Origin of the sequence: Pseudonocardia oceani (assembly GCF_019263585.2) — a bacterium.
Taxonomy (GTDB): Bacteria; Actinomycetota; Actinomycetes; order Mycobacteriales; family Pseudonocardiaceae; genus Pseudonocardia; species Pseudonocardia oceani.
Map to the genome: position 1 here is coordinate 1 of NZ_JADQDF010000001.1, position 226,637 is coordinate 226,637.

At 74.5% G+C, this 226,637-nt stretch carries 215 protein-coding genes and 4 pseudogenes (1 of these 219 running past the window's edge); 106 read left to right on the forward strand and 113 right to left on the reverse strand.

Annotated elements, in window-relative coordinates:
• Positions 1–32 precede the first annotated feature (32 nt).
• Genes I4I82_RS00005 through I4I82_RS00015 form a run of 3 tightly spaced genes read right to left on the reverse strand, consistent with a single transcriptional unit; the run spans position 33 to position 4,410 of the window.
• Positions 33–2,060, reverse strand: coding sequence for an ABC transporter ATP-binding protein (locus I4I82_RS00005; protein WP_372451527.1), 2,028 nt, complete (start codon positions 2,058–2,060; stop codon positions 33–35).
• Positions 2,057–3,790, reverse strand: a complete 1,734-nt coding sequence (locus I4I82_RS00010) for an ABC transporter ATP-binding protein (RefSeq protein WP_218592849.1) — start codon at positions 3,788–3,790, stop codon at positions 2,057–2,059. Before I4I82_RS00010 ends, I4I82_RS00005 begins: the two co-directional genes overlap by 4 nt.
• Entirely contained in the window at positions 3,784–4,410 is a 627-nt protein-coding gene (locus I4I82_RS00015) for a TetR/AcrR family transcriptional regulator (RefSeq protein ID WP_218592850.1), read from the reverse strand. Before I4I82_RS00015 ends, I4I82_RS00010 begins: the two co-directional genes overlap by 7 nt.
• A 145-nt stretch (positions 4,411–4,555) precedes the next feature.
• Here I4I82_RS00015 and I4I82_RS00020 point away from each other — a divergent pair, with 145 nt between their 5' ends.
• The 6 genes from I4I82_RS00020 (at position 4,556) to I4I82_RS00045 (ending at position 10,598) form a co-directional block, all read left to right on the forward strand.
• Positions 4,556–5,881, forward strand: a complete 1,326-nt coding sequence (locus I4I82_RS00020) for an MFS transporter (RefSeq protein ID WP_218592851.1) — start codon at positions 4,556–4,558, stop codon at positions 5,879–5,881.
• Positions 5,878–6,936, forward strand: a complete 1,059-nt coding sequence (locus I4I82_RS00025; protein ID WP_218592852.1) for a Rieske 2Fe-2S domain-containing protein — start codon at positions 5,878–5,880, stop codon at positions 6,934–6,936. The genes I4I82_RS00020 and I4I82_RS00025 overlap by 4 nt, the downstream gene beginning before the upstream one ends.
• On the forward strand, positions 6,936–7,118 hold the full coding sequence (locus tag I4I82_RS00030; RefSeq protein WP_218592853.1) for a hypothetical protein: 183 nt from the start codon (positions 6,936–6,938) through the stop codon (positions 7,116–7,118). The genes I4I82_RS00025 and I4I82_RS00030 overlap by 1 nt, the downstream gene beginning before the upstream one ends.
• Positions 7,115–8,023 (forward strand): PDR/VanB family oxidoreductase, encoded by a 909-nt coding sequence (locus tag I4I82_RS00035; RefSeq protein WP_218592854.1) that lies wholly within the window; start codon positions 7,115–7,117, stop codon positions 8,021–8,023. Before I4I82_RS00030 ends, I4I82_RS00035 begins: the two co-directional genes overlap by 4 nt.
• A 21-nt stretch (positions 8,024–8,044) precedes the next feature.
• Positions 8,045–8,782 carry an IclR family transcriptional regulator gene (locus tag I4I82_RS00040; RefSeq protein ID WP_226369799.1) on the forward strand — a complete coding sequence of 246 codons (738 nt, stop codon included), beginning with the start codon at positions 8,045–8,047 and terminating at the stop codon, positions 8,780–8,782.
• A 283-nt stretch (positions 8,783–9,065) separates the two neighbouring features.
• Complete coding sequence (locus I4I82_RS00045) at positions 9,066–10,598, forward strand: hypothetical protein (RefSeq protein ID WP_218594968.1); 1,533 nt, start codon at positions 9,066–9,068, stop codon at positions 10,596–10,598.
• 48 nt (positions 10,599–10,646) lie between these two features.
• Here the strand turns inward: I4I82_RS00045 and I4I82_RS00050 are convergent, their stop codons facing one another.
• Entirely contained in the window at positions 10,647–12,401 is a 1,755-nt protein-coding gene (locus tag I4I82_RS00050) for an acyclic terpene utilization AtuA family protein (protein ID WP_218594373.1), read from the reverse strand.
• Here I4I82_RS00050 and dinB point away from each other — a divergent pair, their 5' ends adjacent.
• Positions 12,402–13,616 carry a DNA polymerase IV gene (gene dinB / locus I4I82_RS00055; RefSeq protein ID WP_372451491.1) on the forward strand — a complete coding sequence of 405 codons (1,215 nt, stop codon included), beginning with the start codon at positions 12,402–12,404 and terminating at the stop codon, positions 13,614–13,616.
• A 123-nt stretch (positions 13,617–13,739) separates the two neighbouring features.
• Here dinB and I4I82_RS00060 read toward each other — a convergent pair whose 3' ends face one another.
• A complete protein-coding gene (locus tag I4I82_RS00060; RefSeq protein ID WP_218594969.1) occupies positions 13,740–14,150 on the reverse strand; it encodes a PaaI family thioesterase in 411 nt (136 codons plus the stop codon).
• A gap of 393 nt (positions 14,151–14,543) precedes the next feature.
• On the opposite strand from I4I82_RS00060, the gene treS reads away from it, so the two are divergent.
• The 4 genes from treS to I4I82_RS00080 are packed head-to-tail and all read left to right on the forward strand — an operon-like array spanning position 14,544 to position 23,975.
• The gene (gene treS / locus I4I82_RS00065; protein ID WP_218594970.1) at positions 14,544–16,766 is read left to right on the forward strand and encodes a maltose alpha-D-glucosyltransferase; all 2,223 of its coding nucleotides are present in this window, start codon (positions 14,544–14,546) and stop codon (positions 16,764–16,766) included.
• Between the two features lie 27 nt (positions 16,767–16,793).
• Positions 16,794–18,053 (forward strand): MFS transporter, encoded by a 1,260-nt coding sequence (locus I4I82_RS00070; RefSeq protein WP_218594971.1) that lies wholly within the window; start codon positions 16,794–16,796, stop codon positions 18,051–18,053.
• Between the two features lie 44 nt (positions 18,054–18,097).
• Entirely contained in the window at positions 18,098–23,041 is a 4,944-nt protein-coding gene (locus I4I82_RS00075; protein WP_218593469.1) for a SpoIIE family protein phosphatase, read from the forward strand.
• A gap of 43 nt (positions 23,042–23,084) precedes the next feature.
• The gene (locus I4I82_RS00080) at positions 23,085–23,975 is read left to right on the forward strand and encodes an alpha/beta fold hydrolase (protein WP_218593470.1); all 891 of its coding nucleotides are present in this window, start codon (positions 23,085–23,087) and stop codon (positions 23,973–23,975) included.
• Between the two features lie 3 nt (positions 23,976–23,978).
• Here I4I82_RS00080 and I4I82_RS00085 read toward each other — a convergent pair whose 3' ends face one another.
• The 6 genes from I4I82_RS00085 to I4I82_RS00110 all read right to left on the reverse strand — a co-directional run bounded on the left by I4I82_RS00085 (position 23,979) and on the right by I4I82_RS00110 (position 32,027).
• Positions 23,979–24,743, reverse strand: a complete 765-nt coding sequence (locus tag I4I82_RS00085) for a crotonase/enoyl-CoA hydratase family protein (protein ID WP_218593471.1) — start codon at positions 24,741–24,743, stop codon at positions 23,979–23,981.
• 86 nt (positions 24,744–24,829) lie between these two features.
• Positions 24,830–25,591: a 3-hydroxyacyl-CoA dehydrogenase gene (locus I4I82_RS00090; RefSeq protein WP_218594972.1), complete on the reverse strand. Its 762-nt coding sequence runs from the start codon at positions 25,589–25,591 to the stop codon at positions 24,830–24,832.
• A gap of 67 nt (positions 25,592–25,658) precedes the next feature.
• Positions 25,659–27,644, reverse strand: a complete 1,986-nt coding sequence (locus I4I82_RS00095) for an ATP-binding protein (protein WP_218590933.1) — start codon at positions 27,642–27,644, stop codon at positions 25,659–25,661.
• Positions 27,645–27,652: 8 nt separating this feature from the next.
• On the reverse strand, positions 27,653–29,251 hold the full coding sequence (locus I4I82_RS00100) for an acyl-CoA carboxylase subunit beta (RefSeq protein WP_218590916.1): 1,599 nt from the start codon (positions 29,249–29,251) through the stop codon (positions 27,653–27,655).
• Positions 29,252–29,253: 2 nt separating this feature from the next.
• Complete coding sequence (locus I4I82_RS00105; RefSeq protein ID WP_218590917.1) at positions 29,254–30,861, reverse strand: AMP-binding protein; 1,608 nt, start codon at positions 30,859–30,861, stop codon at positions 29,254–29,256.
• An 11-nt stretch (positions 30,862–30,872) separates the two neighbouring features.
• Entirely contained in the window at positions 30,873–32,027 is a 1,155-nt protein-coding gene (locus I4I82_RS00110) for an acyl-CoA dehydrogenase family protein (protein ID WP_218590918.1), read from the reverse strand.
• A 72-nt stretch (positions 32,028–32,099) separates the two neighbouring features.
• Between I4I82_RS00110 and I4I82_RS00115 the strand changes: the two genes are divergently transcribed.
• The 4 genes from I4I82_RS00115 to I4I82_RS00130 all read left to right on the forward strand — a co-directional run bounded on the left by I4I82_RS00115 (position 32,100) and on the right by I4I82_RS00130 (position 37,223).
• Positions 32,100–32,726, forward strand: a complete 627-nt coding sequence (locus I4I82_RS00115; protein ID WP_218590919.1) for a TetR/AcrR family transcriptional regulator — start codon at positions 32,100–32,102, stop codon at positions 32,724–32,726.
• A gap of 52 nt (positions 32,727–32,778) precedes the next feature.
• Positions 32,779–34,317, forward strand: coding sequence for an acyl-CoA synthetase (locus I4I82_RS00120; protein WP_218590920.1), 1,539 nt, complete (start codon positions 32,779–32,781; stop codon positions 34,315–34,317).
• Positions 34,318–34,542: 225 nt separating this feature from the next.
• Positions 34,543–34,998, forward strand: coding sequence for an LLM class flavin-dependent oxidoreductase (locus I4I82_RS00125; protein WP_218590921.1), 456 nt, complete (start codon positions 34,543–34,545; stop codon positions 34,996–34,998).
• Positions 34,999–35,015: 17 nt separating this feature from the next.
• Complete coding sequence (locus I4I82_RS00130) at positions 35,016–37,223, forward strand: glycoside hydrolase family 3 C-terminal domain-containing protein (protein WP_218590922.1); 2,208 nt, start codon at positions 35,016–35,018, stop codon at positions 37,221–37,223.
• On the opposite strand, the gene I4I82_RS00135 is transcribed toward I4I82_RS00130, so the two are convergent.
• Positions 37,189–37,692: an SRPBCC family protein gene (locus tag I4I82_RS00135; RefSeq protein ID WP_218590923.1), complete on the reverse strand. Its 504-nt coding sequence runs from the start codon at positions 37,690–37,692 to the stop codon at positions 37,189–37,191. The genes I4I82_RS00130 and I4I82_RS00135 overlap by 35 nt on opposite strands.
• 70 nt (positions 37,693–37,762) lie before the next feature.
• On the opposite strand from I4I82_RS00135, the gene I4I82_RS00140 reads away from it, so the two are divergent.
• From I4I82_RS00140 to I4I82_RS00160, 5 genes are read left to right on the forward strand one after another with little or no spacing between them, the layout of a single operon-like run.
• Complete coding sequence (locus I4I82_RS00140; protein WP_225920756.1) at positions 37,763–38,494, forward strand: IclR family transcriptional regulator; 732 nt, start codon at positions 37,763–37,765, stop codon at positions 38,492–38,494.
• A 9-nt stretch (positions 38,495–38,503) separates the two neighbouring features.
• Positions 38,504–39,094, forward strand: a complete 591-nt coding sequence (locus tag I4I82_RS00145; RefSeq protein WP_218590925.1) for a TroA family protein — start codon at positions 38,504–38,506, stop codon at positions 39,092–39,094.
• A complete protein-coding gene (locus tag I4I82_RS00150; protein ID WP_218590926.1) occupies positions 39,091–39,288 on the forward strand; it encodes a hypothetical protein in 198 nt (65 codons plus the stop codon). Before I4I82_RS00145 ends, I4I82_RS00150 begins: the two co-directional genes overlap by 4 nt.
• Positions 39,285–39,863, forward strand: coding sequence for an MSMEG_1061 family FMN-dependent PPOX-type flavoprotein (locus I4I82_RS00155; RefSeq protein ID WP_218590927.1), 579 nt, complete (start codon positions 39,285–39,287; stop codon positions 39,861–39,863). Before I4I82_RS00150 ends, I4I82_RS00155 begins: the two co-directional genes overlap by 4 nt.
• A 47-nt stretch (positions 39,864–39,910) precedes the next feature.
• Positions 39,911–40,471 (forward strand): hypothetical protein, encoded by a 561-nt coding sequence (locus tag I4I82_RS00160; protein WP_218590928.1) that lies wholly within the window; start codon positions 39,911–39,913, stop codon positions 40,469–40,471.
• A 20-nt stretch (positions 40,472–40,491) separates the two neighbouring features.
• Here I4I82_RS00160 and I4I82_RS00165 read toward each other — a convergent pair whose 3' ends face one another.
• Positions 40,492–40,914 (reverse strand): pyridoxamine 5'-phosphate oxidase family protein, encoded by a 423-nt coding sequence (locus tag I4I82_RS00165; RefSeq protein ID WP_218590929.1) that lies wholly within the window; start codon positions 40,912–40,914, stop codon positions 40,492–40,494.
• Between the two features lie 81 nt (positions 40,915–40,995).
• On the opposite strand from I4I82_RS00165, the gene I4I82_RS00170 reads away from it, so the two are divergent.
• Positions 40,996–41,952, forward strand: a complete 957-nt coding sequence (locus I4I82_RS00170) for an AraC family transcriptional regulator (protein ID WP_218594973.1) — start codon at positions 40,996–40,998, stop codon at positions 41,950–41,952.
• Here the strand turns inward: I4I82_RS00170 and I4I82_RS00175 are convergent.
• Genes I4I82_RS00175 through I4I82_RS00185 form a run of 3 tightly spaced genes read right to left on the reverse strand, consistent with a single transcriptional unit; the run spans position 41,927 to position 45,085 of the window.
• Complete coding sequence (locus I4I82_RS00175) at positions 41,927–42,679, reverse strand: SDR family NAD(P)-dependent oxidoreductase (RefSeq protein WP_218590931.1); 753 nt, start codon at positions 42,677–42,679, stop codon at positions 41,927–41,929. The genes I4I82_RS00170 and I4I82_RS00175 overlap by 26 nt on opposite strands.
• Complete coding sequence (locus I4I82_RS00180; protein WP_218590932.1) at positions 42,676–43,893, reverse strand: acetyl-CoA hydrolase/transferase family protein; 1,218 nt, start codon at positions 43,891–43,893, stop codon at positions 42,676–42,678. Before I4I82_RS00180 ends, I4I82_RS00175 begins: the two co-directional genes overlap by 4 nt.
• A gap of 25 nt (positions 43,894–43,918) precedes the next feature.
• Positions 43,919–45,085: an acyl-CoA dehydrogenase family protein gene (locus I4I82_RS00185; protein WP_218590934.1), complete on the reverse strand. Its 1,167-nt coding sequence runs from the start codon at positions 45,083–45,085 to the stop codon at positions 43,919–43,921.
• Positions 45,086–45,370: 285 nt separating this feature from the next.
• On the opposite strand from I4I82_RS00185, the gene I4I82_RS00190 reads away from it, so the two are divergent.
• Together I4I82_RS00190 and I4I82_RS00195 are read left to right on the forward strand one after the other, a co-directional pair.
• Positions 45,371–45,571, forward strand: a complete 201-nt coding sequence (locus I4I82_RS00190; RefSeq protein WP_218594974.1) for a DUF7455 domain-containing protein — start codon at positions 45,371–45,373, stop codon at positions 45,569–45,571.
• Positions 45,572–45,660: 89 nt separating this feature from the next.
• A complete protein-coding gene (locus tag I4I82_RS00195) occupies positions 45,661–45,885 on the forward strand; it encodes a hypothetical protein (RefSeq protein ID WP_218594329.1) in 225 nt (74 codons plus the stop codon).
• Positions 45,886–45,957: 72 nt separating this feature from the next.
• Here I4I82_RS00195 and I4I82_RS00200 read toward each other — a convergent pair whose 3' ends face one another.
• The 5 genes from I4I82_RS00200 to I4I82_RS00220 form a co-directional block, all read right to left on the reverse strand.
• Positions 45,958–47,157: an AI-2E family transporter gene (locus I4I82_RS00200; RefSeq protein WP_218594328.1), complete on the reverse strand. Its 1,200-nt coding sequence runs from the start codon at positions 47,155–47,157 to the stop codon at positions 45,958–45,960.
• A gap of 429 nt (positions 47,158–47,586) precedes the next feature.
• Entirely contained in the window at positions 47,587–48,534 is a 948-nt protein-coding gene (locus I4I82_RS00205) for a TIGR03557 family F420-dependent LLM class oxidoreductase (protein WP_218594327.1), read from the reverse strand.
• A gap of 58 nt (positions 48,535–48,592) precedes the next feature.
• Entirely contained in the window at positions 48,593–49,132 is a 540-nt protein-coding gene (locus I4I82_RS00210; protein WP_218594326.1) for an STAS domain-containing protein, read from the reverse strand.
• Positions 49,133–49,245: 113 nt separating this feature from the next.
• Positions 49,246–49,527 (reverse strand): DUF3618 domain-containing protein, encoded by a 282-nt coding sequence (locus I4I82_RS00215; protein WP_218594325.1) that lies wholly within the window; start codon positions 49,525–49,527, stop codon positions 49,246–49,248.
• Entirely contained in the window at positions 49,524–49,940 is a 417-nt protein-coding gene (locus I4I82_RS00220) for a phage holin family protein (RefSeq protein WP_218594975.1), read from the reverse strand. Before I4I82_RS00220 ends, I4I82_RS00215 begins: the two co-directional genes overlap by 4 nt.
• Before the next feature lie 176 nt (positions 49,941–50,116).
• Between I4I82_RS00220 and I4I82_RS00225 the strand changes: the two genes are divergently transcribed.
• The 19 genes from I4I82_RS00225 (at position 50,117) to I4I82_RS00310 (ending at position 73,247) form a co-directional block, all read left to right on the forward strand.
• Positions 50,117–51,652: a GMC family oxidoreductase gene (locus tag I4I82_RS00225; RefSeq protein ID WP_218594241.1), complete on the forward strand. Its 1,536-nt coding sequence runs from the start codon at positions 50,117–50,119 to the stop codon at positions 51,650–51,652.
• Positions 51,653–51,767: 115 nt separating this feature from the next.
• Entirely contained in the window at positions 51,768–52,709 is a 942-nt protein-coding gene (locus I4I82_RS00230; protein WP_218594242.1) for a PDR/VanB family oxidoreductase, read from the forward strand.
• Positions 52,710–52,726: 17 nt separating this feature from the next.
• A complete protein-coding gene (locus I4I82_RS00235) occupies positions 52,727–53,938 on the forward strand; it encodes a Rieske 2Fe-2S domain-containing protein (RefSeq protein WP_218594243.1) in 1,212 nt (403 codons plus the stop codon).
• Complete coding sequence (locus I4I82_RS00240; protein WP_218594976.1) at positions 53,938–54,726, forward strand: alpha/beta fold hydrolase; 789 nt, start codon at positions 53,938–53,940, stop codon at positions 54,724–54,726. The genes I4I82_RS00235 and I4I82_RS00240 overlap by 1 nt, the downstream gene beginning before the upstream one ends.
• Positions 54,727–54,730: 4 nt before the next feature.
• A complete protein-coding gene (locus I4I82_RS34335) occupies positions 54,731–54,853 on the forward strand; it encodes a hypothetical protein (RefSeq protein ID WP_267461565.1) in 123 nt (40 codons plus the stop codon).
• On the forward strand, positions 54,850–56,175 hold the full coding sequence (locus I4I82_RS00245) for a M20 family metallopeptidase (protein ID WP_218594781.1): 1,326 nt from the start codon (positions 54,850–54,852) through the stop codon (positions 56,173–56,175). The genes I4I82_RS34335 and I4I82_RS00245 overlap by 4 nt, the downstream gene beginning before the upstream one ends.
• Positions 56,175–57,164: a DODA-type extradiol aromatic ring-opening family dioxygenase gene (locus tag I4I82_RS00250; protein ID WP_218594977.1), complete on the forward strand. Its 990-nt coding sequence runs from the start codon at positions 56,175–56,177 to the stop codon at positions 57,162–57,164. The genes I4I82_RS00245 and I4I82_RS00250 overlap by 1 nt, the downstream gene beginning before the upstream one ends.
• Positions 57,161–58,003 (forward strand): alpha/beta fold hydrolase, encoded by an 843-nt coding sequence (locus I4I82_RS00255; protein ID WP_218594978.1) that lies wholly within the window; start codon positions 57,161–57,163, stop codon positions 58,001–58,003. Before I4I82_RS00250 ends, I4I82_RS00255 begins: the two co-directional genes overlap by 4 nt.
• Positions 58,000–59,016 carry an LLM class flavin-dependent oxidoreductase gene (locus I4I82_RS00260; protein ID WP_218594743.1) on the forward strand — a complete coding sequence of 339 codons (1,017 nt, stop codon included), beginning with the start codon at positions 58,000–58,002 and terminating at the stop codon, positions 59,014–59,016. Before I4I82_RS00255 ends, I4I82_RS00260 begins: the two co-directional genes overlap by 4 nt.
• A 30-nt stretch (positions 59,017–59,046) precedes the next feature.
• Positions 59,047–60,420, forward strand: a complete 1,374-nt coding sequence (locus tag I4I82_RS00265) for an MmgE/PrpD family protein (RefSeq protein WP_218594979.1) — start codon at positions 59,047–59,049, stop codon at positions 60,418–60,420.
• Positions 60,384–61,076, forward strand: a complete 693-nt coding sequence (locus I4I82_RS00270; RefSeq protein ID WP_218593895.1) for a TetR/AcrR family transcriptional regulator — start codon at positions 60,384–60,386, stop codon at positions 61,074–61,076. The genes I4I82_RS00265 and I4I82_RS00270 overlap by 37 nt, the downstream gene beginning before the upstream one ends.
• Positions 61,077–61,134: 58 nt before the next feature.
• Complete coding sequence (locus I4I82_RS00275) at positions 61,135–61,608, forward strand: (2Fe-2S)-binding protein (RefSeq protein ID WP_218593896.1); 474 nt, start codon at positions 61,135–61,137, stop codon at positions 61,606–61,608.
• Positions 61,605–65,045 carry a molybdopterin cofactor-binding domain-containing protein gene (locus tag I4I82_RS00280; RefSeq protein WP_218593897.1) on the forward strand — a complete coding sequence of 1,147 codons (3,441 nt, stop codon included), beginning with the start codon at positions 61,605–61,607 and terminating at the stop codon, positions 65,043–65,045. The genes I4I82_RS00275 and I4I82_RS00280 overlap by 4 nt, the downstream gene beginning before the upstream one ends.
• 116 nt (positions 65,046–65,161) lie before the next feature.
• Complete coding sequence (locus I4I82_RS00285; protein WP_218594980.1) at positions 65,162–65,995, forward strand: ABC transporter ATP-binding protein; 834 nt, start codon at positions 65,162–65,164, stop codon at positions 65,993–65,995.
• 43 nt (positions 65,996–66,038) lie between these two features.
• Positions 66,039–67,028, forward strand: coding sequence for an ABC transporter substrate-binding protein (locus I4I82_RS00290; RefSeq protein WP_218594981.1), 990 nt, complete (start codon positions 66,039–66,041; stop codon positions 67,026–67,028).
• Positions 67,025–67,834: an ABC transporter permease gene (locus tag I4I82_RS00295; protein WP_218594702.1), complete on the forward strand. Its 810-nt coding sequence runs from the start codon at positions 67,025–67,027 to the stop codon at positions 67,832–67,834. The genes I4I82_RS00290 and I4I82_RS00295 overlap by 4 nt, the downstream gene beginning before the upstream one ends.
• Positions 67,834–68,619, forward strand: a complete 786-nt coding sequence (locus I4I82_RS00300) for an ABC transporter permease (protein WP_218594701.1) — start codon at positions 67,834–67,836, stop codon at positions 68,617–68,619. The genes I4I82_RS00295 and I4I82_RS00300 overlap by 1 nt, the downstream gene beginning before the upstream one ends.
• 1,245 nt (positions 68,620–69,864) lie before the next feature.
• Complete coding sequence (locus tag I4I82_RS00305; RefSeq protein WP_218594982.1) at positions 69,865–72,006, forward strand: molybdopterin-containing oxidoreductase family protein; 2,142 nt, start codon at positions 69,865–69,867, stop codon at positions 72,004–72,006.
• 5 nt (positions 72,007–72,011) lie between these two features.
• Entirely contained in the window at positions 72,012–73,247 is a 1,236-nt protein-coding gene (locus tag I4I82_RS00310; protein ID WP_226369802.1) for a molybdopterin molybdotransferase MoeA, read from the forward strand.
• Positions 73,248–73,333: 86 nt separating this feature from the next.
• Here I4I82_RS00310 and I4I82_RS00315 read toward each other — a convergent pair whose 3' ends face one another.
• Positions 73,334–74,275 (reverse strand): AraC-like ligand-binding domain-containing protein, encoded by a 942-nt coding sequence (locus tag I4I82_RS00315; protein WP_218594625.1) that lies wholly within the window; start codon positions 74,273–74,275, stop codon positions 73,334–73,336.
• Between the two features lie 78 nt (positions 74,276–74,353).
• Here I4I82_RS00315 and I4I82_RS00320 point away from each other — a divergent pair, with 78 nt between their 5' ends.
• A complete protein-coding gene (locus I4I82_RS00320; RefSeq protein ID WP_218594624.1) occupies positions 74,354–75,127 on the forward strand; it encodes an enoyl-CoA hydratase-related protein in 774 nt (257 codons plus the stop codon).
• A gap of 12 nt (positions 75,128–75,139) precedes the next feature.
• Here I4I82_RS00320 and I4I82_RS00325 read toward each other — a convergent pair whose 3' ends face one another.
• The 3 genes from I4I82_RS00325 to I4I82_RS00335 form a co-directional block, all read right to left on the reverse strand.
• The gene (locus tag I4I82_RS00325; protein ID WP_225920764.1) at positions 75,140–76,102 is read right to left on the reverse strand and encodes a zinc-binding dehydrogenase; all 963 of its coding nucleotides are present in this window, start codon (positions 76,100–76,102) and stop codon (positions 75,140–75,142) included.
• A gap of 61 nt (positions 76,103–76,163) precedes the next feature.
• Positions 76,164–77,849: a GTPase gene (locus I4I82_RS00330; RefSeq protein ID WP_218593342.1), complete on the reverse strand. Its 1,686-nt coding sequence runs from the start codon at positions 77,847–77,849 to the stop codon at positions 76,164–76,166.
• Positions 77,846–79,549: a dynamin family protein gene (locus I4I82_RS00335; RefSeq protein ID WP_218593343.1), complete on the reverse strand. Its 1,704-nt coding sequence runs from the start codon at positions 79,547–79,549 to the stop codon at positions 77,846–77,848. The genes I4I82_RS00330 and I4I82_RS00335 overlap by 4 nt, the downstream gene beginning before the upstream one ends.
• 173 nt (positions 79,550–79,722) lie before the next feature.
• On the opposite strand from I4I82_RS00335, the gene I4I82_RS00340 reads away from it, so the two are divergent.
• On the forward strand, positions 79,723–80,724 hold the full coding sequence (locus tag I4I82_RS00340; protein ID WP_218593344.1) for an aldose epimerase family protein: 1,002 nt from the start codon (positions 79,723–79,725) through the stop codon (positions 80,722–80,724).
• An 87-nt stretch (positions 80,725–80,811) separates the two neighbouring features.
• Positions 80,812–81,894 (forward strand): NAD-dependent epimerase/dehydratase family protein, encoded by a 1,083-nt coding sequence (locus I4I82_RS00345; RefSeq protein WP_218593345.1) that lies wholly within the window; start codon positions 80,812–80,814, stop codon positions 81,892–81,894.
• A gap of 18 nt (positions 81,895–81,912) precedes the next feature.
• Here the strand turns inward: I4I82_RS00345 and I4I82_RS00350 are convergent, their stop codons facing one another.
• Positions 81,913–82,956: a type III polyketide synthase gene (locus I4I82_RS00350; RefSeq protein ID WP_218593346.1), complete on the reverse strand. Its 1,044-nt coding sequence runs from the start codon at positions 82,954–82,956 to the stop codon at positions 81,913–81,915.
• A complete protein-coding gene (locus tag I4I82_RS00355; protein WP_226369803.1) occupies positions 82,953–83,687 on the reverse strand; it encodes a methyltransferase domain-containing protein in 735 nt (244 codons plus the stop codon). Before I4I82_RS00355 ends, I4I82_RS00350 begins: the two co-directional genes overlap by 4 nt.
• 26 nt (positions 83,688–83,713) lie before the next feature.
• On the opposite strand from I4I82_RS00355, the gene I4I82_RS00360 reads away from it, so the two are divergent.
• Positions 83,714–84,568 (forward strand): UbiA family prenyltransferase, encoded by an 855-nt coding sequence (locus I4I82_RS00360; RefSeq protein ID WP_218594984.1) that lies wholly within the window; start codon positions 83,714–83,716, stop codon positions 84,566–84,568.
• Position 84,569: 1 nt separating this feature from the next.
• Here I4I82_RS00360 and I4I82_RS00365 read toward each other — a convergent pair whose 3' ends face one another.
• Positions 84,570–85,709 (reverse strand): geranylgeranyl reductase family protein, encoded by a 1,140-nt coding sequence (locus tag I4I82_RS00365; protein ID WP_218594333.1) that lies wholly within the window; start codon positions 85,707–85,709, stop codon positions 84,570–84,572.
• Positions 85,710–85,795: 86 nt separating this feature from the next.
• Between I4I82_RS00365 and I4I82_RS00370 the strand changes: the two genes are divergently transcribed.
• Both I4I82_RS00370 and I4I82_RS00375 read left to right on the forward strand, forming a co-directional pair.
• A complete protein-coding gene (locus I4I82_RS00370) occupies positions 85,796–87,235 on the forward strand; it encodes a bifunctional 3-(3-hydroxy-phenyl)propionate/3-hydroxycinnamic acid hydroxylase (protein WP_218594334.1) in 1,440 nt (479 codons plus the stop codon).
• A gap of 47 nt (positions 87,236–87,282) precedes the next feature.
• Complete coding sequence (locus I4I82_RS00375; RefSeq protein WP_218594335.1) at positions 87,283–87,954, forward strand: HAD family hydrolase; 672 nt, start codon at positions 87,283–87,285, stop codon at positions 87,952–87,954.
• A 1-nt stretch (position 87,955) separates the two neighbouring features.
• Here I4I82_RS00375 and I4I82_RS00380 read toward each other — a convergent pair whose 3' ends face one another.
• Positions 87,956–88,165 carry a hypothetical protein gene (locus tag I4I82_RS00380; RefSeq protein WP_218594336.1) on the reverse strand — a complete coding sequence of 70 codons (210 nt, stop codon included), beginning with the start codon at positions 88,163–88,165 and terminating at the stop codon, positions 87,956–87,958.
• A 60-nt stretch (positions 88,166–88,225) separates the two neighbouring features.
• Here I4I82_RS00380 and I4I82_RS00385 point away from each other — a divergent pair, with 60 nt between their 5' ends.
• From I4I82_RS00385 to I4I82_RS00395, 3 genes are all read left to right on the forward strand, one after another.
• Complete coding sequence (locus I4I82_RS00385; protein WP_226369804.1) at positions 88,226–89,122, forward strand: PfkB family carbohydrate kinase; 897 nt, start codon at positions 88,226–88,228, stop codon at positions 89,120–89,122.
• A 175-nt stretch (positions 89,123–89,297) separates the two neighbouring features.
• Entirely contained in the window at positions 89,298–90,125 is an 828-nt protein-coding gene (locus tag I4I82_RS00390; protein WP_226369805.1) for a thermonuclease family protein, read from the forward strand.
• A gap of 91 nt (positions 90,126–90,216) precedes the next feature.
• The gene (locus I4I82_RS00395; protein WP_218590378.1) at positions 90,217–90,756 is read left to right on the forward strand and encodes a hypothetical protein; all 540 of its coding nucleotides are present in this window, start codon (positions 90,217–90,219) and stop codon (positions 90,754–90,756) included.
• Between the two features lie 407 nt (positions 90,757–91,163).
• Here the strand turns inward: I4I82_RS00395 and I4I82_RS00400 are convergent, their stop codons facing one another.
• Positions 91,164–91,436 (reverse strand): hypothetical protein, encoded by a 273-nt coding sequence (locus I4I82_RS00400; RefSeq protein WP_218594986.1) that lies wholly within the window; start codon positions 91,434–91,436, stop codon positions 91,164–91,166.
• A gap of 90 nt (positions 91,437–91,526) precedes the next feature.
• Complete coding sequence (locus tag I4I82_RS00405) at positions 91,527–93,866, reverse strand: molybdopterin-dependent oxidoreductase (RefSeq protein WP_225920459.1); 2,340 nt, start codon at positions 93,864–93,866, stop codon at positions 91,527–91,529.
• Positions 93,867–93,924: 58 nt separating this feature from the next.
• Between I4I82_RS00405 and I4I82_RS00410 the strand changes: the two genes are divergently transcribed.
• On the forward strand, positions 93,925–94,530 hold the full coding sequence (locus tag I4I82_RS00410) for a class I SAM-dependent methyltransferase (RefSeq protein WP_218590381.1): 606 nt from the start codon (positions 93,925–93,927) through the stop codon (positions 94,528–94,530).
• Positions 94,531–94,535: 5 nt separating this feature from the next.
• Here the strand turns inward: I4I82_RS00410 and I4I82_RS00415 are convergent, their stop codons facing one another.
• The 6 genes from I4I82_RS00415 to I4I82_RS00440 form a co-directional block, all read right to left on the reverse strand.
• Positions 94,536–95,126, reverse strand: a complete 591-nt coding sequence (locus I4I82_RS00415) for a TetR/AcrR family transcriptional regulator (protein ID WP_218590382.1) — start codon at positions 95,124–95,126, stop codon at positions 94,536–94,538.
• A complete protein-coding gene (locus I4I82_RS00420) occupies positions 95,123–96,712 on the reverse strand; it encodes an AMP-binding protein (protein ID WP_218590383.1) in 1,590 nt (529 codons plus the stop codon). The genes I4I82_RS00415 and I4I82_RS00420 overlap by 4 nt, the downstream gene beginning before the upstream one ends.
• 68 nt (positions 96,713–96,780) lie before the next feature.
• Positions 96,781–97,857 carry a C45 family autoproteolytic acyltransferase/hydrolase gene (locus I4I82_RS00425; protein ID WP_218590384.1) on the reverse strand — a complete coding sequence of 359 codons (1,077 nt, stop codon included), beginning with the start codon at positions 97,855–97,857 and terminating at the stop codon, positions 96,781–96,783.
• Between the two features lies 1 nt (position 97,858).
• Positions 97,859–99,058 (reverse strand): cupin domain-containing protein, encoded by a 1,200-nt coding sequence (locus tag I4I82_RS00430; RefSeq protein ID WP_225920460.1) that lies wholly within the window; start codon positions 99,056–99,058, stop codon positions 97,859–97,861.
• 60 nt (positions 99,059–99,118) lie between these two features.
• Positions 99,119–100,117, reverse strand: a complete 999-nt coding sequence (locus I4I82_RS00435; RefSeq protein WP_218590385.1) for a nuclear transport factor 2 family protein — start codon at positions 100,115–100,117, stop codon at positions 99,119–99,121.
• Between the two features lie 72 nt (positions 100,118–100,189).
• Positions 100,190–101,185 (reverse strand): LacI family DNA-binding transcriptional regulator, encoded by a 996-nt coding sequence (locus I4I82_RS00440; RefSeq protein WP_225920461.1) that lies wholly within the window; start codon positions 101,183–101,185, stop codon positions 100,190–100,192.
• Between the two features lie 122 nt (positions 101,186–101,307).
• Here I4I82_RS00440 and I4I82_RS00445 point away from each other — a divergent pair, with 122 nt between their 5' ends.
• Positions 101,308–102,063: an SDR family NAD(P)-dependent oxidoreductase gene (locus I4I82_RS00445; protein WP_218590386.1), complete on the forward strand. Its 756-nt coding sequence runs from the start codon at positions 101,308–101,310 to the stop codon at positions 102,061–102,063.
• Positions 102,060–102,797, forward strand: coding sequence for an HpcH/HpaI aldolase family protein (locus I4I82_RS00450; RefSeq protein WP_218590387.1), 738 nt, complete (start codon positions 102,060–102,062; stop codon positions 102,795–102,797). The genes I4I82_RS00445 and I4I82_RS00450 overlap by 4 nt, the downstream gene beginning before the upstream one ends.
• Here I4I82_RS00450 and I4I82_RS00455 read toward each other — a convergent pair.
• The 18 genes from I4I82_RS00455 to I4I82_RS00540 form a co-directional block, all read right to left on the reverse strand.
• A complete protein-coding gene (locus tag I4I82_RS00455) occupies positions 102,754–103,485 on the reverse strand; it encodes an alpha/beta fold hydrolase (protein WP_218590388.1) in 732 nt (243 codons plus the stop codon). The genes I4I82_RS00450 and I4I82_RS00455 overlap by 44 nt on opposite strands.
• On the reverse strand, positions 103,482–104,372 hold the full coding sequence (locus tag I4I82_RS00460; RefSeq protein ID WP_218590389.1) for a carbohydrate ABC transporter permease: 891 nt from the start codon (positions 104,370–104,372) through the stop codon (positions 103,482–103,484). The genes I4I82_RS00455 and I4I82_RS00460 overlap by 4 nt, the downstream gene beginning before the upstream one ends.
• The gene (locus tag I4I82_RS00465; RefSeq protein ID WP_218590390.1) at positions 104,369–105,238 is read right to left on the reverse strand and encodes a carbohydrate ABC transporter permease; all 870 of its coding nucleotides are present in this window, start codon (positions 105,236–105,238) and stop codon (positions 104,369–104,371) included. Before I4I82_RS00465 ends, I4I82_RS00460 begins: the two co-directional genes overlap by 4 nt.
• Before the next feature lie 62 nt (positions 105,239–105,300).
• Positions 105,301–106,614 carry an ABC transporter substrate-binding protein gene (locus I4I82_RS00470; RefSeq protein WP_218590391.1) on the reverse strand — a complete coding sequence of 438 codons (1,314 nt, stop codon included), beginning with the start codon at positions 106,612–106,614 and terminating at the stop codon, positions 105,301–105,303.
• 40 nt (positions 106,615–106,654) lie between these two features.
• The gene (hisD, locus tag I4I82_RS00475; RefSeq protein ID WP_218590392.1) at positions 106,655–107,983 is read right to left on the reverse strand and encodes a histidinol dehydrogenase; all 1,329 of its coding nucleotides are present in this window, start codon (positions 107,981–107,983) and stop codon (positions 106,655–106,657) included.
• Positions 107,984–108,214: 231 nt separating this feature from the next.
• Positions 108,215–108,394 carry a cytochrome P450 gene (locus I4I82_RS00480; protein ID WP_218590393.1) on the reverse strand — a complete coding sequence of 60 codons (180 nt, stop codon included), beginning with the start codon at positions 108,392–108,394 and terminating at the stop codon, positions 108,215–108,217.
• Positions 108,391–109,521 carry an LLM class flavin-dependent oxidoreductase gene (locus I4I82_RS00485; protein ID WP_218590394.1) on the reverse strand — a complete coding sequence of 377 codons (1,131 nt, stop codon included), beginning with the start codon at positions 109,519–109,521 and terminating at the stop codon, positions 108,391–108,393. The genes I4I82_RS00480 and I4I82_RS00485 overlap by 4 nt, the downstream gene beginning before the upstream one ends.
• A gap of 85 nt (positions 109,522–109,606) precedes the next feature.
• Complete coding sequence (locus I4I82_RS00490; RefSeq protein WP_218590395.1) at positions 109,607–110,728, reverse strand: glycerate kinase; 1,122 nt, start codon at positions 110,726–110,728, stop codon at positions 109,607–109,609.
• A complete protein-coding gene (gcl, locus tag I4I82_RS00495; protein WP_218590396.1) occupies positions 110,725–112,497 on the reverse strand; it encodes a glyoxylate carboligase in 1,773 nt (590 codons plus the stop codon). The genes I4I82_RS00490 and gcl overlap by 4 nt, the downstream gene beginning before the upstream one ends.
• The gene (locus I4I82_RS00500; RefSeq protein ID WP_218590397.1) at positions 112,494–113,369 is read right to left on the reverse strand and encodes a 2-hydroxy-3-oxopropionate reductase; all 876 of its coding nucleotides are present in this window, start codon (positions 113,367–113,369) and stop codon (positions 112,494–112,496) included. Before I4I82_RS00500 ends, gcl begins: the two co-directional genes overlap by 4 nt.
• Positions 113,366–114,166 carry a hydroxypyruvate isomerase family protein gene (locus tag I4I82_RS00505; RefSeq protein ID WP_218590400.1) on the reverse strand — a complete coding sequence of 267 codons (801 nt, stop codon included), beginning with the start codon at positions 114,164–114,166 and terminating at the stop codon, positions 113,366–113,368. The genes I4I82_RS00500 and I4I82_RS00505 overlap by 4 nt, the downstream gene beginning before the upstream one ends.
• A 124-nt stretch (positions 114,167–114,290) precedes the next feature.
• On the reverse strand, positions 114,291–115,295 hold the full coding sequence (gene alc / locus I4I82_RS00510) for an allantoicase (RefSeq protein ID WP_218594987.1): 1,005 nt from the start codon (positions 115,293–115,295) through the stop codon (positions 114,291–114,293).
• Positions 115,295–116,602 carry an allantoinase AllB gene (gene allB, locus I4I82_RS00515; RefSeq protein ID WP_218591660.1) on the reverse strand — a complete coding sequence of 436 codons (1,308 nt, stop codon included), beginning with the start codon at positions 116,600–116,602 and terminating at the stop codon, positions 115,295–115,297. The genes alc and allB overlap by 1 nt, the downstream gene beginning before the upstream one ends.
• 34 nt (positions 116,603–116,636) lie before the next feature.
• A complete protein-coding gene (locus tag I4I82_RS00520) occupies positions 116,637–117,005 on the reverse strand; it encodes an allophanate hydrolase-related protein (protein ID WP_225920775.1) in 369 nt (122 codons plus the stop codon).
• 10 nt (positions 117,006–117,015) lie between these two features.
• Positions 117,016–119,343 (reverse strand): xanthine dehydrogenase family protein molybdopterin-binding subunit, encoded by a 2,328-nt coding sequence (locus I4I82_RS00525; protein ID WP_218591662.1) that lies wholly within the window; start codon positions 119,341–119,343, stop codon positions 117,016–117,018.
• A gap of 11 nt (positions 119,344–119,354) precedes the next feature.
• The gene (locus tag I4I82_RS00530; RefSeq protein ID WP_226369806.1) at positions 119,355–120,734 is read right to left on the reverse strand and encodes an 8-oxoguanine deaminase; all 1,380 of its coding nucleotides are present in this window, start codon (positions 120,732–120,734) and stop codon (positions 119,355–119,357) included.
• Complete coding sequence (locus I4I82_RS00535; RefSeq protein ID WP_218591663.1) at positions 120,731–121,195, reverse strand: (2Fe-2S)-binding protein; 465 nt, start codon at positions 121,193–121,195, stop codon at positions 120,731–120,733. Before I4I82_RS00535 ends, I4I82_RS00530 begins: the two co-directional genes overlap by 4 nt.
• Positions 121,192–122,076, reverse strand: a complete 885-nt coding sequence (locus tag I4I82_RS00540; RefSeq protein ID WP_218591664.1) for an FAD binding domain-containing protein — start codon at positions 122,074–122,076, stop codon at positions 121,192–121,194. Before I4I82_RS00540 ends, I4I82_RS00535 begins: the two co-directional genes overlap by 4 nt.
• Before the next feature lie 93 nt (positions 122,077–122,169).
• On the opposite strand from I4I82_RS00540, the gene I4I82_RS00545 reads away from it, so the two are divergent.
• On the forward strand, positions 122,170–123,699 hold the full coding sequence (locus I4I82_RS00545) for a PucR family transcriptional regulator (protein WP_218591665.1): 1,530 nt from the start codon (positions 122,170–122,172) through the stop codon (positions 123,697–123,699).
• Between the two features lie 70 nt (positions 123,700–123,769).
• Here I4I82_RS00545 and pucL read toward each other — a convergent pair whose 3' ends face one another.
• From pucL to uraD (I4I82_RS00565), 4 genes are read right to left on the reverse strand one after another with little or no spacing between them, the layout of a single operon-like run.
• Positions 123,770–124,615 carry a factor-independent urate hydroxylase gene (gene pucL, locus I4I82_RS00550; RefSeq protein WP_218591666.1) on the reverse strand — a complete coding sequence of 282 codons (846 nt, stop codon included), beginning with the start codon at positions 124,613–124,615 and terminating at the stop codon, positions 123,770–123,772.
• 4 nt (positions 124,616–124,619) lie between these two features.
• On the reverse strand, positions 124,620–124,937 hold the full coding sequence (uraH, locus tag I4I82_RS00555) for a hydroxyisourate hydrolase (RefSeq protein ID WP_218591667.1): 318 nt from the start codon (positions 124,935–124,937) through the stop codon (positions 124,620–124,622).
• Complete coding sequence (gene uraD, locus I4I82_RS00560) at positions 124,934–125,410, reverse strand: 2-oxo-4-hydroxy-4-carboxy-5-ureidoimidazoline decarboxylase (RefSeq protein WP_218591668.1); 477 nt, start codon at positions 125,408–125,410, stop codon at positions 124,934–124,936. The genes uraH and uraD (I4I82_RS00560) overlap by 4 nt, the downstream gene beginning before the upstream one ends.
• Positions 125,407–127,281 (reverse strand): 2-oxo-4-hydroxy-4-carboxy-5-ureidoimidazoline decarboxylase, encoded by a 1,875-nt coding sequence (uraD, locus tag I4I82_RS00565; RefSeq protein WP_218591669.1) that lies wholly within the window; start codon positions 127,279–127,281, stop codon positions 125,407–125,409. Before uraD (I4I82_RS00565) ends, uraD (I4I82_RS00560) begins: the two co-directional genes overlap by 4 nt.
• 344 nt (positions 127,282–127,625) lie before the next feature.
• Between uraD (I4I82_RS00565) and I4I82_RS00570 the strand changes: the two genes are divergently transcribed.
• The 5 genes from I4I82_RS00570 to I4I82_RS00590 all read left to right on the forward strand — a co-directional run bounded on the left by I4I82_RS00570 (position 127,626) and on the right by I4I82_RS00590 (position 131,125).
• Complete coding sequence (locus I4I82_RS00570) at positions 127,626–128,501, forward strand: MEDS domain-containing protein (protein WP_218591670.1); 876 nt, start codon at positions 127,626–127,628, stop codon at positions 128,499–128,501.
• Positions 128,498–129,286 carry an MEDS domain-containing protein gene (locus I4I82_RS00575; protein WP_218591671.1) on the forward strand — a complete coding sequence of 263 codons (789 nt, stop codon included), beginning with the start codon at positions 128,498–128,500 and terminating at the stop codon, positions 129,284–129,286. Before I4I82_RS00570 ends, I4I82_RS00575 begins: the two co-directional genes overlap by 4 nt.
• Positions 129,287–129,330: 44 nt before the next feature.
• A complete protein-coding gene (locus tag I4I82_RS00580; protein ID WP_218591672.1) occupies positions 129,331–129,717 on the forward strand; it encodes a VOC family protein in 387 nt (128 codons plus the stop codon).
• A gap of 66 nt (positions 129,718–129,783) precedes the next feature.
• Positions 129,784–130,482, forward strand: coding sequence for a CHRD domain-containing protein (locus I4I82_RS00585; protein WP_218591673.1), 699 nt, complete (start codon positions 129,784–129,786; stop codon positions 130,480–130,482).
• On the forward strand, positions 130,466–131,125 hold the full coding sequence (locus tag I4I82_RS00590) for a class F sortase (RefSeq protein ID WP_218594988.1): 660 nt from the start codon (positions 130,466–130,468) through the stop codon (positions 131,123–131,125). Before I4I82_RS00585 ends, I4I82_RS00590 begins: the two co-directional genes overlap by 17 nt.
• Here I4I82_RS00590 and I4I82_RS00595 read toward each other — a convergent pair.
• Together I4I82_RS00595 and I4I82_RS00600 are read right to left on the reverse strand one after the other, a co-directional pair.
• On the reverse strand, positions 131,122–131,787 hold the full coding sequence (locus I4I82_RS00595) for an anti-sigma factor family protein (protein ID WP_226369807.1): 666 nt from the start codon (positions 131,785–131,787) through the stop codon (positions 131,122–131,124). The genes I4I82_RS00590 and I4I82_RS00595 overlap by 4 nt on opposite strands.
• Positions 131,784–132,320: a sigma-70 family RNA polymerase sigma factor gene (locus I4I82_RS00600; RefSeq protein ID WP_218594989.1), complete on the reverse strand. Its 537-nt coding sequence runs from the start codon at positions 132,318–132,320 to the stop codon at positions 131,784–131,786. The genes I4I82_RS00595 and I4I82_RS00600 overlap by 4 nt, the downstream gene beginning before the upstream one ends.
• Before the next feature lie 161 nt (positions 132,321–132,481).
• Between I4I82_RS00600 and I4I82_RS00605 the strand changes: the two genes are divergently transcribed.
• Entirely contained in the window at positions 132,482–132,895 is a 414-nt protein-coding gene (locus I4I82_RS00605; RefSeq protein WP_218594990.1) for a VOC family protein, read from the forward strand.
• Positions 132,896–133,273: 378 nt separating this feature from the next.
• Here the strand turns inward: I4I82_RS00605 and I4I82_RS00610 are convergent, their stop codons facing one another.
• Positions 133,274–133,549: a hypothetical protein gene (locus I4I82_RS00610; RefSeq protein WP_218594991.1), complete on the reverse strand. Its 276-nt coding sequence runs from the start codon at positions 133,547–133,549 to the stop codon at positions 133,274–133,276.
• On the opposite strand from I4I82_RS00610, the gene I4I82_RS00615 reads away from it, so the two are divergent.
• Entirely contained in the window at positions 133,532–134,500 is a 969-nt protein-coding gene (locus tag I4I82_RS00615; RefSeq protein WP_218594992.1) for an HNH endonuclease, read from the forward strand. The two genes, I4I82_RS00610 and I4I82_RS00615, sit on opposite strands and share 18 nt — an antisense overlap.
• A 477-nt stretch (positions 134,501–134,977) precedes the next feature.
• On the opposite strand, the gene I4I82_RS00620 is transcribed toward I4I82_RS00615, so the two are convergent.
• Positions 134,978–135,328: a PRC-barrel domain-containing protein gene (locus I4I82_RS00620; RefSeq protein ID WP_218593686.1), complete on the reverse strand. Its 351-nt coding sequence runs from the start codon at positions 135,326–135,328 to the stop codon at positions 134,978–134,980.
• Positions 135,329–135,420: 92 nt separating this feature from the next.
• Here I4I82_RS00620 and I4I82_RS34670 point away from each other — a divergent pair.
• The 3 genes and pseudogenes from I4I82_RS34670 to I4I82_RS00630 form a co-directional block, all read left to right on the forward strand.
• A pseudogene (locus tag I4I82_RS34670) lies at positions 135,421–135,480 on the forward strand (hypothetical protein); the annotation flags it as partial.
• Positions 135,481–135,578: 98 nt separating this feature from the next.
• A complete protein-coding gene (locus tag I4I82_RS00625) occupies positions 135,579–136,556 on the forward strand; it encodes an FAD-dependent oxidoreductase (RefSeq protein WP_308112756.1) in 978 nt (325 codons plus the stop codon).
• Between the two features lie 108 nt (positions 136,557–136,664).
• Positions 136,665–137,036: an STAS domain-containing protein gene (locus I4I82_RS00630; RefSeq protein WP_218593685.1), complete on the forward strand. Its 372-nt coding sequence runs from the start codon at positions 136,665–136,667 to the stop codon at positions 137,034–137,036.
• Positions 137,037–137,089: 53 nt separating this feature from the next.
• On the opposite strand, the gene I4I82_RS00635 is transcribed toward I4I82_RS00630, so the two are convergent.
• The gene (locus I4I82_RS00635; RefSeq protein WP_372451526.1) at positions 137,090–137,521 is read right to left on the reverse strand and encodes a hypothetical protein; all 432 of its coding nucleotides are present in this window, start codon (positions 137,519–137,521) and stop codon (positions 137,090–137,092) included.
• 66 nt (positions 137,522–137,587) lie between these two features.
• On the opposite strand from I4I82_RS00635, the gene I4I82_RS00640 reads away from it, so the two are divergent.
• On the forward strand, positions 137,588–139,186 hold the full coding sequence (locus I4I82_RS00640) for a DUF2207 family protein (RefSeq protein ID WP_218593684.1): 1,599 nt from the start codon (positions 137,588–137,590) through the stop codon (positions 139,184–139,186).
• 66 nt (positions 139,187–139,252) lie between these two features.
• The gene (locus tag I4I82_RS00645) at positions 139,253–140,272 is read left to right on the forward strand and encodes an LLM class flavin-dependent oxidoreductase (RefSeq protein WP_218593683.1); all 1,020 of its coding nucleotides are present in this window, start codon (positions 139,253–139,255) and stop codon (positions 140,270–140,272) included.
• A gap of 7 nt (positions 140,273–140,279) precedes the next feature.
• Here I4I82_RS00645 and I4I82_RS00650 read toward each other — a convergent pair whose 3' ends face one another.
• Positions 140,280–141,200: a ketopantoate reductase family protein gene (locus I4I82_RS00650; protein WP_218594993.1), complete on the reverse strand. Its 921-nt coding sequence runs from the start codon at positions 141,198–141,200 to the stop codon at positions 140,280–140,282.
• 150 nt (positions 141,201–141,350) lie between these two features.
• On the opposite strand from I4I82_RS00650, the gene I4I82_RS00655 reads away from it, so the two are divergent.
• The 3 genes from I4I82_RS00655 to I4I82_RS00665 are packed head-to-tail and all read left to right on the forward strand — an operon-like array spanning position 141,351 to position 143,575.
• Positions 141,351–142,046 carry a ThuA domain-containing protein gene (locus tag I4I82_RS00655; protein WP_218590625.1) on the forward strand — a complete coding sequence of 232 codons (696 nt, stop codon included), beginning with the start codon at positions 141,351–141,353 and terminating at the stop codon, positions 142,044–142,046.
• 3 nt (positions 142,047–142,049) lie between these two features.
• A complete protein-coding gene (locus I4I82_RS00660) occupies positions 142,050–142,814 on the forward strand; it encodes a TIM barrel protein (protein WP_218590624.1) in 765 nt (254 codons plus the stop codon).
• Positions 142,815–142,816: 2 nt separating this feature from the next.
• Positions 142,817–143,575: an SDR family NAD(P)-dependent oxidoreductase gene (locus I4I82_RS00665; protein ID WP_226369808.1), complete on the forward strand. Its 759-nt coding sequence runs from the start codon at positions 142,817–142,819 to the stop codon at positions 143,573–143,575.
• A gap of 30 nt (positions 143,576–143,605) precedes the next feature.
• Here the strand turns inward: I4I82_RS00665 and I4I82_RS00670 are convergent, their stop codons facing one another.
• Both I4I82_RS00670 and I4I82_RS00675 read right to left on the reverse strand, forming a co-directional pair.
• A complete protein-coding gene (locus I4I82_RS00670) occupies positions 143,606–144,496 on the reverse strand; it encodes a TrmB family transcriptional regulator (RefSeq protein WP_218590623.1) in 891 nt (296 codons plus the stop codon).
• 20 nt (positions 144,497–144,516) lie between these two features.
• Complete coding sequence (locus I4I82_RS00675) at positions 144,517–145,347, reverse strand: SDR family NAD(P)-dependent oxidoreductase (protein ID WP_226369809.1); 831 nt, start codon at positions 145,345–145,347, stop codon at positions 144,517–144,519.
• Between the two features lie 143 nt (positions 145,348–145,490).
• On the opposite strand from I4I82_RS00675, the gene I4I82_RS00680 reads away from it, so the two are divergent.
• Positions 145,491–146,846: a metal-dependent hydrolase family protein gene (locus I4I82_RS00680; protein ID WP_218590622.1), complete on the forward strand. Its 1,356-nt coding sequence runs from the start codon at positions 145,491–145,493 to the stop codon at positions 146,844–146,846.
• Positions 146,839–147,849, forward strand: a complete 1,011-nt coding sequence (locus I4I82_RS00685; protein WP_218590621.1) for an amidohydrolase family protein — start codon at positions 146,839–146,841, stop codon at positions 147,847–147,849. Before I4I82_RS00680 ends, I4I82_RS00685 begins: the two co-directional genes overlap by 8 nt.
• Before the next feature lie 18 nt (positions 147,850–147,867).
• Here I4I82_RS00685 and I4I82_RS00690 read toward each other — a convergent pair whose 3' ends face one another.
• The 5 genes from I4I82_RS00690 to I4I82_RS00710 all read right to left on the reverse strand — a co-directional run bounded on the left by I4I82_RS00690 (position 147,868) and on the right by I4I82_RS00710 (position 152,870).
• Entirely contained in the window at positions 147,868–148,092 is a 225-nt protein-coding gene (locus I4I82_RS00690; protein ID WP_218590620.1) for a ferredoxin, read from the reverse strand.
• Positions 148,089–149,285, reverse strand: coding sequence for a cytochrome P450 (locus I4I82_RS00695; RefSeq protein WP_218590619.1), 1,197 nt, complete (start codon positions 149,283–149,285; stop codon positions 148,089–148,091). The genes I4I82_RS00690 and I4I82_RS00695 overlap by 4 nt, the downstream gene beginning before the upstream one ends.
• A 75-nt stretch (positions 149,286–149,360) precedes the next feature.
• Positions 149,361–150,392: a Gfo/Idh/MocA family protein gene (locus tag I4I82_RS00700; RefSeq protein ID WP_226369810.1), complete on the reverse strand. Its 1,032-nt coding sequence runs from the start codon at positions 150,390–150,392 to the stop codon at positions 149,361–149,363.
• Positions 150,389–151,405, reverse strand: a complete 1,017-nt coding sequence (locus I4I82_RS00705; protein WP_218590618.1) for an LLM class flavin-dependent oxidoreductase — start codon at positions 151,403–151,405, stop codon at positions 150,389–150,391. Before I4I82_RS00705 ends, I4I82_RS00700 begins: the two co-directional genes overlap by 4 nt.
• Positions 151,406–151,415: 10 nt before the next feature.
• Positions 151,416–152,870, reverse strand: a complete 1,455-nt coding sequence (locus I4I82_RS00710; protein ID WP_226369811.1) for an FAD-dependent oxidoreductase — start codon at positions 152,868–152,870, stop codon at positions 151,416–151,418.
• Positions 152,871–153,050: 180 nt separating this feature from the next.
• Here I4I82_RS00710 and I4I82_RS00715 point away from each other — a divergent pair, with 180 nt between their 5' ends.
• The 4 genes from I4I82_RS00715 to I4I82_RS00730 all read left to right on the forward strand — a co-directional run bounded on the left by I4I82_RS00715 (position 153,051) and on the right by I4I82_RS00730 (position 158,087).
• Positions 153,051–154,262: a cytochrome P450 gene (locus tag I4I82_RS00715; protein ID WP_218590617.1), complete on the forward strand. Its 1,212-nt coding sequence runs from the start codon at positions 153,051–153,053 to the stop codon at positions 154,260–154,262.
• 109 nt (positions 154,263–154,371) lie between these two features.
• A complete protein-coding gene (locus tag I4I82_RS00720) occupies positions 154,372–156,717 on the forward strand; it encodes a xanthine dehydrogenase family protein molybdopterin-binding subunit (protein WP_218590616.1) in 2,346 nt (781 codons plus the stop codon).
• 7 nt (positions 156,718–156,724) lie between these two features.
• Positions 156,725–157,243 (forward strand): (2Fe-2S)-binding protein, encoded by a 519-nt coding sequence (locus I4I82_RS00725; protein ID WP_218590615.1) that lies wholly within the window; start codon positions 156,725–156,727, stop codon positions 157,241–157,243.
• Between the two features lies 1 nt (position 157,244).
• A complete protein-coding gene (locus tag I4I82_RS00730) occupies positions 157,245–158,087 on the forward strand; it encodes an SDR family NAD(P)-dependent oxidoreductase (RefSeq protein WP_218590614.1) in 843 nt (280 codons plus the stop codon).
• A gap of 19 nt (positions 158,088–158,106) precedes the next feature.
• Here I4I82_RS00730 and I4I82_RS00735 read toward each other — a convergent pair whose 3' ends face one another.
• Positions 158,107–158,826, reverse strand: coding sequence for an SDR family oxidoreductase (locus tag I4I82_RS00735; RefSeq protein ID WP_218590613.1), 720 nt, complete (start codon positions 158,824–158,826; stop codon positions 158,107–158,109).
• A gap of 185 nt (positions 158,827–159,011) precedes the next feature.
• On the opposite strand from I4I82_RS00735, the gene I4I82_RS00740 reads away from it, so the two are divergent.
• Together I4I82_RS00740 and I4I82_RS00745 are read left to right on the forward strand one after the other, a co-directional pair.
• Positions 159,012–159,995: an AraC-like ligand-binding domain-containing protein gene (locus I4I82_RS00740; RefSeq protein WP_218590612.1), complete on the forward strand. Its 984-nt coding sequence runs from the start codon at positions 159,012–159,014 to the stop codon at positions 159,993–159,995.
• Positions 159,996–160,055: 60 nt separating this feature from the next.
• On the forward strand, positions 160,056–160,775 hold the full coding sequence (locus I4I82_RS00745) for an SDR family NAD(P)-dependent oxidoreductase (protein ID WP_218590611.1): 720 nt from the start codon (positions 160,056–160,058) through the stop codon (positions 160,773–160,775).
• Positions 160,776–161,359: 584 nt separating this feature from the next.
• On the opposite strand, the gene I4I82_RS00750 is transcribed toward I4I82_RS00745, so the two are convergent.
• On the reverse strand, positions 161,360–162,481 hold the full coding sequence (locus I4I82_RS00750) for a sensor histidine kinase (protein WP_218590610.1): 1,122 nt from the start codon (positions 162,479–162,481) through the stop codon (positions 161,360–161,362).
• Entirely contained in the window at positions 162,460–163,170 is a 711-nt protein-coding gene (locus I4I82_RS00755) for a response regulator transcription factor (RefSeq protein WP_218590609.1), read from the reverse strand. Before I4I82_RS00755 ends, I4I82_RS00750 begins: the two co-directional genes overlap by 22 nt.
• A gap of 90 nt (positions 163,171–163,260) precedes the next feature.
• Between I4I82_RS00755 and I4I82_RS34675 the strand changes: the two genes are divergently transcribed.
• Both I4I82_RS34675 and I4I82_RS00765 read left to right on the forward strand, forming a co-directional pair.
• A complete protein-coding gene (locus tag I4I82_RS34675; RefSeq protein ID WP_308112757.1) occupies positions 163,261–163,551 on the forward strand; it encodes a M15 family metallopeptidase domain-containing protein in 291 nt (96 codons plus the stop codon).
• A 52-nt stretch (positions 163,552–163,603) separates the two neighbouring features.
• A complete protein-coding gene (locus tag I4I82_RS00765; RefSeq protein ID WP_218594994.1) occupies positions 163,604–164,314 on the forward strand; it encodes a VanZ family protein in 711 nt (236 codons plus the stop codon).
• A gap of 524 nt (positions 164,315–164,838) precedes the next feature.
• Here the strand turns inward: I4I82_RS00765 and I4I82_RS00770 are convergent.
• The 5 genes from I4I82_RS00770 to sigJ form a co-directional block, all read right to left on the reverse strand.
• Entirely contained in the window at positions 164,839–165,264 is a 426-nt protein-coding gene (locus I4I82_RS00770; protein ID WP_218594190.1) for a hypothetical protein, read from the reverse strand.
• A gap of 301 nt (positions 165,265–165,565) precedes the next feature.
• On the reverse strand, positions 165,566–166,174 hold the full coding sequence (locus I4I82_RS00775; protein ID WP_218594189.1) for a TetR/AcrR family transcriptional regulator: 609 nt from the start codon (positions 166,172–166,174) through the stop codon (positions 165,566–165,568).
• 89 nt (positions 166,175–166,263) lie between these two features.
• On the reverse strand, positions 166,264–166,719 hold the full coding sequence (locus tag I4I82_RS00780) for a universal stress protein (RefSeq protein ID WP_218594188.1): 456 nt from the start codon (positions 166,717–166,719) through the stop codon (positions 166,264–166,266).
• A gap of 3 nt (positions 166,720–166,722) precedes the next feature.
• Positions 166,723–168,165: an APC family permease gene (locus I4I82_RS00785; protein ID WP_218594187.1), complete on the reverse strand. Its 1,443-nt coding sequence runs from the start codon at positions 168,163–168,165 to the stop codon at positions 166,723–166,725.
• A gap of 763 nt (positions 168,166–168,928) precedes the next feature.
• Positions 168,929–169,837, reverse strand: a complete 909-nt coding sequence (sigJ, locus tag I4I82_RS00790; protein WP_218594108.1) for an RNA polymerase sigma factor SigJ — start codon at positions 169,835–169,837, stop codon at positions 168,929–168,931.
• Between the two features lie 117 nt (positions 169,838–169,954).
• On the opposite strand from sigJ, the gene I4I82_RS00795 reads away from it, so the two are divergent.
• A complete protein-coding gene (locus I4I82_RS00795) occupies positions 169,955–171,037 on the forward strand; it encodes an NAD(P)/FAD-dependent oxidoreductase (protein ID WP_218594107.1) in 1,083 nt (360 codons plus the stop codon).
• Between the two features lie 7 nt (positions 171,038–171,044).
• Here I4I82_RS00795 and I4I82_RS00800 read toward each other — a convergent pair whose 3' ends face one another.
• A complete protein-coding gene (locus I4I82_RS00800) occupies positions 171,045–171,335 on the reverse strand; it encodes a carboxyl transferase domain-containing protein (RefSeq protein ID WP_226369812.1) in 291 nt (96 codons plus the stop codon).
• 199 nt (positions 171,336–171,534) lie between these two features.
• Between I4I82_RS00800 and I4I82_RS34340 the strand changes: the two genes are divergently transcribed.
• The gene (locus tag I4I82_RS34340; RefSeq protein ID WP_267460639.1) at positions 171,535–171,663 is read left to right on the forward strand and encodes a hypothetical protein; all 129 of its coding nucleotides are present in this window, start codon (positions 171,535–171,537) and stop codon (positions 171,661–171,663) included.
• A gap of 19 nt (positions 171,664–171,682) precedes the next feature.
• Here the strand turns inward: I4I82_RS34340 and I4I82_RS00805 are convergent, their stop codons facing one another.
• From I4I82_RS00805 to I4I82_RS00820, 4 genes are all read right to left on the reverse strand, one after another.
• Positions 171,683–172,480: an oxidoreductase gene (locus tag I4I82_RS00805; protein ID WP_218594105.1), complete on the reverse strand. Its 798-nt coding sequence runs from the start codon at positions 172,478–172,480 to the stop codon at positions 171,683–171,685.
• Positions 172,481–172,584: 104 nt separating this feature from the next.
• The gene (locus I4I82_RS00810) at positions 172,585–173,019 is read right to left on the reverse strand and encodes a cupin domain-containing protein (protein WP_218594104.1); all 435 of its coding nucleotides are present in this window, start codon (positions 173,017–173,019) and stop codon (positions 172,585–172,587) included.
• A gap of 46 nt (positions 173,020–173,065) precedes the next feature.
• Positions 173,066–173,908 (reverse strand): mycofactocin-coupled SDR family oxidoreductase, encoded by an 843-nt coding sequence (locus I4I82_RS00815; protein ID WP_218594109.1) that lies wholly within the window; start codon positions 173,906–173,908, stop codon positions 173,066–173,068.
• 242 nt (positions 173,909–174,150) lie between these two features.
• The gene (locus tag I4I82_RS00820; RefSeq protein WP_218594995.1) at positions 174,151–176,349 is read right to left on the reverse strand and encodes a molybdopterin-containing oxidoreductase family protein; all 2,199 of its coding nucleotides are present in this window, start codon (positions 176,347–176,349) and stop codon (positions 174,151–174,153) included.
• 311 nt (positions 176,350–176,660) lie between these two features.
• Between I4I82_RS00820 and I4I82_RS00825 the strand changes: the two genes are divergently transcribed.
• The 4 genes from I4I82_RS00825 to I4I82_RS00840 are packed head-to-tail and all read left to right on the forward strand — an operon-like array spanning position 176,661 to position 180,613.
• Positions 176,661–177,011 carry a cupin domain-containing protein gene (locus I4I82_RS00825; protein WP_218591566.1) on the forward strand — a complete coding sequence of 117 codons (351 nt, stop codon included), beginning with the start codon at positions 176,661–176,663 and terminating at the stop codon, positions 177,009–177,011.
• Positions 177,012–177,015: 4 nt separating this feature from the next.
• On the forward strand, positions 177,016–178,818 hold the full coding sequence (locus tag I4I82_RS00830; protein ID WP_218591565.1) for a molybdopterin-binding protein: 1,803 nt from the start codon (positions 177,016–177,018) through the stop codon (positions 178,816–178,818).
• On the forward strand, positions 178,803–179,951 hold the full coding sequence (locus tag I4I82_RS00835) for a GAF domain-containing sensor histidine kinase (protein WP_218591564.1): 1,149 nt from the start codon (positions 178,803–178,805) through the stop codon (positions 179,949–179,951). The genes I4I82_RS00830 and I4I82_RS00835 overlap by 16 nt, the downstream gene beginning before the upstream one ends.
• A complete protein-coding gene (locus tag I4I82_RS00840) occupies positions 179,948–180,613 on the forward strand; it encodes a response regulator (protein ID WP_218591563.1) in 666 nt (221 codons plus the stop codon). Before I4I82_RS00835 ends, I4I82_RS00840 begins: the two co-directional genes overlap by 4 nt.
• A 216-nt stretch (positions 180,614–180,829) precedes the next feature.
• Here the strand turns inward: I4I82_RS00840 and I4I82_RS00845 are convergent, their stop codons facing one another.
• The 13 genes from I4I82_RS00845 to I4I82_RS00905 all read right to left on the reverse strand — a co-directional run bounded on the left by I4I82_RS00845 (position 180,830) and on the right by I4I82_RS00905 (position 191,802).
• A complete protein-coding gene (locus I4I82_RS00845; protein ID WP_218591562.1) occupies positions 180,830–181,009 on the reverse strand; it encodes a hypothetical protein in 180 nt (59 codons plus the stop codon).
• A gap of 46 nt (positions 181,010–181,055) precedes the next feature.
• Positions 181,056–182,201: a thiolase family protein gene (locus I4I82_RS00850; protein WP_218591561.1), complete on the reverse strand. Its 1,146-nt coding sequence runs from the start codon at positions 182,199–182,201 to the stop codon at positions 181,056–181,058.
• The gene (locus I4I82_RS00855; RefSeq protein ID WP_225920794.1) at positions 182,198–182,638 is read right to left on the reverse strand and encodes a Zn-ribbon domain-containing OB-fold protein; all 441 of its coding nucleotides are present in this window, start codon (positions 182,636–182,638) and stop codon (positions 182,198–182,200) included. The genes I4I82_RS00850 and I4I82_RS00855 overlap by 4 nt, the downstream gene beginning before the upstream one ends.
• Entirely contained in the window at positions 182,638–183,513 is an 876-nt protein-coding gene (locus I4I82_RS00860) for an alpha/beta fold hydrolase (protein ID WP_218591559.1), read from the reverse strand. Before I4I82_RS00860 ends, I4I82_RS00855 begins: the two co-directional genes overlap by 1 nt.
• Positions 183,510–183,896 carry a hypothetical protein gene (locus I4I82_RS00865; RefSeq protein ID WP_218591558.1) on the reverse strand — a complete coding sequence of 129 codons (387 nt, stop codon included), beginning with the start codon at positions 183,894–183,896 and terminating at the stop codon, positions 183,510–183,512. The genes I4I82_RS00860 and I4I82_RS00865 overlap by 4 nt, the downstream gene beginning before the upstream one ends.
• 66 nt (positions 183,897–183,962) lie before the next feature.
• Entirely contained in the window at positions 183,963–184,709 is a 747-nt protein-coding gene (locus I4I82_RS00870) for an enoyl-CoA hydratase/isomerase family protein (RefSeq protein ID WP_218591557.1), read from the reverse strand.
• Positions 184,706–185,911, reverse strand: a complete 1,206-nt coding sequence (locus I4I82_RS00875) for a CaiB/BaiF CoA transferase family protein (protein WP_218591556.1) — start codon at positions 185,909–185,911, stop codon at positions 184,706–184,708. Before I4I82_RS00875 ends, I4I82_RS00870 begins: the two co-directional genes overlap by 4 nt.
• Positions 185,908–186,765, reverse strand: coding sequence for an alpha/beta fold hydrolase (locus I4I82_RS00880; protein WP_218591555.1), 858 nt, complete (start codon positions 186,763–186,765; stop codon positions 185,908–185,910). Before I4I82_RS00880 ends, I4I82_RS00875 begins: the two co-directional genes overlap by 4 nt.
• Entirely contained in the window at positions 186,762–187,175 is a 414-nt protein-coding gene (locus I4I82_RS00885) for a hypothetical protein (protein WP_218591554.1), read from the reverse strand. Before I4I82_RS00885 ends, I4I82_RS00880 begins: the two co-directional genes overlap by 4 nt.
• A complete protein-coding gene (locus I4I82_RS00890; RefSeq protein ID WP_218591553.1) occupies positions 187,172–188,356 on the reverse strand; it encodes an acyl-CoA dehydrogenase family protein in 1,185 nt (394 codons plus the stop codon). The genes I4I82_RS00885 and I4I82_RS00890 overlap by 4 nt, the downstream gene beginning before the upstream one ends.
• A 10-nt stretch (positions 188,357–188,366) precedes the next feature.
• Positions 188,367–189,839 carry an aldehyde dehydrogenase family protein gene (locus I4I82_RS00895; RefSeq protein ID WP_218591552.1) on the reverse strand — a complete coding sequence of 491 codons (1,473 nt, stop codon included), beginning with the start codon at positions 189,837–189,839 and terminating at the stop codon, positions 188,367–188,369.
• Positions 189,836–190,795, reverse strand: coding sequence for an HpcH/HpaI aldolase/citrate lyase family protein (locus I4I82_RS00900; RefSeq protein WP_226369813.1), 960 nt, complete (start codon positions 190,793–190,795; stop codon positions 189,836–189,838). Before I4I82_RS00900 ends, I4I82_RS00895 begins: the two co-directional genes overlap by 4 nt.
• A gap of 8 nt (positions 190,796–190,803) precedes the next feature.
• The gene (locus I4I82_RS00905; protein ID WP_218594996.1) at positions 190,804–191,802 is read right to left on the reverse strand and encodes a MaoC family dehydratase; all 999 of its coding nucleotides are present in this window, start codon (positions 191,800–191,802) and stop codon (positions 190,804–190,806) included.
• Positions 191,803–192,038: 236 nt separating this feature from the next.
• Here I4I82_RS00905 and I4I82_RS00910 point away from each other — a divergent pair, with 236 nt between their 5' ends.
• From I4I82_RS00910 to I4I82_RS00920, 3 genes are all read left to right on the forward strand, one after another.
• Positions 192,039–192,839, forward strand: coding sequence for an IclR family transcriptional regulator (locus I4I82_RS00910; RefSeq protein WP_218593273.1), 801 nt, complete (start codon positions 192,039–192,041; stop codon positions 192,837–192,839).
• Between the two features lie 61 nt (positions 192,840–192,900).
• Positions 192,901–193,254, forward strand: coding sequence for a nucleoside triphosphate pyrophosphohydrolase family protein (locus I4I82_RS00915; RefSeq protein WP_218593274.1), 354 nt, complete (start codon positions 192,901–192,903; stop codon positions 193,252–193,254).
• Positions 193,251–194,042: an enoyl-CoA hydratase/isomerase family protein gene (locus I4I82_RS00920; protein WP_218593275.1), complete on the forward strand. Its 792-nt coding sequence runs from the start codon at positions 193,251–193,253 to the stop codon at positions 194,040–194,042. Before I4I82_RS00915 ends, I4I82_RS00920 begins: the two co-directional genes overlap by 4 nt.
• 44 nt (positions 194,043–194,086) lie before the next feature.
• Here I4I82_RS00920 and I4I82_RS00925 read toward each other — a convergent pair whose 3' ends face one another.
• Entirely contained in the window at positions 194,087–194,746 is a 660-nt protein-coding gene (locus I4I82_RS00925; protein WP_218593276.1) for a response regulator, read from the reverse strand.
• Complete coding sequence (locus I4I82_RS00930) at positions 194,743–195,876, reverse strand: sensor histidine kinase (protein WP_218593277.1); 1,134 nt, start codon at positions 195,874–195,876, stop codon at positions 194,743–194,745. Before I4I82_RS00930 ends, I4I82_RS00925 begins: the two co-directional genes overlap by 4 nt.
• Before the next feature lie 189 nt (positions 195,877–196,065).
• Between I4I82_RS00930 and I4I82_RS00935 the strand changes: the two genes are divergently transcribed.
• Together I4I82_RS00935 and I4I82_RS00940 are read left to right on the forward strand one after the other, a co-directional pair.
• A complete protein-coding gene (locus I4I82_RS00935) occupies positions 196,066–196,560 on the forward strand; it encodes a DUF6326 family protein (RefSeq protein ID WP_218593278.1) in 495 nt (164 codons plus the stop codon).
• Between the two features lie 460 nt (positions 196,561–197,020).
• Positions 197,021–197,611, forward strand: a complete 591-nt coding sequence (locus tag I4I82_RS00940) for an MFS transporter (protein WP_218593279.1) — start codon at positions 197,021–197,023, stop codon at positions 197,609–197,611.
• A 163-nt stretch (positions 197,612–197,774) separates the two neighbouring features.
• Here I4I82_RS00940 and I4I82_RS34810 read toward each other — a convergent pair whose 3' ends face one another.
• The 5 genes and pseudogenes from I4I82_RS34810 to I4I82_RS00980 all read right to left on the reverse strand — a co-directional run bounded on the left by I4I82_RS34810 (position 197,775) and on the right by I4I82_RS00980 (position 204,081).
• Positions 197,775–198,725, reverse strand: coding sequence for a cold-shock protein (locus tag I4I82_RS34810; protein WP_218593280.1), 951 nt, complete (start codon positions 198,723–198,725; stop codon positions 197,775–197,777).
• 465 nt (positions 198,726–199,190) lie between these two features.
• On the reverse strand, positions 199,191–202,436 hold the full coding sequence (locus tag I4I82_RS00965) for an acetyl-CoA carboxylase family protein (protein WP_225920463.1): 3,246 nt from the start codon (positions 202,434–202,436) through the stop codon (positions 199,191–199,193).
• Positions 202,433–202,687 carry a hypothetical protein gene (locus I4I82_RS00970; RefSeq protein WP_218593256.1) on the reverse strand — a complete coding sequence of 85 codons (255 nt, stop codon included), beginning with the start codon at positions 202,685–202,687 and terminating at the stop codon, positions 202,433–202,435. Before I4I82_RS00970 ends, I4I82_RS00965 begins: the two co-directional genes overlap by 4 nt.
• Positions 202,688–202,815: 128 nt before the next feature.
• A pseudogene (locus I4I82_RS34815) lies at positions 202,816–203,085 on the reverse strand (helix-turn-helix domain-containing protein); the annotation flags it as partial.
• Positions 203,086–203,748: 663 nt separating this feature from the next.
• Positions 203,749–204,081 carry a hypothetical protein gene (locus I4I82_RS00980; protein WP_218593257.1) on the reverse strand — a complete coding sequence of 111 codons (333 nt, stop codon included), beginning with the start codon at positions 204,079–204,081 and terminating at the stop codon, positions 203,749–203,751.
• Between the two features lie 283 nt (positions 204,082–204,364).
• Here I4I82_RS00980 and I4I82_RS00985 point away from each other — a divergent pair, with 283 nt between their 5' ends.
• The 11 genes and pseudogenes from I4I82_RS00985 to I4I82_RS01030 all read left to right on the forward strand — a co-directional run bounded on the left by I4I82_RS00985 (position 204,365) and on the right by I4I82_RS01030 (position 212,024).
• On the forward strand, positions 204,365–204,526 hold the full coding sequence (locus I4I82_RS00985; RefSeq protein ID WP_226369814.1) for a hypothetical protein: 162 nt from the start codon (positions 204,365–204,367) through the stop codon (positions 204,524–204,526).
• A 760-nt stretch (positions 204,527–205,286) separates the two neighbouring features.
• Positions 205,287–205,706: a hypothetical protein gene (locus I4I82_RS00990; RefSeq protein ID WP_218593258.1), complete on the forward strand. Its 420-nt coding sequence runs from the start codon at positions 205,287–205,289 to the stop codon at positions 205,704–205,706.
• Between the two features lie 11 nt (positions 205,707–205,717).
• Entirely contained in the window at positions 205,718–206,602 is an 885-nt protein-coding gene (locus tag I4I82_RS00995) for a metallophosphoesterase (protein ID WP_218593259.1), read from the forward strand.
• Between the two features lie 214 nt (positions 206,603–206,816).
• Positions 206,817–207,080 carry a hypothetical protein gene (locus tag I4I82_RS01000; protein ID WP_218593260.1) on the forward strand — a complete coding sequence of 88 codons (264 nt, stop codon included), beginning with the start codon at positions 206,817–206,819 and terminating at the stop codon, positions 207,078–207,080.
• Positions 207,077–207,289 (forward strand): annotated as a pseudogene (locus I4I82_RS34820) (AI-2E family transporter); the annotation flags it as partial. The gene I4I82_RS01000 and the pseudogene I4I82_RS34820, both read left to right, overlap by 4 nt.
• Before the next feature lie 184 nt (positions 207,290–207,473).
• Entirely contained in the window at positions 207,474–208,655 is a 1,182-nt protein-coding gene (locus I4I82_RS01005; RefSeq protein WP_218596958.1) for a phospholipase D-like domain-containing protein, read from the forward strand.
• Between the two features lie 170 nt (positions 208,656–208,825).
• Positions 208,826–209,134 (forward strand): transposase, encoded by a 309-nt coding sequence (locus I4I82_RS01010; protein WP_218589697.1) that lies wholly within the window; start codon positions 208,826–208,828, stop codon positions 209,132–209,134.
• Complete coding sequence (locus I4I82_RS01015; RefSeq protein ID WP_218589696.1) at positions 209,134–209,793, forward strand: IS3 family transposase; 660 nt, start codon at positions 209,134–209,136, stop codon at positions 209,791–209,793. The genes I4I82_RS01010 and I4I82_RS01015 overlap by 1 nt, the downstream gene beginning before the upstream one ends.
• Positions 209,745–211,139, forward strand: a complete 1,395-nt coding sequence (locus I4I82_RS01020; protein ID WP_218589695.1) for an IS30 family transposase — start codon at positions 209,745–209,747, stop codon at positions 211,137–211,139. Before I4I82_RS01015 ends, I4I82_RS01020 begins: the two co-directional genes overlap by 49 nt.
• Positions 211,140–211,146: 7 nt before the next feature.
• Positions 211,147–211,434, forward strand: a pseudogene (locus I4I82_RS01025) (integrase core domain-containing protein); the annotation flags it as partial.
• Positions 211,435–211,559: 125 nt separating this feature from the next.
• On the forward strand, positions 211,560–212,024 hold the full coding sequence (locus I4I82_RS01030; protein ID WP_218589694.1) for a hypothetical protein: 465 nt from the start codon (positions 211,560–211,562) through the stop codon (positions 212,022–212,024).
• 1,139 nt (positions 212,025–213,163) lie between these two features.
• On the opposite strand, the gene I4I82_RS01035 is transcribed toward I4I82_RS01030, so the two are convergent.
• Together I4I82_RS01035 and I4I82_RS01040 are read right to left on the reverse strand one after the other, a co-directional pair.
• The gene (locus tag I4I82_RS01035; protein WP_218589693.1) at positions 213,164–213,745 is read right to left on the reverse strand and encodes an amidohydrolase family protein; all 582 of its coding nucleotides are present in this window, start codon (positions 213,743–213,745) and stop codon (positions 213,164–213,166) included.
• Between the two features lie 13 nt (positions 213,746–213,758).
• Positions 213,759–214,967, reverse strand: coding sequence for a CaiB/BaiF CoA transferase family protein (locus I4I82_RS01040; RefSeq protein ID WP_218589692.1), 1,209 nt, complete (start codon positions 214,965–214,967; stop codon positions 213,759–213,761).
• Between the two features lie 126 nt (positions 214,968–215,093).
• Between I4I82_RS01040 and I4I82_RS01045 the strand changes: the two genes are divergently transcribed.
• A complete protein-coding gene (locus tag I4I82_RS01045; RefSeq protein WP_218589691.1) occupies positions 215,094–215,432 on the forward strand; it encodes an NIPSNAP family protein in 339 nt (112 codons plus the stop codon).
• Between the two features lie 73 nt (positions 215,433–215,505).
• On the opposite strand, the gene I4I82_RS01050 is transcribed toward I4I82_RS01045, so the two are convergent.
• Positions 215,506–216,042 carry a cupin domain-containing protein gene (locus I4I82_RS01050; RefSeq protein WP_218589690.1) on the reverse strand — a complete coding sequence of 179 codons (537 nt, stop codon included), beginning with the start codon at positions 216,040–216,042 and terminating at the stop codon, positions 215,506–215,508.
• Between the two features lie 532 nt (positions 216,043–216,574).
• Here I4I82_RS01050 and I4I82_RS01055 point away from each other — a divergent pair.
• From I4I82_RS01055 to I4I82_RS01065, 3 genes are all read left to right on the forward strand, one after another.
• Positions 216,575–217,504 carry an alpha/beta hydrolase gene (locus I4I82_RS01055; protein ID WP_218589689.1) on the forward strand — a complete coding sequence of 310 codons (930 nt, stop codon included), beginning with the start codon at positions 216,575–216,577 and terminating at the stop codon, positions 217,502–217,504.
• A 40-nt stretch (positions 217,505–217,544) separates the two neighbouring features.
• Positions 217,545–219,167 carry a flavin-containing monooxygenase gene (locus I4I82_RS01060; protein ID WP_218589688.1) on the forward strand — a complete coding sequence of 541 codons (1,623 nt, stop codon included), beginning with the start codon at positions 217,545–217,547 and terminating at the stop codon, positions 219,165–219,167.
• Between the two features lie 88 nt (positions 219,168–219,255).
• On the forward strand, positions 219,256–221,058 hold the full coding sequence (locus I4I82_RS01065; protein ID WP_218589687.1) for a sigma-54-dependent Fis family transcriptional regulator: 1,803 nt from the start codon (positions 219,256–219,258) through the stop codon (positions 221,056–221,058).
• 298 nt (positions 221,059–221,356) lie between these two features.
• On the opposite strand, the gene I4I82_RS01070 is transcribed toward I4I82_RS01065, so the two are convergent.
• The 5 genes from I4I82_RS01070 to I4I82_RS01090 form a co-directional block, all read right to left on the reverse strand.
• Positions 221,357–221,974 carry a TetR/AcrR family transcriptional regulator gene (locus I4I82_RS01070; protein WP_218589686.1) on the reverse strand — a complete coding sequence of 206 codons (618 nt, stop codon included), beginning with the start codon at positions 221,972–221,974 and terminating at the stop codon, positions 221,357–221,359.
• Between the two features lie 115 nt (positions 221,975–222,089).
• A complete protein-coding gene (locus tag I4I82_RS01075; protein ID WP_218589685.1) occupies positions 222,090–222,875 on the reverse strand; it encodes a FadR/GntR family transcriptional regulator in 786 nt (261 codons plus the stop codon).
• Between the two features lie 112 nt (positions 222,876–222,987).
• Positions 222,988–224,727, reverse strand: a complete 1,740-nt coding sequence (locus I4I82_RS01080; RefSeq protein WP_218589684.1) for a sigma-54-dependent Fis family transcriptional regulator — start codon at positions 224,725–224,727, stop codon at positions 222,988–222,990.
• 122 nt (positions 224,728–224,849) lie between these two features.
• A complete protein-coding gene (locus I4I82_RS01085; protein ID WP_218589683.1) occupies positions 224,850–225,638 on the reverse strand; it encodes an N-acyl homoserine lactonase family protein in 789 nt (262 codons plus the stop codon).
• Between the two features lie 20 nt (positions 225,639–225,658).
• Positions 225,659–226,637: the 3' portion of an LLM class flavin-dependent oxidoreductase gene (locus I4I82_RS01090; protein WP_218589682.1), read on the reverse strand. It continues 419 nt past the right edge of the window; only the last 979 of its 1,398 coding nucleotides appear in the window; its start codon lies beyond the right edge, outside the window — the gene reads right to left on this strand; it ends in the stop codon at positions 225,659–225,661.

Consider the following 226,637-nt stretch of genomic DNA (forward strand, 5'->3'; position numbering starts at 1 on the left):
TCACGCCGTCGAGCAGCATGCGGGTCCTCCGGTCACAGGTCCGCCGCGGCCGCGGCGAACTGGGCGTTGTAGAGCGCGCAGTACGCACCCCGGGCGGCGAGCAGCTGCTCGTGCGTGCCCTGCTCGACGATCCGGCCCGCCTCCATCACGAGGATCAGGTCGGCGTCGCGGATCGTGGACAGGCGGTGGGCGATGACGAAGCTCGTGCGGGCGCTGCCCGAACCCGATCCACGCAGCGCCGCCATCGCCCGCTGCACCAGCACCTCGGTGCGGGTGTCGACCGAGCTGGTGGCCTCGTCGAGGATGAGCAGCGACGGGTCGGCGAGGAACGCGCGCGCGATCGTGATGAGCTGCTTCTCCCCCGCCGAGACGTTGGAGCCCTCCTCGTCGATCACGGTGTCGTAGCCGTCGGGCAGGCTGCGGACGAACCGGTCGACGTAGGTGGCGCGCGCCGCGTCGAGCACCTGCTCGGGCGTCGCCGACGGGTTGCCGTAGGCGATGTTGTCGCGGATCGTCCCGCCGAACAGCCACGTGTCCTGCAGGACCATCCCGATGCCGGAGCGCAGGTCGGCCCGCGCCATCGTCGCGATGTCGACGCCGTCGAGCGTGATCCGCCCGGCGTCGAGCTCGTAGAACCGCAGCACGAGGTTGACCAGCGTCGTCTTCCCCGCCCCGGTCGGGCCGACGATCGCGACGGTCTGGCCCGGCTCGGCGACGAGCGAGAGGTCCTCGATCAGCGGGGAGTCGGGCAGGTAGCGGAACCCGACGTGCTCGAACGCGACCCGCCCGCGGCGCTCCGTGCGCGTGGCCGGCACCGCCGGGTCGGGCGACTGCTCGGGGGCGTCGAGCAGCTCGAACACCCGCTCCGCCGACGCGACGCCGGACTGCAGCACGTTCGCCATCGACGCCGCCTGCGTCAGCGGCTGGGTGAACTGCCGCGAGTACTGGATGAACGCCTGCACGTCGCCCAGGCTCATCGTGCCCGAGGCGACCCGCAGCCCCCCGATGACGGCGACGACGACGTAGTTCAGGTTCCCGACGAACATCATCGCCGGCATGATGATCCCGCTGATGAACTGGGCGCGGAAGCTGGCGCCGAACAGGTCGTCGTTGCGCTCGGCGAACTGCCGCTCCACCTCCGCGGTCCGCCCGAACACGCGCACGAGCTCGTGGCCGGTGAAGGCCTCCTCGATCAGCCCGTTGAGCCGGCCGGTGTGGCGCCACTGCGCCACGAACTGCGGCTGCGACCGCTGCGTGATCGCCTTCGTCAGCCACAGCGAGACCGGGATCGTCACCAGGGCGACGAGGGTGAGCAGCGGCGACACCACGAACATCATCACCACCACCCCGATGACGGTGAGCAGCGACGTCAGCAGCTGGCTCAGCGTCTGCTGCAGGCTGGTGGAGACGTTGTCGATGTCGTTGGTGGCGCGGCTGAGCACCTCGCCGCGCTGCTGGGAGTCGACGTAGCGCAGCGGCAGCCGGTGGATCTTGTCCTCGACCTCGCGGCGCAGCTGGTAGATCGTGCGCTGGACGATGCCGTTGAGCAGGTAGCCCTGCGCGTAGCCGAACACCGATGCCGCGAGGTACAGCGCGATGACGGCGAGCAGCACCATCGACAGCGCGGTGAAATCGATCCCGGACCCGGGCACGATGTCCTGGACCGCGATGAGGTTGGCGGTCGTCGTGTCGCCCGCGGCGCGCGCGGACTCGGCAGCCTGCTCCGCGGTGACGCCCGCGGGCAGCGAGCGCCCGATGACCCCCGCGAAGATGACGTCGGTGGCCCGGCCCAGAAGCAGCGGCCCGATCACGTTGAGCGCGACGCTCACGACGCACAGCACCAGCACCGCGACGACGCCCGTGCGCTCGGGCGAGAGCCGGCGCGCGAGCCGCTTGACCGACGGCAGGAAGTCGGACGCCTTCTCCCCCGGCTGCCCGACCGCGCCCCACGGCGGACCGCCGCCCCGGCGCTGCGCGGCCATCCCGCGCGCCGCCTGGGCGGTCTCGGCGTCCTGCTCCGGCCCGCCCTGCTGGGGGCTCTCCTTCGCCGGCGCGCTCATGCCACGGCCTCCACGCTCAGCTGGGACTGCACGATCTCGACGTAGGTGGGACAGGTCTCGAGCAGCTCCTCGTGCCGCCCGACCCCGACGACGGCGCCGTCCTCCAGGACGACGATCCGGTCGGCGTCGGCGATCGTCGACACGCGCTGCGCGACGATCACCACCGTCGCCGCAGCGGTGACCGGCTTGAGCGCGGCGCGCAGGCGGGCGTCGGTGGCGAGGTCGAGCGCGGAGAACGAGTCGTCGAACAGGTAGATCTCCGGGCGCCGGACCAGCGCGCGGGCGATCGCGAGCCGCTGGCGCTGCCCGCCGGAGACGTTGGTGCCGCCCTGCGAGACCGGCGCGTCGAGCCCGCCCTCCATCTCGCGGACGAAGTCGGCGCCCTGCGCGATCTCCAGGGCCGCCCACAGCTCGTCGTCGGTGGCGTCGGGCTTGCCGTAGCGCAGGTTGCTCGCGACGGTGCCGGTGAACAGGTAGGGCCGCTGCGGCACCAGCCCGATCCGCGACCAGAGGACCTCCGGGTCCATCTCCCGGACGTCCACGCCGTCGACGGTGACCGCGCCCGCGGTGACGTCGAACAGCCTCGGCACCAGCGACAGCAGGGTCGTCTTGCCCGCTCCCGTGCTGCCGATCACCGCCGTCGTCTGCCCCGGCAGCGCCGTGACCGACACGTCCGACAGCACCGGCGCGGCGGCCCCCGGATACCGGAACCCCGCCCCGGCGAACTCGACGACGCCGTCGGTCCGCTCCGGGACCACGGTCTTCCGGGGCGGCCCGACGGACGAGTCGGTGTCGAGCACCTCGCCGATGCGGTCGGCGCACACGGCGGCGCGCGGGATCATGATCGCCATGAAGGTGGCCATCATGACGGCCATCAGGATCTGCAGGAGGTACTGCAGGAACGCGGTGAGCGCCCCGATCTGCATCTGGCCGGCGTCGATCCGCTCGGCGCCGAACCACAGCACCGCCACACTCGACACGTTGAGCACGAGCATGACGACGGGGAAGATCAGCGCCTGGAGCCGCCCGGCGCTGGTGGCGACGTCGGTGAGGTCGTGGTTGGCGCGGGCGAAGCGGTCGGTCTCGACCGGCTCGCGGACGAACGCGCGCACCACGCGGATGCCGGTGATCTGCTCGCGCAGGACGCGGTTGACCGCATCGATCCGGACCTGCATGACGCGGAACCGCGGCACCATCCGCACGATGATCAGCCCGATGGCGACGACGAGCACCGGCACGCAGACCGCCACCAGCCAGGACAGGCCGACGTCCTCGCGCAGCGCCATGAACACCCCGCCCACGCACATGATCGGCGCGGTGACGAGCATCGTGCACGACAGCAGCACGAGCATCTGCACCTGCTGGACGTCGTTCGTGGTGCGGGTGATCAGCGACGGGGCGCCGAAGCGGTTGAACTCGCGGGCGGAGAAGCCGCCGACGCGGTGGAACAGCGCGGCGCGCACGTCGGCGCCGAACCCCATGCCGGTGCGCGCGCCGAACCAGACGGCGGCGACCGAGCAGACGATCTGCACGAGCGTCACCAGCAGCATCCAACCGCCGGTCGTGACGATGTAGCCGGTGTCGCCCCGGGCGATGCCCTGGTCGATGATCGCGGCGTTGAGGCTGGGCAGGTAGAGCGCCGCCATCGTCCCCACGAACTGGAGGACGACGACCGCCAGCAGCGGGCGGCGGTAGGGCCGCAGGTACTCCCGCAGGAGCCGGATCAGCATGACGTGTCCTCGGTGGTGGTGGGGGCGGCGGCGAGGCCGTCGAGGAGGGTGCCGACGATCTCGTCGGCGGTGAGCGGCTGCCCGTCGCACAGGCGGGGGTGGGTGCCGGAGAGGGTGAGCAGGCGCAGCACGCGCGCGAACTCCGGGACGGGGACGCGCAGGGCGTCGCCGTCGGGACCGACGACGTCGGCGAGCGCCTCGGCGAACGCGGCGTTGAGCGCGCGGGGGTCGTGCGGCTCGGGCCCGGAGCCGGGCGGGCAGTGCTCGGGGTTGGCGGCGTGCAGGGCGTCGACGAGGCGGAAGACCTCCTCGAAGCGCTGCTGCAGGACGGTGACGGCGGCGACGAGCCGGGCGCGCAGCGGCAGCGAGCGGTCGACGCCGCCCAGGGCGCGCAGCGTGGGCGCCGGGTCGAGGGCCGCGGCGAACACGGCCCGGAGCAGCGCGTCCTTGTCGGGGAACGCCCGGAAGATGGTGCCCTCGGCGACGCCCGCGGCCTCCGCGATCTGCCGCGTGCTCACGGCGAGCCCGTGCTCGCGGACGAGCGGGAGCGTGGCGTCGACCAGTGCCCGCCTGCGGTCCTCCGGCGCGAGCCTGCGGGCGCGGGAACGGGCGGCGGTCACTCCGCCAGCCTAACTGAGCGCGTACTCACCAACCACCCGATATCGGTGTTGGTCTTCCGGCATCCGGAAAGACCGTTCGTCTCGCGAGCGGTCGCCGTCACGCTCGATCCACACACGACGACACGACGACACGACGGAGTGCCGCATGAGCGTGCGAGAAGCCCTCGACGACGGACCGATGACCCGCTTCCGCTGGGGCATCGTGGCCGTCTGCGTCCTGCTCAACATGATCGACGGTTTCGACGTGCTGGTCATGGCGTTCACCGCCGCGTCGGTCACGGCGGAGTGGGGGCTGACCGGCGCCCAGACCGGGCTGCTGCTCTCGGCCGGGCTGGTCGGGATGGCGCTCGGGTCGCTGCTCGTGGCGCCGTGGGCCGACCGGATCGGGCGCCGGCCGGTCATCCTCGGCTGCCTGGCCGTGGCGAGCGCGGCGATGCTGCTGTCCTCGGCCGCTCAGGGCCCGGTGCAGCTCGGGCTGCTGCGGGTCGTCACCGGTGTCGGCATCGGCGGCATCCTGGCCAGCAGCAACGTCATCGCCTCGGAGTACGCCAACCGGCGCTGGCGCGGGTTCGCCGTCAGCCTCAACTCCACCGGCTACGCGCTCGGCGCCACCCTCGGCGGCGTCGTCGCGGCCGTGCTGATCGGCGGCCAGGGCTGGCGGGCGGTGTTCCTGTTCGGCGGCGTGGTGACGCTGGTGGCGATCCCGCTGGTGTTCTGGCGCCTGCCCGAGTCGGTCGACTTCCTGCTCAGCCGCCGTCCGGTCGGCGCGCTCGACCGCGTCAACGCCCTCGCCGCCCGGATGGGCCTGCCCGTCCAGGACCGGCTGCCCGACGCCACCGGTGCGCCCGGCGGGGTCGGCGCGGGGTTCCGCGCGCTGCTCTCGCCCGCGCTGCGGCGCACCACGCTCGTGCTGTGGGCCGTGTTCTTCGGCGTCATGGCCGGCTTCTACTTCGTGACGAGCTGGACGCCCACGCTGCTCGTCGAGGCCGGGCTGACGCCGGGACAAGGCATCGCGGGCGGCACGCTGCTCAACGTCGGCGGCATCTTCGGCGCCGCGCTGCTGGGCCTGCTCGCCACCCGGTTCGCGCTGCGGTCGGTGCTGATCGGCTACCTCCTCGTCACCGCCGCCCTGCTCGCGGTGTTCATCGCCTCGACGTCCTCGCTCGCGGTCGCACTGGCGCTGGGCGCGCTGATCGGCCTGTTCGTCAACGGCTGCGTCGCCGGCATCTACGCCCTGACCCCCGGGGTCTACGACGCCGGCGTCCGCACCACCGGCGTCGGCACGGCGCTGGGCATCGGGCGCGCCGGCGCGATCCTCGCCCCCGCGCTCGCCGGGATCTTCCTCGACGCGGGCGCGACCCCGCAGAACCTCTACCTGGTCGTCGGCGCGGTCTTCGTCGCCGTCGCCGCCGTCCTCACCCTGCTGCCGGCCGCCGCGCCGGTCGCCACCCCCACCAAGGAGCTGACGTGATCGTCCAGGACCAGTGGTACGTGGCCGCCTACGGCCGCGAGATCCGCCACGAGCTGTTCTCCCGCACCGTGTGCGGCGAGTCGATCCTGTTCTGGCGGACGGAGGCGGGCGAGGTCACCGCGATGTCCGACCGCTGCGTGCACCGCCGCTTCCCGCTGTCGCAGGCGCCGACGCGGCTCGTGGGCGACCAGGTCGTCTGCGGCTACCATGGCTTCACCTACGGGGCCGACGGCGGCTGCGTCGCGGTGCCCGGCCAGACCCGCGTGCCGCGCACGGCGCGCCTGCGCTCCTACCCCGTCGTCGAGCAGGACTCGTTCGTCTGGGTGTTCATCGGCGACCCCGACCGCGCCGCCACCACCCGCATCCCGCGCGCGCCGTGGCTCGCCGACCCGGAGTGGACGACGGTCTCGGGCATGGAGCCCCTCGCCGCCCGCGCCGGGCTGCTCGTGGACAACCTGCTCGACCTCTCCCACGAGACCTACCTGCACGGCGGCTACATCGGCACGCCCGAGGTGGCCGGCACGCCGATCACCACCGAGGTCGACGACGAGGCCGGCGTCGTCCGCGTCACCCGGCACATGGACGACGCCGAGTGCCCGCCCTTCTACTCCCGCTCCACCGGCCTGACCGGGCGGATCGCGCGCTGGCAGGACATCGAGTACACGCCGCCGTGCCTGTACCTGCTGCACAGCCGGATCGCGCCGGTCGGGTCGGTGCCCCGACCTGCCGAGAACGGTGTGGCTGGGAGCGACCCCGATGCGTTCCACGTCGAGGTCGTCTACGCGATCACGCCGGAGACCGAGAACTCCACGCACGACTTCTGGGCCGTCGCCCGCGACTTCGCCCGCGACGACCAGCAGGTCTCGGACTTCCTCGCCGAGCAGAACCGCACCGTCGTCCTGCAGGACGTCGAGGCGCTCGACGTCCTGGAGCGCGTGATCGCGACCGAGCCGGCGGGCTACCAGGAGCTGTCGATCAACATCGACACCGGCGGTCTCGCGGCCCGGCGGATGCTGGAGAAGCTCGCCGGGGCCGCCGGGGCGGTGCGCGCCTGATGGCGGGTGTGGTCCGGGTCGTCTGGGTGCCCGGCAGCGACCGCCTGCGCGGGGTCTGCCACTGCGGCGCCGAGCACCTCGCCGAGGGACCGGTGCAGGTGTGGGAGTGGCTGCTCGCGCACCCGGTCGGCCACGGCGACGAGGTGCCGGCGGCGCCCGAGCTGGTGGGGGCGAGGGCGTGATCGAGCTCGTCGTCGACGACCGGTCCGAGGTGGCCGACGGGGTGGTCGCGCTGCGGCTGCGCGACCCGTCCGGCGCCGAGCTGCCCGCGTGGGAGCCCGGCGCGCACGTCGACCTGGTGCTCAAGGACGACCTGGTGCGGCAGTACTCGCTGTGCGGGGACCCGGCCGACCGCACGTCGTGGCGCGTCGCCGTGCTGCGCGAGCCCGACGGGCGGGGTGGCTCGTCGTTCGTCCACGACACCCTGCGCGCGGGCGACACCGTACGCGTCGACGGCCCGCGCAACCACTTCGCGCTCGAACCGGCGCAGCGCTACGTCTTCGTCGCCGGGGGCATCGGGATCACCCCGATCCTGCCGATGCTCGACGCCGCCACGGCCGCCGGCGCGCAGTGGCGGCTGCTCTACGGGGGGCGCACCGCCGCCTCGATGGCCTTCGCCGACGACCTGCGCGCCGCGCACGGCGACCGCGTCGAGCTCCGCCCGCAGGACGAGCACGGCCTGCTCGACCTCGACGGGCTCGACGCCGAGGGGACGCTCGTCTACTGCTGCGGGCCGCCTCCCCTGCTCGCCGCCGTCGAGGCGCGCTGTGCGCAGGCGCGCGTGGAGCGGTTCGCGGCGGTCGCCGTCGACGGGCCGGTGGGGGCGTTCGAGGTGGAGCTCGCGAGCTCGGGGACGACGCTGGCCGTGCCGGCCGACCGCTCGGTGCTCGAGGTGCTGGAGGACGCGGGGGTCGGGATCCTGTCGTCGTGCCGCGAGGGCACCTGCGGCACGTGCGAGACCGGCGTGCTGTCGGGCGAGGTCGACCACCGCGACGCCCTGCTCACCGCCGACGAGCGGGCGGCGCACGACACGATGTTCGTGTGCGTGTCCCGCGCCGCGTGCGCGAGACTCGTGCTCGATCTCTGAGAGCCGCAGGAGGTGGGGCCGGTGACCCGTCCCGGTCCGGTGCTCGCCCGCGGGCTGCGGCTGCTCGGCGCGTTCTCCGCCGAGCACCCCGCGCAGACCCTCTCGGAGCTGGCGCGCCGCGCCGACCTGCCCGTCTCGACCGCGCACCGGCTCGCGGGCGAGCTCGTCGGCTGGGGCGCGCTGGAGCGCGGCGACGACGGGCGGTTCCGCGTCGGGCTGCGGCTGTGGGAGGTGGCGGCGCTGGCCCCCCGCGGGTCGGCGCTGCGCGAGCGGGCCCTGCCGTTCCTGGAGGACCTCAGCCAGATCACGCGCGAGAACGTGCAGCTCGCGGTGCGCGAGGGCGTCGAGGTGGTGTTCGTCGAGCGGATCGCCGGGTCCGGCGCGGTGCCGGTGCTCACGCGGGTGGGCGGGCGGTTCGCGCCCACCGCCACCGGCGTCGGACTGGTGCTGCTCGCGCACGCGCCGGCGGAGGTGCAGGAGGAGGCGCTGGCCGGGCCGGTCGAGCGCTACACCCCGCACACCGTCACCGACCCGCGGACGCTGCGCGGCATGCTCGCCGACGTGCGGAGCAACGGCTTCGCGGTGAGCGACCGGCAGGTCACCGACGACGCGCTGTCGGTCGCGGCGCCGGTGCACGACGGGCGCGGTGCCGTGGTGGCGGCCGTGTCGCTGGTCGTGCGCCACGGGAGCGCGTCGCCGCTCGCGCTGGCCCCGCTGGTGCGCACGAGCGCCCGCGCGATCGGGCGGGCGCTGGGCTGAGCTCCACAGTGGCCGCGCAGCGCCGACCGTGCCGCCCACGACCTTCTCGATCGCTATCAATCGCCCACACCGGACGGCCGTACTCGGCCGGACACCGTAACCGGATGTGTCACCCGGACGAGTGGCACGACCAGCGGTCCACTCCGGGCGATCAGCGGCAATGCGCTGAAAGAGTGACTCTCGGTGAACGGTCGCCCAACATCTAGCGACAACGGACGAGTAGGTCCACGATCGGGTCTCCCCGCCGCTCCACCTCTCACCACCCCTCGGAAGGCCCCCGACCGTGGATCCGCTCGCTTCCCCCCGACGTCGGTCCCGTCCGGCGCACGCGATCTCCGTCGCCGACCTGCTGTGCCGGTACTCCCCGCCGGCCGGCGCCGTGCCACGCCCCGCGAGCCCGCCCGGTGAGCCCGTCGCGGTGTCGGCGCTCCTGCGGCGCGAGGGGCGTGCCCGCCGCGCGCTCGACCGCCCGCTGGTCCCGCGCGGCCACTCCCGTCCCGAGCCGGAGCCCGCCTCCGAGGTGCACCCGGTGCGCGCCGTCCGCAAGGTGTCCGCGGCCGCGGGCGCGATGTTCGTCGTCGGCGCGCTGTTCGGCGCCACCTCGCTGGAGGAGGCGCTGCTGCTGCCCTCCCCCGAGGCCGACGCCGAGGAGTCCGAGGCCACCGCGGACGGGTCGGGCACCGGCTCGGAGACCGCGCGGCCCGGCCTGCTCGAGCCCGGGATCGCGCTCGCCGCCGCGGGCCTGCCCGCCGCGCTGTCCGCCGTCGACACCGCCCCGGTGAGCGGCGCCGACATCGGCCGCTCCGCGCTGGCGCCGACCACAGGCCTCCCCGCGGCCGGCCTTCCCGCAGCCGGTCTCCCGGTCGCCGGTCCGGCGCTGCCCGGCGTCCCGGCCGCTCCCGGTGCGCCCGGCGGCCCCGCCGCTCCGGGTACGCCCACCGGCCCGGCGGTCCCCGGCGACCCGGGCACCGCCGTTCCCGGTCCCACCGGCCCGGGCGCGGTCGACCCGGGTGCGGGCGGTCCGGGTGCCCCCGGTGTCGTCGACCCGGGCACGGGCGGCCCCGGCGCCGGTCCGGGCACCCCCGCCGACCCCGGCACCGCGCCCACCGCGCCGGTCGTCACCGTGCCGCTGCCCGACGTCGCGACCCCGGAGGTCGAGGTCCCCGGGATCACGCTGCCGCCCACCCCGGTCGGCCCGGTCACGACCCCGCCGGTCACCGTCGGCGAGGTGGAGGTCGTCACCCCTGACCTCGGTGTGGTCGTGGACGAGGGGGGCATCGGGGTCGGCACCACCGACACCGTCGTCGACCTCCCGGACGCCGCGGTCGGGCAGGTCGACGTCGGCCCGGTCGGGCTGGGCACCACGTCGGCGACGCTGCCGGGCCTCACCGTCGAGAGCGCCGAGGTGGTGCGGCTCGGGCCCGAGCCGGAGATCACGGTGCCGTCGCTGGGCCTGTCGGCCACGACCATCGAGACGCCCGCCCTGGAGCTCGGCGACACGGAGGTCCTCGACCTGCCCGACGTCGAGCTGCCCGAGATCCGGACGGCCGAGGTGCCGGTGCTGGGCACCGTCACCGGGCTGCTGGGCGGCGGGTCCGGATCGGACTCGTCCTCGTCCTCCCCCGAGTCCTCCCCCGAGTCCTCCCCCGAGTCCTCGTCGGACGGCTCCGGTTCGGACTCGTCCTCGGGCTCCGGGTCCGATGGCGACTCCGGCTCCGGCGACTCCGGCTCCGGCGACTCCGGCTCCGGCGACTCCGGTTCGGACTCCGGCGACCTCCTCGGGGCCGTGCCGGTCGTCGGCGGCCTGCTGGGCTGACCGCGCGGCGCGCTGCCGGGTCGTGCGGGCCCGGCAGCGCGCCGCGGCTCAGGGCAGCAGTGCCGCGGGGACGTCCACGATGCGGCTGCGCAGGTACTCCCCCAGCCCCTTGGCCTGCGGGTCCGGCCGCGCGGTCGACGCCACGCCGGCCCCGAGCAGGCCGTGCACGACGACGTTGATCGCGCGCAGCGCGGGCAGCTCGTAGCGCTCGATGCGCAGGTCGGCGGCCTCCGGGCCGAGCAGCTCGCGCAGGCGCTCGACGGTGAGGTGGGCGCGCAGCCAGGCGTGGCCGGCGTCGTCGCGTGCCCACAGGCCGACGTTGGCGTCACCGCCCTTGTCGCCCGAGCGCGCGCCGCACACCGCTCCCAGCGGGGCGCGGACGGTCGGGCCGTCCGGCACCGCCGCCGCCGGGTGCTCCGGCGGCGCGGGCACCGGGCCGGTGGGCGGATCGGCCACGACGCTGCGGGTGCCGTCGGGCAGGACCACGACCTGCTCGACGGCCGAGCGCGGCACCGCGGCGGGCCGGTAGATCCCGTACGCCGACTCCGACGTCGGCGGCGTCGTCGTGTGGAACCCGGCGTAACCCGCCAGTGCCAGCTCCATCGCGGCGCCGGAGAACGCGCGGCCGACGACGCGCGGGTCGGGATCCATGACGGTGACCTTGAGGTGCGCGGTGGCGAGCGCGTTCTCGGGGGCGTCGGCGGTGTCGTGGCGGAGCAGCCGGACGTCGGTGGTGGCGAAGCGCTCGCGCCCGCCCAGCAGGTCGAACAGCATCGCCTCGCAGCGCGCCGCCTTGGCCTCGATGTCGAGGCCGGTGAGCACGAACGTCATGGTGTTGCGGAAGCCGCCGGCGTCGTTGAGCGCGACCTTCAGCGTCTCCGGCGGCGCGCTGCCCCGCACGCCCGAGATCATGACGCGGTGCCCGCCGTCCTGGGTGAGCACGGCGGTGTCCAGGTGCGTGGTGACGTCCGGGCCGAGGTAGGCGGGCTCGGCGATCTCGTAGAGGAGCTGCGCGGTGACCGTGCCGACCGATACCAGCCCGCCCGTGTCCGGGTGCTTCGTGATCACCGACGACCCGTCGGCGGCGACCTCGGCGATCGGGAAGCCGGGGTAGCGCAGGTCGGTGATCTCGTCGAGGAAGGGGTAGTTGCCGCCCGTCGCCTGCGGGCCGCACTCGATGACGTGGCCGGCCGCGACGGCGCCGGCGAGGCGGTCCCAGTCCTCGCGGCACCAGCCGTGCCACCAGGCCGCGGGGCCGACCACCAGCGAGGCGTCGGTGACGCGCCCGGTGACGACGACGTCCGCGCCCGCGGCCAACGCCTCCGCGATGCCCCAGCCGCCGAGGTAGGCGTTGGCCGACACCGGCTTGCCCACGACCGGCGGAGTGATCGCGGTGAGGTCGCCGCGCAGGTCGTCGCCCTCGACGTGGGCGACGGCGACGGTGAGGCCGAGCCGCTCGGCGAGCGCGCGGATCGCGTCGGCGAGGCCGGCGGCGTTGAGCCCTCCCGCGTTGGCGACGATCTTGATCCCGCGCTCCAGGCAGGTGCCGAGCACGTCCTCGACCTGCGTGAGGAACGTCTTCGCATAGCCGACCGACGGGTCCTTGGCCTGCGACTTGGCGAGGATGAGCATCGTCAGCTCGGCGAGGTAGTCGCCGCACAGGACGTCGATCGGGCCTCCCTCGACCATCTCGCGCGCCGCCGTGATGCGGTCGCCGTAGAAGCCCGAGCAGTTGCCGATGATCACCGGTCGCGTCACCGTCGCACCGTAGGCGATGACATTGTCGGGGGTCGATGCGAACATTTGTTCGTGCCCGAGCCACCGCCCGACGACGCCACCGTGCTGCACGCCGACCTCGACGCGTTCTACGCGTCGGTCGAGCAGCGCGACGACCGGCGGCTGCGCGGGCGCCCGGTGATCGTCGGCGGCGGGGTGGTGCTGGCCTGCAGCTACGAGGCGAAGGCCCGGGGCGTGCGCACGGCGATGAACGGGCGGCAGGCGCGCGCGCTGTGCCCGCAGGCGATCGTGGTGCCGCCGCGGATGGCGGCCTACTCGCAGGCCAGCAAGGACGTGTTCGCGGTGTTCCGCGACACCACACCGCTGGTCGAGGGCATCTCGATCGACGAGGCGTTCCTCGAGGTCGGCGGCCTGCGGCGGATCGCGGGGGCGCCGGTCGACATCGCGGCGCGGCTGCGCGAGCGCGTCGCGCGGGAGGTGGGGCTGCCGATCACGGTCGGCGTCGCGCGCACGAAGTTCCTGGCCAAGGTGGCCAGCGGCGTGGCCAAGCCCGACGGGCTGCTGCGCGTCGCGCCCGAGGGCGAGCTCGCGTTCCTGCACCCGCTGCCGGTGCGGCGGCTCTGGGGCGTCGGCGCCGTCACCACGGAGAAGCTGCACGCGATGGGCATCCGCACGGTCGGCGAGGTGGCGGCCGTCGGCGAGGCCGCGCTCGTGTCGATGCTCGGGCCGGCCGGCGGGCGGCACCTGCACGCGCTGGCCCACAACCGCGACCCCCGCCCGGTGCGCCCCACCGAACGGCGGCGCTCGATCGGCTCCCAGCAGGCGCTGGGCCGCCGCCAACGCACCGACGAGGAGCTCGACGCGCTGCTCGCGGGCACGCTCGACCGCCTGGGCCGGCGCCTGCGCGGCGGGCAGCGGGTGAGCCGCACGGTGGTGCTGCGGCTGCGCTTCGGCGACTTCTCCCGCGCCACCCGCTCCCACACGCTGCCCGAGGCCACCGCCCACACCGCCACCCTGCTCTCGGCCGCCCGTGAGCTCCTGGCCGCCGCGCTGCCGATGATCCGCGAGCGCGGCCTCACGCTGCTCGGGGTGTCGCTGGGCAACCTCACCGACGACGACGCCGTCCAGCTCGCCCTGCCCTTCGACCGCGCGGCGGGCGCAGGGCTCGACTCCACCCTCGACGACCTGCGCGCCCGCTTCGGCGCCCGCTCGGTCACCCGCGGCACCCTCCTGCACACCCGCGCCCCGCTGGAGGTGCCGCTGCTGCCCGACGGACCTTGAGCACCCGCCCGCCGCCGACCTCCGGCGCGGCGGACGCGACCTGCGCGCCGGAAGGCGGCTGGGCCGACAGCCCGGGACCGCAGGCCCCGGACCGGCGGGCGTCCGGCTCTCCCGAGCATCGGCTCAGCGGATCTCGATCACCGACTTCGTGATCTGCGAGCGGGCGACGAGCCGGTTGCCGGCCACGGCGGTGGCGGTGACGAAGCCGAGGCGGCGGGTGCGCCGCTCCACGGCGGCCGTCACGTGCACCTCCTCGCCCTGGCGCGCGGGGCTGAGGATCTGGGTGGAGATGTGGTGGGTCACGGCGTGCTCGGACGGGTCGAGGTGCGGGAGCAGGGCCAGGAACCCGGTGAGCTCCATGATCGCGCCCAGGGCCCCGGCGTGCAGCGTGCCGCCCGGGTTGATGGCCAGCCCCAGCACCGGGAACACCACCCCGGCCGTCGGGTCGGCCGGGTCCGCCGCACGCGCCTCGAGCGCCACCTGCAGCGGAATGGCGAGCGCGGCCGCGGCCCGCTCGGCGAGGGAGTCGGTCACCCCCGCACCCTCCCACGCGCCCGCACCTCGCCGACCGCCCGATCAGGCCGGTCGACCGGGCGGTGACCACCGAGACCGCGCCACCACGGCCCCTCCGACGACCCGCCGACGTACTCCCGGTGATCACCGCCGACTCCACCTCCGTCGGCCCCGCACTCCCGCGCCCCGCTCGAGCTGCGCAGTCCGAACCGGCGCAGCCCGTGCCCACTCCCCCGAACACCCGACACCGCAGAGCCGGGCACGCGCTGTGACCACCGGGGTTCGTCCGTCCGGCCGCACACCCGGAGGGGGCGGGATTCGTTCCCCCAGCGGGGGCGTGGCCACCCCCGCCCCCGCGCCCGGCCTCCACTACCGTCGGGCCGCACGAGCGCCGCGATCCCGCACGGAGAACCGATGTCAGACGAGCACCCCCACGAGCCGAGCGAGATCACCTACGCGGAGCACTTCCATCCGGCCCGGCCGCGCAGCCTGCGGCACCGGGCCAGGGTGAAGGCGCCCTTCGCGCGGCGGTCGGTGGCCAAGGACGGGAAGCCCACCGGCACCAACCCGGCCTACCTGTCGTGGCTGTTGAGCCAGTCGATGCTGGCCGACGCCAACGAGATCAGCCGGCAGTTCTCCGGCCAGGGATCGATGTGGCAGAACCCCTTCGCGAACCCCGGGCCGCGCCAGGCGGTGGAGACGGCGTCGGTGTGGTTCACCGCGTACCCGATCTCGTTCATCACCCGCCCCGGCGAGTCGTTCCTGGGCGCGCTGGCCGACGAGGCGCTGTGGGACGCGTTCGCGACGATCGGCATCGAGGCCGTGCACACCGGGCCGGTGAAGCGGGCGGGCGGGCTGTCGGGCTGGCAGGCGACCCCGAGCGTCGACGGGCACTTCGACCGGATGAGCACCGAGATCGACCCGGCGTTCGGCACGGAGGCGGAGTTCCGCGCGATGTGCGGCATGGCCACGTGGTCGGGCGGCACGATCATCGACGACATCGTGCCCGGCCACACCGGCAAGGGCGCGGACTTCCGGCTCGCCGAGATGAAGTACGCCGACTACCCCGGCATCTACCACATGATCGAGATCGAGCCGGAGGACTGGGCGATCCTGCCCGACGTCCCGCACGGCCGGGACTCGGTGAACATCGACGCGGCCACCGAGGAGCAGCTCGAGAAGGCCGGCTACATCATCGGGCGCCTGCAGCGCGTCATCTTCTACGCCGAGGGCGTGAAGGAGACGAACTGGAGCACGACGAAGGCCGTCGAGGGCGTCGACGGCGTGGAGCGGCGCTGGGTCTACCTGCACTACTTCAAGGAGGGCCAGCCCTCGATCAACTGGCTCGACCCGAGCTTCGCGGGCATGCGCCTGGTCATCGGCGACGCCCTGCACTCGCTCACCGACCTCGGCGCGGGCGCGCTGCGCCTGGACGCCAACGGGTTCCTCGGCGTCGAGAAGTCGACGGAGGGGCTCCCGGCCTGGTCCGAGGGCCATCCACTGTCCGCCGCGGCCAACCACCTCATCGGCTCCATGGTGCGCAAGCTGGGCGGGTTCACCTTCCAGGAGCTGAACCTGACGATCGACGACATCCGCGCCACCGCCGAGGCCGGCGCCGACCTGTCCTACGACTTCGTCAACCGCCCCGCCTACCACCACGCGCTGGCCACCGGCGACACCGAGTTCCTGCGCCTGACGCTGCGCACCTCGCTGGAGCTGGGCGTCGACCCGGCCGGGCTGGTGCACGCCCTGCAGAACCACGACGAGCTGACCTACGAGCTCGTGCACTGGGCCACCGGCCACCGCGACGACCTCTACACCTACAAGGGCGCCGAGATCACCGGCGCCGACCTCGCCGAGAGCGTGCGCCGCGACCTCTGCGACCACCTCACCGGCCCCGACGCCCCCTACAACCTGATCTTCACGACCAACGGCATCGCCTGCACGACGGCCACCGTGATCGCGGCGACGCTGGGGATCACCGACCTCGACACCATCGAGGAGGTCGAGACGGCGCGGATCATGCGTGTGCACCTGCTGCTGGCGATGTTCAACGCGCTGCAGCCCGGGGTGTTCGCGCTGTCGGGCTGGGACCTCGGCGGCATGCTCACCCTGCGCCCCGACCAGGTCGCGGAGCTGCTGGAGAGCGGCGACACCCGCTGGATACACCGCGCCGGCCACGACCTGATGGGCGCCAACCCGGCCGCGCGCAGCTCGTCGTCGGGGCTGCCGCGCGGGCGCAGCCTCTACGGCACGATCCCCGAGCAGCTCGACGACGAGGCCAGCTTCGTCCGCCAGCTCCAGGCGATCCTCGCCGTCCGCACCCGCTACGGCATCGCGACGGCCGAGCAGGTCGACGTGCCCGACGTCTCGCACCGCGGCCTGCTGGTCATGGTGCACCGCCTGGCCGGGCCGGGGCAGCTGCACCTCACGGTGCTCAACTTCTCGGGCGAGCCGGTCAGCGGCACCGTCCGGTCCGAGCACCTGGTGCCGGGCGCGGTGGTCACCGACATGTTCACCGACCGCACCGTGGGCACCGTCGACGACCTGCACGCGTTCTCCGTCGACATGGAGCCGCACCAGGGGCACTCCCTGCTCGTGCAGGCCGGTGGGGATGCTCACGACGACGTGACCTGAGCGCCGGGCGGGACGAGCATGGAGTCAGTGACGTCCACGGCCCCGCCTCCCACCCGCTCCGCCCCCGGCACCAGCACGGCCCTGCTGGTGCTCGCGATCGTCGTGGTCGCGCTCAACCTGCGCGGCCCGATCGTCAACATCTCCCCGGTGCTCGACGCGATCCGCGCCGACCTGGGTATCGGCGCGGGCACCGCGGGGCTGCTCACCAGCCTCCCGGTGCTGTGCTTCGCCCTGGCGACGCCGCTGGCCTCGCTCCTGCTGGCCCGCGCCGGGCTGGAGCGCGGCGTCCTGATCGCGCTGGGCGCCCTGCTCGCGGGCACGCTGCTGCGCTCGGCGGGCGGGTCGGGCCCCGGCGGGCTGTGGGCGGTCGTCGCGGGGACCCTCGTCATCGGCGTCGCGATCACGGTGGGCAATGTGGCGGTGCCGGTGGTGGTCGGGCGCGACGTCCCCGCGCGCCGCGCCGGGATCGTGCTCGGCGGGTACACCGCGGCGCTCAACGTCGGATCGATGATCATGCTGTCGTTCACGGTGCCGCTGGCCGCCGGGCTGGGCTGGCGCCCCGCGCTGGCCGCGTGGGGGGTGGTCGCGGTGCTCGCCGCGGTGATCTGGTGGCTGGGCACCCGGGGCAACGCCCGCCGCGCCGCCGAGGCGGCCGCCGCGGACGAGGGCGACGCCGGCGGGCCGGTCTGGTGGCGGCGCCCGATCGTCTGGACGCTGGCGATCGCGTTCGGCGGCCAGGCGTTCTCCTACTACGGCGTCACGGCGTGGCTGCCGCTGCTGCTGCACGACGAGCTGGGGATGGACCCCGCCGCGGCGGGCGTCAGCGCGTCGGTGTTCCAGATCGCGGCGGTCGCCGGGGCGTTCGGCGTGCCGGTGCTGCTGCGCCGCGGCGCCGGGCCGCTGCCCGCGCTGCTCGCGGTGTGCGCGGCCTGGGCGGCGCTGCCGCTGGGCCTGCTGCTGGCCCCGCACCTGTGGCTCGTGTGGTGCGCGCTCGGCGGGGCCGCACAGGGCGGCGGGTTCACCGTCATCTTCTCGATCGTCGTGCGGGCGGCGCGCGGCCCGGCCGAGAGCCGGAAGATGTCGGCGCTCGTGCAGGGCGGCGGGTACCTCGTGGCCGCCACCGGGCCGGCCGTCGTCGGCGCGGTGCACGAGGCCACGGGTACCTGGGCGGTGCCCCTGCTGATCGTGCTCGGCGCGATCGCGGTGCTCACGGCCGCGGGCACCGCCTCGGCGCGCGCTTCCGTCCACCAGCGCGAGCTCGAGGGCGTCGTCCTGCGCCGGGTGTAGGCCTCGATGGCGGGTTCGGCGGGGGTCGGCCAGACTGATCGACGATGGCCACCGACCCGTCCCCCGACAGCAACCCGCTCTTCTCCGGAGGCGGGGAGCTCGGCCGCGTCATGGCGGAGCACGACTGGGCGGCCACGCCGGTCGGACCGCCCGAGAGCTGGCCCGCCGAGCTGCGCAGCGTCGTCCGCATCCTGCTCACGTCGCGCTTCTCGATGTGGATGGGCTGGGGCCCGGAGCTCGCGTTCTTCTACAACGACGCCTACCAGCGCGACACCCTGCGCGCCAAGCACCCGTGGGCCCTGGGGCGGCCCGCGCACGAGGTGTGGGCCGAGATCTGGGACGACATCGGCCCGCGGGTGCGGCAGGTCGTCGAGACCGGCGAGGCGACGTGGGACGAGGCCCTGCTGCTCGTCCTGGAGCGCGCGGGCTACCCCGAGGAGACCTACCACACGTTCTCCTACAGCCCGCTCGACGACGCCGGGGGCCGCATCCACGGCATGCTCTGCGTCGTCAGCGAGGACACCGAGCGGGTCCTGAGCGAGCGCCGGCTGCGCGTGCTCAGCGAGCTCGGGGAGATCTCCGCGGCCACCGCGCCCACCGTCGACGAGGCCTGCCGGGCCACGCTGCGCGTCCTCGAGCACGGCCGCACCGACGTTCCGTTCGCGTCGGTCTACCTGCTCGACGGCGACGGCGACGGCGACGGCGACGGTACCGCCCGCCGCACCGCGCACTTCGGCATGGTCGACGACCCGCGGATCGTCCCCGCGGAGCTCGACGCCGGCTCGCTGCTGTGGTCGGTCCTGCAGACCGGCACCCCGCAGGTCCTCACCGGGCTCGCCGCCGACCACAAGGGCCTGTTCCTGCCCACCGGCCACATCGACGACGCCGTCGAGCCCGACGTGGCCGTGTGCGCGCCGCTGCTGGGCGGCGGCACCGGCAGCCCGATCGGCGTGCTGACCACGGGCGTCAGCCCCTTCCGGGCCCTCGACACCGAGTACCGGCGGTTCCTGGACCTGGTCGCCGGGCAGGTCAACCGGGCCATCGCCGACGCGCAGGCCTACCAGGCGCAGCGCACCCGGGCCGACGAGCTCGCCGAGCTCGACCGCGCCAAGACCGAGTTCTTCACCGGCGTCAGCCACGAGCTGCGCACCCCGCTGACGCTGATCGCCGGGCCCACCGAGGACGCCCTCGCCGACCGTGACCACCCGCTCGCGCCCCCGCACCGCGCCCGGCTGGAGGTCGTGCGGCGCAACAGCGGACGGCTGCGGCGCCTGGTCGACACGCTCCTCGACTTCGCCCGCCTCGAGGGCGGGCGGCTGGTACCCCAGCGCACCGCCGTCGACCTCGCCGGGCTCACCCGCGGGATCGCCGAGTCCTTCGCCCCCGCCGTCACCCGCGCCGGGCTGGGGTTCGTGGTCGAGTGCCCCGCACTGCCCTCGACCGTCGCCGTCGACGTGGACATGTGGGAGAAGATCGTCCTCAACCTGCTGTCCAACGCGGTGAAGTACACGCTGGCGGGCGGGATCACGCTCGCGCTGCGCCCCACCGACGACGGCGGCGTGCGGCTCGACGTCACCGACACCGGGATCGGCGTCCCCGAGGTCGACCAGCCCCTGCTGTGGCAGCGCTTCCACCGCGTGCAGCACGCCGCGGGCCGCAGCCGGGAGGGCACCGGCATCGGGCTGGCGCTGGTCGCGGAGCTGGTGGCGCTGCACGGGGGCTCCGTCGCCGTCGAGAGCGTCCTGGACGAGGGTTCGACGTTCTCGGTGCTGCTGCCCCCGTCGGCCTCGACGGGCGCCCCACCGACGAGCGCGCGGGTGTCGGCCGCGGCGCAGCGCTACCGCGAGGAGGCCCTGCAGTGGGCCACCTCCGACGACGACCTCGACCCGATCGTCGCCCTCGACGCCGGCACGACGGCCGGGGCCACCGTGCTCGTCGCGGAGGACAACAGCGACCTGCGGCGCTTCCTCGCCGGACTGCTGACCCCGCACTACCGCGTGATCGTCGTCGCGGACGGGAACGAGGCCCTCACCGTGGCCCGGGCCGAGCGGCCCGACCTGGTCCTGACCGACGTCATGATGCCCGGGCTCGACGGGTTCGCGCTGCTCGCGGCCCTGCGCGCCGACCCGGCGACGGCCACCACCCCGGTCGTCATGCTCTCGGCCCGCGCGGGCGAGGAGGCCGCGATCGAGGGCCTGGCCGCCGGCGCCGACGACTACCTCGTCAAGCCGTTCTCCTCGGCCGACCTGCTCGCCCGCGTCCGGTCGAACCTGCAGCTGGCCCGGGTCCGCAACCACGAGTCGGCCTGGCGCAACGCGCTCATCAACGCCATGCAGGACGGGTTGTTCGTGGTCGGCCACGAGGGGGCGGTCGAGGAGGTCAACGACGCCTTCTCGGCCATCCTCGGGTACGGGCCCGAGGGCCTGCCCTACGCGCTGCCGCACCCCTGGTGGCCCGCCCAGGGCGACGACCCGGAGCACGTCGCGGCCATCGACGCGGCCTTCGCGACCGTGCGCGCGGACAGCGGCGGCAGCTTCGTGCTGCCCGCGCGGCACCGCGACGGGCGCCTGCTGTGGATCGAGGTCGTCATCGCGCAGGCGCCCGACCGCGAGGGTGGCGACCGGCTCGTCCTGGTGGGCACGCTGCGCGACGTCACCGGACGGCGGCGGATCACCGAGCGCGACCGCCTGCTCGCCGACACCGGGCGCCTGCTCGGCCGTCCCGGTGACCTCACCGACCGGCTCGACGACCTCGTCGCCGCGGCGTCACCCCTGCTCGGCGACCTGGCGATCGTCTACCTCGCCCGGCCCGACGGCACGCAGGCCGTCGCCGCCGTGCACCACCGCGAGCCCGCCGTGGCCGCCGCGGTCCGGGCGCTGCCGCCCCGCCGGCCCGTCCTCGACCTGCACGGCGGGCAGGCGTTCGCGCTCGAGGAGCTGCCGCCCGGCTCGCCGACCGAGGGCGGTGGCGCGGTGTTCCGCGGGGCGCTGGTCGTGCCGCTCGTCGTCGCAGGGCGCCTGCTCGGGGCGCTCGTGTTCGTCAGCACCGGCTCGCCGCGGGTGCACGACGACACCGACGTCGACACCGCCGAGGAGCTGGGCCGCCGCGTCGCGCTGATGATCGAGACCGACCGGCTGGCCACCCGCGAGCGCCAGCTGCACGAGGTCACGGCGGCGCTCGCGGCCGCCGGCACCGTCGACGACGCCGCGAACGTGCTCGCCACCGGGATCGTCGAGGCGACGGGGGCGGTGTCGGTCTCGGTCACGCTGCCCGGACCCGGTGGCCCGCACGCGGTGCACCAGATCGGCGATCCGCGCGGCGTGCCGTCCGTCGTCGACGCGATGCGCACCGGCGTGCCCACCTGGCGCGCCGACGGCGACGACGCCGGGGCCGCGCTGCCGCTGACGGTCGGCGAGCGCGTCGTGGGCGCGCTGGCGGTCGGGTTCCGCGGCACCCGCGCCTTCGACGACGACGAGCGCGCGTTCCTGCACACCCTCGCGAGCGACGCCGGGCTGGCGTTCGAGCGCGCGGCGCTGGCCGACACCCGTCGCGAGCTCGCCGACACGCTGCAGCGCAGCCTGCTGCCGCCCGCGCTGCCCGACCACGACCGCGTCACGCTCGCCGCCCGCTACCTGCCCGCCTCCTCGGGCAGCCGCACCGGCGGCGACTGGTACGACGTGCTGCCCCTCGACGACCACCTCGTCGCCATCGTCGTGGGCGACGTCGTCGGGCAGGGGCCGCGCGCCGCCGCCGTCATGGGGCAGCTGCGTAGCGCGCTCTCGGCCTACCTGCTGCAGACCCACTCCCCCGCCGAGGCGCTGACGTGGCTCAACCGCTGGTCGCACCGCGTCCCGGGCGCGCGGGCCAGCACCGCGATCGGCGTCGTCCTCGACACCCGCACCGGCGACCTGCGCTGGGCCCGCGCCGGGCACCCGCCGCCGCTGGTGCTGGGCCCCGACGGGTCGGCGACCTACCTGGAGGACGCCCAGGGTGCGGTGCTCGGTGTGCGCGGCGGCCCCCCGTTCACCGAGGGCGCCACGACGCTGGTGCCCGGGTCGACGGTGATCCTCTACACCGACGGGCTCGTCGAGCGGCGCACCGAGATCGTCGACGTCGGGTTCGCCCGGCTCGCCGCCGCCGGCGCGGAGCACGCCACCAGCCCGGTCGCGGAGCTCGTGCCCGCGATCCTGCACGCGGCGCTCGACGGGTCCGGGCCGGCGGACGACGTCGCCCTGATCGTCGCGCGGCTGCGCCCGCCCGTCCTGGCCGGTCGCGGCCCGGCTCGGCCCGACCGGCTCGCGGTGGTGCGCCGCGACGTGGCCGCGTGGATCACCGCCGCCGCGCTGCCCGAGGAGGTCGGGGACGACCTGCAGCTCGCGCTGGGCGAGGCGCTGGCCAACTCCGTCGAGCACGCCTACCGCGACCGCGCCCCCGGCGAGTACCGTTACCGGCTCGACCAGCGCGCCGACGGCTCGGTGGAGGCCGAGGTCACCGACGAGGGCGACTGGCGTCCGCCGCCGGCCGATCCCGGCTACCGCGGGCGCGGGCTGATGGTGATCGAGCGGCTGGCGCAGGACGTCGTCGTCGAGCACTCCGGGGAGGGCACGCGGATCGCGTTCACGATGAGCCCGATGGTCGACGGGCCGCCGCGGGCCCCCGGTCCGCCCGAGCCCGGGGATCCCGGGGCCGAGGCGCGCGGGGGGCTGCAGGTGCACGACGGGCCGCGCCTGGTGCTGGCGGGCGAGCTCGACGTGGCCACCGTGCCCGGACTGCGCGACCGCGTGCTGGCGGCCGTCGCGGACGCCCCGGGCGAGGTCGTCGTCGACGTCACCGGGGTGACGCACCTGGCCAGCGCGGGCATCGGGCTGCTGCTGGAGATCGCGGCCGCGGTGCCGCACGGCGTCCGCGTCCGGGTCGTCCCGGGCAGCCCGACGGCCCGGATCCTGGAGCTCACCGAGCTGGAGGACGCCCTGCGCGTCGGGCCCTGACCGGCCCTGGCCCGCCGGGGCCCGGGCGTCGTAGCGTGCGCGGATGACCTCCACCACCTCCCCCGTGCGCTTCACGGTCACCGGCCGCGACGGCACGCCGGTCACCGCCTACCGCTGGGATCCCGCGGGCCCGCCCCGCGCCGTCGTCCAGCTCACGCACGGGATGGGCGAGCACGTGCTGCGTTACGGCCCGTTCGCCCACGCGCTGGTGGACGCGGGCTTCGCGGTGCAGGGCCAGGACCACCGCGGGCACGGCGCCACCGCCGGCTCCGACGCCGCGCTCGGGGCGGTCGGCACCGACGGCTGGAACGGCCTCGTCGACGACATCGGCGTGCTCGTCGAGCACGGGCGCGCCGAGCACCCGGGCGTCCCGGTCGTGCTGTTCGCGCACAGCATGGGCTCGTTCGCCGCGCAGCAGTGGGTGCTCGACAACGCCGATCGGATCGACGGCCTCGTCCTGTCCGGGACCGCCGCGATCGACCTGCTGGAGCCGGCGCTGGACCTCGACCAGCCGATGGACCTGGCCGCGTTCAACGCCCCGTTCGCGCCGGCCCGCACCGACTACGACTGGCTCTCCCGCGACGAGGCCCAGGTCGACGCGTACGTCGCCGACCCGCACTGCGGCTTCGGGGTCGACGTCGACGGGGTGAAGGCCATGTTCGGTCGGGCCCACGACGTCGCCGACCCGGCGCGGCTCGCGGAGATCCGGAAGGACCTCCCCGTGCTCGTCACCGTCGGGGAGGACGACCCGGTCAACGGTCGGCTCGCCCTGGTGCACGCCCTGGTCGGGCGCCTGGCCGAGGCCGGCCTCACCGACGTCACGCTGAGGACCTGGCCGGGCGCGCGGCACGAGATCCTCAACGAGACGAACCGGGACGAGGTCGTGGCCGACGTGCTCGCGTGGATCGAGCGGGTCGTCGGCCCCACCGCCTGAGCCCTACCGGCCCTTCCACACGGGCGCCCGCTTCTCGGCGAACGCCGTCGCCCCCTCGCGGGCGTCCTCCGAGGAGAACACCGGCGCGGTGATCTGTCCCTGGGCGGCCCAGCCCTCGTCGAGGGTCCAGTCGGCGCTCGACCGGGCGATGCGCTTGGTCGCGGCCACCGCGAGCGGGGCGTTCGCCGCGATCGTCGTCGCCAGCGCGACGGCCTCCTCGAGCGCGCCGCCCTCGCCGGTGAGCCGGTTGACCAGGCCGATGGCGGCGGCCCGCTCGGCGTCGATCGGGTCGCCGGTCAGGAGCATCTCCATCGCGACGGCCGTGGGCACGCGCCGGGTGAGCAGCAGCGCCCCGCCGGCCGCGGCCACGAGCGACCGCTTGACCTCGGGCACCCCGAAGCGCGCGGTGCGGGCGGCGACGACGAGGTCGCAGGCCAGCAGCAGCTCGAACCCGCCCGCCAGCGCCCACCCCTCGGCCGCCCCGATCAGCGGCTTGCGCGGCGGGGCCTGGGTGATGCCACAGAGCCCGCGGCCCTCGATGAACGGCCGCTCGCCGGTGAGGAACGCCTTGAGGTCCATGCCCGCGGAGAACGTGCCGCCCGCACCGGTGAGCACCCCGGCCCACAGCTCGTCGGAGCCGTCCAGCTCGTCCACGGCGGCGGCGATGCCGTCGGACACCGCCTTGTTCAGCGCGTTCTTCGCCTGCGGCCGGTTGATGGTGATCACGAGCACCGCCCCGCGGCGCTCGACCAGGACCTCGTCGGACACGTTGCCTCCTCCGCGCGGAGCATCCGCGCCCGTGTCCGGAACCTACCCCGGCGGGAACGGGGTGGGGTCCCCACGACTGGCCACCCCTACCGCGGCCCCATCCGGATCGCCCCGTCCAGCCGGATGACCTCGCCGTTGAGCATCTGGTTCTCCACGATGTGCGCCACCAGGGCGCCGAACTCGGCGGGCCGGCCCAGGCGGGAGGGGTGGGGCACCTGCTGGCCGAGGGACACGCGCGCCTCCTCGGGCAGGGACGCCATGAGGGGGGTGTCGAACAGGCCCGGTGCGATGGTGACGACGCGGATCATGGCACCGGCGAGGTCGCGGGCGATCGGCAGCGTCATGCCCACCACGCCGCCCTTCGACGCCGAGTAGGCGGCCTGGCCGATCTGGCCGTCGTACGCGGCCACCGAGGCCGTGTTGACGATGACGCCGCGCTCGCCGTCGACGATCTCGGTGGCGGCGATGCGCTCGGCCGCGAGGCGCAGGACGTTGAACGTGCCGATGAGGTTGATCGAGACGATGCGGGCGAACTTGTCGAGCGGGTAGACGCCCTTCTTGCCGAGCACACGGATCGCGTCGCCGGTGCCGGCGCAGTTGACGGCCACGCGCAGCGGGCCCAGCTCGGCGGCGACGTCGAGGGCCGCGGTGACGCCGGCCTCGTCGGTGACGTCGGCGGGCGCGAAGCGCACGCGGTCGCCCAGCTTCTCGGCGATGTCGGCCCCGGCCGAGGACGGCAGGTCCAGGATGACGACCGACGCACCCGCGTCGAGCAGCTTCTCCGTGGTGGCCAGGCCGAGCCCGGAAGCTCCACCCGTCACGACCGCGACGGCTCCGTTGATGTCCACTGGCTCTCCTCGTACGACCTCGTGCGACGTTGCGACTGGCCCGGAGGCTAGCAGTCAGTATTGACCGTTAGGCCGTGTCGCCGGTCACCACGGCGAGCACCTGGCCCGTCGACACCTGGTCGCCCGGCGCGACGTGCAGCTCCGTGAGCTCGCCGTCGGCCGGCGCCGCCACCGTGTGCTCCATCTTCATCGCCTCGAGCACGACCAGCGTCTGACCTGCGGCGACGGCGGCCCCCGGCTCCGCCAGCACCCGCAGCACCGCGCCCGGCATGGGCGCGAGCAGCGACCCGGGCTGCTGCGACTCAGACGGGTCGACGAACCGCGGCACCCCGACGAGCACGCTGGAGCCGAGCGGGCCGTCGACGTAGGACGTGCCCTCGACGGTGTGCACCGACATCCTCCGGCGCACCCCGTCGACGGTCAGCTCGACCGACGACGGGACGGCCGCGTGCAGCACGACGTCGAGCGGCTCCCCGTCGACGGTCACCTCGACCCCGTCGCGGCGGAACCGGTAGGCGACCTCGACGGTCCGCTCCCCCGCCGTGAACGCCACCCGCTGCGGCTGCCCGGCGACGTTGCGCCACCCCGACGGCATCCCGCCGAGCACCCGGGCCTGCGCCCGGTGCCCGGCCTGCCGCGCCAGCGCCGCGGCCACGGCGTGCAGCGCGACCCGGTCGCGGGCGGCGTCGTCCTCGGGCGGGGCGAGCAGGTCGGGATGGCGGTCGAGGTAGCCGGTGTCGGTGCGGCCGGCGAGGAAGTCGGGCTCGCGCAGGACGCCGACGAGCAGGTCCCGGTTGGTGACGACGCCGTGCACGCGCGCGCCGTGCAGCGCCGCGGCCAGCGCGCGGGCCGCGGCGGCGCGCGTGGGGCCGTGCGCGATCACCTTGGCCAGCATCGGGTCGTAGTGCGGGCCGACGACCGACCCGGCCGCGACGCCGGTGTCGACGCGGACGCCGCCCGGCACCGAGAACGCGTGCAGCGTGCCGGTGGCCGGGAGGAACTGCGCCGGAGCCCCGCCCTTCTTCGTCACGGTCTCGGCGTAGAGCCGCGCCTCGATCGCGTGCCCGGTGATGCGGGCGTCGTGCACCTCGGCGGGCAGCGGCTCCCCCTCCGCGACGCGCAGCTGCAGCGCGACGAGGTCGAGCCCGGTGACCAGCTCGGTGACCGGATGCTCCACCTGCAGCCGTGTGTTGACCTCCAGGAAGTGGAACGCGCCGTGGGCGTCGAGCACGAACTCGACGGTGCCCGCGCCGACGTAGGACAGCGCCTTGCCCGCCGCGACCGCGGCCGCGCCCAGCTCCGCGCGCAGCGCGTCGTCGACGGCCGGCGACGGTGCCTCCTCGACGATCTTCTGGTAGCGCCGCTGGATCGAGCACTCGCGCTCGAACAGCGCGACGACCGACCCGTGGGCGTCGCCCAGGATCTGCACCTCGACGTGGCGGGGGTCGACGACGAGCCGCTCCAGGAACACGGTGCCGTCGCCGAACGCCGACGCGGCCTCGCGCCGCGCGCTCGTGACCGCCTCGGCCAGCGCACCGGGCTCGGTCACCACCCGCATCCCGCGCCCGCCGCCGCCGAAGGCGGCCTTGACCAGCAGCGGGTAGCCGACGCGCGCCCCCTCGGCGGCGAGGTCGGACTCCTCGGTGACGGTGGCGCCGGGCAGCACCGGCACGCCGGCCGCCCCCATCAGCGCCTTGGCCTCGACCTTGGAGCCCATCGCGGCGATCGCCTCGGGCGAGGGCCCGACGAACGTGACGCCCGCCGCGGCGCACTCGCGCGCGAAGCCGGCGTTCTCCGAGAGGAACCCGTAGCCGGGGTGGATCGCGTCGGCTCCGGTGGCCCGCGAGGCGGCGAGCACCAGGTCGCCGCGCAGGTAGGTGTCGGCGGGCGCGGCGCCGGGCAGGCGGACGGCCTCGTCGGCGGCGGCCACGAACGGCGCGCCCTCGTCGGGGTCGGAGTGCACGGCGACGGTGGCGATCCCGAGCGCCCGCGCGGTGCGGAACACCCGGACGGCGATCTCGCCGCGGTTGGCGACCAGCAGCTTCTGGATCACGGGCTCGCTCACATCCGGAAGACGCCGAAGCCGCGACGGCCCTCGACGGTGGCGTTGTGGGTGGCCGACAGCGCCATCCCGAGGACGGTGCGGGTGTCTCGCGGGTCGATGAGGCCGTCGTCGTAGAGCCGGGCGGAGACGAAGAACGCCTGCGACTCGGCCTCGATCTGGGCCTCGATCGCCGCGGTGCGCTGCCTGTCGGCGTCTTCGTCGTAGGGGCGCCCCGACGACGCCGCGCTGGCGCGACCGACGATCGAGAGCACCCCGGCGAGCTGCGTCGCACCCATCACGGCGAGCTTCGCGCCGGGCCAGGCGAACATCAGCCGCGGGTCGTAGGACCGCCCGGACATGCCGTAGTTGCCCGCCCCGAACGAGGACGCCATGTTGATCGTCAGGTGCGGCACGGTGCTGTTGGCGACGGCGTTGATCATCTTGGCGCCGTCCTTGACGATGCCGCCCTGCTCGTAGCTCGTGCCGACCATGTAGCCGGTGGTGTTCTGCAGGAACACCAGCGGGGTGTCGGTCTGGTTGGCGAGCAGGATGAACTCCGTCGCCTTCCTCGCCTCCTCGCTGAACAGCACGCCCCGGTGGTTGGCGAGCACGCCCACCGGCATCCCGTGGACGTTGGCCCACCCCGTGACCAGCGACGACCCGTAGAGCGGCTTGTACTCGTCGAACTCCGAGCCGTCGACGGTGCGGGCCAGGACCTCGCGCGGGTCGAAGGGCACCTTCGTGTCGGCGGAGACGATGCCGAGGATCTCCTCGGGGTCGTAGCGCGGGGGCGCCGCGTGCGGGGACGGGGCCGGACCGCGCTTGCGCCAGTTGATCCGCGAGAGGATGTCGCGCCCGATCCGGATGGCGTCGCGCTCGTCGGCGGCGAAGTGGTCCGAGAGCCCGGAGACGCGCGAGTGCATGTCGGCTCCGCCGAGCGCCTCGTCGTCGGCGTCCTCGCCGGTGGCCATCTTCACCAGCGGCGGGCCGCCGAGGAACACCTTGGCCTGCTTGTCGACGAGGACCGCGTGGTCGCACATGCCGGGCACGTACGCGCCGCCCGCCGTCGAGTTGCCGAAGACCAGCGCGACGGTCGGCACGCCGGCCGCCGACAGCGCCGTCAGCTCGTGGAAGATCCGCCCAGCCGGGACGAACAGGTCGGCCTGGGTGGGCAGGTCGGCCCCGCCGGACTCGACGAGGTTGACCACCGGCAGCCGGTTGACCCGCGCGATCTCCAGCGCCCGCAGCGTCTTCTTCAGCGAGTACGGGTTCATCGCGCCGCCGCGCACGGTCGGGTCGTGCCCGATCACGACGCACTCGACGCCCGACACCACCCCGATCCCCGTGACGATCGACGCCCCGACGGTGAACTCGGTGCCCCACGCCGCCAGCGCGGAGAGCTCCAGGAACGGCGAGTCGGGGTCGAGCAGCAGCTCGATCCGCTCACGCACCGGCAGCCGGCCCCGGTCGCGGTGGCGGGCGGTGTAGCGCTCCCCGCCCCCGGCCGCGGCCAGCGCGAGCTGCTCCTCGAGCTGCGCCAGCACGGCGAGCTGGTTCTCGCGGTTGTGCCGGTAGGCGTCGGAGGTCGGGTCCAGTGCGGACCGCAGGGTCGCCACCGTCACCCCTTCCCGTCGGTCTGGGGTCCGTAGTGCGCGGCGTGGGTCTCCCGCACCTTGTTCTTCTGGATCTTGCCGGTGCTGGTGCGGGGCAGCTCGTCGACGACGATCACGGACTTGGGCACCTTGTAGCCGTCGAGGCGCCCCTTGAGCGCGGCCAGCAGCTCCGCACCGTCGACGACCTCCCCCGGGCGCGGCACGACCACCGCGGTGATCGCCTCGCTCCAGCGCTCGTGCGGCAGCCCGACGACGACGACCTCGGCGACGCGCTCGTCGGCCGCGAACACCGCCTTCTCCACCTCGATCGACGCCACGTTCTCGCCGCCGGTCTTGATGACGTCCTTGAACCGGTCGGCGAACCACAGCACGCCGTCCTCGCCGAAGCGCCCGACGTCGCCGGAGTGGAACCAGCCGTGCGCGAACGCCGCCGCCGTGGCCTCCGCGTTGTCGAGGTAGCCGTTCATCGTCGACGGGCCGCGGTAGACGATCTCGCCGAGCTCGCCCGGCGGGAGCAGCCGCCCGTCGTCGGCCATGATCGCGACCTGCACGCCGGTGATCGGCGTGCCGACCGCGCCGATGTGGGACAGCTGGTGCTCGGGCCGGAACAGCGTGGTCACCGGGCTCATCTCGGTCTGCCCGAACAGCAGGGCGAAGTCGCAGCCGAATCCCTCCAGGCAGGCCCGGATGAGCGCGTCGGGCATCGGGGCCATCGCGTAGACCGCGCGGCGCAGCGTGGAGAGGTCGCGCCCGGCGAACGACGGGTGCTCCAGCGCCGCCCGGAACATCATCGGCAGCCCGAACACCTGCGTGACGCCCTCGCGCTCGACGGCGTCGAGGAACGCGCCCGGCTCGAACCCGCGCTGCACGTGGATCGTGGCGCCCACCAGGACCGCGGGCGTGCAGAACGCGTTGAGCTGCGCGGTGTGGAACATCGGCATCATCGCGACGAAGCGGTCGGTCGCGTTCCAGCCCGCCTCCAGCGCCCCCGACATCGAGCCGAGGTAGATCGCCTTGTGGCTGCCGACGACGCCCTTGGGGAACGACGTGGTGCCCGAGGTGTAGAGGTAGGACAGCGCGTCGGCGTCCTCGACGAGCACCTCCGGCTCGGAGTCGTCGTCGGCGAGCACCTCGTCGAGCGTGCTCCACCGGCGGTCGGCGGGCTCCGCGGCGTACCCGCCGCCGGTGCCGGGCGCCACGACCACGTCGGCCACGGCGTCGGCCTGCGCCAGTGCGCCGGCGACGGCGCCCACGAGCTGGGCCTCGACGACGATCCCGCGCGAGCGCGAGTGGCGAAGGACGTAGGCCATCTCGTCGGGGCGCCACCCCAGGTTCATCGGGACGCAGACGACGCCGAGCTTGGCGCAGGCGTAGTAGACGGCGAGGAACTCGGCGCTGTTGGCCGAGGCCAGCCCGAGCGCGTCGCCGCGGGCGTAGCCGCGGGCCGCGAGGCCGTGGGCCAGCCGGTTGACCCATGCGTTCAGCTCCGCGTAGGTCCACCTCCGGTCGCCGTCGACGAGCGCGGGATGCGCCGGGCGCAGCGCCGCGGTGCGCGTCAGCGAGTCGCCGACGTTGATCCGCTGGACGAGGTTGGTGCCGATCGGGTGCGACATGGCCGGCCGTCCTAGTAGGAGCGCGGGAGGCCCAGGCTGTGCTGGGCCACGTAGTTGAGGATCATCTCGCGGTTCACCGGCGCGATCCGCAGCAGCCGGGCCAGCCCCCAGTACGGGACGAGCCCGTACTCGCTGGCGAGCCCGTTGCCGCCGTGCGCCTGGATCGCGGCGTCGACGGCGGAGAGCGCCGCCTCGGCCGCGGCGTACTTCGCCATGTTCGACGCCTCGCCGGCCGGTAGCCCGCGGTCGTGCAGCCAGGCGGCCTTGCGCGTCATCAGCGCGGCGAGCTCGGTCTCGATCTTCGCCTTCGCCAGCGGGTGCGAGACGCCCTGGTGCGCACCGATCGGGGTCGACCAGACCTGGCGCGTGGTGGCGTAGGAGGCGGCCCGGTCCAGCGCGTGGCGGGCGATGCCGACGCACAGCGCGGCGCCGGTGATGCGCTCCGGGTTGAGCCCGCGGAAGACCTGGCGGAACCCCGCGCCCTCCTCGCCGACCAGCGCCTCGGGCCCGACGCGCACGCCGTCGAAGTGCAGGGTGAACTGCTTCTCCGGGAGCATCGCGTCGACGGGCAGCGGCACCGCCTCCAGACCCGCGGCGTCGGTCGGCACGACGAACAGCGACATCAGCGGGCCGCCCGCACCCGGGTCGCGGCCGGTGCGCGCGACCACGAGCAGCGCCTCCGCCTCGTCGACGCCGGAGATGTAGTACTTCGTGCCGGTGATCAGCCAGTCCCCGCCGTCGCGCACGGCCGAGGTGGAGATCTTGTGGGTGTTGGAGCCCGCGTCGGGCTCGGTGACCGCGAAGACGACCTTCACCGTGCCGTCGGCCAGGCCCGGGAGCCACCGCGCCTTCTGCGCGTCGCTGCCGAACTCCCCGATCACCTCGGCCGAGATCGCGGCGGAGACCAGCAGCAGGAGCAGCGGGGTGCCGCGGGCGGCGATCTCCTCGCAGACGATCGCGAGCTCGACGAGCCCGCCGCCGCCACCGCCGTGCTCCTCGGCCACGTTGACGCCGACGAAGCCCGACTCCCCCAGCGCCGACCACAGCTCGTGGCACGGCTTCCCGGCGGCGGCGCGCTCCGCGTAGTAGGTCGGGCCGAACCGGCTCGCGACGGCACCGACCGCGTCACGCAGATCGCGGTGCTCGTCGGTCTCGGTGAAGTCCACGGCGACCCCTGTCCCTCGGATGTGAATTCGGGTGCACTAGGAACCTAGCGCGTCCGATGCCACACTGGCCAGATGCCGCAGACCGACACCGGGCGCAGGCGCGACCCGGACCGTCGCTCCCGCATCCTCGACGCCGCCGCCGAGCTCACGGCGCGGCGCGGCTTCCACTCGGTGGGCATGGCCGAGATCGGCGCGCAGGCCGGCATCGTCGGGTCGGGGATCTACCGGCACTTCGACAGCAAGATCGCCGTGCTGGTGGCCGTGCTCGACCAGGGGATGGACCGCCTCGCCGACCGCGCCGCCGCCATCGTCTCCGCGGCGGCCGACGACCGCAGCGCGCTGTCCGCGCTGGTCCGCGACCACATTGCGGTCGCCATCACCGAGCGCCACATGCTCGCCACCTACCACCGCGAGGTGCACAACCTCCCCGAGGTCGACCGCAGGCGGCTGCGCCGCCGCCAGCGCCACTACCTCGAGGACTGGGTGCACGTGCTGGCCCCGCTGCGCCGCGATCTCTCCGACCCCGAGCTGCGGGTCGCGGTGCACGCGGCGATCGGCGCGATCCAGTCGACGCTGTTCTTCGACAGCGGGCTGCCCGACGACCGGCTCGCCGTCCTGCTCGACGCGATGGCGCACCAGTGCCTCGGCGTGCACCCGGTCGACACCGTCGGCAGTGAACCGTGGATGACAAAGTCTTGATCAGTGCCTGCGCCGCTGCCATCCTGCCCTGACCACTCATCGAGGAGCGCCCGTGTACCCAGGCAAGTTCGCCGCGACCACCCCGGACAAGGCCGCCGTCGTCCTGTCCGACACCGGCGCCGTGCTCACCTACGCGGAGCTGGACGAGCGCTCGATCCGGCTCTCCCGGGCCCTGCACGACGCGGGCCTGCGCCCCGGTGACGACGTCGCGCTGATCACGGAGAACTCGCTGCGCAACTACGAGGTGTTCTGGGCCGCGATGCGCAGCGGCCTCTACCTCACCGCCGTCAACCAGAACCTCACGCCGTCCGAGGTGTCCTACATCGTGCGCGACTGCGGCGCGAAGGCCGTGGTCTCCTCGTCCCGGTACGCCGCCACGGCCACCGCGATCCTCGCCGACACCCCCGGGGTCGACCTGCGCCTGTCCTTCGGTGACGCCGCGGTCGAGGGCCACGACGACTACGAGGCCGCGCTCGCCGCCGTCTCGCCCGAGCCGCTGCCCGAGCAGCCCCGCGGCCGCGACATGCTCTACTCCTCGGGCACCACGGGCGTGCCCAAGGGCATCAAGGCGCCGCTGCCCGGCGTCTCGGTCGTCGAGGGCGGCGACCCGCTGATCGGCCTGTTCGGCCCGCTCTACGGCTTCGGCGACGACACCGTCTACCTCTCCCCCGCGCCGCTCTACCACGCCGCCCCGCTGCGCTTCGGCGGCATGATCCACCAGGTCGGCGGCACCGTCGTCGTCATGCCGAAGTTCGAGCCGGCCGCGGCGCTGGCGGCGATCGAGCGCTACTCCGTGACGCACAGCCAGTGGGTGCCGACGATGTTCGTGCGCATGCTCAAGCTGCCCGAGGAGGTGCGCACCGCCCACGACCTGTCCTCGCACCGGGTCGCGGTGCACGCCGCGGCGCCGTGCCCGGTCGAGGTCAAGCAGAAGATGATCGAGTGGTGGGGCCCGGTCCTGCACGAGTACTACGGCGCGACCGAGGCCATCGGCGTCACCGTGATCGACTCCCCGACCTGGCTGCAGCACCCCGGCTCGGTCGGGAAGGCGCTGCTGGGCGTCCTGCACATCTGCGCCGACGACGGCTCCGAGCTGCCCACCGGCGAGGTCGGGCTCGTCTACTTCGAGCGCGAGGTCCTGCCCTTCGCCTACCACAACGACCCCGACAAGACCCGGGGCGCGCAGCACCCGGAGCACCCGAACTGGGGCACCACCGGCGACGTCGGCCACCTCGACGAGGAGGGGTTCCTGCACCTCACCGACCGCAAGGCCTTCATGATCATCTCCGGCGGTGTGAACATCTACCCGCAGGAGATCGAGAACGCGCTGACGCTGCACCCGGCGGTGCTCGACCTCGCTGTCGTCGGCATCCCCGACGAGGAGATGGGCGAGCAGGTCAAGGCGTTCGTGCAGCCCGCGCACGGCGTCACGGGCTCCCCCGAGCTGGAGGCCGAGCTGCTCGCGTTCCTGCGCACCACGCTGGCCGGCTACAAGGTGCCGCGCAGCATCGAGTTCGTCGAGTCCCTGCCGCGCACCGAGACGGGCAAGCTGCAGAAGCACAAGCTGCGCGACCGGCACCCGGCGGCCTGACGACGATGAGCCGTCCACTGCTGCTCGACGCCGTCGTCGACTTCACCGCCGACCCCCTCGCCTGCGAGGCCGCCGCCGTGCGCGCCGAGGCCGAGGGCTACGACGGCGTCTCGATCCCCGAGACCTCGCACGACCCGTTCGTCTCCCTCACCCTGGCCGCGCGGGCCACCAGCCGCATCACGCTGCAGAGCGGGATCGCGGTGGCCTTCGCCCGCAACCCTCGGCATGCCGTGGGGCCGCCCGGCCGCGCGCATGGAGGAGTACGTCAGCACGCTGCGCGATCTGGGAGCGGTTCGCCACCGGCGAGCGGCTGCACCTGGAGGGCGAGTTCTACCGCCACACCCGGAGCAGCGGGCCGCGGCCGAGGCCGGCGTCCGGCGCCAGATCGCCTTCTCCGCCTCGACGCCGGCCTACCGCCCCGTCCTGGAGCTGCACGGGTGGGGCGAGCTGGCCGACCGGCTCAACCGCCTCTCCCGGCAGCAGGCGTGGGCCGAGATGGCCACGGCGATCGACGACGACCTGCTCGACGCGTTCGCGGTGTCCGGCGACGCGGCGGCCGTTGCCGCGCAGGTCCGGGAGCGGCTCGGCGACGTCGCCGGGCGCCTGTCGCTCAACACGCCCTACGCCGCCGACCACGAGCAGGTCCTGGAGGTGACGGCCCTGCTGCGGGGCTCCCCCTGACCCGACATGATCGGGGCATGCAGCCCCTCACCGTCGAGCAGAAGGCGGCGCTGTGCATCGGCGCCGACTTCTGGCACACCAGCGCCGTCCCGGGCGTCCCGTCGATCCTCGTGTCCGACGGGCCGCACGGCCTGCGCGTGCAGCCGGGCGCGGGCGACCACGTCGGCCTCGGCGGCAGCCTGCCCGCCACCTGCTTCCCGACGGCGGCCGCGCTCGCCTCGACGTGGGACCCGGCGCTGCTGCGCGAGGTCGGCGAGGCCCTGGGCACCGAGGCGCGCGCGCAGGGCGTCGGCGTCGTCCTCGGGCCGGGCGTCAACATCAAGCGCTCGCCGCTGTGCGGGCGCAACTTCGAGTACTTCTCCGAGGACCCCCACCTCACCGGTGTCCTGGCCGCGGCGCTCGTCGAGGGCGTGCAGAGCCGGGGCGTGGGCACCTCGCTCAAGCACTTCGCCGCCAACAACCAGGAGACCGACCGGCTGCGCGTGAGCGCCGAGGTCGACGAACGCACACTGCGCGAGATCTACCTGCCCGCGTTCGAGCACGTCGTCACCACCGCGCGGCCGTGGACGGTGATGTGCGCCTACAACAGGGTCAACGGCACCTACGCCTCGGAGCACGCGTGGCTGCTCACCACCGTGCTGCGCGACGAGTGGGGCTTCGACGGCGTCGTGGTGTCCGACTGGGGCGCGGTGGCCGACCGGGTGGCCGCGCTGGCCGCGGGGCTCGACCTCGAGATGCCGCCGAACACCGGGGTCAGCGACCGCGCGATCGTCGACGCCGTCGCCGACGGGAGCCTCGACGAGGCCGTGCTCGACCGCGCCGTCGACCGGATGCGGCGGCTGGTGGAACGCGCGGGGCCGGCGCAGCCCGGGGAGTCCGGAGGTGGCGGGTTCGACCACGACGCCCACCACGCACTCGCCCGCCGCGCCGCCGCCGACGCGATCGTCCTGCTGCGCAACGAGGGCCCGGACGAGCACACCGGCACGCTGCCGCTGCGCGACTCCCCTGCTCTCACCGTCGCCGTCGTCGGCGAGCTCGCCCGCACCCCCCGCTACCAGGGCGCGGGCAGCTCGCAGGTCAACCCGACCCGCGTCGACGTGCCGCTCGACGAGATCCGGGCCGGGCTCCCGTCGTCGACGGTCGGGTTCGCGCCCGGCTACGCGCTCGACGGGCCCGCCGACCGCGGGCTCGCCGACGAGGCCGTCGCGCTCGCGTCCGGGGCCGACGTGGTCGTGGCGGTGCTGGGGCTGCCGCCGGCCGAGGAGTCGGAGGGCTTCGACCGCACCCACATCGACCTGCCCGTGGCCCAGACCTCGCTGCTCGCGCGGCTGTCGGCCACCGGCGTGCCGGTCGTCGTCGCGCTGGCGCACGGCGCGGTCGTGCGCACCGACCCGTGGGAGCAGCGGGTGGCCGCGGTCGTCTCGTGCTGGCTCGGCGGGCAGGCGGGCGGCGGCGCGCTCGCCGACGTCCTGACCGGCGCCACCGACCCCGGCGGGCGCCTCGCCGAGACGGTGCCGCTGCGCCTGGCCGACACCCCCTCGCACCTCAACTTCCCCGGCGAGGAGGGCCGCGTCCGCTACGGCGAGGGCGTGTTCGTCGGCTACCGCGGGTTCGACGCGCTCGACCGGCCGGTCGCCCACCCGTTCGGCCACGGCCTGTCCTACACGACGTTCGGCTACTCCGGGCTGACCGTCGACGTCGACGGCACCGACCTCACCGTCGGCGCCACCGTCACCAACACCGGCGAGCGCGCCGGGCGCGAGGTCGTGCAGCTCTACGTGGGCGACCCGGAGGCCTCGGTCGCGCGGCCGCCCGCCGAGCTGCGCGGGTTCGCCAAGATCGCGCTGGAGCCCGGCGAGTCGCGGACCGTCACGTTCGCGCTGCGCGCGCGCGACCTGTCGTTCTGGTCGGTCGCGCACGGCGGCTGGGTGGTGGAGCCCGGCGAGTTCGAGATCGCCGTGGGGGCCTCGTCGCGCGACCTGCGGCTGTGCCGGACCGTCACCGTCGACGCCGAGCGGCCGCGCCCGGTCCTCACCGCGGACTCGACGCTGCAGGAGTGGCTGGCCGACCCCGAGGGCGGGCCCGCCCTGCGGGAGGCCGCCGGGCCCGGGATCCTCGACGACGCCGAGCTGCAGAAGGTCATCGGCAACTTCCCCCTCGGGCGCCTCGCCGCGTTCCCGGGCACCGGGATCACCCGCGAGACGCTGCGGTCCCTCGGCGCCTGACCGTCCGCTCCAGGATGCCCAGCGTCGCCCTGAGCGCCTGGGCGGAGATGATCGGGAAGATGTCGCGCTCGCGCCACTCCGGGTGGATCTGCGACCAGTCGCAGTAGGAGGTCACGAGCGTGCCGCCCTCGACCGGGGCGAGCGTGTAGCCGTAGACGTGGCCGATCGGCGGGCGGACCCTCCCGAGGATCGTCCAGGAGATCGCCTCGTCGGGCACGAGCTCGCGGATGGTGACGGTGACGTCGTAGCGGCCCATCGGCACGTCGCCGAGCGCCTCGCGGTCCATGTGGACGACGAACTCGTCGCCCGCCGCGGACACGGGCTCGCCGGTGGCGTCCTGCAGCATCCCGGAGCTGTCGATGTCGACGTGGCCCTGCGGGTCGCGCAGCACGGCGAACACCGCCGCGGGCGGTGCGGGGATGGTGCGCGTGACCTCGATGCGCTCGGCCTGCGTGCTGTCGTCGATCATGTCCGCATCCTGCCAGGATGGGGGCGTGCCAGCGGACGCCGCGCTCCCGAACTCCGTGCTGGGCCGCACGATGACGCTGCTCGGCGCCTTCCGCCCCGGCGACGCCGAGCTGACGCTGGCCGAGCTGTGCCGGCGCACCGGGATCCCCAAGGGCACCGCGCACCGGCTGCTCGCCGAGCTCGTCGAGTGGCAGATCGTGGAGCGCACCGAGCGCGGGGTGCGCCTGGGCATGCGGCTGTTCGAGCTCGGCCAGCTCGCCCCGCTGCAGCGGGGCCTGCGCGAGGCCGCCGCCCCGTTCCTCGCCGACCTGTTCGAGGCCACCCGCGAGACGGTGCACCTGGCGGTGCTCGACGGCGTCGAGGTCGTCTACGTGCACAAGCTCACCGGCACCCGCGGGCCGCAGGTGCCCTCGCGCCTGGGCGGGCGGATGCCCGCGCACTGCACCGGCGTGGGCAAGGCGCTGCTGGCGTTCTCCCCGCCCGACCGGCTCGCCGCCGTCGTCGCGGCAGGGCTGGAGCGCCGCACGCCGCGCACCGTGATCGCCCCCGGCCTGCTCGACGCCGAGCTCGCGCGGATCCGGGAGCGCGGGGTGGCCGTCGAGCACGAGGAGTCGACGGTGGGCATCGCCTGCGTCGCGGCGCCGGTGCTGGACGGCGACGGGCTGGCCGTCGCCGCCCTCTCGATCACCGGCTGGGCGCACCGCCTCGACACCGGCCGCGTGGCGCCGGCCGTGCGCACCGCGGCGCTGGGCCTGTCCCGCGCACTGGGCCCCTCGTTGCTCAGGCGAGCCTCACCTACATAGGGTGCAGGCATGTCCCCGACGACCCGGCGCCGGCTCCTCACCGGGGGCGCCGCGCTCGGCGTCCTCGCCGCCTGCGGCGCCCCGGCGGGCCCCGCCGCCCCGGCCGGCTCCGGCTTCCCGCGCACCCTGGCGACGTCGCGGGGTCCGGTCGAGATCCCGGTGCGGCCCGAGCGGATCGTCACCCTGGCCGCCGAGGTCGACGTGCTCGTCGCGATCGGCCGCACCCCCACCGCGATGATCAAGAGCCTGAACGCGCCCGGCGGGCTCGACCCGTGGCTGGTGGGGCGCATCGACCCGGCGCGGACCACGCTGCTCGACCGTACCGACGGCGTGCCGTTCGAGCAGGTCGCGGCGGCCGCGCCGGACGTCATCCTCGCGGGCACGCACTTCCCCATCGACCAGGACGAGGCCACCCTCGCCGGCATCGCCCCCGTCGTCACCACCGTGAAGGGCCTCACCGACGACACCTGGCAGGACCAGGCCGGGCTCATCGGCTCACCTCGCTGGGCCTCACGCAGCCCCCGGCCGTCACCGGTCTCGTGTCGCCCGACGTCGCGCTCGAGCAGCTCGGCACGCTCGACGCCGACGTGCTGCTCATGAGCTACGCGAACCCCGACCTGCGGGCGGCCCTGGAAGCGAGTCCGCTGTTCACCTCCCTCCCGGTCGTGCGCGACGAGCGCGTCGTCACCGTCGACATCGCCACGTCGACCGCACTGGCCGTCCCCAGCATCCTGCGCGTCGGGTACGTCCTCGACGAGCTGGTGCCTCTGATCGAGAGCAGGATCGGCACATGACCGGCTTCGCCACGAGCATCACCAGCCTCGACCAGCTCGCCGAGCTCTACCGCCCGCCCCACGAGCTGGTGGCCCGCAAGAAGATCGACCACGTCGACGACGGCGCGGCCGCCCTGATCGCGGCGTCGCCGTTCGTGCTGGTCGCCACGTCCGGCGCCGACGGCCGCTGCACCGTCTCCCCCCGCGGCGGCCAGCCCGGCTTCGTGCAGGTGCTCGACCCGGGCAGGATCGCGGTGCCCGACTTCGCCGGCAACAACCTGATCGACTCGATGCGCCACCTGCTCGGCAACCCGCACGTCGGCCTGCTGTTCCTGCTGCCCGGGAGCCCGGAGATCCTGCGCGTGGAGGGCTCTGCGGTGATCACCGTCGACGAGGACGTGCTGGAGCGCGCCGCCGACCACGGCAAGCGCCCGGTCGCGGCCATCGGCGTCTCGGTCGAGTCGGTGTTCGTGCACTGCTCGGCGTCGCTGCGCCGCGGCGGGCTGTGGGAGCCCGACTCGTGGGGCCGCGTCGGAGCCCCGACCACCAGCGAGGTCGTGCGCGGGCACCTCGCGCTCACCGAGGCGCCCGCCTGACCCTGGCATGCTCGGCGGCTCCACCGACGCACCTCCCGGGAGCCACCGTGTCCGACCCCGCCGCCGGATCCACCGCCCTCGACCGCGCCCACGGCGTCGCCGACGACCTGTTCGCCGAGCACGCGGCCGTCTTCGGCTCCGACCTGCCGGTCTACCGCGGGCACGTGCACCGCGTGATCGGCACCGTCGGGCTGCAGGTGCCGGTGCCGCCCGACCGCGCCCGCGCACTCGGCGTCGCCGCGTTCTTCCACGACGGCGGCATCTGGTTCGACGGCACGTGGGACTACCTGCCGCCCTCGTCGCGCCGCGCGGTCGCGGCGCTCACCGGCGACGACGCCGCACACGCCGGCCTGGTCGCGGCGATGGTCGACGAGCACCACCGGATCCGGCGCGCCCGCCACGGCGACCCGCTGGTCGAGGCGTTCCGGCGCGCCGACCTCGCCGACATCTCCCGCGGGCTGCTCGGCGCCCCCGGCGTGCCCCGCTCGGCGTTCCTGGGCCTCGTCGGGCGCCACCCCGATCGCGGTTTCCGGCCGATGCTCGCCCGGGCGTTCGGCCGCGGGCTGCGGGAGGCGCCGTGGCGGCCCGCCCCGATGTTCAAGCTCTGAGCGTTCACCTCCTGCGCCGGTCAGAAGGACATCCGCCGCACCTTGTCCGGGTGCAGGACCGCGCGGACCTGCTCGCCGGCCAGGATGGCGGCGAGGTCGGCCGCGCGGGTGGGGTCGTCGAGGTCCCAGTAGCGGGCGGCCAGGCGCGCGGCGAGATCGTGGGCCCCGTCGGGCTCGATGCTCACGCGCCCGTCGACGGACACCCAGCGCTCCCGCTCCCCCACCGGCGCCGCGACGATCAGCGAGGCGCGCGGGTCCTCGCGCAGGCGGCGCAGCTTGGGCGCGTCGGGCTCGCTGAAGAACTGGACGGCCCCGTCGGCGGTGGCCTCGAACCAGATCGGCCGGGGCTGCGGGGGCCGGGTCGCGCCGCCCACGGTGAGGAAGCCGTGCAGCGGGCGGGCGAGGAACTCGAGGTCCCCGGCGGTGAGGGTGCTGGTGGTCATGACCCCATCTCACACCTCCCGGCCGGACGCCTCCATGGGTGAGGAGCCGGATTCCCTGTGCGAGCGTCCAACCTCGTCGACGTGGACCCCTTCGCCGACCTCTTCCGCGGGGTGCGCGCCCAGGGCTCGCTGTTCGGCAGCACGACGCTGACCGTGCCCTGGTCGCTGCGCTTCGTCGACGGCGCCCCGCTGACGCTGTGCACCGTGCTCGAGGGGGCCGGGTGGATCGTTCCCCACGGCCGCACGCCCGAGCACCTGGCCCCCTGGGAGACGCTGGTCGTGCGCGGTCCCGCGCCCTTCGACTTCGTCGACGAGGTCGACACCGCGGCCGAGCCGGTCGAGTGCGGCGAGGACTGCGCGACGCCCGACCAGGGCGGCACCGTGCACCGCCTGGGCTGGCACGACCCCGGGCCCGCCGGCGCGGGCGCGGCGACGACGCTGGTCGTCGGGGCCTACCCGGTGCGGGGCGAGATCGGGCGGCGGCTGCTCGACGCGCTCCCCGACGTCCTGCGCGTCGCCCCCGGCGGCACCGCGGGAGCGGTCCGCGACCTGCTGGCCGCCGAGGTCGCCGTCGACGCCCCGGGCCAGCAGGTCGTGCTCGACCGCCTGCTCGACTGGATGCTCGTGTGCGCGCTGCGGGAGTGGTTCGACCGGCCCGGCGGCGAGCCGCCCGCCTGGTACGCCGCGCACCGCGACCCGGTGGTCGGGCACGCGCTGCGCCTGCTGCACGCCGAGCCGGCGGCCCCCTGGACGGTCGCGGCGCTGGCCGACCGGGCCGGGGTGTCGCGCGCGACGCTGGCCAAGCGGTTCGCCGACCTCGTCGGCGAGCCGCCCCTGACCTACCTCACCCGCTGGCGCATGACGCTGGCCGCCGACCTGCTGACCGAGCGCGGCGCGGCCACGATCGCCGAGGTCGCCCGCGCCGTGGGCTACGCCGACGCCTTCGGCTTCAGCGCGGCCTTCACGCGCGTCCGCGGCGTCAGCCCGAGCCGGTTCCGGGGCGGGCCGGCGCTCACGCCATCGTCAGCCCGCCGCTGACCGACAGCGTCTGGCCGGTGATGTAGCCGGCGGCGTCGGAGGCGAAGAACGCGACCGCGGCCGCGACGTCGGCGGGCTGGGCGAGGCGCTTCATCGGGACGCCGCGGGTCATCCCGGCCAGCACCTTCGCGCCGTCGGGCGAGCTGTCGGCGTAGGCGCGCAGCATCGCGGTGTCGGTCGGGCCGGGGCACACGGTGTTGGCGGTGAGCCCGGCGGAGGCGATCTCGCGGGCCAGGGTCTTGGTGAAGGCGATGGTGCCGCCCTTGGCGCCGGAGTAGACGGCCTCCAGCGACGAGCCGACGCGCCCCGCGTCGGACCCGATGTTGACGATCCGGCCGAACCCGCGCTCCAGCATCCCCGGCACGACGGTGTGGCAGACCCGCAGCATGCCCTTGAAGTTGATGTCGAGGACCTTGTCCCAGAACTCCTCGGTGGTGTCGACGAAGTTCATGAAGTCGTCCCAGCCGGCGTTGTTCACCGCGATCTCGACGGGCCCGAGCTCGGCGGTCACGGTCGCGACCGCGTCCTGCACGGACCCGGTGTCGGTGACGTCGGCGTGCACGGCGACGGCGGTGCCGCCCGCCTCGGTGATCGCCGCGGCGGTGGCCTGGGCGGGCTCGAGGTTGCGGTCGACGACGGCGACCCGGAAACCCTGGGCGGCGAGCGTCGTCGAGATGCCCTGGCCGATGCCCTGGGCGCCGCCGGTGACGAGTGCGGTTCTGCTCATCGGAGTCCTTTCGGGGATGCGGCGCGCAGCAGCGCGTCGCGGTGCCGGGGGTCGGCGATCGCCGCGAGGCGGCGGGGGCGGTCGGGCAGCGGGCAGCCGCGCAGGTGCGCGACCCCGTGCTCGGTGACGACGACGTCGACGTCGGCGCGGGCGGTCGTGACGGGCCCGTCCAGCGCGGTGACGACGGTGGACGACTCCCCCGCGCACGAGCGCAGCGCGATGATCGAGCGCGCGCCGGTGCGGGCCGCGGCGCCGGAGAAGTCGGCCTGGCCGCCGACGCCGCCGAGGTAGCGCCCGGCGACGGTCTCCGAACCGACCTGCCCGGTGAGGTCGATCTGCAGGGCCGCATTGACCGAGACGAGCCGGCCCAGCCGGGCGAGCACCGCGGCGCCGTGGGTGTAGCCGGCCGGGCGGAACTCGACGGGCAGCCCGGGCAGCGACGCGTACAGGCCGGGGCTGCACAGCGCCATCCCGGTCATCACGACGCCGGGGTCGATCTCCTTGCGGCTCCCGGTGACCACGCCCGCCTCCACCAGGCGCAGCACGCCGTCGGTGATCATCCCGGTGTGCACGCCGAGGTCGCGGTGCCCGGCCAGTCCCGCGAGGATCGCGTTCGGCAGCGCGCCGACCCCGATCTGGATGGTGTCGCCGTCCTCGACCAGGTCCGCGACGTGCGCCGCGATCGCCGCGTCGACGTCGTCGGGCGCGCGGTCGGACAGCGCGGGCAGCGGCCGGTCGGTCTCCAGGACCGCGGCGAAGCGGTCGAGCGGGATGCCCGGCTCGCCGCGGGTCACCGGCATCCGGTGGTTGACCTCGGCGACCAGCGTGCGGGAGTACCGGGCGGCGTCGGCGGAGTAGTCGACGCCGATCCCCAGCGAGCAGGTGCCGTCGGGGCCCGGCGGCGCCACCTGGACCAGGCCGACGTCGCCGGGGAGGAGGCGCTGCGCGAACAGCCGGGGCAGCGTCGAGTAGTGCGCGGGCACGACCTCGAGGCGCTCGCGCAGCGACCGCAGCTGCCCCATCGCGCCGTAGGAGACGACGGTGAGCCCGTCGGGCGGGGTGCGCCGGTGCGGAGAGATGCCGCAGAACGCCCGCACGTCGCCGATGTCGGCGAACTGCTCGTGCAGGGCGTCGACGAGCGGGGTGGCCTCGGCCGCGGCCTGGCCCCACCACACCCCGTCGCCGGGTCGGACGTGGGGCCGGAGATCGAGCACTCCGACCACCGTAGTCGGGTCGGCGTCAGTAGCTCCGGGGCAGGCCCAGCACGTGGGAGCCCAGGTAGTTGAGCACCATCTCCTGACTCAACGGCGCGATCTTGAGCAGCCGCGCCTCCCGGAAGTACCGCGCCACGTGGTACTCCTCCGAGTACCCCATCCCCCCGTGGGTCTGCAGCGCCCGGTCGGCCGCGTCGAACCCGGCGTCGGCGCACAGGTACTTGGCGGTGTTCGCCTCCCGCCCGGAGGGCTCGCCCCGGTCGTAGAGCCAGGTGGCCTTGCGCAGCACCAGCTCCGCCGCGTCCAGCCGGGCCAGCGAGTCGGCCAGCGGGAACTGCAGTCCCTGGTTCTGCCCGATCGGGCGCCCGAACACCTCCCGTTCGTTGCCGTAGCGCACCGCGGTGTCGAGCGCGACCCGCCCGATCCCCAGCGCCTCGGCCGCGATCAGCATCCGCTCCGGGTTGAGCCCGTCGAGGATGTAGCGGAACCCCTGCCCCTCCTCCCCGACCCGGTCGGCCACCGGCACCCGCAGGTCGTCGATGAACAGCTCGTTCGAGCTGACCGCGTTGCGGCCCATCTTGCGGATCGGCCGGATGTCGACGTGCGCCCGGTCCAGATCGGTCAGGAACAGCGTCATCCCGTCGGTCTTGCGCGCGCAGTCCTCGAACTTCGTCGTCCGGGTCAGCAGCAGGACCTTCTCCGACTCCTGCGCCTTGGAGATCCACACCTTGCGGCCGTTGACCACGTAGTCCTCGCCGTCACGGCGCGCGAAGGTGGTGATCCTCGTGGTGTCCAGGCCCGCGCCGGGCTCGGTGACCCCGAAGCACACGTGCAGCGAGCCGTCCACGATCCGCGGCAGCGTCCGCGCCTTCAGCTCGTCGGAGCCGTGCAGGATCACCGGGTGCATCCCGAAGATCGACAGGTGGATCGCGCTCGCGGCGTTCATCCCCCCACCCGACCGCGCGACCTCCTCCAGGATGATCGACGCCTCGGTGATCCCCAACCCGTGCCCGCCGTATGCCTCGGGCGTGGTCACCCCGAGCCAGCCGCCGGTGGCCAGGGCATCGTAGAACTCCGTCGGGAACTCGTGCTCGCGGTCCCTGTCCGTCCAGTACCGGTCGTCGAACCTCCCGGCCAGCTCCCGGACGGCCTTCCGGATCGTCAGCTGGTCGTCGGTCAGCTCGAAGTCCACGCAGCACCCTAACCAGGCCGCACCCGTTGCGAGGACGACGAACGGGCCCCGGCACCGCGGGGTCGGGGCGGGGGCGGATCCCCCGTCCCGCCCCCGGTGCGCCGGGGCGGATCCCCGGACCCCGCCCGCACGGGCCGGGTCGCGACCGGATCCGCGCGGGGGCGCCGCGCCCCTAGCGTCGTCCGCAGCCGGATCGGCCCGGCGACGACCACCCGGGCCGGTCCGCCGCCCACTCCCGACACCGCCCACTCCCGACACCGCCCACTCCCGACACCGGAGCCCGCCGTGCCCACCGCACCCCCCTGCCCCGCGCCCGCCACCACCGCGCCGCTCACCGCGTCCGACCGCTGCGACCGCTGCCCCGCGGCCGCCTGGGTGCGCGTGCGCCTCGCCGCGGGCGATCTGCTGTTCTGCGGCCACCACCACCGCGCCCACCGCGACGGCCTCGCCCGCGCCGGGGCCGTCGTGACGGCGTCGGTCCGGTGAGCGCGCCGCAGCCCGCAGGGGGTGCAGCGGAGCCCGCCGCCGGGCCAGCCAGGGGTGTCGACGGCGGCCCGGCGGGTACTCCGTCCGTCATGAACGACCCACTGACCCCGCGGGACAGGGCCGTGCTGCGGGCCGTCCACGCCGGTCGCTGCCGGCTGGCGGGCACCGGATCGGTGGTGCTGGTCGTCGACGGAGTCGCGTGCTGCGACCAGTTCGCCGCCGCCCGGCTCGTCCGCGACGGGCTCATCACCGCCCCGGGCGGGGACGCCCCGGCCCGCCTCACCGCGACCGGACGGGCGCTGCTCGTGGCCTGAGCCCGTCCCCGGACGGCTGGCCTGGGCCCGTCCCCGGACGGCTGGCCTGGGCCCGTCCCCGGACGGCGCGCCTCAACGCGGCACGGCCTGCACCGGCACCTCGACGTCCGGTGGGCTCGTGTCGCCGCTCGCGTCCGGGTGGCGGTCGTGCCCCGGCTCGGGCGGTCCGCTCTCCTCCGGCTCACTGCTGCGCACGTCGTCGGGCTCGACGTACTCGTCGGACGGGCTGCGCAGCGACCGGATCGCGGAGTTGAGGACGGCCAGCAGCGGCACCGCGAACAGCGCCCCGGCGATGCCCGCGACGAGCAGGCCCGCGGCCACGGCGAGCACGACGGCCAGCGGGTGCAGCCGCACGGCCCGGCCCAGCAGCAGCGGCTGCAGCACGTGCCCCTCCAGCTGCATCACCGCGACGATGATCGCCAGCACGATCAGCGCCGACACCGGCCCGTTGGCCACGAGCGCGACCAGCACCGCCGCACCACCGCCGACGAGCGCCCCGATGATCGGCACGAACGCGCCGAGGAACACCAGCGCCGCGAGCGGCACGGCCAGCGGCACCCCGAGCACGCCCAGCCCGATCCCGATCGCGACGGCGTCGACGACGGCCACCGCCGCGGTGGCCCGCGTGTAGCTGACGAGCGCGGCGAGGCTGCGGCGCCCGGCGACGTCGACCCGCGAGCGCACGTCCGAGGGCACCGCCAGCAGCAGGAACTGCCAGATCTGCGGCCCGCCCTGCAGGAAGAAGATCAGGGTGAACACGACCAGCAGCATCTCGGCCACCGTCTCGCCGATGGTGGCCGCCGTCGTGAGGGCCCCGGTCGTCAGCGTGCCCTGGTTCTCCCCGATGACCGCGAGCACCTCCTGCTGCGCGTCACTGAGCTGCTGGGTGCTGATGTGCAGCGGGCCGTCGCGCAACCACGTCGCCAGCGCGTCGACACCGGCCGTGAGCTGCACGGCGAGGTCGGGCACGCCGGCGACGAAGGCCATGACGACGAACGTCAGCACCCCCACGAGCAGCGCGAGGCCCCCGACCATGACGACGGTCGTCGCCACCGACCGCGGGACCCGGTGCCCGGTGAGCCAGCGGACCGCCGGCGTGAGCAGGGCGGCGAGCAGGAGCGCGATCGCCACGGGTACGACCACGGACGCGAGGGTCGCCAGCACCTGGCCGATCACGTACAGCGCGGCCACGACGACCAGTGCCCGCCACCCGATCGCCGCCGCCACGCGCAGGGAGCGCGGCACGCCGGTGCGCGCCTCGTCGACCGTCATCCGTCCACCCACCCGTCCGGGCCCGCCCCAGGTCCGTCACCTCGGCGTACCCGTGCCGGGCTCCGGGCACCGGCAGGCGGCCGAAGTTGGGCCGTTCGGCGGAGTTCCCCCGGCTCGCCGGACGATCACCGGGTCGATCACCGCGGCGGCTCCGGAACGATCACCGGGCGGGCCCGCGACCACGCGGTTCCCGGCGCGCGAGCAGCTCATGACCGGCACCGTCGACGAGCGCGGCGAGGCGGTGGTCCTGACCGTCACCGGCGAGGTCGACGGGCTCACGGGCCGCGCCCGACGCGCGAGTCCGGGGAGGACCGGGGACGGGGCCTCGACCTCATGGCGTCCTTCATGGCCCACCTCCAGGTCGAGGGCACAGCCACCGGCACGGCGGTCGTGATCGCCTCGCCGCCGGTACCCGGCTGAGCCGCGGGTTCAGGACAGCGCCGGCAGCACCTCGTCGGTCCAGAACCGGAAGAACTTCTCGTGGTTCCCGCCGACCTGCTGGACGTAGAGCTCGTCGAACCCGGCGTCGACGAACGCCTTCGCGGCCTCGACGTAGGGCTGCGGGTCCGGGCCGCACGGCATCTGCATCGCCTCGCGCGGCACGAGCGTCACGGCGTCGGCGAAGTCCTGGGGGCGGGGCAGCGTCTGCGCGAGCTGGCCGGGCAGCATGTCGTTGGCCCACAGGCGGTGCGCGGTCTCGCGCCCGGCCTCCTCGGTCTCGGCCCAGCAGACCTTGATGCCGCCCTGGACGGGCTTGTCGCCGCCGCCGGCCTCGCGGAAGGTGCGGACGAGGTCGGCGTCGGGCGAGACCGTGCAGAAGCCGTCGCCGATGCGGCCGGCCAGCTCGGTCGCCTGCGGGCCGAACCCGGACACGTAGATCGGCACGGGCTGTTCGGGGAGCGTGTAGATGCGGGCGTCCTGCACCTCGTAGTGCTCGCCGTGGTGGCTGATCTGCTCGCCCTCGTGCAGCAGCCGGATCAGCCCGACCGCCTCCTCCAGCATCGCCAGGCGCACCCCGACCGAGGGCCACGGGTCGCCGAGGATGTGCTCGTTGAGCGCCTCGCCGCTGCCGACGCCGAGCACGAAGCGGCCCTCGAGCTGCACGGCGGCGGTGGCCGCGGCCTGCGCGATCACCGCGGGGTGGATGCGCATCGTCGGGCACGTGACCGACGTCGTCACCGGGACCGAGACCGCCTCCGACAGTGCGCCGATGACCGACCAGACGAACGGGCTCTGGCCCTGCTCGTCGGTCCACGGGTGGAAGTGGTCGGAGATCCACAGCCGGTCGAAGCCGGACTGCTCCGCGGCGCGCGCCTGCGCCACCAGCTCGCGGGGTCCGTACTCCTCGCAGGACAGGAAGTAGCCGAAGCTCGTCATGGCCGGCGGATACCCGGTGCGGCGCGCAGCAACCCGGGGCGCCGCCGTCGGGGGATCGTCAGCCCGGGGCCGGGGTGCGCCCGCGGTGCTCGCCCGGATCGGGGCGGAACAGCTCGGGACGCAGCGCGACGATCTCGCGCAGGGCGGGCGCACCGACCCCCACCTCCACCGCCGGCGGCCCGGGCTGCGCGGGCAGCACGACCTCCGTCGTCGCCTCCGGGGCGACCGGCCGCAGGTCGTGCAGCGCCGACTCCACGGTGGGGTACGAGGGGAACCGGCAGAGGACCTGGCGGACGCGCAGCGGCAGCACGAGCAGCCGGCTGGAGCAGCCCGTCAGGTACAGCTCGACGCCCGCCGCGCGGCTCGCCGGGGGCAGGCAGCGCAGCAGGTCGAGCGCCGCGGGGTCGAACCCGGCGACCCCGGACAGGTCGACCAGCAGGAACCGCGTGTCCCGCAGGCCCGAGGTCACCAGCAGCAGCTGGGACTCCACGACCCGCACCAACCGTGCCGCGCCCACCACGTCCAGGTACCCGTTGACCCACAACACCCGGACGGCCGGATCCGGCACGTCCACCGACAGCTGCACCGTTGTGTGCACGTCCACCTCCCGAGGTGGCGACGGTGCCACCGTATCGGGGGTTCCCCGTCTGCGGCGGACCACACGTCGCCGGGCATCCCGTTCAGCCGGACCCCGACCAGCCGCGCCCCCGGTCAGCCGGAGCGGCGGCGGGCCACGAGCACCGCGGCGGCGACGGTCGCGAGGGCGGCCGCGGCGACGATGCCCGGCTGCTCGCGGACCGTGGCCGCGACGGCGGGGGCGCGGTCGTCGAGGGTGGCGCGGGCGCGGGCGAGTCGGGTGCGGGCGAGCGCGGTGGCCTCGTCGCGGCGGGCGCGGACGCGGGCCGGCACGTCGACGCGTGCGGCCAGCTCCTCCACGGTGTCGCCGAGGTCGGTGCGCAGGGCGTCGAGCTCCGCGCGGGCGTCGTCGCTCATCGCCGCACCGCCGCCTTCACGGTCTCGACGTCGCGCCCGATCCCGGCCGCGGCCTGCTGCGGCACCGGCGGCACGGCGTCGCGGACGCGGTTGCGCCCGGCCAGCGCGAGGACCCCGGCCACCACGAACAGGACCGCGGCGACGGCGAGTGCCGCGAGCCACACCGACAGGACGGTGGCGAGACCGGCGACGGCGGCCGCGACGAGCGCACCGAGCCCGTAGACGGCGAGCAGCCCGCCGGCCCCGGCCATCCCCGCACCCACCCCGGCGCGCTTGCCCTTCTCCGACAGCTCGGCCCTCGCGAGCGCCAGCTCGCCGCGCACCAGCTCCCCCACCTGCGCGGACAGCCGGGTCACCAGCTCCCCGGTGGACAGGTCGGCCGGCTCGGCCGGTCGTACGACGTCAGTGGTCATGGGGCCGCGTACCCCGCGGGGCGGGCCCGCACGCGGGCGTCACCCGGAGGGGTGGTGCGACCGGCCCTTGACGCACCCCCACCCCTCCGTGCATCGTCCCGTACACAGTACGACCCGTTGAGGGTCGGCGTCCGGGAGTCCCGCGGCCGCCCGCCCGCGCCGTGAGGGAGACCCCCATGACCTCGTCCGACCCGGGCACCGCCGACTACGTCGTGGTGGGCGGGGGCACCGCGGGCTGCGTGCTCGCGCGGCGCCTGCTCGAGCGCACCGACGGCACCGTCCTGCTGCTGGAGGCGGGTGGCGACCCCGACGGCATCGACACCGTGTCGGCGCCGCACCGCTGGGTCGAGAACATCGGCGCCGCCCACGACTGGGGCTACACCTACGCCCCGACCGGGCACGTGGCCGGCCGGACGCTGTTCCTGTCGCGCGGGAAGGTGCTCGGCGGGTCGGGCAGCACGAACGCGCTGGTGTGGGTGCGCGGACACCGCGCCGACTACGACGGGTGGGCCGCGGCGGGCGCGCGGGGCTGGGACCACGCGTCGGTGCTCCCCCACTTCCGCGACTGCGAGGACTGGGAGGACGGGGCGTCGGAGCAGCGCGGCGCGGGCGGGCCGGTGCGCATCGAGCGCCCGCGCGACCTGCACCCGGTGGCCGCCGCGCTCGTCGAGGCCGGCGTCTCCTACGGCATGCCCTACCTCGACGACGTCAACGTCCCTGAGCCGTGCGGCGTCGGCCCGATCAACACCGACGCCTCCGGGGGCGTCCGCACCAGCACCTGGACCGGGCACCTGCGCCCGGTCCTGGGTCACGAGCGGCTCACCGTCGTCACCGGCGCGCGGGCGACCCGGCTGGTGATCACCGGCGGGCGCTGCACCGGGGTCGAGTACCTCCGCGACGGGGCGCCCGCGACGGTGTCGGCGGGCCGAGAGGTCGTGCTCGCCGCCGGCGCGATCGACAGCCCGAAGCTGCTGCTGCTCTCCGGCGTCGGCCCGGCGGAGCACCTGCGGGCGGTGGGCGTCGACCCGGTCCTGGACCTGCCCGGCGTCGGGCGCAACCTGCAGGAGCACCCCATCCTGGGCGGGGTGTGCTTCGCCGCGCGCGAGGCGCTGCCGCCGCCGAACAACAACCTCGAGGGCACGACGGCGTTCTGGCGCAGCGACCCCTCGCTCGCCGTGCCGGACCTGCAGTTCGTCGCCGTGCAGATCCCCTACGTCTCGCCCGAGGTGGCCGCGCGGTTCCCGGTGCCGGAGAACGCCTTCGTCATCGCCCCCGGACTGATGACGGTGGCCAGCCGCGGCTTCCTGGGGCTCACCGGGCCCGACGGCGGGCTGCACGTCCAGCCGAACATGCTGGCCGAGCAGGCCGACGTCGACGCGCTGGTGAGCAGCGTGGAGATCGCGCTGGACCTGGCCGCGCAGCCGGCGTTCGCGAAGCTCGTCGAGCGGCGGACGGCGCCGGGCGAGGACACGAGCCGGGCGGCCCTGGTCGACTTCGTGCGACAGGCGGCGATGCCCTACTTCCACCCCGTCGGCACCTGCGCGATGGGCGTGCACGACGGGGCCGTCGTCGATCCGGACCTGCGGGTGCGCGGCGTCGACGGCCTGCGCGTGGCCGACGCGTCGGTCATGCCCACGATCACCTCGGCCAACACCAACGCCCCGACGGCGATGATCGCCGAGCGCGCCGCCGCGCTCATCGCGGCCGGCTGACCCCCGCCCGGCCGGCCGCGGCCCCGTCCCGCCGGGGCGGGGCCGCTCCCGTCCACCCCCTCCCCAGGGCGCTGGTCATCCTGTACCGTACTAAGTACCGAACGAAGGAGGGACGATGCCGGAGACCGACGACGGGGTCCTCGACCTGGAGGTCGTGGGCCTGCGCCGCGAGTCCGACGGCGTGCTGTCGGTCGAGCTCGCCGACCCGCAGCGCCGTCTGCTCCCCCGCTGGGAGCCCGGGGCGCACATCGACCTGGGCCTGCCCGGCCACGTGCGGCAGTACTCGCTGTGCGGCGACCCCGCCGACCGGCGCCGCTACCGCGTCGCGGTGCTGCAGGAGCCGCGCTCGGCGGGCGGCTCGCGGTTCGTCCACGAGCGGCTGCGGCCCGGCGACGTCGTCGAGGTGGCGGGGCCGCGCAACCACTTCCCCCTCGTCGACGCCCCGCGCCACCTGCTGGTCGCGGGTGGCATCGGGATCACCCCGCTGCTCGCCATGGCCGCGGCGCTGCACGGGCGCGGGGCCGACTGGCGCCTGGTCTACGGCGGGCGCCGGCGGGCGTCGATGGCGTTCCTCGGCGAGCTGGCCCGCTACGGCGCGGCCGTCGACGTCGTCCCCGAGGACGAGCGCGGCCGCCTCGACCTCGACGGGCTGCTCGGCGCGCCGCAGGAGGGCACCGCGGTGTACTGCTGCGGTCCCGAGGCGCTGCTCGGCGCCGTCGAGCAGCGCTGCCGGACCTGGCCCGCGGGGTCGCTGCACCTCGAGCGGTTCGCCGCGAAGGCCCGTGACGACACCGACCTGCGCGCCTTCGACGTCGTCCTGCGCCGCTCCGGGCTGCGCCTGGCGGTGGGCCCGGCCGACTCCGCGCTCGACGTCCTCGACGCCGCCGGTGTCGTCGTCCCCAACGCCTGTCGCGACGGGGTGTGCGGCAGCTGCGTCACCCGCGTGCTGTCCGGCGTGCCCGAGCACCGCGACTCGCTGACCGACCCCGACCGCACCGACGTCCTGCTGCCGTGCGTCTCCCGCGCGCGCGGCCGCGAGCTGGTGCTGGACCTGTGAACCCCCTGGAGGCAGCCGTGACCGCAGCGCCCGACGCCGAGACCCCGAGACGCCCGCGCCGCGCCCGGGCCGAGGTGCCCGCCGAGCCCGGCCCGCCGGTGCAGGAGGGCGCCGACTGGCACACCTGGCCGACCTACGACGCCGCCGAGTTCGGCTTCCGCGACCACTGGTACCCCACGATCTGGGCCCACCAGGTCGGCGAGAAGCCCGTGCCGGTGACGGTGTGCGGCGAGAAGATCGTGCTGGTGCGCGACGGCGACGTCGTGCGCGGGCTGCACGACCGGTGCCCGCACCGCGGCGTGCCGCTGTCGCTGGGCCGCCGCCAGTTCCCGGGAACGATCAGCTGCCCGTACCACGGCTGGACCTACGGCCTGTCCGACGGCGCACTGCGCGCCGTCATCACCGACGGGCCCGACTCGCCCATCTGCGGGCGCGTCTCGGTGGCGACCTACCCGGTCGTCGAGCGGATGGGGCTGCTGTTCGTCTGGATCGGCACGCTCGCCGAGGGCGAGGAGCCCCCGCCGGTGGAGCGCGACATCCCGGCCGAGCTGAACGACAACGCCTTCGTCCTGGGCGGGCGCACCGAGATCCGCAAGGGCAACTGGCGCTTCGCCGCCGAGAACGGGTTCGACGAGGGCCACGCCAAGTACCTGCACAACACGGCGCTGTGGCGGCTGTTCAAGGTCATGCCGACGTGGAACCTCACCCGGATCGTCGAGCGCGACGGCTGGCTCATCCGCGTGCAGGACGAGGTGCACTGGGACGCCGAGTTCCCCGGCGTCGGCCGCTTCACCAACAAGCGCTGGTGGAAGCGGGCGCCGCTGCCCGACCGCCCGGGCAAGAACGGCGACGCCAACCCGGTGATCGCCGCGCTCGACCTGCCCGGCTTCGTCTCCATCCGGCTGCCCGGCATCCTGCGCGTCGCGTACCCGCAGTTCATCCACTACGAGTGGTACGTGCCGGTCGACGCCGACCACGTCCGGTACGTGCAGCTCATGGTGCGCTTCGAGACCGGGGCGAAGGCGCTGGCGTTCAAGGCGCGCTACCTCGCCGCGATCCGCTGGCTGTTCCACGGCCAGTTCACCGCGCAGGACGCCTGGATGGTCGACGTCATGGACTCCCCGCCCGAGCGGCTCTACCGCCCGGACCTGTCGCTGACGGCGTGGCGGCGGCACGTGGAGAAATCCGACGTCGTCGTGCAGCCCACCGCGCCGCGGCGCGGGCACTGATGCCCGCTCCCGCCGTCGCGCACACCCTGACCGGGCCGCCCGACGGACCATTCACGCTCGTCCTGCACGGCGGCGGGCCCGGCTGCCACTCGGCGTCGGACTTCGCGGGGGTGCTGGCCCTGCGCCGCGACCGGCGCCACCTCGTCGTCGACCTGCCCCGCTACGGCGCCTCCGCCGCCCTCGACGACGACGGCCCCGCGCTCACCGGGTACGCGCGCGCCCTGGCGGGGCTGCTCGACCGGCTCGGCGTCGGGGAGGTCGACGTGCTCGCCCAGTCCCTGGGCGGGGCGGTCGCGCTGCGCCTGGCCGCCGACGAGCCCCACCGGGTGCGGCGGATGCTCGTCATCGGCAGCACCCCGGTCCCGGGCGCCGACGCCGCACTGGGCGCGCGGGTCCGCGCCGGCTACTACGGCGGGAGCGGCCCCGACCCGGAGAAGATGCGCCGGCTCATCGCCGAGCTGGAGTGGCACGACGGCGACGCCGTGCCCGCCGCCACGGTGCGGGCGCGGTACCGGGCCAGCACCACGCCCGTCGCGCTGGCCACGGCGACGGGCGGGCGCGGCGCCCCCGAGGACCTCACCGACGCGCTCCCCCGCGTCGCCGCCCCGGTGCTCGTCGTGCACGGGCGCCACGACCCCTTCGCGACCCCCGCCTACGCCGCCGCGCTGGCCGACGCGCTCCCCGCGGGCGACCTCGCCGTCCTCGGACGCACCGCCCACCACCCCCAGGCCGAGCGGCCCGACGCCGTGGCCGCGCTCGCCGCCGCCTTCCTCGATCCCAGGAGCTGATCCCGTGCCCCGCCCCGCCCTCGCCGCCGTCACCGCCGCGCTCGCGCTCGCCGTCGCCGCGCGCACCGGCCTGCTCGCCCGCCTCGGGCGCGGCACCACCGTCCGCACCGTGCGGCCGCGCCCGTGAGCGCGCCCGCCCGCACGTCCCCGCTCCCCGCGGAGCAGCGCGCGTGGGTCGAGGCCGCGTGGGAGCGGATCACGCCGGCGCGGCTCACCGAGCTCGTCGTCGGGATGGTCGACATCCCCAGCCCCACCGGCGAGGAGGCCCCGCTCGCCCGCTGGCTCACCGGGCGGCTCGCCGACGCCGGGCTGGAGGCCACCTACCAGGAGATCGACGACCGGCAGGGCAACGCGGTCGGGCGGCTGCGCGGCACCGGCGGCGGCGAGGACGTCCTGCTCTACGCCCCCATCGACACCCTCACCGTCGGCGACGCCGACGAGGACGTCCCGTGGATCGGGCCGCAGCTGCGGGCGGACATGGTGCCGGCGGCGCAGGTCCACGGCGACCACGTCCTCGGGCTCGGCGCGAGCAATCCCAAGGGCCACGGCGCCGCGGTCGTCGCGGCGGCCGAGGCGATCGCGGCCGCGGGGATCCCGCTGCGCGGCGACCTGCTCGTCGGCCTGGGCGCCGGCGGGATGCCGACGAACGGGCGCACCGCCCGCGGCCTCACCCGCCGCAACACCGGCCAGGGCGTCGGCTGCTCGTTCCTGCTGGAGCAGGGCGTGTGGGCCGACCACGCGGTGATCGCCAAGCCCGGCTGGGCCGTCGCCTTCGAGGAGGTGGGCCTGTGCTGGTTCGAGGTGCGCGTGCGCGGCAGCTTCTCCTACGTCGGCAGCCGCCACCGGATGCCCTACCGCAACCCGATCGCCCACGCCGCCACCGTGATCACCGCGCTGGAGCGCTGGTTCCCCGAGTACAGCGCCCGGCACACCGACGGGCTGGTCGCGCCGCAGGGCATCGTCGCCGCCGTCGAGGGCGGCTGGCCGCGGATGGCGTCGGTGACCCCGGCGCTGTGCCGCTTCCACGTCGACCTGCGCACCAGCCCCCGCTCCACGCCCGCCGAGGTGCGCCGCGAGTTCGGCGCCGCCCTGGACGCGATCACCGCCGCGCACCCGGAGATCGAGCTGGACTGGGACATGGTGCTGGCGATCCCCGGCACGCACACGCCGCCCGACGCCCCGGTCGTCCGGGCCGCGACCGACGCCTGGGAGGAGCTGGCCGGGCGCCCGCACGAGCCGATCATGGCCAACAGCGGCGCCACCGACGCCAACATCCTGCGCGCCCGCGGCCTGCCCACCGCCCGGATCGGGATGGACCGGATCGGCCCGGACGCCCCGCTGCCGCTGGACTTCCCGTCCGGCATGAACGTCGTCGACGTCCGGGAGGCCGTCCGGCTGACCCGCCACCTCGTCCGCACGGCCGTCGCGCTGTGCTCCCGGGAGAGCTGATGAGCGAGATCGTGATCGGCGTCGGGGCGTCGCACAGCACCCTGATGAACACGCACTGGGCCGAGGTCGACCACCTGCCCGCCGCCCACGCCTTCCGCGACGGCCTCGCCGCCGCCCGCGACGCCCTGGCCGCCGCCCGGCCCGACGCGGTGGTCGTGCTGGGCTCCAACCACTTCCGCGGCATGTTCCTCGACCTCATGCCGGCGTTCACCGTCGGCGTCGGGGAGGTGCTGGGCGCGGGCGAGGCCGGGACGCCCGCCGGGCCGCTGCCCGTCGACACCGCGCTGGCCCGCACCGTCGTCGACGGGCTGGTCGGGGCCGGGTTCGACCCGGCGTTCTCGCTGCGGCTCACCGTCGACCACGGCGTCACCCACGCCCTGCAGCACCTGGTGCCCGCGCTCGACGTGCCGGTGGTCCCGGTCGTGATGAACATGTTCGCGCCGCCGCTGCCCCCGCTGCGCCGCTGCCACGACCTGGGCACCGCGCTCGGGGCCGCGCTGCGCGCCGACGGCACCGACCGGCGGATCGCGGTGATCGCCTCGGGCGGGCTCTCGCACCGGCTGCCGTGGCCCAAGTGGTTCGCCGCGCTGAGCGACGACGACCGGTTCCTCGTCGAGGCCTGGCTGGAGGGCCGGGGCTCGTGGGGCGACTACGAGGTCCGGCGCCGGGAGATCATCCGCGCGGCGAAGCCGGACATCAACCCCGCCTTCGACGCCTGGTTCCTCGGCCTGCTCGAGACCGGCGACCTCTCGGCGGTGCTGGACCGCACCAGCGACGAGATCGACGACGAGGCCGGCAACGGCGCGCAGGAGATCCGCGCCTGGGTCGCGATGGCCGCCGCGCTGACCGGCGCGGGCGGCCCGCCCACCGGCACCACCCTCGCCTACGCCGAGATCCCCCAGTGGCTCACCGGCATGGGCGTGTCCCTGCTCCGCCCGAACCCCCTGGCCCCCTGCCCCCTCGCCCCCGTAGTGGAGACCGCGTCATGACCATCTGGACCGACCTCGCCGGCACCGACTTCGAGGTGTCGCACGCCCCCGTCGGCGGCACCCCCACCCGCGTCCTGCGCGCCGGCACCGAGGGCGAGCACGTGGTCCTGCTGCACGGCACGAGCGGGCACCTGGAGGCGTTCGTCCGCAACATCCCGGCGCTGTCGGCGAAGTTCCGGCTGCACGCCCTCGACATGCTCGGCCACGGCTGGACCGACAACCCCGGCGGCGACCTGCGCATCCCCCGCTACGTCGACCACGTGCTCGCCTACCTGGACAGCCGGGGCATCGAGCGCGCGAGCTTCGTCGGGGAGTCGCTCGGCGGCTGGGTCGCCGGCCGGCTCGCCGCCGACCACCCCGAGCGGGTCGGGCGCCTCGTGCTCGTCGCGCCGGGCGGCACCGTCGCCAACCCCGAGGTGATGGACCGCATCCGCACCAGCACCCGCACCGCCGTCCTCACCGACGACCGCGCGCTCACCCGCCGCCGCCTCGAGCTGCTCATGCACGACCCGGCGAACGTGAGCGACGAGCTCGTCGACGTCCGGCACGCGATCTACCACCGCCCGCAGTTCGTCGCGGGCATCGACGAGCTGCTGTGCCTGCAGCAGATGGACAACCGCACCGAGGACCTGCTCAGCCCCGAGCAGATGGCGCGCATCGCCGCCCCGACGCTGATCGTGTGGGGCGCGCAGAACCCGTTCGGCGACGTGCCCGAGGCCCACCGGATGCAGCAGAGCATCCCGGGAGCGGAGCTGGAGATCCTCCCCGAGTGCGGGCACTGGCCCCAGCACGAGCACAGCGCCCGGTTCGACGAGCTCGCCACGGCGTTCCTGGCATGAGCACGCGCACGAGGGTCGGCCTGCGCGTCCCGCCGTGCGCGCCCGTGCCCGAGCTGGCCGCCTTCGCCGCCGAGGCCGAGCGCCGCGGGGTCGACGAGGTGTGGTTCCCGGACTCGCAGCTGCTGTGGCGCGACGTGTTCGCCGTGGCGTCCGCCGCGGTCGCGGCCACGTCCCGGATCACCATCGGCACGGCGGTCTCCAACGTCAGCACCCGGCACCCGGCCGTCGTCGCGTCGGCGGCGCGGACGGTGGCCGAGCAGGCGCCGGGCCGGTTCGTGCTCGGGCTGGGCGTCGGCAACAGCTCGGTGCTGCCGGTCGGGCTGCCCCCGAGCACCGGCGCGGAGCTGCGCGCCGGGATCGGGGTGGTCCGCGCGCTGCTGGCGGGCGACGAGGTCGACTTCGGCGGCGTCTCCTCGCGGCTGCGCGACCCCGTCGCGGTGCCGGTGCACGTGGCGGCGAGCGGGCCGCGGAACCTGCGGCTGGCCGGAGAGCTCGCCGACGGGGCCATCCTGCTCTCCGGCGTCGCCCCGGCCCCGCTGGCCGCGGCGACCGCACGGGTGCAGGAGGGCGCTGCGGCCGCGGGCCGCCCGCACGTCCCGATGACGGTGTCGGCGTTCTGCCGCGTCACCGACGACGTCGAGCGCGACGCCCACGAGCTCAAGCCGATCTGCGCCGCCATCGCCCAGAACGGCGGCGCGCAGTTCCTCGCGCTGGCCGGGGTGCACGTCGACGTCCCGGCGCACGTGCCGGGCGTCTACCCCGACCTGGTGCACGCCGAGGACTGGGACGCGGCGGTCCGCGCGTGCGACCCGTACGTCTCCGACGCCGCGGTGGCCGCGTTCGCGCGGGGGTTCTGCCTGTTCGGCACGGCGAAGGAGATCGTCGCGCGGATCGGGGAGGCGGCCGACGCGGGCGCCGACGCGGTGTTCCTGCAGCACGTCGGCTCCTACGACCTGCCGCACGCGCTGCTCGACGACCTGGCCGCGCAGGTGCTGCCCCTGCTGCGCGCATGATCCGGCCCCGCTCGTGATCCGGCTCCGTCCGTGACCCTCCTCGCCGACCTGTCCGACCGCGCCCGGGCCGCCGCCAGCGACGCCGTCGGCCCGGTGCTCGCGGAGGCGGCGCGGCACGTGCGCGACACGGCGGCCTGCGTCGCGTCCGGGTCGACCCACCCCCTCGCCGCCCGCTGGGTGCCGCTGCTGCCCGCGTCGCCCGGCGGCGTCGCGGCACTCGGCGCTGCCGGGGCGTGGGCGGTGGCGACGGCCGTCGAGATCGACGCCACGCTGGCCCACGTCGACGAGTTCGACGCGCTGCACGGGCCCGCGGCCGTCGCGCCCGGGGCGGTCGTGGTGCCCGCGGCGCTGCACGTCGGACGCGCGGTCGGCGCGGGCGGGGCGGACGTCCTGCGCGCGGTCGTCGCCGGGTACGAGGCCGTCGCCGAGGCGTCGCTGCGGTTCGGCGGGCCGGCCCTGTACGCGGCGGGCTGGTGGCCCACGGCGCTGTTCGGCGCGCTCGGCGCGGCCGCCGCGACGGCCCTGCTGCTCGACCTCGACGGGCCGACGACCACCACCGCGCTCGCCCTGGCCGCGGCCCCGCTGGGTGGCCTGCTCAGCACCGACGAGCTGGGCGATGCCCACTACCTGCTCTGCGGGCGCGCCGCCGCGCACGGCGTCGGGTCCGCGCAGGCCGCCGCCGCGGGCCTCACCGCGAGCCCTGCTCTGCTCGACGCCGGGCCGCTCGGCCCGCCCCGGCCGCCCTCCGCGCCCGGCCCCCCGCACCTGCTCGGCACCGCCCTGAAGTCGTGGCCGTGCGCGCGGCCGCTGCACACCGCGCTCGCGGCGCTGGCCGAGCTCGGGGCCGACGGGGCCGAGGGACCGGTGCGGATCGCGCTGCCCACCGCCGCGCTGCGGTTCGTCACCGCCGAGCGCCGTCCCGCCGGACCGGCCGAGGCGGCGGCGAGCGCCGCCGTGGCCGTCGCCGGGGCGCGCGCCGGGCGGGCGCGCGACCCGGGCTGGTACCGCGACCCCGGCCCCGCCGCCGACGTCGTGCTGGACACCGACGCCGACCTCGACGCCGTGTTCCCGGCCCGCTGGGGCGCCGTCGTCACGGTCGGCGGGGCGAGCCGGCGCGTGCTGGTCGCCCCCGGCGACCCGGACCGTCCGCTGTCGGCGGACGCGCTGCGCGCCAAGGCGTCCCGGCTCCTCGGCACGGATCCCGCGGACGACCGGATCTCCGCCGTCCTCGGGCTGGCCGGCTCGCCGCACGTCGGACCGGTCCTGGACGGGCTGCTCAGCGCGGCGGGCCCCGGCGGGCCGGCCGCAGACCGACGTGGAACGCTTGTACCGGACGATGTACCGGCAGGGTCCGACGAGGAGGCACGATGGCGCGCACGGCCGGGGGGCGCAGCACGCCCCTGACCCCGGAGCGGATCATCGACGCCGCCCTGCGCATCTCCGACGCCGAGTCCGACCTCGACCGGCTGACGGTGCGGCGGCTCGCGGCCGAGCTCGGCGTCGGCACGATGACGCTCTACAGCTACTTCCGCAGCAAGGACGAGATCCTCGACGCGATGGCCGACCACGTCCTGGGCCGCATGTGCCTGCCCGCCGAGCCCGCCGCCGGGCCGGCCGAGGCGCTGCGCGGCGTCGCCGACGCGTTCCTCGCGATGATGCGCGAGCACCCCAGCGTCGTGCGCCTGCTCGCCACCCGCATCACCAACAGCCACACGGCGCTGCGCGGCGCGATGGAGTCGGTGCTCGCGCACCTCGTGGCGTCCGGCATCCCCGGGCCGACGGCCGTGCGCTGCTACGGCTTCCTCATCACCTACGCCATCGGCTTCGTCAGCTACCAGACCCCGCGTCCGTGGGGCCACCAGGCCGTCGAGGAGTCCGCCGAGGTCCGCCGCCAGCGCAGCCACTTCTACGCCGGGCTGCCGCTCGAGGAGTTCCCGCAGATGGTGGCGCTGGCCGAGCACCTCGTCGACCTGCCCGGCGACGAGCAGTTCCACGCCGGAGTCGACGCGTTCGTGGAGTCGGTCGTGCGCGGTCTGGACAGGTCCGCGACCGGGACGTGACCGGGGTCGTCATGCGGCTCCCTTGACCACCCGTGTGCTCGTCGTACAAAGTACGGAGATGACGCGCACCCGCCTCGTGGTCAACGGATCGGCCGTGGAGGTCGACGCTCCCGGGCTCCGGTCCCTGGCCGACGTCCTGCGCGCCGACCTCGGGCTCACCGCCGCCAAGCTCGCCTGCGGGCGCGGGGAGTGCGGCGCCTGCACGGTGCTCGTCGACGGCCTCCCCCGCACCTCCTGCACGACGCCCGCGGCGCTGGTCCGCGGCGAGGTGTGGACCAGCGAGGGACTGGCCGGCGAGAGCGCCGACCTGCGCGCGCGCTTCGCCGACACCGGCGCCTTCCAGTGCGGGTTCTGCACGCCCGGCCAGGTCGTGCACGCCACGGCGCTGCTGCGCGAGGGCCTGCACGCGCTGCCGCCCGACGAGCGGCGGGAGCGGGTACGGACGGCGCTGTCGGGCAACGTCTGCCGGTGCACCGGCTACCAGGCGATCGTCGAGTCCGTCTGCGGCGTCGCCGAGGAGCGGGGAGCATGAGCGTCGGCGACCGCGTCCGCCCGATCGACTGGGACGCCCGCAGCACCGGGCTCGTGGCGTTCACGGCGGACCTGCCCGGTGATCATCGACGCGGCGACCACCTGCACGGCGCGATCCTGCGCTCGCCCCACCCCCACGCCGCGATCACCGCGCTCGACACGAGCGCCGCGCGGGCCCTGCCCGGCGTCCACGCGGTGATCACCGCCGCCGACTTCGCCCCCGGGATCCGCTACCTGCACCGCGGCGGCCCGCTGTCGGACCGGCCGCCGCTGGCCGACGGCGTGGTGCGCCACGTCGGGCAGGAGGTCGCCGCCGTCGCCGCGGAGACCCCGGAGCAGGCCGCCGCCGCACTGCGCGCGATCCGGGTCCGCTACCGGCGCCTGCGCGCCCCCCTGACCGTCACGGCGTCCCGCGCGCCGGGCGCACCGCGGCTGCACGAGCGCACGACCGCCGAGCCGAACGTGTCGATGCTGCTGCGCACCGACTGGGGCGACCCGGACGCCGGGCTGGCCGCCGCGGCCGTCACCGTCGAAGGGCGGTTCGTGCACCCGAGCGTCGCGCACGCGTGCATGGAGCCGAGCACGACGCTGGCCGCCTGGGACGCCGGGCGCGGCGTCGTCGAGCTGTGGACCTCGACCCAGGCGCCCTGGTTCATCGCCAAGGAGGTCTCCCACCTGCTCGGGCTGGAGCACGACCAGGTCGTCTGCCGCGAGGTGGCCGTCGGGGGCGGGTTCGGGCAGAAGTCGAAGGCGGCCGAGCACGAGGTGCTGGCCGCCGCCCTGTCCCGCGCGGCCGGGCGGCCGGTGCTGGTGGAGCTCAGCCGCGAGGAGGAGTTCGCCGCCAACAAGCCGCGGCACCGGTTCGAGACCGTGCTGCGGACCTCCGCCGACGCCGACGGCCTGCTGCGCGCGCTGGAGGCCGACGTCGTCGTCGACAACGGCTCCTACAACCACATGGGCACCTCGGTGATGCGCGTCGGCGTGATCACGCTGGGGTCGATGTACCGGCCCGACGGGGTGCGGTTCGCGGCGAGGCTGGTCGACACGGCCACGCAGCCGGGCGGGCAGTTCCGGGGCTACGGGACGCCGCAGGTCTCGCTGGCGATGGAGCAGCAGGTCGACGAGGTGGCCGCCCGGCTCGGGGTCGACCCGATCGAGCTGCGGCTGCGCAACCTCGCGCCGGAGCACGCGAGGGCGCTGTGCGGCTACGAGGTCACGACCTCGCGCCTGGGCGACTGCCTGGTCGCCGTGCGCGAGGGCCTCGACTGGGAGCGGGCGCGGGCCGCCCGGCCGGTCGGCCCCGTCGCGCGCGGGTGGGGCGTCGCGGCCGGCACGCACGGCAGCGGGGCCTACGCCTACGAGCACGCCGACCGCAGCGACGCCGCCGTCGACCTGTTCGCCGACGGCCGCGCCCGCGTCCGGTACGGCGGCACCGACGCCGGCACCGGGCAGAGCACGATCCTCGCCCAGATCGCCGCGCAGGAGCTCGGGCTCGACCTCGCCGACGTCGCGGTGCTCTCCACCGACTCCGAGCGCACCCCGTTCGAGCTGGGCGCCTGGTCCTCCCGCGGCACGCACATGACGGGGTCGTCGGTCGGGCTCGCCGCGCGCGAGCTGGCCGACCGGCTGCGCGCGCTGGCCGCGGAGAAGCTCGGCGTCGACGCGGACGCGGTGCGGCTCTCCGGCGGCCGGGCCGTCGCGGGGGACGACGCCGTCGACCTGGGCGACCTCGTCGGGCTCGCCGACGACGCCGTCGACGGCGTGCTCAGCCACGAGAGCAGCTACCGCGTCGAGGGCACCGAGATGCTCACGCCCGACCGCGACACCGCGAACCTCTCCCCGACGTACGCCTTCGCCGCGCACGGCGCCGTGGTCGAGGTCGACCGGCGCACCGGCAAGGTCCGCGTCGTCGACTACCTGGCCGCGCACGACGTCGGGCGCGCGCTCAACCCGACGGCCGTCGAGGGGCAGATCGTCGGCGGCGCCGCGATGGGGCTGGGCGCGGCACTGGGCGAGGAGCTCGTCCGCGAGGGCGGGCGGGTCGTCACGTCCTCCTACCTGCACTACGCCATGCCGCGCAGCGCCGACCTGCCCTCGATCCGCGCGGTCGTCGTCGACGCGCACGACGCGGCCGGGCCCTACGGGGCGAAGAGCGTCGGCGAGATGTCGATCATCCCGCCGGGGGCGGCCGTCGCGAACGCCGTGTTCGACGCCGTCGGCGTGCGGATCCGCGAGCTGCCGATCACCCCGGACAAGGTGCTGTCCGCCCTGGCCGCGCAGGAGGGCCGCACGCGCGACCACCGCATCCGGTTCCGGCCGGGCCGCTGGTGGGTCGCGGCGATCCGCTGGTTCTACCCGCGCGGGCTGCACCACGTCCTCGACACCTACGGCACCCGGCTGGGACGCGCCCACCGGGCCCGGTCGCGTCTGCCGGCCCCGGAACCGGTGCTGCACGCGCCCACCGGGCTCGACGAGGCCCTCACCCTGCTCGCGACGCCCGGCGCCGCCCCGCTGGGCGGGGCCACCGACGCACCCGTCGAGCGGCGGCGCGAGACCCGCCCGGCGCCCGTCCTGGTCTCCGTGGCGGCGGTGACCGGGCTGCGGCCGATCAGCCGCACTCCCGCGGGTCTGCGCATCGGCGCCGCGGCCACGCTCGCCGAGCTGGCCGCGCACCCGGACGCCCCGCCCGCGCTGGCCGCGGCGGTGGCGACGATCGCCTCCCCGCAGGTCCGCGCGGCGGCCACCGTCGGCGGCAACCTGGTGCAGGCCAAGCGCTGCTGGTTCTTCCGCAACGGGTTCGACTGCTACAAGCGCAGCGGCGCCACCAGCCCCTGCTACGCCGTGCTGGGCGACCACCGGTTCCAGCACGCGGTGGTCGACGGCCACCGCTGCCAGGCCGTCACGCCCTCGGACCTCGCGACCGTGCTCGTCGCCCTGGACGCGAGCGTCGAGGTCGACGGCGGGCGCACGCTCCCGATCGGGGAGTTCTACACCGGCCCCGGTGAGACCGTGCTGCGCGACGGCGAGCTCGTCACGGCCGTCACGGTGCCGGAGGCGGCGCTGCGCCGGCACACGGCGTTCACGAAGCTCGCGCTCTACACCGGCGACTTCGCGACGGCGTCGGTGGCGCTGGCCGTCGACCGCGACCCCGACGGCGCCTGGCGCGACGCCCGGATCGTGCTCGGCGCGATGGCCCCGGTGCCGCTGCGGATGGTCGCCGCCGAGGCGGAGGTCCGCGCCGCGGGCGCCGTCACGCCCGGCGTGCTGCGCCGCGCCGTCGACCGCGAGCTCGAGCGCACGGCGCACCCGCTGGCCGGGAACGCGTGGAAGGTCGACGCCGCCGCGGGCCTCGCCGAACAGGCCGCGGAGCAGCTCGCGACCCCGCGGGCCCTTGACGCCGTGCGGCGTGCCGTACATAGTACGACCACCACGGCGTAGGACACACGATCGTCACCGCAGGGACACCTGCAGGCGTCGTCGTACTTAGTACGGTCAGGATCACGACGGGAGCCGGAGTGACCAGGAGCCCCGTTCCCCCGAGCAGTGAGGACCCCATGACGACGCTCTCCCGGCCCACCGAGCAGGCCACCGGGACCACCCCGCAGCCACCGCTGCTCGCCATCCGCGATCTGGCCAAGCAGTACTCCGCGGGCGGACCCCACGTCTGCCGCGACCTGTCCTTCGAGGTGCACCGCGGCGACTTCCTGGCGATCGTCGGGCCGTCGGGCTGCGGCAAGTCCACGCTGCTGCGGATGATCAACGGGCTGCTCGAGCCCACCACGGGCGAGGTCCTGCTCGACGGCGCGCCCGTCACCGCTCCCCCGCCGGAGATGGCGCTGGTCTTCCAGGACTACACCCGCTCGCTGTTCCCGTGGCTGACCGTCGCGGGCAACGTCGGCTTCCCGCTCGTCAAGCGCGCCGACCTCGACGCCGCGACGAAGCAGGTCCGCACCGACGAGGCGATCTCCGCCGTCGGGCTCGCCGGCTTCGAGGACTACCACCCCTACCAGCTCTCCGGTGGCATGCAACAGCGTGTCGCCATCGCCCGCGCGCTGGCCTTCCGGCCGGAGATCCTGCTGCTCGACGAGCCGTTCGCCTCGGTCGACGCGCTGACCAAGGAGAGCCTGGAGGACCTGCTGCTGGTCATCCAGGAGCGCTACGGCACCACCATGCTGCTCGTCACGCACGACATCGACGAGGCGGTCTACCTGGCCGACCGGGTCGAGGTGCTCAGCCCGCCGCCGTGCCGGGTCGTCCGCGACCTGACGATCGACCTCGCCCGGCCGCGCAACCAGATCCGGACGCGCGGCGAGGCCCCCTTCCTCGCCGCCCGCGCCGCCATCCACGAGCTCGTCGGGCTCGACCAGCAGCGCGCCGCCGGCGCCTGACCCCGCCCCCGCCCCCGCCCCCGCCCCCGCCCGGAGGACCACCATGACCGCCCGCACCCGCCACGTCGCCCTCACCGCGACCGCCCTGCTCGGCACCGCCCTGCTCACCGCCTGCGGAGGCGCCGCCGCGCCCGTCACCGGCGAGGACGGCCGCACCACCCTGACGATGGCCACCGTCGCCTCCGACTCCTGCGCGCAGGGCTTCTTCGGCGTCGACCAGGGCATCTTCGCCGCCCACGGCATCGACGTGACGCTCGACGTCGTCGCCGGGGTGCCCGAGCTCGCCGCCGCCGTCACCTCCGGCCAGGCCGACGTGGCGTGCAGCGCGCCGACCGCCATCGCCAGCGGCGTCAGCCAGGGCCTGCCGTTCACGATGATCGCGCCCGGCATCGCGTACACGGAGGACAACCCGGGGTCGAACCTCGTCGTCCCCGCCGGGAGCACCATCGCCGGCGTGGCCGACCTGCCGGGCACGACCGTCGCGGTGAACGCGCTCAACACCCTGCCCCACCTCGCGAGCCGCGCGATGCTCGAGGACTCCGGCGTCGACCCGGAGAGCGTGACGTTCGTGAACCTCGCCTTCCCCAACATCGCCCAGGCGATGGAGACCGGGCAGGTGCAGAGCGGCGTGCTGCAGTCGCCGTTCACCGAGAACGAGGAGGCCGCGGGCGGTCGGACCATCGGCAGCCCGTACGACTACGTCAACGGTGGACAGCCCTTCGTCTACACGGTGTGGTTCGGCACCACCGAATTCGCCGGTCAGAACCCCGAGGTCGTCACGACGCTCCGCGAGGCGATGGCCGAGGTGAGCGAGTGGGCCAACGACCCCGCCAACGCCGACGCCCGCCGCGCCAGCCTCGCCGCGGCCACCGGCCAGACCGCGGCCACGGCGAGCACCTCCCGGCTCTCGAACTACGGCACCGAGCTCACCCCGGAGTCCATCCAGAGCCAGCTCGACCTGCAGGTGCGCTTCGGCACGCTGCCCGAGCCCGTCGACGCGGCCACGCTGATCGCCGCGGGCTCGACGTCGTGACCGTCGCCCCGGTGGCGGCGCGCCCGGGGGCCTCGACTCCCGGGCGGCGCCGCCGCGGTGTCAACCTGCGCGGCGCGGCGTTCGTCGTCGGGCTGGTGCTGGCCCTGGAGGTCGGCACCGCGGTCCTGGGCTCGCGGTTCTTCCCGCCGCCGAGCCGGATCGCCGTGGCGCTGGTGGAGCAGCTCGCCGACGGGCGGCTGGCGTCGGCGCTGCTGGAGACCGTGCTCAGCGTCGCCGGCGGGCTGGCCGCGGCGTCCGTCGTCGGCGTGCTGGTGGGGCTGCTGCTCGGCAGCTCCGACCGCCTCTACGCGGTGCTCCGCTGGGTCATCGAGTTCCTGCGGCCGCTGCCGTCGGTGTCGCTGGTGCCGTTCGCGATCCTGCTGCTCGGCGTCGGCCCGACCACCACGATCGCCGCGGCGGCCTACGCGGCGCTGTGGCCGGTGCTGTTCAACACCTACTACGGCGTGCGCGACGTCAACCCGGTCGCGATCGACAGCGCCCGCACGTTCGGGCTGACGCGCGCCGAGGTGCTGCGCCGCGTCGTCCTGCCGCTGGCGCTGCCCGGGATCCTCACCGGCATCCGCGTGGCGTCGGCGATCGCGCTGGTCCTGGTGATCACCGTCGAGCTGCTGACGGCGGCCGGGGGCGTCGGCTACTTCATCTCCTTCATGCAGTCCGCGATCCGGGTCCCTGAGATGTACGCGGGCGTGCTCGTCGTCGGCGTGCTGGGCTACCTGATCGCGCTGGGCGTGCAGGCGCTGGAGCGCAGGCTGCTGTTCTGGAACCGGCCCGGAGGCGACCGCTGATGACCACCACCCTGCCCGCCCGCGCCTCGCGCAGCGGCACCGCGCTCCCCCGCTGGGTCTCCGGCGTCCTGCCCGTCCTGCTGCTCGGGCTGTGGGAGCTGGCCGGGCGCGTCGGCGGCAGCGTCTACCTGCCGCCGCTGTCGAAGGTGCTGGGCCGCTTCGCGCGCGACTGGTTCCCCGACGTCATCGTCCACGACCTGCTGCCCAGCCTCGGCCGCTTCGCCGTCGGGTTCCTCGGCGCGGCGGTGATCGGGATCGTGCTCGGCCTGGCGATCGGGATGTCGCGGACGCTCGACGACTACCTCCGCCCGACTCTGGAGTTCCTCCGCGCCCTGCCCGCCGTGGCGATCCTGCCCGTGGCCGTGTTCGTCCTCGGCCTCGGCAACGCCATGCGGATCGCGGTGATCGTGTTCGGCGTCGTGTTCCCGGTGCTGGTCAACGCGACCGCCGGGGCCCGCGCGGTCCGTCCGGAGCGCGTCGACGCCGCCCGCATGTTCGGGCTGTCGCGCTTCGACATCGCCCGCCGCGTCGTCCTGCCCTCGGCCCTGCCCATGATCTCCGCGGGCCTGCGCGTGGCGCTGCCCATCGCCCTGATCATGACGGTGGTGTCGGAGCTGGTGGGCGGCCAGAACGGCCTGGGCTTCTACCTGACCTCCCACCAGCAGATGTTCGACATCCCCGCCATGTTCACCGCGGTCCTGGTGCTCGGGGTGCTGGGCAATCTCCTCAACGCCGGCTACTCGGCCGTCGAGGACCGGGTGCTGCACTGGGCGAAGCACGCCTGACCCGCCGTCCACCACTCCCGCGCGCCGAACCGGCTCCTGCGAGCCCCCGGCGGCGCGCGGGAGCGGGGAACGCGCGCGGGAGTCGGGAACGCGCGCGGGACGGCCGGGCCGCAGCGCCAACCGGCGTTGATCGGCGAGAGTGCGCCACCACGGTCGTTGTCGGGGCCGCTACGTCACACTCCCGACGATCACCGCACCCGGCCGTCCCGCCATCAGCCCTTGATCGGCGGGAGTGCGACACCACGGTCGCCGGCGGGGCCGCCACGTCACACTCCCGACGATCACGTGGCCGACGCCGCCACGAGCCCCCCACCGTGTGCGCGCGGCCTCCCCACCCCTCCCGCGCGCCGAACCGGCTCCCGCGCGCTGAACCGGCTCCCGCGCGCCCCCGGGGCCGCGCGGGAGCTCGGAACGCGCGCGGCAGACGGGAACGCGCGCGGGACGGCCGCGGGCCCGCCCGGCGGTCAGCGCGGGTACCGGCCGCGACAAGCCCCGGTCATCACCCTGCCCGGCCGCCCCGCCCACCGCCCTTGATCGCCGAGAGTGCACCACCACGGTCGCCGACAGGGCCGCCACGTCACACTCCCGACGATCACCGCGCCCGACCGTCCCGCCATCCGCCCTTGATCGGCGGGAGTGCACCACCACGGTCGCCGGCAGGGCCGCCACGCCACACTCCCGACGATCACTCCGCCCCGGCCGCCGCGGCAGCGCCACCCTCGGCAGCCCCGCCGCGTCCCGCGCGCCGAACCAGCTCCCGCGCGCCGAACCGGCTCCCGCGCGGCCCCGGGGCCGCGCGGGAGCTCGGAACGCGCGCGGCAAACGTGAACGCGCGCGGGACGGCCGCCGGCCGCGCGCCTGCATACCGCCGGCGGTCAGCGCGTGAACCGGCTGGGACAGCGTTTCGGTGATCATGCCCGACCGCCCGCCCACGGCCCTTGATCGCCGGGAGTGCACCACCACGGTCGCCGGCAGGGCCGCCACGTCACACTCCCGACGATCAGCCCGGCCACCGCCGCGAGCCCCGCCGCCGCCTCCCCCACCTTCCCGCGCACCCAACCGGCCTCCGCGCGCCCCCGACGCCACGCGGCAGACGTGAACGCGCGCGCCAGACGCGAACGCGCGCGGCACCGGGCGACTGGGAACGGGGCGTCAACGACTCTGCCCGCAGAGCCAAGCCCCGGACCCACCCCCGGGGGAAGGCTCCCGGCGAACCCCCACGGACCCACCACGCCGGAGGAACCCATGACCGCGGTGATCGAGCCGACCACCACGACCGTCCGCGCCGCCTGTCCGCACGACTGCCCGGACACCTGCGCGATGCTCGTGACCGTCGCGGACGGGAAGGCGGTGCGCGTCCAGGGCGACCCCGAGCACCCGTTCACGCGCGGCGGGCTGTGCGTCAAGGTCAACAACTACCTCGACCGCGTCTACGACCCGGGCCGCGTCCTGTTCCCGCTGCGCCGCACCGGCCCGAAGGGCAGCGGCAGGTTCGAGCGGATCACCTGGAAGGAGGCGATCCGGGAGATCGTCACGAAGTTCCGGGCCGCGGCCGACGAGTTCGGCCCCGAGTCGATCATGCCGGTGAGCTACCTGGGCACCCAGGGCATCCTCAACGGCCTCAACGTCGGCGACCCGTTCTTCGCGAAGCTGGGGGCGACGGTCTCCGAGCGCACCTACTGCGACGCCGGCTCCTGCACCGCCTACGCCATGACGATCGGCGACACCGCGGGCGTGGACCCCGAGAGCCTCGTGCACTCGAAGTTCATCCTCGTCTGGGCCTGCAACATCATGAGCACGAACCTGCACCTGTGGCCCTACATCGCCGAGGCCCGCAAGCGCGGCGCCAAGGTCGTCGTGGTGGACCCGGTCCGCACCCGCACCGCGGCCGCCGCCGACCAGCACATCGCGCTGCGCCCGGGCACCGACGGCGCGCTCGCGCTCGCGATGGCCAACGTCATCATCTCCGAGGGCCTGACCGACGCCGACTACGTCGAGAACTTCACCGTCGGCTACCCCGAGTTCGCCGACCGCGTCGAGCAGTACACCCCGGAGTGGGCCGAGACCGAGACCGGCGTGCCCGCGGAGACGATCCGCACGCTGGCCCGCGAGTACGCCGGCGCGCAGCCGTCGGTCATCCGGATCGGCGTCGCCGTCGAGCGGCACGCGGGCGGCGGCCAGGCCGTGCGCGCGCTGTCGTGCCTGCCCGGCCTGGTCGGCGCGTGGCGCAGGCCCGGCGGCGGCATCCTGCAGCTGCCGCTGTGGGCGTTCCCCGTCAACTGGGGCGCGTTCATGCACCCCGAGATGCTGACGCCCGGCACGCGCGTCGTGAACCAGTACCGCCTCGGCGCCGCGCTGGCCGGCGACCTGCCCGACGGCCCGCCGATCAAGGCGCTCATGGTCTACAACTCCAACCCCGTCGTCGTGTGCCCCGACCAGGACCGGCTCGTCGAGGGGCTGCAGCGCGAGGACCTGTTCACGGTCGTCTCCGAGCAGTTCATGACCGACACCGCCGACTACGCCGACATCGTGCTGCCCGCGACGACGCAGCTCGAGCAGGACGACATCATGTTCTCCTGGGGCCACCTGTTCGTGACCTACAACCACCGGTCGATCGACCCGATCGGCGAGGCGGTGCCCAACACCGAGATGTTCCGGCGCCTGGCCGCGGCCATGGGATTCGACGACCCGGTGTTCCGGCGGACCGACCAGGAGATGATCGCCGAGGCGTTCGACTGGTCGCACCCGCACATGGAGGGCATCACCGTCGAGTCGCTCAAGGAGAAGGGCTGGCAGCGGCTCAACGTCCCCTCGCCCGACGAGTACAGCCCGCACGCCGAGGGCAACTTCCCGACCGCGTCGGGCAAGGTCGAGTTCGTCGCCTCCGCCGCGGCGGGCGGCAACTTCGTCGTCCCGCTGTTCCGGCAGGGCTCCAACGACCACCAGCCCGGCCAGCCCGTCGACGCCCTGCCGCACTACATCCCGCCGCGCGAGTCGGCGCACACCAACCCGGAGCTCGCGGCCCGGTTCCCGCTGAACCTGCTGACGCCGAAGTCGCACGCCTACATCAACTCCAGCTTCGGCAGCCAGGCGTTCCACCGGCAGGCGCAGAAGGAGCCGAACGTGATCATCCACCCGGACGACGCCGCGGCCCGCGGCATCGCCGACGGCGCCCCGGTGCGGATCTTCAACGAGCGCGGCGAGTTCGTCGTCCTCGCGAAGATCGACGACAGCGTGCTGCCGGGCGTGGTCGTGTCGAGCATGGGCGGCTGGCGCAAGCACTCCAAGGCCGGGCAGACGCTGGCGTCGGTCAACCCCACCGAGTTCGCCGACCTCGGCAACGCGCCGACGTTCTCGGACACGCTCGTCGAGGTCGAGAGCGCCTGACGGCCGTGTCCGTCGACGCCCACCCCCACCCCGCCGCCCCGCCGCCGCACCGGTGCGGCGGCGGGGCGGGGCCCCTGCGCGACGTCGCCGCGCACGCCGCCCGCGCCGCGGCGCTCGTCGCGCCGGTCGGGTCCGAGACGCTGCCGCTGGCCGCCTGCGCGGGGCGGCGCCTCGCCGCGGACGTGCACGCCGTCGACGACCTGCCGGCCTTCGACAACTCCGCGATGGACGGCTACGCGCTGCGCATCGGCGACCTCGGGCCCGACGGCCTGCCGGTCACCGCGCACGTCCCGGCGGGCTCGGTCCCCGCGCCGCTGGCGCCCGGCACGGCGCAGCGCGTGATGACCGGGGCACCGCTGCCGGAGGGGGCCGACACGATCATCCCGGTCGAGCTCACCGACGACGGCCGCGAGCACGTGCGCGTGCTCGCGCCCGTCACTGCGGGGCGCCACATCCGCCGCCGGGGCGACGACATCCGCACGGGCGACGTCGTGCTGCGTTCGGGCACCGCACTCGGCCCGGCGCAGCTCGCTGCCGCGGCCGGGTGCGGGCTGGCGGTGCTGCCGGTGCACCGGCGGCTGCGGGTGGCCGTGCTGTCGGCGGGCTCCGAGCTCGTCGGCGCGGGCGGGCGCCGCGGCGCGGGGCAGACCCACGACAGCAACGGCGTGCTGCTCGTCGCCGCGCTGCGGGCCGCCGGGGCCGACGCCGAGCAGCTCCCGATCGTGCCCGACTCCCCCGCCGAGCTCGCCGCGCTGCTGGAGCGCCACCTCGACGGGATCGACCTGCTCGTCACCTCCGGCGGGATCAGCGCGGGCGACCACGAGGTCGTCCGCGACGTCCTCGGCCCGGCGGGCGTCGAGTTCGGGCCGGTCGCGCTGCGGCCCGGCGGGGCGCAGGGCCTGGGCACCCACCGCGGCGTCCCGGTGATCACGCTGCCCGGCAACCCCGTGGCGTGCTGGGTCGGCTTCGAGCTGTTCGTGCGGCCCGCGGTGCGGGCGGCGTCGAAACTGCCGCAGGACCGGGTGCGCCGCGCGGCCCGCGCGACCGTCGCGTTCCGGGCGTCACCGGGCCGGCACACCGTGGTGCCGGCGGTGCTCGACGAGCAGACCGGCGAGGTCGCCCCGGTGCCCTCGGCCGGCTCCCACTCGCTCCGCGCCCTGGCCGGGGCGAACTGCCTGGTGGAGCTGGACGGGACAGGCGCAGCAGCAGGAGAACAGGTGACCATCCTCCCGACGTCCTGACGGCTCACAACGCCCGCACTTCGGAGCCGGAACGCGGTTCGGGGACCCCCTCGGAGCGCGTTCCGGCTCCGAAGTGCGGAGGGGGGTTAGTGCGCCCCGGACCTGTGCGTGCTCGGGCTGACTCCGAACCTCGCTCTGAAGGCTCTGCTCAGGTGCGCCGGGTCGGGGAGGCCCCAGCGCGCGCCGATCGCCGCGACCGTGAGGCCGGCCAGCTCCGGGCGGGTGAGGTCGTGCCAGCAGCCCTGCAGCCGCTCCTCGCGGATGTGGGCGGTGACGGTGGTGCCCGTGGCGCTGAACAGCTTGTGCAGGTAGCTCACCGAGATGGAGCAGGCCGCGGCCACCGAGGCGGGGTCGAGGTCGCGGTCGGCGAGGTGCTCCCGGATGTGCGCGCGGGCCCGCGACAGGTGCACGCCGTCGGGCGCGGTGGCGCCGACCTCGCTGCGGATCACGGTGGTGTAGAGGTCGCCGATGGTGCGGTGCATCGCCTCGCGGGCGGCGGGCACGAGGTCGTCGTCGTCGAGGCGGTGCAGGGCGGCCAGGAACGGCGGGATCATCGCGCCGACACCGCGGCGCCCGTCGATCCGGATCGCCGTGGCCTCGCGCAGCTCCACCTCCGACAGCGGGATCAGCCGCTTCGGGAACAGGCACACCGAGTAGGCGAAGTCGCCCGCGGTGACGAAGGTGAAGGGCCGGCTGCTGTCGTAGAGGACGAAGTCGCCGGGCTCGATGACGGCCTCGCGCCCGTCCTGCGCCACGAGCGTGCTGCCGTGGCGGGCGAGCGCGATCTGGTAGTAGTCCTCGTCCGCCCCGCGGACCTGGCCGGGAGTGCGATCGAAGCGGTGCGGCCCGGCCTGGATGGTGCGCAGCTGGATGTCGCCCACCGCCGCCGCGGTGACGCTCCCGCGCACGGCCGGACCGGCGCCGGGACGGACGTCGAGGGTGACGAACTGGTCGCACACCGTCGACCGCCAGAAGTCCAGGCGGTCGCGTTCGGCCACCGACGACGTGTCGATCGTGGTGACGGGCATGGCTCATCGTGACAAGAAGAGGTCACGCGCGCATCACGAGCCCGTTACCGTGCCCTTCGAGGATCACCGAGGAGGAGCATGTCCAGCACCACCGGAGCCGCCGACGGACCGGTCCGCACCGAGGTGCGCGGCCGGGTCCTGGTCGTCACGATCGACCGTCCCGCGCGCCGCAACGCGGTCGACCGCGCCACCGCCGACGGGCTCAGCGCCGCGCTCGACCGCCTCGACGACGACCCCGACCTGTGGTGCGGCGTCCTCACCGGCGCAGGGGGGTACTTCTGCGCCGGCAGCGACCTCACCGCGAACCACGACTACGTGACGCCCCGCGGCGGCGAGTACGGCGTGGTGCGCCGGGAGCGCCGGACACCGCTGGTGGCCGCGGTGGAGGGCTTCGCGCTGGGCGGCGGCATGGAGATCGCGCTGGCCTGCGACCTCGTCGTCGCGGCGTCGGACGCCCGCTTCGGGCTGCCCGAGGTGAGGATCGGCCTGCTGCCGACGTGCGGGGCGCTGTTCCGCGGGCCGCGGGCGCTGCCGGTCAACGTCGCCCGCGAGCTCGTGCTCACCGGCGAGCCGATGCCCGCGGCGCGCGCCCACGACCTCGGCTTCGTCAACGCCGTCACCGAGCCGGGCGGCGCGCTCGACGGCGCCCTCGCGCTGGCCGAGCGGATCTGCGCCAACGCCCCGCTCGCCGTGCAGGCCTGCGTCGCCGCGATCGACGACGCGCTGGGCGGCGACACGCTCGGCTGGGCCGCCACGGAGGCCGCGAAGGGCGCCGTCCTGCGCACCGACGACGCGCAGGAGGGCGTCGCGGCGTTCCTGGGCAAGCGCCCGCCGACCTGGACGGGCCGCTAGGTGTCGTGACGGTCAGGGCACGAGCACGTACTTGCCGGTGACGCGGCGCTCGGCGTAGGCGGTCAGCACCGCGCCCGCCTCGTCGAGCGGGGCGGTGGCGGGCGCCGGCGGGTGCAGCTCGCCCCGCCCGACCCGGCCCAGCACGTCGGCGAGCAGCGCGGCGTTGGCGGCCGGTCCGGCGGTCTCGCGCGACCAGTCGCCCCAGTCGACGCCGATGACCGTGCGGTTGCGCAGCAGCACGACGTTCGCGGGCAGGCGCGGGATCTCCCCCGAGGCGAACCCGACGACGCAGAACCGCCCGCCGGACCGCAGCGCGCGCAGCGCCGACTCCGCGGCCGCGCCGCCGACCGGGTCGATCACGACGTCCGCGCCGCCGCCGGTGGCCGCGCGGATGCCGTCCTTGAGGTCGTCGTAGCCGATCACGGCCTCGGCGCCGGCCGCCGTGGCCGCGGCCCGCTTCTCCTCCGACGACGCCACGCCGACGACCCGCGCGCCGAGGCTGCGGGCCACGTCGACGGCCGCGAGCCCGATCCCGCCGCCCGCCCCCAGCACGACGACCCGCTCCCCCGCCGCGATCGGCACGCGGTGCGTCACGGCGAAGACCATCGTGCAGTAGCTCTCCATCGTCGACGCCGCGACGGCCGCCTCGACACCCTCGGGCACCGCGACCACCTCGGCGACCGGGACGACCAGGTGCGAGGCGAACCCGCCGAAGTCCATCACGGCGGCCGCGACGGGCGTGCCGACCGCCGGACCGTCGACGCCCGGCCCCAGCGCGGCGACCCGCCCCGCCACCGCGGAACCCGGGACGAACGGCAGCGGCGGCCGGATCTGGTAGCGGCCGGCGACGATCAGCCCGTCGACGAAGCTGACGCCCGCCGCCTCCACCGCGACGAGCACCTCGCCGGCGCCGGGCTCCGGGTCGGGCCCCTCCTGCGTCGTCAACCGCTCCGGACCGCCGAACTCCGTGCACATCACGCGTCGCAGCCGATCACGCTAACCCAGCGCCCCAGCCGATCCCGCTGCGCGAGAGGGCCTATCCCCGTCGACGACCCCGGGGCGCCGGCGCGAGCCCGGCGACGGCGTCGCGCAGCGCCCCGTAGGCGCGCAGCTCGGCGGTGACGGGCACGAGCACGAGGTCGTCGGCCACCTCGGCGACGGCGGCGTCGAGCCGCTCCTGCACACGAGCCCGGCGGCGGCTCGCGCCGATCCGGGCGAGCAGCCGCGCGAGCAGGGCCAGCAGCAGCCCGGCCAGGAGCCCGCCGAGCAGCAGGGCGGTGGGCAGCGGCACGGCGAAACCCGCCCACGGCTGCACCGTCGGCGTCGGGGGCTCGGGCAGGCGCAGCAGCGTGAGCAGGTACAGGCCCGCGAGCCACACCCCGCCGGCCAGCGCGAGCACGGCGAGCAGCGTCTGCAGCAGCCCGGCGGCGCGCCACCAGCGCGGCGGCTGCGCGAGGCCGAGGTCGGTGCCCGCGACGGCGCGGTCGAGCGCGTCGGGCAGGTCGTCCTCGCGGGAGCGGGAGGCGGCGCGGACGGCGTCGGGCCACGGCTCGGGCAGGTCGTCGGCGGCGGTGGCGGCCAGGGCGCGCAGGGCGATGTCGACGCGGGAGCGCTCGACGGCCGACGCCTCGGGCAGCGAGGTGCGGGCGACGGCGCTCTCCTCGTCGGGGGCCGTCGTCCCCCGGTCGAGGTGCAGGCGGCGCAGCGGGTCGGGGCGCAGGCGGCGGACCCAGCGCGTCCAGGGCCAGCCGGTGGCGGCCGCGGCCCGGTGCACCGAGGCCCGCTCGACGGCCGCACCCACCGCGGGCACGCCCGCCGCGGCGCTGAGCGCGGAGTCCAGCGCCTCCACCGCGGTGGCGTCGAGCTCGCGGCGCGGCGGCCCCGCAACGACGTCGGAGAGGCTTGCGGCCACGGCGTCGAGGTCGGCCGACACCCGCCGCAGCGCGGCCCGGTGGGCGGCGACGGCACCGGTCAGGACGGCGCGGAGCTCGTCGCGGCCACCGGGGGCCACGGCCGACACCCCGAGCACCGGGACGCCGTCGAGCCCGTCGTCGGCCAGCAGCCGCCGGACGTCGCCCAGCGCGTCGGCGACCTGCGCCGGTGGCAGGCGGTCGACCTGGTTGAGCACGACGACCATGACCTCGCCGTGGCGGGCCAGCGGCCTGAGGTAGCGGTCGTGCACGGCCGCGTCGGCGTACTTCTGGGGGTCGAGGACCCAGACGAGCACGTCGACGAGCGCCACGAGGCGGTCGACCTCCAGGCGGTGCGCCATCACCGTCGAGTCGTGGTCGGGCAGGTCGAGGAGCACGAGGCCGGGCAGCTCCGCTGCGTCGTGACCCGCCCGCGCCTGGACCAGGTGGCGGCGCGGGATCTCCAGCCAGTCGAGCAGCGGACCGGCCCCGTCGGCGCCCCACACGGCGGCGTGCGCGACGCCCGTGGTCGGGCGGCGGACCCCGACCGTCGACACGTCGGCGCCGGTCAGGGCGTTGAACAGCGACGACTTGCCGCTGCCGGTGGCTCCGGCCAGCGCGACGACGGTGTGCGCCCCCGACAGCCGCAGCCGCTCCCCCGCGCGCTGCGCGAGCCGCCGCGCCGGGGCGAGGCGCTCCTCGTCGAGACGGCCGACGCCGGCGGCGAGGAGGTCGTCCAGCGCCCGCAGCCGCGCCGCGATCCCCGCCTCGGCGGCGCTGCGCTCCTTCTCCACTGCTCTCGTAGAGCTCATCGCGCCCGCTCCACGGCCGCCGCCGCCCGGTCGAGCGCGGCGGCGTCGTCGGGGTGGGTGGCGTGGTGGTGCAGCAGCGCGGCGAAGCGGTCCTCCTCGCGCCCGAGGAGGGCGGCGACGCGGTCGAGCAGGTCGGCGCGGGCGCGGTCGGCCAGCGCGCGCACGGCCTGGTCGCCGAACACGGCCTCCAGCACCTTCTGCGACAGGACGGTGGTGCCGCCGGCCACGGCCACCTCGATCGGCGGCGCGAGCACCGACGTCGTCGTGAACACGGCGATCATGACGAGCAGGCCCGTGGCGTTGACGCCGTACGCGGCGGCGCGCGCGGTGGTCCGGCGGTCGCCGCCCTCGCGGCGGACGAGGTCGAGCACGGCGCCCTGCCAGTCGCGGACGGTGCGCTCGGCGTCGTCGCGGAAGCCCGGGGAGACGCGGTCGAGCCGCTCCTCCGACGCGCGGAGCAGCCCGGTCCCCGCCGCGCCCGAGCGCCACGACACCGCGGCGCGCTCGGCGGCCCGCTCCGCGGCGCTGTGGACGAGGAGCGCGACGCCCGACTCCAGCGCGACCGTGAGGTCGCCCCCGGGCTGCGGCCGGCCGGTGAACGCGGCGGTGATCTGGTCGCGCCAGCGCCCGACCCGGTCCTGCAGCGCGCGCAGCAGCTCGCCGGTGCCGACGAACTCCTGCCAGCGCGCGAGCACCTCGCCGCGCAGCAGGGCGCCGTCGCGCATGCCGTCGTCGACCTCGTCCAGGGCCGCGGCGTAGGCGGTGCGGACGTCGGTGCGCAGCCGCGAGGCCGCGTCGGACTGCGCGCGGGCGTGCAGGGCGAGGGCGGCGGCGCGCGGGCGGAGGCTGTCGAGCGCGCCGTCGAGGGTGCGGCGGATGACCGCGGCGCGGCCGGCGGCGTCGCGGGCGAGGTCGTCGAACCAGCGGCGCAGGGGCGCGACCACCGGGTCCGGCAGCAGCCCGTCCTCCAGCGCGGTCTCGGGCACGACGAACAGCGGCGCCGCGCCGAGACCGTGCGCGACGAGCATCTCGTGCAGGTGCGCGGCGATGTCGCGCTCGGCCCCGGGCGGCACGCGATCGAGCAGGACGGCCAGTGCGGTGCCGCGCGAGGCCGCCGTCTCCAGCACGTCCCACGGCACGGCGTCGGCGTAGCGGGCGGCGGTCGTGACGAACAGCCAGAGGTCGGCGGCCGCGAGGAGCTGCCCGGCGAGGCGGCGGTTGGCGGCGACGACGGAGTCGATGTCGGGGGCGTCGAGGAAGGCCAACCCGGGCGCGAGCGCGGCCGAGGGCACGAGCTGCAGCGTGGCGTGGTCGGCGCCGGCGCCGCTGGTGCGGGTGAGCTCGGGCAGGACCCGGGTGTCGGAGAACCACGGCAGGTCGTCGGGGTGGCAGACCAGCACCGGCGAGCGTGTGGTCGGGCGGAGCACCCCCGACGGCGTCACCGCGGCGCGGACGAGGCTGTTGACGACCGTCGACTTGCCGGCGCCGGTCGACCCGCCCACCACCGTGAGCAGCGGGGCGTCGAGGCGGGCCAGGCGCGGGAGGACGTAGTCGTCGAGCTGGTGGACGAGCTCGGACCGCTCGTACCGGGCCCGCTCGACGCCGGGGACGTCGAGGGCGAAACCGGCGCCCTCGGCGGTGTCGCGGAGGGTGCGGAGGGCGGCCGCGAGGTCCTTCCGGGTGCCTCCGTCGGCCTGCATGTCCCCCTCGCCCCCTGTGCGTGCCGGTGTGGCTCGGGGAGCCTACTGGCCCGGATCGAGGTCCTGCACGGCATGCTGACCGGCGTGCCCGATCCCGGACCCCGCCCGACCACGCCCGTCCTCGTCCCGCGCGCCGGCACGGCCGCGCCCTCCGCCGCCGTGCGCGTGGCGTCGTGATCACGCTGCGCAGCGCGGAGCTGACCGCCGGGATCGCCCCGCACGGCGCCCGCCTCGCCCGGCTGAGCGCGCCCGACCGCGACGGCACCCCGGGCGAGGTCGTCCTCGGCCTGGCCGAGGACGACTACCCGGCCGACCGCGCCTACCTCGGCGCCACCGTCGGCCGGTTCGCCAACCGCATCGCCGGCGGCCGGTTCGTCCTCGACGGCCGCGCGTACCAGGTCCCGGCCAACGAGGGCACGTCCGCGCTGCACGGCGGGCCGGTCGGGCTCGACCACGCGGAGTTCGCCGCGGACGGGGTGGCAGAGGTGCCGGGCGGGCAGGCCGTGACGCTGCGCCACACCAGCCCCGACGGTGAGAGCGGCTTCCCCGGCGCCCTCGCCGTCACCGTCACCTACACCGTGCGCGGCCCGGAGCTGCACATCACGATCGCGGCCACGACCGACCGCCCCACGGTCGTCAACCTCACCCACCACGCCTACTTCCACCTCGGCGGCGGCGGGCCGGTCGGCGGCCACGAGGTGCGCCTGCACGCCGGGCACTACCTGCCCGTCGACGACGCCCTGATCCCGACCGGCGAGCTCGCGCCGGTCGAGGGCACCCCGTTCGACCTGCGCGTCCCCACCGCCGTCGACGTCGGGCTGGCCGCCGGGCACCCGCAGCTCGACGTGGCGGGCGGCTACGACCACACGTTCGTCGTCGACGACTCGGGGCCCCGCGCGGGCGAGCTGCGCGCCGCCGCGCACGTCCGCGAGCCGGTGAGCGGTCGCACGATGACGGTGTTCACCGACCAGCCGGGCGTGCAGTTCTACTCGGGCAACATGCTCGACGGCTCGGTCGTCCTGCACGACGGCCGCCGCGCCGGGGCCCGCGAGGCGTTCTGCCTGGAGCCCCAGCACTTCCCGGACTCGCCGAACCGCCCCGGGTTCCCGTCGACGGTGCTGCGCCCCGGGGAGGAGCGCCGGAGCCGGATCCTGCTGCGCCTCGGGACCGGCTGACGGCTCCCGGGCCGGGGGTTTCGCCGGTCCCGCGCCCGGGCACGCCCGACGCGTGTGCGGTCCCCCTCCGCACCGGGAGGAGCGGACGTGCGGATCGTCATCACCGGAGCGAGCGGCAACGTCGGGACGGCGCTGCTGCGCCGCCTCCTGGCCGATCCCGAGGAGCACGAGCTGGTCGGGGTGTGCCGTCGCCCGCCCGCGATGGGCGCCCCCTACGACGGCGCCGCCTGGACGTCGCTGGACCTCGCCGCCCCGGGCGTCGAGCTGCCGCTGCGGACCGTCTTCACCGGCGCCGACGTCGTCGTGCACCTGGCGTGGGGCTTCCAGCCCGCCCGCGACGTCGACTACCTGCGCCGCCTGGGCGTCGGCGGCACCGCGGCCGTGCTCGCCGCGGCCCGCGACGCCGGCGTGCCGCACGTCGTCCACATGTCGTCGGTGGGGGCCTACTCGCCCTGGCACGGTGATCCGCTCGGCGCGGGCGTCACCGAGGAGTGGCCGACCGACGGCATCTCCTCGCTCGCCTACAGCGTGCACAAGGTCGAGGCCGAGCGCCTGATCGACGAGCACGAGCGCCGCCACCCCGACGGGCCGGTCGTCGCGCGGATGCGGCCCGGGCTGGTCGTGCAGCGCGACGCGGGCAGCGCCCTGCTCCGCTACGGGATGCCCGCCTACGTCCCCGCGGCCGTGCTGCGTCACCTGCCGCTGCTGCCCGTCGACCGCGAGCTCGTCGTGCCGATCGTGCACACCGACGACCTCGCGGACGCCGTCGCGCGGGTCGTGCGCGAGCGCGCGGGCGGCGCGTTCAACGTGGCCGCCGACCCACCCGTCACCCGCGACCTCATCGCCGAGGTCCTCGGCGCGCACCCGGTCCACGTGCCCCGGCCGGTGCTGCGGGCCGCCGCCACGCTGGCCTGGCAGCTGCGGCTGCTGCCGCTGGACCCGGGCTGGCTCGACCTCGCGTTCGCGGTGCCGCTGCTCGCGACGGGGCGGATCCGCCGCGAGCTGGGCTGGGAGCCGTCGGTCGACGCGCGGACGGCGCTGGCCGAGGTCGTCGACGGCATGGCGTCGGGCGCGGCCACCACGAGCCCGGTGCTGCGGCCCCGGTCGGTGCCGGGCGAGCTGGCGTCGCTGGTGCGGCGCGGGCCGATCGGGCGGCGGCCCCTCCCCTGACGATGCTGCCCTGAGGGCTCATCCCTCCAGCAGCGCCGCGTAGAGCGTCAGCCCGGGGCCGAAGGCCAGCACCACGGCCGGGCGCCCCGGGCCCGGACGGCCCTGGGCCCGGAGCTCGTCGAGGACGAGCAGCACCGTGGCCGACGAGCAGTTGCCGCGCGTCGCGAGCACCCGGCGGGAGGCGTCGAGGGCGTCGCCGGGCAGGGCGAGCTGCTCGGTGACGACGTCGAGGATCCGCGGCCCGCCCGGGTGCACCGCCCAGCCGTCCACATCGGACACCTGCAGCCCGTGGCGGTCGAGCAGCTCGGTCACCATCGGGGCGACGTGCTTCGCCAGCACCTCCGGGACCTGCGGGGACAGGCCCATCCGGAAGCCGTGGTCGGTGACGTCCCACGTCATGTGGTCGAGCGTGCCGGGGTCGGTGAGCGCGACGACGTCGACGACCCGCGGGCCCGGCCCGTCGCCCGGCGCCACCACGACCGCGGCCGCCGCGTCGCCGAACAGCGCGTGCGAGACGACCTGGCCCATGTCGGCGGTGGGCGGTTGGACGTGCAGCGAGGTGAGCTCCAGGCACAGCAGTACCGCGGGCCGCCCGCGCGCCTCCACGTAGTCGGTGACCGTGCCGAGCCCGGGCACCGCGGCGTAGCAGCCCATGTGCCCGACGACGAGCCGCCGCACGTCCGCGGCCATGCCCAGCGCGGCGGCCACGCGGATGTCGGTGCCCGGCGTCGCGTAGCCGGTGCAGGAGGCCACCGCGAACAGCCCGACCTCGTCGGCCGCGATCCCGGCGTCGGCCAGCGCGGCGGCCACGGCCTCGGTGCCCAGCGGCAGCGACTCGTGGGCGTAGCGGCGCATCCGCTCGCCCGTGGACCAGGCGGAGACGTCCTCGGCCAGCGGGTCGACCACGAGGTGGCGCCGCGAGACGCCGGCCCCGCGGAACACCCGCTCCAGCGCCCGGCCCCCGCCCGAGTGCCGCGCGAAGAACCCGTCCCAGGCCTCGCCCTGCCCGACCCCGTGCCCGGGCAGCGCCGAGCCGCTGCCGGCCAGGTGCGCCCCGGTCACCGGCGCCGCCCCACGGCCTGGAACAGCACGGCGGTGGTCGGCACCGCCACCATCCGCACGGCGGGACGGCGTCGTGCCAGCCAGGCGACGAGGTCCGTGACGCGCGGGCGCACACCCCGCAGCTCCAGCGCGACGCCGTGGCGCGCGCACTCGCGCACCAGCGCGGCGCGGTCGACGAACAGCGCCGGGTCGTGGATGCCCGGCGGCGGGCCCCCCGGCACCCGCTCGGCGATCGTCACGGCCACGACGCGGGCCAGGCGGGTCGCCGCGATGGTGTCGACGACGAGCAGCCCGCCCGGGCGCAGCAGCCGGCACGCCTGCGCGAGCACGCCGGGCAGGTCGGTGACGTGCTCGAGGATCTCCCCCGCCGCGACGACGTCGGCGCACCCGTCGGCCAGCGGGACGGCGGCCACGTCACCGCGGACGGGCGCCACCCCGTGCGCGGACGCCTGGGCCAGCGCGGAGGCGGTGAGGTCGACGCCGACGTGCCGGTAGCCCTTTCCCGCGAGGTGCGGTGCGAGCAGGCCCGCGCCGCAGCCGAGGTCGACGAGCACGGCGTCCGGGCGGTCGGCGGGCGGCACCAGCGCGGCGCGCGCGGCGGCGAGCCAGTGCAGCATCGCGAACTCGCCGGAGGGGTCCCACCAGCGGTCGGCGAGGTCGTCGTACTGGCGGGGGTCGTTCGGCGGGCGCACGGGTCGGGATCCGGCGACGGCCGTACGGGAGGTCGGCACGACCCGAGGCTGCCATGCTGGGCGGCATGCGGCCCGTCGTGAGCGGGGCTCTGGCCCTCGCCCGCTCCTGCCACCCGGAGCCGACCGTGGCGGTGACGCTGCTGGTCACCGCGCTGGCGATCACCACGGGCCGCGACCCCGGCGGTGTGCTGCTCGTCACCGCGGCGGTCCTGACGGGCCAGCTGTCGATCGGCTGGCTCAACGACCACCTCGACGCCGCGCGCGACCGCGCCGTCGGCCGCACCGACAAACCGGTCGTCAGCGGGGCGGTGTCGGAGCGGACGGTGGGCGTCGCGGCGGCCGTCGCGGCGGTGGCGTGCGTGCCGCTGTCGCTGGCGTCGGGGTGGCTCGCGGGGTCGCTGCACCTCGTGGCCGTCGCCGCCGGGCTGGTCTACGACCTCGGGGTGAAGTCGACGCGCTGGTCGGTGCTGCCCTACCTCGTGTGCTTCGGGCTGCTGCCGGTGTTCGTGGTGCTGGGCGCGCCCGGCTCCCCCGCGCCGCCGTGGTGGCTGCCGGTGGGCGGGGCCCTGCTCGGGGCGGGTGCGCACTTCGCGAACGTCCTGCCCGACCTCGGTGACGACCTGGTCACCGGCGTCCGCGGGCTGCCCCACCGCCTCGGGGCCGGCGGGAGCCGGGTGGCGGCCGCGGGGCTGCTGCTCGCGGCGTCGGTCGTCCTCGTGGCGGGGGTGCTCTCCGCGGGCGCCGCGGTGCCCGTGCCGCTCGCGCTGGCCGCGCCGGTGGTGGCGGCCGGGGTGCTCGCCGCCGGGTTCGCGGCGGGGCGGCGGCCGGGCTCGCGGGCGCCGTTCCGGGCCGTGATGGTGGTGGCGCTGATCGACGTGGCGCTGCTCGTCGCCGCCGGGCCGGTGCTGGTCGGGCCCTGACTCACGCCCGCCGCAGCAGGGGCAGCCGCAGGTAGTCGGCCGCGATCGACGCGAGCACCCGCGGCGACGCCGCGCCGCGCTCCAGCCCGACCTCGACGATGGCGTCGAAGACGCGGCGGTCGCGCCCCGCGGCGACCACCGCGGCGTCGACGAACCGGGGGTGCGGCACGGCGCGGGCCGACGCGCCGACGTGGCGGTGGTGGCGCCCGAGGCTGCGTCGCAGCGCCGCCCGCAGCGCGGCACCGGCCCCCGTGCCGAGCAGTGCGGCCCGGGCGGCGAGCGCGCCGGACGCGACGCCGTAGAAGATCCCCTCGCCGGTGACCGGGTTGACCAGCGCGGCCGCGTCGCCGACGAGCAGCACCCGCCCGTCGGGCTGGAACCGCGGCCCGGTGGAGAGCGGCAGGTGGTGGCCCCGCACCGTCGCGGGGTCGAGGTCGTGGCCGGGCAGCTCGGCGTCGAGCCGGTCGAGCAGCTCGCGCTTGCTCGCGCGCGGGGCCCCGAACACGCCGTAGCCGACGTTGGCCCGGCCGCCGGGCAGCGGGAACGACCACGCGTAGGCGGGCGGGTTCGCGCGGGCGAACGCGATGACCAGGGCGTCCGGGTCGGCGGCCGTGCGCGCGTAGCCGCGCACGGCCACCGCGGTGGCGCCCTCGGGCGCGGGCGGGGCGCCGAGCGCACGGCGCACCACCGAGTGCGCGCCGTCGGCCCCGACGACGACGCGGGCGTGCACCTCCCCGTCGAGGACGACCCGGTCGGGGCGCACCTCGACCCGCCGCACGCGGTGGCGGCGCAGCACCGCGCCGCGGGCGACGGCGGCATCGACCAGTGCGGCGTCGAACACCTCCCGCGGCACGACCCGGCTCGGGCGCGCGCAGTCGGCGACGACCGCGCGTCCACCCGGCGAGTGCACGCGCAGGCCCGACACCGGCGGACCGAGCGCGTCGAGGCCGGGCGCGCCCAGTGCGTCGAGCAGGTCGAACACGGGGGCGGCGATGCCGTCGCCGCAGACCTTGTCGCGGGGGAACGCGGCCGCGTCGAGCAGCAGGACCCGGGCGCCCGGACGCAGCTGCAGGACGCGCAGCGCGGTCGCGGCGCCGGCCGGCCCCGCGCCGACGACCGCGACGTCGGCGACCTCGTCCATGCGTTCCTCCGGTGTCGTCCGACGTCCTCCGGGGTCATCATCGACGGGAGCCGCCGCCCGCGCCGGGCGACGGGACGGGGAGGGCCGTGCCGCACGTCGTCGTCGTGGGGGCCGGGCCGACCGGCGTCGTCGTGGCGGGGCTGCTCGCCCGCCTCGGCGTCACCAGCACCGTCGTGGACCGCCACGACGGCCCGTACCCGCGCCCGCGCGCCGTGCACCTCGACGGCGAGGCCGTCCGCGTGCTGCAGCGGTTCGGCGTGGCCGAGGAGTTCGCCGCGATCAGCCGCCCCGCGTCCGGGCTGCGCCTGCTCGACGCCCGGCTGCGGCCGTTCGCGGAGTTCCGCCGCTCGTCCGCCGCGGGCCACCACGGCCACCCCGACGCGTCGCTGTTCGACCAGCCCGACCTGGAGGCGCTGCTGCGGGCCGCGCTCCCGGCGGGGGCGGTGCTGCGCGGGGGCGTCGAGGTCACGGGCGTGCCGGAGGCGGGCTCCGTCGACCTGCGCGACCCCGGCACCGGCGGGACCGAGCGGCTCCACGCCGACGCGGTCCTGGGCTGCGACGGCGCCGACAGCACCGTCCGCTCCGCGATCGGCGCCGGCCTGCGCGACCTGCGCTTCGACCAGCGCTGGTTGGTCGTCGACGTGCGCAGCCGCACGCCGCTGCCGGGGTGGGGCGGCGTCGACCAGATCTGCGACCCCCGCCGCGCCGCCACCGCCATGCACCTCACCGGCGGGCGCTACCGCCTGGAGTTCCGGATGCGGCCCGGCGAGACGCCCGACGGCCTCGTCGCCCGGCTCGGCGAGCTGACCGCGCCCTGGCTCGGGCACCTGCCCCGCGACGACTGGGAGGTGCTGCGCAGCGCCGCGTACACGTTCCGGGCCCGCACCGCCGACCGTTGGCGGCGCGGACGCGTGCTGCTGCTCGGCGACGCCGCGCACCTCATGCCGCCGTTCATCGGGCAGGGGCTGGGCTGCGGGCTGGGCGACGCCCACAACCTGGCGTGGAAGCTCGCCGCGGTGCTGCACGGGCGCGCCGGGGACGACCTGCTCGACACCTACCAGGCCGAGCGGCAGCGCCACGTCGTCGCGGTGACGCGGGCGGCGGTCCGCGTCGGCACGGCGATGACCGGCGGGCGCGGCCTCGCGGCGGCCGTCCGGCGTCCGGTCGTCGCCGCGCTGCTGCGGGTGCCCGGCGCGCAGGCCCGCGCGCTGACCGGCATCACGACCCGGTACCCGCCGGGCGCGTGGGCCGACCGCCGGACCCGCCGCAGCCCGCTGCCCGGGACGGTGTGCCCGCAGCCCGTCGTCGAGGTCGGCGGGCGCCGGGTGCTGCTCGACGAGGTACTGGGGGACGGCTTCGCGCTGGTGTCGGCCGGGCGCGTGGACGCCGCTCTGCGCGGGCGGGCGGAGGCGCTGGGCGCCGTCGAGGTCCGCGTCGACGCGCTCGCCGGCTGGTTGCGCGCGGGCCGGGCGTCCGCGGCGCTGCTGCGGCCCGACCGCGTCGTGCTCGGCGTCACCCCGGCCTGAGCGGTTCCCACCCGGCGGGCGGCGGGCGCCTCCGCGACCATGGCGCGATGGCCGAGCACCCCGACGACCTGCGTCCCGGCGTCCTGTTCGACGTCGACGGCACGCTGCTGGACACCAACTACCTGCACGTCCTCGCGTGGTGGCAGGCCTTCCGCGACACCGGGCACCCCGACGTGACCATGTCCGCGGTGCACCGCGCCATCGGCATCCCGAGCGCCGCGCTGGTGCAGCACCTGCTCGGCACCGACGACGAGGACGCCGTCGACGCCCACAGCGCGCGCTACGAGCCGCTGCGCGACCAGGTCGTCGCGTTCCCGCGGGCCGGTGACCTGCTGCGGGCGTGCGCCGACCGCGGTGCGACGGTCGTGCTCGCCACCAGCGGCGCGGCGGGCGACCTCGACTGGATGCTGCCCGCCATCGGCGAGCGCGACGCCGTGGAGGGCGCCACCACCTCGGCCGACGTCGACGAGGGCAAGCCCGCGCCGGACCTGCTGTCCACCGCCGTGCGCGACCACCGGCTCGACCCCGCGCGCTGCGTGGTCGTCGGCGACACCGTGTGGGACGTCGAGTCCGCGCGCCGCGCCGACCTGCCGTGCGTCGGGCTGACCTGCGGCGGGATCGGCGAGGCGGAGCTGCGCGAGGCCGGGGCGGTGGCGGTGTACGCCGATCCGGCCGATCTGCTGGCGCGGCTCGACGAGTCGCCGCTGGGCCGTCTCTGAATCAGTCCGGAGCGGGCGTGTCGTCCTGCGCCGCCCGGTCGACGCCGGGGCGCTCCTCCGCGGTGGTGCCGACGACGTCGGCGCCGCTGTCGTCGCGCAGGTTCTCCAGCACGGCGCGCTCCTCGGGGTCCAGCGGGCCGCCGACGACCCCCGGCTCCCCCACGTCGTCGCCGGTGGCCATGCCCGTCTCGGGTGCGTCCGGATCCGTCATGCGGTCCGCGTACCCGCGGGCGGGGGCGTGAACCCGCACGGCCCGGGTACGCGAGCGGCTGTGGACGTGGTGGTCGTCGGACAGCTCGCACGGGACCTGCTGCTGCGCGTGGACGAGGTGCCGCCGCGGGGCTCCGCGACCGACGTCCGCGAGCGGCGGGAGACCCTCGGCGGAAAGGGCGCCAACTGCGCGGTGGGGCTGGCGCAGCTCGGCGTGCCGGTCGGGCTGGTCGCCGTCGCGGGGTCCGACGCCACCGGCGACCGGCTGCTCGCCCGGGCCGAGGCCGACGGGGTCGACGTCGAGCACGTGGTGCGCCGCGCCGGCACCCCCACCGGCCTGATCGTCGAGATCCTCGACCCCGCCCACGGCTGGCGCTACCTGCAGCACCTGCCCGGGCCGACGCTGCTCACGGCCGACGACGTCGCCGGGGCCGCCGCCGACCTGCGCGCTGCGCGGGCCGTCGTCCTGCAGGCGCAGCAGCCCGCGGCCGCGCTGACCGCCTGCGCCCGGCACGCCCGCGACGGTTCCGCGCTGGTCGTCCTCGACGGCGCCCCCGACCCCGAGGCCCGCACCGAGCTCCTGAAGTGCGCCGACGTGGTGCGCGCCGACCCCGCCGAGACCGACGAGCTGGTCGACGGCGAGCTGGGCCGGCTGTGCGTCGAGGACGTCGGCGCGATGACCGCCGCCGCACGCCACCTCCTCGCCCACGGCCCCCGGGTCGTCGTCGTGGGGGTGGAGGGCGCGGGCAACGTCGCGGTGTGGGAGGACGGGGAGCTGTTCGTGCCGTTCGGGGACGTCGAGGTCGTCGACACCACCGGCGGGGGCGACTCCCTCACCGCCGGCCTCACCGCCGCGCTCCTCGCCGGCGCCGACCCGCCCACGGCCCTGCGGCGGGCGGTGGAGGCCGCGGGGAGCACCGTCGCCCGCGCCGGGGGGCGGCCGGCGCTGGACGGCTGACCTCGCACACCGGGTCGGGACCTCGCACAGGGTCGACGGTGTGCGAGGTGCGTGCTCGGTGTGCGAGGTCGGGCGGTGAACTCGTTCGGGGAGAGGTGCAACACATCGGCCCCCGTTGACGACAGTGAATCGTCCGGTTCGTTCTCTGTGAGGTGTCGTGGGTCAGCGCGCGGTAGTGATGGGGGCCCTCGGGGTCCTGCTCCTCGTCGGCGGGTGCGGGGGTGCGGAGGGCCGGGAGGCCGACCGCGCCGCGCTCGGGTCGGTGCCGGCGGCGGAGGAGGCGGCGGCCCCGGCGCCCGACGTCGTCCGCGTCGTGACCGTCCTCGACGGCGACACGTTCACCGTCTCCGACGGCCGCACAGTGCGGGTCCTCGGCATCGACTCCTGCGAGCTCGACACCGGCGCCGGCCGCGAGGCCCGCACCGACGCGCAGGCGCTGCTGCCGGTGGGGCGGTCGGTGACGCTGCGCGCCGAGCCCGGCGTCGACCGCGACCCCTACTCCCGCCACCTCCGCTACGTCACCACGCCCACCGGCTCCGACCTCGGCACCGCGATGATCGTCGAGCCGCACACCGGCGTGTACGAGGGCGGGGACGCCGCTCCGTCCTACGTCGCCGGCCTGCGCCGTGCCGACGGCGGCCCGCGCGTCTGCGACACCCCGACCGCCGCGCCGACCACCACCCCGGCCCCCAACACCCCGGCTCCCAACACCCCAGCGCCCCGGACGGCGGCTCCACGAACGGCCGCCCCGGCGACCACCCGCTCTGCACCCGCCCCGCAGCCCGCGCCCCGCACGGCGCCGGCCCCCGAGCCCGAACCGGAACGCGAGCCCGAGCCGGTGCGGGAGAGCTCCGGCTGCCACCCGAGCTACACGCCCTGCGTCCCCGACGGTCCCGACCTCGACTGCAAGCAGATCGGCTTCGCGGTCATCGTGACCGGCCCCGACGAGTTCCGGCTGGACGGCGACGACAACGACGGCAAGGGCTGCGAGAGCTACGGCTGAGAAAGGGATCGCCGAGCGGTGTAACCCCGCGGCCCCCACGGGCGTCTCTCCCGGTGAGAGCAACACCCGCCGAGCCCCCGAGGTGCCGATCATGTCCGAGTCCTTCACCCCCGAGCCCTACTCCGTCGAGTTCGTCGACACCGACGGCGACGGCTACGAGGAGACCACCCTGCTCGACAGCGACGGCGACGCCGTGGTCGACACCGCGCTCGTCGACCTCGACGGCGACGGCACCGATGACCTGGCCGCCTTCGACAACCGCGCCGACGGCGAGTTCGTGGCCGACGTCGTCGCGGTGGACGTCGACGGGGACGGCTACGCCGACGTCGTCGCCGACGACACCGACTTCGACGGCGTCTTCGACGCGGTCACCCAGCCCGAGGGCGTGGGCCTCACCGAGTCGAACCCCTACGGCGGCGGCTCCTACGACGCCGGTTCGTACGACTCCGGCACCGACAGCGCCGACCCGTACAGCGCCGACGTCGTCGCCGACACCACGCCGAGCGGCGGCGCCGAGCAGGGCACCGTCATCGCCGGCCAGGGCGGCGACGCGCTCTACGTCGACCCGGACGGCTCGGTCACGTTCTCCGGCTCCGACGTCGCGGGCACCGACTACTCCTACGGCAGCTGACCCAGCCGGATCACGACGACCGGCGCCCGGGCTCAGCGGAGCGTTCTGCGGAACGCACTCATAGTTCCGACGCCGCTCCACGACGACCGGCACCCGGCCCTGCAGGGTGTTCCGCGGAACGCGGTCCACACCCGTCCCGACCAGGCGCGTTCCACTCCAGGAGCGGAGTGCGATCGCGTTCCGCGGAACGCAGTTACGGCCCGGCGCAGCTCCACGACCACTCGCGTCCGATCCTGCAACGCGTTCCGCGGAACGCGGTCCACACCCCGTCCGACCACGCGGCGTTCCCCTCATCAGTGGGCCGCGTTCGCGTTCCGCGGAACGCGGTCACCACCCGTTCCGGTGGCCCGCCCCGTTCAGCCTGTGCTGCACGCTCGAGCGCGGTATCTGGTCGCGGTCTGTCGCACCTACGTCGGTGACGCCGGGCCTTCGGCCCTGATCGCACGCATTCCGGACGCCATCAACTCCACCGACGGGCAGATGTCGTCGGCGCAGCTGGTGGAGATGCTGGCGATCGACACGGAGCTGGAGCGGCTGATCGCCATCGCGCCGTCCAGCATGTCGCCCCACCTGCGCACGACGCAGCTGCCCTTCCAGCAGGTGGCCGACGCGGTGAGCACCGGGGGCGAGCTGACCCTGAGCACCGGAGGTGTCCGCGACGCCGCCCTGCCGCTGCTCACCGCCTGCGTCGATGCGTGTATCGGGCGGGCGGCTGACGTCCCGGTCCCCGGAGCGGGGCGCGATCGCGTTCCGCGGAACGCGAACCTCCCTCACCCCCGCGCCCGCTCCACGAACTCCGGCGGCCGGTGCGCCCGCACCGGCGGCGGCTCCCCCTCGTACCGCTCCACCTGCACGAGGGTGTGCTGGCCGCTGGTGCCCTGCCCGAGGCGCGACGTGCCGTGGTCGCGGGTGAGCACGTTGGGGTTGCCGTGGGCGCAGAGCCCGGTGTCGCCCACCGGGTCGAACCAGGCCCCGGTGGGCAGCTGGACCACACCGCGCCGGACGCCGTCGTCGAGGCGGGCGCCGGCCAGGCAGGCGCCGCGGTCGTTGAACAGGCGCACGACGTCGCCGTCGGTGATGCCGCGCTCGGCGGCGTCGTCGGGGTGGATCGTCATCGCCTCGCGGCCCGCGACCTTGTGCCGACGGCTCTCCGCCCCCGCGTCGAGCTGGCTGTGCAGGCGCCCGCGGGGCTGGTTGGCGATCAGGTGCAGCGGCCACCGCGCGGCGAGCGGGGAGCCGAGCCACTCGTCGGGCTCCATCCAGGTCGGGTGGCCGGGGCAGTCGTCGTAGCCGAAAGCGGCGATCGTGGCCGAGTACAGCTCGATGCGCCCGCTCGGGGTCGTCAGCGGGTGGGCGTCGGGATCGGCGCGGAAGCGGTCGAGGAAGGTGCGGTCGGCCGGCTGCGCGGGCAGCGTGAGCAGCGGGGAGGCCAGGAAGTCGTCGAAGGCCGGCAGCTCGACGTCCAGGCGCTTGCCGACCGGCCCGGTCCAGGAGTCGTAGAGGTGGCGGACCCACTCGTCCGCGGTCCGCCCCTCCGTGAACCGCTCCCCCACCCCGAGGACGCCGGCCAGCTCGGCCAGCACGGCGTGGTCGTCGCGCGACTGCCCGACCGGGTCGACGACGCGGTGCATCGGGACCAGGTGGTGGTCGGTGCGCGAGGCGCCGATGTCGAGGCGCTCCAGCGGCGTCGTCACCGGCACGACGATGTCGGCGTGCTTGGCCATGGCCGTCCAGAACGGCTCGTGCACCACCACCGTGTCGACGGTGGCCAGCGCGCGCCGCAGCCGGTTGAGGTCCTGGTGGTGGTGGAACGGGTTGCCGCCCGCCCAGTAGACGAGGCCGACGTCGGGGTAGGTCAGCGACTGCCCGTCGAACTCGAACGGCGCACCGGGGTTCAGCAGCATGTCGGCGACCCGCGCGACCGGGATGACGTCCGGCACCGGGTTGACGCCCTGCGGGAGCGTCGGGACGCGCACCCCCGCCCCCGGCACGCCGACGTCGGCCATCGACCCGTAGCCGTGCCCGAACCCGCACCCGGGCAGCCCGATCCGCCCCAGCACCGCCGCGAGCGCGATCCCCGCCCAGGGCGCCTGCTCGCCGTGCTCGGTGCGCTGCAGCGACCAGGTGACCGTGACGAGCGTGCGCGAGGCCGCCATCCGCCGGGCGAGCGCGCGGATCTCCCCCGCGGGCACGTCACAGCGCTGCGCGGCCCACTCCGCCGTCTTCGCGACGCCGTCGGAGCGGCCCGTGACGTAGGCGATGAGCTCGTCGCCGCCGACGCAGTAGCGCTGCAGGAAGGCGCGGTCGTGCAGGTCCTCGCCGATCAGCGTGTGCATGAGCCCGAGCATCATCGCGACGTCGGACGCCGGGCGGATCGGCAGCCACGTGGTGCCCGGAGAGTCGCTGCGCAGCGGGCTGACGGCGACGACGTCGACGCCCTCCGCCACGGCCGCGCGCAGGTGGTCGCCCGCGGTGTGGCGGGCCACGCCGCCGGGGTTGACGCCGGTGTTCTTGCGCGGGATGCCGCCGAAGGCGACGACGAGCTCGGTGTGCTCGCGGATGACGGGCCAGTCGGTGAGCCCCGACGTCACGTCGACGCCCCGCCCGACGACGTGCGGCATGATCACCGCGGTGGCGCCGTAGCTGTAGTTGCCGACCGCGGAGACGTAGCCGCCCAGGCAGGTGAGAAAGCGTTTGAGCTGGCTCTGCGCGTGGTGGAAGCGCCCGGCGCTGGCCCAGCCGTAGGAGCCGCCGAACACCCCGCGCGGTCCGCGCTCGGCGTAGACGCGGCGGAGTTCACCGGCCAGCAGCGCGATCAGCTCGTCCCACTCGACCTCGACGTAGGGCTCGCGCCCCCGCCCGTCCGACGGCCCCGGCCCGTTCCGCAGCCACCCCTCGCGGACCGCGGGCCGCAGGATCCGCACCTGCGGGTCGACGGCGGACGCGAGGTTGCCCAGGATCGGCGACGGGTCGGGGTCGGCCGGGTGCGGCCGCACCTCCAGGCCCCCGTCGACGGCGCGGGCCTCGAAGGCGCCCCAGTGGGAGCTGCTGGTGACGTACGGGGTCGTGGCGATCTCCGTACTATGTACGGCGCCCGCGGGCCGGGTCAAGGTTGCCGGATCGGCAACGTGCCGTGACGCCGCGTGCCGGCGGCGCGATGCTGGCGGCATGGACACGGGTGTCGACTGGGACGAGCGCTACGCCGAGGCGTCGCGGGTGTGGAGCGGGCAGCCGAACGGGGCGCTGGTCGCCGAGGTGGGCGGCCTGGCGCCGGGGCGGGTGCTGGACGTGGGCTGCGGCGAGGGCGCGGACGCGGTGTGGCTGGCCGGACGCGGCTGGGAGGTGACCGCGCTCGACGTCTCGCGGGTCGCCCTGGACCGCGCCGCGGAGCACGCCCGGGAGGCCGGCGTCGACGTGCACTGGCTGCACGCGGGCCTGCTCGACGCCGACCTGCCGCCCGGCGGGTTCGACCTCGTCTCCGCGCAGTACCCGGCACTGCTGCACACCCCCGGCGACGACCCGGAGCGCGCGCTGCTCGCCGCGGTCGCGCCCGGCGGCACACTGCTCGTCGTCCACCACGCCGACGTCGACACCGAGCACGCCCGCGCCGCCGGCTTCGACCCCGCCGACTACGTCAGCCCCGCCGACGTCGCCCGCTTCCTCGACGACACCTGGGCGGTCGAGGTCGACGAGCGCCGTGAGCGGCACGTCGAGGGCGGCGCCGGGGCGCACCATCACGCCGACGTGGTGCTGCGGGCGCGCCGGCTGCCGTAGGAGCGTCACCGCCGCAGGCCGGCCATCAGCGCGTCGATCGTCGTCGCGTAGCGCTCGGCGCGGTCGGCCACGGGCGCGTGGGCGGTGAGCTCGAGGACGACCATCCCGTGGCCCGTGGCCCACAGGCCGTAGGCCGCCGAGGCGGGGTCGGTCCGCAAGGGCGAGCGCTCGTGCCAGCAGCGCACGACGTCGACGAACGCCGCGTAGTTCTCGCGCGCGATCGAGCGCACCTCGCCGTGCGGCCGGGACAGCCCGGGCGGGGTGTCGGCGAACATGATCCGGAAGTAGTCCGGGTGCGCGAGCGCCACCTCCCGGTACGCCAGGCACGTGCCGCGGACGTCCGCCTCGGGGTCGCCGGTCTCCCGCCGCACGCTCTGGGCGGCCCGCAGCCGCTCGTGGCCCTCGGCCTGCACGGCGTCGAGCAGGCCCTGCTTGTCGCCGAAGTAGTGGTAGACCGACATCGTCGAGCAGCCCGCCTCGGCCGCGATGCGGCGCACCGCGAGGCCGCGGGGGCCCTCGCGGGCGAGCAGCCGGGCGGCGGCGTCGAGGGTGGCGCGGCGCAGGTCCGGGGGTCGCGTCTCCGGCCCCGCGCTCATCCCGGGCCCGCCACCAGGTCGCGCAGCGCGAACTTCTGGATCTTGCCCGACGCCGTCTGCGGGAAGCCGTCGACGAAGCGCCACGTCCGCGGCGTCTTGAACGACGCGAGGTGCTGTCGGCAGAACCGCTCGAGCTCCGCGCCGTCGACGCTCGCGCCCTCCCGCAGCTGGACGACGGCGGCGACGGTCTCGCCCCACTCCGGGTCGGGCGTGCCCAGCACCGCGGCGCCGGCGACGGCGGGGTGGCTGTGCAGGACGTCCTCGACCTCGCGCGGGTACACGTTCTCACCGCCGCGGATGATCATGTCCTTGAGCCGGCCCTGGATGCGCAGGTAGCCGTCGGCGTCGAGGCTGCCGAGGTCACCGGTGCGCAGCCAGCCGTCCTCCAGGGCCGCGCGGGTGGCCTCGGGGGCGTCGAAGTAGCCCGCCATGACGCAGATGCCGCGGGTGCGGATCTCGCCGACCCCGCCGGGCGGCAGCGGGGCCCCCGACGCGGCGTCGGTGATCCGCACCTCGACGTGCGGCAGCGGCCGGCCCACCGTGTGCGCCCACTGCGGGTTCGGGTCGTCGGGCAGGGTGTGGGTGATGTAGGGCGAGGCCTCGGTCTGGCCGTAACCGATGGTCACCGCCACCCCGAGGGCCTTCTCCGCCCGCGCCACCAGATCGGGAGCCACGGGGGCGCCGCCGAGGGCGACCAGGCGCCAGGAGGCGAGGTCGCGCGCGGCGAGCGACGGGTCGTCGAGCAGGCGCACGAGCATCGTCGGCACGCACAGGATCACCGAGCCGCGGTGCGCCTCGAACAGGTCGAGGACGAGGCCGGGCTCGAACGCGGGCGGCACGACGTGCGCGCCGCCGGTCTGCAGGGCACCCAGCGTCGTCAGGCCGCAGCCGGCGGTGTGGAACAGCGGCATCGGGTTGATCCACACGTCGGACTCCCCCGCGCCCAGCGCCTCGGCGAAGACGCGCCCGTTGAGCGCGAGCCCGCGGTGGGTGAGCAGCGTGCCCTTGGGCGAGCCCGTGGTGCCCGACGTGTACTGGACCTGCGCGATGTCGGTCGGTGCCACCGCGGGCAGCGCGGCGTCCGGCTCGCCCGAGCCGAGGAACGCGTCCCAGTCGCCGAGCGGCACGACCTCGCGCAGCGCGTCCAGCCGGGGGCGCACCTCCTCGACGACGGCCACGAGGTCGCGCCCGCGGAACTCCGGCGCCACGACGACGCCGCTCGCCCGCGACTGCCCGAGCACGAACTCGACCTCCGCCGCCAGGTAGGCCGGGTTGACGGTGACGAGCGTGAGCCCGGCCAGCGCCGCCCCGAACTCGACGAGCACCCACTCCGGGCTGTTGGGCGCCCAGATCGCGACCTTCTCCCCCGGCGCGAACCGCCGCAGCAGCGCCCGGGCCACGCGCTCGGCGTCAGCGAGGACCTCGGCGGTGGTCCACGCGCGGTCCGCGCCCGGGGCCCCGTCGACCAGTGCGCCGTCGACCAGCGCCGTGCGGTCGGGCCGGCGGGCGGCCGCGATCCGCAGCACGTCGCCGACGGTGTGCTCCGGCGGCGCCTCCACGGCCGTGCGGGGGCCCTGCTGCTCCATCGCGCCTCCTGGGATGCCGGTCCTATAACGCATTGTTATAGACCCGGGCGCACGCCGAGGGCAAGGGCTCAGGCGGACGCCGCCAGCACCGCGTGCGCGTAGGGGACCTCGCTCGGCGGCCCCGGGCTGACCCACGACTCCACCGGCGCGTCCGGGCGCAGGGCCGAGACCATCGAGCCGGTCGTGTAGTCCGAGGGGCCGGCACCGCGGACCCGGCAGACCGGGTGGGCGGGGTCGTCGGACGACGCCAGCGCGCCCTGGAGGTCGGCCAGCGACGGGCTCCCCGTACCGACGCGCGCTGCGAGGGCGTCGAGGCGGGCGCGGGAGTCGCGCTCCGCGCCGGGCGGGGCCGGCGTGCCGGTCACGGGACCCAGCGGGTGGTTGGTGTGCAGCACCCGCGACGGGTCGGCCGGGCGGTGCTCGGCGACGCCGTCGGGCCGCGCCTCGAACGAGCGCACCTCCCCCGGCCCGGCGAGCAGGTAGTGCTGGCTCGTCGCGTGCGGCAGGTCGCGGACCAGCCGCACCGCCTCGGCGAGCGTGCGCGCCTGCAGCAGGCGGCGGATCACGAAGGCGACCGGCAGCCCGTCGGGCGCGGCGGGCAGCTGGGGCACGGCGTTGACGCACACGCCGACGCCCGCGGCGTTCACCCCCATCAGCGCGACGACGCCGGCGACGCTGAACACCAGCGCCGCGGGGACGTCACCGCGCGGGGCCACCCGCAGCAGCACCTGGTGGCCGCGGGTGTGCGCGCCCAGGTCCATGTTCTGCCCGATCCAGGTCGGACCGCCCGGGAGCGCGAGCCCGAACCCGGTGCACTTGGCGAGGGCGGCGGCGCGGGCCCGGTGCGCGGGCTCCTCGTCGATCAGCTGCAGGGCCAGCAGCAGGTCGGGGTCGACGCCCGCCCCGGCCGCGACGCCGCGGACCTCCTCGGCGAGGTCGGGCACGAGCTCCTCGACCGCCGACCGGAACCCGGTGGCGCCCAGCAGCGCGCGCAGGTGCGCGGGCGGGTCGGCGACGCCCTCGGCGACGAGCACCCGCAGCCACGCGTCGAGGTGGGCCGCGACGCGCGGGGCGAGCGCGACCCCGTGCGCGACCGGGTCGTCGAGGTCGGTCGGGCCGAACACGGCGGCCGGGGACGCGGCCACGTCAGTCGTCGTCCGTGGCGGTCACCAGCACCTCGGCGGGGGCGACGTAGCCGTTCGCGTCGAGGACGTGCCCGGCGGCGCGGGCCGCCGCGACGACCTCGGGGGCCCAGTCCAGCCGCGTCCGCCCGTCGCCCTCGTTCACGACGAGCAGCTCGCCCAGGCCCGGGTCCGCGGCCCGGCCCGGCGCGGCGTCGAGCAGCGTGAACGACCGCCAGGCGCCCGCGGGCACCGACAGCGTGTCCAGCGGCCCGAGCTCGACGACCTGCTCGTCGGCGCCGGTGTTGAGGCGCACCGCCCAGCGCCCGGCCTTGGCCGTGAGGACCTGCGTGCCCGGGTGCCGGTGGGTGAGCACGCCCTCGCCCGCGCGTGCGCGCAGCCAGGCGAGGTCGAACCCGTGCGGGTCGTGCAGCCGCGGGGCCGCGCGCCGGTCCTCGCTCATCCCGTAGCCGATCACCAGGCTGAGCTCGGCGCCCCCGCCGGGCAGCCCGGAGCACAGGAACGGCGCGGCTATCCAGACGCGGTCGCCCGCGTGGGTCACGCGCGCCCGGAAGGCCTCGGCGTCGACGCGGTCGAGCTCGTCGATCTTCTCCTGGGGCATCGGCGTGACCAGGGCGACGCCGTCGGGCACCCGCTCCCCGCGGACGGTGTCGACGAGCCGGTTGTCGGCGGTGAGGTGCAGACCGTGACCGGCCGCCTCGCGCAGCACCGACGGGCCCCAGATGATGCCGCCGGTGTCGTCGCCGCCCAGCACGGTGAGCAGGACGCCCTCGTCGGCGCCGACGTTGGTGAAGCCGCGGAAGATCCACGTGGGCACCGACACGACGTCGCCGTCGACGCTGCGGTACTCCCCCTGCGCGCCGTCGGCGCCCCAGCGCAGCTGGTAGTCGCCGTCGAAGTTGACGAACACCTCGGCGGTGAAGTGCAGGTGCAGGCTGTTGGTCGTGCCGTGCGGCATGCCGGCCGCGCCCAGCTGGAAGCCGTGCGGCTCGCGCAGGTTGACGTACTGGTCGGCGCTCTGCGAGACGCCGGGCCCGATGAACGAGTAGTTGTCCTTGCGGTCCGAGCCCGGCGTGCGGCAGTCGATGAACGCCGCCTTGCACGGGACCCAGTCGGTGCGCCGGATGGTGCGGCGGGCGACCTCACCGGGCGGGACCACGGTCCCGGCGCCGGGCCCGCTGTCGATCGTGGCCGTGTCGGTCACGGCGTCCTCCGCTGCTGTCGGTGCTGCTCAGTAGGTGTTGCGGCTCGGTGGACGGGCTGCTCAGTAGATGTTGGTGTCGGTGAACACGCCGTCGCCGCGTGCTGCGTTGATCTGCGCGCGCAGGGCGATCTCGTCGTAGACCCGCATCTCGCGGACGATCCGGCCGCGCTGCACGAGGAACTGCGAGACGCCCAGCAGCTCGACGGGGCGGCCGGTGAGCGGGCCGAACGCGGGCGTGCCGTGGTAGGTGCCGTTCAGCGTCCACAGCAGGGCGATGCGCAGGCCGGCGTAGCGCCCGTCGACGTTGGTCTGGACGTCGCGCACGGCGAACCGGCCGTCCGGGAACGGGGCGACGAGCGAGAGCAGGTCGCGCTGGTAGCCGTCGGGGCGCACGACCGTGGTGTCGCCGACGGTGTGCAGGAACAGGTCGCGCTCCATGAACTCAGGCACCCGGTGCAGGCGGCGCTGGTTCCACACCTCCTCGACGAACTCGAGCACCATCTCGCACTCGGCGCGGTGGTCGTCGGGGCGCGGCCCGCTGTCGCCGACGGCGAGCACGTCGGCGGGCGGGGGCTGCGTCATCGAGCCGCTGTATCCGCGGAAGAGCTGGCGGCGGGCGGCCTCGTCGGGGTCGAGCCCGCGCTGCAGCACGTCGGCGAGCTCGTCGCGGACGACCCACTCCTCGACCATGCGCCCGCGCCGGTAGAGGCAGTTGGCGACGGTGCGCTTGCGGATGCGCCGGCTGCGGCCGTCGATCACGTGCTCGTCGCTGGCGAAGACGAGGTGCGAGCTGAGGAAGGCGTCGTCGCCGCGGGCCTCCCAGACGACGTCCTCGGCCTGCCCGACGTGCTGCGGCGTGCCCGCGATGCGCATCAGGCTGCCCTCGATGACGCCGTCGCGGCCGACGACCGTGCCCAACCCGCCGTGCACGATCGAGTCGGGCTCGTAGTTGTCGACGATGTAGGAGACGTCGCGCTGCACCCAGATCCGGTCCGTCACTTCCCGGATGAAGTCGTCGGGGTCCGTGTACGGCTTGTACGCGACCGGGTCGAGCGGCATCGCTTGTCCTCTCCTCGCTGACGTGACGAGTCGATTGTATGCGTATGCACTGATGCTCACAAGGCCGTGCGGTCAGCTCCGGGGCGCCCCGACGGTGTCCCGCGCCACGTACCGCGTCGGGTACACCGCGTGCACCGGCTCGGCGCCGGGGTTCCCGACCCGGCCGACGAGCAGCCGCGCGGCCTCGCGCGACATCTCGGCCAGGTCGTAGGCGACGGTGCTCAGCCGCACCAGCGCCCAGCCCGACGTCGGCAGGTCGTCGAAGCCCGCGATCGAGACGTCACCGGGGACGTCGACGCCGATCTCCTTGGCCGCGTTGAGCGCCCCCAGCGCGACGACGTCGTTGCCGCACAGCACCAGCGTCGGCGGGTCGTCGCGGTCGAGCAGGGTGCGCATGCCGTCGTGGCCGGTGCGGAAGTCGAACGGGCCGTGCAGCACGTCGCGGTGGGCGAGGCCGATGCCGTTCTCGTCGAGCACCGCTCGCACGACCTGCTCGCGCTGCTCGCCGGTGCTGGTGTTGCGCGGCCCGAACACCGCGCCGATCCGCCGGTGACCGCGGCCGATGACGTCGGCCAGCAGCTCGCGGACGCCCTGCTCGGGGTCGACGGTGACCGAGTCGGCCGGCACGCTGGGCGCTGTGCGGTTGAAGTAGACGAACGGCACGCCGCGGTCGCGCAACCGCGCCGGCAGGATCGAGTCGACGGTGGTGGTGGCCAGCACCACCCCGCACAGCCCGTGCGCCACCACGTGCTCGGCGACCGGGCCGCTGTCCGACGACTCGGTGATGAGCACCAGCTCGTGGCCCAGGCGCTCCAGCTCGTGGTGCAGCGGCGCGATGACGTGGGCGTAGAACTGGTTGTCGAGGTCGGTGACGACCAGCCCCACCCTCGTGGAGCGCCCCACCGACAGCGCGCGGCCGATGGCGCTGGGCGAGTAGCCCAGCGCGGCGGCGGCGTCGCGCACGCGCTGCTTGGTGGCCTCGGAGACCTTCGGGTCGTCGCGCAGCGCACGGGAGACCGTCGGCTGGGACACCCCCGCGAGCCTCGCCACGTCCCGACTGGTGATCATCCCGCGCCTCCGATGCCCGCTTGACAGTACCCGCACCACCCGGCTTCACTCATCAGCATACGTATGCCAGCGAGCGGTGTGGAGGCCACGGTGGACCGACGTCCGACGACGGGGTGGACCGCGTGAGCGCGGCCGGGCGCACGGCGGTGGTGACCGGCGGCGGCAACGGGCTGGGCGCGGCGATCGCCACGCACCTCGTGGCCGACGGGGCCCGCGTCGTGCTGGTCGGCCGCCGGGCCGAGCCGCTGGAGGCCACCGCGCGGCGCCTGGGCGACGCGGCCCGCGCCGAGGTCTGCGACGTCGCCGACCCGGACGCCGTGGCGGCGCTGGCGCAGCGGCTGGCCGGCGAGGAGGTCTCGGTGCTGGTCAACAACGCGGGGATCCCCGGTCCGGTCGCGCCGCTCACCGAGATCGCGCCCGAGGAGTGGGACGAGGTGTTCGCGGTGAACGTCCGCGGCGTCTTCCTCATGTGCCGGGCGTTCCTGCCGGGCATGGTCGCGCGCGGTGCGGGCGACGTCGTCACCATCGCCTCGGTGTCGGGCAAGCGGCCGCTGACCCGGCGCACGCCGTACTGCGCGTCGAAGATGGCCGTGATCGGCCTGACCTCCACGCTCGCCTTCGAGGTCGGCGAGGCCGGGGTGCGGGTGAACACGGTGTCCCCCGGGCCGGTCGAGGGCGACCGCATGGACCGCAACTTCCGGCTGGAGGCCGAGCGCACCGGCGGCACCGGCGAGGACGCGCGCGCGGCGTTCGTCGGGCGCGCGGCGCTGGGCCGGATGGTCACCGCCGACGAGGTCGGCCGGGCCGTGCTCGCCGTGCTCGCGATGCCGGGGCTCACCGGAGCCGACATCGACCTCTCCGGCGGGATGGTCGCGTGAGCGCCCCCGCCCGGTCGCTGCGGGCGCGGCTGCGCGACGGCGAGCGGGTGTCCGGCGCGCTCGTGCGGATGCCGTGCGAGGAGGTCGTCGAGATGCTGGCCGTCGCCGGGCTCGACTTCGTGCTCGTCGACTGCGAGCACGGCCCCGCCGACGTCCTGGCGCTGCGCCACCACCTGGCGCTGGCCGACGCCCACGGGATGGCGGTGCTCGTGCGCCCCGGCGAGGGCGAGCACGTGCTGGCCCAGCGTGCGCTCGACCAGGGCGCGCAGGGCGTCGTCGCCCCGCACGTCGAGTCGGCCGCCGACGCCGAGGCGCTGGTGCGCGCGCTGCGCTACCCGCCGCGCGGGGCCCGCGGGTTCGCCACCTACTCCCGCGCCGGCCGGTTCGGCACGGTCACCGCGGACGGGCACCGCGCCGCGGCCGACGACCGCACGCTGGTGATCGCCATGCTGGAGTCGCCCGCGGCGATCCGCGACGCCGGGGCGATCCTGGCCGTCGACGGGGTCGACGGCTACCTCGTGGGCGTCGCCGACCTCGGCGCCTCCCGCTCCCCCGACGACCCGTCGGTCGCCGACCTGCTCGCGGCGGTGCGCGCCGATCCGACCACCGCCGGGGCGGTGCGCTGCGACCTCGCGCTCGGCGACACCGCCGCGGCGCTGGCCGACGGCGCGCAGGTCGTGGTGCACAACCTCACCCACGTGATGATGCAGGCGTTCCGGGCGCTGCGGGCCTGACGCCCCACCACCGCCCCTCCATCCATCGACGCAGCGCGGCGGCCACCCGGTCGGGCGCCTCCAGCGGCGACAGGTGACCGACGCCGCCGAGCACCTCCAGGTGCGCCCCCGACACCAGCGCCGCGATCTCCTCGTGCCGGTCGAGCGGGCAGAGCCGGTCCTCCCGCGCGGCGAGCACCAGCGTCGGCACCCGCACGCGGGCCAGCCCCGGGCGCTCGTCGACGCGCGTGGCCTGGGCGGCGAGCTGGTGGTCGAGCACCCGCGCGCCCAGGTCGTCGGCCATCGCCAGCGCCGGCCCGGAGAACTCGGGGTCGTGCAGCAGCAGCGGCAGCAGCGCGGTCTGCAGGTCGCGCGGGGTGGCGCCCCCGGCCAGGGCCGCGCGCTGCGCGGTCCACGCGGCGCGCTGCTCGGGCAGCGGGGGGCGCGCGTTCGTCGAGAGCAGCGCGAGGCGCGTGACCCGCTCCGGGGCACGCCGCACCAGGGCCATCGCGACGATGCCGCCGAGGCTCAGCCCGGCGAGGGCGAACCGCGGCGGCAGGGCGTCGAGCAGGGCGTCGACGCACCCGTCGACCGTCGGTTCCTCGAGCGGCCCGTCGAGGACGGGGCCGGGACCGAGCCGGTCCCGGACGCCCGCCCACAGCCGCGGCGAGCACCCCATCCCGCCGACGAGCACCAGCGGCCCGCTCACCCCTTGACCGACCCCGCGTTCAGCCCGGCCACGAGGTAGCGCTGGGCGATGAAGGCGAACGCGACGACCGGCAGCGTCAGCAGCATCGCGGCGGCGCCGGCCTGCTGCAGCATCGGCAGGGTCTGCCCCAGCTGCGTGGCGATGAAGACCGGGACCGTGCGGGCGGAGACGTCGGTGAGGATGTTGGCCGTCAGGTACTCCTGGAACGCGAACAGGAAGATGAAGATCCCGGCGGTCAGGATGCCCGGCCCCATCAGCGGCACCATCACGCGGCGCAGCGTCTGGAATCGGGTGCAGCCGTCGAGCATGGCGGCCTCGTCGAGCTCCTTGGGGATCTCGGCGAAGAAGTTGCGCAGCAGCCAGATGCTGAACGGCTGGTTGATCGCCACCAGCGCCGCCGCCACGGCGAACGTCGTGTCGTAGACGCCCAGCGCGCGGGAGATGTCGTACATCGGCAGCACCACCGAGAACCGCGGCAGCGCCCGGAACACCAGCGCCGCGATGAGCAGCACCGCGCTGACCCAGCCCGGGTAGCGCGAGAGCGCGTACGCCGCCGGGATCCCGATCACCAGGGCCGCGATCGTGCTCAGCACGGCGACGACGAGGGTGTTGATCAGGTACTTGTAGAACTGGGTGGTCTGCCAGAGGTCGACGAAGGACGTCACCGTCGGCTCGTAGAAGAACTGCGGCGGGTTGAGGAACGCCACGTCGGTCGGCTTGGTGACCGTCGCCGCGGTCCACAGCACGGGGCTGAGCATCGCCAGGCAGATCAGCACCAGCAGCCCGCCGACGAGCAGCGAGGAGCGGCCGTACCTGCGCGGCCGCCGGGACGGGGTGACGGGCTCCGGGCGGGCCGTGCCGCTCTCGGGCTTCTCGAGGATGCTCATACCTGCCGTGCCTCCCGGGCGACGTCGCGGATGAAGGGGAACAGCAGCAGGCCGATGAGCAGGATCAGCAGGACGTTGACCGCACTGCCGAGCCCGAGCTGCTGCCCGCCGTCCTGGAAGGCGATGTTGTAGATGTAGAGCATGATCGACTCGTTGCCGATCTGGACGGCCTGCGGCGAGAGCGGGATGAGTTGGTCGAACGTCCGCAGGATGTCCATGATCGAGATGATCGCCACGAACCCGAGCACGCCGCGGATGTTCGGGATGATCACGTTCCAGTGCGTGCGGAACGGGCCGGCGCCGTCGATCTTCGCGGCCTCGATGATCTCCGTGGGCACGCCCTGCAGCCCGGCGATGATCACGAGCATGGCGAACGGGACCATGAACCAGATGGTGTTCAGCCACACCATCACCCGGTTCGGCCAGGGGTCGGTGAACCAGAGGACCTCCTGGCCGGTCACGATCGTCACCAGTTGGTTGACCACGCCGCCGAAGTTCGCGTCGAACAACCAGGAGAACATCGTGGCGCCGACCACGTTCGGCACCACGTAGGAGATCAGCAGGATGCCGAGCACCCAGGGCTTGGCCCGGCCGAGCCGGTTGACCATCACCGCGAGCAGGTAGCCGCCCACGAGCAGCGCGGCGACGACGGCCGCCGTGAGCCCGAGGGTGAACAGCACCGCCTGCCCCAGCCGCGGGTCGGTGAGCGCCTCACCGTAGTTGTCCAGCCCGACGAACTCGCCGGGCTCGCCGTAGTCGACGCGCTCGAAGCTCCACTCGACCGTGCGGTAGAGGGGCAGCAGGAGCAGGCCACCCATCACGAGCACGCTGGGGGCCACGAACGCCAGGAACTCTCGCCGTCGCACTGCTCACCTCGCTGACCGGTCGGGGCGGCCGCCCGGGTCCCCCGGGCGGCCGCGCGGTGTCACTACTGGGCGGGGTACTCGGCCAGGATCTCGGTGGCGATCTGCTGCATCTGCGCCAGACCGTCGGGCACGGGCGTGTTGCCGAGGACGACGTCGGCGACGACGGTCCGCGTGTCGTTGGCGATCCGCGAGGTCCACGGGAACGGCTCGGCCGGCGGGGCCTGGCCGATCGACTCCAGCGCGGCGGCCGCGTACGGGCTGCTGTCGGCGGTGACGATGCCCTCGCGGGCCGGGAACGCCGCGGGCACCGAGGCGCGGGACGCGTCCTCGCCCACCGCGGAGGCGATCATCTCGAACAGCAGCGCCGGGTCGGCGGCGGCGTTGGCCGGGATCGACCAGCCGTCGACCGACAGCGAGTTGTAGAGCACGTCCCCGCCGCCCACCGAGGGCGGCGGCGCGAACGCGAACTGCTCGGCGAACCGGCTGTTCGTCGGCTGCGACAGGTCGTTCATCCGGCCGGAGAACATGATCGCCATGGCGGCCGACCCGTTGTACATCTGCTGCTGCACCCGCGGCTGGTCGAACGTGGTGACCTGCGGGTCCATGAACGGGACGAGCGAGCGGAGCTCCTCGAACGCGGTGGCCGCCTCGGGCTGGTCGAAGTTCGGCGTGCGCGTCTCCGCGTTCACGTAGTCGACGCCCAGCGAGCCGAGCGCGGCGTCGTAGGCGGTGGAGATGTCGGCGCTCGCGAGCAGCGGCAGCGCGATCGGGTACGGGATCTCCCCGGCCTGCTGGATCGCGGTGGCGGCGTCGCGCATCTCGGCGAACGTCGTCGGCGGCTGCAGCCCGAGGCCGTCGAAGACGTCCTTGCGGTAGGCCATGACGTACATCTGCGCCTGCATCGGGAGCCCGTAGAGCTTGCCGTCGTAGGACATCGCCTCCCGCATCGCCGGGTCGAGGCCGTCGAGCCCGTACTCCTGCCCGAACTGGGCGACGAAGTCGTCGAGCGGCGCGAGCTTGTCCTCCGAGGCCAGCGTCGGGAGGACGAACCCGTAGGTCTCGACGATGTCGTAGGTGCCGGTCTCACCCGCGAGCGTGGCGGTGGTCTTCTGCACCTGGCCCGCGAAGTCGATCGGCTCGTGGTTGACCGTGATCTGGTCGGTGGTGCAGCTCGCGACCATCGTGTTGGTGAAGGGGTCGATGGCCGAGGAGTTGTAGGCCAGCACGTTGACCGTGACCGGCTGGGGCGGCGCGGGGACGTCGCAGGCCACCTCGGTCGCGGTCGAGGCCGCAGTACGCGACCCCGCCCCGCAGGCGGACAGCGCTACGGCGGCGGTCATCGCGACGGCGAGGACCTGCCAACGGGATCTGGGCATCACGGCTCCTGCGGGGTGTGGTGGGACATATACGTATGCATCAGTGGGAGCGGGGGGCGACCGCGTCGAGGCGGAGCTGCGCGCTGTCGCGGTGGCCGACGAGGCCCTCCGCGTCGGAGACGACGACCGTCGGGCCGGCCTGCGAGACCGTCGACTCCCGCGTCGCGCGCTGGTGCGTGAGCTGCTTGAGGAAGCCCGCGACCGACAGGCCCCCGGTGAACCGGGCGCCGCGGACGGTGGGCAGGACGTGGTTGGTGCCGGACATGCCCTTGTCGGCGTAGGCGACCGTCGACCAGGTGCCCAGGAACAGCGAGCCGTAGTTGCGCAGCGCGCCCAGCCACCAGTCGAGGTCCTCGGCGAGCACCTCGAGGTGCTCGGGGGCCAGCAGGTTCATCACCTCGGCCGCGGCGACGCGGTCGGGCACGACGTAGATCGAGCCGTGGTCGCGCCAGGCCGCGCCCGCGATCTCCGCGGTGGCGAGGCCGGCCAGCTGCTTCTCGACCTGGCGCACGACCTCGTGGGCGAGCCGCTCGGACGTGGTGACCAGGCTCGCGGGCGAGGTGGGGCCGTGCTCGGCCTGCGCAAGCAGGTCGGCGGCGACGATCGCGGCGTCCGCGGTGTCGTCGGCGATGACCGCGACCTCCGACGGGCCGGCGAGCACGTCGATGCCGACGCGGCCGAACAGCTGCCGCTTGGCCTCGGCCACGTAGGCGTTGCCCGCGCCGACGACCATGTCGGCGGGCCGCCCGTCGAGCAGGCCGAACGCCATCGCGGCCAGCGCCTGCACGCCGCCGACGGCGTAGGCGGCGTCGGCGCCGGAGATGTGCGCGGAGTACAGGACCGCCGGGTGCGCGCGGCCCTCGAACGAGGGCGGGGTGGCCGCCACGACGTGCGGCACGCCGGCGGCCTTCGCCACGCCGACCGTCATGAACGCCCCGGCCAGCAGCGGGAAGCGGCCGGCGGGCAGGTAGGCGCCGACGGCGTCGACCGGGACGAACCGCTGCCCGCAGACGACGCCGGGCACGACCTCCTCCTCGAAGTCGACCAGGCGGTCGCGCTGCATCACCGCGAAGCGGCGCGAGCGGTCGGCGCCGGTGTCGAGCGCCTCGCGCAGGTCGGCGGGCAGGCCGTCGCCGGCGCGGGCGAGCTCGGCGGCGGGCACCTCCAGCGAGCTCCCGGTGAACCCGTCGAGCTCGCGGGCGTAGTGCAGGACCGCGTCCATGCCCTCGCGCTCGATCCGCGACAGCATCGACGACACCGTCGTGCTGACCGCCTCGTCGCGCCCCGTGGACCCGTCCGCTCCGGTGGGCTCCTTCACGACGGTCAGGGCGTCGCCGAAGCCGTTCTTCTCGGCAGGAGTGAGATGCATACGCATACATTAGAAGCCGGGCGGCGCCCTGACAAGAGTCCGGGCCAGGCCGGCGCGACGATCTGCGTGGCCTCCACATCGCCGCGACCGGCCGCGGTCACTCCCCGGGCCCGGTGAGCCGCACCGGCAGCGACGTCGGGCGGAGGTGGCTCCCCCCGCGCAGGCCGCTCCACGTCGCCGGGCCGTCCGCGCGCAGCGGCGGGTGCTCGCGCAGCACCTCCAGGAGGGCCGTCAGCTCGCCCCGGGCCAGCGTCGCCCCGGGGCACAGGCGGACCCCCAGCCGAACGCGAGGTGCCCGCGCAGGTCGCGGTCCGGGTCGAACCGGCCGGGGTCCGGGAACCGCTCCGGGTCGCGGTGGGCCGCCGCGATCGCCAGCAGCACCGTCTCGCCCTCGATGTCGTCGGTGCTCACGCCGTCACCAGGGTCGCGGGGGCCGCGACGGGCGCGCGCAATCCGGCCTGCTCCAGCCGGGGCAGCACGTCGCGGGTGAAGTCGGCGATGCCGGCGTCGTAGTCGACCCACGTCAGCAGCGCCCCGTCGACCCCCGCCGCGCTCAGCACCTCCAGCCGCTCGGCGATGGTGTCGGCGGTGCCCACGAGCGGGAACCCGCCCGCGCCCGCCGCGAACCGCTGCCGCATCGCCCGCGCGACGTCGGGCGGCATCAGCTGCGCGTTCGCGCCCTGCAGCCGCATCCAGGCGTCGACGCTCTCGGTGTCCTCGTGCTCCACGGAGAAGCGGTGCAGGTAGGCGTCGGCCTCGGCGTGGGTGTCCCGCTGCACCACGACCGTGTGGGTCCAGACGGCGATCTCGCGCCCGAACTCCTCGCGCGCCATCCGCTTGTAGCCCTCCACCTGCGCCCGGATCGCCGACTCCTCCTCGGAGTGCACGATGAGGAAGCAGAGGTCGGCGTGCTCGGCGGCGAACCGCATGCCCCGCGGCGACCCGCCGGCGTTCATGATCGGGATGCGGCGCTGCACGGGCTTGGGCTGCGACATCCCGCCGACGACGTCGAAGAACCGGCCATGGAAGTCGAACTCGTCGGTCTCGGTCCAGAGCCTGCGGATCACCTGCAGCCACTCGTCGAGGTGGTCGTAGCGCTCGTCGTGCTCGCGCAGCGGGGCGCCGAACATCTCCAGCTCCGGCCTGTTCCAGCCCCCCACCACGTTCAGCGCGAACCGGCCGCCGGAGATGTGGTCCACCGTGGCGGCCTGCTTCGCCGCGACGATCGGGTGCAGCGTCGGCGCGTGCGAGGTGGCGAACACCCCGATGTCCGTCGTCGCGGCGGCGATCCCGGCCGCCCAGGTGAACGGGTCCATCACCCGCCCCGACGGGTGCTCCGGGCGGTTCTCCGCGTAGCCCTTCCACCGGGCGAAGGGCACCACGGCCTCGAAGCCGGCGCGGTCGGCCGCCTGCGCGGTCCGCAGCGACATGTCCCACGACATCGCGTGCGCCTCGGGAACCAGGGTCTGCGACGCGCCCGATCCGTTGGTGCAGAACAGTCCGAGCTTCAGCGTGTTGCCGCCTGCCAGGGGGTTCATCGCCGGGCCTCCTCGTCCGTGGTGGTGGCACAGACGCTAGGGAGCGGCTGCCCATAGGGCCAGTACGAGTACCGCGATGAACCGATCAGATCCTTCCTATGGCTTGCGGGTCAGGCGCCTCCGCGATGCGCTGCGCCAGGGCCCGCAGCGGCGGGCCGGGGTCGGCCAGGCAGCGCGCGAGGTCGGGCTCGACGTCGCTGAGCACGTGCACCGTCCCCAGGCCCGCGGCCCGCGCCCGGTCCGGGGCGAGGGAGGACCGGCCGCAGACCGCGACCACCGGCACCCCGGCCACGCGGGCGGCCCGCGCCACGCCGGCCGGGGCCTTGCCGTGCAGGGTCTGCTCGTCGAGCGCGCCCTCCCCGGTGATGACGAGCGCCGCACCGGCGAGCAGCGGGCCGAACCCGACGAGCTCCAGGACGACCTCGATGCCCGAGCGCCGCTCCGCCCCGAGGACGGCCAGGGCGGCGAAGCCGACGCCGCCGGCGGCGCCCGCTCCGGATTCGTGCGCGGCCGACGCCCCGAGGACCTGCGCCCACCGCGCCAGGGCCGCCTCCAGCTCGGCGACCTCCCCGGGCCCCGCGCCCTTCTGCGGCCCGTAGACGGCGGCTGCCCCGGCCGGGCCGAGCAGCGTGTTGTCGACGTCGCACGCCAGCACGATCCGCGTGCCGGCCAGGCGCCGGTCGAGCCCGGAGAGGTCGACGCGGGCCAGCCGCGCGAGCGCCGCACCGCCGTCGGGCAGGGGTGCACCGTCGGCGTCGAGCAGGCGGGCACCGAGCGCGGCGAGCATCCCCGCCCCGCCGTCGGTGCACGCGCTGCCCCCGACGCCGAGCACGACCGTCGCGGCCCCGGCGTCCAGCGCCGCGACGACGAGCTCCCCCGTGCCGCGGCTGCTCGCCCGCAGCGGGTCCGGCCCCGCGGGCAGCTGGGCGAGGCCCGACGCCGCCGCCAGCTCGACGACCGCGGTGCCGTGCCGGACCGCGATCCCGGCCCGCACCGGGCGTCCGGTGGGCCCGGAGACCGTGACCCCGACCGGGCGGAACCCGGCCGCGACCGCCGCGTCCCGCGTGCCCTCTCCTCCGTCGGCCACGGGCAGCTCGACGGCGTGCCGCCCGGCGGCCCGGACGCCGGCGGCGAGGTGGGCCGCCACCTGCGCCGCCGTCGCCGAGCCCTTGAACTTGTCCGGCGCGACGAGGACGTGCCCGCTCACGCCCCTCCACCCAGCGGCGTGGTCGCGGTCGGGGCGTGCGCCGCCGTCGTCGCCAGCTCCTCGAACTCGGTGACCGCGTCGATCTCGGTGCCCATGCTGATGTTGGTGACCTGCTCCAGCACGACCTCGACGACCACCGGCACGCGGTGGACCGCCATCAGCTCGCGGGCGCGGGCGAACGCGGCGGCGAGGTCGCGCGGGTCGGTCACCCGCAAGGCCTTGCAGCCCAGCCCCTCCGCGACCTTGATGTGGTCGACGCCGTACTTGCCCAGCTCCGGGGAGTTGACGTTGTCGAACCCGAGCTGCACGCAGTAGTCCATCCCGAACCCGCGCTGCGCCTGCCGGATCAGCCCGAGGTAGGAGTTGTTCACGACGACGTGCAGGTAGGGCAGGTTGAACTGCGCGCCGACCGCCAGCTCCTCGATCATGAACTGGAAGTCGTAGTCGCCCGACAGCGCCACGACCAGCCCGTCGGGCTCGGCGACGCACACCCCGAGCGCGGCGGGCGCGGTCCAGCCCAGCGGCCCGGCCTGCCCGGCGTTGACCCAGTGCCGCGGCCGCTGGACGTGCAGGAACTGCGCGCCGGCGATCTGCGAGAGCCCGATCGTCGAGACGTAGCGGGTGTCGGGGCCGAACGCGCGGTTCATCTCCTCGTACACCCGCTGCGGCTTGACCGGGATGTCGTCGAAGTGCGTCCGGCGCTGCATCGAGCCCTTGCGCCCGGCGCACTCGCGCACCCACGCGTCGCGGGCGGGGAGGACGCGGTCCCGGGCGGCCGCGAGCAGCTGCCGCAGGAACGCGCCCGCGTCGGAGACGACGCCGTAGTCGGGGGCGAACACGCGCCCGATCTGCGTCGGCTCGATGTCGACGTGGACGAACGTGCGCCCGGCGCGGTAGACGTCGAGGCCGCCGGTGTGCCGGTTGGCCCAGCGGTTGCCGATGCCGAGCACGAGGTCCGAGGCCAGCAGCGTCGCGTTGCCGTAGCGGTGCGAGGTCTGCAGCCCGGCCATGCCCGCCATCAGCGGGTGGTCGTCACCGATCGCGCCCCAGCCCATCAGCGTCGGGACGACGGGGACGTCGAGCAGCTCGGCGAGCTCGACGAGCTCGGCGCACGCGTCGGCGTTGACGATGCCGCCGCCCGCGACGATCAGCGGGCGCTCGGCCGCCGCGAGCAGGTCGAGCACCTTCTCCGCCTGGGCGCGGGTCGCCGCGGGACGGTGCACGGGCAGCGGCTCGTAGGTGTCGACGTCGAAGTCGATCTCGGCGAGCTGGACGTCGATCGGCAGGTCCAGCAGGACCGGGCCGGGGCGGCCCGAGCGCATCAGGTGGAACGCCTGGGCGAACGCGCCCGGGACCTGGCCGGGCTCGCGCACCGTCATCGCCAGCTTGGTGACCGGCGCGGCGATCGCGGCGATGTCGACGGCCTGGAAGTCCTCCTTGTGCAGCCGTGCGACCGGCGCCTGCCCGGTGATCGCCAGGATCGGGATGGAGTCGGCCGACGCCGAGTACAGCCCGGTGATCATGTCGGTGCCCGCGGGGCCGGAGGTGCCGAGGCAGACGCCGATGTTGCCGGCCCGCGCGCGGGTGTAGCCCTCGGCCATGTGCGAGGCGCCCTCGACGTGGCGGGCGAGGACGTGCGTCAACCGCCCGTCCTCCCGCATCGCGTCGTAGAACGGGTTGATCGCGGCGCCGGGCAGGCCGAAGACGTGCGTCACGCCCTCCTCGCGCAGGATGGCGACGGCGGCGTCGATGGCGCGCATGCGGGTCATGAGGAGTTCCTTCCGGACAGGGACTCGACCTGCAGCAGCAGCGCGCTGTGGTCGAGGCCGCCGTGGCCCTGGGCGCGCAGGGACGCGACCAGCTGGGCGACGTGCGCCCCGAGCGGGATGGCGACGCCGGCCTCGCGGGCGGCGGCGGTGACGATGCCGAGGTCCTTGTGGTGCAGGTCGATCCGGAAGCCGGGCGCGAAGGTGCGCGCGCGCATCCCGGCGGCCTTGCGGTCGAGCACGGTGCTGCCGGCGAGACCGCCGGCGAGCACCTCGACGGCGGCGCCGGTGTCGACGCCGTGCGCCTCCAGGAACACCAGCGCCTCGGCGACGAGCTGGATGTTGCCGGCGACGATCAGCTGGTTCGCGGCCTTGACCGTCTGCCCCGCCCCGGCCGGGCCGACGTGCACGACGGTGCCGCCGACGACGTCGAGGTAGGGGCGGGCCGCCTCGACGTCGGCCGCGTCCCCGCCGACCATGATCGAGAGCGTCGCCTCGACGGCGCCGGCCTCGCCGCCGCTGACCGGGGCGTCGACGACGTGGACGCCGTGCTCGGCTCCGGCGGCGGCGACCCGGCGGGCGACGTCGGGGCGGATGGTGGAGCAGTCGATGTGCAGGGTGCCGGGCTTCACGTTCGGGTACACGTCCGGGACCAGCGCCTCGACGTCCGGGCTGTCGGGGACCATCGTGATCACGACCTCGGCGTCGCGCACGGCGTCGGCGGTGCCGGTGGCGGCCCGGCCGCCCGCGGCGACGAGCCGGTCGACGGCGGGCCGTGAGAGGTTGTGGCCGACGACGTCGTGGCCCGCGGCGACGAGGTGGGCCGCCATCGGGCCCCCCATGATGCCGAGGCCGATGAACGCGATGGTGGTCATGACGAGAGCTCCCTGGTGCGTGCGGGCGCCAGCCAGTCGAACGCGGCGGCGCTGGTCGTGGTGGGCGCGTACTCCAGCCCGACGCGGCCGGTGTAGCCGGCGTCGGTGAGGGCGTCGAGGTGGCGACGGAGGTCGAGCGAGCCGGTGCCCGGCTCGTGGCGGCCGGGGGCGTCGGCGATCTGGACGTGGCCGATCCGGGCCGCGAGCGCGGGCAGGGCGTCGAGATCCTCGCCGTTGACGGCGAGGTGGTAGAGGTCGGCGAGCAGGGCGAGGTTCGGCTCCCCCACCCGGTCGGCCACGGCCAGCGCGTCGGCCGCGGTGCGCAGCGGGTAGCGCTCGGCGCCCGACAGCGGCTCCAGCACGACGGTGGCGCCGATCCGCGCCGCGGCGCTGGCGGCGTGGGCGAGGTTGGCGTCGGCGAGGTCGTCCTGCCCGGCGGCGCCCGCGATGCGGTTGCCGTACAGGGCGTTGAACACGCGGGTGCCCAGGCGCTCGCCCAGCCCGACGGCCACGGCCACGGAGTCGCGGAACGCGGCCTCCCGGCCGGGCCAGGACACCAGGCCGCGGTCGCCGCCGGGCATGTCGCCGGCGGCGACGTTCAGCCCGGTGAGCCGCACCCCGGCGTCCTCGACGGCGGAGGCGAACGCGTCGACCTCGGCGTCGGTGGGCGCGGTGGTCGGGAACGGCCACCAGAACTCGACGGCGTCGAACCCGGCGGCCGCGGCGGCGGCGGGGCGCTGCAGCAGGGGCAGCTCGGTGAACAGGATGGAGCAGTTGACGGCGTAGTGGATCGCCATGGGGCCCTCCAGGGGCGTGCGGGACTTGCAGGAAAGCCACGTTCCTGCCATCTGGCGGCGGGAAAGTGGCTTTCCTGCAATGCGGGGGGTGGGTGGGGCGGCGGCACCCGGCCGCGGGTGCGGGCTAGCGCGCGGCGGTCCAGCGGCGCTCGAGCTCCGCGCGGCCCGCGTCGGTCGGCGTGCCGTGCAGCCGCAGGCGGGCCATGCCGCCGTCGGGGAAGACGTCCAGCCGTACCCGGTCGACGGGCGGCGCGTCCGCGAGCACGAAGCGGTGGCGGGTGTCGGGCAGCAGGGGCGTACGGGGCAGGAGGTCGACCCACTCCCCCTCGCCCGCCCGGCCCCGCAGGCTCGCCCGGCCCGGGGCGTTGTGCAGGAACCAGCTCGTGTCCAGCTCCGCCACGGCGACCGTGCCCTCCGCGGGCAGGGCCACCTCCACGAAGTCGTTGCCGTCGTCGCGGCGCCGCGCGGTCTCCCAGCCCTCGCCCATCGAGCGGGCGGGACCGGGAAGCAGCAGGTTGTTCGGCGAGCTGTAGAAGAGGTTGGAGCAGCCGGTGACGACGCCGCCGTGCTCCAGCGCCGCGAGGTCGACGGTGCCGAGCGCGTCGAGCAGCGCCGGGTCGGGCAGCGCCTCGCCGTGCACGCGCAGCCGGGCGACGCCGCCGTCGGGGTGGATCCGCAGCCGGACGTGGGTGACCCGGCGGGTGCTGCGGACGGCGAAGTCGTTCTCGGTGTCGCCCTTGATCGCGGTGCGCGCGACGAGGGTGTGCCAGCCGTCGGCGGCGAGCAGGTCGCCGACCGACGGGTGGCCGTCCAGCGCGATCCCCTCGACCGACGCCTCCGGCGGGTAGTTGCCGGTGAACCACGAGGTGTCGACGACGACGCCCCGCACGATCCCGGGCGCGCCCAGGCGCACGACGGCCTCGTCGTGCCCGGGCTCGCGGCGGCGGCGGGTCTCCCAGCCGTCGTACACCTTGCCCTTGGGCCCGAACGTGCTCGGGTCGAACACGGCCGGGCCCGGCGTGATCAGGTTCTCGCGGACGGCGAACGCCTCGTCGTTGGCGTGCACGACGGCGCCGCCGAGGTTCCGCACCGCCAGGTCGGGCAGCGCCCGGAAGTCGATGTCGATCATCAGTGCTCTCCTCGGGTCAGCAGCCGGCCACGGGGATCGTCCCCGTCGACCGGGTGGCCGCGCAGCCAGGTGGCGCGCACGACCCCGTGCAGCTCGCGGCCGGCGTACGGCGTCAGCGGGCTGCGGTGGTGCAGCTCCCCCACCGTGAACGTCGCGTCCGGGGCGAGGACGGCCAGGTCGGCGTCGCAGCCTGCGGCGATCCGGCCCTTGCGGCCCAGCCCCACCAGCGCGGCGGGGCGCTCGGCCATCCAGCGCACCACCTCGGCCAGGGAGTGGCCGCGGCGGCGTGCCTCGGTCCACACCACCGGCAGGCCCAGCTGCAGCGACGCGATGCCGCCCCACGCCTGCCCGAAGTCGCCCGTCTCCAGGCTCTTGAGGTCGGGCGTGCACGGCGAGTGGTCGCTCACGACCATGTCGATCGTGCCGTCGGCCAGGCCGGCCCACAGCGCGTCGCGGTTGTCCTCGCCGCGCACCGGCGGGCAGCACTTGAAGCGCGTGTCGCCGTCGGGCACCTCCTCGGCGGTGAGCGCGAGGTAGTGCGGGCAGGTCTCGACGCTCACCCGCACCCCGGCGGCCCGCGCCGCCGCGAGCTCGGGCAGCGCGCTCGCCGAGGACAGGTGCACCACGTGCACGCGCGCCCCGGTCGCCGCGGCCGCGCGCAGCAGCCCCGCGATCGCGGAGTCCTCCGCCGCGGCCGGGCGGGAGGCCACGAAGTCGGCGTAGCGCCGCCCGTGCGCCGCCGTCACCAGGTCCCCGTCCTCGGCGTGCGCGATGAGCAGCCCGTCGAAGGACGCGACCTCCCGCAGCGCGGGCTCCGGGTCGAGCAGCGGCGGGAACTCCGGGACGCCGCTGTCGATGAGGAAGCACTTGACGCCGAACACGCCGGCCTCGTGCAGCGCGCGCAGCTCACCGGCGTTGCCCGGCACCGCGCCGCCCCAGAACCCGACGTCGACGCTGCACTGCCCGTCGGCGGCCTTGCGCTTGACCTCCAGCGCGGCCACGTCGACGGTCGGCGGCAGCGAGTTCAGCGGCATGTCGACGATCGTGGTGACGCCGCCCGCCGCGGCCGCGCGGGTCGCGGTGGCGAAGCCCTCCCACTCGGTGCGGCCGGGCTCGTTGACGTGCACGTGCGTGTCGACCAGCCCGGGCAGCAGCACCTCGTCGACGCCCAGCAGCACGTCGCGGGCGCCGCCCACGTCGGTCTCCTTCGGCAGGACGGCGACGATCCGCTCGCCCTCGACGACGACGGCCGCGGGCCGCTCCGCCCCGTCGACGGCGACGCGGTCGGCGCGGAAGACGGTGATCATGTCGCCTCCGCGGGAGGAAGCACGTCGGCGGTTCTCACGGCGCCTCCCGGTACGCCCGCCAGCTGGCCAGCGCCGAGATGTCGGTCAGCTCCGGGAGCCCGGCGCACTCGCGCCGCAGCACCATCGCCAGCGACCCCGACCCGTCGGCCAGCTCGATCACGCCGAGCTCCAGGCCGTCGGGCTCGCCGGGCAGCAGCACCTCGCGCAGCTGCGCGTAGGACAGCTCGTAGACCTCGCCCTCGACCGCCGCACCACCGGACCCCACGTCCTCCAGGGCCGGGTAGCGCCCGCCGACCGCGTGGAAGCGGTAGCGCGGCGCGGTCGTGGTGGCCGTGACCAGCGGCGCCCCGCCGACGAGGTGGTGGTCCGCCCCGCCGGCCATGGCGGTGCCGTTGAGGAACATGCGCGGCACGTCAGGCACCTCCCTCGGCGTCGTCCGGTCCGGCGACGATGTGCTCCGGGCGGACCGGCACCCGGTGCAGCGCCTTGCCCGTCGCCGCGCGGATCGCGGCCGCGACGGCCGGGCCCGAGCTGATCGTCGGGGGCTCGCCGACGCCGCGGACGCCGTAGGGCGCGTGCGGGTCGGCGTACTCGAGCACCGCGACCTGCATCGGCGGCATGTCCAGGATCGTCGGGATCAGGTAGTCGGTGAAGGACGGGTTGCGCACCTTCCCGTCGGTCACGACGATCTCCTCCATCAGCGCCAGGCCCATGCCCTGGGCGCTGCCGCCCTGGATCTGGCCGATGACGGCGTCGGGGTTGATCGCCCGGCCCACGTCCTGCGCGGTGTCCAGCGCGACGACCTTCACCAGCCCCAGCTCCACGTCGACGTCGACGACGGCGCGGTGCGCGGAGAACGCGTACTGCACGTGAGCGTCGCCCTGGCCGGTCTCCGGGTCGATCGCGTGGGTGGGCCGGTGGCGCCACTCGACGGTCTCCTCGACGTGCCCAGGACCGTCGACACCGTCGCCGAGCACCTCGGCCAGCGACACGACCACCTCGCCGTGCGCGGAGACGATCTTGTCGCCCTCCAGGCGGCAGTCCGGGACGCCGACGCGGGCCAGCACCGACGCGCGCACGGCCTCGCAGGCCGCCTTGACCGCCCCGCCGGTGACGTAGGTCTGCCGCGACGCCGACGTCGAGCCGCCGGATCCGACGGTCGTGTCCTTCGGGTGCACGACGACCCGCTCGACACCCAGCTCCGTGCGGCAGATCTGCTGCTCGACGGTGATCAGGCCCTGCCCGACCTCGGCCGCCGCGGTGTGCACGGTGACCACCGGCTCCCCGCCGGTCATCTCCAGGCGCACGCGCGCGGTCGAGTAGTCGTCGAAGCCCTCGGAGAACCCGACGTTCTTGTACGTGACGGCGTACCCGACGCCGCGGACGACGCCCTCGCCGTGCGTGGTGTTGGAGACACCGCCGGGCAGCTCGCGGATGTCGGCGTCGTCCTCGCGCGGCGCCGGCAGCGGCATGTCCCGCACGATCCGGATGAGCTCGGCCACCGGCGCCGCGGAGTCGATCAGCTGCCCGGTGATGTTGTGGTCGCCCTCGCGCATCCCGTTCAGCGCGCGGATCTCGACGCGGTCGACGCCCACGCGGTCGGCGAGCTCGTCCATCAGCGCCTCGTGCGCGAACGCGGCCTGCACGCAGCCGAAGCCGCGCATCGCCCCACACGGCGGGTTGTTCGTGTAGACCCCGCGGGCGTCGACCCGCACGCTCGGGATCCGGTACGGGCCCAGGCCCAGCGTGCCGCCGTTGCCGACGACCGCGCCCGTCGAGGACGCGTACGCGCCGCCGTCGAACAGGATGTCGGCGCCGGCGTAGACCAGCGTGCCGTCGGTCTCGGCGCCGAACTCGTAGCGCAGCCAGGCGGGGTGGCGGTGGACGTGGCCGTAGAACGACTCGTCGCGCGCGTAGCTCATCTTCACCGGCTTGCCGGTGCGCAGCGCGAGCAGGCAGGCGTGGACGTGGATCGAGAGGTCCTCGCGCCCGCCGAACGCCCCGCCGACGCCGGCCAGGGTCAGCCGCACCTTCTCCGGCGGCAGCCCGAGCACGCGGCAGATCTGGCCCTGGTCGACGTGCAGCCACTGCGTGGCCACGAACAGGTCGACGCCGCCGTCGGCCGCGGGCACCGCGAGCCCGGACTCCGGACCGAGGAACGCCTGGTCCTGCATGCCGACCTCGAAGTCCAGCGCGACCACGACGGGCGCGGTCGGGGCCGGGTCGCCGCGGCGGATCTGCATCTTCCGGACGAGGTTGCCGCCCTCGTGCCCCTCGTGGACGACCGGCGCGTCGTCGTCGAGCGCGCGCCGCGGATCGGTGACCGCGGGCAGCACCTCGTAGTCGACGACGATCCGCTTCGCGGCGCGCCGCGCGGTCTCCGGGTGGTCGGCCGCAACCAGCGCCACGGGCTCGCCCTCGTACCGGACCACGCCCGTCGCCAGGGCGGGGGTGTCGAGGTGCTCCAGCCCGACGGCGTTGTGGCCGGGCACGTCGTCGGCGGTGAGCACGGCGGACACGCCGGGCACGGCGAGCGCCGCGCTCACGTCGATGCCCAGGATGCGGGCGTGCGGGTGCGGGCTGCGCAGCGTCACGCCCCACACCATGTCGTCGTGCCAGAGGTCGGAGGCGTAGGCGAACTCGCCGGTGACCTTGAGGGTCGCGTCGGGGCGCAGTGGGCTGTCGCCGATGCGGCCGGTGCCCGCGGTGGTCGTCTGGGTCGTCGACTGGGTGGTCGTCACGGCGCTGGTCCTCACTGGGCCTTCTCCAACAGGGTGCGGTGGACGCGCAGGCACTCGCGGGCGAGCGCGTCGGTGTCGACGGTCCGGACGCGGCCGCGCTCGACGACCGGGCGGCCGTCCACGAGCAGGAGCTCCAGGGGCGGCGGCGAGCCGAGGACCAGTGCCGCGACGGGGTCGGCGACGTCGGCGTGGCCGAGCCCGTCGATGCGCCAGAGGGCGAGGTCGGCGAGCTTGCCGACCTCGATCGAGCCGATGTCGTCGGCGCGCCCGAGCACCGCGGCGCCGCCCATCGTGCCGAGCTCGAGGGCGTCGCGGACGGTCAGCGCGGTCGGGCCGCCGACCGCCCGGGCGAACAGCACGGCGTGCCGCAGCTCCTCGAGCAGGCTGCCGGCCTCGTTGCTGGCGGCGCCGTCGACGCCGAGCCCGACGCGGGCGCCGGCGTCGCGCAGGTCGCGGGTGCGGGCGATGCCGGCCCCGAGCCGCGCGTTGGACGAGGGGCAGTGCGCCACGCCCGTGGCGGTGTCGCCGATGCGCTTCACGGCGGCGTCGTCGAGGTGGATCGCGTGGGCGAACCAGACGTCGTCGCCGGTCCAGCCCAGGCCCTCGACGTACTCCAGGGGCGAGCAGCCGAAGCGCTCGCGGCAGAAGTCCTCCTCGTCGAGGGTCTCGGCGAGGTGGGTGTGCATCGCGACGCCGAGCTCGCGGGCCAGCACCGCCGACTCCCGCATGAGGTCGCCGGTCACCGAGAACGGCGAGCACGGGGCGAGCGCGACGCGCAGCATCGAGGCCGGCGACGGGTCGTGCCAGCGGGCGACGGCGTCGGCCGACGCGGCGAGGATCGTCTCCGTCGACTCGACGACGTGGTCGGGCGGCAGCCCGCCGTCGCGCTGCCCGAGGTCCATCGAGCCGCGGGTCGTGTGGAAGCGCAGCCCGACCTCCCGCGCGGCGCGGATCTCGGCGCCCAGGACGTCGCCGCCCTCGCGGGGGAAGACGTAGTGGTGGTCGCTGCTGGTGGTGCAGCCGGTGAGCGCGAGCTGGGCCAGCGCGCCGCTCGCGCCGACGTGGACGGAGTCCTCGTCGATGCCCGCCCACACCGGGTAGAGGGTGGTGAGCCACTCGAAGAGCGTGGAGTCGACGGCCAGGCCGCGGGTGACCCACTGGTAGAGGTGGTTGTGGGTGTTGACGAAGCCCGGGGTGAGCAGGCAGCCGCGGCCGTCCACCCGTGCGTGCGAACCCTCGCCCTGGCCACGATCGCCGCTCACGAGGGGGGCCGGGCCGGGACCGACGGCGGTGATCCGGTTGCCCTCGACCACCACGTGCCCGTCGGGGAACTCCTCGCCGGTGACCGTCACGACGTGGGCGCCTTCGATGATCACTGCGTCGGTGGTCACCGGTCGGTCCTCTCCGCGGCCAGGCGCACCGCGTCCAGGATCTTCTCGTAGCCGGTGCAGCGGCACAGGTTGCCGGCCAGCGCCTCGCGGATCTCCGGGTCGCTCGGCGCGGGGTTGCGCTCCAGCAGGTCGTGGGTGGAGACGATCAGGCCGGGCGTGCAGAAGCCGCACTGCACCGCGCCGCACTCCACGAAGGCCTGCTGCACCGGGTGCAGCTCCTCGTCGGCGAGGCCCTCGACCGTGGTGACCTCGCGGCCCTGCGCCTGGCCGGCCGCGACCAGGCACGAGCAGACCGGGGTGCCGTCGAGGTAGACGGTGCAGGAGCCGCACTCGCCCTGCTCGCAGGCGTTCTTCGAGCCGGGCAGGCCCATCCGCTCGCGCAGCGCGTAGAGCAGGCTCTCGCCCTCCCACACGTCGTCGACGTCGTGCCGGTTCCCGTTGACGGTCAGCGAGATCCTCATGCGGCGCTCCTGCCATTGCCGTTGCGGTAGTCGGTCCAGGCCCACGTGGCCGCGCGGCGCGCCATCACGGACAGGGTGTGCAGGCGGTACGCGGCGGTGCCGCGCACGTCGTCGATCGGGGCGGCGGCGTCGCGCACCCGGCGGCCGAACTCGACGGCGAGGCCCTCGGGCAGCTCGCCGCGCGACTCCCACAGCCCGCCGGCCTCCAGCTCGCCCGCCAGGAACTCGGCGGCCGCGGTGGCGCGGCGCGGGGTGGGGGCGGCGCTGCCGATGCCGGTGCCGACGGCGCGGCGGTCGGGGTGCAGCGCGATGCCGAACGCCGACACGGCGATCACCATCGCGTTGCGGGTGCCGATCTTGCAGAACTGCTGCGGCCCCGCGGGCGGCGTGATGTGGACGGCGGCGATGAGCTCGTCGGGCGCGAGGGCGTTGCGCTTGACGCCGGTGAAGAACTCGGCGACCGGGATCGTCCGCGTACCGCGCACCGACGCCACCTCGACGTCGGCGTCGGCGGCCAGCAGCGCCGGGTGGCTGTCGCCGGCGGGCGAGGCCGCGCCGAGGTTGCCCCCGACCGTGCCGCGGTTGCGGATCTGCGGCGACCCGACCGTCCGCGCTGCCATGGCCAGGCCCGGCAGCGTCGCACCGAGCTCGGCGATGACCCGGGAGTAGGTGACGCCCGCGCCCAGCCGGACGCGGCCGCCGTCGGGCGCCCACTCCCGCAGCTCGGGGACGCGGGTGAGGTCGAGGAGGGCCGGCGGTCTGCGGTGGTCGAAGTTGATCTCGACCATGACGTCGGTGCCGCCCGCGACGGGCAGCGCGTCGGGGTGCTCCGCCTTGGCCGCGAGGGCCTCGGCCCAGGTGGTGGGCGCCAGGAAGTCCATGGGTAGCAGTACAGCGCCGTGCGGTCTCGGCGAGAAGTCGCCGCCGTGACGAAACAGCGACCGCACAGGCGCCCGGAGTTGTACGTTCCTCCAATGCTGCTGCGGGAACTCGTCGCGCACCCCGCCCTGGGCCTGCGCCTGCTGCACGGCGACGTGGCCTCGCTGGAGCGTCCCGTGCGCTGGGTCTACACCACCGACCTCATCGACCCCGGGCGCTACCTCTCCGGTGGCGAGCTGGTGATCAGCGGGCTGGTGTGGCGGCGCGACCCGGCCGACAGCGAGCGGTTCGTCGCCGCGCTGGCCGCCTCGGGCACGGCTGCGCTCGCCGCGGGCGCCGCGGTGTTCGGCGACATCCCCGCCGACGTCCTCGACGCCTGCCGCCGCCACGACGTCCCGCTGATCGAGGTGCCCGAGGAGACCTCGTTCTCGGCCGTCACCGAGCTGGTCGTCGGTGCGCTGTCGGCGGCGCGGGGCGAGCGCCTCGCGCACACGGTCGGGCGCCAGCGCCGGCTGCTGTCGGCCGTGGCGGGCGGGATGGGGCTCGACGAGCTGGTGGCGCAGGTCGGCGCGGCCACCGGCCTGGTGTGCCGGGTGCTCAGCGCCACCGGGCGCGGCATCGTCGCCGGGCCGCACCCGCTGCCCGACGCCGAGCTCGACCGCATCGCCGCCGCGTTCCTCACCGCCGCGCGGCTGCCCGCGGTGGTACCCGGCGGCGCGCACTCGGTGTTCCCGGTGGGGCCGGCGTCGGAGCAGCGGGCGACGTCGTGGTTCGTGGCCGTCGAGGGGGCGTTCCCGGGGTGGGACGCCGAGGCCGCCGACGCCGTCGACGAGCTCGTCGCCATCGCCGCGCTCGACCGGGCCCGGCGCGGCGAGGGCCTGCGCGTGGCCCGCGACATCGCCGAGGACGCGATCGCGCTGGTCGCGGGCGGGGCCGGCAACCGCCCGGAGACCGCCACGCGGCTGCGCCAGGCCGGGCTGGACCCGGCCGCGCCGCTGACCGTCGCCGTCGCCGGGTTCGTCGACCGGCCGGACCGCCTCGAGATCGCGCGGGCGGTGCTGGTCGACGCCGCGTCGCACGGGATCGGGCACGCGACGCCGGCCGTGGGCGTGCACGACGGGCTGGCCGTCGCGCTGCTGCCCGGCGACCCCGACGCCCTGCGCACCGCGCTCGCGCGCCTGGAGCCGGGGCTCGGGCCGGAGCGGCTCACGGTCGGGGTGAGCCGGCCCTCGACGCTCGAGGCGCTGGCGGGCGCGCTGCAGGAGGCGCGGCACGCCCGTGACCTCGCCGAGCACCGGCCGGGCGTGCTGCACGTCGTCACCGGCGCCGACGTCACGACGCACGTCGCCCTGCTGGCCACCGTGCCCGACGAGGTGCGCCGGGCGTTCGCCGCGCGCGTCCTGGACCCGGTGCTGGCCTACGACGCCCGCAACGACGCGGGGCTGCGGGAGACCCTGGAGGCGTTCCTGGACTGCTCGGGCTCGTGGAGCCGCGCGGCGGAGCGGCTGCACCTGCACGTCAACACGGTGCGCTACCGGATCGGGCGGGTGGAGGAGCTGACGGGACGCGACCTCGGGGTGTTCGGGGACCGGGTGGACGTGTTCCTGGCGCTGCGGTGCCGCTGAGGCACGCTCCCTCAGTCCAGGAAAGCCACGTTCCTGCCCGGTGAGGGCCTGAACGTGGCTTTCCTGAACCTCAGTCCCGCCCCACCGTCGCCTCGATCAGCCCGTACGGCCGGTCCGCCGCATAGAACACCTCGTTGCGGTTCTCCAGCCCGAACGGCGCCAGGTCGACGACGAAGTGGTGCCGGTTGGGCGCCGACAGGCTGATCTCCGCGATCTCCGGGTGCTCCTCCAGCACCGCCCTCCCCATCTCCCACAGCGTCTGCTGCAGGGCGAGGGAGTGCACGCAGGCGAACCGCTCCAGCAGGATCCGCCGCACGTTCGCCCAGGTCTTGTCCCAGCTCACGTCGGTGCCCGTGTAGGTCCAGGTCGTGACCAACGACGTCGACATGATCCGGTCGTGCGTCGGCGCCAGCGTCGTGTACTCGTCGACCAGGAAGCCCGCGAACTCCGAGCCCGTCGACTTGAGCAGCACGAGGTCGCGCAGCCCGGACACCACCTGCGCGCCGTCGTCGTCGACGGTCACCACGGTCGTCCGCACCTCCGACCCGGTGCGCACGAAGGCGTGGTCGTGGCCCGTCCCGCCCACCGGCACGCGCTCCCAGGCGAACTCGTCGACGGCGATGCGCGCGCCCCGCACCGGCGCGACGTCGTCGACGAAGTGGCGGGCCAGCGCGAGCGCGTAGTCCTCGATCTCGCCCAGCCCGTGCGACTTGGCGAAGGCGTAGCAGGTGTTCTTCTGCGTGTCGGTGGGCAGGACGTCGGACTGGTCGCCGTGGCGGTGCGCGGCGGTGAAGTCGCCGCGCAGCGCCGTGGAGACGGTGACGTCGCGGATCTCGTGACGGTCGGTCTCGCGGTGGATCCGGACGAGCCGGTTCTCCGCCTTCCCGTACTGGTTGGTCCCCAGGACGATTCCCATCAGTTCAGCTCCCGCGGTAGGTCGAGTGGGCGAAGGGGGACAGCAGCAGCGGTACGTGGTGGTGCTCCCCCGGGTCGGTGACGGTGAAGGTGACGGCGACCTCGGGGTAGAACCCCGTCTGGCCGGTGGCGGCGAAGTAGCCGCCGGTGTCGAAGGTGAGCGTGTGCGCTCCGGTGGTGAGGTCGGTGGCGAGGCGTCCGACGCGGCCGTCGGCGTCGGTGACGTCGTGGGCCAGCAGCGCGCTCCCCCGCGTCAGCCGGACGGCGACGCCGGCGGCCGGGCGGCCCAGCGCCGCGTCGAGGACGTGCGTGGAGAGGCTCACGCCGCCTCCGACTCGACGAGCTGCGCGATCCGGATCCGGTTGATCGCCGCCAGCTCGGCCAGCGCGACGGCCCGCTCGGTCGCTGCGTCGTGGCGCAGGCGGGCGTGCAGCGTCGCGAGCAGGTCCTCGGCGCTGCGGCCGGTGGCGCACACCAGGTAGACGTGGCCGAACCGCTCCTCGTAGGCGCGGTTGCCCGCGGCCAGGGCGTCGAGGACGTCGGCGCCCGCGGCGGTCACCGCGCCCTGCTCGCGCCGCGACCGCCCGCCCGCGGTGCGGTCGCCGATGCGCGGGTGCCCGGCCATGGCGGCGTCGAGGTCGGCGTCGGTCAGGGCGCGGTCGGCGGCGGCGAGCAGGGCGTCGAGCGTGCCGTAGGGCCGCCCGGCCGCGACCTCGCGCGCCCACCGGGGCGACGCGCAGAGCGCGAGGAGGTCGCGCTCCGCGGTCGTGGAGGTGTCGAAGGAGGCCGTGTTCACCGCGCCTCCCGCCCGAACGCCCGGGCGCGCGCGCTGGCGATCGGGTTCGCGTCGGCGACGAGGTCGGCGAACCGGTGTCCCGCGACCTTCGCGATCTCGATCAGCGCGGCGGCGTGCTCCTGCGCCGGGGAGTTGTCGAGGCGCTGCCAGCCCGCGCGCAGGATCTGCTCCCGCGTGGCGGCGTCGCGGACGCACACGATCAGCGGGATGCCGAAGCGCTCGCGGTAGGCGGCGGCCAGCGCGGCGAACTCCTCGCGGTCGGTCTCGGTGAGCCGGGTGAGGCCCGCGGCCGACTGGTCGCGCGTGGAGTCCTCCCCCTCGTCCCCGTCGGCGACGCGGTCGCCCCCGAGGTCGGGGTAGTGCGCCATCAGGGCCTGCTGCTCCTCGCGGGGCGCGGAGAACAGCGCCTCCTGGAACGCGCTGCGCAGCGCGGACGTGTCGGCGAACGGCCTGCGGTCGTACGCCCGGCCCACGACCTCGCCCGAGCCCTGGAACAGCCGGCCGAAGGTCGCCACGAACTCCGCGCGGCTCATCCTGTTCACCTCGGCCAGGCGCACCACGGCGCCGGGCGTGCCGGCGACGGCCGGTCCGCGGTTGCGGCCGACGTGGTGGAACACGACGTTGAGCGCGATCGCGGTGATGCTGCCCAGCGTGATGCCGGAGCCGAAGACGATCTGCGCCCACTGCGGGACGGCGGTGGCGACGTCGGGCTGCGCGGTCACGAACATCGCGAGCCCCACGCTGGAGCCGACGATGACGACGTTGCGGTGGTCGTGGAAGTCGACGCGCGAGAGCGTCTGGATGCCGACGACCGCGACCGTCGCGAACATGGCCAGCGCCGCGCCGCCCAGCACCGGGTGCGGGATGCCGGCCACGATCGCGCCGGCCTTCGGGATCAGCCCGATCAGGATCATGATCACGCCTGCGGCCGCCACGACGTAGCGGCTCTTGACCCGCGTCAGCCGGACGAGGCCGACGTTCTCGGCGAAGCACGTGTAGGGGAAGGAGTTGAGGACGCCGCCGATCGTCGTGGCGAGGCCGTCGGCGCGCAGGGCGCGGGCCACGTCCTCCTTGCCGACGCGCTTGTCGACGATCTCACCGGTCGCGAACACGTCCCCGGTGGTCTCGACGGCCGTGATCAGCATGACGACGATCATCGAGACGATCGCGGCCGCGCTGAACTGCGGCCAGCCGAAGTAGAACGGCGTCGTGACGCCGATCCAGGACGACTCGCCGACCGCGCTGAACGTCGCGTCGCCCAGGCCCCAGGCCACGAGCGTGCCGAGCACCAGCCCGACGAGCACCGCGACCGTCGCCATGAACCCGCGGAAGATCCGCTGGATCGCGACGATGACGAGCAGCGTGCCGAGCGCGTAGGCGAGGTTGCGCGGGTCGCCCGGCTGCGGGTCGGTGCCGCCGCCCACCGCGTCGAGCGCGGCCACCGGCAGCAGCGCGAGGCCGATGATGAGGATGACCGACCCGGTGACGACGGGCGGGAAGAAGCGGATCAGGCGCGAGAAGAACGGGGCGATGAAGAAGGTCGCGAGCCCGGCGACGATGACGGCGCCGTAGATGACCAGCAGGCCGTCGGTGCCGCCGCCCGCCGCGAGCCCGATCGCGATCATCGGCGACACCGCGGTGAACGTGACGCCCTGCAGCAGTGGCAGCCGCACCCCGACCTTCCAGAACCCGACGGACTGGATGATCGAGGCGATGCCGCAGGTGAACAGGTCGGCGTTGATCAGGTGGATCAGCTCGCGCTCGGAGAGCCCGATCGCCCCGGCCAGCAGGATGGGGACGATCACCGCCCCGGCGTAGAACGCGAGCACGTGCTGGAAGCCGTAGACGGCGAGCTGTCCCGCCGGGAGCACCTCGTCGACCGGATGGGGCCGGCGACCGGGCCGGGGTGGGCGTTTCGTTCCGCGCACGGGACACCTCGCAGGGGGCTGGAGCAGAGGGGACTGGAGCAGGAGGGGACTGGAGCAGGAGGGGGTGGTGGTGAGATCCGACTCACGATGACGGCCGGGCGCCGGGCCCGGCCACCCACGGAACCGACGAAGCGCGGCCGTCGCGGCGTCCCCGGGTTGTGCGATCCGACGAGCCCCGCGCGCCCGGACCGCGGCGCCCGACCCGGCGGCGGGCCCCGATCGTGCCTAGCATCGCCACCGATCGCGAGCGGCGGGGACGATCACGGCGCGCACACCGGGAGGTCCGCATGGCTGCGCCCGCACCGTTCGTGCACCGCGCGGTGCTGTACGGCGACGAGGCGGAGGGGGCGCAGGTGGTCGTGGCCCGGCTGCACGAGATGGTGGGGCGCGGTGAGCCGGCGGTGGCCGTGCTCGGTCCGCGGCTGCGCCGCACCGTCGAGGACCTGCTCGGCGACGACGCCGCGGCGGTGCACTTCCGCGACCTGCAGGACGTCCACGCGGAGTCGGTCGAGGCGATGATCGCCAACTACCTGGGGATGGTCGACGGGCTGCGGCGGGGCGGGCGGCTCAGCAGCGTCGTCGAGTACGACCCCGGGCACCCGCACGACGGGACCGGCGACTTCTGCTACCGGTTGGAGCGCGAGGTGGGCGTCGCCGCGGCGGACCGGCCGGTCGACAACACCTGCCTCTACGACCTGCGGGCGGTGTCCGACGAGGAGGTGGCGGCCGCGCGGCGGACCCACCCGCTGCTGGTCGTCGGCGGGGTGGAGGGACCCAACCCCGACCTCGGCGACGGCTCGGCGCCGACGCTCGTGGTGATCGGCAGCGCCGCCCTGGGCGCGATGCGCCACTGGGTGCGCGAGCGCGCCGCGGACCTCTCCCCCGCGGTGCTCGCGGAACTCGTCCTCGTCGCCAGCGAGGCGGTCACGGCGGTGGTCGGTACCGGCACCGGGGCCTGGGTGGGCCTGGACCGGGCGCGCGATCGGTACGCGCTGCGCGTCTCCTGGCCGGCGCGGCTCCCCCGCGCCGACCAGGCGCTCCTGCGCTCGGCGGTGCCGCCCGACGACCCGCTGCACGGGCTGTCGCTGGCCGTCCGGTCCACCGCGGCGGTGAGGGTCCGGGCGGAGCGCGACGGTGCGCTCGAGATCGCGGTGCCGCGGTGACCGCCCGCCCGAGCACCGCCGGGACCGGCCACCGGCTCGACCTCGCACCCACCGGGTCCGAGGACCCCGCGCTGGCGCGCTGGGCCCGGTACGGCGTCGACAACGCCGAGTCGATGATCTACGTCGGCGGCGAGGAGGTCCCCGACGTCGACGCGCTCGTCGCGCGGCTGGCCGCCAACGGCGTCGACGCGGAGGCCGACGCGGCGGACGGCCGGGTCACCGTCGTCGACCCCGACCGCTTCTACGGCGGCGGGTACGACGAGCTGGTCGAGTCGGCGTCGGAGGGGCGGCGGCTGGCGGTGCGGACCTTCGGCGACCCGGCGGCCGCCCGCAAGGTGCTCACGGAGGAGGAGTTCGCGGCGTTCGAGGGCGTGCTCGCGCGGTCCTGGCACGAGCACGGCGTGACGGCCGTGTGCCGCTACGACGACGTGACCGGCCCGGGCGAGCTGGCGGAGGCGTTCGCCCGGCACGGTTCCGGGTGGGGGAAGGGCCTCCTGCACGTGCATCGGCCGCGTCCCGGGCTGCTGGTCCTCGACGGCGAGGCCGACATGTCCAACGCGCACGTCCTGGACGCCGCCGTCACCGAGGCGCTGGGCGACGGAGAGCCGCTGCTCGTCGTCGACTGCACGCTCCTGCGCTTCGCCGCGGTCAGCGCCTGGCGCACCGTCGTGCAGGCCCAGGAGCGGGCCGGGCTCCCGGTGCGGCTGGTCGGGGCGTCGGACCTCGACCGCCGGCTGCTCGGGCTGCTGGGCCCGCATCCCGCGTTCGAGGTCGCCGACGGCTGACGCGCGCACTGCGGACCGCGCCCCGCCGTCCTACCGTCGCGGGGATGACGAGCCGACCGATCGCCCTCGCCCTGGACTGCGTCGACGTCGACCGCTGCACCGCGTTCTGGACCGCGGCACTCGGCACCACGGTCGAGCGGCGCTGGGACGACGCGCACGGCGCCGGGTACGTGGAGATCGGTACGGGCGGCGGCCCGGTCCTGCTGCTGCAGCCGGTGCCCGAGGCGAAGTGCGGCAAGAACCGGATGCACCTCGACCTCGCTCCCGTCGACGGGACGCAGGAGCAGGAGGTGGAGCGCCTGGTCGGGCTGGGCGCCACCCGCGTCGACGACGCCCCCGGGCAGCGCTGGGTCGTGCTGGCCGACCCGGAGGGCAACGAGTTCTGCGTCCTGCCGCCGCGGCGGGCGCGGGGTGGATGCGCCGCGCCGTGAACGGCGGGTGCGCGGTGTGCGTACCCACAGGGGAACCGCACGGTCCCCCACGCACGAGGAGCACACATGCGCCGCACCGTCCGCCGGGTCGCGATCCTGACCGCCCTGACCACCTCCGCCGTCGCCCTGTCGGCGGGCGTGGCGTCCGCGCAGGACGCCGACGTTCCCGAGCCGAGCAGCTTCACCAGCATGTTCACCGCCATGGCGACGCCCGACATGGTCGTGAACGCGGACGGTGTCGCGACGCCCGGAGAGCCCGGCGCGACCGGCACGTTCGACTACCGGCTCAACAGCGACGAGGAGATCATCTGCTACGACATCATCCTGCGCGGGGTGACGCCGCCGTACATGAGCCCGGCCCGCACCGCCACACACATCCACCAGGCGGACGAGGGCACGAGTGGCCCGCCCCGCATCGCATTCCCCAACCCGGAGGACGCGGGTGACGGCACGCTGCGCAGCGAGGGCTGCATGCAGGGGCCGTTCACGACGGGGATCATGGCGAACGGTGCCGACACCGGCGAGGGCTTCTCCCTCGCCGCGATCGAGGCCGACCCGGCGGCCTTCTTCACCGACACCCACACCGCCACCTTCGTCGCGGGCGCGGTGCGCGGGCAGCTGTCGAGCGTGCCGATGGGCGGGGTCGCCACCGGCGCCGGGGGCACGGCCGACGGCGGCTCGTGGGCGCCGGCCGCGCTCGGCGCGGCGGCGCTGGTCGGCGCGGCGGGCACGGTCCTGGTCCGGCGGCGTGCGCAGCAGGACTGACGGGGGACGCGGCCGCCCGGTCCCGGGCGGCCGCGCCGCGGCGCCGGCCGCGTTCCTCCTGGCGGCGGGCCTGCTTGCGGCGGGCCTGCTGGCGGCGGGGTGCGCAGCCGCCGCGCCGGCCCCCTCCCCCGCGCCCGCTGCCTCCCCGGCACCCGCCGCCGGGGCGGCACCCGCCGTCCCGGCCGCCGCCCCGGCGGCGGTGGGCGCCGAGCCCGCGACCGTCGCCATCCCGGCGATCGGGGTCCGCTCCGACCTGCTCTCCCTGGGCCTCACCACCGACGGCGCCGCCCAGGTGCCACAGGACTACGACCGCGCCGGCTGGTTCCGCGGCGGCGGGCGCCCGGGCGGGCACGGGCCGACCGTCCTGCTCGGCCACGTCGACTCCGCCGACGGCCCCGCCGTCTTCCACCGCCTGCGCGACCTGCGCCCCGGCGACCTCATCGAGGTCACCGCCGCGGACGGGACGCCGGCGCGCTACGCCGTGGAACGGACCGAGCAGGTCGACAAGGACGCCTTCCCCACGTTCGCGGTGTTCGGCGCGACCCCCGACGACGTGCTGCGCCTGGTCACCTGCGCGGGCGGGTTCGACCGCGGCGCACGCAGCTACACCGACAACCTCGTCGTCCACGCCACCAGGGTCTAGAGCTCCCCGTGCACGACGACCCGCCCGGCGGCGTCGACGACGTCGAACCCGGCGGCGTCCGCCCGCAGCACCGACGAGTTGAGGTTGCACAGCATCGGGCTCGCGCCGGTGCCGACGAACTCCCCCGCGCCCACGGCCCGGCCGCCGTCGTCGATGACCACGACCCGGTAGACCGCGCCCGGCCGGAAACCGTCGGCGGCCAGCGTGATCTCGACGCCCCACGTGTGCGGGACGACCGTCGCGCTGGCCTCGACCGCCGGGTCGGCCGTGCGGAGGGCGACGGGCTCCCGTGGCACGGCCGGGTCGCCGCCCGTGCCGAGCGCGTAGCCGCCTGCGCCGGCGAGACCCGCGAGCACGACCGCCGCCGCGGCCGCCAGCAGCAGCCGCCCGCCCCTGCCCGGACGCGACGGGATCCGCTCCGCGGCGGCCCGGGCGACGATCCGGTCGCCCAGCCACGCGGGCGGCGCCGGGACGGTGTCGAGGTGTGCGGGGTCGACCCGCCCGAGCGAACCGACGACCGGGGCGATCTCGGCCAGCTCGGCCGAGCAGGACGCACAGCCGTCGAGGTGCGCGCGCAGCGCCGTCGCCTCGGCGGGCGGCAGCTGCCCCAGCGCGTGGACGCCCAGCGACTCGCGCAGCGTGCGGTGCTCCTCGGCGTTCACGGTTCCACCCCCATCTCGTCCATCGCCAGCCGCAGGGCCTTGAGCCCGTAGAAGACCCGGCTGCGCAGTGTGCCGACCGGGACGCCCAGCTCGGCGGCGACCTCGGCGTGCGGGCGTCCGAGCAGGTGCGTCTGCACGACCGCCTCCCGGTGCTCGGGCCGGATCCGGCGCAGCGCCTCCTCGACCAGCCAGCCGTCGAGCACCGCCTGCTCGGTCGCGTCGACCGCGCGGCCCGGCGGTTCCGGCGGCTCCCCGGTCAGCGTGCGGCGCCAGGGTCGCACGGCCACGCGGCGGACCTCGTCGACGACGGCGTTGCGGGCGATCGCGAACAGCCACACCCGCAGGCTGGCCACCGACGGGTCGAAGCTGCCCGCCCGCCGCCACGCCCGCAGGAACACCTCCTGCACGACCTCCTGCGCCGTCCCCTCGTCGCGCAGCTGGCGCACGGCGTAGCGGTAGAGCTCCGGGCCGTGCGCGTCGTAGGCGGCCCGCAGCTCGGCCTCGCTGCCCAGCCCGGGCGCGGTCGAGGGCACCCGCCACCCCGTGTCCGGTACCCGCACCACACCGCCCCCGCCCGTCCGTCAGGGGTGCATACGCACGGGAGGCCGCCGGTGTTCACCGCGGCCCCGACGGGTCTAGCATTCGCGCCCCGGTCGCGCGCCGCGGCCGGGGCAGGCAGCTCCGGAGGACCACGATGGCGATCTCCCTCAACCCGTACCTGAACTTCCGCACCGGCACGCGCGAGGTCGTCGAGCACTACGCGTCGGTGTTCGGCGGCACCCCCACCGTCAGCACGTTCGCCGAGTCCGGCGGCATGGGCCTGGACGAGTCCGAGCAGCACAAGGTCATGCACGCCCAGCTCGTCACCGACAACGGGCTGACCCTGATGGCCGCCGACGTGCCCGACTCGATGGAGGTCGGCGCCAACGGCACCATCTCGCTCAGCGGCGACGACGAGGCGACGCTGCGCCGCTACTGGGACGGGCTGGTCGACGGCGGCAGCGTCACCGTGCCGCTGGAGAAGGCGCCCTGGGGCGACACGTTCGGCATGTGCACCGACCGGTTCGGCGTCGGCTGGATGGTCAACATCCTGGGGGCCGCGGCCTGAGCCTCGCGGCGATGCTGTTCACGACCTGAACGGTGCTGCTCGCTCTTGCCGCTCTCTCTGGTGCCCTCGTCCCGGGCGGGGCGCTCGGCATGAGCGTCATGGCAGTGCTTGATCGGGCTCGCGCCCGGCTCCGCACCGGCAGCGGGGAGGACGTCCGCCCCTGCCTCAGCGCGCCGCGTCCGACTGCTGGTGCTCGGCGGCGCCCCCGGGGGTCTGGCGCGGGGTGGAGACGACCGGCGGTAAGCCAACCGGGCGGGTGGGGCGAACGGGTGGAGCGGGCGGGCGGTGACGGTGGCGCCGGATGGTCGGCCACCCCCGGTGGGCGCGCGTTCTCCACCATTCGTCGAACATGCATTCGACTCTTCTCGGTGGATCCTGCTAGAATTGCGGGATGTCGCCGATCGGTTCCGAGTCGCCTTCCGAGGCGTTGCTGATCGAGCGGATCACGACACTGGAGGAACGGAAAGCCGCGATCGCGGCCGAGCAGAGCGAGGTCATTCTCGCGTTCGCTCGCGCCCACGCGGAATCACAGATCGCAGCAGGAACCGTCGAGCCCGAAGCGCTGGAACGCAGCATCGCCGCCCAGATCGGACTGGCCTGCCGGGTTTCCCCCACCGAGGGCCGGCGGCGGATTGGATGGCCCGCGACCTGCACGCCGGACACGGCCACGTGCGGGCGCTGTTCGCCGCCGGGCAGCTCAGCGAGTACCGCACCGCCACCATCATCGCCGCCACCGCACACCTGTCCCCGACCGAGCGGGCGCAGGTCGACCAGGCCCTGGCCGAACACCACGTCGACACCCTCGGGGTGCGGCGCGTCCACGACCTCACCCGCACCCTCGCCGCCCAGGTCGCACCGGAGAAGTTCGCAGCGCGCTGCCGCGCCGCCCGCACGGGCCGCCGCGTGTCAGTGCGGCCGGCCGCCGACGGGATGGCCGACCTCACCGCCCACCTGCCCGTCGCGGAGGCCGTGGCCTGCTACGCCGCACTCGCCGCCGCGGTCAACGAGGCCGCGGTCAGCCCGGAACCGCTCACCCGCACCCGCGGGCAGGTCATGGCCGACACGTTCGTCGAACGCCTCACCGGGCAGGCCACCGCCCAGGACGTCAACGTCGAGATCCAGGTCCTGGTCCCCGTCGAAGCGCTGGTCGACCCCGGCAGCCCGCTCCCCGCGCAGATCCCCCGCCACGGACCCGTCCCGGTCGACCTGCTCACCACCGGCACCGGACGCACCACCTGGCGACGCCTGGTCACCCGCGAGGGCGTGGTGATCGGCGGCGACTCCCGCAGCCGCCTGTTCACCGGCCGACTGGCCGCCCTCATCCGGGCCAGAGACGGTGGTCGGTGCCGGGAGTCCTCCTGCGACGCCCCGATCCGCCACCTCGACCACATCCACCGATGGGCCGACGGCGGCACCACGACCGTCGACAACGGACGCGGGCTGTGCGCATTCCACAACCAGGTCCGAGAAACGCGAGGGTGGCGCGCGGAAACCGTCGGCTCCGGAATCGTCACGACCACACCCACCGGTGCCGAGTACGTTTCCACTGCCCTACCGATTACCCATCCGGTACCGGAGAATGCGGGGCACAGCTGCGTCGCGTGAATGTCATGGTGTCGATGCCGCATCTGCCGGCTGTCCGCGGCACGGGTGGCCGGACAGCTCCAGACGCAGATCTCGGCGTCGCGTGCAGAGCTGCGGCACAGCGGCGCCGCCCGCCGCCCAACTCGGGCTGGCGGCTTGACTGCCCGATCCCGGAGAGCAGCGCGCGCAGGGCCGCCTGCTCCGCGTCCAGCGCCTCCGCGCCGGCCGGGGTGATCGTCACCCAGCTCCGGGCGGCCCAGGCCCGTCTCCTGCCGGGTGGCGCAGCCTCGCGAGCGGCGTGACCTCGGCGACGACGGCCGTCGGCACGGACCACCACACCGCGGCGAACATCCCCGGATCCGGCACCCACCACCACCGGCGCAACCCCGGCCCACCCGCGAGGCCCGTGAACCGCTTCATGCAGGGCCGTCGCGATCGGCACCGTGCCGGACCGCGACGACGAGCCCTCACCACCCGGCTGACGCCAAGAGCGCCCGCTCAGCGCCGAGCCAGCCGCCGCCCCGTCCCCGCGCCGTAGTCGACGCCGTAGTGGGCGAACACGTCGGGCTCCTGCGCGGCCGTCAGCTCGCCGTCGGTCTCGATCGACGGGGCGTCCTTGACCAGGGACTTCTCGTACCGCACCCGCACGGCCGACGGCGTGACCGTCGCCCCTGTGACCGGCACGAGCGCGAGGCGGTGGCGGCCGATGAAGCCGACCCGCACCGTCACGAAGCTCGGCTGGTCGGTGGCGGTGTCGACGTAGACGGCCTCCATCGGGCCGATCTTGTCGCCGTCGGGGTCGACGACGTCGTAGCCCACCCAGTCGCGGAGATTCTCTGCAGGGAACATGGGCGGAGTATCCCCCTAGGGTGGGCCCCGTGAACGTTCCGGACGCCGACGCGCCGGGGAGTGCGGCCCTGATCGACGCCGCGGTGGACGCCGTGATCGTCGGAGGCGGCATCGGCGGCCTCGCCGCCGCGCTGGCCCTGGCCCGGACCGGGCGCACCACCCGCGTCCTGGAGCAGGCCCCGAGTTCGGCGAGGTCGGCGCCGGCCTGCAGCTCGCCCCCAACGCCACCCGCATCCTGCGCCACTGGGGCGTGCTCGACGAGGTCGTCGACCACGGCGTCACCCCCCGGCGGCTCGTCCTGCGCGACGCCCTCGACGACCGCGAGCTCACCCACCTCGACCTCGCCCACCTCGCCCACCGCTACGGCGCGCCCTACGTCGTCGTCCACCGCAGCGACCTGCACGCCGTCCTCCTGCGCGCCTGCCGCGCCGCGGGCGTCGACCTCGTCACCGGCACCGCCGTCACCGACGTCGAGCACGGGCCCGACCACGCCGTCGCCGTGAGCGCACACCGCTGCGACACCGGCCGGATCGTGCTCGCCGCCGACGGCACCGCCTCCCGACTGCGCCGCCTGCTCAGCGACGACGAGCCCGTCAGCTCCGCCTACGTCGCCTACCGCGGCACCCTGCCGCTGGCCGAGCACCCCGACACCACCGACCTCGCCCTCGACGACGTCGTCGTGCACGTCGGCCCGGGCTGCCACCTCGTCCAGTACCCCCTGCGCCGCGGCGAGGTCCTCAACCAGGTCGCCGTCTTCCGCTCGCCCGGCGCCCTCGCCGGCCACGAGGACTGGGGCACCCCCGACGAGCTCGACGCCGCCTTCGCCGCCACCTGCGCCACCGTCCGCGCCGCCCTGCCGAACCTCTGGCGCGACCGCCGCTGGCGCATGTACGACCGCGAGCCGATCGGCACCTGGGTCCGGGGCCGCCTCGCCCTCACCGGGGACGCCGCCCACCCGATGCTCCAGTACCTCGCCCAGGGCGCCTGCCAGGCGATCGAGGACGCGGCGTGCCTGGCCGAGCAGGCCGACGCGCACCCCGACTGGGACGCCGCCCTCGCCGCCTACGCCGCGACCCGCACCGTCCGCACCGCGCACGTCCAGCGCACGGCCCGGCAGTGGGGCGAGCTCTGGCACTGCGACGGCCTGTTCCGCGCCACCCGCAACGCCCTGCTGAGCGACCGCGACCCCGCGGACTACCGCTACATCGACTGGCTTCACGGACCGTGACCGGCGCGTTGCGCTCGCCTTACGTGTTGTGCGCGACCTTCTTGGACGCTCTCGGCTTTCCTCGCTAGTGTCACCGAGTCGACTGCACCACCTCCAGGAGCACCAGCCGTGGATCCACTCCCCCGTACGGGCACGCCCGGGCCCCCGCTCGCCCTGGGCGCGCGGCGCGCCGGGGAGGTGCTGGTCGTGTCGGTCGCCGGGGAGCTGGACGCGGCCACCACCCCCGAGCTGCAGGCGCTGCTCGACCGCCACCGGCTGCCGGCGGCGCGGCACCTGGTGCTCGACCTCGGCGGCGTCACCTTCGCGTCCTCGGCGGGGGTCAACCTGCTCGTCGAGATCGCCGATGCGCCCGCGCACGCCCCGGCGCTGCATCTCGCGGGCACGGAGAACCGCGTCGTGTCACGGCTGCTCGAGATCACCGGCCTGACCGGTGTCTTCTGCCTGCACCCCACCGTCGACGACGCCCTGCGGGAGCACTAGAGCAGATCGCCGGGCGGCGGCAGCACGTCGTCGATCGCCACCCGGGACGAGCGTCACCCGACGGCGGAGAGCGCTCCGACACCCAGCGTGACCAGAAGCGCGACCTTCACGACCTCCGCCGCGACGTACACGATGTGCTCGCGGGAGCGGGGCAGGTCCTCCCCCGCGAGCACCCGGTCGCTGCGTCGGTTCAGCCGGGGCCGCAGCACCAGCAGCTGGGCGGCGAGCAGGACGGCCAGGGCGACGAGGGGCACCAGCACCGCGCCGGGGGCGTCCCCGACCGCCACCGCCACCGCGGCGACGACCAGCAGCACCCCCTCGGCGACGTTCAGGGCGCGGAACACGATCCGCCCGATGCCCAGGCCCAGCCGCACCGTGATGCCCGGGGCGCGGAACTTCAGCGGCGCCTCGAGGAAGGAGATGGCCAGGACCATCCCGAGCCAGACGAACGCCGCCGCGGCGGTGACGGAGGAGGAGGTCGACACGCCCCGATCCTCCCAGGGACCGCACCCCGTTCTGCCGCCGTCCGCCCGACCCGGCACCATCGCGGAATGGATCACCGTCGCGTGGTGCCCCGCCCGGCGTCCCGGGCGGCGCTCGCCGTCCTCGGGGTGCTGCTGGCCCTCGTCCTCGCCGCACCCGCGGCGCTCGCGCAGGAGGACGACGTCTTCCCCGGTCTCGAACCGGGCGTCCGCGTCTACGACGAGACCGGCAGCTCCCTCACCCCGGCGCAGACGGCCGACCTGCAGGGCCGGCTCGACGCGCTGCGCGCCACCGGGGCCGACGCGGTGGTGCTCGTGCGCGCGCTCGACGCCTCCAGCGACGACACGTTCGACCAGGTGGAGGCGCTGCAGCAGGCGTGGGCCGCCCGCACCGGCGCCGACCAGGACACCGCCGTCGCGATCCTCGTCAACCGCAACCCCGACGACCCGACCGACGCGCGGGCCGGGGTGTTCGTCGGTCGGACCTTCGACGACGGCAACGTCCCACAGGACGAGCAGGAGGCGATCGTCGAGGACGCCCTGATCCCGCCGCTGCGCGACGGCGACGTCCACGGGAGCCTCGTCGCCGGGATCGGGCGGCTGTCCGACAGCATCCGGTTCGGGCCGCCGGTGAGCGCGGCCGAGCAGTGGGCGGCGAGCGCGTCGCGGAGCTGGCTGCCGACCGCGGCGGTCGTGGCCGCGCTCGTCGCGCTGGTCGGGGCGGTCGGGCTGTTCCGCGGGCGGCGCACCACCGACCGGACCCCGGGGAAGCCGACCACCCGCAGGCCCGGCGACCTCCCGCCCGCCCTGGTCGGCGCCCTCGTGGCCGGCGGGCCGCCGGCCTCCCCGACGCCGGCGGTGCTGCTGGACCTGGCGACGCGCGGTGCCCTCGACATCGAGCCGGAGAGCGACGGCGGCACGTTCGGCAGCCCGACGGTGCGCCTGCGGCTGCGTGACGAGGGACGGCTGCGCGACGAGGGACTGCTCCGCGACGACGTCGACCGCGCGGTCTGGAGCGCCCTCACCGACCGCGCCGAGGACGACGGGGACGGGCGGGTCGTCGACAGCGCCGCGCTCGCGAAGGTCGTCGGCGACCCGTCGGCGGTCCGGGCGGCCCTGCGCGCCCGGCTCGTCGCGGAGGGCTGGCTCGACGAGGGGGCGCGCGTGTCGCGGGCCTGGATCGGCGTGATCGCGGCGCTGGCCTGGCTCCTGCTGCTGGCCGGGTTCGTCGTCGGGGCGATCGGCGAGGCGCCGTGGCCGGTGTGGGCGGCCCTGGGCGGGCTCGCGGTGGCCGCGCTCGTCGCGACCGTGCTGGCCGTCTCCTACCCGAGCCTGTCCGTCGCGGGGCAGAACGCCGCGCTCCCGTGGATCGCCTACCGCGACGGGATCGAGGCGGCGGTGAAGGACGAGCGCACCCGCCTGGACCTCGACGCCGTCCTCGCCGACGCCGTCGCCCTCGACCTCGCGTCCGCGCTCGGGCACCGCGTCGAGGCCGCCGCGGCGTCGGGGCAGGCCGTCCGCGCGTTCGGGACGCCCGGCGACCCGGCCCGGTACGCCGCGTTCCCGTGGTGGGTCGCGTTCACGACCACGACGACCCCGTCCTCGGGCGGCTCGACGGTCAGCGGCGGAGGCGCGGGCGGCGGGGGTGGCGCCGCGGGCAGCACCTGACCCCTCCACGGGTCCGCGGCACCGGGTCCGTGGAATGCCGCCCGCCCCCGCCGAGTTGGTTGAGAGGTGAAGAAGATTGGCTTCCTGTCCTTCGGGCACTGGTCGGACTCGCCGCACTCGATGGTCCGGTCCGGCGCCGACTCCCTCCTGCAGTCGATCGAGCTCGCCGTCGCCGCGGAGGAGCTCGGGGCCGATGGGGCGTACTTCCGGGTGCACCACTTCGCGCAGCAGCTGGCGTCGCCGTTCCCGCTGCTCGCCGCGGCGGGCGCCCGGACCAGCCGCATCGAGCTGGGCACCGGCGTCATCGACATGCGCTACGAGAACCCCCTCTACATGGCCGAGGACGCCGCCGCGGCCGACCTGATCTCCGGCGGCCGGCTGCAGCTCGGCATCAGCCGCGGATCGCCCGAGCAGGTGATCGACGGGTTCCGCTACTTCGGCCACGAGCCCGCCGAGGGCACGACCGACGCCGACATGGCCCGCGAGCACACCGCCGCGTTCCTCGACGCGATCCGGGGCGAGGGCTTCGCCCGGCCCAACCCGCGCCCGATGTTCCCCAACCCCCCGGGCCTGCTGCGCATCGAGCCGCATTCCCCCGGCCTGCGCGACCGCATCTGGTGGGGCGCCGGATCGCGGGCGACGGCCGAGTGGACCGCGCGCCAGGGCATGAACCTCATGAGCTCGACGCTGCTCACCGAGGACACCGGCGTGCCCTTCCACCAGCTGCAGGCCGAGCAGATCCGGATCTTCCGCGACGCCTGGGCCGAGGCCGGTCACGACCGCGAGCCGCGGGTGTCGGTGAGCCGCAGCGTCTTCCCGATCGTCAGCGACCTCGACAAGCAGCTGTTCTGGCGCGAGCGGCACAGCACCGACCAGGTCGGCCACCTCGACGGCGGCAACGCGCGCTTCGGCCGCACCTACGCCGGGGAGCCGGACAAGCTCGTCGACGAGCTGGCCGAGGACGAGGCGATCGCCGCGGCCGACACCCTGCTGCTCACGGTGCCGACGCAGCTGGGCGTGGACTACAACGCCCACGTCGTGGAGTCCGTCCTCACCCACCTGGCGCCGGAGCTCGGCTGGCGCTGACCGGGCCTCAGCTCGCGGTGGCCTCGTGCACGCGCAGGCGCACGGCGGCCGCCGCGAGCAGCGGCACCGGCACGCCGAGATCGGCCGCGCGGCGCACCATGTCGCCGATGACCGGCTCGGCCTCGGTGCGCATCCCGTCGGCGAAGTCGCGGTAGAGCGACGTCGTGAACGGTGACGACGGCGTGAGCAGCGCCCCCCGGGCGCGCGCGAGCGCCTCGTCCCGGACCGGGAAGCCCGCGGCGGCCAGCACAGCCGAGGCCTCGGCGAGGATCGCGGTGACCGCGTCGGCCCCGCCCTCGACCGCGGTGATCCCGCCCGCCGGGCCGCCCAGCAGCACGCCGGTGGACCCGGCCGCGGCCATGAAGTGCCACTTCTCCCACATGTCGTGCTCGATCGTCGACGTCACGGACGTCGCGAAGCCGGCCGGCGCGAAGGCCGCGGCGATGTCGTCGAGCCGGGCGGTCGCGCTGCCGTGGAGCTCGCCGAACCGCAGCGACCCGCCGGGCGCCAGGTGCCGGACGGCGCCGTCGGGCGCGAGGCGCGTGGCCACCAGGCAGAGCCCGCCCAGCACCGCGGCGGGGCCGAAGCGGTCGACGAGCAGCGGCACGTGGCCGACGCCGTTGAGCAGCGGGAGGACCGCCGTCGACGGCCCGACCGCCCGCGCGACGTCGTCGACCGCCTTCTCGACGCCGGTGCCCTTCACCGCGAGCAGGACCAGGTCGGCGGGCTCGGTGAGCTCGTCCACCGTGACCGCCCGGACGTCGACGACGCTCCGCTCCCCCGCCGGGTCGACGAGCGCGAGCCCGTCGGCGCGCAGCCGCGCGGCGCGCTCCGCCCGCACCAGGAACGTGACGTCCACCCCGGCGCGCACGAGCGCGGCCCCGAACCAGCCGCCCACGGCCCCCGCGCCGACCACCAGGACCCGCATCGCCCGCCACCCCGCTCCACGCTCGCTCGCCCCCGGACCGCCGGGAACGGCAGCTGTCCGCAGGCTAGCGTCCGCGCCCCGTTCGTCCGTAGGATCCGCCGTAGTCGTCAGTCGCATCACTACGGAAGTCGCATCACTACGGAGGTGACCGTGCGCGCCGTCGTCCTCTCCGGGGGCCTCACCCACGACTTCCCGGCCACCACCGCGCGGCTGGCCGCCCTGCTGGAGACCGAGGGTCTCGACGTCGACGTGCACACCGGCGTCGCGGGCGTCGAGTCGGCGCTGCACGCGCTGCCCGGCGCCGCCCTGCTGGTGGTGAACGCCCTGCGCTGGTCGATGACGGGCGAGGGCACCCCGCCGCGCTACCGCGAGCAGGCCGGGGCGGAGGGCGCCAGCCCGTCCTCGGCCGCCCGCGACGCGCTCGACGCCCACCTCGCCGCGGGCGGGGGCGTGCTCGGGATGCACACCGCGAGCATCTGCTTCGACGACTGGCCCGGCTGGGGCGCGACGCTGGGCGGCGCCTGGGAGTGGGGCCGCTCGCAGCACCCCCCGCTCGGGCCCGAGGTCACGGTGTCCGTCGCGGCCGAGCACCCGCTGGTCAGCGGGCTCGACCCGTTCACGCTCGTCGACGAGGTCTACGGCGACCTCCGGTACTCCGGCGACGTCACCGGCCTGCTCACGGCGCCGCAGCCCGGGAGCGGCGCCGTGCAGCCGCTGCTGTGGGCCCGCGAGCACGGCGGCGGCCGGGTCGTCTACGACGCGCTGGGCCACCACCCGCCCTCCTACGACGTGCCCGAGCACGCCGAGGTCGTCCGGCGGGCCGTCCGCTGGACCACGGCGGGCTGAGGCGTGCTGTCGCTCGCGGCCGGCACGGTGCTCGACCTCTCCCCCGGTGACGCCGTGGAGTGCGCCGCCGCCGCCGGCTTCCCGCTGGCGGGGGTCCGGATCGCCGACCCGCGCACGCAGGCCCGCGGCGTCGCCGAGGCGCTGCGCCGCACCGGGACCCGCCTGCTCGACGTCGAGGTCGTCCGCCTGGCGGGGCCGCTGACCGGCGCCCAGCGCGGGCTGGCCGAGACCGCGGCCGGGCTCGGCGCGCGCTTCCTGCTGACCGTCAGCGAGGACCCGGACGAGTCCGCGACCGTCGACCGGCTCGCCGAGCTGGCGGCGCTGATGGGCGGGCGGACCCGCGTCGCGCTGGAGTGCATGGCGTTCACCGCCGTCCGCACCCGCGCCGCCGCGGAGCGGATCGCCCGCGCCGTACCGGGCGCCGTCGTCCTGCTCGACCCGCTGCACCTGCACCGCGCGGGCGACCGGCTCGACGACCCGGCGGACCCGGCGCTGACCGGGTACGCCCAGCTCTGCGACGTCGCCGACCCGGCGCGGGTGCCGGCCGACCTCGCGCACGAGGCCCGCCACGACCGGCTGCCACCGGGGCGCGGCGGGCTCCCGCTCGCCGCGTTCGTGGCGGGGCTGCCGGCGGGGCTGCCACTGTCGGTCGAGGTCCAGTCCGACGTGCTGGCGGAGCTGGACCCCCGCGACCGGGCCGTACTGGTGCGCACCGCGGCCGAGGCCGTGCTGCGCCCGGCCCGCGACGACACGACAGGGAGGAACTAGACGTGGGACGCGCCATCGAGGGGATGTCGGTGCTGGTCACCGGCGGGGGGTCGGGCATCGGCGAGGCGGTGGTGCACCGGCTGGCCGGCGCCGGCGCGCGGGTCGTGCTGTCGGGCCGGCGCGCGGAGAAGGTCGAGGCCGTCGCCGCGGCGGCGGGCGCGCGGGGCGTCGTCGGCGACGTGACGTCGGCGGCCGACCGGCAGACGATGGTCGACGCCACCGTGGAGCACGGCGGCGGGATCGACGCGGTCGTCCACGGCGCCGGCAACATGTACCGCGGCGCGCTGGAGGAGCTCACCGAGCAGGGCCTGCACGACGTGTTCGCCTCCAACACGATCGGCCCGATGCTGCTCAGCGCCCTCGCCCTGCCCCACCTGCGGGAGCGCCGCGGCGCGGTCGTGTTCTTCGGCTCGGTGCACACCCAGCGCGCCTTTCCCGGCGCGTCGCCCTACGCGGCCACGAAGGGCGCGCTGGAGACGCTGACCGGCGTGCTCGCCGCGGAGCTGGGTCCGCAGGGCGTCCGCGTGAGCTGCGTGCGCCCCGGCGGCGTCCTCACCGAGATCAACCAGCGCGCCGGGATCTTCGACGACGCCACCGCGGCCGCCCGCATGGAGTCGCTCGGCCCGGCGCACGCGCTCGGCCGCCCCGGCACCGTCGACGAGGTGGCCGAGGCGGTGGAGTACCTGCTCACCGCGGAGTGGGCCACGGGCGCCGTCCTGACGATCGACGGCGGGCTGGGCCTCGGGGTGACGAACGCCTGACCCGGAGTTCGTCCGCGCCCTGCCGCCCGGTCAGGAGCTGCTGCGGCGCGAGCGGCGCGGCGGGGCGCTCGCCCCGGCGGGCCCCCGCTTGAGCAGCGCCGCGGGGATGCCGTGGTCGGCGCGCAGCCGGCGGAGGTCGGGGTCGGAGGTCCAGAAGCTCTCGAAGTCGTCGGGGGCGAAGCGCTGCGCGATGAGGTGCATCGCGATGTCGTGGCGCACGTACTCGACGGCGACGAGCACCACCGCCGGGTCGTCGGTGTAGACGCCCCAGGCGTCGCCGTTGACGACGCCGCCGATCACGGCCTGCTCCCGGTCGGCGGAGACCACCAGCAGGCGGCAGCCGAGGTTCTCCAGCACGACCTCGGGAGTGGAGAAGCGGTGCGGCGTGGTGCTGCCGACGGGGTCGTCGTCCTCGCCGAACGACACCACCGACACGTCGACGCCCTCGGCCTCGGCCCGGCGCACCACGGGCTTGAGCGGCTCGATCTCGGCGGGCCAGCCGGAGAGGAACAGGTCGTTGCGGGCGGCGGCCACCACGTCCTCGGCCCGTGCCAGCAGCGACGCGCGGTCGGTGAGGTTGTGGACCAGGCGCACCTGCGGCGGGGAGGCGACGGCGGGCAGCGCATCGCGCAGGGTGTCGATCGAGGCGTCGAACTCGCGGCGCATCCGGTCGAGCAGCGCCGAAGGTGGCAGCGAGATGTACCCGACGCTCGCCTCGCCCGCCCGCACCTCGTACGCGGCGCCGCGGCTGACCAGCTTGCCGAGGGTCTCGTAGACGGTGCTGCGGGGAACGCCCGAGCGCTTCGCGACCTCGTAGCCGTTGAGGGGGGTGCCGGCGGCGATCAGCGCCACGTAGGCCTTGGCCTCGTACCCGGACATCCCGAGGCGCTGCAGCTCCGCGATGACGCTCTCCTGGGACATGGCGTCATCGTCCCATCCGGTCAGCGGGCGTCGGGATCGACACCCACCGAGTCCACGCTCTGCGGCCGCGGCATCGCGTTGAGCGCGCTGCGGGTGATGCCGCCGTCGACCGCCAGGGTCTGGCCGGTGACGTAGCCCGCCTTCGCGGAGGCGAGGAACAGCACCGCGTCGGCGATGTCGGCGGCCGACCCGAGCCGGTTCATCGGCACACGGGCCGAGCGCAGCCGCCGGACCTCCGGGTCGGCGTAGATCGCGTCGGACATGCCGGCGTCGATCAGCCCGGGCGCCACGGCGTTGACCCGCACCCCGCCCGCCGCCCACTCCAGCGCCATCTGCTCGGTGAGCATGATGATCCCGGCCTTCGACGCCGTGTAGGCGCCGGCGTTCGGGGCGGCGGCGAGGCCGTTGACCGAGGCGATGTTGACGATCGAGCCGCCCCCGCCGGCCATCATCCGCGTGGCCACCGCGCGGGCGACCAGGAACGTCCCGGTGAGGTTGACGTCGACGGCGAGGCGCCAGTCGGCCGCCGACAGCTCCAGCAGCGGCCCGAAGCGCACCACCCCGGCGTTGTTGACGAGCAGCGCGGGCGGCTGCGGCAGCGCGTCGACCGCGGCCCGCACCGACTCCTCGTCCGCCACGTCGACGCGCACCGGCACGCAGGCGTCGCCGATGCCCTGCGCGACCGCGCGGGCGGCGTCCTCGTCGACGTCCCACGCCGCGACCCGGTACCCCTCCTTCACCGCGTGCTCCACGATGACGGCCCCGATGCCGTTGCCGGCCCCGGTGACCACGGCCCACTCGCCCGTCACGGATGTCCCCCGTCGTCGCTCCTCGCCCTGCGGCGTTGGCACGGTAACGACGCTACTGCCCCGACTCCGGCCCCGTCCAGCCTCTCGCACCTCCGGCACCGACGTGCCAGACTGGTGGGCGGACCGACTAGTCGTCAGTGCGCTGACGCACAACCAGCGATCGCACAACAGCGAAGGAGCGCGTCGTGGCCGACGGGATCCTCATCAGCGGCGGCACGGTCGTCGACGGCACCGGCGCCGCGGCGCGCCCCGGCGAGGCCGTGCTGCTGCGCGGCGGGCGGATCGTCGCGCTCGGCGCCGCCGCGCTCGCGCAGGCCGCGCCGGACGAGACGCGGATCGACGCCACCGGCAAGACGGTGATGCCCGGGCTGATCGACGCCCACACCCACCTCACGTTCGGCGAGCCCACCGGCAACGACGAGCTGTTCCACCACCGCACCGAGGCCTACAGCTCGATGCTGTCGGCCTACAACGCGCGCAAGGTGCTGCGCGCGGGCGTCACGAGCGTGCTCGACGCCGACTGCCTGTGGAACATCGGCTGCGAGCTGCGCGACGCCATCGAGTCCGGCATCGTCGAGGGCCCCCGGATGCGCGCGGGCGGCCAGGCGCTGATGACGATGCTCGGCGGCACCGCGGGCCGGATGATCGCCGACGAGGGCACCACCGCCTACGCCACGGTCGTCAGGGGCCGGGACATGATGGTCAACGAGATCCGCAGGCAGATCAAGTACGGCGTCGACTGGATCAAGATCATGGTCACCGGCCTGATCCCGTCGATGAAGGGCCCCGAGGTCAAGGTCTGGAACTTCGACGAGCTGCGCACCGTCTGCGACACCGCCCACGAGCTCAACACCAAGGTCGTCGCGCACTGCCGCAACTCCGAGAGCACCCGCGACGCCGCCCGCGCCGGGGTCGACCTGATCTACCACGCCTCCTACATGGACGACGAGGCGCTGGAGGCGGTGCTGGAGGCCGGCAGCGCGCTGTGCCCCACGTTCACGCTGCTGGGCAACCTCGCCGACTACGGCGCCAAGGTCGGCTCCGCCCCGGAGCTGCTGGAGGTGTTCCGCGCCGAGATCGCGGTCACCGCGAAGCAGATGGCCAAGGCCCACGCGGCGGGCGTCCCGTTCCTCACCGGCTCCGAGACCGGCTTCGCCGTCACCCCGGTCGGCGAGTGGCACGCGCGCGAGCTGGAGATGTTCGTCGAGTACATGGACTTCTCCCCGATGGACGCCATCGTGGCCGCCACCCGCAACGGCGCGTTCGCCATGCGCATGGAGGGCGAGCTGGGCACGCTGGAGGAGGGCCGCATCGCCGACGTGCTCGTCGTCGACGGCGACCCGCTGGCCGACGTGAAGATCCTGCAGGACAAGGCCGCGATCGCCGAGGTGATCAAGGGCGGTAAGCGGATCGACATCACGACGCCGATCCCCGAGCAGAAGCTCCGCTCGTCGGACCAGGTGCGGTTCCTGGCCTCCTGCCCGCTGACGCGCTCGCTGGCGTTCACCGAGGAGCAGCTCGAGAAGCTCTCGCATGTCTGAGCCCGCCACGACCACCGGCACCGCCGGCACGATCGACGTCCACGCCCACGCCGTCCTCGCCTCCTCGGAGGGGGCCGCGGGCGCCGCGGGGCCCGAGCTCGGGACGTCGGAGGACGGGCGGCCGTTCTACCGCGTCGGCGACTACGTGCTGCACGGCGTGCGCTACGCCGGCAGCCCGTTCATGGACGTCGACGTGCGGCTGGCCGCCATGGACGACGCCGGGATCACCCGCCAGCTGCTCTCCCCCAACCCGCTGACCTACTTCGGGTCGCTGCCCGTCGCCGACGGCGTCGCGTTCGCGCGGTCCCACAACGACGGCCTGGCGGCCCTGGTCGCGACGCACCCCGACCGGCTGCTCGCGTGCGCCCAGCTCCCGGTGCAGGACGTCGGCGAGTCCGTCGCCGAGGCCCGCCGGGCCGTGCGCGACCTGGGCATGGCCGGGGTCTACCTCGACACCGACCCCGCGGGCCGCACGCTCGACGATCCCGCGCTCGACCCCCTCTACGAGGCGCTGGTCGAGCTGGACGTGCCGCTGTTCGTCCACCCGTCGCCGCTGGGGCCGGACGGACCGCCCGCCGACGCCCGCCTGCGCCGCTTCGACCTCGACCTGCTCCTGGGCTTCGCCTACGACGAGACGCTCGCCGTGGCCGCGCTCGTCTTCGGCGGAGTGCTGGAGCGCCACCCCGGCCTCGACGTCTGCGTCTCCCACGGCGGCGGCACGGCGGCGTTCCTGTCCGGGCGCTTCGCCGCGGCGGTCGAGAAGCGGCCGTGGGCCTCGCAGTCGTTGCGCGACAACGGGTTCGAGCACTACTACCGGCGGATCTGGTTCGACACCCACGTCCACGACGAGCGCTCGCTCGACCTGCTCGTCGCGCACGCCGGCGTCGACCGCCTCGTGTTCGGCACCAACTTCGCCGGCTGGGACTCGGGGGCCCGCGACGCCCCGGCGGGCGACCTCGGCGCCGCCCTCACCGCCAACGCCACCCGCCTGCTGCGCCTCTAGTCCCCCGACCCCCAGGACTCAGAAGACGTCGACCTCCTCGCCGGAGTCCACGTCGTGCACCCGCAGCGCACCGGACGGGCAGGTGCGGGCGAGCTCGACCTGCACGGCGTCGGCCGGCTGCGGGGCGCCCGGGACGAGCACCGCGAGGTCGTCGTCGTCGAAGTCGAACAGGTCGGGGGCGTCGGCGACGCACTTGCCGGAGCTGATGCAGACGTCCCGGTCGACCGAGATGCGGTAGCTCACCGCGCTCCCCCCAGCAGCACCGGGTAGGTGCCCCAGTAGGGGCGGGCGGTGGCGGCGTCGCGCTGCGGCGGGTGCTCGGGGTCGCGCCGCACGCCGGCGGCGAACATCTGCCCGACCGCACCCGTGACGAGACCGAACAGGTGCGCGTCCGGGTCGGTGTCCGGCCGCGCGACGACGCCCGCGGCGAGGTCCTGCCCGATGCAGACGTGCATCCCGGCGGCGAAGCTCAGCCCGAACGGGGCGACGCCCGGCGGCGGCACGCGGTCGGGGTCGAAGGCGGCGGCGTCGGGCCCGAACAGCTCGACGTCCCGGTTGACCGCCATGAGGTCGATGACGACGGTGGCGCCCTCCGCGATCTCGACGCCCGAGCGCAGCCGCACCGGCGCGAGCGCGCGGCGGCGGCCGGTGGGGCTCGACGGGTTGAGGCGCACGGTCTCGTGGATGCAGCGCTGCACGAACAGCGGGTCGTCGGCGCGCCCGCGCTGCTCGGGGTGGGCGTCGAACCAGCCGAGCATGTGGTCGATCGCCCGCACGAACGCGGTGGCGCTGGTGTGGCCGCCCGCCAGCAGGTAGAAGGCGACCTCGCGGCGGACCACGTGCGGCGGCAGGTCGAGCTCGTCCTGGTGCTGCAGCAGCGTCGAGAGCACGTCTCGGGGCTGCTCCTCGGGCGGCAGGGCCCGGCGACGGGCGATCGAGGGCGCGAGGAACTCCGCGTCCCAGTCCTCCAGCGCCTGCGCGATCGCCACGGCCTGCGCCGCCTTGTCGCCGGTGGAGTGCGCGAGGGTGGCGCCCTCGATGAACCGCATCATGTAGTCGTAGAGCCGCCCGGTCTCCTCGGATGTGCCCTGCGGGCGGTCGACGCCCGCGGTCAGGGCCGCGAGGTTGAGCATCAGCTCGTGGCCCAGGTGCACGAGGTCGACCCCGCCCGCCTCGAGGTAGGGCGCGAGCGTGCGCTCGGTGACCTCGGGGAACAGGTCGCGCTCGTAGCGCTCGAAGACGTCGCGGCGGAACAGCCGGTTCTCGACGCGGCGGCGGTCGCGGTGCTCGGCGCCGTGCAGGTTGACCAGCACGTCGGCCATCACGACCTCGCCCTCGTCGTAGAGCGACTGGCGCAGGTCCTTGTGGCGGTAGGCGTCCTTCGCGTCGGCGAACGACGTCAGGACGACGACCTCGGGGACGACGGCTGCGGTCATGGTTCTCTCCTCGGCGCCGGTGCCTCGTGCTCCACCAGGACGGTAGTCGTTAGTGCCCTCACGTCAACCGCCCCGTCAACCGGCTTCCACGGCCTCGGCGATCCGCAGGGCCGCGAGGCCGTCGGCGAACGTCGGGACGTCGGCGGTGTCGCCGGTCGCGACGGCGCGCACCAACCGCGTGAACGGCTCGGTGGCCGCGCCCGACGCCGCCACCAGCTCGCGCGGTACGTCGTCGCCGGTCCGGGCACCCGACAGCCGCACGGGGAAGTGCCCGGTGTGCCCGGCCGCCTCGGCCAGCAGCATCCCCTCCGAGCCGTGGACGACCAGCCGGAAGCCCGCGCCGAACCGCGCGATCCACGACGAGTGCACCGAGCAGACCGCCCCGTCGGGCGTGCGCGCGGTCCAGGCCGCGGAGTCGACGCTGTCGGCCGGCACCCGCCCGTCCCACAGCGGCTCGCGGCGGGCCGCGCTCCCCCGCACGTCGGAGAGGTCGCCGAAGACGAACCGCAGCAGGTCGGCGGTGTGCAGGCCGTGCACCCGCAGCGAGCTCGCCCCGTGCTCGGCGACGGCGCACCAGCCCGACGACGCGATCGCCCGCTCCGTGGTGAACGTCGGGTAGAGCGCGGTGGCGGCGACGTTGTCGACGCGTCCGACGTACCCGTCGGCGACCAGCCGGCGCAGCTCGGTGATGCCCGGCCAGAACCGCGACTGCATGTCGACCAGGCCCCGGTCGCCCGCCGCCGCGAGCATCGCCTCCCCGTCCGCGACGGTCGGCGCGAGCGGGGCCTCGCACAGCACCCGCTTCCCCGCGGCCAGCGCCGCCTCGGCCATGGGCCGGTGGCGGCTGGGCCGGGTGGCGACGTCGACGAGGTCGACGTCCGGGTCGGCGCACAGCGCCTCGAACCCGACGTGCGCCCGCGGGATGCCGTGCTTCTCCGCCGCCGCCTCGGCGGTCTCGCGGTGCGCCGTCGCCACGGCGACGAGCTCCACCAGCCCCTCGGCCGCCAGCGCCGCGTAGGCCGGGAGGTGCGTGCCCTCGGCGTAGGCGACGCCGACGATCCCGACGCGCAGCGGCCGGGGCGGCACCGGACGGGAGGGCGCCGTCACGCCGGCACCGCGGGCCGCTCCAGCGCGGGCAGCACCTCGGTCCCGAACAGCTCCATCGCCTCCAGCACCGCGGCGTTGTCGGGGCCGGTCGGGTAACGGAAGATCATCAGGAAGTCGTCGACGCCGGCCTCGTCGCGGAAGCGCCCGACGGTCTCGACGCACTCCTCGGGCGTGCCGAACACGAAGCGGTCCTTCACGAACTCCTCGAGCGTGATCTCCGACGACGACGTGACGCCGGGCAGGTCGGTGATCGCGCCGTAGTCGAACAGCGTGCGGGCCATGGCCAGCGCCGTGTCCCCGAACTTCTCCAGCGCCGCCTCCCGCGAGGTGTAGGGCCAGCAGAACCGGATCGACGTGACGTGCGGCGTGCGGCCCTGCGCCTCGGCGGCGGCGCGGTAGTCCGCGGCCATGGCCGACATCGTCGGCAGCGACATGAGCGCGTTGGTGATCCAGCCGTCGGCCAGGCGGCCCGCCCGCCGCAGGCCGCCGGGCGTCCAGGCCGCGAGGTGCAGCGGCACGCCCCCGGCCTGCACGGGCTTCGGGATCACCGAGACGTCGTCGAAGGAGTAGATCTCGTCGGCGAAGGAGAAGCGGTCCTGGGTGTGCGCGGCCCGCAGGATCCGCACGGTCTCGTCGAAGCGCTGGGCGCGGTCGTCCCAGCTCACGCCGACCGTCGAGTAGTCGACCGGCATGTACCCGGCGCCCAGGCCGAGCCAGGCGCGGCCGCCGGAGAGCTGGTCGAGCATGGCGGCGTCCTGCGCGAGCTCCACCGGGTTGTAGAGCGGCGCGATGGCGATCGCCGTGCCGACCCGGACCCGCCGCGTGCGCGCCGCGATCGCGTAGGCCAGGTGCAGCGGGGAGCCGAAGTACTCGTCGGAGTACTTGTGCTCGGTGGTCAGGGCGGCCGAGAAGCCCAGCCGGTCGGCGGCCTCGGCCTGCTCGAGGATCTCCCCCAGCACGGTGTGCGGGTCTCCGGTGACCAGGCCTTGGGTGAACAGGACTCCGACGGACATCGGTGACTCCTCAGGGACGGGGGGTGTCGAGGTGGACCAGCGCGATCTTCGTGTCGAGCATCGAGGGCATCCCCGCGTGCAGGACGGTGCCGTGGTGCCCGCGGTCGTCGATGCCGCGGGCCGCGGCGCGACCGGCCAGGCGGCCCAGCGTCAGCCCGCCGCAGATGTGGACGCCACCGAGGTCGGACACGGGGTTGAGGCCGCCGACGCAGTCGCCCGCGGCGAACAGGCCGCTGATCGGCGTGCCGAACACGTCGACGACCTGCAGGTCGGTGGTGACGCGGAACCCGCCGCAGCAGAAGTTGACACCCTCGACCATCGGTACGGCGGTGAACGGCGCGGTGGCGCAGCGGCGCCGCCGCGGAGGCAGCACGACCCGGCCGAACTCCGGGTCCTGGTCGGCGTCGGTGGCGAGGAAGGCGTTCCAGCCCTCGACCGTGCGGGCCAGCGCGGCGGCGGGGACCCCGATCGCGTCGGCCAGGGCGTCGAGGGTGTCGGCCTGCACCGGCGGCTCCGGCATCTGGCCGATCAGGCCGGACTTCTCGCGCGCCACCTCGTCGTCGACGACGTACCAGGCGCGGCGCCCGGGCTGCTCGTGCAGCCGCTCGACGCGCTCCTCGTAGGGACCGGCCTCGTCGTGGAACCGCTCCCCCGCCGCGTTCACCGCGATGGCGTCCTCCACCACCGACGACGACACGATCACCAGCGGCGGCACGAACGTCATGTTGACGAGGTCGCCGCCGACGGCCTGACCCATGAGGTGCCCGTCGCCGCGGCAGGTGTCGACGCCCAGGTACGGGGCCCTGGCCACGAACTCCGGCTGGTAGCGGCGGCGCAGCGCGGGGTTGGACTGGTAGCCGCCGGTGGCGAGCACGACCCCGCGCCGGGCGTGCAGCGCGTACCGCTGCCCGTCGGCGAGCCCGTGCGCGAGCACGCCGGTGACCCGGCCGTCCTCGGTGACCAGCCGGTCGGCGACCGTCTCGAACAGCGTGGTGACGGCGGGCAGGTCGAAGTCCGGCCGGAACGCCCGGCCCAGCATCCAGCTGTCCTCGACGGCGGCCATGCGGTCGACGGTGTGCTGGCGCGGCCGCGGGATGAACCGGGAGAAGCGCACGCCGCGCCCGGTGAGGATGCGGTAGGTCTCGGCGCTCTCGCGGGCGAACAGGCGCACGAGCTCCTCGTCCCACTCGACGCCGAACCGGTCCTGCGCCTCCTGCACCATCGCCCGGGCGTCGGACACGAAGGTCTCGACGTCGTCGGTGATGCCCTGCTCGCGCTGCATCTGCGAGTCGACGAAGGCCAGGTAGCCGGTGGACCAGACGGCGTTGCCGCCGATGTGCTCCATGGCCTCGACGGCGATCACGTCCGCGCCCTCCGCGGCCGCCTCGGCGACGGCGGCCATGCCGGCGGGGCCGGTGCCGAGCACGACGACGTCGGCGGTGAGGGTCCGGACGGGTTCGGCCACGCTGTCCTCCTGGTCGGGGCTGTCCTGCGAGTGGGCTGGATCACGAGACTCCCGCAGCGCCGGAGCGTCGTCAAGGGACTGACGACGCACACCGCCACCCTGGACGTCGACGGGCCGCCGTTGCTAGCGTCGCTAGGGACAGCACGCCGCATTCCGGCGCCGGACGCAGCGAGGCGGGCCATGCAGACGATCACGCTCGACGGGTACGCGGACGTCCGCGAGGCCTACCGCCAGCACGACCTGGAGCAGGCCCTCTACGACGCGGGCGGGGTCGTGATGGCCGACAGCCTGCTCGTGCTGCACGGCGGCGAGCACCGGCGCCGGCGCCGCGTCGAGAACCGACTGTTCCGCCGCGGCACGTTCCGGTACTGGGAGAAGGCGTTCCTGCGCGACGTCGTGCGCGACACGCTCGCGCCGTTCCGCGCCGCGGGTCGCGCCGACCTCCTCGAGATCGGCTACCGCACGATCATGAACCTGACCGCGATGGTGGCCGGGCTCGACCAGCCGACCGGGAGCCCCGAGGAGACCGACGAGCTCTACCGGTTCGCCAAGAAGTTCTCCGAGGGCGCCACGATGGTGCACTCCACGCGCGACCCCGAGGTCGTGCGCGCCGAGGTGCAGGCCGCGCTCGACGACTTCGACCGCATCTTCCTGCAGCCCTCGGTCGCCCGCCGCCGGGCGCTGCTGGAGCGGCTCGACGCCGGGGAGATCACCGAGGACGACCTGCCCCGCGACGTCCTCACCGCGCTGCTGCGCAACTGGGACGAGCTCGGCATCGACGAGGACGTCCTGCGCCGCGAGTGCGCCTTCTACCTGCAGGCCGGCTCGCACAGCACCGCCGACGCGTTCAGCCACGCCGCCGACGACTGGTTCACCTGGTCCCAGCGCGACCCGGAGGCGGCCGACCGGGCCCGCCGCGACCCGGCGCTGCTGCAGCGCTGCGTCTACGAGACCCTGCGGCTGCACCCCGCGAGCCCGGTGGCCCAGCGCCGCGCCCTCGCGCCGATCACGCTGCGCGGCGGCACCGAGATCCCGGAGGGGTCGTTCGTCGTGCTCGACATCGCGGGTGCCAACCGCGACGCGCGGGTGTTCGACCGCCCCGAGGAGTACGACCCGATGCGGGAGGTCCCCGCCGACGTCCCGCGCTGGGGCCACGCCTTCGGCGGCGGCATGCACGCCTGCATCGGCACCGAGCTCGCCGGCGGCGTGCCGGCGCCCGAGCAGCCCACCCCGGAGCAGGCCCACGAGCAGGTGCTGGGCACCGTCACGCTCATGCTCGACGCCCTGCTCACCGCAGGCGCCCGGCCCGATCCCGCCGACCCCCCGCGGCGCGACCCGCACTCCGCGCGCGACCACTTCGCCGCGTACCCGGTGGTCTTCGACGCCCCGTGACGAGCCGGTCGCCCATGGTGATCCTTGCTCTCGATGATCGTCGACGTTAGGTTCCTAACGCCGGTGGGTGACCGCCGACGCTGGTCAGTGCAGACGAGGAGGTCGCGGCATGGGATCCATGGTCGGTGCATCGGTGGTCCGCAAGGAGGACCCCGCCCTGCTCACCGGACGCGGCACGTTCGTCGACGACATCCGGTTGCCCGGCACCGTGCACATGGTCTTCGTGCGCAGCTACCTCGCCCACGCGCGCATCGTGTCGATCGAGACCGACGAGGCGGCGCGGCTGCCCGGCGTGCTCGGGGTGTGGACCCACGCCGACCTCGAGGGCCTGCCCGCCACCCGCTCCGTGCCCGGCATGGAGCGCCCGTGCCTGGCCACGGGCAAGGTGCACTTCGTCGGCGAGCCGGTGGCCGTCGTCGTCGCCACCGACCGCTACCTCGCCGCCGACGCCGCCGAGGCGGTCGTCGTGGAGTACGAGGAGCTGCCGGTCATGGCCTCGATCGCCGCGGCCACGGCCGAGGGCGCGACGCCGATCATCGACGGGCTGCCGTCGAACGTGGTGCTCGAGCAGCAGCTGTCGGCCACCGACGCCGAGGCCGAGCTCGCCGCCGCCCCGCACCGGCTCGCGGTCGCGCTGGTCAATCAGCGCTGCGCGGCCGTGCCGATGGAGCCGACCGTCTGCCTGTCGGACTGGCAGTCCTCGGGCCTGACGATCTGGGGCACCAGCCAGACCCCGCACCACATGCGCAACGAGATCGCGCAGATGTTCGGCCTGTCCCAGCAGGAGGTGCGGTTCGTCGCGCCCGACGTGGGCGGCGGCTTCGGCGCGAAGGCCTCGTTCTACCCGGAGTTCCTGCTCACCGCGGAGCTCTCCCGCCGGCTGCGGCGCCCCGTCAAGTACGTGGAGACGCGCAGCGAGAACATGACGTCGATGGTCCACGGGCGGGCCCAGCAGCACGACGTCGAGGTCGGCTTCGACGACGAGGGCCGCCTGCTCGCCCTGCGCGTCCGGATCACCCAGGACTGCGGCGGCTGGCCCGATGCCACCGGCATCGGCCTGCCCACGCTCACCTCGTTCATGTCCGGTGGCTGCTACCGGATCCCGACGATCGCGCCCAGCTTCCGCTCGGTCGTCACCAACACCACCCCGGTCGGTTCCTACCGCGGCGCCGGTCGCCCCGAGGCGTCGTACATGATCGAGCGGGTCGTCGACCACGTCGCCGCCGAGCTGGGCATGGACCCCCTGGAGGTCCGCCGCGCCAACTTCATCCAGCCCGGCGAGATGCCCTACGCCACGCAGTTCGAGGGCATCGTCTACGACGAGGCCGACTTCCCCGGATGCCTGGACAAGCTCCTCGAGCACGTCGACTACGAGGCGCTGCGCACGGAGCAGGCCGCGCTGCGCGACGACCCGCAGGCGCCGCTGCTGGGCATCGGGTTCTCCACGTTCGTCGAGATGGGCGGCTTCGGCCCGACCCCGCTGTTCGAGCAGTTCGGCTACGTCGGCGGCTGGGAGTCGGCCAACGTCCGGCTCAACGTCGACGGCTCCGCGGTGATCAAGGTGGGCACGAGCCCGCACGGGCAGGGCCACCAGACCGCGTTCGCGCAGATCGTGGCCGACCAGCTGTCGGTGCCGTTCGAGCGGATCACGCTGATCCACGGCGACACCGCCACCGTGCAGGAGGGCATCGGCACGATGGGCAGCCGCGGCGTGCCCGTCGGCGGGTCGGCGGTGTTCAAGGCGGCGAACAAGGTGCGCGACAAGGCCATCCGCATCGCGGCGCACATGCTCGAGGCCGACGAGTCCGACATCGAGCTCGCCGACGGCCGCTTCTCCGTGCGCGGCGCGCCCCAGCAGGGCGTCGACATGGCCGAGGTCGCGGTGCGCGCGTTCAAGCCGCACCTGCTGCCCGACGGCTTCGACCTCGGCCTGGACGAGACCGCGTTCCACGAGCCGAGCAACCTGTCCTACCCCTCGGGAGCGCACTGCTGCGTCGTGGAGATCGACCGCGGCACCGGCAAGGTGCGCATCCGCCGCTACGTCGCCGTCGACGACTGCGGCACGGTGATCAACCCGCTGATGGCGAAGGGCCAGATCCACGGCGGCGTCGCGCAGGGCATCGCGCAGGCCCTGATCGAGGAGGTCACCTACGGCGCCGACGGGCAGCCCGGCGCGGGCACGCTCGTCGACTACACGCTGCCCTCGTCCAAGGACCTCCCCCGCTACGAGACCGATCACGTCGTCACGCCGACGAGCTTCAACCCGCTCGGCGCCAAGGGCCTGGGCGAGTCCGGGGCCACCGCGGCGCCGCAGGCCGTCGTCAACGCCGTCGTCGACGCGATGGGCCACCTCGGGGTCCGCACGATCGACATGCCCTGCACCCCGCAGAAGGTCTGGCGGGTCCTGAACACCGCGCTGGCCTCGTCCGGGTCCGCCCACCAGAACGGGAGCTGATTCCTCCATGTCCCACCACAAGGTCCGGATCACCGTCAACGGCACGGCGGGCGAGGACGAGGTCGAGGCCCGCCAGCTGCTCGTGCACTACCTGCGCGAGACCCGCGCGCTGACCGGCACCCACGTCGGCTGCGACACCTCCAACTGCGGCGCCTGCACCGTGCTGGTGGACGGGCGCACCGTGAAGTCGTGCACGGTCCTCACCGTCACCGCCGACGGCACCGACGTGCTCACCGTCGAGGGCCTCGACGAGCAGGGCGAGATGTCGCCGGTGCAGAAGGGCTTCCAGGCCTGCCACGGGCTGCAGTGCGGGTACTGCACGCCGGGCATGGTCATGTCGGCCACCGGGCTCCTGCTCGAGCAGCCCGACCCCGACGACGACGCGATCCGCGAGGGCATCGAGGGCAACCTCTGCCGCTGCACCGGCTACGACATGATCGTCGACTCCGTCCGCTGGGCCGCCGCCCACGGTGGCGCCGGCAGCGCCGCCACCGTCCACGCCGCCGCACACACCGAGGGGAGCTGACGTGGCCGCCGTGCTCCGCGGGCTCGAGGGCAAGAACGTCCTGATCACCGGCGCGGCGAAGGGGCAGGGCTTCAGCCACGCCAAGGCCTTCGCCGACGCGGGCGCCGACATCGCCGCGCTCGACATCACCGAGCCGATCGCCGACATCTACCCGCTCGCCACCGCCGCGATGCTGGACGACACCGTCGCGGCCATCGAGGACCTCGACCGACGCGTCATCCCGCTGCCCTGCGACATCCGCGACGAGAGCCAGGTGGAGTCCTCGGTCGCGAAGGCGCTGGACTTCTTCGACGGCCGCATCGACATCCTCGTCTGCAACGCCGGCGTCGCCGCGCTGGACACGATCCAGGGCATGCGCAGCCACGTCCTCGACGCCGTGTTCGACACGATCGTCAAGGGTCACGTCTACGTCGCCAAGTACGTCGTGCCGAACATGATCGGGCGGCGGTCGGGCAAGATCGTCAACATCTCGTCGGGCGTCACGGGGTCGGGCCACGCCCAGCTCTCGCACTACGTGGCGGCCAAGCACGCGATCCAGGGCCTGACGTCGGCGTGGGCGTTCGAGCTCGCGGAGTTCGACATCAACGTCAACTGCGTCGCCCCGGCCACGATCCGCCCCGGCGAGGGCCAGGGGTCCGGGATGGTGCTCGGGCTGGCCGGCGAGGTGGGCATGACCGCCGACGACGCCTACGAGATGTTCTCCTCCGCCGGGAACATGCCGGGGCCGAAGTGGCGGACGGAGATGCAGGACATCACCGACGCCGTGCTGTTCCTCGCCTCCGACAACGCCGACCAGATCACCGGTCACGTCCTGCGCGTCGACGCCGGCCAGGGGGCCCGCTAGCAGGCGGGGCCGGCCGCGCTCAGAGCAGCGCGCGGTTGGCCCCGCCGTCCACCGGCACGGCCGTGCCCGTCAGGAACCCGGCCTGCCGGGAGCACAGGAACGCGACCACCGCGCCGAAGTCGTCGGCGCTGCCGACCGGGACGTCGGGCAGGCCGCCGTCGTTGAGGCTGCGCAGCCGCGCCGTGTCGTGGAAGCCGGGCAGCACGGAGTTGACGGTGACGCCGTCGGCGGCCGACTCCGTGGCGAGGGTCTTGAGGAAACCGGTGACACCCGCGCGCGCGGTGTTGGACAGCGCGAGGTTCGCGTAGGGCTGGCGCACGCCCAGCGAGGTGATCGCGACGATCCGCCCCCACCCCGACGCGCGCATGCCGGGCACCGCGGCCAGGCACATGTGCACGACCGCGAGCAGGCTGCGCTCCAGCGCCGCCGGGTAGGCCTCGGCGGGCGTCTCCAGCGCCGTGCCGGGGGCCGGGCCGGGCCCGTTGGTGACGAGGATGTCGACGCCCCCCATCAGCCGGGACGCCTCCTCGACGAACCGCGTCCCCTCCTGCGGCCGGGTCAGGTCGGCCACGACGAACGCCGCCCCGATCCGCTCGGCGGCGTCCCTCGCGCGCGCCTCGTCGGAGCCGCAGATCGTGACCTGCGCCCCCTCCGCCGCGAGCGCCGCGGCGCACGCGAAGCCCAATCCGCCGCTGGCCGCGGCCACCGCCGCCCGCCGTCCCGAGATCCCGAGGTCCACGCGCCCATCGGACCAGGTCCGGCGGCATGGATCAAGGCCGGGCCCGGTGCGGCGCCGGGCCGGGCGGGGCTGGAGTGCACGAACTGGCGCGATCCGGTGCCCGCGGTGGTGCCTGCGAGCGGCCGAGCGGTCCTACTGTCGCCGGGAGCGGGGCCACCGGGCCCCGGCGGAATGGGAGGTGCCGGATGGGTCCGCAGCGTCCGTCGGCGCCGGTGGCACCGGTGCGGCACCTCGTCGCGGCCGCCGAGACCGGCGACGGGGCGCGGTTCGCGACCCTGCTCGCCGAGGCGTCCGCCCCGGTCCGCGTGCGCCCGCTGACCGACGGCGTGTTCCACAGCGCCGTGCGCAGCGCCGCCGCGGGCGACGTCCGCGTCTCGGTGGTGAGCGGCAGCCCGTGCACCGTGACGCGCGGGCTGGACCTGATCGCCACCGGCGACCCCGGGGTGCTGGTCGTGGCGCTGCCGCGGACCGGGCGGGCCGAGGTCGAGCAGGACGGGCGCCGCTGCCTCGTCGGGCCGGGCGGCCTGGTCAACTATGTCACCTCGCGGCCGTACGAGGTGACGTTCCGCGAGGCCTACGAGATGGTCGTCGTCTCGATCCCGCTGACGGCGCTGGGCGCGCACGCCGACACCCTCGCCGGCCGTACGGCCGTCGCGGTCACCACGGACACGGGCCCCCGCGACGTGGTGGCGACGCTGTTCGGCACGCTCGCCGCGAAGATCGACGGCTGCACCGCGGGCGAGGCGAGCTGCAGCACGGAGTACCTCGCGGACGCGATCGTCTCGCTGGCCATCGCGGAGCTGGTCGACATCCCGCCGCAGGGAGCGGGCGACGACCTCGCCGACCGCGTGCTCGCCCACTGCCTCGCGCACCTGTCCGACCCCGGCCTCACCGTCGAGTCGGTCGCCCGCGCGCACGCGGTGTCGGTGCGGTACCTGCACAAGGTCCTCGCACCGCGCGAGATCACGCTGTCGGCCTGGATCCGCACGCAGCGCCTCGAGCGCATCTGCCGCGACCTCGCCGACGAGTCGCTGCGCGGGCGCACGGCGTCCGCCGTCGCGGCGCGCTGGGGCCTGACCGACGCGCGGCACCTGAGCCGCGCGCTGCGGGCCGAGTTCGGCACGACCGCGACCGAGATCCGCCGGTCCGGGCGCCGCGCGGCCGGCTGACCCACCCGCCCGCCGGACCCGGCGGACGGCCGCACCAGCAGAGTCCACTGTGGAGGAAGCATGTCCGTCGTTACGAGTGAGCAGAAGGTCGCGATCGTCACGGGGGCGTCGCGCGGCATCGGTGCCGGCGTCGTGGAGGGCTACCGCAAGCACGGGTACGCCGTCGTCGCGACGTCGCGGTCGATCGCCGCGTCCGACGACCCGCAGGTGCTCACGGTCGCCGGCGACCTGGCCGACCCCGCGACCGCGGGCCGCGTCGTCGACGCCGCACTGGAGCGGTTCGGCCGCGTCGACACGCTCGTCAACAACGCCGGGGTCTTCATCGCCAAGCCGTTCACCGCCTGCACCGACGACGACCTCGCCACCGCGGTCGCGCTCAACCTGACCGGCTTCTTCCGCATCACGCAGCGGGCGGTCGCGGCCATGCTCGAGCGCGGCTCGGGGCACGTCGTCACCGTCACGACCTCGCTCGTCGACCACGCCCTGAGCGTGGTGCCCTCGGTGCTCGCGTCGCTGACCAAGGGCGGCCTGGACGCCGCGACGCGGTCGCTGGCGATCGAACTCGCCGGTTCGGGCGTGCGGGTGAACGCCCTGTCGCCGGGCATCATCAAGACGCCGATGCACCCCGTCGAGGCCCACGGCGCCTACGCCGGGCTGCACCCGCTGGGGCGGATGGGCGAGGTCGAGGAGATCGTCCACGGCGTGCTCTACCTCGAGACGGCGGCGTTCGTGACGGGCGAGACGCTGCACGTCGACGGCGGCCAGAGCGCGGGGCACTGAGCGTGCCCACCCCGACCGATCTCCTCGACGAGCAACGGGCCCTGCGCGCCACGGCCGGGGAGTTCGCCGGCGACGCGCTTCCCCGCGTCCGCGAGGTCACCGACCCGCTGGCCACCGCCACCGAGGGGGACCGCGCGACGCGGCCGTTCTCCGAGCAGATGGTGGCCGCCGGGTCGACCCGCTCGGGACCGCGCACACCTGTTCCCCCGGTTCTCGATCGTCGACGTGCGGGTGCCGGCCGCGAACCTCCTCGGCGGGGTCGGCGACGGCCTGGGCGTCGTCGGCGCCGCGTTCGGGGGCGCCCTGATCGGGGCGTGCGCGACGGGCGTCATGCGGGTCGCCTTCGGACGTCGCGCTGCGCTTCGCCCGCGGCGACCGGCGAGGCGGCCGCGTCCCGGCGATCGACGACCAGGGCGCCGGGTTCGCGCTGGTACCACCTGTCCCTCGCCGGCCTGGTCCCGGACGCCCTCGCCTACCCGCTGTTCAGCGGCGGTAACACCGCCTTCCGCCGCCGGCTGCAGGCCCTGCTCGCCGTCCCCGACCACGACCTGTGGTGCACGGTCGACGCCGGATCCGCGCCTGCGTCAGCGGGGCGGGGCGGGCGGCAGCTCCACCACGACGCGGAGCCCGCCGCCCTCGCGCGGGGCCAGGGTGAGGGTGCCGCCGTGCGCGCGGGCGATGCTCGCGACGATGGCCAGGCCGAGACCGGCGCCCGCGTGGTGGGTGCGGGTGCGCTCGGCGCCGCGCTGGAACGGCTCGACGAGGGTGGCGACGACCTGCGGCGCCAGCACCGCGCCGGTGTTCTCGACGGTGAGCACCGCGCCGCCGGGGCGGGTGCCGGTGCGGACGTCCACGGTCCCCCGCTCCGCGTTGTGGACGATCGCGTTGTCGACCAGGTTCGTCGTCATCTGCAGCAGCAGGGCGGGCGAGCCGGTGGTGGGGGCGGCGTCGCCCGTGGTCGCGACCGTGACGCCGCGCTCCTCCGCGAACGGCAGCAGCGTCTCGGTGGCCTCCTCCGCGAGCAGCGACAGGTCCACCTCCTCGCGGCCGAACGAGCCCTGATCGGCGCGGCTGAGCAGGAGCAGGGCCTCGGTGAGCTCGATCGCCCGGGCGTTGACGACGTGCAGGCGCTCGACCAGCTCGGCGGTGTCGCTCCGCGGGGTGTCGCGGCCGGTGTCGCCGCGCGCGACGTCGAGCAGCGCCTGCGTGATCGCCAGCGGGGTGCGCAGCTCGTGGGAGGCGTTGGCGGCGAACCGCTGCTGCTCGGCGACGTGCGCCTCCAACTGCGCGAGCATGGCGTCGAAGGAGTCGGCGAGCCGGCGGAACTCGTCGTCGCGGCCCTCCAGCCGGATGCGGTGCGCCAGCGACCCGTCGGCGGCCCGGCGGGTGGCGTCGGTGATCCGGGTGAGCGGGGCGAGCATGCGCCCGGCGAGGACCCACCCGCCGAGCAGGCCGAACAGCAGCAGGAAGGCCAGCACGGTCGCGGCCCTCGGCGCGAAGGCGCGCTGCAGGTCCGAGCGCGACGGGATGAACAGGCCCGGCGTCCCGGGCGACCCGGACGGCACCGGGCTGACGATCACCTCGGGCACGTAGCGCAGCAGGAACACCCACACCACCGCGAGCAGCAGGGCGCCGGCGACCATGAGGAACCCGGCGTAGCTGAGGGTGAGCTTGAGCCGGACGCTCAGCCCGGGCGCCCGGTCCACGGCCCCTCCTCCGCGCGCGTGCCGTCGTCGGCGGCGTCGATCCGGTAGCCGACCCCGGGCACCGTGGCGATGGCCCAGGGCTCTCCGAGCCGCTTGCGCAGGGCGGAGACGGTGATGCGCACGGCGTTGGTGAACGGGTCGGCGTTCTCGTCCCACGCCCGCTCCAGCAGCTCCTCGGCGCTGACGACCCCGCCCCCGGCAGCCACGAGGACCTCCAGCACGGCGAACTGCTTGCGCGTCAGCGCGACGTACCGGCCGTCGCGGTGCACCTCGCGGCGGAACGAGTCGACGCGCAGGCCCGCGACCTCCAGCACCGGCGGCCGGTTGTGCGCGCGCCTGCGGTCGAGCGCGCGCAGCCGCAGGACGAGCTCGCGGAGCTCGAAGGGCTTGGTGAGGTAGTCGTCGGCGCCGAGGCCGAAGCCGGAGGCCTTGTCGTCGAGCCGGTCGGCGGCGGTGAGCATGAGGATCGGCAGGCCGCTGCCGGAGGCGACGATCCGCGCGGCGACCTCGTCACCCGACGGCCCGGGGATGTCGCGGTCGAGGACGGCGATGTCGTAGGCGTGGACGTCGAGCAGCTCCAGGGCGGTGTCGCCGTCGCCGGCGATGTCGGCCGCGATCGCCTCCAGGCGCAGGCCGTCGCGGATGGCCTCGGCCAGGTAGGGCTCGTCCTCGACGATCAGCACGCGCATGAGGGTCCCGATGCTAGGGGCCGGGACCTGTCGTCGGCGTATCGGAAACCGCATACGCCCCGACGACGCCCGGCGGCCTGCACCGGACCTATGACCAGCACCTCACCGCCGCGACGGGCACCGTGGGCGACGGTCGCCGTCGGAGGCCGCGGCGCCGTGGCCGTGGCCGTGGTCCTCGCCCTGACCCCGTCGACCACAGCCCCTCCTTCCCCCGGCCCGCTCGCCGCCACCGACCGGCTGTCCGAGCACGGCGCCGAGCACGGGCTGTGCCGCGTCTACGCCAACGAGCCCTGGCACCACGAGCTGCGCCCCGACGCCGTCGAGCACGGCTGCCCGCCGCCGTACCCCGACCCGACGCACGACCCCCGGACGCAGCGGTGACCGAGCGGGAACGGATACGTTCTCGCAACACCGCTGCGGATGGGATGGCCGCATGACCCTGTCCGCCACCCCGCCCGTGTCCGCCACCCCGCCCCTGTCCGCCACCCCGCCCCTGTCCGCCCGGCCCCGCCGCGGGCCGGTCGTGCCCCTCGCCCTGGCGGTCCTCGCCGTGGCCGCCCTCGCGTACCTCCTGCGCCGCCCGCTCCTGATGGCCGCCCCCACCTGCCTGGCCGGGCGGTGGAGCGGCTGCGGCGACACCCTCAACGGCATCGCGCTGATGACGCTGGCCGCGCTGCCGCCCGCCGTGCTCGTGGCCTGGCTGCGGGCCCGGCGCCGGCTGGCCGCCGGGATCGCCGCGGCGTGGCGGCTGTCGACGGCGGAGGTGGGGATGGTCGTCGGGACCGTGCCGCTGGTGTGGATGACGCTGCTGCCGGGATCCGGGGCCGGCGTCGTGCCCGGCCGCGTGAGCCTGGTACCGCTGCAGGACCTGGTGACGATGGGGACGTTGGGGATCGTCGGCAACCTGCTGCTCTTCGCGGCGCTGGGCTTCTTCGCCCCGATCCGGTTCGCGGCCCTGGCGTCCGCGCCGCGGGTCCTGGCGCTCGCGGCGGCCTGCTCCTTGCTGGTCGAGACGGCGCAGTACGTCCTGCAGCTGGACCGGGTGTCGTCGGTGGACGACGTGCTGCTCAACGCCCTGGGCGCCGTCCCCGCCGCCCTGGCGTCCAGGAGGTGGTGGCGGACGGGCGCCGTGCCGGCGCGCTGAGGCGACTGCGGGGCTGCGTGTCCGCTCCCCGCGCGCTCGCCAGGTTCCCGCGCGCCGAACAAGCTCCCGCGCACCCCCGGGGCCACGCGGGAGCAGGAACCGCGCGCGGCAACCGAGAACGCGCGCGGGAACGACCCGCACGCGTTCCGCGGAACGCGCGTCCGCGTCGGCGTCGGCGGTAAGCCGAGCGCAGCGCGTGCAAGGGGAGCGCCTCCGTACCCGGGTGCCCAGCAGCGAGTCGCCACCGGCGGAGGCGCGGCCCGGAGCGCGTTCCGCGGAACGCACCGGCGGTGTCCGGGTCCCGGCAGGCGCGTTCCGCGGAACGCGCCGCTCTCGGCTTCCCGCGCACCGATCAGGCTCCCGCGCGCCCCCGGGGCCCCGCGGGAGCAGGAAAACCGCGCGGCAACCGGGAACGCGCGCCGGAGCCGCCCGCCGAACGTCCGCACAGCGCGTTCCGCGGAACGCGCACCCCCCGCGGCGAGCGGGCGCGGCACCCCGCCCACCGGCGGGCGGGCGCAAGCCCGTCACGTCCCCTCGACCCGCCCCCGGAACTCCTCGAGGGCCGCGGCGGCCGGGCGGGGGTTCTCCACCGGCCACCAGTGCCCCACGTCGGCGAGCTCCGCGAACGCCGCCCCGGCCGCCCCCGCCGCCGCGCGGTGCTGGGCGATGGTGCCGCTGGCGGCGTCGACGTCGTTCATCGCGATCAGGGCGAGGCCGGGGCGCCGGGCGGCGTCGGCGAGCCCGCGGCCCAGGTCCGCCATCACCGGCTGGGCGGCCGAGCGGAGCAGGGTCAGCACCGCGCGGCCCATACCGTCGTCGAGGCCGGTCGCGACCCGCTCGGCCACGGGGCCGACCATCCCGATCCGCTCCACGACGGCGAGGCGCCGCTCCAGCGGGCCGCCGTACAGCTCCTTCACCGACTGCTCCCCCACCCCCTCCTGCTGCCACACCTGCGCCCCTCGCGTGCCGGACGCAGTCGGGCGCGAAGAGGCCCAGCGCGTCGGAGGCCCAGCTGCGGACCGGGTCGGGGCGCCGCATCGCCACGTGCACGACGCGGGCACCGCCCCACTCGTGGCCGACGAGGTCGACGGGCCGCCCGAACTGCTCGAGGCGGGCGGTCAGCCAGTCGCGGTAGCCGTCGACGGTGGTCGCGCAGCCCTCCGGCGCGGGTGCGCCGAAACCGGGCGGGGACTCGCGTGTACGTATGCACGTAACAACAGCGCGACGGAGGCCGGTATGCCACGGGGAGCGTCAGGAGGTGGCGGCGAACGCGGTGCGCACCGTGCGCACCGCCTCCCGGATGAGGGCGGGTTCGTCGTCGACGGGGGGCGTCGCGACGAACTGCAGGCCGGCCCCGCGCAGCAGCGCCATGAGCACCGACCCGGCGGCGTCCGGGTCGGCGTCGGACCGTACGGACCCGTCGGCCACTCCCCCGCGGACCGCGTCGCGCAGGTACAGGCGGAACTCCTCGTCGCGCCGGGCGAACAGCGGCGCGACCACCGGGTCCGCCGCCGCCGCCTCCATCCACAGCTGCAGGAACGCGCGGGTCGTCACCGAGCCGCCGGACACCGCCCGCAGGTAGGACTCCACGATCCCCACGAGGTGCTCGAGCCCGTTGCCCGCGTACTCGGGCAGGTCGAGCTGCTGGGCGCGGTCCAGGACCGCCTCGACGAGGCGGTCCCGGCTCCCGAACTGGTGGTAGACGATCCCGCGGCTGTACCCGGCCGCCTCCCCCACCTGCGCGAGCGTCACCGAGCGCGAGCCGGTGCGGGCGATGAGCTCGGTCGCCGCGTCGAGCACGCGACGGGCGGTCTCGGCCCGCCGCTGCTCCTGGGTCCGGCGCGTGGGGGTGTCGGTCACGTGCTCTCCGGCCGGTCGGTCGTGGCCGGGCGACGTGCGCCGCGGCGGTGGGCGACGAGCCTACGCGCCGCGCCTGCGGGCCGTCCGGCTCAGCTCTCCGCGACCCGCGTCGGCCGGCACACCAGCACCGGGCAGGGCGCGGAGTGCTGCACCTTCGAGGCGGTGCTGCCCAGCAGGATGGTCGAGGTGAGGCCGCGGCCGCCGGCGGCCAGGGAGATCAGCGACGCGCGCACCTCCTCGGCCGCCCGCACGATCTCCGAGGCCGGCGAGCCGCTGCGCACCTGCTTGTGGATCTTCGGACCCCAGCCGTCGAACACCCCGGCCACCACCTCGACCGCCGCCTCGGCCTCCTGCTGGAAGCTGAAGTCCGTCGGCTCGGCGTTGCGCCGCCCGGTGAGCTCGTTGGCGAAGGGCACCGCGGCGAACGGGCTGACGACGGCCACCACGGTGACATCGGTGATCTCGCGGGAGTCCGCGATCCACCGGAACTGCTCGGCCCCGGCCAGGGAGGCGTGGGACCCGTCGGTCGCGACGATCACGTGCATGGCTCAGAGTCCCTTGTCGGTCGTGGCGGCGTCGGCGGCGGGGCTGCCCGGCAGGCGGCCGCGGCCCCCACCCGTGAAGCGCTGGATGAGGAAGAGGACCAGGCCGACCGCGAGCAGGCCGGCCACCCACAGCAGTGAACCCGGGTCGTCGACGACGGTGTACACCAGCACGACGAGGTTGCCGGCGATCCCGAGGATGAGCAGCGGCGTGTTGGCGCGGTAGGTGTCGGGCGTCTCGTCCTGCCCCCGCAGCTTGAGGCACGCGACGATCACCAGCGCGTAGATGAACAGCAGGAACACCACGGTGATGGTGGCCAGCCGGTCGACGATGTCGAGGTCGGACCCCGTCAGCTGGATCAGCGCGCCGATCAGCAGCAGCAGGCCCACGATCCCGGCGCCGAACAGCAGCGCCACGTAGGGGCTGCGGCGGGTGGGGTGGACCTTGGCGAAGACGCCGGGCACGACGTCCTCGCGGGCCATCCCGTAGAGGATCCGGGACTGCGCGACGACGGTGACGAGCGCGGTGTTGCTGATCGCGATCATGGCGATCAGGCCGAACACCACGAGCATGACGCCCACCGAGATGGGCAGGATCCCCGCGCGGATCACCTCGAGCAGCGTGTTGCCGGCCAGGACGTCGATCGGCACGGCCAGCGCGGAGGCCAGCGAGACCAGCACGTAGACCACGCCCGCCGTGAGCATGCCGCCGATCAGGGCCCGCGGGAAAGCCCGCGACGGGTCGATCGTCTCCTCCGCCACGTTGGCCGCGTTCTCGAACCCGGTCATCGCGAAGAAGGCGAGCGAGACGCCGGCCACGACCGCGATCGCCTGGCTGCCCACGCCGCCCTCGACGGTGAACTGCGTGAGCACGCTGGGGTCGGCGATGCCGGAGAACAGCGCGATCAGCCCGATGACCATGATGATGAGCAGGCCGCTGAGCTCGATGAACGTCATGACCACGTTCACCGCAACCGACTCGCTGATCCCGATCAGGTTGACCAGCGTGATGAGGGCGACGAACACCAGCGCGACGATCAGCGTCGGGATGATCGCGTCCTCGGGCAGCCCGACGACCCCGGCGAAGTAGCGGACGAAGCCCGACGCCAGCGAGCCGACGGCCGCCATGTTGGCCGACAGCATGCAGATGGTGATGAAGAAGGTCAGGACGGGCGACCGGAACGCCTTGTTGACGTAGAGCGAGGCCCCGGCGGCCCGCGGGTACTTCGTGACGAGCTCGGCGTAGGCGAGGCCGGTGATCGTGGCGACCGCGACCCCGGCCAGGAACGCGATCCAGAACGCGCCGCCGACGGCCGCGGCGACCAGGCCGATCAGGACGTAGATGCCCGATCCGAGCACGTCGCCGACCACGTAGAAGTAGAGCTGCTTGGCGGTGATGGAGCGCTTGAGTCCGTGGTGCTCGAGGGTGGCCTCGGCGGGGTCCGGCATGAGGACGCACCGTACGGGGCGAAGGTTGCGTACGTGTACCAACGGGACCGACGACGCGCCCACGGCTCTCCGCGCGCTCATAGGAGCGCTCGACCCCCTGGATCCGCGGTGCGCGCTGCGCGTCACCCGAGCGGGATTCGCCTCCCGTTCCGCACGCACCGGGCTCCCGCGAGTCGGGGTCTCGTTGCGGGCGAGTCGGGGCGGGGCGGTGATCGCCGGGAGTGCGCCGTCAGGGTCCTCGGGGGGGACCGTGGTGACGCGCTTCCGGTGATCACCGCCGTGGTGATCGCGCTCCGTCGCACCTCACGGCTGTCGGGACGACCGTGACGTGCGAGCGGCGGCGATCAAGACCAGTGGGCACGCCCCGTGCGATCGTCGGACGTGCGCCACAGCGGCCGCCCGGGGACCGCGAGGAAGCGGTCCGGCGATCACGACGACGCACGCGGACGTCGCCCCGCCCCTCGCCCTGCTCCCTGCCCCCCGACCCGCGAGTCGGGGTCTCGTTGCGAACGAGTCGGGGCGGACGTCCCATCTCCGACCCCACCCAGGAGCGCCGCGCCGTCCTCGCCTGGCCCGCCCGGACCCGCCTGACCCGCCGCGCCCAGGCGCTCATCGGCTTCTGGGTGGAGCGCGACTCCTGCTCGACACCTTGATCGACACCCTGCTCCGCATGACGCGCCTGCACCTCGCGACCCGTCTGTCCGGCGGCACACAGCAGGCTCCCGACGAGCAGGCGGGCTCGCCCACCGGTCCGCGACGGCCGTCACTCGACCGGCGTCGTGGGCCGGTTCCACAGCGTCAGCTTCTCGGGGTTGAGGACCACCCGGACGTCGGTCACCACACCCCCGCGGACGTCCATCGTCACGACCCCGGTCACCCGCCCCTCCACCCACAGGGCGAAGCCGAGGCCGTCCGGTGTCTCCTGGTCCAGGACCTCGGCCGCCGGGTTCCGCCCCAGCGCCCCGAGCAGGAACCGGGCCACCCTGTCCGCACCGACCACCGGGTGCCGCGCCGCGGACACCACACCCCCACCGTCCGAGCGCAGCACCACGTCCGGGTCCAGCACCGCCACCAGTCCCGCCAGGTCGCCGGCCCGCGCGGCCGCGGCGAACGCGCGCACCGTCGCGTCGTGCGCCGCCCGCGGCACCGCCGCCTCCCGGGCGCCGTGCACCCGCTTGCGCGCCGAACCGGCGAGCTGGCGGCAGGCCGCCGGGGTGCGCCCCACGATCTCGGCGATCTCGGCGAACGGCACCGCGAACACGTCGTGCAGCACGAACGCCACCCGCTCCGCCGGGGTCATCGACTCCAGCACCACCAGTAGGGCGCTGCTGACCGAGTCGTCGAGGGTGGCCCGGTCCGCCGGTTCGTCCCGCGCGGGATCGGCGAACGCGAGGGCCGGCACCGGTTCGGGCAGCCAGGGCCCGACGTAGCGCTCGCGGCGCACCCGGGCCGAGCCCAGCACGTCCAGGCACACCCGCCCCGCGACCCGCGTCAGCCACGCCCGCGGCACCTCCACCGCGTCGCGCCGCTCCTGGCTCATCCGGTACCAGCGGATGTAGGTCTCCTGCACCGCGTCCTCCGCCTCGGCCACCGTCCCGAGCATCCGGAACGCCAGCGACAGCAGGTGCCGCCGCTCGCCGAGCACGTCGGCGTCGATCTCCTGACCGGTCATCGTCACCACCCCTCGGCACCAGGACGACGCAGGACACCGGAAGGTCAGCGTGCCCGACGACGGAACGCCCGGACATCCCCGGCCTCACACCTCGGACCGCTGCATCGTCATCAGGGCATGGAGACGACGAAGAACGACGAGAGCGGACGGGTCCTGGTCCTGGGGGCCGGGTACGGCGGACTGATGGCGGCACTGCGCGCGGCCGACCACGCACCGGTCACGCTGGTCGACCCGTCCTCGGAGTTCACCGAACGGGTCCGCCAGCACGAGCTCGCGGCGGGCCGCACCTCGATCGGCCATCCGCTGGCCCCGCTGCTGGCACGCAAGGGCGTCCGGCACGTGCCCGCCCGCGCCACCGCCCTGGACACCCGCCGCAGGACCGTCACCACCAACAGCGGCGAGGAGCTCCGCTACGACCGCCTGGTCTACGCACTCGGCAGCCGCACCCGCGGCGCCGACGTCGACAGCACCGGTGGCGACGACGGCCGCGTCTTCACCTCCGAGACCGCCGCGCACCTGCACGAGCGACTGCAGGACGGGCGCGGCAGGCTCACCGTCGTCGGCGGCGGCGCCACCGGCATCGAGACCGCTTCCGAGATCGCCGAGCTCACCGACTGGGAGGTCGAGCTCGTGACCGCGGGCCAGGTCGGCCCGTCGCTGTCGGACAAGGGCCGTGCCCACGTCCGCCAGGTGCTGCGCGCACTCGGCGTGACCCTGCGCGAGGGCCCCGCCGTCACACCGGCCGACCTCGACGCCGACGCCGTCGTCTGGAACGCCTCCCTGCAGCCCACCACCGAGCCGGCCACCGCCGCCGGCATCCTTCTGGGCGCCGACGGCCGGATCACCGTCGACGAGCACCTCCGGTCGGTGTCGCACCCCGAGGTCTTCGCCGCCGGCGACGCCGCCGGGGCCTGGACACCCGACGCGGGCGCCCTGCGCATGGCCTGCGCCACCGCGCTCCCGGTCGGCACCCGCGCCGGGCGCAACGCCGCCGCCGACCTCACCGGCGGCGAGGTCCGCCCCCTGCGGTTCCGCTACCAGGCCCAGGTGCTGAGCCTGGGCCGCCACGACGGCCTGGTGCAGAAGGTGCGCCGCGACGACTCCCCCACCGACCTGGTCGTCACCGGCCGCCTCGCCGCCCTCGCCAAGGAGCAGGTCGTCCGCAGCACCGTACGGGCGCTGCGGATCGCAGCCCGCTGACGGCCCGCTACCCGCCCGCCGCCCGCAGCGCCCCGACCAGCAGCGCGCGGGTGTCGGCCGGGTCGTCGGCCAGCACCCCGACCGGCCGGCCGTCGAGCCGGGCCAATACGGCCACGACCCCGGCGCCGAAGCCCGCGCACAGCTCCAGCACGCTGCCGCCGTCGCGCAGCGTCTGCAGCACCGGGCGCACCGCGTAGGCGCGCAGCCGGTCCTCGGGCACCAGGTGCCGCAGCCGGCGCTGGTCGGGTCCTCGACGCTGCGCCGGCGCCGCTGCGCCGCGATCCAGGCGGCCGCGCACGGGCCGGTCTCCGCCGCGCTGGAGGAGCCGGCCACCCGATCGACGAGGCCGCGCGTGGCTGGGCGTCAGCCGCACCCCGTGCGCGAGGCGCTCGCGCGGCCGGAGCAGCCGGGCCTGGTGCCGACCGAGCCCGGCCGCCAGCCGATGGTCAGCCCGTTCGACGTCCGGCCATCCGCAACGCCACTCCGTCACCGCGGTCGTGCACGAGCTCGCCGTCCGGGAGGTGCTCGAGCGGTACGCGCCCGTGCTGCGCCGCCTGGAACCGCTCCGCTTCTCCTCGCTCGACGGGCGGGCGCACGGCGATGATGCGGTCGAGCCGCCGGCCTGAGCACTCGATCACGACAGGGTCAGGTGGTCGGGACGGTGCCGCCGTCGACGGTGACGTCCGCGCCGGTGATCGAGGCGGCGGCGTCGGAGACGAGGAAGCCGATCACCTCCGCGATCTCCGACGGCGGCGCCAGGCGCCCCTGCGGGATCCCCCCGAGCGAGTCCATGAGCACCTGGAACCCTTCCTCGGCCGACACGCCGCGGGCCTCGGCGATCCGCCGCGCGAGGCCCTCGGCGCCCGGGCCGTCGATCCCGCCCGGGGACACGGTGTTCACGCGGACGCCGTGCCCGGCGAGCTCGGCGGCCAGCCCCTTGCTGTAGGTGCGCAGCGCGGCCTTCGCCGCCGCGTAGGCCAGGGTCCCGTCCCACAGCGGCATCCGGCTCTGGATGGACCCGACGTGCACGATCACGCCGCCCCGCCCCTGCCGGAGCAGCGGCGAGAGCGCGCGGTCGACCCGGACCGCGCCCAGCAGGTTCAGGGCCAGCTCGGCGTCCCAGTCGGCGTCGGTGATCGCGGCGTGGCCTCCTCCGGGCGACCGGGAGCCGCCCGTCACGTGCACGAGGACGTCGAGCCCGTCCTCCCCCTCCAGCGCGGCGGCGATGGCCGCCGCGGCGTCGGGGTGCAGGACGTCGGCGGTGACGACGCGGGCGGCGGTGGTCGTGGCGGGTGCGGTCCGTCCGACGGCGAGGACGCGGGCACCGGCGGCGGTCAGGCGCTGCACGACCGCCTCCCCGAGGCCCTTCGTGCCGCCGACGACGACGGCGCGGCGGCCGGAGAGGGAGAGTGCGGCGGGGTACGTGGAGGTGGGCGCGTTCATGGTGGGACCGTCGACCCTCCCTCGGGGAGAGGGTCAAGCCGCGGCCGGGGCGACGGATCAGGTGCCGGAGCCCGCTATGGATCCCGCTGCCCGGCCCTCCCCGGTCACCCCTTCACGATGTGGTGGTCGCCGTCCTCCCAGAGGACGTCGATCGGGCCGGCGGAGACGAGCAGGAACTCGACACCGTCCGGGCCCGCCTCCTCCGGCCCGTACTCGTTGAAGGGTTCGATCCAGCGCAGGTCACCCGCGTGGTACCAGCCCGACCCGTCGTTGAACGTCATCGAGCCCTTGGTGATGTAGTAGATGGTCGCGTGGTTGTGCGCGTGCCGGTCGGCCTTGACCCCGGGCCCGAACCTGTTCGGCATGATCCAGGGGCCCTCCTCCCAGTTCTTCCCCAGGAACTGGATCTCGACGGGCTTCGTCATGTGCTCGAAGAACTCGGGGTTCTCGTCGGGGTCGGCGAGGTAGTGCCACTCGTTGTCGTCGATGCGGGACCGGCCGCCGACACCGCCCATGATCGGCTGGAACTGGGACCTCATGCTGCTCTCCTCGTGTGGTGGTGGTGCTGCAGGACCCGTCCCCCGCTCAACCGGCCGCCAGCTTCTCGACGCAGCCGGCGTCGACGGGCAGGACGACGCTGGTGATGTACTTCGACTCGTCGCTGGCGAGGAACAGGACGGTGTCGCTGATGTCGGAGGCCTCGATCCACGGCACCGGGAGCATGTTCATCGACAGGAACGCGTCGTAGGCGTCGTCGAGGGTGGCGTCGGGCTTGTCGGGCATGAACAGCTTCGTCGTCTGGTCGTTCTCGATCATCCCCGTGCGCACGTTGGTCGGGCAGATCGCGTTGGAGCGGATGCTGTGCGGCGCGCCCTCGACGGCGACCAGCCGCATGAGCCCGATGACCCCGTGCTTCGCGGCGGTGTAGGCGCCGGTGTTGGGGAACGCCTTGACCCCGGCCGCGGAGCTGGTGAACACGACCGAACCACCGCGCCCGCCCTCGATGACCTTCGGCAGGGCGGCCTTGACGACGTTCCAGACGCCGATCAGGTTGACGTCGATGACGGCGCGGAACTGCTCCTCGGTCCACTCCCAGACCGGGTTGTAGCTGACGATCCCGGCGTTGGGGACGACGATGTCGACCTGGCCGAACTCGGCGAACCCGCGGTCGAGCACCTCCTTGACCCGCGCGTAGTCGCGGACGTCGGCCTGCTCGGCGATGATCCGCCGGTCCTCCTTCTCGACCAGCGAGACGGTCTCGGCCAGGTCGTCCGGGGTGGACATCGGGTAGAGCACGGTGTCGACGTCCGAGCAGACGTCGAAGCCGATGATGTCCGCGCCCTCCCGCGCCAGCCGGACCGCGTGCGAACGGCCCTGCCCCCGGCCGATCCCCGAGATGAACGCGACCTTGCCCGAGACCCGACCCATCACGACCCCTTCGTCGCTCAATACGTACTAATGATGACCCTAGACTGGCCAGCCGTCCGGACTCTGTCAAGGCCACGGGGTCCGCCCGCGGCGGTCCGGGGCGGGGAGCGGGGTGGTGGGGATGGGGCGGTCGAGGGTCACGGGAGTTCCGGGGACAGCGCTGCACCGGCCCGGGGCGGGCCGGTGCAGCGGTCAGGGGTGGGCGGGACCGGACGGATGGGTGTCCACCGCCCGGGAGCCCGTCACGACCCGGCGATCGGCTCCGCGAGCGGAACCGCGTCGACGACCTTCGCGACGTCGACCAGGTTGTCGGAGTAGACCCCGGCGTTCCCGAGCTGGTTGTGCCTGTCGAGCGTGATGGTGTTGACGGTGCTGCCGGACGCCTTGTTCTGCCAGTGCCCGACGTTGGCCATGACCAGGCCTCTCATGACGATGTCGTCGACGACAGCGGGCCCGGCGAAGGATCCGCGGTCGTTGAACACCCGCACCACGTCCCCGCCGACGATGCCGCGGTCGGCGGCGTCCTGGGGATGGATCCACACCCGCTGCTCACCCTGGACGTCCTGCTTGTCCGCCGCGTTGGCGTACTGGCTGTTGAGGAAGGCGTGCGGCTTGGGCGAGACGATGTTGAGCGGGTACCGCGCGGCGAGCTCCGGGTTCGAGTCGGGCGACTCGAAAGGGGGTACGTAGTCCGGTAGCGGGTCGACGTAGCCGCCGGGCTGCATCTTGTCGTACATCGAGCGCCACACCGGGACCACGAAGTTGCCGCCCTCGGCCAGGCTCGACCGGAACTCGCACTTGCCCGACGGCGTGGGGAAGTTGCCTTCGGCGTGTGGCTTGCGCTCGTGCGGGAGACCGACGTTCAGTCGTGCGTAGCCGGTCTCCTTGAGGGAGTCGAACGTGATGCCCTGCAGCGCGGGGGCGTCCCAGTCGTGGAAGTCGCGCAGCATCTGCTCGTCGGTGCGGTCCCAGTAGTCGTCGGTGAAGCCCATCGTCCTCGCCAGCCGGCGGAACAGCTCGGAGTTGGGCACGCACTCGCCCGGCGGCTCGATGGCCGGCTGGTTCAGCGAGATGTAGAGGTGGCCCCAGGTGACCATGATGTCGAGCTGCTCGGCCTGCATCGTGGCCGGCAGGACGATGTCCGCGAACCTGGCCGTGTCGGTGATGAAGTGGTCGCTGACGACGGTGAACAGGTCCTCGCGCAGCAACCCGGCCATGGTCTTGGCCTGCGCGGGGCCCTGGGAGACCGGGTTGGAGTTGTAGACGAACAGCGACTTGAGCGGTGGGTCCAGCTCCATCTCCCCGGTCAGCGCCATGCCCAGGTCGAGCTCGTTGATCACCCGTGTGCCCTCGGGGATCCACTCCGGCATGCAGATCTTGTCGAACCGGGTCGGGAACTCCCAGATCGGCATCTCCATGGTGCCGCCGCCGACGTGTCGCCAGGCGCCGACCAGCGCGGGCAGGGAGGTGATGGCCCGGATGGCCTGGCCGCCCCCGCGGCTGCGCTCGATCGCCACGCCCTGCCGGATCGCGGACGGCTGGGCGGTGGCGTACTCGCGAGCCAGCGTGCGGACGTCGTCCGCCGGGATGCCTGTGATCTCCTCGACGCGCTCGGGCGGGTAGTTCGCCGCACGCTCGGCGAGCTCGTCGAACCCGACCGTGTACTTCTCGACGTAGTCCGCGTCGGTCAGACCCTGCGCGACGATCTCGTGGATCAGACCCATCGCCAGCGCCCCGTCCGTGCCGGGACGGATGGGGATGTGCCAGTCGGCCTGGCGGGCGGTGCGGGTCCGGACCGGGTCGATGACGACGATCTTCGCGCCGTTGTCCTTGCGCGCTTTGAGCAGGAACGGCCAGCCGTGGAGGTTCGTGCTGGTCATGTTCATGCCCCACACGATGATGTACTTCGAGTGGGCCATGGACTCGATGTCGAGCCCGCCGGTGCCGCCCACCGTCATGTGCCACGCCGTCGACGAGCCGGACTCGCAGTAGGTCTTCTCGGCCACGCTGGAACCCAGCCGGTTGAAGAAGGCGTCGCCCGACGTCAGGCCGTTGATCACGCCCTGGTGGCCCAGGTAGGCGTGGGGCATGATCGCCTGGCTGCCGTACTCGGCGATGATGTCGGTCCAGCGCTGCTTGATCTCGGCGAGCGCCTCGTCCCAGGTGATGCGGGTGAACTCCCCCGAACCCTTCGGACCGACCCGGCGCATCGGGTGGAGCAGCCGGTCGGACTGGTAGTGGTGCTCCGGGAAGTTCTTGAGCTTCACGCACAGCCCGCCCTTGGTCATCGGGTGGTCCGGGTCGCCCTTGACGTCGACGAGCCTGCCGTCGTCGACGTGGAACAGCATCGCGCAGGTGTCCGGGCAGTCGTGCGGGCACGCACCACGGACGATCTTGAGTTGGCGGCCGGTGGTGGTGCCGACCTCAGGAGCGAGCGTCATCGGGAGAGCCTCCACGGGGACTGGTACGGGATAGGCGGATTCGGCGATGGTTCCTGTCAAGGAACGCAGTCGGGCGTTTCCCGGTCATTACCGGGAAAGTAAATCGGTGTAACCGAACCCCGCATATCTGCAGGTGCAGGTGCCGGCGACTAAAAGGCTGGTTCAGGAACGTTTCGCGAACGTGAACCGCCAGGCCAGAGCGCGGGACACCCTCGTCTGCCACCCATGATCCATATTTGCAGCTGTTCCGATCGGCCGTCAATCACTAACGTCTCGCTCGTCGATCGCCGTCCAGATGAGAAGAGTCGAGAATGACGACACAGACTTCCGAGTACGCCCGATCCGTGGTGACCGCCGACGAGTGGGAGCCCTTCGTGGTCGGCGGCGAGGCCGTCGGGGAGGTCCACTGGATCCGGACCGAGGGCGCCGAAGGAGCGACGCTCAGCGTGGGACTGTGGCGCTCGGACCCGCAGAGCTTCCCGTACCCGTTCACCGCCGACGAGACCATCCACGCCCTCGAGGGCGAACTCGTCATCGACCTGGTCGAGAGCGGCGAGAAGGTCGTCCTGGCACCTGGGGACGTCGCTTCGTTCGCCAAGGGGACCAAGTCGACGTGGACGGTCACCAGCCCGTTCAAGAAGCTCTTCGTGATCAGCGGCTGACGCCATGACCGCCCACACCTCCGCAGCCCCGCCGCCGGGTGCGCCGGTCCCGGAGCCCGACGCGGTCCGTGCGGACCCGGCGGCCGAGGCGTTCCGATCGTGGCTGCGGGCCTGCACGAGGTCCGGGTGGGCACCCGAGGCGGTGGTCGAGACCGTGGAGGTGCGCCGATCACGAGGTCGCGTGACCGCGGGTCCGACCACCGCCCGATGGGCGGTCCCCGCCTACCGCGCCGCCGCCATGGACGGCGTCGCCGTGGCGGACGGGGACCTGTCGGAGGCCTTTCCCCAGGTCCTCGGCCCGGCTGCCCACACCTGGGTGGACACCGGTGACCCGCTCCCGGGGTCGGCCGACCGGGTCGTCGTACGGGAGATCGTGAACGCCCGGCCGGACGGGTCGGTCGAGATCGTCGAACGGCCGAGCGGTCGGCACGTCCGTGCCGTCGGCGAGGACATGGCGGCGGGGGCGGCGGTGCTGCCCGGCGGACACCGCATCCGCCCGGTCGACGTCGCCGCGCTCGCCGCGGCCGGGTACCTGAGCATCACCGTACGGCGCCGGCCGCGGGTGGCGATCGTGCCCACCGGGGACGAGATCCGTCCGATCGGGAGTTCGCTCCGGCCGGGCGAGATCCTCGACACCAACTCCCTCATGCTCGAGGGCCTCCTGGCCGAGGCGGGGTGCGAGGCCTGGTCGCTGCCCGTGGTGCCCGACGCTCCCGACGCCCTGGCCGCAGCTCTCGCCGGGGCTGCGCAGACCGCCGACCTCGTCCTGGTCCTCGCGGGCTCGAGCGCGGGAAGGGACGACCACACGCGGGCGGTCATCGCCCGGCTCGGTCAGGTCGCCGTGCACGGGGTCGCCGTGCGCCCGGGGCATCCGGTCCTGCTCGGCGTCCTGGGGGGTGACACCCCCGAGGTGGGCGGCCAGCGGCCCGCGGCGCCACCGGTGCCGGTCGTCGGGGTCCCCGGATATCCCGCCTCCGCGGAGCGGGCGTTCGACGGGTTCGTCGCCCCCCTGGTCCGTCGCATCCTCGGTGTGGACGCCGCGGGGCCGCATCCCGTGACCGCCCGGTTGGCGGTTCCGGTCGACTCCGCGCGCCGGCTCGACGAGTACCTGCGTGTGCGGGTCGCGACGGTGACGGACCCGGCGACCGGTTCTCCGCACCTGATCGCGGTCCCGCTCCCCCGCGGCGCCGGTGCCCTGTCGACCCTGACCAGAGCGGAGGCGGTGCTCCGCGTCCCGGTCGGCGTCGACGGTGTCGCAGCCGGCGCCGCCGTGCGGGTCCTTCCCGTCGCGGGCGCGGCGTTCGCCGCCGGCACCACCGTCATCGCCGGGCGGGCGTCCCCGGCCGTCGACGCGCTCGTCGACGCCTACCGCGCGGACGCACCCGACTGCGTGCTGCACCTGCGCGACCTGGCCGACGAGGACGCGGTCGACGCCCTGGCGACGGGCCTCTGCCACGCCGCCACGACGACCCTCCCGATCGGTGGTGCGCACGCGGAGGCCGCCGCCCGACTGGCCGGGCGGCTCGGCGCCATCACCGTCCTGGAGATCGCCAGGTCCGGCGACCGGGTGGAGGCGCTGATCGTCCCGGCGTCGGCCTTCGACAGCGCCCCCGTCGTCGAGCTGCGGAGCACGTTGAGCTCGATGACCTTCCGGCGGAGGCTGCGGGACCTGCCGGGGCACTCGGGCCGCACCAGCGGCCGCGAGACCTGGTACGCCCCACCGGCCGGTGGGGCGGGCCCCGCCCCCGCACACGCGGTCCACGGTGCCGACCCGGCGGACGGAGCCCCTCGATGTGCTACACGGTGAAGTCGATCGACGACGTGCGCAGCCTCGTCGTCGCCACCCGGGGTCTGTCCGGCCTCTCGGACGTCCCTTCCCTGATCGCCAAGGCCTGCCGGCGGATGTTCGACCTCGTCGGAGCGGACATGGTGGCAGTGGCCCTGTACGACGGCGCCGACACCCTGGTCGTCGGAGCCTCGGAGGGGACCGCCGCAGACCTGAGCGGGATCCGGCTCCCCGAAGGTGCCGGTCTCGGCTGGCGGGCGCTGCAGCGGTCGATGCCGACCACCACCGGGAACTGCGCGGCGGACGCCGAGCACCTCGACGACCTGGTCGAGGCGCTCATCCCGGAGGACGTCCGCGGCCTGGCCGCGGTGCCGCTCACCTTCAACGACAACTGGCTCGGCGTCCTCTACGCCGGTATGCGCGGACGTCGTGTGTCACCCCGCACCACCCTGCTGATGAACGAGTTCGGCGCCTCCCTGGCGCCGCTGCTGGTCACCGCGGACCGCGCGGACCGCGCGGGGCAGATGGCGGTGCAGGAGGAACGGCAGCGGATCGCCCAGCAGCTGCACGACACCGCGGGCCAGCTGCTCTTCCAGATCTCCATGTCCGCCAAGGAGATCCAGCAGTGTGCCGACGCGGACCCGGAGACGGCCTCGGAGGCCGCCCGCTCGATCGAGACCGCGGCGGCCGACGCCTCGACCTACCTGCGCGCGGCGATGCACAGCCTGCTGCCCGCCGACGACGCGCTCCCGGTCACCATGCGCCGCGACGTGGCCGTGTTCTCGGCCCGCACCGGCATCACCACCGAACTCGTGACACTGGGCCGCCCCGTCCACGCCGGCGCCGAGGCCGAGGGCGTCCTGGTCTCGGCGCTGCGCGAGGGGCTGCACAACGTCGAGAAGCACGCGGGTGCGGGCGCGGTCCTCGTGTCCCTGGCCTACCGGTCCCACCAGCTCTCGCTCGCGATCGAGGACGACGGCAAGGGCCTTCCCGCCGGCTTCGATCTCCACCCGGTCCCCGGCCGCGACGCCGGGCTCGGCATCCCCAGCCTGCTCCAGCGCGTGAGCGGGGCGGGCGGGGTGCTCCGCCTCGACCGCAACGACGACGGCGGCGTGAGTCTGCGCGTCACCCTCCCGCTGGTGGAGTGCGCATGAGCCCCGGGCACCTCGCCGCGGCCCGGGTGAGCACCGTCCTCATCGCCGACGACCACCCGCTGGTCACCCACGGCATCGACCGCGTGCTGGCCACCGCGAGCGACGAGTTCGCGGTGGTCGCCGCCTGCCACTCCGGCCGGGAGACCCTGATCGCCGCCGCGGAGCGGCAACCGGACCTGGTCCTGCTCGATGTCCGCCTCGGCGACATGAACGGCGCCGAGGTCTGCCTCCGGCTCGGCGCAGAGGTGCCACGGGCGAGGACCGTCGTGCTCACCGCCTTCGACGACACCGAGAACCTCCGCCGCTGCCTCGAAGCGGGAGCTGCGGGTGTGCTGCTGAAGGGTTCGCTCGACCTCGACCTCCCCCAGGCCCTGCGCGACGTCCGGGACGGACGGATGGTCATCGACGCCGGGGTCGCGCGAGCCCTGGAGGCCGCCCGGGGGATCCTCGGGCCCGACGGCACGACGGTCCCGCAGCTGCGACCCCGCGAGCTCGACGTCCTGCGTCTCATGGCCGCCGGGATGACCACCCGGAGCATCGCCACCGAGCTCGACCTGAGCCTCAACACCATCCGGACCTACACCCAGTCCCTGATGACCAAGCTCGGTGCACACACCCGGGTGCAGGCGATCGTGTTCGCCCAGCGGCTCCAGATGATCTGACCGGTCCGGCACCCGCCCGCGACGAGCTCGTGGTGGGCGCCGCCGCGGCGCAGGCCCAGCTCCCGGCGAAGGACCCCAGCCGCCCGAGCGTCGCGAACTCCTCCGCGAACGGGCCGCGGTGCAGGACCTGCACGACGTCCTGCTCGGCCGTGGTGCGCAGCTCGATGCGGTCCTCGCTGCGGTCCGAGCTGCGGGACGCGCGAGTGCGCGCCGCCGTCACGTCGTCGGACGCCCGCCCCCCTCGACCTCACGGGCGATGTCGCCGATGAGCGCCTTCTTCCGGTAGAACTCCTCGGTCCCGGGTGAACCGGGTCCCTGGATCGACACGTACGTCGCGGCCGGGCTGCGGACGTACTCGGGTTCGTCCGATGCGCGGAGGTGAGCTGTGCCGGGCATTTCCTTGTCCCTTGACGTCGTGCGGAGATCGGACCCCGACCGCGAGTCACTGCTCAGCGGTGAGGATGTGGATGGAGCACGCTCCGTTGTCGACACCGTAGATCCCGCCGCCGGTGACGTGCGCCAGCGCCACCTGCGCGCCCGGCACCTGCAACGCGCCCGCCACACCGGTCAGCTGCCAGTAGGACTCCGCGAGCTGGCTGGCCCCGGTGGCGCCCACCGGGTGCCCGCGCGAGAGCAGCCCACCGCTCGGGCTCACGGCGACCCGTCCGTCGCGGTGGAACTCGCCGGCCGCCACCGCCTTGTGCGCGGTCCCCCGCTCCGCGAGACCGAGTGCCTCGGCGTGCAGGAACTCGGCGATGGCGAAGGCGTCGTGCAGCTCGACCAGGTCCAGGTCGGCCGGGCGCATTCCCGCCATCTCGTAGGCGGCCGTGGCGGTGCGCTCGGTGATGTCGGGCCACGTCATGTCCCGGAACGACGTGTGGAACCGCCCCGACCGGATGACGCTGGCCCGGATGCGGGTGCGGGGCGTCCCGAGGTCGCGCGCGAACCCCTCGCTCGTGAGGAGGACCGCCGCGGCGCCGTCGGTGTTGGGGCAGCAGTGCAGGAGCTGCAGCGGGTCGGCCACCTGGCGGGACGCGTCGACGTCCGCGGCGGTGACCTCCTTCCGGAAGTGCGCGCGCGGGTTCAGCGCGCCGTTGCCGCGGTTCTTGACCGTGACGTTCGTGAGGTCGGCGACGGTCGCGCCGCTCTCGTGCAGGTACCGCTGCGCGCGCATCGCGTAGGCCGCGGGCATGACCTGCCCCTGCTCGACCTCGATGTCCGCGCTCGTCAGCGGAAGGGCGCCACCGCCGAGCGAGGTCAGGTGCTCGACCCCGGCCACCAGCACGCAGTCGTGCACCCCGGCCGCGATCGCCTGCCAGGCCAGGTGCGCCGCCGCGCCGCTGCTGGCACAGGCGTTCTCGACGGAGAACACCGGCGGGCCCGAGATCCCCACCCGCTGCAGGACCCGCTGGGCCACCAGGGACCCCCCGTAGACCGAGCCCACGAAACCCGCCTCGACGGCGTCCGGAGGCAGGCCGGTCCCCCGCAGCAGCTCCCCCGCGGCGGCGGCGCCGAGGTCGGCGGCGGAACGATCGGGGTGCTTCCCGAACGGGGCGACCGCGGCCCCCACCACGTACACCGGCCTCACCGGTCGCTCCCCGGCGCGCCCGTCGGCCGGACGCGGTAGGACCACAGATCGACCCCGGCGGCGGCCCCGACCGGGCCCGCGGTGAACCTCACCCGGGTACCGGGCGCCAGCGCCTCGGGATGCTGCGGATCGGCGGGGTCGGTGTGGGCGAGCACCCGCACCCCGTCGACGTCGACGTAGGTCAGGACGTACGGCGCGGCGAAGCCGAGCGCACCGATCCGGACGACGGTCGAGGCGTACGCGACGCCGTCGGCCCCCGCCTCGACGGGGTCGAGCCGGTCGTGGGCGCACGTGGAGCAGACCGCGCGCGGTGGGAACCAGCGGGCCGTGCACCTGCGGCAGACGGAGATCGTGAGGATCGGGGTGCCGTCCGGCCGGATGCCGTCGGCGCCGACGAGCCGGCGGGCCGTGCCCGCGGGTGCGGCGGCCGGTGGCATCACGGGTGCGCCTCGAGCTCCTGGCCCACCAGCGCGGCCGCGCGCAGGACGGGCAGGATGATCTCCCGGAACCGCTCCGGGTGCTCCGACATCGGGAAGTGCCCCATGCCCGGCATCGGCAGGAAGTGCGAGCCCTCGATCTCCGCCGCCAGCAGCGCACCGGCGGCCGGCGGGGCCGACCAGTCGTACTCCGCGCTGAGGATCCACACGCCGATGACGGAGGTGTCGATGTTCCGCGCCGTCCCGGTCAGGTCGTGGCCGACCATGTAGTACTCGAGGTCGCCCTTGAACACCGGCGGCGCGCCCTGGCTGTAGACCCAGGTCGTCTCGCGGACGTACTGCTCGGGGCTCGACGGCGAGCACAGCGTGAACATCAGCGCGGGCTTGGTGTCGTTGCCGATCTCGGGGTGGTAGAGCCACGGGAGGATGCGCTCCATGCCGTGCGAGTGCAGCGCGGCCTCGATGCCGATGACGGCGCGGTAGCGCTCGGGGTGGTTGAGCGCGATGTCGGCCGCGAGGTGACCGCCCATCGAGCAGCCCATGTAGACCGGCCGGTCGAGCTCGAGCGCGTCGGCCAGCGCCACGTGGAAGGCGAGGAGGAACTCCTCGGTCAGGGCGTACTCGCTGGTCCACCACTGCTGGGAGGTCGGCGGCAGCGACTTCCCGTGGTAGGGCAGGTCGGCGGCGATCAGCCGGAACTCCCCGGTGACCCCGGCGTCCTCGAGCAGGTGGCGCCACTGCCGGTTGTCGCACCCGGCGGTGTGCTGCAGCACGACCGGGGTGCCGGAGCCCGACTCCTCGAAGTACACGCGGTACTCCACGCCCAGCACGGTCAGGTAGACGTAGCGCCCGGTGACGTCGGCGAACCTGCTCATGCCGCGACCCCCTGACCGACGACCTGGGCGAGCACCTGGCGCGTGCGCCGGACGGCGGGGTAGTACGCCATGATCAGCTTCATGTTCCCCTCGATCCGGAAGCCGTGGTACAGCATCGCGGCGTAGTAGTCCTGGTAGAACGGCGGCGGGACCGGAGCCAGGAGCGCGGCCCAGTGCTCGGCGGTCCCCGCGAGCTGGAAGTCCCAGGTGTCGAACGGGGTGGCCCCGGCGTCGACGGCCACGACCTCCCCGTCGCGGAGCCTGACGAGCAGGCTCTGCGCGTCCGTCACGACGCGGAACTGGGTGTTCCAGTAGCGCGCCTGGAGTCGGAACTCGGGGTCGGCGTTCAGCGCCTCCCGCAGGCGATCTGCGTTGATCTCCATGATTCCTCTGCTTCCTCGGCCGATCGGGGGTGGTGCGACTCCGTGGCGAGCCGGCGGCGCGCCACGTCAATCGAGGGGGCTCGCCACGTGGGCGCGGCTCGCCGCGATGGAGGAGACCGTGCGACGGCTCAGCTCCATCGACTCCTCCCAGGAGGTGTTGACCATCGTGCGGAACGCGCGCTTGCCCCAGTCCAGGGTGGTCGCGTCGAACCCCGCGATGCGCTCGGCGATCGCGAACGCCCTCGGCAGGAGCTCGTCGTCGGGCACGACCTCGTTGACGATCCCCATGCGCAGCGCGGTCGGGGCGTCCACCCGCTGCGCCAGGAAGATCAGCTCGGCGGCGTGCTTGGGCAGCACCCGGTTGACCAGTGAGGGACCGGACAGCGCGGCCCAGGCACCGAACGCCATCTCGGGCGTGCCGATCGAGGCGGACTCGCCGGCGACGGCCAGCTCGCTGTTGTGCACCAGCGTCGATCCCCCGCCCAGCGCGAAGCCGTTGACCGCCGCGATGAAGATCGCCGGGTGCTCGCGCACCGCCTCGTTGACCTCGGCCCAGTTCCCGGTGCTCGCGCTGGCCCGGCGTCCCGGCGCGGGCGGGGGCAGCTCCTCGGTGAGGTCGATCCCGGAGCAGAAGCTCGTGCCGACACCGGTGAGGACCACCGCCTTCTTCTCGTGCACGGCGGTCAGCGCCCGGCGGAGCCGGTCCTGCGCGGCCCGGTTCATCGCGTTGCGCTTCTGCGGCCGGTTGAGCGTGATCACGGCCCAGTCGCCGCGGTCCTCCACCAGCACGAGCTCGTCGTCCGGCGTGCTCACGACGCCACCCGGTCCGGGCCGAACGCGGACCGCCGCTCGGCGAGTTCTCCACGCACCTCTGCTCCGTGCTCGTCGAGCAGGGGTGCCCGCCGGTCCGGCACCGCCGGGGTCCGGGAGAACTTCAGCGGTTGGCCGGCGACCCCGAGCGTGCCGTCCACGCCCGGGTGGTCCAGCTGCACCACCATGCCGCGGGCCGCGACGTGCGGATCGGCCGCGATCTCGGCGGCGTCGCGCACGGCGCCGACGGGGACGCGGCCGCCGAGCATCGCGAGAACCTCCTCCTTGGTGCGGCCCGACGTCCACGCGGCGAGCGCGTCGAACACCTCGGCGCGCCGGGCCACGCGCAGGAGGTTCGTGGCGAGTCCCGGGTCCGCGGCCAGGTCGGGGCGGTCGATGAGGTCGCACAGGGTGCGCCACCGGCTGTCGGCCGGTGCGGCGATCGCGACCCACCCGTCGAGGGCGGGCAGGACGTCGAACGGGCTCAGCAGCGGGTGGCGGTTGCCCTCGGCCCGCGGAACCGCGCCGGTGTAGGTGTGCTGGTAGATGATCCGCTCGCACAGGGCGAGGATCGCGTCGTACATGGCGACGTCGACGAACTGGCCCCGTCCGGTGCCGCGGGCCTCGTACAGCGCCGAGGTGACGCCCAGTGCGAGCATGGTGCCCGGATAGATGTCGCCGATCCCCGGCCCGACCTTGATCGGGTCGCCGTCCTCGGTGCCGGTGATGCCCATGAGCCCGGCCATCGCCTGCACGACGACGTCGAACGCCGGCCACTCCAGGTACGGGCTGCGCCCGGACCGCGCGTCGCCGAAGCCGCGGACCGCGGCGTAGACCAGCCGGGGGTTGTCGGCGCAGAGCGACTCGTAGGACAGCCCCAGCCGCTCCATCACCCCGTGGCTGAAGTTCTCCACCAGCACGTCGGCGTCCCCGGCCAGGCTGCGGAGCGCGGCGGCGCCCTCGGGCGTCTTCAGGTCGAGCACGACGCTGCGCTTCCCGCGGTTGACGCTCTGGAAGTAGCCGCCGAAGGCGCGCAGCTCGTCGCCGTCGGGGTACGGGCCCGCGCGCCGGGCCAGGTCACCGGCCGGTGACTCGACCTTGAGGACGTCGGCGCCCAGGTCGGCGAGCAGCATCGTGGCGTACGGCCCGGCGAGGGCGTGGGTGAGGTCGACGACGCGGACGCCGTCGAGGGGCCCTCCGCTCATGCCGTGGCCGCCTGCTCCAGGATCGGCAGGAAGTGCTTCTTGAACACCTCGGGGTTCTCCGACATCGAGAAGTGCCCGACGCCGTCCATGTGGGTGTAGGAGGCGCCCTGGATCTCGGCGGCGAGCGCCGCGACCCCGGCCGGCGGTGACGGCCAGTCGTACTCGGTGCTCACGACGTGCAGGGCCGTGCGCGACGTGTCGATCGTCCTCGCGGTCTCGGTGAGGTCGTGCTCGCTGAAGTAGTAGTGGACGTCGCCGCGCAGCACGGGGGGCGCGCCCTGGCTGTAGATGTAGGCCGTCTCGCGCTTGTAGGGCTCGGGGCTCTGCGGCGCGCAGCCGGTGTACATCATCGCGGGCTTGGAGTCGTTCGAGATCCGCGGGTGGTGGAACCACGCGGCGAAGCGGTCGACGCCGTGGGTGGCCAGCGCGGCGCCGAACCCGATCGCGGCCCGGAACAGCCCCGGGCGGTGCAGCGCGAGGTCGGGCGCCAGGTGCCCGCCCAGCGAGACCCCGGCGTAGATCGGCCGGTCCAGCTCGAGCGCCTCGACGAACGCGGTGTGGAACGCGAGCAGGAAGTCCAGGCGCAGCAGGTACTCCTGCGCCCACCACTCCTGCGACACCGGCGGCAGGGAGCGGCCGTGGAACGGCAGGTCGACGGCGATCAGGCGGTAGCGGGAGGTGAAGTCGGGGTCCTCGAGCAGGTGCCGCCACTGCCGGCCGTCGCATCCCGCGGTGTGCTGCAGGACGACGGGCACACCCTGACCCGCCTCCTCGAAGTAGACGCGGTACTCGACGCCCTCGACCTCGAGGTAGAGGTAGCGGCCGGTGACGTCGGCGAGGCGCGCGCTGCTCATGCCGGCACCTCCGACGCGTCGGCGTCGTGGGCCGCGACGGTGCGCAGGACGTCGCCGAGCCGGCGGATCGCCGGGTAGAACGCCATGATCATCTCCATGTCCCCCTCGATGCGGAACCCGTGGTGGACCATCGCCGGGTAGAAGTCGTGGTAGAAGGCGGGCGGCGCCGGCTGCAGCAGCAGGTCCCACACCTCGTCGGACCCGGCGAGCTGGATGTCGTAGGAGTCGAACGGCGTGACCACCGGGTCGATGCCCAGGAGCTCGCCGTCGCGGACCGCGATCATGAACGACTGCCGTTCGCCGATGACGACCCTGATCCGGGTGGTGAGGTGGCGGGCGTGCAGCAGGAACTCGGGGTCCCGGCCGAGCTCGCTCTGCAGCGCGGCGAGGGAGAGGGGGACGGCGGTCATCGACGGTCCTTCCGTTCGGGGTGTCCGGGCGTGGTCGCGCCCAGCAGGTGCTGGGCGATGATCGAGCGCTGGATCTCCGAGGTGCCCTCGAAGATCTGCGTGAGGCGGGCGTCGCGCCAGTGCCGTTCGACGGCGTGCTCGGTGGTGTAGCCGTTGCCGCCCAGGACCTGCATCGCCGAGCTGGCCACCCGCTCGGCCATCTCGCTGGCGAACAGCTTCGCCATCGAGCAGTCCTGCTTGCAGTCGACACCGGCGTCGAACTTCGCGGCGGCGTCGAGGTAGAGGGCGCGGGCCGCGGCGACCTGCGTCGCCATGTCCGCGAGCCGGAACTTCACGGCCTGGAACGAGGAGATGGGCCGGCCGAACTGGACGCGCTGCTGCGCGTACGCGGTGGCGTCCTCGAGGGCGCCCCGGGCGGCGCCCACGGCGCGGGCCGCGGTGTGCAGGCGGCCCCAGTCCAGCAGCGTCCCGAACATGCCGAACCCGTTGCCGGTGGCGCCGTCCGGACCGACCAGGACGTTCTCGGCGGGCACCTCGAGATCGGTGATCGTCAGCGCCCAGGAGGTGATGCCGTGGTATCCGATCTTGGGGATCGGCGTGCCGGTGATCCCCTCCGGGAAGCTGCCGCGCTCCTTCTCCACCAGGAAGACGTCGAGGCCCTCCCGGCGGCCGGGGGCGGTGCGGGCGAGGACGACGATGGCGTCGGCGGCCAGCGCCCAGCCGCACCAGCGCTTCTCGCCGTTGAGGACGTAGGTGGAGCCGCGGCGCTCCGCGCGGCAGGAGACTGCGGCGACGTCCGAGCCGGCCTCCGGCTCGCTGAACGCCGCGGCCGAGATGAACGTCCCCGCCGCCTGGCGGCGCAGGATGTCGGCGCGCCGCGCGGGGTCCGCGACGAGCGACCCGGTGCCGTTGGCGCGGGCGATGATGCTCGCGGCGCTCATCCAGCCGCGGGCGAGCTCCTCGGTGACCAGGCAGTACTCGGTCATGCCCAGGCCGAGGCCGCCGTGCTCCCGGTCGATCATGATCCCGAAGTAGCCGAGCTCGGCGATCCGGTCGACGATCGACCACGGGATGTCCGCGTGCTGCGGGTCCAGCTCGTTCGCGACGGGCAGGAGCTCCGCGGCCGTGAACGCGCGCGCCTCGTCCCGGATCTGCTCCTGGGCGGAGGTCAACAGGCTCACAGCGCCGTCCTCACAGTGCCACCGTCACGCTCTTGGTCTGGGTGTAGTGGTGCAGCGCCTGCACGCCCTTCTCCCGGCCGTAACCGCTCTGCTTGTAGCCGCCGAACGGCGCCTCGATGCCGGCCGACCACGTGTTCACGTAGACCTGGCCCGCCTCGAGCTGCTCGGCCACGCGCAGCGCGCGGGACACGTCGCGGGTCCAGAGACCGGCGGCCAGGCCGTAGTCGCTGTCGTTGGCGATCCCGACGGCCTCGTCCTCCCCGTCGAACGGGATGACCGCGAGGACCGGGCCGAAGACCTCCTCGCGGGCGATCCGCATCGAGTTGTCGACGCCGGTGTAGATGGTCGCGGGCACGAACCAGCCGTCGCCGCGCTCGGCCTCGGGCAGTGCCGCTCCGCCGGTCTCGGCCCGCGCGCCCTCCGCGCCGGCGATGGCGAAGTACTCGAGCACCTTGTCGTACTGGGCCCGGGTGGTCATCGGGCCGAGGGTCTCGCGGGCCCGCACCGCGCGGCTGGCCTCGACGAGGCGCGCGACGAACTCGTCGTGGACCGGGCGCTGCACCAGCAGGCGCGTGCCCGACGAGCAGATCTGCCCCGCGTTCGCCGTGAACGCCGTCAGCGACCCCTGGACCGCGCGCTCGAGGTCGGCGTCGGCGAAGACGATGTTCGCGGACTTGCCGCCCAGCTCGAGCGTCAGCGGGATGATCCGGTCGGCGGCGATGCGGCCGATCTCGCGACCGGCCCGGGCCGAGCCGGTGAACGCGACCTTGCGGACGTCGGGGTGCTCGACGAGGGCGACGCCCGCGCCCTGCCCGTCGCCGGTCACCACGTTGAGGACGCCGTCGGGGAAGCCCACCCCGGTGGCGAGGCGGGCGAGCACGAGGCTCGTGGCCGAGGTGAACTCCGACGGCTTCAGCACCACGGTGTTGCCCGCCGCCAGTGCGGGCGCCACGCCGCGCGAGGCCTGGTTGAGGGGCCCGTTCCACGGGGTGATCACGCCGACGACGCCGAACGGCTCGTTCAGCGTGTAGGTGTGGAACCCCGGGCCGACGTCGATGGTCTCGCCCTGCAGGGCGTTGACCAGGCCGCCGTAGAACTCGAAGTAGGCGGCCGATCCCGCCATCTCGGCGGTCGCCTGGGGGATCGACTTGCCCGTCTCCCCCGACTCCAGCACGGCCAGCTCGTCGGCGTGTTCCTGCACGGCCGCGGCGAGCCGCAGGAGGAGCCGGCCTCGCTCGACCGGCTTGCGGCGCCGCCAGGCCGGGGCCGCGGCGGAGGCGGCGGCGACGGCCCGGTCCACGTCGTCCCGGGTGCCCAGGGCGATGTCGGCGATCTCGCTGCCGTCCGCGGGGCTGTGCGTCGTCAGGCGGCGGTCGCCCCCGGTGGGGGTGCTCCGGCCGCCGATCCAGTGGTCGATCCTCGCCGTCGTCGCGCCGCTCCCGGTCGCGGGTCCGTCGCCTGCCGTCTGGCGTGCGGGGCTCATCGGGCGTCCGGGGTGAACGCGGTGGTCCGGCGCATGTCCAGCAGCCGGCCGCGCTCGGCGGTGACGAGGGCGAGCTTGCGGCTCGCCTCGTCGATCATCTCGTCACCGAGCATCACCGCGCCCAGGCCGCCACCGGCCTCGGAGGTGTGGTGGGCGTAGGCCTCGAGGATCAGCTCGGCCTTGTCGTAGTCGGCCTGGCCGGGCGCGAAGACGCCGTTGGCCGCGTCGATCTGCCCCGGGTGCAGCACCCACTTGCCGTCGTAGCCGTAGGCGGCGGCCCGTGCGGCCGAGGCCCGGTAGCCGTCCAGGTCCCGGATCAGGGCGAACGGTCCGTCGATCGCCTGCAGCCCGTGTTTGCGCGCCGTCATCGCGATCGTCATCAGCACGGTGTCGAACGGGTCGTACCCGGCCGCGCCCGGTGCGCCGATGGTCAGGGCGGGCATCTTCATCGCGGCCATGAAGTCGCCGGGCCCGAAGATCAGGGTCTCGGTCCGGGAGGTGGCGGTGGCGATCGCCTCGATCTCGCTCAGCCCGGCCGGCCCCTCGATCTGGGCCTCGATGCCGATGCCGCCCACGGGCAGCCCCAGCTCGCGCTCGACCTGGGTCAGCAGCAGGTCCAGCCAGTGGATGTGCGCGACCCGTTCGACCTTGGGCAGCATGATGCAGTCCAGATGGGCGCCCGCGCCGCGGACCACCTCGAGGACGTCCTCGTGGGCCCACTCGGTGTCGGCGTCGTTGATCCGGACGGCGCGCGTCTTGCCGGACCAGTCCCCGTGCGTGAGCGCCTCGACCACCGTCGCGCGCGCGGCGGGCTTGGCGATCGGGGCGACGGCGTCCTCGAGGTCGAGGAACACCTGGTCGGCGGGCAGGCCCTGCGCCTTCTTGAGCATCTTCTCGCTGCTGCCGGGCACGGCGAGGCACGAGCGGCGGGGGCGGGTGGGTCGGGGTGTGCTCACGGGGTCGGTCACCTTCCGGTCGGTGCGGTGGGGGCGAGCGCGGGGGCCGCCGGGCTCCCGGCGGCCTGCGCCGCCCGGGTGCGCAGGCGCACCGTGCGGGTGGCCCGGCAGACGGTCTCGCCGCGCTGGTTGATGCCGTGGTGGCGGAACGTCACGTCGGCGTCCTGGCCCGCCGGTTCGACGGACAGCACCTCGGTGGCGGCGCCGATGGTGTCGCCGTGCCGGACGGGCAGCGGGAACGCGACGTCGTCCAGGCCGATCTCGCGGACCGCCCGGCCGGTGGTGTCCTGGGTCGCGAGGCCGATGGCGAGCGAGAGGGTCAGGCCGCCGAAGTTGATCCGTCCGCCGAACGGCGTGGCCGCCATCTCCTGCTCGCTGAAGTGCCCGGCGGCGGTGTTCATCACCAGCAGGGTCAGGCCGTTCAGGTCCAGGTCGGTCACCGTGCGGGAGCGGGCGTGCCGGAAGCGGTCGCCCACCCGGAAGTCCTCGGCGAAGCCCTCCGGCACGTCGGCGAGCGTGCGGCCCTCGATCCGCTTGCGGACGAGGTTGGTGCGCGTGAACTCGACGACCGGCTCGCCGGCGGCGTCGCGGCCGACCGTGCGCCACGTGACGATCCCCGTGTCGGGCCGGGAGTCCGACTCCCGGGCCTCGAGCACGGTGCTCGACGCGTACAGCGTCTCGCCGGGGTGCACGTTCCTGAGGTAGCGGACGTCGCGGGCGCCGAGGAACGGGCCGCCGCTCTCGCTGAGGTCCTCCACGCTCAGGCCGAACACGACCGCGAAGACGAGGAGCGGGTTGACCACCTCGTCCGCGTGCCCGTCGGCGATCGCGGCGTCCCGGTTGAAGTACACCGGGTTGAACGCCAGCGTCTGCGTCGTGAACGCGATGTTGTCCGACGCGTGGACCGTCCGGCCCCAGTGGTGCTCGAAGACGCGGCCGACGACGTGGTCCTCGAAGGAGTTGTTGCGCGGCACCAGCGGCCACGTCGCCGGGTCCGAGGCGGTCATCGCAGATCTCCGTTTCATTCAGTGGCACGGCGTGCCATTCGTTGCCAGGCGCAGTGTTGGGGCCGCACCGGCCCGTGTCAAGGCCCTGACGACGCGCTCTGCGGTCGGCGACTTCGGATGGACGAGCTCGTGCGGCGCACCGTGCTTGTCCTCGTGCCGCTGAATGGTACGGTCGACACGCCCTACGGCCGGTGGGCCGACTCCCACCGCTCCCCCACTCCGCACCGAGGACGCCGATGACCGCACCCGATCCCGAGCCGGCGCCGTCCGCGCCGGGCGGCCAGCCGGGGACGCAGACCCTGATCCGCGGGCTCCGGGTGCTCGAGGCACTGACCGCACAGGACCGGCCCGTGGGCGTCGGCGAGCTGTCCCGCATGCTCGACCTGCCCAAGTCCACCGTGCAGCGCCTGCTCCGGACCCTCGATCAGGAGGGCTGGGCGCAGACGTCCGACGACGCCGTGACCCGCTGGCAGCTCAGCCCGCGGTTGTTCGCGCTCGCCCGGCAGGACACCCTGTCCGCGTCCCTGCGCGACGTCGCGATGCCGCACCTGCGGGCGCTCGGTGAGCGCAGCGGCGAGACGATCCACTTCTCCGTCCTCGACCGCGACGTCCAGCTCGTCCTGATCGAACGGGTCGACTCCGTCCACCCGGTGCGGACCTTCAACGCCATCGGCGCCACCACCGCCCTGCACACCAGCTGCAGCGGGAAGGCGGTGCTGGCGATGCTGCCGCACGCCAGGGTCGAGGAGATCCTGGCGCGGCCGCTCGAGAAGGTCATGCCCAACACCAGCGTCGACCCGCAGCACCTCATGCACCAGGTCCTCGAGGCCCGGGAACGCGGCTACGCGGTGAACATCTCGGAGAACCGGGCCGGGGTCTGCGCCGTCGGGGCCGCCGTCGCCGACGACTCCGGCCGCCCCATCGCCGCCGTCGCCATCTCCATGCCCGACACCCGGTTCGACGCCGGCCGGGTACCCGAGTGGGGCGCCTGGGTGCGCTCGACCGCCCGCGCGATCACCGGTGCGCTGTCCCGCTGAGCGCGCACCGCTCCACACGACGAGGGAGAAACGATGAGGGAGAGACCATGAGGGAGAGACCATGACCGAGGACGCCGGCATGACCGCCGCCCGCGCCCGGGCCCGCGAGGTCCGGGACCTGTACGAAGCGCTCGAGCACCGGCTGCTGGGGCGGACCTGGACCACCCCGGAGCTGGCGCTGGGCTTCACCCACGACGCCGCCTACGTCGGCCGGCTGGTCCTCGCGGCCGAGCGCACCTGGGACATCGACGGGGACACCGACGCCGAGCTCCGCCACAAGCTGGCCGAGTGCCTCTGGTGGGTCTTCGTGCTCGCCGACCGTCTCGACGTCGACCTGCCGGAGGCCTACGAGGCGACCATGGGACGCATCGGCGCCGACCTCACGAGCGCGGTCGAGGGTGGGGAGCCGCGATGACGAACCCTCCGGCGGGAACCGTCTCCGTCGAGCACGACGGTGCGGTCGCGACCGTTGCCCTCGACCGCCCGGACCGCCTCAACGCCCTCGACCTCCCCACCCGGCGCGCCCTCGTCGCCGCGCTGCGCGAGCTGGCCGCCGACGAGGGCGTGCGTGCGGTCGTGCTCACCGGCACCGGGCGCGCGTTCTGCGTCGGCCAGGACCTGACCGCCCGGAACGAGCTCGCCCACGCCGACGAGACCATCGCCGCGACCTACAACCCGCTCGCCCAGACGATCGCGGCGATGCCCCAACCGGTCGTCGCCGCCGTCAACGGACCCGCCGTCGGCGCGGGGATGGGCCTGGCACTGGCCTGCGACCTGCGGCTCGCCGCCGACAGCGCCTCGTTCTCGTGCGCGTTCGGCCGGGTCGGTCTGGTCCCCGACACCGGTGTGTCCTGGTACCTGGTGCGCGAGCTCGGCCACGCGCGCGCCTTCGACCTCGCCACGAGCGGCCGTCCGCTGCCCGCCGCGGAGGCGCTGGCGCTCGGCCTGGTCAACGAGGTCGTCCCGGACGCCGCGCTGCCCGGCCGCGCCGCCGAGGTGGCCGCCCGCCTGGCCGCCGGCCCCGCGCACGCCTTCGCCCTCACCAAGCGGCAGTTCCGCGCCGCCGGCGAGGTCCCGCTCGAGTCGCTGCTGGCGATGGAGGCCCGCCACCAGGGCTCCGCCGCCGCCCACCCGGACCACCTCGAGGGGCTCGCGGCCGTGGCGGGGAAGCGGGCATCGCGGTGGCGGGAGCGGGCGGGCTGAGCGGGTCACCGCCCGGATCCGGTCGTCGACGCCCGGCGAGCCCCTCAGGCGGTGTCGACGCGGCGCGTCTCGTAGGCCCACATGACGATCTCCACGCGGTTGCGGGCGTCCAGCTTGCGCATCAGGGCGGCGATGTGGGTCTTGACGGTGCTGAGGCTGATCGACAGCTCGTCGCCGATCTCGCTGTTGGTCCTCCCCCGGGCGGCGGCGAGCAGGACCTGCTCCTCGCGGGCGGTCAGCGGCTCGACGGGCTCGGGCGGCACGGGGCGCGAGCGCCTGCCGGCGAAGGCGGACAGCAGCCGCGCGGTGACGGCGGGGGCGATCAGGGCGTCGCCGCGGGCGGCGGCGTGCACGGCCTGGGTGAGCAGCTCGGCGCCGGCGTCCTTGAGCAGGAACCCGCGGGCGCCCGCCCGCAGCGCGCCGTAGACGTACTCGTCCAGGTCGAACGTGGTGATGACGACGACGGCCAGGGGCTCGACGACGTCGGGCCCGGCGAGCTGCCGGGTGGCCTCGATCCCGTCGACGTCGGGCATGCGGACGTCCAGCAGGCACACGTCGGGACGCAGCGCACGCGCCATCGCGATCGCCCGTCGGCCGTCGGCGGCCTCGCCCACGACGGTGATGCCGGGCTGGGCGTCCAGGATCATGCACAGCCCCGCCCGGACGATGTCCTGGTCGTCGGCGACGAGCACGCGGACGGTCACGACGCACGCACCGGACGGGGCAGCGAGGCCTCGACGCTCCAGCCGCCGGCCGGATCGGGTCCCGCCCGCAGGGTGCCCCCGAGCAGGCTCGCCCGCTCGGCCATGCCGCGCAGCCCGTAGCCGGCGGGCGCAGGACCGGCCGTGCGGGCCGCGCCGTCGTCGTGCACGCGCAGGCGCACCCGACCGCGGGACGCGGTGACGTCGACGGTGACGCGAGTGGCGCCCGAGGCGTGGCGGGTCGCGTTGGTGACCGCCTCGGCGGCGATCAGGTAGAGGGCGGTGCCGACCGCCGGGTCGACGACCTCGACGTCACCGGAGACCTGCACGCGGACGCCCACCACGTCGCCGCCGGGCCGGGCCAGCCGCTCGATGTCCGCCACGCCCCGCCGGGGGGCCAGAGCGGCGCCGGTGCCCTCGCGCAGCACACCGACCAGGGCCCGCATCTCCGTGAGCGTCCGGGACGCCTCCTCCTCGATGGTGACCAGCGTGGCCAACGCGCGTGCGGGATCCGCCGCAGACAGCGCTCGACCCGCCTGCGCCTGGACGGCGATCGCGGAGACGCGGTGCCCGACGATGTCGTGCAGCTCGCGGGCCAGGTCGTTGCGCTGGCGCAACCGCACCTCCTCGATCTCGCGGAGGCGGCTGCTGGTGCGGTAGCGCACGGCCGCGCCCAGCGCGGCCGAGAACAGGAAGAAGCCGTAGCCGGCGACCCTCTCCGCGGGCGAGGTCGGCTCCACCACGAGGGTGACGGACAACCAGACGAGGATGATGCCGAGTCCGACGGCGGCCTCCCGGCCGGCTCCCCAGCGCAGGAGGGCGTAGGGCAGGACGAGCACCCCGGCGATGCTCTGCAGGCCGGTGGCGTCGACGGCCACGATCCTCGCGACGTCGAAGGCGAGGAGGGTTCCGAAGGCGACGGCCACCGCGGCCAGCGGGCTCGTGCGCCGCCACAGCAGGCACGCCGCCACGACGAGGCCGACGCCGACGAGCAGCGGCGCCCACGCCTGGTCCTCGCGCAGCAGGACCTCGACGAACGAGCTCGCGACGAGGACCGCCACGACGGCCCAGTCCCGCCACACCCGCACCGGCGGGCACGGGGGGCGCGGCTCGTCCCACACTCCAGCAAGCATGCTCCCCCCTCCCGGCCAACCTAGAGGGACCGCCGCCCGGGCGGATCAGCCGGAAGTACTGCGGACGCCTCGTCCCCCCGGCCGGGACGGCCCGAGCCCGCAGGCGGACGCGCCGCCCGTCGCCGGTCGTCAGGGTGAGGACACCGACCGGGGTGGACCCGGCCGGCCCACCGGCACACAGGAGACGTGATGACCAGCAGCGTGCGAAGCTCAAGGAGAACGACCACCGGCGCGTTCCAGGAAGCGGGGCTCCCGGTCCGGGCGAAGCTCGCAGCGGCCTGGACCAGCTTCATGTTCCTCTACCTCTACGTCGACTACCTCCACCTGTACAAGCCCGGCTCCCTCGACGAGATCCTGGTCGGCGTCGTCCACGAGTTCGAGACCGGCCCGACCTTCGTCGGCCTCGCGCTCACGCTCCTGGCCGTCCCGATCCTCATGGTCGTGCTCTCCACGACCCTGCCCGCCCGTACCGGCCGCGCCGCCAACCTCGTCGTGGCGGCGCTCTACATCCCCTTCTCGATCTACAACGCGACCGGCGAGGAGTCCTGGGACTACGCCTACTTCTACGCCTTCTCCATCGGCCTCGAGGTGCTGCTCCTGGCCTTCGTGCTGCGCGCCGCCTGGACCTGGCCCCGGACCGTGCGGGCCACCGCCGGCCGCGACCTCGGCGGGGCCAGGGTGTGACGCTCCGAGGCAGACCCGGAGCCCGTGCTCGGACCCGGGTTCCGGCTGGCCGGTCTCCCGCCTGATCGAGGTGGTCGGCGCGGCCCTCGCGGAGGGGTGGGTGCAGCGCACCCTCCCGGTCCGGCGGTCCACCCTGCGAGTCTCGGCCCCGGAGCTCGGCCACGGCCACCGGCAGGAAGTGCAGGACTGCGCATGCACCCCCGACCAAGCATCACGATGACCACGAGCGTGCCCGCGGCCATGGTCCGCAGCGCGCCGGACGCGACCACGTCCTCGCTCGGAACGGCGGGGGCGGCGACGTGAACGGCGACGCGTCCGGCTCGGCGGGCCGCACCTGGCTCGGGATCGCCACCCTGCTGGTGGGCACGCTGCTGCCCCCGCTGGACTTCTTCATCGTCAACCTCGCCATCCCGTCCACCAGGACGAGCTCGGCGGTGGCGACCTGCTGGGCCGACAGGTCGTGGCGTCCTACGCGGCCACCTACGCCGTCACCCTGGTCCTGGGCGGTCGGGTCGGCGACCTCTACGGTCGTCAGCGCGTGTTCCTCGTCGGCCTGATCGGGTTCGCGCTGGCCTCCCTCCTGTGCGGCATCGCGCCCGCACCCGCCGTGCTCGTCGTGGGGCGCATCCTGCAGGGCGTCACTGCGGCGCTGATGGCGCCGCAGTCGCTGGCGCTGATCCGGGCGGGTCTCACCGGACGGCAGCAGAGCATCGCCCTCGGCTTCCACGGCGCCGTGTTCGGGCTCGCCGCCGTGCTCGGCCAGTCCCTGGGCGGGCTGCTGGTCGCCGCCATCGCCGCCCTCTGGGCCCGCTACGAGGTCGGTCCGCGCATCCAGGAGGACAAGCACTTCCAGCACCCCGACATCGGCGAGATCCGGCTGCACTTCGAGAAGCTCACCATCGAGAGCGCGCCCGGCCAGCACCTCGCGGTCTACACCGCCGAACCCGGCATCGCCGCCGCCGACGGTCTCGCCCTGCTCACCAGCCTGGCCGCCGACGGGGCCGCGGTGGACCAGCCGGGAGTGTCGGAGGAATGGTGCAACCGGCCGTGATGGTCTCGCCGTCGAACAGCGGAGGTCGGGTCGACACCGGTCTCATCACGACGAGGGAGGTCGATCCCTGGAGCAGGCGGCAGCCGCGTTGCCGACGGCGCCGTCGACGGTGGTGGACGATCGCTCTCGTCGGGAGGTGATCAGCCGTCGATGGGGCCGCCCCTCAGAGGCGCTCGACGCGGTCGGCCTGCGGGCCCCGGTCGCTCTGACGCACCGCGTACCGGACCCGGTCGCCCACCTCCAGAGGCCCCGATCCGATGACCACCGACACGTGGACGAAGAGATCGTCGCCGCCCGCGTCCGGGGTGATGAAACCGAAGCCGCGGTCGCCGTCGTAGCGCGCGACGACGCCCTCCCCACCTCGCGCGGGCACGTCCCGCGACGCCGGCCCTGCGGCCGCGGCAGGTGCCGGCCGCTGCGGCGCCGGCCCGGGCTCACGGACCAGGTTCACGTCGCGGGCCTGCGGGCCCTTGTCCCCACTGACCACCTCGTAGGCGACGCGGTCGCCCTCCGTGAGCCATGTCAGCCCCTCGGCCAGGGCCCGGGCGTGGACGAAGACGTCCCCGCCGCCGGAGTCGGGGCTGACGAAACCGAAGCCCTTGTCCTCGTCGTACCAGGCCACCGTGCCGTCGGCACCGTCCGCGCCGTCCGCGGTCCCGACCTCAGCGGACAGGCCGGCCCCCGCTCCCAGCGGGATCACGTGCCCGGCCTGCGGACCGCGCTCGCCCTCGACGACCACGAAGGCCACCCGCTGCCCCTCGGTGACCACGCCGCCGGTCACGATGGCGGAGCTGTGCACGAAGATGTCGGCGCCACCGCCGTCCGGAGACGCGAAGCCGTACCCCTTGCCCGGCTCGTACCAGTTGACCGTGCCGAGCAGGCCCACGGCGCTGCCGGCGGCCGCGTCGGCGGTGACACGAACATGCAGCGCCTGGGGCCCCCGGTCGTTCTCGCCCACCTCGAACACGACGCCCTGGCCCTCGCGGAGCACGGTCGCGCCGCCGTCCCCGACGATCTCCGAGGCGTGCACGAACACGTCCGGAGAGCCGTCCTCGGGCGCGAGGAAGCCGAAACCCCGTTCGGCGTCGAACCAACGGACGGTTCCCTGCGGCATCGAAGGCTCCAGGTCGGGAGGGCGGGCAATGGCCCCCAGTCTCCCCGACCGACCTCGCGGTCCGTCGGGCCGGGCCCACGGTCGGGCGGTGCGGTCGAACGCCTCGCCCGTCTCGTCGATCACGCCGACGGCTCGGCGGGGCCCGGGAAGGTCTGGACCCGGGCCGTGGCCCCGACCGAGACGGTGCAGGCCGACGTCCGCACGCTCTTCCGCGCCTTCGGCACCACGGGCCCGCGAACCGACCCCCCACCCGGCCCAGCGGCCGGCACATCCAGTCCCCCAGGCCGTCCCACAACGAGCGAACGACCCGGGCCTCGGGAGCGACACCGCGGCCCTGACGCGACGACGTCTCGACGTCGTTGTCGACCCGACGGAACCTCCACCCGCCGAGCTCGCCCGCCTCCGACCGGTCCCCGCGCGGGCCCGTTCCGTGTTCAGCGGACCGTGTTCGGTGCAACCGAACGGTCATCCGGCCACCCGCAGGACCCCGACGAGCAACGCGCGCGTGTCGGCGGGATCGACGACGTCGTCCAGCTCGAACACGGTGGCGACACTCAGCGCCCGGCCCCGCTCGTAGTAGTCGGCGACGAGCTCGTCGTGACGCTCCTTCCGCTCGTGCGGGTCGGCGATGGCCTCCAGCTCCGCCCGGAACCCCAGCCGGACCGCACCCTCCAGGCCCATCCCCCCGAACTCCCCGGTCGGCCACGACACCGTGAGGATCGGGGCGTGCACGCTGCCGCCGCACATCGCCATGGCCCCCAGCCCATAGGCCTTGCGCAGGATGACGGCGCAAACGGGCACGGTCAGCCGGGCCCCGGCCACGAACATCGCGCCGAACCGCCGCACGATCGCGGTGCGCTCGGCGTCCGGGCCGACCATGAAGCCGGGGGTGTCGCACAGCGACACCACGGCGAGCCCGCGGTCCTGGCACAGCTGCAGGAACCGCGTGGCCTTGTCGGCGGCGTCGCCGTCGATGGCCCCGCCGAGGTGGCGCGGGTCGTTGGCGAGCACCCCGACCGGGCGGCCGTCGAGCCGGGCCAGCGCCGTGACCACCCCGGTCCCGAAGCCGGCCCGCAGCTCCAGCACGCTGCCGGTGTCGAACAGGGTCTCGAGCACCGGGCGCACGTCGTAACCGCGCAGCCGGTCCTCCGGCACGAGGTGGCGCAGCAGGCGCTGGTCGGCCGCCTCCTTCGACGCAGTGTCTCCCGTGGCCGACCCCGTGACGTAGGACAGGTACCGGCGCGCCGTCGCCATCGCCGCCGCGTCGTCGGGCACCAGCACGTCGACGACTCCGTTGGCGACCTGCACGTCCATCGGCCCGACGTCCCCGGGCGCGACCACCCCGAGCCCGCCGCCCTCGATCATCGCCGGGCCGCCCATCCCGAGGCTGCTCCCCTCGGTGGCGATGATGACGTCGCAGCCCGCCGCCAGCGCCGCGTTGCCGGCGAAGCAGTACCCCGCCACCACGGCCACCGTCGGCACCCGCCCGGCCAGCCCGGCCGCGAGCCGGAACGTCGGCACGTCGAGCTGGGCAACGGCGGAGGTGTCGGTGTCGCCCGGCCGCCCGCCGCCGCCCTCGGCGAGGACCACCAGCGGCAGGCCGCGCTCGGTGGCGAGAGTGAGCAGCCGGTCGGTCTTGCGGTGGTTGTGGACGCCCTGGGTGCCGGCCAGCACGGTGTAGTCGTAGGCCAGGACGGCGACCGGGTTCCCGTGCACCGTCGCGGTGGCGGTGACCAGCCCGTCGGCGGGGGTGCGGGCGATCAGGTCGTCGACGTCGCGGCGGCGGCGCTGGGCCGCGATCGTCAGGGCGCCGTACTCGACGAGGCTGCCCGGGTCGACGAGGTCGGCCAGGTTCTCCCGGACGGTCCGGCGCCCGCCGCGGTGCCTGCGCTCCACGGCGGCCGGCCGGGCCGCATCGGCGACCGCGGCGTGCCGCGTGTGCACCTCGGCCAGGTCGGGACGCACGCGCGCCGGGTCGGCCGCGGGACCGGTGACGGCGGCCGCGCCGTCCTCGTCGCCCGAGTCGCGCAGCACGGCCAGCACCGCCCCCACCTCGACGGCGTCGCCCACCGCGACCCGGACCTCCTCGACGCGCCCCGCCCGCGCGACGGGCACGGCGTGCTGCATCTTCATCGCCTCGAGCACGACCAGCTCGGCCCCGGCGGGCACGTCGACGCCGACCTCCGCGTCGACGGCGACCACCACCCCCTGCTGGCGGGCGCGCAGGGCGGTGGCCCCGTCGGGCACGGGCGCGCCGGCGGCCGCGGGCCCGGACCCGGGCGCCTCCACAGCCGGCTGTGCGCTGCGCGGGCGGGCCGCTGACAGCTCCGCCGCGTGGGCGTCGACGTGGCCGGTGTCGAGCACGCCGGGCTTCGCGAGGTCGTCGAGCAGCGCCTGGAGCAGGCCGATCGTGGTCGGCACGCCGGCCACGTCGAACTCCGCCAGCGCCCGGACCGCCCGGGCCGCGACGCGGGCCGGGTCACCGCCGGGATCGGTCACGACCACCTTGGCCAGCAGCGAGTCGTAGCGCGGCCCGACGGTGTAGCCGGGGTAGCCGTGGGTGTCGACGCGGACCCCGCGCCCCGACGGCGGCTGGAAGCGGGTCAGCACGCCGCCGTGGGCCTCGACCGTCCCGTCCGGGAGCAGGGTCTCGGTGTTCACGCGGGCCTGCACGGCGACGCCCCGCGACGGCGGCGGCTCCGTGAGCCCGAGATCGCGCAGGGTCGCTCCCCCGGCCACCCGCAGGGCCAGCTCCACGAGGTCGAGCCCGGTGACCTCCTCGGTCACCGTGTGCTCCACCTGCAGGCGCGGGTTGACCTCGAGGAAGGCGTACCCGTCCGGGCCGGCTCCGTCCGCCTCGACCAGGAACTCCACGGTCGCGAGCCCGGCGTACGCCACCGACCCGACGAGGGTGCGGGCGGCGGCGTGCAGCCGCTCGCGCAGGGAGGGGTCCAGCGCGGGGGCCGGGGCGAGCTCCACGAGCTTCTGCCGGCGCCGCTGCAGGCTGCAGTCCCGGTCGCCCAGCACGACGGGGTCGCCGCGGCCGTCACCGAGGACCTGCACCTCGACGTGCCGGGCGGGCGCCAGCAGCCGCTCGACGTACAGCGCGCCGTCGCCGAAGGCGGCCTGCACCTCGGCGGCGCACCGGCGCAGCACCTCGGACAGGTCCTCCGCCCGGGTCACCGGCCGGGTGCCCCGGCCGCCCCCTCCGGCGACGGCCTTGACCATCACCGCACCGCCGGGGCCCAGCGAGGCGAGGAACGCGCGGGCGGCGTCGAGGTCGGTGGGAGCCGCGGTGCCCTCCAGGACGGGCACGCCGAGCTCGCGGGCCCGGCCCCGCGCGGCCGCCTTGTCACCGAACAGCTCCAGCGCCTCCGCCGACGGACCGACGAAGCGGACGCCGGCCTCGGCGCACCGGCGGGCCAGTACGGGGTTCTCGGACAGGAACCCGTAGCCGGGGTGCACGGCGTCGCAGCCGGTGCGCACCACCGCGTCCACCACGGCGTCGACGTCGAGGTAGGCCGCGGGTCCCGCTCCGGGCAGCAGGACCGCCTCGTCGGCGCGGGCGACGTGGGCGCAGGCCGCGTCGTCGGCGGGGTGCACGGCGACCGTGCGGATCCCCAGTGCGGCCGCCGTCGCCAGCACCCGCACGGCGATCTCCCCGCGGTTGGCCACCAGCAGCGCGCGCACCGCTGTTCCGTCGTCGCTCATGCCTCTCCCCGTTCCTGCTCGTGCCCTGTTCCGACCGGCGGCAGTCCGACGAGCCGGAGGTAGACCTCCACCAGGTCGCGCCCCAGCTCGTCGAGGCGGGTCGGGTCGTCGGCCGCCTGCGCGGCGAGGTGCACCAGCGCCGCCGCGACGACCTCGGCCACCGTGCGCGCCGACGCCGCGGGTCTCGCCCCGTGCTCGGCGCACAGCGAGCCGATGAACTCCGCGTCGACCCGCGACGGGGCGTTCTGCACCTCGCGCCACAGCTCGGCGACGCCCGGATCGCCGTCCCGATCACCACCCGCGGGTCGGTCGACCCTCGTCCCGCCACCCGCTGCACCGCGGTGATCTCGTCGCGGACCCGCCCGGCCAGGGCGCGGAAGACCTCCTCGCGGGAGGAGAAGTAGAGGTAGAACGTGGCGCGCGAGGTGCCGGCCCGCCAGGCGATCCCGGCGATGGGCGACTGCTTGTAGCCCTGCTCGGCGAACAGGTCCTCCGCGGCGTCGAGGAGCGCGGCCCGGGTGGGGCTGTCGGTGCGGTCGCGGGCCGTGCGCGTGCTCCACGGCTGTCGGCCCGGTCGTCCCATGTCGCCATCCTCCTGCACCCCGTCGGCATTGAGTTCACTCGTCATCGACACTTCTGCCAACGCCATGGCGGGTGGAGGCTCGGTGCAGGACCGGATCGACGAGCTGCGCAGGCGGCGCGGGTCGGTGACCGCAGGAGGGCCTCGCAGCCACCACTTCGCGCACGGCTTCACGGTGTTCCAGTAGATGGTGGACCTGTCGGGGTACGTGCCCGTCGTCGCCGCGATGCTGGGGTCGGGTTCGCCGGGCCGTCCGACTTCGCTGCGCTCGCCGACTTCGTCGTGATGGTCCGCGGCCTGGCCACGATGGGGATCGCCGGGCCGCACCGGACCCGGCCGCCCACCGCGTCGAGCTGATCGCGGGCTTCCAGGCCCAGGTCGACCAGTTCCTCGCCGCTCAGGGCCGAGGGGAGCTGGACCGGCACGTCGCCGACGAAGCGGACAGCGGCCGGCTCTTGGTGTTGGACCGGTCTGCCCTCGACCGACACCGGGTCCTGACTCCTCGACCTCGGTCAGCCTGTTCGGACATTCGATCCGCTCGCGGAACAGGGACGCGGCTACGCCGGAGCAGCCCACCGGCCGATACGGCTCACGGTGATCGCCCGCCAGCGGCGCCGGTGGTCGGCCCTGACCACAGACGGGCCGACCCACCGCCAGAACCAGCGGGCGGAAGGGCTTCGCGTCGTGCCCGAAGGACAAACGTGCTGGCCACGTGGATATGGTTCGCTCACCTCACGAGCCGAGCACCTCGACGGTCGCGTCGTAGAGGTAGGCCTCGGTCTCGTACTCCTCGTACATGTCGTACTGCACCGGCGGTACGCCCTCCTCCTCGAGGAACCGGTGGTACTGGCCGACAGTGCCGACCGCGCGCACCACCTGGCCCTGCACCACGCCCGTCGGTTCCGCCGTGCGGACCAGCAGGCTGTCCTCGCCGTAGTCCTGGCCGGCGAGCTCGAGGTGGCGCGGGTCGAGGACGTTGGTGACCTCGGCGCGGACCTCGACGCGTCGTCCGAGGTACTCGCCCTCGTAGAAGTTCTGCGGCTCCTCGATCTCGGCGACGGTCACCCCCTGCCCGGGTCCGGCCGTCCCCGCGTCGTCACTGCATCCGGTGACCGTCCCGGCGCAAACGGCGACGGCGAGCGCGACTCGGCGGAGGTTCGATGTCGGAGTCATGTCGTTGACTACCACGCAACGTTTGCGGCTATTCGCCGGGAGATGGCAGCGACGACGGGTGGGCGCGCGATCGCGTGGGCGGCGGCCGGGATGGTCGTGCTGGCCGGGTGCGGCGCAGGGCAGGCCAGGAGCCGACGCGCCGCTGCAGGTCACGGTCGTCAACGGTGAGGTCGGAGTGCCCTCGGCGGACCGGCTCGTCGCGGTCTCCAGCCCGATCGCGACCTCCGGACGCATCGTCGGCGATGCCGCGATCCCGGACGGGCAGGTGCTCGTCGCCGGGTACCCGGCGATCATCGGAACCGGTTCCGAACCTGCGGTGGTGCCCGGTGAGCGATAGGCGCGCAGGGGTGCTGGTCGTCGCGACGCTCACTGCGACCCTGGACCGGGTGCACGGTGACCGCCTCCGAGCCGCCCGCATCCACCACGCCGCCGGCCCCCACCACGCAGTCCGGACCGGCAGCGGGGAGCATGGCGGTCGTCGTGGCGCGCCCGGCGCCCAGCGCGGTCACCGTCCGCACCGGCCAGGGTGCGGACAGCGGTGTCGTCTACCGCCCCGACATCGTGCTCACCAACCAGTGGCGACGGATCAGGTCACCGACCTCGCCGTCGTCCGCACCGCACTCATCGCCCACCCCGGCCGGCGTGCAGTCGAGCGCCGCCGGCGGCTCGCCGGGTGGCGACCGCCGCTCTCCTCGCTACGCCGTCCATGGACCAGGGCTACCCGAAGTGATCCGCCCCGCACCCGAGCCGACATGACGAGATCCGTCATCGGAACGCTCGCTTTCCTGGCCGACCGGCCGGGTAGCCGGGCGTGGGACGGTGCCCCACGAGGAGGCGCACCGAGCAATCACAGGAGCTGACATGCGAAGGATCGTCCTCACGACGCCGGTGTGGTCATTGACGAGGACGGTGCAGTCGCGGTGGCCGGCACAGCGCAACAGGCGTTCGACATCCCCGCGGTGGAGAGCGAGTACGGCTTCGACCTGGCAGCCCTGCATCGTCGCCGAGAGCATCGACCCGACGGTCGCGGAGCCCGGCGAGACGACGATCGAGCCGGCAGCCCGGTGAGCGTGCGGCGAGGACCGGTCGGAGCCGCGATGACCGGGGGCGTCGCGGCCCTGGCCGCGATGGTGGTGAGCGGCTGCAGCGCGGGCCCCGAGAGCTCCGCCGGGCCGGAGGAGGACGTCACCGTGGAGAGGGTCCTCGAGGACACCTCGTACCTCGACGGCCGGACCGTCCAGGTCAGCGCCGTCGTCGGCGACACGCTCGCCGAGACCGCCACAGTCCTGGCCGGCGAGACGAGCGCTCCCCCGGCGGGTCCCCTGCTCGTCGTGCACGAACCGGAGTACGACCTCGCCCGCGGCAGCGTGGTCGCGGTCGTCGGGGCGGTGCGGCAGTCGTTCGACGAGGAGTCCGTGGAGGCCGAGCTCGGCGTCGACTACGACGACCGGGTTTTCGCCCACTTCGCCGGCGAGCCGTACCTGGTCGCCAGGTCGATCGACGACGCGGCCCGCTGAGGGGTGGTTCGATGACCTCCAGGAGCAGGACCGTCCGGCGCGTGCTGGGCCGGGTCGGTCTGGGGCTGCTCGCGACCCTCACGCTGCTCGTCGCCTACGGGATGTTCGTCGAACCCCGCCTCGTCCTGGACGAGGAACGCTTCCGGGTCGACGTACCCGGGCTCCCTGCGGGCTCCTCACCGACGGTCGCGGTGTTCTCGGACCTGCAGGTCGGGATGTGGTTCAGCAACGACGACATGGTCGGCGACATCGTGGCGGAGGTCGTCGAGGAGCGGCCCGACGCGGCGCTGGTCGCCGGTGACTTCGTCCTGGGCCGAGACCCGTCCCCGGCCGAGCAGATGGAGAAGGTGGCCGGCCTGCTCTCCCCGCTCACCGCAGCCGGGATCCCTACGTACGCAGTACTCGGCAACCACGACTACGCGGTCGACGCCGCCGACGAGGTGGCGACCGCGTTGCAGGCCATCGGCGTCGTCGTGCTGCGCAACGCCTCGGCCACCGTGCCCGGTGCAGCGGGGCTGCGCGTCGTCGGTGTCGGCCCTGCCCGGCCGGACCAGGTCGACGTCGACGCGGCCCTGGACGGGGTGCCCGCCGACGCGCCGCGGGTGGTGATGATGCACAACCCGGTCACGTTCCCGCGACTGCCGGCCGGCAGTGCGCCACTTGCCGTCGCCGGGCACACGCACTGCGGGCAGATCACCATCCCCTACCTACCCCTTTGGTCGTGGTACGAGCTCACCGTCGCGGAGCGCGTCGCCGTCGGCGGCTGGGCGCCCGGCGGCTACGGTGCGCCGGGCAACCGCCTCCACGTCACATGCGGCATCGGCTTCAGCATGCTGCCGATGCGGATCGCCGCGCCGCCGCAGGTGGTGTTCTTCGAGTTGCAGCCGGCAGCCTGACCGCGGCGAATCCGTCGACAGCGCGGCGGACGCCCGGGAGCGGGGGCGCGGTGCGCTATCAGTAGCGCCGGTGACGATCCGAGTCATAGTCGGGCTGGTGCTCGGTTGCGACGCGCCCGTGGGTAGCCGACGACCGGCGGGGGCGCCGGGAAGCGGGCCGCTCCTTCGACCCCCACCGCTGGCGGTACGTCCCGGCTCCCAGGAGGAGGACTTCATGACCGAGTTCGTTCGCGGGCTCACCCCTCCTCCCGGCGGGGTCCAGAGGACGGTGGAGCGGCTGACCAGCACCTGGGCGGTCCTCGGCTGGCCGGCCGCACTCGGCGCCGCGCTGCTCCTGGAGCGACCCGGGTGGGCGATGGTGCACTTCGTCGTGGTCGTCGCCGCCCTGTCGCTGCGGGTGTCCGTAGAGACGCACCTGCCCGAGTCGGCGGTGCATCATCCCCCGTTCCGCCTGCAACCCCACGACGGCCTGCGATGATCGGCCGTACTGATTTTTCGGGGGCGTTGGTTGCCTGTGTCGGGGCCTTCGTCCCCGGACTGGTCGCGGTACTCGCCGCCTTCGCGGCGGGCGGGCTCGGCCAGGCCGTCGCCGTGCTCGTCCTGATCATCGCGATCCAGCAGGTCGACGGCAACATCGTCCAACCCCTCATCATGGGCCGGGTCATCCGACTCTCCGCGTTCACCGTGATCGTGGCCGTCAGGTCACCGGAGGCGCCGCCCTGCTCGGCGTTCTGGGGGCGTTCCTGGCCGTGCCGGTGGCCGCCTGCACCGCGCGCGCCGTGGCCTTCGCCCGCGACAAGGGCCGGTTCCCGACCCGCAACCGCGACACTCGATGAGCACTCAGGAGGAACACGTGGACCACACCCGACCCGTGCCTACACGCCGAGCCCTGGAGGCGCTGCTGGGCGAGCCCTTCATCGACGGCAACCGCGTGCGCGTGCTGCGCAACGGGGACGGCGTGTTCCCCGCACTGCTCGCCGCAGTCCGCAACGCCGGACGCTCGGTGGACCTGCTGTGGTTCGTGTGGGAACCAGGCCCGATCACCGCCGAGCTCGCCGACGCGCTCGCCGAACGGGCCCGGCACGGGGTGCGGGTCCGGCTGCTTCTTGACGCCTTCGGGGCCCTGCACGCCGACCGCAACCAGATCCGGGCCCTGCGCGCGGCCGGCTGTACCGTCGCGTTCCACCACCCCCTGCTGACCTGGCGGCTCACTACCGTCAACCGGCGGCTGCACCAGCGCGTGCTGATCTGCGACGAGAAACTGGCCTTCACCGGAGGCATCGGCGTCGGCCAGCTGTACACCGGCGACGCCCAGGATCCTGACCACTACCGGGACACGGTGCTGGAGGTGCGCGGGCCGGCCGTCGTCGGATTGCGCGGCACCTTCGCCCGCGCCTGGCAGCAGACGCCCCACCCGCTCGTCACCGCAGCCGACCACTTCCCGCCCACCCCGCCGGCAGGGACCAGCGCGGTGCACGTCATGCGATCCTCGTCCGAGCCGGGGTGGAACGACGCCGCACTGGCCCTCACCGCCCTGCTGCAGGTGGCCAGCGACCGCATCCGGTTCAGCACCCCCTACGTCCGGCTGGCCTCCCGGTTCCACCGGCACCTCGCGGCCGCCGTCGCACGAGACGTGCAGGTGCAGGTTGTCCTCACCGGCCCGCACCCGGCGCGGCCGACCGTGCAGTGGCAGAGCGACCGACACGTGCAACGGCTCCTCGACACCGGCGTGGAGGTCTTCGCCTACCAGCCCACCCTCATGCACGCCAAGGTCGTCACCGTCGACCAGCGCATTTCCATGGTGGGCACGGCCAACCTCGACCAGCGGTCCCTGACGATCAACCAGCAGGTCGCGCTCGTCGTTGACGACCCGGCCCTCACCGCCGAACTCGACGCCGACTTCGACCTCGACTTGGCACGCAGTCGCCGCCTCGATCCCGCCCGCTGGCGGCACCGGGGACAGTTGCGGCGGCTACGAGCAGCGCTGGCTGACCGGGTCGCGGCACCACTGCGGGGCTCGGGCGGCGAGGGCCTCACCGTTCCGGGTCGTTGAGGAGCCTCGCCTCCCCTCAAGCCCCACGCCGCCCGAACGAACCCGATCACGTCCGGATGGCGCCGACATCCCGTTGAAGTGACCCCCGTCAGTCGGACACCTTGGTGTGCCCCGTGATTCTCGGAGTCGGGTAGCTGGAATCGTGGTCACCCGAGCCTCCAAGGAGGGCCGTGGTGGGCAGGCGTGGGTATCCGCCGGAGTTCCGGCGCAAGGTGCTCGATCTCGTCGAAGCGGGCAGGCCGGTCGTTGATGTCGCCCGGGACCTGGGCATCAGCGCCCAGTCGATCTACGTGTGGCGCAAGCAGGACCGCATCGACAAAGGCCTGGAACCAGGGCTGAGCAGCGCTGAGCGCTCCGAGCTCAGCGCGGCCCAGCGCCGCATCGCGGAGTTGGAGACTGAACTGGCCGTGCATCGGCGGGCCAGTGAGCTGCTGGGGAAGGTGGTGCCCCCAAAAGGCGCTACGAAGCGATCGCGGTGATGGCTGGCGAGGGTTTGCCGGTCCAGGTCGCCGCCCGGGTCCTTGATGTGTCGGAGTCGGGCTACTACGAGTTCCGCAGCCGTGGCCCGTCGGTGCGTGCGGTGCGGCACGCGCTGTTGACCGAGGTGATTCGGGACGTGCACCAGGCCTCGCGCGGCACCTACGGCTACCGGCGCGTGCACGCCGAACTCACCCTCGGGCGCGGCCTGGTGATCGCGCACGGGACGGTCGAGCTACTGATGGCGCGCGCCGGCCTGGCCGGGGTCACCGGGCGGCCGCGGTGGAAGGGCAGCCGCCCGGACCTGATCGCCAAGGACCTGGTCGAGCGCCAGTTCCACCGCGATGGACCCAACCAGCTGTGGGTTACCGACATCACCGAGCACCACACTCGCGAAGGGAAGCTCTACTGCGCGGTCGTCCTGGACACCTACGCCCGACGCGTGGTCGGCTGGTCCATCGACTCGTCACCGACCGCGGCACTGGTCACCAACGCGCTCGGCATGGCCATCGACTCCCGCCGACCACCACCGGGGACGATCATCCACTCCGACCAGGGCACTCAAGGTGGATTCAACCGGTCGTCGCAACACCTCGACTATGGAGGTGTTGGATGGTTCGTCGACAGCAGCCAGCGGATCGGGCGGTGCGCCCGAAGTTGAGGTCACCAGGCCATCCGAAGTATCGGCGTCATGTCGAGACGGCGTTCTGGGCCGAGGTCGCCAAGGGACTTCTCGCGGAGGAGGCTGCCGCCGTCATCGGCGTGGCGCCGGCCGTTGCGACACGCTGGTACCGCCAGGCTGGGGGCATGCGACCGTTCGTTCCGCGATTGCCGTCGGGCAGGTACTTGTCGTTTCCTGAGCGTGAGGAGATCGCCCTACTCAACGCCCAGGGAAGGGGCGTTCGTGAGATCGCTCGTGATGTTGGTCGGGATCCCGGGACGATTTCTCGTGAGCTGCGACGGAACGCCGCGACCCGGGGCGGGAAGCTCGACTACCGGGCGTCGGTGGCGCAGTGGAAGGCCGACCTCGCCGCGCGCCGCCCGAAGACCGCGAAGCTGGTCACTAATCCGCAACTGCACGCCTACGTGCAGGAGCGCCTTTCTGGGCAGATCAGTACCCCTGACGGCGAGAGGATCGCCGGTCCGGTGATTGGTCGGTGGACGGGACGGAACAAGCCCCATCGCCAGGACCGGGCGTGGGTGCAAGCGTGGAGCCCGGAGCAGATCGCGAACAGGATCAGAGCCGACTTCCCTGATGATGAGTCCATGCGCATCAGCCACGAGGCGATCTACCAGGCCCTCTACGTCCAGGGCCGGGGCGCGCTCAAGCGGGAACTGATCTTGTGTCTGCGCACTGGTCGAGCGTTGCGTGCTCCGCGAGCTCGGTCGCGTCGGAAGACGTGGGCGCACGTCACACCCGAGGCGTTGATCAGTGAACGGCCCGCCGAGGTCGAGGACCGAGCTGTTCCTGGGCACTGGGAGGGCGACCTGATCATCGGGCTGGAGCGTTCCGCGATCGGCACCGTGGTCGAGCGGTCGACCCGGTTCACGATGTTGATCCATCTGCCGCGCGAAGAAGGCTACCGGCACAAGCACACCATCAAGAACGGTCCTGCGTTGGCCGGTTATGGGGCGATCACGATGAAGAACGCGCTGACGACGGCGATGTCGACACTGCCGCAGCAGTTGGCGCGGTCAGTGACCTGGGATCGCGGGAAAGAGATGTCCGCGCATCTGCAGTTCAAGGTCGAGACCGGTATTCCGGTGTTCTTCGCCGACCCGCATAGTCCTTGGCAGCGCGGCACGAATGAGAACACCAACGGGCTCCTGCGTCAGTACTTCCCGAAAGGAACCGATCTCTCACGGTGGTCCGCCGAGGAGGTCGAGGCGGTCGCTCACGCGCTGAACACCCGGCCCCGCAAGACACTTGGCTGGAAGACGCCGGCGGAAGCATTCGCTGAGCAGCTACGATCGGCTCGACAGGCCGGTGTTGCAACCACCGGTTGAATCCGGGCAGTTCCGATCGCACGCCTACCTCGCGGCCCTGCGCCAGAACAGTGTGGTCGGGTCGATGGGGCGGGTCGGCGCGGCCGGGGACAACGCGGCCATGGAGTCGTTCTTCGCGTTGCTGCAGAAGAACGTCCTGGACCGGCGACGCTGGACCAGCCGAGAGGAGCTTCGGCTGGCGATCATCACCTGGATCGAACGGACCTACCACCGTCGACGGCGTCAACGCCGCCTCGGGCGGCTCACTCCGATCGAGTACGAGACCATTCACCACACGGCCGCTGACGCGGCCTGAACGAACTCACCACTGGTGACAACCAGATCGTCAGCAGTCCCATTCGCCTCGATCCTGGTGGAGCGCAATGGCGTGACCGATTCCCGGCGCCGCCAGAACCAGCTGATCGATCAGGAGCAGGACGGATGAACGAGATCAATGAGATCGACCTGTTGTCCCGCCACGAGCAGATCGCGTGGGTCAGAGGAAGACTCCGGTATCTGGATGAGATGGAGGCAGATCTGCGTGGTCAGCCCTGGACTGTCGACTGCGCAGAGGCCCTTCACGAGCTCTCCACAGCCCGGCCTGTCCTGCTCGCTGCCCTTGATGCGCTCGAGCACCCCACCTTCTGGCAACGACTCAACCACGCCGTTACCCGCGCCGCGGCCAAGGGCGCTGTCCAGCAGGATCTGAAGCGCCGACGCAAGCGGATCCACTGCTGGGACTGTCACGGAAGCGGCCGCAGGCAGGCGGGAGGCGGTACCTACCGGTACTTCGAGGATTGCCCTTGTGGCGGCGTCGTGACGCGGCACGAAGCCACGCCCGAGATCGACGCCGCGTTGGAGGGCGCAGACCGACTTCGTCGCGAGATCAACGAGTCGTGGCGCTGACGAGATCGTTCGTGTGAAACACCTGACCTCGACCACGACCGCAGCACTTCCAGGCCTCGCGCTGCGAGGAAGTGGTGTGGCCAACTGCGGATTGCTCAAGCGGTGTCGACCAACTGGGCATCTACCTCAGCCAGGACAGCACCTGCTGACACAACCGGACGGTACCGATAGGAGCACTTCAGCAAAGGCGGGCTCATGCGGGACTGCTGACGATCGGGATTGGCACAGCTTGAGAGCGACATTAGCCGCTCCCGAGCTGACGATTCGCTCTGCAGAACGCCCCTACTTGCGATCATAAGGACCGCTTTGGTGGGGCCTAAGATGGGGCGGTCCAGTGCGACACCAGCGGAGTGATGAGACCAGCAGGGATGGGTGCGACGCATACCTGCGCGCCTCAGGTGCAGATCGGGTCCAGTGGCTGCATCGCTGGCTACCAGTCCTTGGAGCGAGATGCCCTGAAGATCGCTGAAGGCCTCCCAACCCGCAGGTCAGAAGGCCTTCAGCACGGTGGGCGATACTGGGATCGAACCAGTGACCTCTTCGGTGTGAACTCCCGAGACCACCCAGCTACCGGTCTCTGACCACGTCGCTGTCGACCGCCGACGACGTCGAAGACCGTCCCCTGCGGTCAATGTTGTTGTCAGAACTGTGTCAGCCTGTCCTCGGCCACGAACTGACCACGCAGCAGCCACTCTGCCGGCGCACCCTGGACTGTTCTAGGGGGCGCCGACCACCCCGGCGTCGAGCGCGACGAGCACGGACAGGCGACCGGACGGCTGTGACGCGCCGACGCCTGGCTGCGCTCCCGCCTGGCGCACAGCGGTCCACCCCCCTCGGGGACGTCGACGCCCGAATCGCCCGCTTCGGCATCGCCGCTACCCCCGACCTCTACCCCCGACCTCGACGGCGCCGCCCTGCACTCCCTCACACGTCGGTCGCCGCCGGTGATCTGGCCCAACGGGTGACCCTGCTCGGCATGCCCCTCGACCGGCGAGCACCCGAAGGGACGGCGGCGGGCCCGTACAAGATCGTGCTCGCCGACTCCGGTCTCCCCGACCTCGACGCACTCACCGCCCCCATCCGCGCCGCGCACACCACCGGACGCGCCGTGGCCGTGCGCTGCGTGACCCGCGAGGCGGTCAGCGGGTTGGCCCGGCGACCCCGGGATGGATCGCGACCGGCAGCCCGACGGCCTCGGCCGCGGCGTAGACGGGCCAGTGCGCTCGCTGACCCAACGGCGTCTGGGAGGACGCGAGCAGCAGGACCTGGACGAAGCGCGGATCCGCAGCGACCCTGGCGATCTCGTCGGCGGCGCCGCGCGGGTCGTGCGGCGAGACCACGATCGAGGCCCGGAACCGCGTGTCGACGGCCAGCCAGGCGGCCGTCTGCCAGTCGTTGACCGCCGCGGCCATGGCGGCGGAGAAGTCCGGGTTGTGCAGGGCCTGCACCGCGTAGAGGCAGTTCAGCACGGCGTGGGCGGCGCCACCGCCGTCGAGGACGTGCGCGCGCACCACGTCCGGGTCCGATGCCGCCGGCACCCCCTCCCGCCGGGCCTCGGGCCGGGCCGAGAGCGGCATGCCTGGTGGGTAGGACGCCGGCTCGAAGCCCTCGACCCCGCTCTCGACGCAGTAGTCCACCCACCGCTGCGGCAGGAACGGGAACAGTGCCGAGAGGTGGGGTACGGCCGGGTGCACGTCGCAGTCGACACGAGCGGTGACCATCGTCGCTCCTCTCTCAGGTCGGGGTCGGCTGCGAGCGGTCGCCCAGCGCCCTGATCTCCTCGGGCGTGTACCCGAGCTCGGCGAGCAGCTCGGCCCCGTGCTCACCGAGCCGGGGTGCCGGGCGGCAGTCCACCGGCGCCGAGGCCGAGAAGGTGACCGGGCAGCGCGCGAGCCGGAGCCGGCCCTCGCTCGGGTGCTCCACCTCCTGGAACATCCCGGCGGCCCGCAGGTGCTCGTCCTCGAACAGCTCGGGCACCGTCCACACGGGCATCACCGGGATGCCGTGGGCGTCGAGCACCGAGAGCCATTCCGCGGTGGTGCGCCGCAGCATCTCCTCCTCGACGAGGCGGTACAGCTCGTCGATGTGCAGTGTGCGTTCGGTGATGGTGCGGAACCTCGGGTCGTCGGTGAGCTCCGCCCACCCGACCACGCCGAAGAACGACCGCCACTGCGCATCGGTGTAGACCATCACGCTGACGTATCCGTCCGCGGTGCGGTAGGGCTTGCGGTACGGCGAGCTGGTGCGGGCGTAGCCGGCCGGGCCGCGCGGGGGGTCGAAGACGTAGCCGCCCTGCTGGTCGAGCAGGATGAACGACACCATCGACTCCAGCATCGGGACCTCGATCTCCTGGCCGCGACCGGTCCGTTCCCGCTGGTAGAGCGCGGCGTTGATCGCACCCACCGCCATCAGACCCGTGGCCTTGTCCGCGACGGGGGTCCTGACGTAGGTCGGCTCGCCGGTCCCGCCCTGCACCGCCGCCAGGCCGGATGCGGCCTGGATGACGTCGTCGTAGGCGGCCTTGTCGCGGTAGGGACCTGTGCTGCCGAAGCCGCGTACCGCGCAGTAGACGGTGCGCGGGTTCGTCGCCGAGACGTCCGAGAACGTTAGGCCGAGGCGGCGCACCGCATCGGGGCGCATGTTGTGCACGAACACGTCCGCGGTGCCCACGAGGCGCAGCAGGGCGGCGCGCCCCGCAGGGTCCTTGAGGTCGAGCACGATGCTGCGCTTGCCCTGGTTGGCGTTGAGGAACACCGGGCCCATCCCGGTGCCGCTGTCGTCGGCGATGTAGCGGACGACGTCCCCGGACGGCGGCTCGACCTTGACGACGTCGGCACCCATCTGCGCGAGCAGCAGAGTGCAGTACGGGCCCATGAACGTCGTGGTGAGGTCTGCGACGCGGACCCCGGTGAGCGGGCGGTCCGCGGCTCCGTCCTGATCCATCGGGTCCATCCCCTCCCGCCGTCCACCGGGTGGGTCATAGCATCGTCGGTGGTGACGTCGTCGCGCAAAGTTGGATGTCCGGCGTCGGCCTCCGGCGGCGGAGCGGATGAGACCCGAGGGAGTGTCGTGCTGTACGAGCTCAGGGAGTACACCGCGGTGCCGGGCAGGTTCCCGGCGCTGGTCAAGCGGTTCAACGACCACACACTGGAGCTGTTCGAGAAGCGCGGGATCGACGTCGTGTTCATCGCGCACGCCGAACTCGGCGAGAACAGCACCGGCGAGATCGTCTACCTGGTGCGCTGGGACTCCTACCAACAGCTCGCAGACACCTGGGCGGCCTTCTTCGTCGACCCGGAGTGGGTGCAGGTGAAGCAGGACAGCGAGCGAGACGGGCCGGTGGTCAGCGCCGTGCGCCGCAGGATCCTCAACACCAACCCGTTCGAGCGTCAGGGCGGCGACGGCTGACCTGGACCGACCGCCGGTGACGGGGGTGAGGTGGACGGCCGGCTCGGCCGGGTCCGTTCACCCCGCCCCGCCGTCAGCCGGCCGTGCGCTCCGCACCGACCAGAACGTAGATCATCGTGCAGGGGCGGTCCCCGCGGTTGTGCCACGCGTGCCGGGTGCCCCGCTGCACCACGCACGTTCCCGGCGTCACGTGCAGTTCGGCGCCGTCGTCGAGCTCCAGGAAGAGTTCACCGTCGACGCAGATGCCGTAGTCGATGCTGTCCGTGGTGTGCATGCCCGGGGTATCCGGTTCGAACACCCCCACCAGGCCGGGCTGCTTCTGCTCTGCGTCGGCCACGGCCGCCTCAGGATCCCCGTCGGCCGCCGCAGCCGATTCCGGAGGGAACCGCACCACGATGAACCGGGTCCCGCCCGGTCCGGGGAAGAACGGGAACGGAACGGTTGCGGAGTTGTTCCCGGCACCGACGGACGGCCCTCCGTCGCCGGTGCCCCAGATGTTGTGGATCTCGAGGCCGAGAACGGTGTCCGCGGGGGCGGGCCCCTCGTTGGCAAACACCGACTTGCCGTCTGCAGTCCGGTCGGTCACGATCCTCTTGACATCGAAAGACATGCATCTCCTCCTGCGGTTGTGAACCCGTCCACCGGGTTCGTGGATCACCGGTCTGCGCGCCGGTGCCCGTCAGCCCAGCGTCCGACCGTGGTGCATCCGGACTTCCGCTCGGTCCTCCAACTCTCCGTCTAGGTCGGGGACCGCTGAGGTAGTGAAGCATCTGACGGTGCTCACCGGGAATGTCTCGCTGGCGCTGTTCGAGTGCTTCAGGAGCGCGGTGTCGTCGACCGCGTCGATCTCCGCCGTCCAGACCTCGTCCGCTTGAGGTCTCGAACCGGGTTCGGGCGTGTCGGCGTCGAACAGGCTGCCACCTCGTCGCCGGCAGTTCGGGCTGCCACAGAGTGCGCGAGGCCGGTCACGCTCGGACCCAGGCGGTCAGCTCGGCTGCCAGCAGCAGGCGCCGCCAACGCAGCAAACTGTTCCACATTGGAACAACCGCAGCGGCCGGACGGCCGCGACAGTGTGACCCAGAGGTCACAGCGTGAGCCGGCTCAGCTCGAGAAGAGCTCGCGCGGAGGTCAAGGAGGACCCCATGACAGCGGCTCCATCGGCCCGACCGACGGCCACCTCGCCCGAGTCCGACGCACTGCGGGCGCTCTACGCGGACTGGTCGGACATCATCGCCACCACGCCCGACCTCACCATGCGGCTGTTCCGCAGCATCTTCGACGAGTGGCACCAGCCCACCCGCGAGCCCGAGGACGTGACCTACCGCGAGGAGACCGTCGGCGGGGTCCCGGGGATCTGGGCGCTGCCCACCGGCGCGGACGCCTCGCAGGTGCTGCTCTACACCCACGGTGGGGGCTTCGCGGTCGGATCGGCGGCCAGCCACCGCAAGCTCGCGGCGCACGTGGCGAAGGCGCTGGGCGTCACGGCGTTCGTCCTCGACTACCGGCGCGCGCCGGAGCACCCGCACCCGGCGCAGGTGGAGGACGGCGTCGCGGTGTTCACGGCGCTGACCGGGCGCGGCGTCGCGCCGGCCGGCATCACCACCATCGGTGACTCGGCCGGCGGCAACCTGGCCGTCGCCGTGGCCCTGTCGCTACGCGAGCAGGGCCTGCCCCTGCCCGGCCGGGTCGTCGCGTTCTCCCCGTGGCTGGACATGGAGAACACGGGCACGACGCTGGTCACCAACGACGCCACCGACGCCCTGATCACGGTGCCGCTGCTTGAGGGCATGATCGCCGGGGTGCTCGCGGGAGGCGCGGTCCCCGCGACGACGCCGCTGGCCAACCCGCTGCACGCCGACCTCACCGGTCTGCCCCGGCTCTACCTCAACGCCGGGGGCGCGGAGTCGCTGCTGGACGACGCCGTCCGGCTCGCCGAGCGCGCCCGCGCCGCCGGCGTCGACGTCACCCTGACCGTCGCCGAGGGGATGCAGCACGTCTTCCCGTTCCTCGCCGGGAACGCGCCGGAGGCCGACGCGGAGATCGCCGCACTCGCCGCCTGGTACCGCGGCTGACGCCGTCCACCCCCTCGCCCACCAGCACAGGAGCACCCCCATGAGCGGCACCACCACGGACTTCGACGCCATCGTCATCGGCAGCGGCTTCGGCGGCATCTACATGCTGCACAAGCTGCGCAACGAGCTCGGCCTGACCGTTCGTGCCTTCGAGAAGGGCGGCGGCGTCGGCGGGACCTGGTACTTCAACCGCTATCCCGGCGCGAAGTCCGACACCGAGGGCTTCGTGTACCGGTACTCGTTCGACCGCGACCTGCTGCAGGAGTGGGACTGGTCGACCCGCTACCTCGAGCAGTCCGCCATCGAGGAGTACCTCAACCACGTGGTCGACCGCTTCGACCTGCGCCGCGACATCCAGCTCGACACCGAGGTGACGGGGGCGGCGTTCGACGAGTCCCGCAACGTCTGGCGGGTCCGCACGGGCGACGGCGGGGAGTTCACGAGCCGCTACCTGGTGACGGCGCTGGGCCTGCTCGCCAAGACCAACATCCCGGCCATCCCCGGGATCGACCGCTTCGCCGGGACCCTCACCCACACCAACGCCTGGCCCGCCGACCTCGACATCACCGGCAAGCGCGTCGGGGTGATCGGCACGGGCTCCACCGGCACCCAGTTCATCGTCGCCGCCGCTCCGGTCGCCGGACATCTGACGGTGTTCCAGCGCTCGCCTCAGTACGTCGTGCCGTCGGGCAACGGCCCGGTCGAGCAGGCCGAGGTGGACGAGACCAAGCGGAACTTCGACGCGATCTGGGACCAGGTCCGCAACTCGGTGGTGGCCTTCGGCTTCGAGGAGAGCGGCGTCGAGGCCGGCAGTGTCTCCGAGGAGGAGCGCGAGCGCGTGTTCCAGGAGAACTGGGACAAGGGCAACGGGTTCCGGTTCATGTTCGGCACGTTCGCCGACATCGCCACGAACCCCGAGGCCAACGAGGCCGCGGCGGCGTTCATCCGGTCCAAGATCGCCCAGATCGTGACCGACCCGGAGACCGCCCGCAAGCTGACGCCCACCGAGGTCTACGCCAAGCGCCCGCTGTGCAACGAGGGCTACTTCGAGACCTTCAACCGCGACGACGTCACGCTCGTCTCGGTCCGCGAGAACGCCATCGAGGAGATCACGCCCGCCGGGGTCCGCACGGCCGACGGCGTCGAGCACGAACTCGACGTGCTGGTCCTCGCGACCGGCTTCGACGCGGTCGACGGCAACTACCGCTCGATGGACCTGCGCGGCCGCGACGGCACGCACATCGACGAGCACTGGTCCCACGGGCCCACCAGCTACCTGGGCGTGTCGACCCACGGCTTCCCGAACATGTTCATGATCCTCGGCCCCAACGGCCCGTTCACCAACCTGCCGCCGAGCATCGAGGCGCAGGTCGAGTGGATCAGCGACCTGATCGCGAGCGCCGAGCGCGACGGTGTGGCGGCGGTGGAGCCCACCCGCCAGGCCGAGGACGGCTGGACCGAGCTCTGCGCGACCATCGCGGACATGACGCTGTTCCCGAAGGTCGAGTCCTGGATCTTCGGTCAGAACGTGGCCGGAAAGACAAGCACGGTGATGTTCTACATGGCCGGCATCGGGGCGTACCGGCAGAAGCTCGCCGAGGTGCGGGGCGCCGGCTACGAGGGCCTCACGATGCACCGCGGCGCCGCGGCAGCCGCCGTCTGAATCCGAGGCCATTGGCACCCGCCCGGTTACCATGACTCCATCGCGACATCCTCCGGTGTCCCACGCGACTCGACGATGAGGAGCGGCAGTGCCGATCGAATCGACACCGATCTCGGACACCACGAAACCGATGCACCGACACCAGCCCGACCACGCACGGACACGGCGAGCCCTCGAACGGCTTCTCGAGCAGGGGCTCCTCGCGACACCCGTCGCCGGGTGCGGGGTCCGCGAGGTCATCGAGCGCAGCTGGCGGCGCTGCGTCGGCGCTGAGGTGCCAGTCGGCAGGCACGACATCCCCTACGTCGCTGACGTCACCGACCTCCAGCCGCGGCTGCACGCCGCGGCCTCACCGGTCCTCGACCGGCTCGGTGACGATCTTGGGGACGCCCGCGTGGCGATGTTCCTCAGCGACGACCAGGGGCGCATCATCATGCGACGCGTCGGGGAATCCCAGCAGCGCCGGATCTTCGACAACTCCTGTGCCGCGGAGGGGTTCGACTTCTCGGAGTCATCGATGGGCACCAACGGCCTGGGGACGGTCGCCCGTGAGCGCCGGCCGCTGCTGATCCACGGCTCCGAGCACTACAGCGAGTTGCTCGGGCCTCTCACCTGTGCCGGCACGCCGATCTTCGAGCCGTTCACCCGGCAGCTGGTGGGCACGTTCGCGCTCGCCTGCCGGACCGGTGACGCCAGCGCGCTGATGCCGGCGATGGCCACCGATGTCGGGCGGCAGATCGAAGGCAACCTCACCGCGATGCTGGGAGCACACGAGCGCACCCTCATCCACGCTTACCTGCTCGCGACGCGCACGGACCGCCAGCCCGTGATCGTCGTCACCGAGAGCACAGCCTTCGCCAACACCGCCGGCGTCGTTCACGTGACCCCCGAGGCGCACGCCCTTCTCTGGTGCGACCTCGCAGAGTCCGGGCTGCGCGCGGGTAAGCACCGGCGGGCGGTCCGCCTGCCGGGCGGCCTCTGCGACGCCCTCGTCGAGCGCGTGGACGGGGTCGGGCCGACGGGGCCTGCCTTCTGCGTGCGGCTGCTCGGATCCCCGCGCAGCCCCGACCCCCCCCTGCCGCCCGACCGTCGCCGGCCACGCCGGAACGCCGCAGCGCCGGCAGCCCTGCATCCGGTTCCCGACATCGCCGATCAGCTCAGGAGCGCGGTCGGCTTCCGGGAGGTCCTCGCCGTCGACGGTCCCAGAGGCAGCGGGAAGTTGACCGCGGCGACCGCGGCGCTGACCGAGGCGACCGGCGTGCCACCCCTCATGATCGACCTGGCCCGCGCCGAGTGCCCGGAGTCGCTCGCCGAGACCGGCGCCGCCGCCGTCGTACTCCACCACGTCCACGATGCACCGTCCGAACATCTGCGCCGCATCAGGACCGCCATCGAGGACGCGGGAGTACCGATCGCGCTCACCGTCGACCTGGACGTGGCCGACCAGGACGCCGCAGCCGTGGTCGCGGTGCTGTGCACGACGGTCCGCTTGCCGTCGCTGCTGGAGATGTCCGCCGAGGTACCTCGCCTCGTCACGAGGATCGTCGCGGGCCTCCCCGACCGCCAACGGGACACCCGCTTCAGCTCCGATGCGCTGCAAGCCCTCATGCGCTGGACCTGGCCCGGCAACCTCGCAGAGCTGCGGCGGACGATCGAGCAGCTGGCGCGCAGGAACCCCGGCCGCAGCATCAGCACGGTCGACCTGCCCCCGCGCATGCAACAGGCTCCGCTGCGCGGACGAGGTATGATCGAGACCGCAGAGCGGGAGGCCATCGTCGCCGCGCTGCGCCAGGCGAGCGGCAACCGGACGAAGGCGGCCGCCGCACTCGGCATCGGTCGAACCACTCTGTATCGGAAGCTGCAGGAGTACCGGATTCCGGCCTCCGGCTGACTCCTGGCCGCGTCCTTGACAACGCCAGAGGGGTCGAGACACCGCGCGCGTCGCAGGTGACCGGGAAGGACCCCCTTCGATGAGCAGGACGCCTGCCGTGCAGGACCGCCGAGTCCTTCCGGCGCCAGGTGCGGACACGCCGGCCCGGGTAGCGGGTCGACGGTATTGCGCATGCTGCCCCGTTGGCGTCGTCGACCGCATCGGGCTTGTGGCACAAAACTCTCCGGTCCACCAAATCTGCGGGACGACGGCATCCTCGACGATCTCGGCCTGCACCCGATGGTGGACGCGCACGCTGTCAGCCGGCCGCGGGCCCACTGCCGATGTCGATCCCGACACCGCCGAGCGCGCCGGCAGCGAGTTGCTCCAGTAGTCCGACGAGACGTGCCCGCGGAATGCCGTCCCTGATGTGCGCCGTTCCGTTCAGCATCGACAACATCACCTTGACCACTGCGCGGACGTCGGACTCCGCCAAGTCGGAACGTTCCGATGAGATCGCCCCGCACCAGACACTTTCGTACTCTCGCTGGCGGCGCCGTAGCTGTCGCAGCTCCCGGACCGGGAGCTCCCGCTGTTCACGGAGGTAGACCGCGAGCAGTGCTCGTTCGTTCGCCGCGAACTGGACGTGGAACTCGACGAGCCGGGCGATCACCGCTGGGCGGGGACCATCACGCTCGACGATCGTGCGAGATCCGTCAAGGAGGTGGTCCATCGCCGCGTCACACAGCGTCGTCAGCAACTCGACCTTGCTCGCGAAGTGGCGGTACACGCCCGGACCCGAGATCCCGACTGCACGGCCGATGTCGTCGGTGCTGACCGCGTGGTAGCCCTTGGCCGCGAACAGGTCCGCCGCCGCCTGGAGCAGCGCGGACTTCCGCCGCGACAGCATACCTCCGCTTCCGTTCACGACAGCCATCGACACATCCTTGATCCGTGCTCCTCGGAAACGAGGACCAGGAGCACACGTTAGCCGTCGCTAACCCCGCTTGCCAGCCAGCGGAACCGACAGGGTGGGTTACATCCGGTCGCGCTCAGCTCGACAACCAGCGATCCGGCGGCAGAACGGGCTGGTCCAGTCGACCGTTCGCGGCCAGAACACGCTCGAACTGCTGCAGGTGACGGACCATCGCCATCGATGCGCGGTCGGCGTCTCCGGCGGCAACTGCTTCTGCGATCCTCCGGTGAGCGCGGCGTGTCTCCTCCATGTCACGAGCGGAGAGCTGCTCCCCTGGCACATGCCAGGTCAGCTCCTGTCCGAACGCCGCGATGACCAACCGGATGATGTCGTTGTTGCTGCACACGCCGAGTGCCTCGTGGAACTCGATGGACGGCTCCCATGAACCGTTGCGGGGGGACCCGGCGTTCGCGATCGCGAGGAGCCACCCGCGCTGCTCCTCGGTCGCCGTTCGCGCGGCAGAGGCTGCCGCCGCGGGTTCGACGAGCTGACGGAACTCGGAGAAGGCCCGCATCGTCGTCCCGGACAGCGTCAGCAGCAGGGCTAGCGAGCGGGTGACCTGGCTCAGGTCGGGCTCTGCGACCCTGATGCCGCCGTGGGGGCCGCGCCGGATCTCGATCAGTCCATCGGACTCGAGGAGCCTCAACGCCTCGCGGACGGTCCCCCGGCTGAATCCGGTCTCGGCGATGAGGGTGGCCTCGGACCGCAAGGGCTCGCCCGGCCGCATCTGGTGTCCGAGGATCTGCCCGCGCAGCCGATCCGCCAGCACATCGGACGCCTTGGGCAGCTTCGGCTGTCGGCGACCGTACATCGGGGCCTCGCTCGCAGCACCGCTGCTGCCCGATGGAATAACGCCGTCCACGCTGACTCCGTCCCTGCCGTCCGAGTGGACAGGACCGCACCAGTAGGAACACAGCGCACATCCTGTAACCGGCCACAGCCTAAGGAATGGACTCCCCGGTTGTGCGACGGACCTAGCTGAGACCGATTCCGGCCGCCTCCAACTTGCGGTACAGCGTCGAGCGGGAGATCCCCAGCAGCGCCGCCGCGGCCTTCTTGTTCCCGGCCGCCTCGCTCATCGCGTCCATGATCGCGCTGAGTTCGGCCTGCTCGAACCTGCTCATGCGGCGGCGGTACGCCCGGGCGCGCAGATCGTCGGGGAGGTCACCGAGGTGCACCTCGCTCCCCCGCGTGACGGTCAGCGCTTGGTCGATCGCGCTGCGCAGGTCACGCGTGTTGCCCGGCCACGGCGTCCGCATGAGCAGCGAGATGACCTCGGGCGCCAGCCGCCGGGGCGCGGCGAACGATCGGACGAGTGCCGGGATGTCGTTCGTCCGGTTGCGCAGCGGCGGCAGCGCGACCGCAGCGCACCGCTGGTCCTCGTGGCCGGCCGTCATCGGGAGATGCTGCGTCCCAGCGGTCGCCAGGCAATGCCATCCCTGCCCGCGCGCACCGTGCAACAGCGATGTGACGGTTCGCAGCGCTGCGGGCGAGACCCCGTCGACGTGCCTCACGACGACGGTGCCCGGCTCGCCGACGAGAACCGACCGCAGACTCGACATCCAGGCCGACGGACCGTCCACCGTCATCGATTCGGCGTCGCGCACGACCAGCGGGCCGTCGCCACCGAGATGGCGGTGAACCGCCTCGGCCACCGCCGTCTTGCCGACACCCGGTTCGCCGGAGACGACCACGACCCGCTCGCGCGCGCGTGCGGCTATTTCGAGACACGCCCGGAGCCACGCCGGGTCGGTACCGACGAGGCCGGGGAGACCCACCGCCGGCGTCCGGCCGCCGCCGGTGGGTCCCGACTCGGCGCGGGGCGCCTCCCGGATCTCGACGATCGCGCCGATCTCGTCGCCGCCGTCGCTCATGGATTCGCCGTGCATCACCACCATCCGACCGTCCGCCAGCTCCACCTCCGCCTCGGAGGCGTCGGGCGACCGCAGCAGCCGGGTGACCTGCTCCCAGACCAGTGCCTGCTCGGCACCGTCGAGAAGCTGGGCCGCCCGAGGTGAGCTGATCAGCAGTCGCTCGCTGATCACGAAGAAGTCGTGGCGGACGCGTCGGGAGGCCGCCACGAACCGGTCGAGCAGCGCCCGTTCCGCCCCCGACTGCTGCGCCCACAGCCGTTGTTCGATCTGCTCCGCCGTCTGCTCGGCGATGTACTCCACGAGTGAGTTGTGGTGGTCTGCGGCGCAGGTGACGTCGAGCAGGCCGTGCAACCGCCGGTCCACGCTCCGGATCGGGGCGCCGACACAGGTGAACTCGTGGAGGTCCTCCGCGTAGTGCTCGTGGCCGTCGACCCGCACCGTCCGGCCGAGTTCGAGCGCGGTGCCGACCCCGTTGGTGCCGACGTCGCCCTCCGCGAAGACGAAACCCTCGGCCGCCGACACGGCGTCGAGACGGCGGAGCAGGTTCGTGTTCGACGACGTGCGGTTGAGGATGCGCGCGGAGGCGTCGGTGAGCAGGAAGGAGATGCCGAGGTCCCCTAGCCGCTCGTTGACGTGGTCGAGCACGGGCCGGGCCGCACGCACCAGGGGCGCCTCGTGATCGAAGTCCGGGGCGTAGCGTGGCGTCATGGTGTCCACCGGCACGTCGAGGTAGGAACAGCGACGCCAGGACACGGCGATCTCCGGACGCATCGTGCTAGGAGTGCGGCCCTCGAGGAATGCCTCGCGCTGGTGGGCCACCGCGTGCTGAAGGATCGTCATCGACCACTCTCCGCGTCCATAGGGCGTCCGGCGGGCGTGCGTCACCGGTGCTGCGCGGGAAGATTATACTGATTGCGGCCGGAATCCGTGTCCCGTTCTGGGACACGGATCCCAGCGGACGATCATTCGAAGCAGTTGGGCGCGTGCTTGAACTCCGCCCAGTCCTCGGGATCGTGGCTGATCCAGATGGTGGCGTCGGCGGAGTCGCGGAGCAGGTTCAGCCGGCGGATCGACCTCAGCGACGCGACCGTGTCGGCGTCATGGGGCATCGGGGCGATCGTGGTCAGCGCGTCCCGCAGGTGCACCGTGTCGCCGGTGAGGATGAAGTTGCGGCCCGGCAGCCGCACCAGCAGGCTCAGCTCACCGGGGGTGTGGCCCGGGGTGAACAGGATGACGACGCTCCCGTCGCCGAACACGTCATGGTCGACACCGGGCACCTCGAGCACGTTGCGGCCGCGCAGCGGCTCGAGGTCGGCCTGCCGGAAGAACCCCGCCCCGGCCGGGTCGGGCCAGAACCCGAACCGCATGTCGCCCTCGCCCACGTAGAACTGGGCGTCCGGGAAGAGGTAGAGCCCGCCGGCGTGGTCGAAGTGCGTGTGCGAGGCGATCACGTACTTGATGTCGGACAGCTTGTACCCGAGCGCCGTGAGCTGTGCGTCCACCGTCTGTTCCGGCAGGAAGCTCAGGCCGAGATGCTCGGCCAGCGGCCCGTAGACCCCCTCGGGATCGGTGGCGGCGGCCGGGACCAGCCCCGTGTCGAACAGGACCAGACCCTTCGGGTGCTCGATCAGGTAGGCGGGCATCGGGATGGTGCACTCGCCGCTCGCTCCGAGCAGCAGCAGCGATTTGTCGACGGTGAAGGTGGGCGAGTCGAGTGCCCACATGCGCTTGGCCGTTCCGGGTGTTGCCATCGGTCGTCTCCTTGCGGTGGTCAGGCGGTGACAGTGACGCGGGGCTGCACGTCGAGGTCGACGCTGCTCGGCTCGCGCTCGATACGGCCGCACTCACGGTGCAGGACGGGCATGATCTCCTCGGCGAAGTACTGCATCTGCGCCTCGATCTCCTCACCCTGGAAGCCGGCGGACTCGAACCAGGTGTGGAACATGAAGTCGTCGTAGCCGCACTGCTCCTTGACCTCCATGATCGAGTCGATCACGTACTGCTTGGAGCCGTGGATGGCGACCTTCTTGTCCCGCAGCAGCTCCGCGGTCACCTTCATGTTCAGGTCGTAGAACGGCTCGTCCGCCTCGGCCAGCACCGCTGCGAACCCGAACGGGCCGTAGTAGTCCCACTGCAGCTCCAACGCGCGGGCAGCCCGGTCCATGTCCCCGAGCCCCTTGTCCACGCAGTGGATGTAGCGGCAGGTCACCACGCCGCGGCGGCGCTCGGCATCCCAGCCGCGCTTGAACTCACCGCGGTTCTGCCGGTCGGGCCAACCGGCCCGCTCGGCCTCCTCGTGGTAGAGGTCGATGTTCGCCTTCAGCCGGGAGTTGGGCTCGACGATGAAGTACCCGTTGATGCCCCGCTCGGCAGCGAACCGGATGGAACGGGGGCTGGTCAGCGGCTCCCACATCTGCGGATAGGGCTTCTGCAGCGGCTGCGGGTAGACCGGGATCTCCAGCAGCTTGGTGGTGGTGGCCTGTACGGGGTTGCCGGCGGAGTACATGTCCGGTGCCCCGAGCTTGAGCACCTGCTCCAGCGTGCGACCCATGCCCTCCTGGCTGAAGTAGGCGTGGGTCTGCTTGTGGCCCCACTTGGTGTAGGACGGCGGGATCGACATGAACTCGCCGTGATGGGACATCGAGTCCTGGGTCCAGGCCTTGATGAGGATGTCGTAGGCCTCCTCGAAGTATGCCCGGTTGCGCTCCTGGTCCTGGATCGTCGAGCCGTAGGCCCAGCCGAACACCTCG

What these genes read in the sequence shown, in the direction of transcription:
- I4I82_RS00520 (WP_225920775.1), bottom strand. Translation starts at nt 117,005, where the DNA reads ATGTTCCTCAACGGCACCGCCATGGCCGGCGGGGCGGACCACCACCTC.
- I4I82_RS00585 (WP_218591673.1), top strand. Translation starts at nt 129,784, where the DNA reads ATGCGCCGCACCGTCCGCCGGGTCGCGATCCTGACCGCCCTGACCACC.
- I4I82_RS00020 (WP_218592851.1), top strand. Translation starts at nt 4,556, where the DNA reads ATGAGCGTGCGAGAAGCCCTCGACGACGGACCGATGACCCGCTTCCGC.
- I4I82_RS00145 (WP_218590925.1), top strand. Translation starts at nt 38,504, where the DNA reads ATGTCCCCGACGACCCGGCGCCGGCTCCTCACCGGGGGCGCCGCGCTC.
- I4I82_RS00910 (WP_218593273.1), top strand. Translation starts at nt 192,039, where the DNA reads ATGACCGCACCCGATCCCGAGCCGGCGCCGTCCGCGCCGGGCGGCCAG.
- I4I82_RS00315 (WP_218594625.1), bottom strand. Translation starts at nt 74,275, where the DNA reads ATGCCCGTCACCACGATCGACACGTCGTCGGTGGCCGAACGCGACCGC.
- I4I82_RS00255 (WP_218594978.1), top strand. Translation starts at nt 57,161, where the DNA reads ATGACCATCTGGACCGACCTCGCCGGCACCGACTTCGAGGTGTCGCAC.
- I4I82_RS00795 (WP_218594107.1), top strand. Translation starts at nt 169,955, where the DNA reads ATGGAGACGACGAAGAACGACGAGAGCGGACGGGTCCTGGTCCTGGGG.
- I4I82_RS00830 (WP_218591565.1), top strand. Translation starts at nt 177,016, where the DNA reads ATGACCGCCCACACCTCCGCAGCCCCGCCGCCGGGTGCGCCGGTCCCG.
- hisD (WP_218590392.1), bottom strand. Translation starts at nt 107,983, where the DNA reads ATGCATCTCACTCCTGCCGAGAAGAACGGCTTCGGCGACGCCCTGACC.
- I4I82_RS00685 (WP_218590621.1), top strand. Translation starts at nt 146,839, where the DNA reads ATGTCTGAGCCCGCCACGACCACCGGCACCGCCGGCACGATCGACGTC.
- I4I82_RS00500 (WP_218590397.1), bottom strand. Translation starts at nt 113,369, where the DNA reads ATGACCACCATCGCGTTCATCGGCCTCGGCATCATGGGGGGCCCGATG.
- I4I82_RS00395 (WP_218590378.1), top strand. Translation starts at nt 90,217, where the DNA reads ATGTCCGAGTCCTTCACCCCCGAGCCCTACTCCGTCGAGTTCGTCGAC.
- I4I82_RS00990 (WP_218593258.1), top strand. Translation starts at nt 205,287, where the DNA reads ATGACCGGGGGCGTCGCGGCCCTGGCCGCGATGGTGGTGAGCGGCTGC.
- I4I82_RS00175 (WP_218590931.1), bottom strand. Translation starts at nt 42,679, where the DNA reads ATGAGCAGAACCGCACTCGTCACCGGCGGCGCCCAGGGCATCGGCCAG.
- I4I82_RS00965 (WP_225920463.1), bottom strand. Translation starts at nt 202,436, where the DNA reads ATGAGCGACGACGGAACAGCGGTGCGCGCGCTGCTGGTGGCCAACCGC.
- I4I82_RS00230 (WP_218594242.1), top strand. Translation starts at nt 51,768, where the DNA reads ATGCCGGAGACCGACGACGGGGTCCTCGACCTGGAGGTCGTGGGCCTG.
- I4I82_RS00895 (WP_218591552.1), bottom strand. Translation starts at nt 189,839, where the DNA reads ATGAGCCCCGCACGCCAGACGGCAGGCGACGGACCCGCGACCGGGAGC.
- I4I82_RS00650 (WP_218594993.1), bottom strand. Translation starts at nt 141,200, where the DNA reads ATGCGGGTCCTGGTGGTCGGCGCGGGGGCCGTGGGCGGCTGGTTCGGG.
- I4I82_RS00535 (WP_218591663.1), bottom strand. Translation starts at nt 121,195, where the DNA reads ATGAGGATCTCGCTGACCGTCAACGGGAACCGGCACGACGTCGACGAC.
- I4I82_RS34810 (WP_218593280.1), bottom strand. Translation starts at nt 198,725, where the DNA reads ATGCCGCAGGGAACCGTCCGTTGGTTCGACGCCGAACGGGGTTTCGGC.
- I4I82_RS00335 (WP_218593343.1), bottom strand. Translation starts at nt 79,549, where the DNA reads ATGCAGGCCGACGGAGGCACCCGGAAGGACCTCGCGGCCGCCCTCCGC.
- I4I82_RS01040 (WP_218589692.1), bottom strand. Translation starts at nt 214,967, where the DNA reads ATGGATCAGGACGGAGCCGCGGACCGCCCGCTCACCGGGGTCCGCGTC.
- I4I82_RS01020 (WP_218589695.1), top strand. Translation starts at nt 209,745, where the DNA reads ATGGTTCGTCGACAGCAGCCAGCGGATCGGGCGGTGCGCCCGAAGTTG.
- I4I82_RS00075 (WP_218593469.1), top strand. Translation starts at nt 18,098, where the DNA reads ATGGCCACCGACCCGTCCCCCGACAGCAACCCGCTCTTCTCCGGAGGC.
- I4I82_RS00470 (WP_218590391.1), bottom strand. Translation starts at nt 106,614, where the DNA reads ATGCCCAGATCCCGTTGGCAGGTCCTCGCCGTCGCGATGACCGCCGCC.
- I4I82_RS00920 (WP_218593275.1), top strand. Translation starts at nt 193,251, where the DNA reads ATGACGAACCCTCCGGCGGGAACCGTCTCCGTCGAGCACGACGGTGCG.
- I4I82_RS00860 (WP_218591559.1), bottom strand. Translation starts at nt 183,513, where the DNA reads ATGAGCAGGTTCGCCGACGTCACCGGGCGCTACGTCTACCTGACCGTG.
- I4I82_RS00785 (WP_218594187.1), bottom strand. Translation starts at nt 168,165, where the DNA reads ATGCCGGACCCCGCCGAGGCCACCCTCGAGCACCACGGACTCAAGCGC.
- I4I82_RS00010 (WP_218592849.1), bottom strand. Translation starts at nt 3,790, where the DNA reads ATGCTGATCCGGCTCCTGCGGGAGTACCTGCGGCCCTACCGCCGCCCG.
- I4I82_RS00620 (WP_218593686.1), bottom strand. Translation starts at nt 135,328, where the DNA reads ATGTTCCCTGCAGAGAATCTCCGCGACTGGGTGGGCTACGACGTCGTC.
- I4I82_RS00280 (WP_218593897.1), top strand. Translation starts at nt 61,605, where the DNA reads ATGAGCGTCGGCGACCGCGTCCGCCCGATCGACTGGGACGCCCGCAGC.
- I4I82_RS00755 (WP_218590609.1), bottom strand. Translation starts at nt 163,170, where the DNA reads ATGCGCGTGCTGATCGTCGAGGACGAGCCCTACCTGGCCGAGGCCATC.
- I4I82_RS00825 (WP_218591566.1), top strand. Translation starts at nt 176,661, where the DNA reads ATGACGACACAGACTTCCGAGTACGCCCGATCCGTGGTGACCGCCGAC.
- I4I82_RS00270 (WP_218593895.1), top strand. Translation starts at nt 60,384, where the DNA reads ATGGCGCGCACGGCCGGGGGGCGCAGCACGCCCCTGACCCCGGAGCGG.
- I4I82_RS00365 (WP_218594333.1), bottom strand. Translation starts at nt 85,709, where the DNA reads ATGGACGAGGTCGCCGACGTCGCGGTCGTCGGCGCGGGGCCGGCCGGC.
- I4I82_RS00440 (WP_225920461.1), bottom strand. Translation starts at nt 101,185, where the DNA reads ATGATCACCAGTCGGGACGTGGCGAGGCTCGCGGGGGTGTCCCAGCCG.
- I4I82_RS00540 (WP_218591664.1), bottom strand. Translation starts at nt 122,076, where the DNA reads ATGGACTTCCTGGCGCCCACCACCTGGGCCGAGGCCCTCGCGGCCAAG.
- I4I82_RS00205 (WP_218594327.1), bottom strand. Translation starts at nt 48,534, where the DNA reads ATGACGAGCTTCGGCTACTTCCTGTCCTGCGAGGAGTACGGACCCCGC.
- I4I82_RS00905 (WP_218594996.1), bottom strand. Translation starts at nt 191,802, where the DNA reads ATGACCGCCTCGGACCCGGCGACGTGGCCGCTGGTGCCGCGCAACAAC.
- I4I82_RS00765 (WP_218594994.1), top strand. Translation starts at nt 163,604, where the DNA reads ATGACCCTGTCCGCCACCCCGCCCGTGTCCGCCACCCCGCCCCTGTCC.
- I4I82_RS00260 (WP_218594743.1), top strand. Translation starts at nt 58,000, where the DNA reads ATGAGCACGCGCACGAGGGTCGGCCTGCGCGTCCCGCCGTGCGCGCCC.
- I4I82_RS00305 (WP_218594982.1), top strand. Translation starts at nt 69,865, where the DNA reads ATGACCGCGGTGATCGAGCCGACCACCACGACCGTCCGCGCCGCCTGT.
- I4I82_RS00835 (WP_218591564.1), top strand. Translation starts at nt 178,803, where the DNA reads ATGTGCTACACGGTGAAGTCGATCGACGACGTGCGCAGCCTCGTCGTC.
- I4I82_RS00300 (WP_218594701.1), top strand. Translation starts at nt 67,834, where the DNA reads ATGACCACCACCCTGCCCGCCCGCGCCTCGCGCAGCGGCACCGCGCTC.
- I4I82_RS00415 (WP_218590382.1), bottom strand. Translation starts at nt 95,126, where the DNA reads ATGAGCGCGGGGCCGGAGACGCGACCCCCGGACCTGCGCCGCGCCACC.
- I4I82_RS00995 (WP_218593259.1), top strand. Translation starts at nt 205,718, where the DNA reads ATGACCTCCAGGAGCAGGACCGTCCGGCGCGTGCTGGGCCGGGTCGGT.
- I4I82_RS00140 (WP_225920756.1), top strand. Translation starts at nt 37,763, where the DNA reads ATGACGCTGCTCGGCGCCTTCCGCCCCGGCGACGCCGAGCTGACGCTG.
- I4I82_RS00290 (WP_218594981.1), top strand. Translation starts at nt 66,039, where the DNA reads ATGACCGCCCGCACCCGCCACGTCGCCCTCACCGCGACCGCCCTGCTC.
- I4I82_RS00815 (WP_218594109.1), bottom strand. Translation starts at nt 173,908, where the DNA reads ATGGGTCGGGTCTCGGGCAAGGTCGCGTTCATCTCGGGGATCGGCCGG.
- I4I82_RS00725 (WP_218590615.1), top strand. Translation starts at nt 156,725, where the DNA reads ATGTCCCACCACAAGGTCCGGATCACCGTCAACGGCACGGCGGGCGAG.
- I4I82_RS00615 (WP_218594992.1), top strand. Translation starts at nt 133,532, where the DNA reads ATGGCCCGCGACCTGCACGCCGGACACGGCCACGTGCGGGCGCTGTTC.
- I4I82_RS00005 (WP_372451527.1), bottom strand. Translation starts at nt 2,060, where the DNA reads ATGAGCGCGCCGGCGAAGGAGAGCCCCCAGCAGGGCGGGCCGGAGCAG.
- I4I82_RS00225 (WP_218594241.1), top strand. Translation starts at nt 50,117, where the DNA reads ATGACCTCGTCCGACCCGGGCACCGCCGACTACGTCGTGGTGGGCGGG.
- I4I82_RS00845 (WP_218591562.1), bottom strand. Translation starts at nt 181,009, where the DNA reads ATGCCCGGCACAGCTCACCTCCGCGCATCGGACGAACCCGAGTACGTC.
- I4I82_RS00375 (WP_218594335.1), top strand. Translation starts at nt 87,283, where the DNA reads ATGGCCGAGCACCCCGACGACCTGCGTCCCGGCGTCCTGTTCGACGTC.
- I4I82_RS00915 (WP_218593274.1), top strand. Translation starts at nt 192,901, where the DNA reads ATGACCGAGGACGCCGGCATGACCGCCGCCCGCGCCCGGGCCCGCGAG.
- I4I82_RS00740 (WP_218590612.1), top strand. Translation starts at nt 159,012, where the DNA reads ATGGGTCCGCAGCGTCCGTCGGCGCCGGTGGCACCGGTGCGGCACCTC.
- I4I82_RS00485 (WP_218590394.1), bottom strand. Translation starts at nt 109,521, where the DNA reads ATGAACCCCCTGGCAGGCGGCAACACGCTGAAGCTCGGACTGTTCTGC.
- I4I82_RS00195 (WP_218594329.1), top strand. Translation starts at nt 45,661, where the DNA reads ATGAACGACCCACTGACCCCGCGGGACAGGGCCGTGCTGCGGGCCGTC.
- I4I82_RS00130 (WP_218590922.1), top strand. Translation starts at nt 35,016, where the DNA reads ATGCAGCCCCTCACCGTCGAGCAGAAGGCGGCGCTGTGCATCGGCGCC.
- I4I82_RS00275 (WP_218593896.1), top strand. Translation starts at nt 61,135, where the DNA reads ATGACGCGCACCCGCCTCGTGGTCAACGGATCGGCCGTGGAGGTCGAC.
- I4I82_RS00105 (WP_218590917.1), bottom strand. Translation starts at nt 30,861, where the DNA reads ATGTCGCACCCGATCGGCACCAACCTCGTCCAGCGGATCAACGTCGGC.
- I4I82_RS01035 (WP_218589693.1), bottom strand. Translation starts at nt 213,745, where the DNA reads ATGGTCACCGCTCGTGTCGACTGCGACGTGCACCCGGCCGTACCCCAC.
- I4I82_RS00695 (WP_218590619.1), bottom strand. Translation starts at nt 149,285, where the DNA reads ATGACCGCAGCCGTCGTCCCCGAGGTCGTCGTCCTGACGTCGTTCGCC.
- I4I82_RS01055 (WP_218589689.1), top strand. Translation starts at nt 216,575, where the DNA reads ATGACAGCGGCTCCATCGGCCCGACCGACGGCCACCTCGCCCGAGTCC.
- I4I82_RS00930 (WP_218593277.1), bottom strand. Translation starts at nt 195,876, where the DNA reads ATGCTTGCTGGAGTGTGGGACGAGCCGCGCCCCCCGTGCCCGCCGGTG.
- I4I82_RS01050 (WP_218589690.1), bottom strand. Translation starts at nt 216,042, where the DNA reads ATGTCTTTCGATGTCAAGAGGATCGTGACCGACCGGACTGCAGACGGC.
- I4I82_RS00805 (WP_218594105.1), bottom strand. Translation starts at nt 172,480, where the DNA reads ATGAACGCGCCCACCTCCACGTACCCCGCCGCACTCTCCCTCTCCGGC.
- I4I82_RS01000 (WP_218593260.1), top strand. Translation starts at nt 206,817, where the DNA reads ATGACCGAGTTCGTTCGCGGGCTCACCCCTCCTCCCGGCGGGGTCCAG.
- I4I82_RS00330 (WP_218593342.1), bottom strand. Translation starts at nt 77,849, where the DNA reads ATGAGCTCTACGAGAGCAGTGGAGAAGGAGCGCAGCGCCGCCGAGGCG.
- I4I82_RS01070 (WP_218589686.1), bottom strand. Translation starts at nt 221,974, where the DNA reads ATGGCTGTCGTGAACGGAAGCGGAGGTATGCTGTCGCGGCGGAAGTCC.
- I4I82_RS00880 (WP_218591555.1), bottom strand. Translation starts at nt 186,765, where the DNA reads ATGAGCAGCGCGCGCCTCGCCGACGTCACCGGCCGCTACCTCTACCTC.
- I4I82_RS00435 (WP_218590385.1), bottom strand. Translation starts at nt 100,117, where the DNA reads ATGCCGCTCGACCCGGTCGCGTACAAGCCGTACACGGACCCCGACGAC.
- I4I82_RS00545 (WP_218591665.1), top strand. Translation starts at nt 122,170, where the DNA reads ATGCTGCTGCGGGAACTCGTCGCGCACCCCGCCCTGGGCCTGCGCCTG.
- I4I82_RS01080 (WP_218589684.1), bottom strand. Translation starts at nt 224,727, where the DNA reads ATGACGATCCTTCAGCACGCGGTGGCCCACCAGCGCGAGGCATTCCTC.
- I4I82_RS00215 (WP_218594325.1), bottom strand. Translation starts at nt 49,527, where the DNA reads ATGAGCGACGACGCCCGCGCGGAGCTCGACGCCCTGCGCACCGACCTC.
- I4I82_RS00135 (WP_218590923.1), bottom strand. Translation starts at nt 37,692, where the DNA reads ATGATCGACGACAGCACGCAGGCCGAGCGCATCGAGGTCACGCGCACC.
- I4I82_RS00420 (WP_218590383.1), bottom strand. Translation starts at nt 96,712, where the DNA reads ATGGAGCAGCAGGGCCCCCGCACGGCCGTGGAGGCGCCGCCGGAGCAC.
- I4I82_RS00115 (WP_218590919.1), top strand. Translation starts at nt 32,100, where the DNA reads ATGCCGCAGACCGACACCGGGCGCAGGCGCGACCCGGACCGTCGCTCC.
- I4I82_RS00570 (WP_218591670.1), top strand. Translation starts at nt 127,626, where the DNA reads ATGGCTGCGCCCGCACCGTTCGTGCACCGCGCGGTGCTGTACGGCGAC.
- gcl (WP_218590396.1), bottom strand. Translation starts at nt 112,497, where the DNA reads ATGACCCGCATGCGCGCCATCGACGCCGCCGTCGCCATCCTGCGCGAG.
- I4I82_RS00720 (WP_218590616.1), top strand. Translation starts at nt 154,372, where the DNA reads ATGGGATCCATGGTCGGTGCATCGGTGGTCCGCAAGGAGGACCCCGCC.
- I4I82_RS00380 (WP_218594336.1), bottom strand. Translation starts at nt 88,165, where the DNA reads ATGACGGATCCGGACGCACCCGAGACGGGCATGGCCACCGGCGACGAC.
- I4I82_RS00030 (WP_218592853.1), top strand. Translation starts at nt 6,936, where the DNA reads ATGGCGGGTGTGGTCCGGGTCGTCTGGGTGCCCGGCAGCGACCGCCTG.
- I4I82_RS00875 (WP_218591556.1), bottom strand. Translation starts at nt 185,911, where the DNA reads ATGAGCGGAGGGCCCCTCGACGGCGTCCGCGTCGTCGACCTCACCCAC.
- I4I82_RS00605 (WP_218594990.1), top strand. Translation starts at nt 132,482, where the DNA reads ATGGCGATCTCCCTCAACCCGTACCTGAACTTCCGCACCGGCACGCGC.
- I4I82_RS00580 (WP_218591672.1), top strand. Translation starts at nt 129,331, where the DNA reads ATGACGAGCCGACCGATCGCCCTCGCCCTGGACTGCGTCGACGTCGAC.
- I4I82_RS01015 (WP_218589696.1), top strand. Translation starts at nt 209,134, where the DNA reads ATGGCTGGCGAGGGTTTGCCGGTCCAGGTCGCCGCCCGGGTCCTTGAT.
- I4I82_RS00505 (WP_218590400.1), bottom strand. Translation starts at nt 114,166, where the DNA reads ATGGCGATCCACTACGCCGTCAACTGCTCCATCCTGTTCACCGAGCTG.
- I4I82_RS01085 (WP_218589683.1), bottom strand. Translation starts at nt 225,638, where the DNA reads ATGGCAACACCCGGAACGGCCAAGCGCATGTGGGCACTCGACTCGCCC.
- I4I82_RS00285 (WP_218594980.1), top strand. Translation starts at nt 65,162, where the DNA reads ATGACGACGCTCTCCCGGCCCACCGAGCAGGCCACCGGGACCACCCCG.
- I4I82_RS00360 (WP_218594984.1), top strand. Translation starts at nt 83,714, where the DNA reads ATGCGGCCCGTCGTGAGCGGGGCTCTGGCCCTCGCCCGCTCCTGCCAC.
- I4I82_RS00855 (WP_225920794.1), bottom strand. Translation starts at nt 182,638, where the DNA reads ATGCCACCGGCCGCCGCACCCGCGGGCACGGCCCGCCGGCTCGTCGGC.
- I4I82_RS00705 (WP_218590618.1), bottom strand. Translation starts at nt 151,405, where the DNA reads ATGTCCGTCGGAGTCCTGTTCACCCAAGGCCTGGTCACCGGAGACCCG.
- I4I82_RS00155 (WP_218590927.1), top strand. Translation starts at nt 39,285, where the DNA reads ATGACCGGCTTCGCCACGAGCATCACCAGCCTCGACCAGCTCGCCGAG.
- I4I82_RS00745 (WP_218590611.1), top strand. Translation starts at nt 160,056, where the DNA reads ATGTCCGTCGTTACGAGTGAGCAGAAGGTCGCGATCGTCACGGGGGCG.
- I4I82_RS00865 (WP_218591558.1), bottom strand. Translation starts at nt 183,896, where the DNA reads ATGGAGATCAACGCAGATCGCCTGCGGGAGGCGCTGAACGCCGACCCC.
- I4I82_RS00780 (WP_218594188.1), bottom strand. Translation starts at nt 166,719, where the DNA reads ATGCACGTGATCGTCGCGACCGACGGGTCCCACGCCTCCCTGGCCGGG.
- I4I82_RS00200 (WP_218594328.1), bottom strand. Translation starts at nt 47,157, where the DNA reads ATGACGGTCGACGAGGCGCGCACCGGCGTGCCGCGCTCCCTGCGCGTG.
- I4I82_RS00050 (WP_218594373.1), bottom strand. Translation starts at nt 12,401, where the DNA reads ATGTTCGCATCGACCCCCGACAATGTCATCGCCTACGGTGCGACGGTG.
- I4I82_RS00820 (WP_218594995.1), bottom strand. Translation starts at nt 176,349, where the DNA reads ATGACGCTCGCTCCTGAGGTCGGCACCACCACCGGCCGCCAACTCAAG.
- I4I82_RS00410 (WP_218590381.1), top strand. Translation starts at nt 93,925, where the DNA reads ATGGACACGGGTGTCGACTGGGACGAGCGCTACGCCGAGGCGTCGCGG.
- allB (WP_218591660.1), bottom strand. Translation starts at nt 116,602, where the DNA reads ATGATCACCGTCTTCCGCGCCGACCGCGTCGCCGTCGACGGGGCGGAG.
- sigJ (WP_218594108.1), bottom strand. Translation starts at nt 169,837, where the DNA reads ATGACCGGTCAGGAGATCGACGCCGACGTGCTCGGCGAGCGGCGGCAC.
- I4I82_RS00150 (WP_218590926.1), top strand. Translation starts at nt 39,091, where the DNA reads ATGAGCTACGCGAACCCCGACCTGCGGGCGGCCCTGGAAGCGAGTCCG.
- I4I82_RS00670 (WP_218590623.1), bottom strand. Translation starts at nt 144,496, where the DNA reads ATGTCCCAGGAGAGCGTCATCGCGGAGCTGCAGCGCCTCGGGATGTCC.
- I4I82_RS01060 (WP_218589688.1), top strand. Translation starts at nt 217,545, where the DNA reads ATGAGCGGCACCACCACGGACTTCGACGCCATCGTCATCGGCAGCGGC.
- I4I82_RS00125 (WP_218590921.1), top strand. Translation starts at nt 34,543, where the DNA reads ATGCCGTGGGGCCGCCCGGCCGCGCGCATGGAGGAGTACGTCAGCACG.
- I4I82_RS00460 (WP_218590389.1), bottom strand. Translation starts at nt 104,372, where the DNA reads ATGAGCATCCTCGAGAAGCCCGAGAGCGGCACGGCCCGCCCGGAGCCC.
- I4I82_RS00640 (WP_218593684.1), top strand. Translation starts at nt 137,588, where the DNA reads ATGGATCACCGTCGCGTGGTGCCCCGCCCGGCGTCCCGGGCGGCGCTC.
- I4I82_RS01030 (WP_218589694.1), top strand. Translation starts at nt 211,560, where the DNA reads ATGAACGAGATCAATGAGATCGACCTGTTGTCCCGCCACGAGCAGATC.
- I4I82_RS00840 (WP_218591563.1), top strand. Translation starts at nt 179,948, where the DNA reads ATGAGCCCCGGGCACCTCGCCGCGGCCCGGGTGAGCACCGTCCTCATC.
- I4I82_RS00885 (WP_218591554.1), bottom strand. Translation starts at nt 187,175, where the DNA reads ATGACCGCCGTCCCCCTCTCCCTCGCCGCGCTGCAGAGCGAGCTCGGC.
- I4I82_RS00250 (WP_218594977.1), top strand. Translation starts at nt 56,175, where the DNA reads ATGAGCGAGATCGTGATCGGCGTCGGGGCGTCGCACAGCACCCTGATG.
- I4I82_RS00325 (WP_225920764.1), bottom strand. Translation starts at nt 76,102, where the DNA reads ATGTGCACGGAGTTCGGCGGTCCGGAGCGGTTGACGACGCAGGAGGGG.
- I4I82_RS00320 (WP_218594624.1), top strand. Translation starts at nt 74,354, where the DNA reads ATGTCCAGCACCACCGGAGCCGCCGACGGACCGGTCCGCACCGAGGTG.
- I4I82_RS00935 (WP_218593278.1), top strand. Translation starts at nt 196,066, where the DNA reads ATGACCAGCAGCGTGCGAAGCTCAAGGAGAACGACCACCGGCGCGTTC.
- I4I82_RS34675 (WP_308112757.1), top strand. Translation starts at nt 163,261, where the DNA reads ATGACCAGCACCTCACCGCCGCGACGGGCACCGTGGGCGACGGTCGCC.
- I4I82_RS00810 (WP_218594104.1), bottom strand. Translation starts at nt 173,019, where the DNA reads ATGAGGTCCCAGTTCCAGCCGATCATGGGCGGTGTCGGCGGCCGGTCC.
- pucL (WP_218591666.1), bottom strand. Translation starts at nt 124,615, where the DNA reads ATGGGAATCGTCCTGGGGACCAACCAGTACGGGAAGGCGGAGAACCGG.
- I4I82_RS00715 (WP_218590617.1), top strand. Translation starts at nt 153,051, where the DNA reads ATGCAGACGATCACGCTCGACGGGTACGCGGACGTCCGCGAGGCCTAC.
- I4I82_RS00080 (WP_218593470.1), top strand. Translation starts at nt 23,085, where the DNA reads ATGACCTCCACCACCTCCCCCGTGCGCTTCACGGTCACCGGCCGCGAC.
- I4I82_RS00240 (WP_218594976.1), top strand. Translation starts at nt 53,938, where the DNA reads ATGCCCGCTCCCGCCGTCGCGCACACCCTGACCGGGCCGCCCGACGGA.
- treS (WP_218594970.1), top strand. Translation starts at nt 14,544, where the DNA reads ATGTCAGACGAGCACCCCCACGAGCCGAGCGAGATCACCTACGCGGAG.
- I4I82_RS00220 (WP_218594975.1), bottom strand. Translation starts at nt 49,940, where the DNA reads ATGACCACTGACGTCGTACGACCGGCCGAGCCGGCCGACCTGTCCACC.
- I4I82_RS00165 (WP_218590929.1), bottom strand. Translation starts at nt 40,914, where the DNA reads ATGACCACCAGCACCCTCACCGCCGGGGACCTCGAGTTCCTCGCCCGC.
- alc (WP_218594987.1), bottom strand. Translation starts at nt 115,295, where the DNA reads ATGATCGACATCGACTTCCGGGCGCTGCCCGACCTGGCGGTGCGGAAC.